This is a genomic window from Nesterenkonia ebinurensis (assembly GCF_008711175.1).
In the GTDB taxonomy this organism is placed as follows: Bacteria; Actinomycetota; Actinomycetes; order Actinomycetales; family Micrococcaceae; genus Nesterenkonia; species Nesterenkonia ebinurensis.
The window spans coordinates 113538-342727 of the sequence record NZ_VWNF01000032.1 but is presented as its reverse complement, the minus strand read 5'-3'; the positions used below and the strand labels follow the sequence as shown (position 1 = coordinate 342727).

The window sequence follows — 229190 nt, the reverse complement described above, 5'->3', positions numbered from 1 at the left end:
GTGCAACAGGGTGAGGATGGGATCACTGTCGCGTTCGAGAAGGGTGAGTCCAGACAGTTCGATCTTCTTGTGGGTGCGGATGGCGTTCGTTCCAATGTGCGTGAGCTGACGTTTGGCCCCGAGGATCGCTACATCCGCGATCTCGACTCCTTCATTGCACTCTTCTCGGTCACATCGGACGTTGAGCTTGACGGCTGGCAGTTGATGTACACGATGCCCGGTGGTGATGGCTGGGCAGGCAGAACAGCTGGTCTGCGTCCTTCAGCGGAACCAGGCAGCGCGATCGCCGGATTCTTCTTCCGCGCTCCTGAGCTCAAGTACGACCGACGTGACGTCGCTGCGCAGAAACGGATCGTCGCGCGCACTTTCGAAGACGCCGGATGGGTAGTCTCAGACTTCTTACCGAAGATCTGGGACGCAACCGACTTCTACTTCGACCGAGTCGAACAAGTGCAGGTCGACACGTGGTCGAGACACCGGACTGTGCTGGTGGGGGATTCTGCCTTCTGTGCCTCTCCCATGTCTGGAATCGGCACCAGCCTCGCCCTGGTCGGTGCCTATGTGCTTGCCAGCGAACTGTCCAAGGCCGAGGGTGATTACCGTCTGGCTTATCCGGCGTACCAGACGGGGATGCGTGACTTCGTCGACCGAGCACACCGGTTTGCTCAAACTGCCGGCGACGGTGGCCTGATGCCGAAGTCGCGGGCACAGATGTGGCAGCGAAACCTAATGGTACGGATCCTGCCGTACTTGCCCAAACGCTTCGTCGGTCGTGGCCTGGAGAACATCGCCGACACCATCGTGCTCGACGACGCCCGCCCGGCCCATCACCAAAAGACCAAGCACTAGGGGAAACACCATGTATCTCAGTACCTTTCTGTGGTTCGACGGCCACGCGGAGGCGGCTGCCACTTACTACACGGCTCTGATTGCTGACTCTGAGATTCTGGACATCCAACACGCCGCAGACGGTCGAGTCGTAACCGTCGTCTTCGTCCTGGCCGGTCAGCGATATGTCGCCCACAACGGTGGGCCGCAGTATCCCTTCACCAAAGCCATCTCGATGTATGCAGAATGCGACTCCCAGCAGGAAGTGGATACGCTCTGGGCTGGCCTCGCCGACGGCGGAGAAGAAGGACAAGGCGGCTCCCTGATCGATCGTTTTGGAGTGACTTGGCAGGTCATGCCCACTGCCCTACGGGAGCTACTCCGCGACGCCGGGCCAGAGTCCACACGGCGGGTGCTCAGCGCTCTGCATGCCATGACCAAAATCGACATCCAAGGATTGGTCGACGCTCATGACCAGTGACCCGCACATACGGAAAACGCTGAGAATGAAGTACCGGTAAGGGCGATGGTGATATCAGCGGGTATCGATCAAAGAGCAAGCCTCCACGGGTGAGAAGGAGGCTTCTCCATCACAGCCCAGCGCGGGGCAATCCCCCGCAGGCCAGGGCATTGGGCGCGGATCATCGCAGAGTTCGTCGACGCGACACCCTCAGGCCATGCTGCTACGTGACCATGTCGTCCATAGCTGAGTTCTCGGCCGAGATCTTCATCTCTGAGGTCACCAAGGGTTTCACGCAGAAGGTCCTCTCTGACGGCTTGCCCATCGGCTGCCTCAATGTCCATAAACATGGCGAGCAGGGGTGCAGCTGTTCTTCACCGATACCTTCAGTGCTCTACTTCCACGCCTAAGCCCCGAGAAGACTGGAGTCGTCGATTCAATTGGATAGGAGGCATCCAAGCAGTCGCGATCGTTCTGACCGCCATCTTGCTTCAGTGGGGCAACCAGCATCATTTGATTGTCTCCGCTGTATGCCTGATCGTTGGTCTGCATTTCTTTCCCCTGGCCAGCACCTTCGATGTGCGCATGTATCGAGGGACTTGTCTGGGACTATGTGTGCTCTCTTCGGTGGGTTTCACCTTCGCCATACCGGCGAAGCAGTGACAAGCCTAATTCTGGTGGGACTAGGAGCCGCCGCTATTCTCTTGATGACCTCCCTAGCATTGGTGCCAGGTAGCAGGAAGCCACAAGCACACCAGTCTCGGTGAGAGACATGACGAGGTCGCAGGTATAAATCCTGTCACCCCGACCACAGATCGCCTATATTACAGGCTTACAGCCCGGCTGCGCGTCATGCCTCGGCCGGGTTTTATCGTGTGGTCACCACATCAACTACCTGCGTTTTATCGTCTCGATCAAATACGTTGCTCCTGTGCGGCTCAGAGGGGCGCGTAGGGCGTCTCCACTCGGATCTTTCAGTAGCCGCCATGGACGATCTGTTGGACAGTTCGGCGGGCACGCCGATCATGGTCGCCCACGACCGCTTTCTCATCTCGAGTGGGTCAACTACGTTCATCGGCCTGCTATCCCTCCAGTGAGACTATCCGGACCTAAGTTCTTGTGATGGAGAGCTGGCATCACGAGTTAGATGTTGGTGCCGCCTGTGACTCTTCAGGGAACAAGGCGCGGACAGTGCGATTTTCTTGGAAGGTCCCTGGGATTCTGTTGTTCGTGTCTGGTTGTTCGCATATGCCCCCATGGTCCGTGCTTGCCCAATGACCTGATCTATGGTTTGGTTTCCACTGGGGATGGCTAGGTGATGACCTGTATGAAAACTCGTCCTGTGCCTTGCCCTACCCGCCCGAGTTTCGCGAGCTAGCGATCTTGTTTCTCCGCCGTGGCCGCCTGACCAAACAGGCCCCGTCTGCTCTCGGTATGCATGAGGCCGCGCTGCATGCCTGGCTCCGCAAAGATGATATCGATCACGGTAGCAGACCCGGTAGAAGCACTCGGGAAAACGCCGAACTCCGCAGACGCTGGCTCACTGAGCTGGCCCGAGAGGTTCGGACTCCATCGGTGGAACCCTTGCAGCACCTACGGTTACAACCAATACGGCCGGATACAAGCAGCTCGAGTCGCTAGCGAAGTACGTCTTTCGTCATACACAGTGGCCACACTGGGGCGACAATTAACCGAGCGATACGGACGGGGTTTCAACCGAGCAGCGCTGTACCGGATGAGGAGGTCGCAGGTTCAAATCCTGTCACCCCGACCAGTGAAACCCTGAAATATCAGGGATGCAGCCCGGTACCAGTTTCTCTGGTGCCGGGTTTTCTGCGTTGCGACAACTCTGCGATCCTTTTTCATGACCGGTCTGGGCGGTGGTCTGGTCTGGTGCGAGGTCAGCTGCCGAGCACGGCACCGGATGCTCCGGCGACGATGAGATAGACCAGGTAGAGCAGGATCGTGTGCGTGATGCAGAAGCCGGCGGCGTCACAGGTGTGCCCGGATTCTTTGAAGTAGGCGACGAGTTTCCGGACGAAAGATATCGAGCAAGGTTCACTCCAACGCTGACCCAGGTCAGTGACCCCGACCAGAGAAACAAGCATCTCAACTTTGCTTTCAGCCGATGCTGAGCCTTCAGAGATAGGCTTATGGGGTGACAGTCCAGGGCCCAACGCCGGAGCAGCACAGACAGCAGAAGCAGCAGCAGAAGAAGATCAAACTCTCTGCCTCTGCTGTGGCGTTCCTGATCGGATTCGTGATCCTGATGGTGCTCATGCTGCCCAGTCCCTGGGCCTTCGCCGCCGGTGCACTGGTCGGTGGTGCAGCAGCCGCCGGCACCTACGGCATGATGTACGGCCGGGAGCTCAGCACACTGCGCAGAACAGCAGAACTGACCACGACGCAGCAGTCACTCCAAGACCGTCTGAACCAGATAGACTCCACAGTCCGCAACAGCTCGAATCAGTTCCCACCCTCTACCCATGGCCAGCTGCGGATGACCGTAGTGGGGCTTCAGGAGATCGTGGAGCGTTGGGAAACTCTGGGCCGGGTTCCCAAGCAGCAGGATGCGGTCTACCACACCATCACTAGTCACCTGCCTCGCTGCCTTGAGCTGTTCATGGGGCTTCCCGACACTGCCAAGCCCCAGCACGCTGAGGAGTTCAAAGCTCAGGTGAGTCTTATTGCCGAGGCGGTGGCGAAGACCCGCGACCAGGTGGTGAAGAAGGACCTGCAGGCGCTGAAGACCAACCGTGCCTTATTGGAAGAGGCGCTCACCGATCCCGATGAGCGCCTCTTCCGAGACGAAGGTCTATAGACCTTGGTCAGTGCAGGATCTTGTATGCCGGCTGAGTCAAGAAATCTTCATAGTGCTCGGTGTCCAGCACCAAATCCCGAATAATAGCGGCCGCCGGCTCGAAGTACTTGCTGAAAGCGTCGTCGTCGTTAATATCAGTCTTCAGCCGCTCCACCTCCTCGCCCAGCAGCTTGTCCACCAGGCCGGTGGTGATCTGGGCGCCGGTGTCGGCAGTGATGATGCCGTTGTGAATCCACTGCCAGACCTGGGACCGGGAGATCTCTGCGGTGGCAGCATCCTCCATGAGGTTGTGGATGGCCACCGCACCGTTTCCGGAGAGCCAGATGGCGGTGTAGTAGACAGCGACGTAAAGGTTGGTGCGCACCCCGGCCTCGGTGACCTCGCCCTCAGCAGCAGCTACGTTGAGCAGGTCCGCGGCTGTGACGTTCACATCATCACGCTTGCGGCTGATCTGGTTGGGATTCTCACCAAGCACCTTGGTGAACTCCTCGGCGCAGAGGTCCACCAGGTCCGGGTGAGCCACCCAGGAGCCGTCATAGCCGTCATTGGCCTCGCGGGACTTATCCTCGCGGACCTTCTCAATAGCTTTGGCCGTGACCTCCGGCTCGCGGCGGTTGGGGATGAAGGCGGCCATTCCGCCCATGGCAAAGGCTTCCCGCCTATGGCAGGTCTTGACCAGCAGTTCGGTGTAAGCCCGCATGAAAGGCTGGGTCATGCCCACCTGTGCCCGGTCGGGCAGCACAAACTGTTCCCCGGAAGCCCGGAAGTACTTGATCAGGCTGAACAGGTAGTCCCAGCGGCCGGCGTTGAGCCCGGAAGCATGGTCGCGCAGCTCATAGAGGATCTCGTCCATCTGGAAGGCTGCCGGGATGGTCTCGATCAGCACCGTGGCTCGGACGGTGCCGTGCGGGATGCCCAGCTTCTCCTCGGCGAAGCTGAAGATCTCATTCCACAGCCGAGCCTCCAAATAGTGTTCCAGCTTCGCCAGGTAGTAGAAGGGGCCGATGCCCTTCTCGGAGAGCACCTTGGCATTGTGGAAGAAGTGCAGCCCGAAGTCCACCAGTGAGCCGATGGCCGGTTCGCCGTTGATCTCGATGTGCTTCTCCGGCAGATGCCAGCCGCGGGGTCGAATGACCATCACCGGCAGAGTGATGTCATCGCGCAGCTTGTATTCCTTGCCCTCTGGAGAGGTGAACTCCAGGGTACCGCGGGAAGCTTCGTAGAGGTTCTTCTGGGCATCGATAAGATTTCGCCAGGAGGGGGAGAGCGCGTCCTCCAGGCACGCCAGCCAGACCTTCGCCCCGGAGTTCAGGGCATTGATGGCCATCTTGGCAGGTGCCGGAGGGCCGGTGACCTCCACTCTGCGGTCAGCCAGGCTGGGCGGCTGCTCGGCCACCGTCCAGTCGCCGCTGCGGACCTCGGCAGTCTCGGCGGGGAAGTCCATGGCGGCGGCCTTGGCCGCCTGCGCCTGGGCCGTCCTGCGGTTCTGCAGAAGCTCATCCCGGGTCCCGGCGAACTTGGCGTGCAGTTCCGCAATGAACTGCAGGGCCTCATCGGTGATGATCAGGTCGGTTCCCTCGACCTCATACGGTTTGCTGACGCTGATGCTCATAGCTGCTCCTTCGCAGTCACAGGAATCGGGTAGTGCTGTACACATTTCTATGCCATAGAATCCACACTATGAAAGAAGCAGTCCGCAATACGGACTCAACGCAGGGTCGGAACCCGCAGCGCGTGCAGGTCATCGAGCGTGCCTTCGGGCTGTTGGACGCCCTGGTCAAGTTCGAAGGAAGTGCCACCGCCGGTGAGCTCAAGGCTGCCTCCGGCCTGGCTGGGCCCACTGTGCACCGACTTCTGCACACCCTCTTGCACCTCGGGGTGATCCACCAACTTCCTGATAAACGCTATGCACTGGGCGCCAACCTGGTGCCGCTGGGCGAAGGTGCCACTCGGCAGCTCGGCGGTTTGGCGGTGCCGCAGATGCAGTCGCTGGTGGCCGAACTCGGTGAAAGCGTGAACATGGCCGCTATGGAGTCGGAGATGGTGGTCTACATAGCCCAGGTGCCATCCCCGCACTCAATGCGAATGTTCACTGAAGTGGGGCGCCGCGCCTACCTGCATTCGACTGGGGTGGGCAAGGCCATGCTCTCCACCCTGCCCACTGACCGGGTGCGCGAGGTGTTGCGATCCACCGGCATGCAGGCGATGACTCCCAAGACCCTCACCAAGTCCCAGGTACTGCTGGACCAGCTGTCGGTGATCTCATCTCAGGGCTACGCCATCGATGATGAGGAGCAGGAGTTGGGGGTGCGTTGTCTGGCTGTACCGGTTCCGCAGGGCCCTACCAGGATGGGGCTTTCGGTCTCCGGGCCCACCGCCCGGATGGACGATGCGTTCATCCGTCATGCAGTTCCGCTGATGATGCGCACCGCTGCAGAGATCGGCCGCAAGCTCTCTCGGCTCACCTGACCACGGAGCTGAGCAGCAGACTGGTCTCTGAGTTCATGATTCCTTTGACTCCGCGCAGTCGGGTGAGCAGGGAGTCGAACTCGCGCAGGTCCTGGCAGGAGATCTCTGCCACCAGGTCCCAGGCCCCGTTGGTGGTGTGCAGTGCGGTGATCTCTGGATAGCCACGCAGTTCGGTAATCACCTGGCTGGTGGGTCGACCGAAGAGTTCGATCAGGCAGATCGCCCGGACTTCATCCACTTCCTGAAGGTCTCGGATGCGCACGCTGAAGCCTACGATCACTCCGGATGCGGTGAGGTTATCGATCCGCTTGGTGACCGTGGCTCGGGAGACGCCGAGCTTCTCCGCCAGCGCGGAGACAGGGGCCCGACCATCGCGCCGTAACTCTGAGATGAGCTGTCGGTCCAGGTCTGAGAGCTGCTTCATGGACATTATGCTATGTCATCAGGGGCATAATGATCGATCTATAAGCAGAAATAGTACGTTATGCCCATTTCGTGTGCACAGTGAAATCTATAGGCTGGCTTCGTTCCAGCAGATACACCAAGACAGGGAGGCTGGCTGTGCCCCAGTTTGTTGACGTCAAAAGCATGACCCGATGGATCCAGCGCCAGGGTGTAGAGCCCATCATGACCGGAATGGTGGGGTACCTGGAGCAGGACTTCTCCCGGTGGGAGCAGTTCGACAAGATCCCACGGGTGGCCAGTCATACCCCCCTGGGGGTCATCGAGCTGATGCCCACCTCGGACAATGTGGAGTACAGCTTCAAGTACGTCAACGGCCACCCCTTCAATCCAGCCCGGGGCTTCCAGACCGTCACCGCTTTCGGGATGCTCGCTGATGTGGACAACGGCTACCCCACCTTTCTGGCGGAGATGACCCTGCTGACCGCTCTGCGTACCGCAGCCACCTCAGCGATGGTGGCCAAGCATCTGGCTAGAACGGACTCCGCAGTGATGGCAATGATCGGAGCCGGTTCTCAGGCTGAGTTCCAAGCGCTTGCCTTCCGGGCGGAACTGGGCATTGAGGCCCTGCGCGTCTTTGACCTGGACCCGGCAGCGGTCGCCAAGCTGCGTCGGAACCTGGAGCCGCTGGGCTTCAGCATCTACCAGGCCGCCGACATCGGGGACGCCGTGGCAGGTGCGGACATCATCACCACCTGTACTGCGGACAAGGCGCAGAACACGATTCTGCACAGCGACCAGGTCGCTCCAGGGGTGCACATCAACGCAGTGGGCGGAGACTGTCCCGGCAAGACGGAGCTGGACCCGGCGATCCTCACCCGTGGCCGGGTGTTCGTGGAGTACCCCGAGCAGACCCGGATCGAAGGTGAGATCCAGCAGATGCCGGCGAACTTCCCCGTGGTGGAGTTCTGGCAGGTGCTCACTGGGGCACAGCAGGGCCGGAGTAGCGCTGAGGAGATCACCGTCTTCGACTCGGTGGGCTTTGCGATCGCGGACTTCGCTGCACTGAAGTATCTGCGTGATGCCACCCTGGGCACCGATCTGCAGACCCATATCGATCTGGTCGCTGACCCGGAGGACCCCAAGGACCTGTTCTCCCTGGTCAGCTCGCTGAAGCCAGTGGGGTAGTTATGGAGCTTCTGGCCGAGATCCAGACAGCAGGGGCTATGAGCCTACTGTCGGAACCAGCACTGTCTCCTGGACATGTGCTGATGGTCCGGCCGCACCGATTCCGGGTCAATCCGGACACCGCAGCGGATAACGCCTTTCAGCTCGACCAGCCCACAGGCGACGACGCCGCCGAACGCGCCTACCAGGAGTCCACCCGGCTTGCCGAGGCCCTGACAGCAGCAGGGGTAGGGGTCTCCCTCATCGAGGACGAACTCGGCCTTAGTCCAGACAGCGTGTTCCCCAACAACTGGTTCACCACCCACCCCGACGGGCGAGTGGTGCTGTGCCCCATGTTCGCCCCCAACCGCCGGCAGGAGAGAAGGGACGACGTCGTCTCCCACCTCTGTACCAAGTTCCGGGTGGGCGAGGTGCTCGACCTCAGTGCCGCGGAAGACCGTGGGCAATTCTTGGAGGGGACCGGATCCGTGGTGATTGATCATGAGCGGGGGCTGGCCTATGCCTGCCGGTCCAACCGCCTGAGTCCTGGTCTGTTCCGGAAGTACTGCCGGCTGCTGGGGCTGGAGCCGGTGCTCTTTGAGGGCACAGACAGCTCAGGCATCCCGGTATTCCACACCAACATCATGCTCAGCGTGGGACAGAACGTGGTGCTGATCGGCAGTGAGCTGATCCGCGATCGGCTTCAACGTGAGAGATTGGTGGGCTCCCTGCGCGATTCAGGCCGGACTATCGTGGAGCTGACCGAAGACCAGGTCACACGGTTCGCCGGCAATGCTCTGGAGCTAACCGGCGCTGATGGTCCGGTGCTGGCCATGTCCGACACGGCGCTCAGCGCCCTGCGCTCGGACCAGATGGAGGCGATCAGCCGCACCACCGGCATCCTCTCCGCGGATGTCTCCACCATCGAGACCTCCGGGGGTTCGGTGCGTTGCATGCTCGCCGGCATCCATCTGCCACCCCGCTGAGCCTCACTGGTCACCGGGCTTCCTGGGGGCTGCATAAGCCGGGATCTGTGCCGTGGCGGAGAAGCGGGAGGGCCTGAAGTCTTCGAAGAGCGGGTTGGTCTTGCCAGTGGTGATTTCCTCGGCCAGAGCTTCCCCCAGCCAGGGGCCCAGCACTACACCGCTATGGGTGACTGCGATCCAGAGTGGGTTATCCGGCGCATCGGTGGCCGGTCCTGCCACCGTCAGCCCGTCTCCGGGAATGACCCGATGGCCCACCCTCATCTCGTCTAGCTCTGCGGCGTCAGAAGCGAGAAGGGTGCGAAGTCTTCTCATGAACTCCTCACCGATCTGCGGAGGCACTTCCTTGTCTGGATCAGCTGAAACATCCAGGTCGAGCGCCTGCAGGATGAGCGCATCTTCCCCATTGGGACGAATATTGAGATGATCACTGGTGAGTGGACCATTCAGGCCATGGCCAGGTGCCTGCACATAGGCCAGGTAGCCAAATGCGGCACCTCCGACTTCCCGGGGGATCATGGGTAGTTCCACACCTGCGGTGGCGGTCAGCTTTGTGGTCTCGTTGCCGACGGCCAGCACTACAGCGTCGGCAACGAGCTCTGTGCCGGACTGCAGCCTCACCCGCCCCTCGCTGCGAGAGACGCTAGTTGCGGGATCAACGATCAATGAGAACGAAGGGTTCTGCTGCATCTGCGCAATGAGGAGCCGACACAGAAGATGGGGGTAGGCATGACCTTCCCAGGGAAAGAACCCGATCAGAGCGTCGTCGGGAATCTCTACTGGGCGCAGTTGCCGGGCCTCATCGGCAGTAATCCAGCGGGCTGCGTAGTCAAGCGACTGCAGCCTCTCCAAGCGCTGGGTGAGAGTAGTCCGGTGCTCATTGTCTAGGGCGAACTCCACATGGCCGTTAAGCTGCACGGTCTCTGGGTGTTCAGGGGCGATTGTCTTGGTCCAGTGCTTGAGACCCTCATAGTTGAGGGCGTGATAGCTCTCGGGATGCTTCTTGTGACTGTTGATCCATGCGTAACTGGTTGAGGTAGTGCCGGCCGCCACACCTTTGCCCTCAACGAGGGTGACGTCATGACCACGTGCCAGCAGTGCATGCGCCACTGAAGTCCCGACGATTCCTGCTCCGACTACTATGGTTCTCATTTATCATCCTCATTCATGTTCGAGTCCACGGCATTTGCGCGAACAACTTGGGCTAGGCCAAGATCTTCCAGGGTCAGGGTGGCTTTCTGAGGACTGACGGTGGGTCTGATCTCGTTCAGCCGAGTCATCGTCTCTGTTGCCCGGTGAGGAAGAACAGCGGCTACTCCGAGGAAGAGGCCATGGGCCACGGTGAGTGGTAAGACTTGGTCTGAAGCAGCAGACATCGAGGTGGGCGATGTGGTCAGTGTGCAGTCGACCTCACTCCTGATGGGCATGCCGATTGCCTCGGTGATCAGTACCACTGGCGCGTCTACGCTCTTTGCGTGGCGGACGGCTGCTGCGACTTCATCAAACTGCCGGATAGGCGCAAATACCACCAGGGCGTCATCCGCGGTGAGCGGGAGTAGGTAGTCTGCCAGCAGCACACCAGTGTGGTGAGCGCTGCGGGCATCAACCCCTACACGGTTGAGCATATGAGCCATATAGTCACCGATGAACCCCACCGGCTTGAGGCCATAGCAGAAGACTCGGCGAGCTTCAGCTAAGAGGCCTACTGCATGATCCCAGGTCTCCTGAGGAATAGTGTGCCGGGTGCGGGCATGAGCTTGGATGGTGTCGTCGATGACCCCGGTGAGCGCATGGTCCCGGACTCGCTCAATACGTTGTTCAAGGACCTTCTCGGGGTCGAATCGTTCACTGACCAGGTTTAGAGCTGCCCTTTTCAGATCCTTCATACCAGAGTAGCCGAGTGCATGAGCAGTTCTGATGACTGATGCGTCACTTGTTCCGGTAAATGTAGCGATTTCGACAGCCGAACTCGCTGCCGTGCGATCAGGGTGCTGGGCGAAGAATGTGGCGACGCGTTCCAGGGCTGCAGGCAGTGACGGGCCGATCCTCATAGCCCGTAAATACAGGGATTCTGTAGGGTTCTCGGCGCTCATTTCTGATTCTCCAAATAGGTCTAGAGGCGGTTTCACTGGTCTACTCTACGCCTGGCGAGGTTTCAATGTTCCGCTCCGTGGATGTAGTAATCCAAGATTGTTGCCGCGGTAACACGTCGGAAACACTACATAAGTCAAATTAGATGTAGTACGTTCTACATATTCTGAGCGTGGCTGAAGTCACAGCTATTTGGAGTCGCTAACACCATGCCGCGCTGAGCGGCGAGGAGAAAGAGCAGGACACACTCGTGAGAATCGGAGTCGACGTCGGTGGAACATTCACCGATATCACCGCCCTTGATGCTCAGGGCAACTTTCATATCGGCAAGATCCCAAGCACCCCCACAGACCAGTCACAGGCCCTGGTAGACGGAGTCACCTCAGTGCTGACCAAGTCAGGCCACCAGCCTGGTGATGTCAGCTACCTGGGACACGGGACAACAGTCGCGACAAACACTCTGCTTGAGCTCAACGGCTCCAGCACTGCACTTGTTGTGACTAAGGGATTCAAAGATGTCCTGGAGATCGGCCGGCAGAAGCGACCCTCACTCTACGACCTGTTTGTTGATAAGCCACAGGTGCTGGTTCCGCGTCGTCTCATATTCGAAGTCGATGAACGTCTCGACTTCCAAGGGAACCCTCTTCGGGCAGTGAACGCTGATGATCTCAACCAGCTTCGGAAAAATCTTGCTGACACGGATGTGGATGCCATCGCAGTCTGCTTCCTGCACAGCTATCGCGATGCCACCCATGAACAGATCGTTGCCGAGAAGATTGCAGAATGGTTTCCAGACCGGTACGTGACTCGGTCCAGTGTGGTTGCCCCTGAGTTCCGTGAATACGAACGGATGTCAACAACGGTCATCAACGCCTTCGTGGGCCCTAGAATGCACCGCTATGTATCGCGCCTGGAGAATCGTGCGGCATCAGCCGGTGTAGCCGCCTCACCGAAGATCATCCAGTCAAACGGTGGAATGGTCTCACCCACCTCGATTGTGACCCGCCCCGTCACCACCTTGCTCTCTGGGCCCAGTGCTGGCGTGTTGGGAGCGGCCTGGGTCTCCGCTGCCTCGGGGTACAAGGACGTGATTACCTTCGACATGGGTGGAACCAGCACAGATGTGTGCCTTGTGAGAGACGGGGAGGCCACAGTCACCAGCGAACGCTCCATCGACGGATATGTGGTGCGCACCCCCTCGGTCAATGTCCACACAGTTGGGGCCGGAGGGGGCAGCATCGCAAAGATCGATGAGGCAGGAGCCCTCAACGTTGGTCCTCGAAGTGCCGGCGCTGTACCGGGCCCAGCCGCCTACGGCAAAGGCGGACAAGAGGCCACCGTGACAGACGCAAATATTCTGCTTGGTCGCCAGAACCCTGATCAGGCGATTGGTGACGGGCTGCGCCTGGATCTGGAAGCAGCAGAAACCGTAGTGAAGAAAATCTCTGCAGGACTCGGCAGTGACCAACAACAGGCAGCCCTTGGCGTCCTCCGTGTCGCCAACTCGCATATGGCGCGAGCAGTGCGGAAAGTATCGGTGGACAACGGGGACGACCCCCGCGATCTCGCGCTTATCGCTTACGGCGGTGCCGGACCGCTTCACGCCGTTGAAGTCGCTAAAGAGGTAGGGATCAGGACGGTGCTGATCCCTCCCCACCCCGGAACTCTATGTGCCCTAGGCCTTCTTGTCAGTGAAGTGCGCACAGAGATTCTGAGATCCTGCCTGCTCTCGTTCTCCGATGGAGTGACCGGAGTCCGCGAAGTGATCGAAGAGCTGCGAGAAGCTGCTCAAAGCTGGTTTGAAGCCGAAAACGTCCCCCAAGGGCAGCAGCTAACCCAGTTCACCTTAGAGATGCGGTACAAACGGCAGAACTTCGAGCTTCCGGTGGAGGTCGGGGGCGGGACAATCAACGAAAGCGACACAGCACGGATCGCCGAGGCCTTTCATGAGGTCCACGAGAAGACCTACGGATTCCGTCATGACGAATCCGAGCTCACCGTGGTCAACGTGAAAGTAGTGGCCAGTCAACCCGTCTCAGCCCCCCGCGCAGCTTCACTCCCCTCGCGTGAAAGCGGTGCAGTGGCCGAGGCAGAGACCTCGCGCCGTGAGGTCGTCTTTGTCGAAGGAGCTGCTGAAACCCCCATTTACGCGCGAGATCTTCTGCGAGCAGGTGACGTCATCCACGGTCCAGCCGTGATTGAACAGGAGGACTCCACTACATCACTGCCCCCAGGCCACAGAGCCGTCGTCGATACCTATGGAACCCTGATCGTGGAGGTTAACCTCTGATGAGCACCGACACCGTGGCCGCCCAGGCCGCACATTCCAACCAGAATCTCACTGTCGATCCGATCACCGTTCAAGTGATTGGAAATGCGATGCTATCGATCGCTGAAGAAGTGGGGTCAGTGCTGCGTCGGGCCAGCTACTCCACAAACATCAAGGAACGCTCCGACTGCTCCACCGCGCTCTTTGACGCAGAAGGCCGGCTGATAGCTCAAGCGGAGCACATCCCCATACACATGGGTTCGATGGCTGGTGCGGTGGGCCGGCTCAGTGGAGGCATTCCTGGTTACGAGAATGTCAGCATCACACCAGGAGATGTTTTCATTACCAATGATCCCTATGCAGGTGGTGGCACCCACCTGCCTGATATCACCATGGTGGCCCCAGTGTTCTACCAGGGGGAAATCATCGGTTACAGCGCCAATATCGCCCACCATTCCGATGTCGGGGGACACGTGGCAGGATCTAACTCCGGGGACTCGACCACACTGTTCATGGAGGGACTGCGCATCCCCCTGGTGAAGATCACCCACCAGGGGGAAGTCGTCAAGGATGTCCTCGACTTCGTTCTGCTCAACTCTCGTTTGCCGGAAGAGCGTTACGGGGACTTGCTCGCACAGCAGTCCTCGGCCGCTTTGGGCGGAACCCGTCTGGTGGAGCTTTATGAGAAGTATGGGGCAGAGACCGTGGAAGCCTCGTCGAAAGCTCTGCTGGACTATGCCGAGCGCAGGCTGAGGCTTGCTGTAGAGGACGTCCCTGATGGCAGCTACAGCTATACCGACTGGTTGGATCCGGACGGAATTGGGAAAGAACCAATTCCCATCTCAGTCACCATCACCGTGGACGGTGGTCATATTGCCCTGGATTTTGAAGGAACCGGACGGGAAGCTGATGTCGCAGTCAACGTAGTCCGCTCTGCGCTGGAAGCAACAGTCTTCTACGCCTTGAAAGCAGGGCTTGACCCAGAGATCCCGGCCAACGGTGGTTTCTTTGACTCCGTGGAGATCACAGCACCCGAGGGGACCATCCTGAACCCACGGTCACCGGCACCCGTGGCAGCCAGAACAGATGCCTGCCAGCGTGTAGTAGACGCAATCTTCGGCGCGCTCGCCAAGGCCGCACCACACCGGATACCGGCCGGAAGCCACAGCTCCATCACCTATGTGAACTTCTCAGGGATCGGCGACTCGTTCTACGTTTATCCCGAGGTCATTGCCGGAGGTTCGGGTGCCAGGCCGGAAGCAGACGGACTTGATGCAGTTCAAGTGCACATCACGAACTCATCGAATCTCCCCATCGAAGCCCTGGAAGCTGAGTATCCGCTGCGCGTGGAGGCATACGAACTGGTGCCCGACTCTGGGGGAGCAGGCACCTATCGCGGCGGCCTCGCCATCCGACGTGATATCCGGATTCTCGGGGAAGGGGCCGAATTCTCTGCCCACGCAGACCGTCAGACTTCACCACCGGAGGGTTACGCCGGTGGGCAGGACGGAACCCCAGGACGGTTTACCGTGCGGCCGGGCACAGACACCGAGCAGGTGCTTCCGGGAGGGCGGGTCAGCGGCGTCGCACTGCACTCAGGAGACATCATGCGAGTCCAGAGCCCAGGAGCCGGTGGTTATGGCCTCCCCCTGAACCGTGATCCTGAAGCGGTCCGGCTCGACCTGGCCGATGGCAAGATCACCGCCGATGCCCTCAAAGAGACATACGGAGTAGTCCTTTCTGCCGATGGGACTGTCGATGGGCCGGCAACCGCTGCGGCACGAGAAGCATTACGTGCCCGGAGCCATTCAACAGACCGCTCTACCGCACCAAAACAAAGGATGAGGAGAAAACAATGAAACACCTGAAACTGGCAAGCGCCGTAGTGGCAGCCTGTGCACTGACACTGACTGCCTGTGGAGACGATGACGGGGAAACCGACTACCCGACTGAAGCCATCGACCTGACCATCCCCTTCGGGGCGGGCGGTGCCACGGATTTGGCCGCCCGGGCCATGGCCGAGGCACTGGCTGACGAACTGGGCCAACCGGTCAACCCCACCAACCGTGAGGGAGCAAACCAAATTACAGCAGTCAGCTACGTCAACGATGCTACTGCCGACGGCTACACGCTCCTGGCAGACGGAGGAGGCTCGTCGACCCTGCAGAGCCTGCTCGAGGACCTTCCTTACGAATGGGATGACCGGACCTTTATTGCACGGGTTGCCTCCGGCAGCCACGCATATGCAGTAAGTGCAAACTCTGGCATCGAAACCATGGACGACCTTATTGAGGCTATCCAGGAGGACCCCTCCAGCTTCTCCATCGCCTGGCTAGGCGGAACCTCAACCAGTGATTTCACCACTCTGCAGCTACTGGCAGAGATCGACGTGGATGCCAATGACATCAACTGGGTGCCGTTCACCGGCTCAGGAGATGCCATGCAGGCCGCCGCAGCAGGAGATGTAGACCTGGCTGTGGGTGGTACCAGTGCAACAGCTGCCCTCTACAGCTCGGGCGACCTCATTCCTCTGGCTAAGACAGGCGAAGATCCCAACTTCCCAGATGTCCCCCTGACTGCCGATGAAGGCTTCCCAGAGCTGGACATGATCTACTGGGTGGGCCTTTCTGGTCCTGCAGACCTGGACGATGCTGTCGCGGAAGTTCTCGCCACGACTCTAGAGGGGCTTTCCGACGATGAAGATCTGGCGGCAAGCTTTGAAGATTTAGGCATGGTAGTTGATGTGCTCACCGGAGATGAGTTCGAGGTATACATTGAAACTGAAGCTGAGACTTTCGCCGAGCTCGACGGGGCATTAGAGGACTGACGGCATGGCGCTTCGGAGGATCTGGGGGCTGAGCTGGGCTGAGCTCTCTGCCACGTTCTTGCTCGTCATCGCGGGCATGTTTGCTCTTGCGGACGGACTTCGTCTGCTCACGCGAGGCTCCCAGGCCGCCTCCTGGACGGCAACTTTCATTATGGTTGCTGGCGTCATCCTGGCCGCTTTGGCGGCGGTCTCCCTGATTCCCTTCAGCAGGAAGGCCGCCGCCCAGTCGGTCGGCGCCACGGTGGCTCAAGACGTACTTACCGAGTCTGAAGAGACCAGTGATACCGAGCCTTTCGCTGTATTGGATGAGTCTGTGCCTCCTAAGCAGGCCCAGAAACTCCTGATCCGCAGCATCGGCTTGCTCATCAGCTGGATCGTGCTTCTTCCCTATATCGGCTACATCGCTGCTACTGGACTGTTTCTGTTGGTGTATGGCCTGCTGGTCTCGGAACGAAAGATCATTCCTACCATCATCTTCGCCGTGATCTCCACCGCGCTGAGTGCGTGGCTCTTCCAAGCAGTTGGGGTTCGGCTGCCTCGCGGAAGCCTCTTGCCCTAGATACCTAAGGACACCTTAATGCTTGACCAATTAGCTGCCGGACTGGCTGAAATTATGACCTGGGAAAGGATGGGTTTTGCCCTTCTGGGCTGCTTCCTAGGAACATTCTTCGGAGTCATGCCAGGCTTGGGCCCAGTCACGGCCATCGCTGTGCTCTTCCCCATCACGACATATCTCGATCCGCTCTCCGGGATTGTGATGCTCGCAGCAATTTACTACGGGGGAATGTACGGCGGCTCAACGACCGCCATACTGGTCAATATCCCAGGGGAAGTTGCCTCTCTTCCTGCAGCCTTAGAGGGCTATCCGATGACCCAGCGGGGGCGAGCAGGCGCAGCCCTGGCCGTAGCAGCAATCTCATCATTCACAGCAGGCATTATCGGCTCCTTGGGAGTCATCATCTTGGGCTCATCAGTAGCGCATCTCGCCCTGCGCTTCGGCCCGCCGGAAATGCTGGGGCTTGTGCTCTTCGCACTGACAGCAGTAGCTGGGCTGGTCTCTGGATCAATGTTCAAGGGCTTATCAATGGCAGCATTAGGAATTCTGCTGTCAATGGTGGGCTACGACATGATCAGCGGCTCCACCGTCATGACAGGGGGCACCTGGACGCTCGCCCAAGGGTTCGCCATCGTCCCGGTGATGATTGGACTCTTTGGGATTGGTGAAATCCTGAGAACGCTCACCACACGTGGGCACTCAGCAAAATCAGCACCATTGGGAAAACTGATGCCCACTAAGAAGGAGCTGAAAGACTCAGTAGCGCCTACTGCACGGGGCACAGCTCAAGGTTTCTCCTTCGGCCTTATTCCAGGCATGCTTCCCTCTATCATGGCGCTGCTCAGCTACAGCTGGGAGCGGCAGCGAGCAGAGAAGAAAGGCGGCTCACAATTCGGCAACGGTGACATCCGGGGCATCGCCGGGCCAGAGGCGGCGAACAATGGTGCGGCAATGGGCGGTTTCGTTCCATTGCTGAGCCTTGGCATTCCCACAGGGCCCTCGATGGCGCTGGTGCTCGGAGCATTGATGGTCTACGGACTGACTCCGGGGCCCACTATGTTCACTCAGAATGCCGAGTTCACTTCAGGCATCCTGGTCAGCTTCCTGGTGGCCAATGTGATCCTGCTGATTCTGAACCTGCCCTTGGTCCCGATGTGGGCGCGTCTAGCCCGAGTCCCCTTCCACGTGATGGGCCCGCTGGTGCTCATACTCTGCCTAGTAGGGGCCTATCTGGACCGGAACAGCTTCTTCGACATCTTTGTCTGTCTCGGCGCAGGTATTTTTGCCCTGCTGTGCCATAAGGCAAGTTTGCCCCTTGCGCCCTTAGTGATGGGCTTCATCCTGGGACCCATGCTTCAGGAAACGATGCGCCAGTCCATCGCCATGTCAGGGACGTTCTACTTAGAGCGCCCCATCTTCATGGCCTTCGCAGGCGTTGCCATACTGACTATCGCGTGGTCGATATGGCGAGCTCGGCGCCACACAACGTCACTGCGTAGAGCTGAGGCTTCGTCATGACCAGCACCGACTACCTCATAGTTGGTGCTGGTGCTTGTCGAAGTACATTGCAGAGATGATGCAGACGGGGAAGACCAGCCAGGTCGTTGAGCCATTTGCTCTGGAGCGTTTTAAGCTCACCAAGGTTTATTGAGTGGAGAAGCATTTCAGCCGGGCCGACACCGTTAAGTTCCAGTGTGCCTTGTTCTGCTTGGCGCTGGCTGCTTTCACGCAGATGTATGCCTTGCAGGGAGTTCTTCCCCATGTTTCCCAGGACTGGATGATCAGCGCCTCGGATGCCGCGCTAACCGTCTCCTTCGCAATGGCAGGTGTGGCCTGCGGCGTGGTGCCTTCAGCGTGGGCCGGAGACCGTTACGGGAAACTCAGGTGCCTGAAAATTTCACTTGCGGTTTCCGTCACCACCGGCTTCTTGGTGCCCCTCATGCCCAACTACCAGATTCTTCTCGGAGTCCGGTTCATCTCAGGTATGGCCTTAGCTGCAATTCCAGTACTGGCTATCGCCTATGTGCGGGAAACATTCAACGGACGCATAGCGGCACTTGGGGCAGGAGCCTACATTGCAGGAATGGCTGCCGGTGGTGCCGGAGGAAGGGTTATCGCAGGTCCGCTTGCACCGATGTTGGGGTGGCGAGGGGCGGTGCTTGTGGCGGCACTGGCCAGTCTGATCATCGCCCTGGTCTTCTACTGGGGCATCCCGCGTTTAGCTCAGCAGCACGAACGCTCAGCAGCATCACAGCGGAGCAGGTTCAAGAAAGCATTGGGCACCATCACGTTGTGGAGACTCTATGCGCAGGGCTTCCTGATGACTGGAATCCACGTCGGAATGTACAACTACATTGCGTTCAGGCTCCAGGAGGCGCCCTTTTTCTTAGCACCGGGTATTGCCTCATTGGTGTTCTTCGCCTATTTCGCAGGGACCATCTCTTCCCGCTTCGGCGCTGCCTGGATGGAACGATTCGGCTATCAGGCAACGATGGCGCTTGGCGGGACCACCTTATTGGTGGGACTGGTTGGCATGCTTAGCGCCCAATTGTGGCTAGTGATCACAGGCCTTGTGGTCTACACGGCCGGTTTCTTCGTGACTCAGACGGCGGCTGTGACCACCATCGGCAATGAAGCAGACTCCACATTTCGCTCCCAAACCAGCGCCGCATTCACCATCTGCTTCTATCTGGGCTCCGGGGTTCTGGGATGGGCCCTCGGCTTGGTATTTGAGGCTAGGGGATGGACAGTCATGAGTATATGTATGGGCGGCATGATCCTGCTCTGCCTGACTCTGAGCCTTCTGATCCGGCCCCGCTCCGGTCCGGCCGGATAGTGCTCAGCCGTACCAGGCGGAAGCGTCTTGGTCGTCCTCGGCGCGGGCGTCGTCGTCATCTGCTGCCGCGGAGCGGCTGGCGCCCAGCTCCATCTGCCTGATCACATCAGTGGTGGGGTTGACCATCAGCACCGCCTCATCGCGGTAGCCGCGTAGCTCCTCATCGATGAAGGTGGGCAGAGCCTCCTCCAGGGTGACGTCGCGGCCCTGGTGATCGGAAAGATTCCACCGGTAATCCAGCAGCTGGTGCATGATCTCGGCCGGCTCCAGCTTATCGCGCAGATCGCGGGGGATCTTGGCGATGGTCGGCTGGAAGACCTGCTGGGTCCACATATGGGCTGCTACCGCCTCATCGCCGTGCGGGTCAGTGGCCGCCCGATAGGCGTCGATGGCACCCAGCAGGCGGCGGGCCTGGTTCTCCTGCACATCCAGGCCGGTCAGCTGCATCAGCCTGCGGTGATGATGTCCGGGATCCACCACCTTGGGGCGCAGCAGCAGGTGGCCCTCATCGCGGGCGGAGCGGATATCGTACTCCTCCACGTCGAAGCCCAGCTCGTTGAGCCGCCGGATCCGCTCCTCGATCAGCCAGCGCTGGTCCGGGTCGAAGGCGGTATCCCCGGTCAGCTCCTGCCATAGGCCCCGGTAGGAATCGATGAACTGGGCGGAGGTGGCCACGGCGTCCACGTCCTCATCCACGAACCCGCCCTCCATCAGGTCCATCAGCTCGCCTGCGATATTGATCTGGGCGACCTCCAGGTCATACTCGCGCTGACCTGCCGAAAGACTGGCGTGGATCTCCCCGGTCTCAGCGTCCACCAGGTAGGCCTTGAAATTGCCGGCGTCGCGCCGAAACAGGGTGTTGGAGAGGCTGACATCCCCCCAGTAGAAGCCCAGCAGGTGCAGTTCGACCATCAGCAGCGCCTGGGCGTCGATCAGTCGTGTCAAGGTGTCTTTGCGCATCATCTGGTTGAATACCGCACGGTAGGGCAGTGAGAACCGCAGGTGCCGGGTGACCAGGGCGGGGGAGAGCGGCTGTCCATCCCCCGTGGTGCGGCCGGCCACCTCCGCCACAGGCTTCACGCTGGGGGCACCCAGTCGGTTGAGCTGGCGCAGCATCCGATACTCATGCCGGGCGGAACGCTCTGAGGTCTCCTTGATCGCGATCACTGAGCCGCCCAGATAGGCAAAGCGCACAATATGCCGGGAGATGCCGCGGGGCAGGGCGGCCAGCACATCCTCAGGCCACTCCACCAGTGGCAGATGCCAGGGCAGATCCAGCAGTTCCTGGGGGATGGTGCCTGAAGCAGTGAGGCTCAGGCCAGCAGCAGGACTCATAGGCATGAGTCTAGGGGGAAACGCTTACAAGGCGCGATGTCCGACCTACCCGGCGGCTCGCAGCTCAGCAATCCTGTTCAGCACCTCAGCCAGCGAGCGCGGTTTGGGGATGCGGTAGGCGGCTTTGGTCTCACCCTCGCCCACCTTCACTCCGATATCCCCGGCGGCGAGCACTGCGAAGCCGTGCTCATCGGTGACGTCGTCTCCGGCGAAGAGCACCGCATCCGGGCTGGTCAGCATGCGCAGCTCTTGAATCGCTTCGCCCTTGGTGGACTTCACCACCACCGCCTCCAGGATCTGCTTGCCCTCTTTGAGATACGCACCGTCGATCACCGACAGCGCGGTGCGACCGGTGTCCAGCACCTGCTCACCGAGCGCCTGGTCGGTGATGTGCCGGACATGGAGGGCCCCGCCCGCCGGCTTATGCTCCACCCAGGCACCCTCGTGCTCAGCGGCGACCGCTTCCAAAGTCTCCAGCACCTGAGTGCGAGCCATGCTCTGCTCAGCAGTGAGCTCCAGCCCCGGGGAATCAGGTCCCAGCCAACGCTCAGCACCGTGGGAGCCGAACAGCAGGGTGCCCTGCGGGGGGGAAGCCAGCTCGCGCAAGGTCTCCAGAGGCCGGCCGGAGACATAGGCCAGAGTGATTCCTTCCAGCTGCGCCAACCGGTCGATGGCAGCAGCGTTCTCTGGGACCGGGCGGGCGGTATGGGCATCAGCCACCAGCTCAGCCACGCAGCCGTCGAAGTCCAGGCAGGCCAGCAGGTGCGGCTGGACGGCGAACTCAGTCAGTGCGGCGTCCAGCTCGGGGGTCAGAGGCACGTGAATCTCCTTCAGCAGTGGTTAATCGTTGAGTGCATGATTTGTGCACTAGTTTTGGGCTTTCAGGGGGCAAAGTGCTGCACAAATCATGCACTCGGCGGAAGTGGTGGACGGGCGTCGTCGTAGTTCTAGAGCTGATCCAGACGGTGCAGGAAGTCCTTGGCCCAGCGCTGCACATTGTGGCTGACCACCTGGCGGCGCAGTGAACGCATGCGTTTGCGCTCGTTCTCCCGATCCAGATGAGTGGCCTGCACCATGGCGGCCTTGAGCTCGTCAATGTCGTGGGGATTGATCAGCAGAGCCTGGCGCAGCTGGTCGGCCGCGCCGGTGAACTCGCTGAGCACCAGCACCCCGGAGCCTGCCTTACGAGCGGCCACATACTCTTTGGCCACCAGGTTCATGCCGTCGCGCAGGGCGGTGACCAGCATGACGTCGGCAGCAAGGTAGAGCGCGACCATCTCCTCGATCGGGTAGGAGTGGTGCAGATAGCGGATGGCGGTGTGACCCATAGTGTCGAACTCGCCGTTGATCCGGCCTACGGTCAGCTCGATCTCATCGCGCAGCCGCTGGTAGGACTCCACACCCTCCCGTGAGGGGCTGGCGATCTGCACCAGGGTGTGCGTGCCCACCTGCAGCTTGCCCTCCTGGAGCAGCTCCTCATAGGCCTTCATCCGGTGCCGGATGCCCTTGGTGTAGTCCAGTCGGTCCACGCCTAAGAAGATATGCTCCGGGTTGCCCAGTTCCGCTCGGATCTGCGCGGCCCGGGCGATGATTTTGGGATCGTTGGACAGCTTGACGATTCGCTCGGTGTCGATGGAGATAGGGAAGGCCTTGGCCTCCGAGCGGCGGAACGTGCCCTCCTCCGGGGTGGAGAGCTGACGGGGGGCGGTACCGCGAGCCGGATCGGCGGTAAAGCCCTCCAGCGGGGCCGGGGTCTTCTCCTCCAGTGGAACAAAGACCTGATCAGACTTGATGTAGTAGCCCAGTCGGTAGCGGACAGCGCGTTGGAAGTTCCGGGCGTCGGACTCCCGCTGGAAGCCGATCAGGTCGGCGCCCAGCAGTCCGCGCATCACCGAGTGCCGCCAGGGAAGCTGGGCGAACAGTCCCGGCGGCGGGAACGGGATGTGGTTGAAGAATCCGATCTTCACATCGGGGCGGATGTCGCGCAGCATCTGCGGCACCAGCTGCAGCTGATAGTCCTGAACCCAGACGGTGGCGCCAACGGCTGCGACTTTGGCCGCCGCCTCGGCGAAACGCTGGTTGACCCTGCGGTAGGCGTCCCACCAGTGGCGGTGGAACAGCGGGCGGGCGATCACATCGTGGTAGAGCGGCCAGAGCGTGCCATTGGAGAAACCCTCGTAGTAGTACTCCACCTCCTGCTCGCTCAGTGGGACCGGGTGGAGGTGCATGCCCTCGTGGTCGAAGGGATCCAGAGTCTCATCAGCTGCGCCGTGCCAACCCACCCATGCGCCTTCAGAACTGGTCATAATAGGGGCCAGTGCGGTGACCAGGCCGCCGGGGGAGCGCTGCCAGCCGGTAGAGCCGTCGTGGTTGGTGGTGCGGTTCACCGCCAGCCGGTTGGCCACCACGACAAACTCATAGCCGGTCTGATATTCGCCCTGTTCAGCGGTCTCTGTCATCTCTTCTGCGCCCCTTTCGACTCTTATGTGATCAGCCTACAGCGCGCGCCTTGGCGGTGCGGGCAGTGTGCTTTCGGCACACAATCGGCAATCGCCTCGGAAGATTGCGAGCAAGCTCGCGTCTTCGTTCGACTCAATCGGGTCGCCGACGGCGCTCGGGAAGCTAGGAACAACCGGTACCCTGTTAGCTGTTCTTCATTTTTGAACTACTGCCTTATACCAATCGGAGTCACCTTTCTTATGGCACGCAATGGCGGCGCGAGTGCGCGCGAACAGGCTCGTAAGCTCCAGCAGGAGCAGGAGCGCAAACAGAAGATGCAGTCTCTGCTGCTGCGCCTGGGCGTAGTGGCCGTAGCACTGGCTGTAGTGATCGGCCTGACCTTTTGGGTGCTCACCCGAGAAGGCGGCGGCAGCTATACCGAGGGGCCCGCCCCGGCTGCAGCCACCGAGCAGGGTGGGTTCGTGCTGACCTCCTCCTCCGAACTGGCTGAGGGTGCAGATCTGGGCACCATCGATTCTGATGAGCTCGATGACGTCGCCATCGGAGAGGGTGCTGAGGGCATGCCCACCGGAGTGCAGCCGCGTGAGGAGGGTGAGATCCCCCACGTGATCATCTACACCGATGCCGGTTGTCCCGCCTGCGGCACTTTTGAATCCGCCTACCACGGACTGCTCATGCAGTGGCTCGACGCCGGGGCCATCACCTTGGAGTACCGTTCGGTGAACTATCAGCCTGGCCAGTCTGCCCGGGCCGCCAATGCTTTTGCCTGCATGGCGGAGGAATCTCCGGAGAACTACTTCAGCTATCTGGGTGCCATCACTTCCGAACGAGCCCAGGGTGCTGACTACTCCAACGATGAGCTGCTGGCTCGTGCCCAGAACGACTACGGGGTGGATCTCTCCGACTGCATCAACGATGGCACCTACCGCGCCTTCGTGAACTACACCACCACATTGGCCAGCGCCAGCGGCGCCAACGCCACTCCCCTGATCTGGGTGGATGACCAGCTGGCTGACCCCTATATGGAGACCGGTGACCTCATCATGGCTGCTGTGCAGGAGTATCAGGAGGAGACCGGCGAGGACCTGCTCGGCATTGATATCGATGAGGAAGACCTCGAGGATATTGACGAGGAGGAGGCCCCGGAGCAGTCCGAGGCGGATAACGGTGAGGAGGACGACGCCGCTGACGAGGATGAGTAGCCCGCATCAGCGGACACCAGCTCAGCCCCAGGACCAACTCAGTTGGGCAGACTGCGGTGCTCGGCTATAGACTGGTGTGTCGGCGTCGTTCATATCCGTTCACGCTCTTCGGTTGCCTCGGAAGTGCTCGCGCAAGCGGCGGTGCTTCACTCGGCTCGGTTGGGTGTGCTCTGATGGCGTCGCGCCTCCTTAGCTCAGCTGGTAGAGCAGCTGATTTGTAATCAGCAGGTCGTCGGTTCGAACCCGGCAGGGGGCTCGGAGTCATGGCTGGTCTGCTCTGGCGCACGGAGCCCTGAACTCCTCGCTGATATTCATTGGGGATGCACCCCAACCCCCGCCTAACGGGCAGCTTCGCTAGATTCGTTGCCCTTCTCAGGAGTGCCTGTGTCTGTTCAACCCGCCCCGCCTGTGCTGCCTGATGAGCGGATGCCCACCGCAGACAAGCTGACCATCGGCGCGCTGCTTGTGGCCGCCTTCGTGATGATCCTCAACGAGACCATCATGAACGTGGCGCTGACCCCGCTGATGCAGCAGTTCGAGGTCTCCGAGCCCACCGTGCAGTGGCTCACCACGGCCTTCATGCTCACCCTGGCGGTGGTCATCCCCACCACCGGGTACATCATCCAGCGGTTCAGTCTGCGCGGTGTGTTCACTGCCGCCATGGGACTGTTCATCCTGGGCACCACGCTTTGTGCCGCTGCCCCTGGTTTCAGCTTCCTGGTGGCCGGCCGGGTGGTCCAGGCCGCCGGCACCGCCATCATGCTCCCGCTGCTGATGACCACTGTGCTGACCCTGGTGCCGCTGCGTCGCCGCGGCGTGGTGATGGGGAATATCGCCATCGTCATCTCGGTGGCCCCGGCCACCGGCCCGGCGCTCTCCGGCTTCATCCTGCATGTGGCCGACTGGCGGTGGATGTTCCTCACCATCCTGCCGATTGCGGTGCTCTCCCTGCTGCTGGGCCGTCCGCGGCTGAACAAGGATCCCGGGATCGCTGAGCGCGGCATCAACATCCCTTCGTTGCTGCTTGCTGTGCCCGGTTTCGGCGGTGTGGTTTATGGGATCAGCCAGATCGGCGGAGGGCACGGCACGGAGGACGTAGAGGCCGCAGCAGACAGCCCCGGGGCGGACCCGGTGGCGATCGCGGTGCTGGTGATCGGCGTGCTCTGCGTGGCCGCCTTCGCCCTGCTCCAGGTCCGGCTGCAGAGGACTGACTCGGCCCTGCTGAGCCTCAAGCCCTTCCAGTACGCCATGTTCACCCGCAGTCTGCTGATGATGCTGCTGATGATGATCGCCCTGTTCGGCGCCCTCATCCTGCTGCCGCTGTTCCTGCAGTCGGTACGCGGCCTGGACACCCTGACCACCGGTCTGCTGATGCTCCCCGGCGGCCTGCTGATGGCGCTGATGGCACCGTTCGTGGGTCGGCTCTACGACCGGATAGGTCCGCGACCACTGGTGGCACCCGGTGCGTTGATTCTGATCGCCGCGCTGTTCTGCATGGGTCTGCTAGGCCCGGACAGTGAGTTGTGGATGGTTTTGCTGCTGCACCTGGTGCTCTCCGGCGGGCTGGCTCTGCTGTTCACCCCGGCCTTCACCACGGCGATGAACCCGCTTCCACAGCCGCTGTACTCGCATGGCTCAGCAGTGCTGAACACCCTGCAGCAGCTGGCCGCGGCCATCGGCACTGCCGCATTGGTGGCCACGGTGGGGATCGGCTCTGCGCTCGCTGCCGCCCAGGGTGCGGGTCCGGATGAGGCCGCTCTGGAGGGCTTCCGAATCGCATTCCGGGTCGCTGCGGCGCTGAGCATCGGCACCCTGCTGCTGGGCCTGACCCTCCGCGCGACCCCAGCTGGAGAGAATGACGACGCCGGGGCAGCTTCTCCCGCCGTGTCCTCCCACTGATCGCCGGAGGCTCCGCAGTCCCCGGAGCTCCGGCTGCGCCTCACCGCCGGCTTAGCCGATGAGTTACTGTACCGAATCTTGGCGCTATTCCGGACTTTTCCATGCTGATGACACCGATATCGGGCACAGCAACTGCGGATTGCGGGGGCAAGCTCTCGGCAGCGAGGCCGTACCCCGAACGACCGGGACCAGCACAGAAAAAAGGGGACCAGCTCCGCACCGAAGCTGGTCCCCTTGCAGCGAGTTGTCTCTCTCGCTGTGTCGCACCCAAGTGACTCTTACCTTACACACCACGTCATTGATTACGCAACATATAACTTGCGAAAATATTCATCGTGTCCTGAGGGACGGCGTCGTCCACTGTTGACCTGGGGTGATGAGTGGCAGGGGAGACCAGGATCACTGCCGCACTGACATCTGATAACGTCATAAGAGTCCGTGGGGTGCTCCGGCAAGGAGCTGAGATTACGCCTGGTGCGTGGGACCCAATGAACCTGATGCGGCTAGGGATAAGTCCTGAACCGTCGTAGGGAAAGGAATCGAATGACCCTGTTTGAAGAGCTGAAGACCGCCGCCGCAGATGACTGGGCCGACTACACCCATCACTCGTTTGTGCAGCAGCTGGGGGCCGGGACCCTGCCGCAGGCGGCATTCCGCAACTATCTGATCCAGGACTATCTGTTCCTCATCCAGTTCGCCCGCGCCTACGCGCTGGCTGCCTATAAGGGGGACAGCTTCGACGATCTGGCCAAGGGGCAGGCCGGACTGCAAGCCATCATCGAGGAGTCCGAGCTGCATGTGCGGCTCTGCGCCGGGTGGGGGATCAGCCGCGAACAAATGGAGTCCGCACCTGAACACCCGGCCACTGTGGCCTATACCCGATACGTGCTCGATGTCGGAATGCAGGGCGACCTGCTGGACCTGCACGTGGCCCTGGCGCCCTGTGTGATCGGCTATGCGGAGATCGGCAACCGGCTCAAGCCAGCATTAGACGCTAATCCCGAGCACCCCTACGCGGAGTGGATCGCGGAGTACTCCTCCGAAGACTCTCAGCAGATGGCCGATGACGCGACTGCGAACATTGAGCAGCTGGGTGCCCGTTTCCTCTCCGATGCCCGGTTCCCCAAGCTGGCCCAGATCTTCGCCACTGCTACTCGCATGGAGACCGCCTTCTGGCAGATGGGGTTGGATTTAGGAGCTGCAGAGGAATAGCTGCGCGGTACAGCTGTTGTGGTGAATATGGCTGAACAGAAGAAAGTCATCATCGTGGGCGGGCATGGAAAGATCGCTCTGCTCGCCGCCCCCAGGCTGGTAGACGCTGGGCTCCGTGTGGAATCACTGATCCGTAACCCCGACCATGCCGACGCCGTCGCCGTCACCGGGGCTGTCCCCAGGCTGCTGGATATTGAGCAGGCAGACCTCAGTTCACTGGCTGAAGCCTTTGCAGGCGCCTGGGCCGTGGTCTTCTCTGCCGGCGCCGGTGGTGGAAACCCCGCCCGCACCAAAGCGGTGGACCACCAGGCGGCAGTGCGAACCATGGACGCAGCTGCCCAGGCCGGGGCGCAGCGCTATGTGATGGTCTCCTACTCCCGCTCGGAGGTGGATATCAACACCCTCGACCCGCAGAGCAGCTTCTACCCCTACGCTGAGGCCAAGCACCACGCGGACAACTATCTGCGCGCCACCGAGCTGGATTACACGATTCTCGGGCCGGGCAAACTCACCGCTGAGCCGGCCACCGGCAAAATCATCACCACCGATGCCGAAGGTGCCGTCGGCGCCAGCTCTCAGGGCGGGCCCACTGCTACCGAGACCTCGCGGGAGAACGTCGCTGAGGTCATCCGCCACGTCTTGGTGGAAGGGGCGGCTGTGCGGCAGACTGTGAACTTTTTCGACGGCGATACCCCGATTTCGGATGCCATCAGCTGAGTGCTAAAATCTTGTGGTTGTCCGGATCCGTAGCTCAGTTGGTTAGAGCGCACGCTTCACACGCGTGAGGTCGATGGTTCGAGTCCATTCGGATCCACGCAGCGGGGCAGTCTGCTCCAGCAGCCTGAATCTCAGGTTTTGTATTAGATTTCACCCAGTAGGCCCCATTCGGCGGGTCTAATTGTGGTTGGCTTAATTGCGGGAGGTGCCATGAAGGGGCGCGAAGCAACATCATCAGATTCCACTGTGCGGAAACTTGGTGATGACTCCCTGAGCAGCGAGCCTCGCGACGCTGCGACCTCAGGCGGAAAGGCCAGCGACGCACAGCACACCGCTCCCATTGACCCGGTGGTCTCCGAGCCTCCCACCGACACCAGCCTCATCCCAGTGATGCGCCCCTCTGAGGCCGGCCAGCAAGAGGAGGAGGAAGGCTTCGTCAAGACGCTCACCGGGTCCATCGCCGCCTCCTGGGCCGCAGCAGCCGAGGACGCCAACTTAGAGTGGCAGGAGTACGACGCTGAAGCCGCAGCCCGGGCGGCAGAAGAGGCCGAGGGGGCCGGGGCTGAGGCCACCCGGCACGCTTACACTGACAACTTCTCGCTGGCCGATACCATCGAACCTCCGGCCCCCACCGCGCCGATGCCGGGTCCCGCCGCACCCAGGAGCCTGTCAACAGGCTCCCCCAGCACTGGGAAACTCAGTCGGCTGATCACTGCGCCCTCCACGCCGATCCGGCGCCGCTCGGTGCTCCGCCCGGCCTGGTTCCAGGGCAAGCGGAAGTCACCGCGCAGCCCTTCAGGGCTGTTCGACCGCACAGTGTTCGACCGCCGGGTCAATCCGCAGCATGTGTTCAACAAGATCATGCAGACCGAGCGGCCGGTCACTGATCAGCAGTCCATCATCGACCGGCTGCAGGGAACTCCATTCGAAAACACCGTGCAGGCGGAATTCCACGGCACCGGGGACGAGCTGGAGACCCTCAGCTTTGTACTGGACCTGGGGGAGGCGCTCTTCCGCTACGGGGCCGGTGCCTTGGAGGTGGAGACCTCCATCATCGCAGTCACCGCTGCTTTCGGCATGAAGAACACCGATGTGGACATCACCAACCAGTCCATCAGTCTCAACTGGGCGCCCGAAGGCCAGATCCCCTATTCCCGTGTGCGGGTTGTCCGTTCCTGGTCCTCCAACTTCCAGGCACTCTCCGCAGTGCACCGGCTGGTCACCGACATCACCTCTGGCAGGCTCACCCGCGCCGAGGCTGAGGCTCAGCTGGACGAGATCACCCGCCAGTCCAAGCCCTATCCGCGCTGGATGGTCACCTTCTGCGGAGCGATCTTCGCCAGCTTCTTCGCCAGCTATCTGGGGGCGCCCATCCTGGACGCTTCAGCAGGCTTCGCCGCCACCATCCTGGTGATCTGGGTGGTCCGTCAGCTGACCGCTTGGCGGGTCCCTGAGTTCTTCACCCTGGCCGCCGGCGGGTTCATCGCCTCTGCCTTCGCCATGATGGCCTTCGGCATGGACACCGATATCACCCCCTCTATGGTCACCGCCGGAGGGCTGATGATCCTGCTGCCCAGTGTGCGGATTGTTGGTGCCATCCAGGATGCGATCAACGGCTTCCCGATCACCGCAGCCGGCCGGCTGGTCTCAGTGACCATCGCCTTTGCCGGAATGACAGCCGGGATCATGGCCGCGGTGGTGGGCGCCGAGATGCTGGGCGTAGTGCAGACCGAACTGGCTCAAGGGCTGACCCGCATCTACCCGGCCCCGGCGCTGATTGCGCTGGTTTTCTTCGCCTGCTGTGCGGCCGCCATTGTGGAGCAGACCCGTCCTCTGCTCATCCTGCCCACCGGTGCGGTAGGGGCATTGGGCTTCTGCGCACTCTACCTGGGGGAGATGATCGGCCTGGGCGACCGGTTCACCCCTGTCATCGGCGGACTGGTGGTCGGCGCACTCGGCCGGGTGGTGGCGCTGCGCTTGGGTGCTCCCCAGCTGGTGGTGGCAGTACCGGCCATGATGTTTATGCTGCCCGGGCTCATGGTCTTCCGCGGGATGTATCAGCTGGCCATCGAAAATACGGTCAGCTCCATGATGGGCGGGCTCTTTGAGCTGTTCAACGCACTGATCATCATCATGGCTATTGCCGCGGGGATCGTGCTCGGCGATGTGATCATGCGCCCGCTGACTGCCAACTTGCAGTCCAACGAACGCAGCCGTGGGCGTAGACGATGAGTGAAAGTGTCGCACCTGGCGGTGCTCCAACCGCAATCGACTGTCCGCATGCCACTCGGCTCAGCCGGATCTCCCGTTCGCGTGCTCATCGTGGTGGCAGTCGCCAATCGATCGGGTCAGCACCGAGTTTGGTCAAAGCCTCATCGGTGCGGGAGAAGGGGCGAGAGCCGAAGAATCCCTTATGCGCCGACAGCGGTGAAGGGTGTGCGGAGGCAATCACCGCAGTGTGCCCGCCGGTGTCCAGCATCGGCTGCAGCTGCCGGGCCTGCCCGCCCCAGAGGATCGAGACCAGCGGCGTGCCGCGCTGCACCAGTGCCTGAACCGCCCACTGGGTCACTGCCTCCCAGCCGATTCCGCGGTGGCTCATTGGCGAGCCGGCCGCCACAGTCAGCGCACGGTTGAGCATCAGCACCCCTTGCTGAGCCCAGGCCGTGAGATCTCCGTGCGGACTCGGTGGGATGCCCAGATCATCCTCCAGCTCTTTGAAGATATTGACCAGGGATTTCGGCAGCGGCCGCACATCTGCCGCCACTGCGAAGGACATCCCGATGGGATGTCCAGGGGTGGGGTAAGGATCCTGGCCGAGCACCAGAACCTTGACCTCATCAAAGGGCTGCCGGAAGGCGCGCAGAATATTGGCAGGCTCGGGCAGAATGCGCTCGCCGCGTCGTCGTCGTTCCTTCAGCTGTTCGGCAACGGCGGCGAAATCTGCCTCAGCAGGAGCCAGCGCACGCTCCCAGCCCGGGTCCAAGGGATCTATCAGCTGCTCAAAGACGCTCACACCGTCCAGCCTAAAGCACCGGAAGAGTGTCATATCAGGCGGAAATCCGGCTCCGTGCCGCCGCACAGCCGTAGGATGGGGGCATGACCCAGTTCCCCCATGACGTGTTCGACGACGTCCAGCCCTACCGGCCCGATGAAGTCGGCAAGCACCGTGCCCTCGGTGCCAAACCCTCAGGCGGGGCCGCCGGCCCGGCTGGATTGGGCAAATGGATCGCCCTGGCCGCTGTGGCTGTGCTGCTGATCGTCGGCGCCAGCTGGTTCTTCACCCGCGACGGGGAGGAGGACACCGCCGCCGAAGATGAGCAGCAGGAGCAGACTCCGGAGGAGACCGGTGAGGATGAGGAAGAGGGGAACGGGCAGGAGGATGAGGAAGAGGGGAACGGCGAACAGGGCGGTCTGCCCGAGGCGCTGGGCGACGGGCATACGGTGCGTGCGGTCAACGCCGGCGCCCCCGCCGGCTCAGCTGGTGCTCTGACCAGTGAGCTCCAGGAGTTGGGGCTTGAGGTCGGCGACGCCATGGACTGGGACTTCGGCAACTGGGGGAACCCTCCGGCCACGCCCATGATCTACTACCCCTCTGAGGACCAACAGGCGCAGGCGCAGGCCATCGCCGAAGTGTTGGAGATCGAGACCGTCACCGAATCCGCTGACTGGATGACCATGGTGGTGGTGGTCGGCAGCGAGTACGATCCGGACCCCGCCGAGTAGGGACTGGGCAGTCTCCAGAATCTTGCACTCTAGGCCGTAGAGTGCTAAAAATTGTCTTAGCACTCTCGTGTCGAGACTGCTAACCGAACCATTCAGGTGAGGCCACTGATGTGCCTGGGGTGACGCCCGGGCGCGGCCGTCCGTCGCGGGCATCTGAGCCAGGTTCGACTTATTGACGCGAATCGAAACCACAGTCCAGGAAGGACAGTGCCACTATGGCTAAGACCATTGCATTCGACGAAGAGGCCCGCCGCGGCCTTGAGCGGGGCCTGAACAGTCTCGCCGACGCCGTCAAGGTCACCTTGGGCCCCCGCGGCCGCAACGTTGTGCTCGAGAAGTCCTGGGGCGCACCGACCATTACCAATGACGGCGTCTCCATCGCCAAAGAGATCGAGCTTGAGGACCCCTACGAGAAGATCGGTGCAGAGCTGGTCAAGGAGGTCGCCAAGAAGACCGACGACGTGGCCGGCGACGGTACCACTACCGCCACCGTGCTCGCCCAGGCCCTGGTCAAGGAGGGGCTGCGCAACGTGGCAGCCGGTGCCGACCCGATGGGCCTCAAGCGCGGCATTGACACCGCCGTGGAGGCCGTGACCTCTCAGCTGCTCTCCTCCGCCAAGGAGGTCGAGACCACCGAGCAGATCGCCGCCACCGCCTCCATCTCCGCTGCTGATAAGCAGATTGGTGAGCTGATCGCCCAGGCCCTGGACAAGGTGGGCAAGGAAGGCGTGATCACCGTTGAGGAGTCCAACACCTTTGGCCTGGAGCTGGAGCTCACCGAGGGCATGCGCTTCGACAAGGGGTACCTCTCCGGCTACTTCGTCACCGACGCCGAGCGGCAGGAAGCCGTTCTGGAGGATCCCTACATCCTGATCGCCAACTCCAAGATCTCCTCAGTCAAGGACGTCATCGGAATCCTGGAGCAGGTCATGCAGTCCGGCAAGCCGCTGCTGGTCATCGCCGAGGACGTGGAGGGCGAAGCCCTGGCCGCGCTGGTGGTCAACAAACTCAAGGGCACCTTCAAGTCCGTGGCCGTCAAGGCTCCCGGCTTCGGCGACCGCCGCAAGGCCATGCTGGCCGATATCGCCATCCTCGCCGGCGGCCAGGTCATCGCAGAGGAGGTGGGCCTCTCCCTGGAGAACGCCACCCTCGACCTGCTGGGCACCGCCCGGAAGGTGGTAGTCACCAAGGACGAGACCACCATTGTGGAAGGCGCCGGATCTGCCGACGAGATCGCCGGCCGGGTCAACCAGATCAAGGCCGAGATCGAGAACACCGACTCCGACTACGACCGCGAGAAGCTCCAGGAGCGCCTGGCCAAACTGGCCGGCGGCGTGGCCGTCATCAAGGCCGGAGCCGCCACCGAGGTGGAGCTCAAGGAGCGCAAGCACCGCATTGAGGACGCCGTGCGCAACGCCAAGGCCGCCGTGGACGAAGGCATCGTCGCAGGCGGCGGTGTAGCCCTGATCCAGGCCGGCGCCACAGCCTTCGAAACCCTTTCCCTGGAGGGGGACGAGGCCACTGGTGCCAACATCGTCAAGTACGCCATTGAGGCCCCGCTGAAGCAGATCGCCATCAACGCAGGCCTGGAGGCCGGCGTGGTGGCTGAGAAGGTCAGGTCCCTGCCCACGGGCCAGGGCCTCAACGCCGCCACCGGCGAGTACGAGGACCTGCTGGAGGCCGGCGTGGCTGACCCGGTCAAGGTCACTCGCTCCGCCCTGCAGAACGCTGCCTCCATCGCCAGCCTCTTCCTCACCACCGAGGCAGTGGTCGCCAATAAGCCGGAGCCCGCTCCGGCCGGCGGCGGTGCCCCCGATATGGACGGTATGGGAGGCATGGGCGGCATGATGTAGTGCGTCACCGCACTTCTCTAGTGCTCTCGCGCTTGCCTGTGAAGGGCCCGCCGGAACTCTCCGGCGGGCCCTTCAGCGTACTTGCCGCTACCTGGCGAAGATCTGTGTGTTTGCATTCTCGACGTTCTCGTAGTGGCTGGAGGCGGCGGCCATCGCCTGCCGCACGCTCTGCAGTGACTGCTCCACCTGGGCCTGGGTGGCCCGCCACTGGGTAAGCACATCCTGGAATGCGACGGCAGCGGAGCCCTTCCAAGTCTCCTGCAGCTGGCGCAGCTGCCCCTCCATCGAGTTCACATCCGACTGAATGCGGCTCAGCGTAGCTTCCACAGTGCCGGATTTTGCCATCAGGTCGGCTGTGTCGATCTGAAAAACTGCCATGACAGAGATCCTTTCTGAGATCTGGACTGGTGTATGAAGAAGGCCCGACGCCCCTTCTGAGATCCACGCTAGGAGTGCGGCCCGGATGATGGGGCAGACAAATTCCCGGCTGTGGAGGCACCGGCGTGTTCAACTGACACTAAGCGCCCCTGGGGAAAACTCTGGACCGGGCTAGACTTGAGCCATGCCAGCTTTCCTCACCGGCCCCGTGGCGCGCACCAGCCTGCTGCTCGGGGTGAGCATCACCGCAGCCAGTTTTGCCGCCCTGCTCATCATTCTGGGGCTCTACTTTGCAGAAGCCATTCCCCATCCCGGTCTCTACTGGGCCGCACTCTGGGGTTTCCCGGTCGGCTTTGCCCTGATGTGTCTCTACTTGGTGGCCAACCTCAAAGCACGACGCCGCCTGGCCGGCTCTGCCTGAGAAAACACCCCACGTCTCAACTCAGCTTCCAGCGCTCTTACAGCTAGCTCACAGGAATAGGCGTGAAACTGGCATGCGTGACTGAGAAAACTCCGGAAGCCAAACTGCTCGTCGTCGATGACGAACCGAACATCCGTGAACTGCTCGCCACCAGCCTGCGCTTTGCCGGCTTCGATGTGGCCGCAGCCTCCAACGGGCGCGAGGCCCTGGACACTGCCGAGGCCTTCCAGCCTGACCTGGCTGTGCTCGATGTGATGCTGCCCGATATGGACGGCTTCACCGTCACCCGCCGGCTGCGGGCTTCCGGCAAACACTTCCCGGTGCTGTTCCTCACTGCTCGCGATGACACCGATGACAAGATCACCGGACTCACCGTAGGCGGCGACGACTACGTCACCAAGCCCTTCTCGCTGGACGAGGTGGTCGCCCGCATCAAAGCAGTGCTGAGGCGCACCGCTCCCTACGAGGACGAGGATGCAGTCATCACCATCGACACTCTCGAGCTCGACGACGACGCCCATGAAGTCCGCCGTGCCGGAGAGATCATCGAGCTCTCCCCCACTGAGTTCAAGCTGCTGCGCTACCTGATGATGAACCCCAACCGGGTGCTCTCCAAGCAGCAGATCCTCGACCACGTGTGGGAGTACAACTTCAATGGGGATGCCTCCATTGTGGAGTCCTACATCTCCTACCTGCGGCGCAAGATCGACTCCGGAGCCGAAGGCGCTCCCGCCATCCAGACCAAGCGCGGGGTCGGCTATGTGCTGCAGACCTGGGAGCGCCGTCAGCGTGCTCAGGGGGCAACCGCCTCTGCCTGATTATGGGCAGGGCAGCCGAGTTGTGGCGTCATCGTTGGCGCTGAAGCGATCACACTGCTCAACCGGCTCGGAATAGCCTGAGCAGGCTCAGCTCAATCACGCGTAATCTTTAATGTATGGCCGTCCTGAAATCAGTTGCCCGCGCGTGGCGCAGAACCTCCCTGCGGACCCAACTGGTCACCATTACCTCAGGACTGCTGCTGCTTACCCTGGTGGTCACCACCTTCGTCTCCGCCAGCCTGTTCCGGCAGGAGCTGGAGCGGAATATGGACTCCGAGCTCAGTTCCAATGCCCAGACCCTGGCCAACTACTTCTACGCCCTGCGCGATGATCTTCCCTCCGAGGGCGAGGAGGACAGCGGACCCACCTACGCAGACCTGCAGGCCATTTCCCGGTTCTACGGCTGGCTGCTGGATGAGGAGGGTCAGCCGATCCCCAACCTGAACCTGCGCACCGCGAACTCCGAGACCGCTGATGTTCCGCAGATCCCCCAGCTCACCCCCGAGGAGGCCAGCCAGATCCGGTACCAGGCCTTCGAGGTGCCCGGGACCCAGCCCAACTCCCGGGGTTTCCGGATGATGGCAGTGGACCTGCAGCACCAGGAGGAGACCGTGGTCATCGCACTGCCCCTGGAGAATCTGGAGACCTCCGTGGAGCGAGCCAGCTTCCTAGTCTCCACCATCGGACTGCTGGCCACCCTGGGCGCCTCAGTAATGGCCTATTCACTGGCCACTCGAGCTTTCAGGCCACTGCTGCAGGTGGAGAAGACCGCCGCCGCCATCGCCGAGGGAGACTTCAGCCAGCGGGTGCGCACCAGCTCGCCGCCGGAGACGGAGATCGGTCGGCTGGCCGCAGCGCTGAACACCATGCTGGAGCACATCGAGCAGGCCTTCGCAGAGAAAGAGGCCTCCGAGGAGAAGATGCGCCGATTCATCCAGGACGCCTCCCACGAGCTGCGCACCCCGCTGGTGACCATCCGCGGGTTCTCCGAGCTCTACCGGCAAGGCGGACTGGGAGACAACCCAGAGGTAGTGGGAACCGCGATGGGGCGCATCGAATCCGAAGCCACCCGGCTGGGGCAGCTTGTCGAAGACATGCTCACACTGGCCCGGCTGGATGAACATCGTGCCCTGGAGCGCAAACCCTTGGACCTGAACATCATCGCCCATGAGTCAGTGATGGACATGACCGTCAACGCCCCGGACCGAGAGGTCAAAGTCATCGGGCTCGATGGCGGATTTCCGGCACCGGCGCCGGTCATCGGGGACGAGGGACGCATCCGCCAGATTGTGACCAACCTAGTCACCAACGCCCTGCGCTACACCCCAGAAGGCACCCCTATGGAACTGGCAGTAGGCACCGACAGCCTCATCGAGGGCAAGCCGGAGGCAGTGCTGGAGGTTCGCGACCACGGAGAAGGCATCGAGCCGGAGGACGCGCAGAAAATCTTCGAAAGGTTCTACCGAGCGGACAACTCCCGGCAGCGCGAGACCGGCGGAACCGGTCTGGGCCTGGCCATCTGTGCGGCGATCGCCGCACAGCACGGTGGCAGCGTGCGCCACTCAGAGACACCCGGCGGCGGAGCCACCATGACCCTGCGCCTGCCTCTGGACCAAGAAGCAGTCTCCGCAGAGGAGGATCATGAAGTCGATCTCACCGAGGAGGAGCTGGAGCAACTGCGCTCAGCCGCCCTCGGCGCCAGAGAATGAGCTGATGGGCCTATTTAAGCGGTACTCTGGTATTCGCTCAATTTCGAGGAAGGACTTGACGTGCCTACGGGAAAAGTAAAGTGGTTCGACGCCGACAAAGGTTTCGGATTCGTTACCGGTGACGACGGCCAGGAGGCCTACCTGCACTCCTCCGTGCTGCCCTCCGGAGTCGGCACGGTCAAGGCCGGCACCCGCTTGGAGTACGGCATCGCCGACGGCCGCCGCGGCAAGCAGGCGCTCAGCGTTCGGGTACTCGGTGAGGCCCCTTCAGTCCTGCGGGCCACCCGCAAGCCCGCCGAGGAGATGGGCGAGCTGGTCCAGGATCTGGTCAACATGCTCGACAACACCACAGGCCAGCTGCGCAAAGGTCACTATCCCAAGCCCGAACAGTCCCGGAAGATCGCTGCCATGCTGCGCCGGGTGGCAGAGAACTTCGACGCCTGATCATGCCCAGCCACAAGAAAGACGCCGTGCTGGCCGAGGCGGTCGACGCCGCCCGGACTGGCCTGGACGAGTTCGCTCCGGCAGAGCAGATCGGGGAGCACCTGAGTACCAAGGCCGACGGTGACCGACTGCTCACCCACCGGTTCGCCGCCCACCGGCCGGGCTATCGCGGCTGGGAATGGTACGTGACCCTGGCCCGGGCCCCACGCTCGAAGAACGCCACCGTCTGTGAGCTTGGCATGCTCCCCGGCGAGGACGCCCTGCTCGCCCCAGAATGGGTGCCCTGGTCCGAGCGGGTGACCGAGGACGATAAAGAGTAGAGCTCCTATCCCCGTTCCAGCACACCCCATGCCGGCCCCCAGTCCTGCACAGCACCGGGGGCTTCTGCCGGCGCGGAGACCCGTTTCATCCTTGCAGGATGAAATCCACACATGACAGCAGGGCGCTGACATCCTCGGGATCGGTGGCCACAAAAGTGGCGATCCGCAGCTGGTTCCGGCCCAGCTTCCGGTAGGGCTCCACATCCACGATCCCGTTGACCCGCAGCGCGGTGGCCACGGCGGCCGCATCTACTGATTCGTTAAAGTCCACTGTGACGATCACATTGGACCGATCCTCAGGCTTGACCACAAAAGGTGTGGCTACCCGGTGGGCCTCAGCCCACTGGTAGACCCGCCGTGCTGATTCTGCCGTGCGAGCAGCGGCGAAATCCAATCCTCCGCAGGTGTTGATCCATCGGATCTGCTCCTCCAGGGTGACCAGTGTGGCTAGAGCCGGGGTATTGTAGGTCTGGTCCTTCCGTGAGTTCTCGATGGCTGTGGTCAGGCTCAGGAAGTCGGGGATCCAGCGCTGTCCGGCCAGCCGCTCTGCCCGTTCCAGCGCGGCCGGTGACATCACCGCCACCCAAAGACCGCCGTCGGAGGCGAAGTTCTTCTGCGGGGCGAAGTAGTAGACATCGGTCTCTGTGATGTCTACCGCGAGCCCGCCGGCAGCCGAGGTGGCGTCAATGGCGATCAGGGCGCCGTCATCGGCTCCTGGCACCCGGCGCACCGGAGCGGCAACCCCTGTGGAGGTCTCATTCTGCGGCCAGGCGTAGAGATCCACCCCCGCCTCGCACACCGGCTCCGGGCGGGTGCCCGGTTCCGCGGTGAGGATGGAGCTTGGCTCTAGGAACGGGGCTTTATCCGTGGCTTTGGCGAACTTGGAGCCGAACTCTCCGAAGGACAGATGCTGAGCCTTGGCGCTGACCAGCCCGAAGCTGGCAATGTCCCAGAACGCAGTGGAGCCCCCCACGCCGAGCACCACCTCATAGCCCTCCGGGAGGCTGAACAGCTCGCTGAGACCCTCCCGGATGCTGCTGACCAGGTTCTTCACCGGGGCCTGGCGGTGGGAGGTGCCCAGCAGGTGCCGTCCAGAGTCCACCAGGGCGCGGACCTGCTCAGGACGTACCCGGGAAGGTCCGGCTCCGAATCTGCCGTCCTGGGGCAGCAACTCAGCGGGAATGGTGATGGTCTCTGGGCTCACAGACGCTCCTTGATATATATGCTGGTCTTGTGACCGATCTTATCGATACCACTGAGATGTATCTGCGCACCATCCTCGACCTGGAGGAGGAGGGGATTGTTCCGCTGCGCGCCCGGATCGCCGAGCGTCTGGAGCACTCCGGGCCCACGGTGTCCCAGACGGTGGCCCGTATGGAGCGCGACGGTCTGCTGCGGCTGACCGAGTCCCGCCAGCTGGAGCTGACTGAGGCGGGCCGTGAGCGCGCGGTGCAGGTGATGCGCAAGCACCGGCTGGCCGAGCGTCTGCTCTCTGATGTGATCGGACTGGAGTGGCCCTACATCCACGAGGAGGCCTGTCGCTGGGAGCATGTGATGAGCGAGCGGGTGGAACGCCGTTTGGTGGAGCTGCTGGATGACCCGGTGGAGTCTCCCTACGGCAATCCGATCCCTGGGCTGGAGGAGCTGGGTGTGACCACCGGGGCCCACCCTTCGCAGTTGGCGCGGAAAACATTGCGCGAAGCTGCCGAAGAATACGACGAAGTCCGCGGCACCTCATCCTGGAAGGTCCAGCGGCTTGCCGAATCCATTCAGGTGGAGCCCGAAGTGCTGGAGCAGCTGCTGGAGGTAGGGCTGCGGCCTGGGGTGCCGGTGGAGATCACCGGTCTCACCAAGGCCTATGCACTGCTGACGGTGGATGACTCTGAGGAGGGAAAGCTCGAAGTGGAGCTGCCCCTGGAGGTCGCCCAGCACATTTTCGTCAACGAAGGATGACCGCTGAGAGCTCCCCCACATCTGGGGTTCTGAGCTTGGCTGTTGTGACGTTTCTGTGACAAAGTGTTGCGCCGGGCCACGCGCGCCGTGATCTAAACGTGACATCTATATCAATCTGTTATAAAGTCGTCCTCGTGCTCGGGGCAGAAGTCCGATCTGCTCCGAATTCCTTCCACTGGCACCAACCCTGCAAGCCGGTGGGAGTGAGTTCGCAAACTGACGCAACTGTGCAGGGAAAGGTTTCAACAACTCGTGACAGACAACACCAGCTTCGACTCGCGCCGTGCCCGGCGCGCTCAGAAGACCAGAGCCTCCGCAGGCCGCACTGCTGCCGCTGTTCTGGCCTCCGCAGGTCTGCTGATCGGCACTGGCGTAGCAGCCAATGCCGATAACAGCACCGCCGCTGAGGGCCGTGCCGCCACCACCGCTCCGGTGTCCGCCGCCTCGCTGACCGTGGAGCGCGCCGCAAACGTTGAGGCCCCCGCTACTGTGAGTGCCCCGGCCGAGGTCGTCTTCAGCACTGAACGTGTGGCTGTGTCCTCTGAGGGCGCTCCCCAGCCTGAGCCTGAGCCAGAACCGCAGGAAGAGCCCGCTGCCCAGCAGCAGACCTCACAGGAGAGCCAGCCCGCTCAGCAGCCGTCAGAGAGCTCGACCAGCTCCGACCAGAGCAGCAGCTCTTCGACTTCCAGCTCCTCTTCAAGCTCCAGCTCCTCTTCCTCGAGCTCCAGCGAGTCCAGCTCCTCCTCGGAGCAGCCCGCACCGACTGAGAGCTCCAGCGGCGGCCACGGTTCCGTGGTCAGCGCTGCCTACGCCGGAGTCGGCTCCCCCTACAGCTATGGCGGAACCACTACGTCCGGCTTTGACTGCTCTGGATTCGTCAACTGGGCCTACGCCCAGGCTGGCTCCCCGCTGAACGCGCGGACCACCCACCAGATGGCAGCCTCCTACACTCAGGTGTCCACCCCGGCACCAGGTGACATCGTGCTGGCTAACGGCAATGCTCATGCCGGGATCTACGTGGGCAACGGCCAGGTCATCAGCGCCACCGTCTCCGGCGGCGTGCGTGTGCATGCTCTGAACGCCGGCTGGCACCGGGTCAACGCGATCGTCCGCCCCGGCGGCTGATCCGCAGCATCCCGGAATCTTCCAGCGGGTGGGGCGCAGCTCTTCGGAGCCGCGCCCCACCCGCTTTTAATGCGCTCAGCAAATGTCCAGAAAGCGCACAGGCTTGCAGCTGACAGTAAGCTGCGGTTGGGCGAAAGTTGCGGGCTCCGTGACCTAAATGTGACATTGAGATCGTTCTGTTATAAAGTCATCTCCGTGATGACCACAGAGACCACCATTCAGTCCCGGCGCGAGCGGCGCATGGCCTCCGAGGCCGCCGCCCGCCGAAGCGCAAAAGCACGTGCCGCCAAGACCGGCCGCAACGTCGGAGTGGTGCTGGGCACCTCCGGCCTACTGCTCTCCACCACAGTGGCAGCGATGGCCGATGAGACCTCCCAGGAAGAGGGTCGCGCCCAGGCCACGGTAGCTATCGATGCTTCCGGCCTCGAGCCAGCCAGTGTGACTGAGCCTGCAGCTGTGACTGCCTCAGAAGAGATTGAACTGGCCTTCGACCGTCCAGCAGTAAGCACTGAGGCTGCGCCTGAGCCCACTACCTCCACCAGCTCCAGCCAATCTGACACCTCCCAGTCCAGCTCCACCCAATCTGGCACCACTCAGGCTGCCGCCAGCACCCAGACTCAGTCAGCACCGGCCAACGGGGGAGTGATCAACACGGCCTACAGCGCGATCGGTGTCCCTTATGTGTGGGCTGGCTCCAGTCTCTCGGGCATGGACTGCTCAGGCTTCATCAACTGGGTGTACCGCCAACACGGTATCAACCTGCCGCGCAGCACCCATGGCATGCTGGCCGCACTGCCCCGAGTTTCCACTCCGCAGCCTGGTGACATCGTGATCTCCACTGGTATCCGCAGTGCTTATCACGCCGGCATCTACGTTGGCAACGGCCAGATGGTCGGCTCGCTCTCAGGCCAGGGCGTGACCACTCACGGTTACCACGAAGGATGGCACAACGTAGTTGCCATCCTCCGGCCGGGAGGCTGATCTACAGCCCACGGCAGAAAAACAGGTCTCCAGTGTGTGGGGTGCAGTTCGTCGAGAACAGCACCCCACAGCTGTATCCACTCCACTTAGTGGGCTGATCAGACCGGTTAGGGTTTATAGTGAATCGGGAAGCAGCCACTGCACAGAGAACAACACACGGTGAGAAGACTCTAGGAACAGATATGCGCGCCCTGGTGCTCAACGCAGGCTACGAGCCGCTGAGCGTGGTGACCTCCCGCCGCGCAGCCGTCCTTGTGATGCGCGGAAAAGCCAGTGTCCTGGCAGAGGACGGCAATCCCATCGTGTCTCCTTCGGCACTGATTCCCCGCCCGGCAGTGATCCTGCTCCACCAGTATGTGCGTGTGGTGCGCCGCCGGCCCTCGGCACCTTCACGCCGTGGCATCCTTCGCCGGGACCAGCGTCAGTGCGGCTACTGCGGCAAGCAGGCCGCCACAGTGGATCATGTGATTCCTAAGTCCAGGGGCGGGGACTCCAGCTGGGGGAACCTAGTGGCATGCTGCGGCCCCTGCAATGTTCGCAAAGGGGATAAAACCCTGGAACAACTGGGTTGGAAGCTGCTGATCACCCCCAAAGCACCCCCGCACCATATGTGGTTGCCTGCCGAGCTGGATGCGCCGTGCGATGCCTGGATGCCCTTCCTGGGGCAGAGCACAGGGCAGCAGGTCACTTCTGCTGCAGCGGCGTAAGTAATACGAGGCCATGTATTGGCGGTGAGCGGTCAGTAGCGTAGGCTGAGGGTTATTGAACGTCATTGCTTTACCCCAGTGGCCTCAACACCTCTGCAACGGCCTGGCCGGCTGCTGCAGAAAATGCGCCGTGAACGTATCGGCGCATCTGAAGAAACACAGTTAGGAAACATCATGGCCACTGGCACCGTCAAATGGTTCAACGCCGAAAAGGGTTACGGCTTCATTGCCCCCTCCGATGGCACGGACGACGTCTTCGTCCACTACAGCGCAATTGACCCCGGCAACGGCGGGTTCAAGACTCTCGAAGAGAACCAGCAGGTTCAGTTCGAGACTGCCTCCGGTCCTAAGGGCCTGCAGGCAGAGAACGTCAGCGCTCTCTGACCCAAGACTTTCTGCGCAACGGCCCCCGGCCCGCCACCACGGCGGGACCGGGGGCCGTTGCCTTTAACCTTCAGCTGGCAGAAAGTGGAGTGGGACCCGGCCCCGGCGTAGAGTAGCTCGGCGGGAGGACGTATTGGCTACTGAACTCACGCGCAGGCAGCTCTACCTGGCCTGCGGAATCACTGCATCAGCCGGTTTTGTGGACGGGGTGGGGTTCATCCACCTCGGCGGGTACTTCGTCAGCTTCATGTCTGGTAACTCCACTCGGGCAGGGGCTGATCTGGCCGAGGGTGATCTGCTCGGCTGGGGCAAGGCGCTGGGCCTGGTCGCCGCGTTCGTCTGCGGAGTCATCCTCGCTTCCCTGGTCACTACCAAGAACAGTACGACCACGCCCGTTCAAGGGTCCTCTCCGCTCACCCCGCAGTTGCGCGCCATCTGGCTCTCGGTGGGAATCCTGATGCTCGCCGCCGTCTGCGGCACCGTGCCTGCTGCCGGGCTGGATACTGCCGAGCTTGCCGTGGCTCCGCTGATCGCTGCCGCCATGGGAGCGGTCAACTCCACCTTCACCCGTGGCGGAGAGGTCTCGGTGGGACTGACCTATATGACAGGTGCACTGGTCAAGGCGGGCCAGCTCTTCGCCGCCAGGCTCCGCGGGGTGCCTGAGACCAGATGGCTGCGCTACGCGGCACTTTGGCTGGCTATTGCGGCCGGCTCCGCCGCAGGTGCCATCAGTTACCTGGCAGCTGGGCTGGTCATCCTGTGGGCTGCGGTCGCCCTGCTGGCTTGCTGCGCAGGATTGGTGTGGTGGCGTCGTCGCAGTGCTGCTCCCCGCCTTCACGGCCTGAAGCACGGGTAGGCTAAAAGGACGCGAGCGGAACGGAGCGAGAACCAGCATGCGGATACAGTACAGCGAGGACAACAACTCCCTTGAACTGCGCAGCGGTGGCGGCGCCCAGTCCTGCCTCGGCTTAGGCATCGGACTCTTCGGGTTCGTCTTCGCCTGTTTTGTGGGCGGGTCCATCTTCTGGGCCCACTACCAGTCCGAGCGGATGCCCACCCCCTGGTGGATCTTGGCCATGCCGCTGTTCTTCTTAGGCTTCGGCATCCTCTCAACGGGTGGCAACCAGCGCAACCACGCCCACCTGGCCCGCTACGGGCAGAGCCACAGCACACTGAGCAAGTGGTTCGGCCTGCAGAAAGAGGAGCAAACCTTCGACGCCGCCGCAGCCCACCACCTGCACCTGCATACTGAGGAACGGATCACCCGGAATAAGAACGGCACCTCCCGTTACCGGGTCTCCCATCTGGCAGTGGTGATGCGTGACGGTTCCGAGGTGCTCATCGGCAAGCAGCGCCGCAGTGGGCTTGGCGGTCAGCAACCCCTGCTGGAGCAGGCCGGGGAGATCGCCCTGTTCCTCGGCGTGCCGCTGGAGCGCACTGGCATCGGTGCACCGATCGGATACGACCTCCCGCCAGGAGGTGCGAGTGGCTCTCCCCAGCAGTGGGGTGGGCCACTGGGGCAGGCTCCTGGGCACAGCTATCAGCAGTTTCCCAGCTACGGGCCGCCTGGGCCGGGCGGCTATCCGCCTCGTCAGTCGCCTGGGCATGGGGCTGCGGGTCATCAGCACGGCCCTGGTGGGCAGAACCCCGGCGACGGTGGTGGACTGCCGGACTGGATCCGCGGCCAGGATCAGTAGGCGTCGTCGTACTCAGCTGTTCTCAGCTGAGGGCGATCAGTGAGATGCCGATGACCACGATGCCCGCGCCCAGAATTCTGCGCAGCGGATCCTGCTCTTTGAAGAACCACCAGGCCAGCAGGGACCCGATGATGATTGAGGATTCTCGCACCGGAGCCACCAGAGCCACTGAGGTGAAGGTCATCGCATAGAGCACCAGGATGTAGGCCAGCGGTGACAGTGCAGCGATGACGATTGCCGGGCGCAGGTCAGTGCGCAGGGTGGGGCGGATGTGTTCACGCCTGGTCAGCAACCAGGGCAGCATCAGGGCGGACTGGATGAGTCCGCCAAGGCCGAAGTAGATGATCGGGTCCACGGCTAAGGTGTTGACGGTGAAGTTGTCCCACAGGGTGTAGGTGGCGATTGCGGCCCCGGTGGCCGAACCGTAGAGCAGGCCGGTGGTCAGCCCGGAGGAGCGTTGGAACAGCTTCCGGCCGGTGACGGTCAGAATCCCGCCGATCACGATCAGACCGCCGAACAGGGCCAAGGCCTCCGGGCGCTCACCCAGGAAGCAGACGGCCACAATAATGGTCAGCACTGGGCCGACGCCGCGTGCCACCGGGTAGACCACGCCCAGATCGGCATTGCGGTACCCGGTCTGCAGCAGCATGGCGTATCCGATATGCAGCAGTGCAGTGACTAAGGAGGCCAGCGGCAGCTCCCAGCCGTAGCTGGCCCCGGTGGTCACCGCGTAGACGATGCCCACCGGCAGGGTGATGGCGCAGCCCAGCGAGTAGTAGAGCCATACGAACACAGTGGTATCGCCCTGAGCCGTTTTGGCGGCCAGGTTCCAGACCGCATGAAAGACGGCGGCGGCCAGCACCATAGCCAAAGCTGCCGCGCTCATGGGTGGGGAGTTTCGGCCGGCAGGTCCATGGTCAGAGCTGCGTGCAGCACATCCACCACGGCCAGATGGGCGATCCTGCTGGAGGACTCGGTGAGCAGCTCAGCGTGGCCGGAGCCCAGGGCCACCAGAGCGATCTCTGCAGCGCGCGCCAGGGTGGATTCGGAGTAGCTGGTGATGGCGATGACGGTGGCACCGCTGGAGGCGGCTTCCCTGACCACCTCCATGGTCTGTGGGGTCTCGCCGGAGTGACTGACCGCGATCAGCGTGTCCTGATCGGTGAGCAGCCCGGCGGCCAACACCGCTGAGTAGGAGTCTTCGGTGTGTTGGACGGCCAGTCCGGCAAATGTCAACCTGAATGCGGCGTCGGCGGCAACTGGCAGGGAGGTTCCAGCGGCGGTGGCTTGGACTCGGCGGGCGGTGCGCAGAGTGCTGATGGCCCGTGCCAGGTTGTGCTGGTTCAGAGTGCCGTGTACTGCACGCAGGCTCTCGGCGTGACTGGCCACGATGACCTCTGTCAGCTCTGCTGAGGTGGTGGATTGGCTCAGGCTCCGGGCTGCTGAACTGCTGTCCTGGCCGTGGGTGGCTCGGGCAAGATGCTTCTTCAGCTCCGGCAGACCGGAGTATCCGGCTGATCGCACAGCCCGGACCACAGTGGCGGCCGAAACCTGGGCCCGGTGGGCGATCTGCTGTGCGGTGGCGTCAAGTACAAACAGTGGTTCCTGGATCATCAACTCCACCACGGCGGCATGTCCGGGTTTGAGGCTGGGCAGCAGGGAACGCAGCCGACCCTGCAGCGCTGTGAGACCCTCAAAAGCTGAAACCATATTGCGCATAATACATTACTAATGAAATAACGTTACAACTAGGTGCCTCTCAGGCTCCAGGCGTGATATGAGAGAGGTATGAAACGGAAGCTGATGAGTTTGCTGGGTGGTGCTGCGGGCGCCGTCGTGCTCTCTGCCTGTGCCGGAGGCGGCACCAATATGACCGAGGCGATGGATCAGGTGCCTGCGCCAGAGGAGCCCTATGTGGCTTTCACTGATATGGAGTGGTTCCGAGAGCTCAGCGAGGAGGACCTCGAAGCGCGGGAGCGAGACTACCGGTGGAGCACTGCGGATCTGGCCGTGGGCTTCGATGATCTCGGTCCGTACCTGATGCAGGGCCGGCTGGACGGGCTGCCGCTGGACCTCTATGCGCTCGATCAGGCGCTGCGAGTAGGGTTCTCGGCAGAGGCAAGCGGTGCACTCATCGGGGATCTGGACGCCGATGCTCTGCACGCCGAGCTTACCGAGCGTGGTTGGGAGGGCGAAGATGTGCTGCGTGTGACAGATGATGTGGAGCTGAGCCACTTGGTGGTCTTCTTCCCGCAAGTTGTCATTGATGATAAGGCCCTGGTGTACGCCAGGCACGGCGTGGACCTGGAAGAGGGCTCCAGTGCGGCTGAGGACGAGCGGTTCGCCCCTTACCTGGACTGCTTAGGTGAGGTGGTGGCGGGGCAGATCATCCAGGGCGTTGCAGTGGGGGTGGCCCCGGATGATGAGGACTTGCCGCGCGGTGTCATCTGTGCGGCAGGTGACCCGGAGTCGCTCTCTGCGGAGATAGTTGAAGAGATTGAGTCGGGGCGTAATCCCTATACCGACCGGGAGTACGGTGATGATCTGATTGAGCCGGAGGCGGACCCGCACAGCGAACTTGCCCGGGTTTACGTGAGCTTCCCTGAGCGCGGCGAGCATGATCAGCTGCTGACCAGTGTCCTGTTCATGATGCACCAGCAGGGCAACTTGCCGGGCTTGATCCACCAGGCTGATCAGGAGTTCCAGGAGTGGTTGGAGGACACCCTCAGCACCCCACCCGGCGGGGGAGAGGACGAAGAATGAGTGCACCTTCGTGGATCTTCTCAAACCGCCGGAAGCCGGTGAAAACGCTGATCCGCAGTGTTCTCAAGGGGTCGGCGAGACGTCTGCCTCGCCCGCAGATACAGCAGATTCGACTCATCCACCCGTCCAGTTTTACGCTGGAGTGGGCTTGACCTCTATTTTGAGGGGTTTTGTCAGGTTTTCGGTCGCTCTCACAGCACCTGATGCACCCGTGTGTGACTTCCACGTTTAAATGACGGGGTTCTTCTGACACTCGGTGGCGGCCTTCGCCCGCGTGAGCGGGGCCGCCACCAAGCGTTCCGTAGAGCGATCCGCTTACGGGGCAGTCCATGCCTGCCCGCTGAACGATCGCCTACAACAGCTGGATCCTGCACTCGATGCCAGGTGCGCGGGCCAAGCGGGCATCGGTGGGTCATAAGGGCAGTTGCGTTGGTCTTCTCCGCAAGGGCGACGTAAGTGGCGTCGTAGCCGCTCAGATTATTCCGCAGGGCCCATATCCGCGGCCGAAGCCAGTCGGCGGGAAATCTTGTGATCGTCAGACTGCTGAAGCCCTCCATCGCGAAGTTGCCCTGCTCTTTGGTGAGCACGTGGCAGTGAAGAAGACCTCGCAACACATGGGCGACCTCAGTGCCGATCAGATGGGGCGCCGCGAGCTCTTCTTCGCCCAGAAAGTCAGGATCAAGGTCGCCGGCAAGCAGTTCGACGACCACGCCAGGGTCCAGGACTCTCATTCGCCACGGCCCTCATAGAGCACGGACAGAATCGTGTTGCGATCTGTCGGCCCTTGGACCTTCTCCTGGGTGCGGCAAATGGTCGCGCTGCTTCATTGAACGATCGGCTTAAGGTTCTTCAGCATCAGGTGTCAGCCACAATTCGTTGGACCACCTGGTCGCAGGTTTCCGACGGCCCTATCCGCCTCTCTTGAACGAAGGAAAGTGGCTGCCAGCCGTGATACCAGGAACGCATCTGGTCTTCGCCAAACTCACTTGCTTGCCTTCTGCCCGCGTGACGCCGCACAGTTTCTTCGAAGGACAGATCGAACGCGTAGAACCGGGTGTCGCCAGCCGTCTCAGCTACACGTTCGAGCATGGTGCTATACCGCGTAGCGTTGAGGATGCCCTCGAGGACGACGTGATGGCCCGACGAGAGGCAATGGTTTGCCGCAACTTCAAGTAGTTTCGCGTGGGCCATGCTCTCCTGCTCACGTTCGTCGTAGATAATCCGCCGGAAGTAGTCCTGTTCAAGTATGGCTACCGGTGGCGCCAACGCGCGTTGCAGGGCGGCGGCGACAGTGCTCTTTCCAGAGCCGGAATTGCCTCGCAGTACGACAAGCACTTCTGAATCGTAACGTCCGAAGCTGGCTCTTCGCAGTTTAGGGTGTAGCGGTCGGAGCGTCGGTACCCGGGTAGAGATCGAGGTCTTCCAAGGATGGAGGTTCCTACGCCACCCATCCGGAAGACCTCGACGTGCTTGACGCTACCTTCGCGCCCCCTGACCTGACCATGTTCTGCCGCCTCGACCAGCTCGGCCTGCAAGCCGTCGGGCAGCGCCTTGAATCCGATCCCGAGCGGTGCTCGTCTGCCGGGCTGTCGAGCACCTCCGCAGCTCCGCCCTGGGCTTCCGCAACCTCACCAACTACATCGCTTATGTGAAATTCCGCATAAGCGCCGGTATGTCGGCCTCGGCAGTCGTGATGAACTCATGGACGCCGGGAATATCGGTGTCGCACATTGGCGACCAGTCGATGGCTCAGGATTCGACGTTCACGCGGCTCCTAAACGAGACATACACGGCAGAGAGTCGTGACCGGCTGAAGTGACGATCCAAACGTAGATGCAACTACTTTCACGACTGCACGGGTTCTTAGCTCTGTGTAGTAACGCGTCATTTGATATGTTTATAATGCGGTTAGATGTCGATGTTGCGTTTAGATGATAATTGAGGTTGTTTATTCGTTTCTGGCACGTTGAAGTTCGTAGCCGAGGATGACCGCATGCACTCGGTCGCGGATGTGTAGTTTGGCGAAGATTGAGTTGATGTGTGATTTGACTGTGGACTGAGCAAGGTGAAGCTCTGCGCTGATTTCGGCGTTGTTCAGTCCGCGCACGATGGCGGTGAAGATATCTTTTTCGCGTGAACTCAGTATTTCCAGTTGCGCCGATGGAAGGGAAGCAGGCCGGTTTTCCTGCGCGATGTCTGTTGGTGAGTCGAGGTAGTGCTCAATGAGCCGAGTGGTGATGCGGGGCGCGACGACTGCCTCTCCTGATGCAACGGTCTTTACTGCTTCGACCAATGCTTCGGGCCTGGTGGTTTTGAGAAGAAATGCGCTTGCTCCTGCTTGGAGGCTGCCGAAGGCGTAGGCGTCGAGGTCGAAGGTGGTCAGCACGATCACTTTAACGGAGGGATGAACACTGGTGATGATGCGTGTGGCTTCGATACCATCCATGCCTGGCATACGCACGTCCATGAGTACGACATCAGGAATGTCCTGGCTGATGAGGGTGATTGCGGTTTCGCCGCTGTCGGCTTCGCCGATGACTTCGAGGTGGTCGCCGGAGTCGAGAATGAGTGCGTTTCCGGCGCGTTCGAGGGGCTGATCGTCGACTACGACGATTCGCAGAGTGTCTGGCTCTGACGTGTTCATGTGGGTTCAGCACTTTTCAACGGGATGCTTACGCGGGTGCGCCAGCCGGTGCCCGGCGCAGCGTCAGTGCTGGCCAGTGGTCCGGATTCGAGTGTGCCGCCGAATACCTCTGCTCTTTCGCGCATGGCTCGCAAGCCGACCCCTGCCCCGAGCCTGGTGGTAGCCGGGCCGGGCTTGCTGTTGTCGGTGATAGACACGGTGAGACGATCCTTGCCCTGATGGATGGCGACTTCAACGTAGCTTGCCTCCTGAGCGTACCGGAGCGCGTTGGTGAGACCTTCCTGCACGATGCGGTGGACGGTGGTGCGCAGCGCCGGTTCGTGGGTGTACATGGTGTCCGTGCCGACCAGGGTGACGGGAAGGCCAGCGGTGCGGAATACCTCGACCTGCTCCTCGATAGACGGGACGTTGTGACCAGAAAGCTCCAGGTCAGCATCGAGAGCGTCATCGTTGTCTCGGAGCAGCCGGAGGATGCGCTGCATTTCTTCAAGCGCTGACTCACCGACATCGCCAAGCTGTTCGAGTGATTTCCGGGCTCGCTCGGGGTGCTTCTGCCAACCTGCACGCGCGCCACCGGCTAGGGCAACCATCACGGTGACCGAGTGAGCGACTACATCATGCATCTCTGCGGTGATCCGGGCACGTTCGGCTGCCGCTGCTCGTTCTTCGCGCATGGTGACCATGTCTGCCAGAGCGGTGTGGCGGGCGCGGCTCGCGCGCACAGCAATTCCAATGGCAAGTGCAGTCAACGCGATCGGCTGCAGCAGCACCGCCGGGAACTCGTCGCGGAACCCCAGGATTATCGTGATTCCGGATACGGCGAAGATCACAACCTCGCTGACCAGATATCCCAGGATCGCAGTACGCAGCCTCGTCAAAGACGCGAGCGTGTAGACACCGAAGAAACTCTCGAATGCCGCGACTGTGGTGCCTGCTGCGCCGATAGGGTTCAGCGCTGCGAGTCCTACAGCGATCAGCAGCACAGGCAGCGGGTAGGAGCGTCGCCACCAGAAAGCAGCACCGACCCCTACCGCACATAGATAGCCGAGCCAGGCGTGCGCGGGTGAGACGATCACCAGTGCAGTGACCATGGGAGCAGTGCAGACCAGGATGATGAGGACATCAAAGATGCGTGGTCGGGCCGCGAGCCAGCGCACCAGCGCAGGTCGCTGCACCACGGTCACATTCACTGCTATATCAGCGCGCAAAGCTCCCGTCACCCTTTCCGTGCTCGTGATCGACTCTTATCCCATTATCGACGGTATGAGCGAGCAGAGTCCGAGACCACCACCCGTGGGTGGAAAGGCTCCTCGATTTTCCACCCACGGGTGGTGTCAAGGTCCTGGGTCTGATTTCTAGCGTGGAAGACGTGCACGAAACCAGCTACGGAAGGGCAGGATCATGAGCGCAACCACCGACTCCCAACACAGCCGAGCAGGCGCTCAGACTCTTGACTGGTTGCTTCGGGCAGAGAACCTCAGCAAGGCATTCGGTCAGACCCAAGCCTTGTCCAAAGCTTGCCTCGACCTCTACCCCGGTGAGGCAGTCGCGATCATGGGTCCCAGCGGATCAGGCAAATCCACCCTGCTGCACGCTATTGCTGGCATCATCTCCGCCGATGAGGGGAAAGTGATTCTGCGCCGACCAGACGATGAAGGTCTCGACGACATCACCACGCTCTCGGAAGCAAAGCGATCAGCCTTCCGGCTGCACCGATTCGGGTTCGTCTTCCAGCAGGGCATGCTGATCCCCGAACTCACTGCTGAGGAAAACATCGCCCTGCCCTTGCTGTTATTGGGAAGCGGTCGGACGGAGGCAGTACAACAGGCAAACAGCGGGCTGGAACGGCTCGGGCTTGCAGGTCTCGGTGAGCGACGTATTGGACAACTCTCCGGTGGTCAGGCACAACGTGTCGCGATCGCTAGAGCCCTGGTCACCGACCCAACAATCATATTCGCCGATGAGCCGACCGGCTCGCTGGACTCCCGCACCGCCGAAGAGGTGCTCGACGCACTGCTGGCCACCAACGACGGCGCAGACCGGGCTCTTGTCATCGTCACCCACGACGAACAGGTTGCGGCACGCTGCGACCGCACCGTGCGCATGCTCGATGGACGAATCGAGGCCACACGATGAGCACCTCAGCAGCCCTGCTCCTGATTCGCCCCAGCGGGACTTCGGCAACGCTCACTCGCTTACAACTGCTCGCATCCGGTGTCACCACCCTGCTGACGTTTGCAGTCATCATGCTCGCGATCGCCTTCTGGAACACCCCCACCAATGAAGTCGGCTACACGGTGCTGGCCGTATCCCTGGTCGGGCTGCTGATCGTGCCACTGATCACTCTCGGTTCCGCCACAGCTAGGCTTGCCGCCCGAAGCCGAGACGACCGCCTGGCCACGCTCCGCTTACTCGGTGCGACCTCAGCACGGGTGCGACGTATCGCCGTCACAGAGGTGACCGTCATCGCGGCGATGGGTGTGCTCATCGGCACAGTTTTCTCGGCAGCGTTGCCCTTCGTTCTGGGTCTGCTCACTGTCTACGGAGAACCACTCCAGGCAGCCGAACTCTGGCTGCCCTGGTGGCTCACCGTTGCGATTCCTCCCGCCTTGGTCGCTCTGGCTGGAATCAGCGGAATGCTCGGCCTGCGTCAGGTCATGCTCTCCCCCCTAGGAGTACGCACCAGACAAGACGTACCGCGACTGAGCTGGCTACGCCTGCTCGCCGCAGTCGCCGTGCTCGGCATTGCGGTGCTCATTATGCAAACCGCCTCCGACGGGTGGGGCGCAGTCGTGCTCATTATCGTTCTGGCCGTCGCAGTGCTTGCGGTCATGGGCGTCCTCGGCCTGGTCGGCCCATTCATAGTCTCACGCCTAGCACACTCACGAGCGAGAAAAACAGCTGATCCAACTCGATTGATCGCTTCCCGTAGCATCATCGATAACCCGCGTACCGCATGGCAGGAGGCCTCAGCCCTCGCTCTGACCACATTCGTGCTCATCCCGGCAGGCAGCATGCTCGGCTACCTCGACACCATTCAGAACAGCGCCAGCAGAGAGATCATGACCACCGACCAACTGTTGATGTTCGCCGATGCCCGCACCATGGTGATTGCGCTGGTCACGGTCTCGTTCCTCGTGGTGGCCTGCCAGATCGCGATCACCCAGACCGCAGCAGTCATCGAGCGCCGCGAACTCTACATCGCGCTCGACCGTATCGGCATGCCCGCAAAAGACCTCAACAGGTCTCGTCGGCTTCGCGTCACAATGACTGCCAACATCGCAGTCATTGGTTCAGCCATCGCAGCTGCAGTACTCGCATTCTGGATGGTGTTCATGGCACTGGCCACCGCACCGTTGTTCGTCCTCGCAATCATCATAGTGCTCACCGTGGGGCTGTTGCTGATACAACTCGGGGTCACCTCAACCAACCCGGTACTGGCACGGGTACTCAACGCACCTACGCGAGGCGAGTAAACAAAATGGGGACCACGGTCGCCGTTTCCCGGGTCTTATTTACAGCATCAGGACAGTTGGGGCTGGTACAGGAATAGGTGAGGTTGGGTTTCTTATTCAGGCCGTTAGTGACAGGGCCTGGGTCAGTAGTTTCTCCTCGAACGCGACTGGGGGCAAACGGCCAAGTTCCTTCTGTTTTCTCCTTCGGTGATAGGTGCGTTCAATCCAGCGGACGATCCGCAGTCTGGCGAGACTGCGCGTTCAAACGATCCCCTGGCGCACTGGTGATTCGTGGACCTTTGGGTGCGGGCCGCGCGTAAGCTGAGGGGGTGTTCATCCGGTTTCAGAGCATGATTCCTAATCATCACGGGCAATTTCCTGGTGTCTTTGCACTAGTCAATGGCTTACTTCACGAGGGGCGCCTCGGCGGTGATATAGCGGCATTGGTGCGACAAACCAACGACTACTTCAATGAAGCCTACGCTGACCCAACCAACGTCGTCCCTGACTGTTTTGATCCCTCGGTGAATCGTGGAGCTCGATCTTGGTTCCGAGCTGAAGCGACTGAACTTCTCGAACGTACCGCAGACTATTTGGAACTGCTGGACGAACACGATGTGCCATGGGTGGAGCTGCGCACTGCTTCACCTGGGCGCATTGTCTATCAGGACGAGGTCCAGGTGGTTGCTGTGGCACTGACGTTTGAAGAGAGCTGGCCATTTTCCTCCTCATCGCGCACAGAGGAGGGGGCGGGAAAGTGCCCCAGGCGCGAATCGAACGCGCGACCTACCCTTTAGGAGAGGGTTGCTCTATCCCCTGAGCTACTGAGGCGGGGTGCTGGGAACAGCACCAGTCCATGGTACCGGGTGCCTGGCTGCGCCGATGCATGATTGTACGGGAAATTGCGCCGGAATTCGGAGCAAAGTACTCCGTAAAATCACCCACTCAACGGGCTGGTGGTGTTCGGCCGCTCAGGACGAAATCACGGACGACGACGCCCACTACCGTCGCTGCCAGAACAATCAGTAGACCCCAGCTCACCTGAGTGAAGACTGAGGCTAGGGTCACCAGTTGCTCATCCGGTGGCCTCTGACCCAGCACAGCGTCGATCAGGAAGTTCTCGGTGATGTCCACCGCGGCGAAGCCGGCCGCCCCGGCCACCACAATCCAACGCCAGGATCCCTTGGCCAACAGGCCCAGGGTCGCCCAGGTCGCCAGGAAGAACACCACCGGGAAGATGATCCCGGCGGTCTTGTGCAGAAAATTCAGCTGTCCTGCGGCGTCATCCTCAAAGGCGTTCTGGAGTGCCAGGATGTCGGCGGCGTCGTACCCGGCAATCCGGGTCCCAGGCATGGAGAGCCCGTCGGCGAAGTAGGTGAGCTGCGGCATTGCGTAGGCGTGCAAGTAGAGCCCCATGAATAGCGTGATGCCCAGGAGTGCGTATACCAGAATTCGCGGCGAGCCCTGATCCTCCGGTGTCGGCTTGGCTATGCGCTTCTTGGGCGTGCTGTCATCCCTCCGCTGCGGATTCCCGCGCGTCTTCTTCCGCCGCTTGGACATGCCTCCATCCTCCCAGACGTTTCCTTCGGATCGGGTGGCTGCTGGCGCCTGGTTCCGCTGAGAGTGGACGACTCTGGCGGGGGCGGCAATGTCAGCATATGCTGACGACATGAAGACCGCAGTAGGGACTGAAGATGGTGACAACGTGCTGCAGGAACTCATAGCCGTGGCTGAAGCTAAGAAGGAGCTTGCTCGCCGGGAGGAGATTGCCGTGCGCAAAGCCCGCCACTCCGGACTCAAATGGGGCGAGATTGGGTTTCTGCTCGGCGTCACCAAACAGACCATCCACCGCAAGTACCGCAAGGTCGGGTGAGCTGCACTCCCCAGCGTGATCACTGGTCCTGGCCGGGAGATGAGCGTGCAGGGGCCCTTTCCGGCAGCGCCTCTTGGTGCTTGGGCAACAGACCAGTTCGGGCCTGGGTAGAGGACCAGAGGACACCGCTCAGCACCAGAACACCGCCGAGCAGCTCCCACCAGGTGGGTATCTGCCCGAGTATGGACCAGGCGGCAAGGATGCCCACTACTGGGACGAGCATGGAAAATGGTGCTACCACTCCTGCAGGGTGTCTGCGCATCAGCCACACCCAGATACCAGAGCCGACCACCGTGCCGAACACCATGGTGTAGACCAGCCCGCCCCAAGCCGGCAACGCCTGGAGACTGAACGACGAGGTCACAGCCGAGGAGATCTGCCCCGGTCCCTCAACGACCAGCGATACTGCAAGCAGAGGCAGCGGGGGCACCACGGTCATCCACATCACCAGAGCCAGCGGTCGGTCAGTCTGTGCCTGCCGGGAGGCCAGATTCCCCAGCGCCCAGCCCATAGCGCCGAGCACCACGAGCAGGAACGGCGCCCACCCGTCGATGCTGCCTCGGGAGAGCCCCACGGTGACCAACCCAGCCACGGCCACTGCGATGCCCACCGCCCGGCGTCCGCTGATCCTTTCGCTCAGCAGCAGAGCGCCCAGCAGCACGGTGAACGGAGCCGATGCCTGAAGCACCAGTGAGGCCAGTCCGGCGGGAAACCCTGCCGCCATCCCCAGGTACAGCCCAAAGAACTGCACGGTGCCGAAGCCTAAGCCGTAGCCCAGCAGGTACTTCACCTTGACCCCAGGCCAGGGAACGAACAGCAAGGCGGGGATCGCCAGGATGGCAAAGCGCAGCCCTGCCAGGAAAAGCGGCGGGAAATGTTCCAGAGAGAAGTGGATGGCGATGAAGTTCAGGCCCCACAGAGTGACCACGCTCAGGGCGAGAAGAATATGACGAGTTGGCACATCAGAATCATCACCGAGATAACTCAGTAGGTCTACTGAATATTTATGAATATTATATGTAGGCTTCCTACATGGAAGTGCGTCATCTCGACCTGCTGAGGGAGATTGCCCGACGAGGCAGTCTGGTAGCGGTGGCCGCTGCCGCGCACCGCACTCCCTCTGCGCTCTCACAACAGCTGCGCACTGCCGAGCGAGAGTTAGGCGTCAAGCTGGTGGAACCGGTTTCACGAGGCATCCGCCTCACTGCTGCTGGACAGCTTCTTGCTGAGGGAGCGGAGGATATCCTTCAGCGTATTGCCGAGCTGCAGGCCCGATTGGAGGAATCGGCAGGTTCCCCACGCGGGCAGGTCAGGATCGGCACGCTGCCCAGTGCGGGCGAGGCGCTGCTTCCGCCGCTGTTCCGAGAATTGGCCGGCACCGCCATCGAGCTGGACCTCGATGACTTCGATCTGGCTGAGGAGGACTTTGCCGCACAAACCTTAGACGCTGATATCGTGATCGGCCACAGTTTGACCGACGACGTTCCTGCCGGCGCCTCCGAGCTAGTGAGCACTCTGCTGGTTCGAGAGCCCTTGGATATTGCCCTGCCCGAGCAGCACCCATTGGCAGAACGGTCCAGTCTGAGCCCCGAAGACGTCAGCCGGTTTACCTGGCTCGGGGTCCCGCAGCGGTACCCTTTCGACTCCATCCCGGTAGCCGTCGAGCAGCTGACCGGACGCAGCATCAACCGGGCTGTCCGGTTACGGGACAATCGCCTGGTGGAGGCGCTTGTGGCCGAAGGGCAGGGAATTGCGCTGCTTCCGCGCTTCACCACCCGCCCCCGTCCAGGTGTGGTGCTGCGTCCGCTGACCGGTGTTCGCGCCGAACGCGCCATTGTTGCGCTGAGCCGCCCGGACCGGTACACCCGCTTAGCGGTCCGGGAAGTGACTGACCGTCTGGCGGCGATCGGACACCAACTGACTGAGGATGGGAAAGCGGCGGAAGCCGTATAAACGGCGAGGCGAAGCTGTACGAATTGGACCTGAGCTCAACTGGCTCTGATCAATCCGGCTGATCGTGGTCTCCTATCCGCCGCGTAGACTGGAGAGGATATGGAATTCCTCTTCACACCATCGTCAGAACGGGCCAGTACCACGACGCGGCAGGCAGCCCAGGTGCCCCCGGCAGATACGGCAGCTGCGGTGCTGGAGGGGAGTGGGGCGTCGTCGTCTGCTGTTGTGAACTCCACTGACCCCGCAGGGGGGCTGAACCCTCAGCAGCAGAAAGCCGTACTGCACACCGGGTCCCCGCTGCTGATCGTAGCCGGGGCCGGCTCCGGCAAGACCCGCGTGCTCACCCAGCGGATCGCCCACCTGATCACCACCGGACAGGCCCGTCCGCACGAGATCCTGGCCATCACCTTCACCAATAAGGCCGCCCGGGAGATGAAAGAGCGCATCGCCGCGCTGATCGGGCCGACCGCTGAGCGGATGTGGATTTCCACCTTCCACTCCTCCTGCGTGCGGATCCTGCGCGCCGAGGCAGCCACCATCGGCCGGAAGTCCAGCTTCACCATCTACGACTCTGCCGACTCCCTGCGCCTGGTCACTCAGATCGCCAAAGAGCACCAGCTTGACCCCAAACGGTTCAACCCCCGGGCTATCCGCAATAAGATCTCCGCGCAGAAGAACGAGCTGGTCGACGCCGAGGAGTTCACCGCCAAAGCTCCCAACGAGCCCTTCAGCGAGGCCGTGGCCACAGTGTTCCGCGAATACACCGCCCGGCTGCGAGCGGCCAACGCCTACGACTTTGACGACCTGCTCACCGAGACCGTCTATATGCTTGAGGCATTCCCCGCCATCCTGGACAACTACCGCCGCCGGTTCCGTCATGTGCTGGTGGACGAATATCAGGACACCAACCATGCCCAGTACCGACTGATCCGGCTGCTGACCGGGCCCGAGGCGCAGGTTGAAACCCCGACTGCGGCGCTCACGGTTGTTGGGGATTCCGATCAGTCCATCTACTCCTTCCGCGGCGCCGATATCCGCAATATCACCGAGTTCGAACGCGACTACCCCGAGGCCACCATCATCAAGCTGGAGCAGAACTACCGCTCCACCCAGAACATCCTCTCGGCTGCCAACGCGGTGATCAGCCAAAACGAGGCACGGCAGAAGAAAGAGCTCTGGACCGACAACGGTGACGGTCCCAAGGTCACCGTACACACCGCGCACTCGGAATCCGACGAGGCCGAATGGATCGCCCGCACCATCGACCGGCTCAGCGACGAACACGGCATCCGGCCCGCCGATATCGCAGTCTTCTACCGCACCAACGCTCAGTCCCGCTCCCTGGAGGAGCGGCTGATCAACCGAGGCATTCCCTACCGGGTCATCGGCGGTACCAGGTTCTACGACCGCAAAGAGATCAAAGACGCCCTGGCCTACCTGCACGTGATCAACAATCCCGATGATGACGTCAACCTCCGCCGTATCCTCAACGAGCCCAAGCGGGGCATCGGGGATAAGGCCGAGTCCACGATCGCCCAGCTGGCAGCCCGGGACCGTACCACCTTCTTCGAGGCTCTCCGACGAGCTGAGGAGACCGGACTGGGCTCCCGGGCAGTGAAGTGTATTGACTCTTTCGTACGGATGATGGACGACGTCGCCTCCCTGGCCACCTCAGAGAACCCCTCAATAGTGCTGGAAGCGGCGCTGGAGCAATCGGGCATGATGGCCGCCCTGCGGGACTCCAAGGACCTACAGGATGAATCCCGTGCCGATAACCTCGGCGAACTGGTGGCCGTGCTCAAGGAGTATGAGGCCAAGCAGGAAGCCCCTAGCTTGGCCGACTTCCTGGAGCAGGTCAGCCTGATCGCTGATGCCGATGCCATCCCCGACGCCGGCGACGATGAGTCCCAGCGGCTGGCCGCCGAGCAGGGGCAGGTCACCCTGATGACCCTGCACACCGCCAAGGGACTGGAATTTCCCGTGGTGTTCCTCACAGGCATGGAGCACGGAGTCTTCCCCCACCAGCGCTCCATGAGCGATGCGCAGCAGCTGGCTGAGGAGCGCCGTCTGGCCTATGTGGGGCTGACCCGCGCCGAGCAGCGGCTCTACCTCACCCGGGCGGAGTCCCGCAGCCTTTGGGGGCAGACCCAGTACAACCCGCCCAGCCAGTTTCTGGCAGACATCCCCGAGGAGCTGGTGGAGCTGAGCGGGACGGCGTCGTCGTTCTCCTCCCCCGCCGCGCCGCGCTACGACAGCCGCAGATTCGGGGCTTCGGGATCGGACTGGGGCTCCGAACCTGGGCTGACCGCAGGCTCTCGCGCCCCCTCCGGCGTAACATTTACACCGCCTGGGAAGCCCGCGGCGCGCACCAAGGTCAACCCCGACCGGGAGATCCCGGCACTGAATCCCGGTGACCAGGTGCAACACGCCAAATTCGGCCGCGGCGAGGTGCTGGCAGTAGAGGGTGCAGGGGACAAAACCGTGGCCAAGGTCAGTTTCGCCGGGTCCGAGAAGCGACTTCTCCTGCGATATGCTCCAGTTGAGAAGGTCAGCTAGGCCGCTTCGCCGTGCCCTCAGCTGAACTTTGACCGCAAAAGAAGTTGACTTCGACGCAGAAGGACACCACCCGTGGACCTGTATGAATACCAGGCGCGCGATCTGTTCGAGGCACACGGAGTACCCGTGCTCGCCGGAATCGTGGCCACCACCCCCGAAGAAGCCAAGGCAGCAGCGGAGCAGATTGGCGGCACTGTGGTCGTCAAAGCTCAGGTGAAGGTCGGCGGCCGCGGCAAAGCCGGCGGCGTCAAGCTTGCCAAAACCCCTGATGAGGCCTATGAGCACGCCTCCGCCATCCTGGGCATGGACATCAAGGGGCACACCGTGCACCGGGTGATGATCGCCCAGGGCGCAGACATCGCCGAGGAGTACTACTTCTCCATCCTGTTGGACCGGGCCAACCGCAATTACCTGGCCATGTGCTCCAAAGAGGGCGGCGTGGAGATCGAGCAGCTGGCCGTGGACTCCCCGGAGAAGCTGGTCAAGTTCAATTTCGACCCCAACACCGGGATCGACGACGCCGCTGCGGCAGAGATTGCCACCCAGGCCGGATTCAGCCCCGAGGAGGTCCCGGCCCTGACTGAGGTCTTCCAGAAGCTCTGGGACGCCTTCGCGAAGGAGGACGCCACCCTGGTGGAGGTCAACCCGCTGGTGCTGACCGGCAGCGGTGAGGTCATCGCCCTGGACGGCAAGGTCACCGTGGACGAGAACGCAGACTTCCGCCAGCCCGGCCACGCTGAGCTGGTGGACGAGTCCGCCGAGGACCCGCTGGAGGCCAAGGCCAAGGAGAACGACCTCAACTACGTCAAGCTCGACGGTCAGGTGGGCATCATCGGCAATGGCGCCGGACTGGTCATGTCCACCCTGGACGTGGTGGCTTACGCAGGCGAGGACCACGATGGGGTCAAGCCGGCCAACTTCTTGGACATCGGAGGCGGTGCCTCCGCAGAGATCATGGCCAACGGCTTGGACGTGATCTTAGGCGATGACCAGGTCAAGTCCGTGTTCGTCAACGTCTTCGGCGGCATCACCAGCTGCGACGCCGTGGCCAACGGCATCGTCAAGGCTCTGGAGATCTTGGGTGACACTGCGACCAAGCCGTTGGTGGTCCGCCTGGACGGCAACAACGTGGAGGAGGGCCGCCGGATCCTGGAAGAGGCCAACCATCCGCTGGTCACCACCGCTGACACGATGGACTCCGGCGCCGATAAGGCCGCCGAGCTGGCTAACAAGTAAGGACTGAGGCTTTCATATGTCTATTTATCTGAACAAGGACTCCAAGGTCATCGTCCAAGGCATCACCGGCGGCGAGGGAACCAAGCACACCGCACTGATGCTCAAGGCCGGCACCAACATTGTGGGCGGGGTCAACGCCCGCAAGGCCGGCACCACCGTGGCCCATAAGGATCTCGACGGCAACGATGTCGAACTGCCGGTCTTCGGCTCAGTCTCCGAGGCCATGGAGAAGACCGGGGCAGATGTCTCAGTGGTCTTCGTGCCGCCCAAGTTCGCCAAGGACGCTGCCGTGGAGGCCATCGAAGCGGGCATCGGCCTGCTGGTGGTCATCACCGAAGGCATCCCGGTGCAGGACTCCGCCGAGTTCTTCAACCTCTCACTGACCAAGACCGGGGCCAACGGCCAGCCGACCACCCGGATCATCGGTCCCAACTGTCCCGGAATCATCACCCCCGGTGAGGCCCTGGCCGGTATCACCCCGGCCAATATCAGCGGCAAGGGGCCGATCGGCCTGGTCTCCAAGTCCGGCACTCTGACCTACCAGATGATGTACGAGCTGCGCGACATCGGGTTCTCCACCTCCATCGGCATCGGCGGTGACCCGGTGATCGGCACTACTCACATCGACGCCCTGGAGGCCTTCGAGGCTGACCCGGAGACCGAGGCGATCGTGATGATCGGCGAGATCGGCGGTGACGCCGAGGAGCGTGCCGCAGCATACATCAAGGAGCACGTCACCAAGCCGGTGGTCGGCTATGTGGCCGGATTCACCGCACCAGAGGGCAAGACTATGGGCCACGCCGGCGCCATCGTCTCCGGATCCTCCGGCACGGCTGAGGCTAAGAAGGAGGCTCTGGAGGCCGCAGGCGTGAAGGTCGGCAAGACACCGTCGGAGACCGCCAAGCTGCTGCGCGAGATCTACACCGCAGGCGAGAAGCCAGCCCCGGTGGAGTCCGCCAAGGAGGCTGTGGCCGATGCTGCTGAGACTGCCAAGGAGAAGTCCGGTGGTCTAGTGGACAAGATCAGGGGCGTCTTCAGGAAATAAGCCCCAGCGGCTTAGCTCACATGACCTGATGTGAGGAAGCGCCGTCGTCCTCATCGGACGGCGGCGCTTCACTGTACATGGCCCGGTTCAGTCGCCGCCAGCCTCTGAGCCCTCGCCGAGCTCGCGGTCCCGGTAAGGCCCGAAGGCGAAGTGCCGGCCACTGATCTCAGCAGGGGTGACTTGTACGAACTGCTCCTTGGGGCCGGGAACCCAGGGCTGCAGGCCCCGGGTCTCAGCCTCGGCGATCTCCGCAGCAGTCTCCAGCAGCTTCGCAGTGCCACGCACCACCACTGACCATGCCTGATCCGAGAGAATCCCGTCGGCCTCGATCAGCACATTTTCATTCACTGCCACCTGGGCAAGCTTGGTGCCCGGAGCGGTGCGGAACACGATGCTGTGATCCTGGGCCACGATATTCACCGGAAAGATGTCGATCCGGCCCCCTACGGAGCCGACCAGCCTTCCGTGCTGGGTTCCTTCTAGCAGCTTCCAGCACTGGTCCTCGGTGAGCACCAGTATCGGGTTATTATTCGGGTGGTCAAACATCATGAAAATCATCCTCTCCACCTCATATCAAGGACCTCATTGCCCCTGGTAATGCCCATTGTACTGACTTTTTCTACGACTTGTAGAAAAACTTGCTAGACTAAGCGTGACGGCGATGGAGCCACATTCGGGGGCCGCCGTTGACCGTCGCCTCTCACGTCGCAGGCCCCCGGGGTCAGGAGAGCCGCTATGGCTGATGCACCAGTTCGTACCCCAGATACTGTCCGATCCCGCAGCGCGGTCTGGTATGTGCTGGCAGTGGTGAGAATCCTCATCGGATTCGAGTTCCTGTGGGCTTTCCTGGACAAGACTTTCGGGCTGACCTTCAACACTCCCGCCGGTCAGGGATGGATTCACGGCGTTTCACCCACCTACGGCTACCTGAGTGCCGAACGCGCCCTGGACGGCGTCTTCGAGCCTCTTGCTGACCTGAAGATTGTCGAAGTGCTCTTTATGCTGGGACTGCTCGGGGTGGGAATCGGGCTCATCGCCGGCATCGCAGTGCGGATATCCTCTCTGGCAGCAATGGCGATGCTGATACTGATGTGGGCAGCAGCCTTCCCGATCGCCACCAACCCAGTGGTCAACTACAACCTGATCCAGGCGGTCATCGTGCTGGTCTTCCCACTGGTGCTCGCCCACCAGAAGCTCTCCCTGGCCGGGCCTTGGCAGAAGCTCACCGCCAAGGCTCCCTGGCTGCACTGAGTACTCAACCGTTCCAGCAATAGGGTAGAGGGCATGAGTCACTCTCCTGAAGACCCAGCCCTGCCCGATGCCGCCGAACTGCCGACCCCCGCCGAACTGCGGAAGGTTGCCCTCACCGCCGCCCACGCCGCTGGGATGCCGCTGAAGGGCGCCTTCCGCTCCCAGATGGAGGTCCAGGAGAAGACCTCCAACACGGATCTGGTCACCATCTGGGATAGCCGGACTGAGGAGACCCTGATCGAGTTGCTCACCGCCGAGGTTCCGGACTCCCGGATCACCGGGGAGGAGGGCGGCCAGCAGGGCAGCGGCCGGGTGGAGTGGATCATCGACCCCATCGACGGCACCTCCAACTTCGCCCACGGTTTCGACCTGTTCACCATCTCGGTGGGTGCCGCGGTCGATGATGTGGTCATCGCCGGGGTGGTCTATGACCCGATCAACGAACTGACCTTCTCCGCAGATGACGCCGCCGCCTACCTGCAGACCAGCACTGCCCCGGAGTCTGTACTGAGACCCACCCCCAAGATAGGGGTTGCCGAGCCCCAGCTGAACCTGCTCACCGATTTCCCCGGCGAGAGTGCGGTGGCTGCGCACGGTGATGCTGCCTTGCGCGCCTTCGGCCAACTCGTCACTACCTATGCCACCGTCCGGCGCATCGTCTCCGGGGCTCTGGAACTGTGCTATGCGGCAGCGGGGTGGGCCGATATCGCGGCTAACCGGCGTACCAATCCTTGGGACATCGCCGCCGGGCAGCTGATCCTGCGCCGCGCTGGTGGACGGTTCCTCCCCCTGGGCTCTCGAGGGGAGCGCAGTTGGGACGGCACCGAAACGGAAGATCTGCACCTGACCACCGGTTATGTGGGACTTGGCCCCGGCGTCGTCGCCCCCACTGCCCAGCGGATCTTCACTCAGTTCGCTCTGCACACCTGAGGAGAGCCCAAACGCTTAGGCGTGCTGAAGATTCGTCACACCAGAGAGTACGACGACGCCGGCCCACTCGACAGGGCACTATAGGAAGAGTGAGCACCTCCCCAGCGCCTGCCCGTGAACCCTCGGCCAAGCAGATCCGGCGCTGGCGGAAGTACCTGGCCGATGAGATTGCTGAGGCGAAGCTCTACGAGCAGCTGGCCCGGAAGAAATCAGGGGAGGAGCGACAGATCCTGCTGGGCCTGGCGGAGGCGGAGAAGCGTCACCAGGAGCATTGGCGCCAGCTGCTGGGCCCGCATGCTGAGAAGCTGCCTGCCCCGTCGGTGCACCGGGTGCTGCTGGGTTGGATGGCCCGAGTCTTCGGCTCAGTCTTTGTGCTTGCCCTAGCTCAGCGGGCAGAGGGCGAATCCCCCTATGACGAGGACCTGGACGCCACCCGCGGGATGGCCGCTGATGAGGAGATCCATGAGGAGGTGGTCCGCGCCCTGGCAGCCCGAGGCCGGGAGAAGCTCTCCGGCGGGTTCCGCGCCGCAGTTTTCGGAGCTAATGACGGGCTGGTCTCCAACTTTGCTCTGATCATGGGCATGGGTGGCACCGGGGTGGGGGCCACCGTGGTGCTGATGACCGGGATCGCCGGGCTGCTGGCAGGGGCCCTGTCCATGGCGGCCGGGGAGTTCATCTCAGTGCGCAGCCAGCGGGAGCTGCTGGATGCCACCCGGCCCACCCAAGCCACACTCCAAGCAGCCCCGGATCTGGACTTCGACCACAATGAGCTGGTGCTGGTCTACCGGGCCCGCGGGCTGAGCGAAGAAGATGCCGAGCACCGGGCCTTAGAGCGGCTGGGCGTGTTCGAGTGCGACTGCAATCCCTCCCGCTCGCACGCCGGTGCAGACCAGGCTATTGAGGACCCCTGGGACGATCACGAGGTGGTGGGCTCGGCCTGGACTGCCGCCGGCTCCAGCTTCTGTTTCTTTGCGGTGGGCGCCCTCATCCCCATCCTGCCCTATCTGTTCGGGGCGGCAGGCTGGCTGGCTGTGGGAGTCTCCACAGCTCTGGTGGGCATTGCGCTGCTGGGTACCGGCGCGGTGGTCGGCCTGCTCTCCGGCGCCTCACCACTGAAGCGTGCACTACGCCAGCTGGCCATCGGCCTGGGCGCAGCAGTCATCACCTATGCACTCGGTTCCCTGCTGGGCGCCACCGTGGGCTGAGCTTAGGTTGAGGTTCTACTGACCGAGGCGTAAACTAGTTCGCAAATGCAACTAAAATCCTCGGGCTCTCAGGACACCAGCGCGGAGCCGGAGCCCTCCCTGAACCCGGCTCCGGCAGCTACTGCGCAGCCTGAGTCCCCTCGGGTGGCCTCAGCCACCGGCGCGGAGCTGGCTTGGGCCATCACCGGAATCCTGGTGGTCTTCTTCGCCGCGATGCTCTCGATGAACATCGTGATCACTGCCCTGCCGGTGATCGTCTCCGAGCTCGGCGGCACCCAGATCCAGTACGCATGGGTGCTCACCGGCCTGCTGCTGGCCAATGCTTCCTCCACCCTGGTCTGGGGCAAGCTCGCCGACATGTACTCCAAGAAGACGCTCTTCCAGCTGGCCAACGGCATCTTCCTGCTCTCCTCCGTGGCCGCGGGGTTTGCCCCTACTATGGACTTCCTCATCGCTGCCCGGGTGGTCCAGGGCATCGGCATGGGTGGGCTGATTTCCCTGGCCATGGCGATTATGGCCTCCATCGTCGCGCCCCGCGAACGCGGCAAGTACGCCGGCTACATCGGGGCGGTGCTGGCCGTGGCCACCGCCGCCGGGCCACTGATCGGCGGACTCACCGTGGACACCCTCGGCTGGCGCTGGTGCTTCTGGGTGGGCATCCCGCTGTGTCTGCTGGCCCTGGTGGTGGTGCACTGGAAGCTTCGCGTCCCCCAGATAGCCTCCCCCGGCAAGATCGACATCCCCGGACTGCTGCTGCTGGTCACCGGCTGCAGCGCTCTGTTGATCTGGCTCTCCTTCGCCGGGACACCTGAGTTCTTTGCCTGGGTCTCCTGGCCTTCGGTGCTGCTGTTTACCGGTGCGGCGGTGACTATCACCGTATTCGTGCTGGTGGAGCGTCGGATGGCCAATCCCATCGTGCAGCTGGGCATGCTGCGCGACCGGACCACCGTACTGGCTGCGATCTCATCGGCGGCCATCGCTCCGGCACTGTTCTCCTGCATGCTGTTCCTGGCCCAGTATTTCCAGATCGGCCGTGGATTCTCACCCACTGAGGCGGGGCTGATGTTGGTACCCATGGTGCTGGGCAATATGCTCGGTGCGCTGACCACCGGGCGGCTGATCACCCGATACGGCTACTGGAAAGTCTATATTGTCTCCGGTTCGCTAGTGATGAGCGCCTCGATGTTCACCCTGGCCTTCATCCTCGGTCCGGACACCCCGGTCTGGCTGATCATCGCCGCCCTGGCGGTCACCGGCCTGGGCTTCGGCGCCCAGATGCAGAACCTGATGCTGGTGGTGCAAAACACTGTGCCGGTGACCCGGGTCGGCCAGGCATCAAGTCTCATCGCCTTCTGCCGCATCCTCGGCGGGGCCGCCGGCACTGCCATCCTCGGTTCGGTGATGGCCGTCGCCGTGGGCACCGCCTCTGTCACACCAACCAACGGCACCAACCCGATCTACGCCGAGGCCACCGGCACCCTGTTCCTGATCGCCGCGGTCATCACCACCATCGCTGTGCTCTGCAATCTGCTCATCAAGGAAGTCCCGCTGCGCACCACGGTGTGAGCACAGATCACGACGCCGCGGCGTCGTCGTCTTCTGCCCCGTGGCATCTTCATTAGGATGGGCAGTGATGAGCACCCAGCAGCCTCAGTCCACTGAGGTCTCCCAAGATCTCGCCGCCCTGCGGACGCACTATTCCAACCGCGCGCGCAACCGTGCCATGAAGATCGAGGATCGCTGGCACCAGCTGCGGCTGAACCTGGCGCGCAAACGCGGTCAGGACGTCACCGTGCTCTCCCTGGCCGGTTACGGCTCGCCACGCTGGGTGCGGCTCTTCTCCCGGATTGTGATGGCCCCGGACTCTCAGTTCGAAGGCGGCCGGAGGGTGGCCAAAGTGATTGCTGACGGGGTGCGCGGCTGGCGCAACTTCGTCTCCGCTCCGGTGCCCTTCGCCGAGGTCACCGCGCAGGTGGCAGGCCACCAGTTCAATATCGCTGCCGACCGCGGGGGCATTGTCGATGCGGTCATCGAACTGCCCGCCGGAGCTGAGCTGGAGCCCGGATGGCAGGAGATTATCCTGGAGGCCCCGGGTGCGGAGCCCACCGCCGCCGAAGTGCAGATCATCAGCGACGAGGTGACTGACGGGATCGTCTGCGATATTGACGACACCGTGGTGGTCACCAAGCTGCCGCGCCCCTTCCTGGCGGCGTGGAACTCTTTTGTACTCGATGAGCACGCCCGCACCCCCACCCCCGGGATGGCAGTGATGATGGAGCGACTGCTCCAGGCCTCACCCGGCTCTCCGGTGATCTACGTGTCCACCGGAGCCTGGAATGTGGCACAGACGCTGACCCGGTTCCTGACCCGGAACCTCTATCCCTTCGGCCCGCTGCTGCTGACCGACTGGGGGCCCACCGAGGACCGCTGGTTCCGCTCCGGGCAGCGCCATAAGGTGGAGCAGCTGGCCCGGCTGGCCGAGGAATTCCCGCAGATCAAATGGATCCTAATCGGCGACGACGGCCAGCACGATCCCAGCATCTATGCCGACTTTGCCCGAAAGCACCCGGATTCAGTCAAAGCCGTGATCATCCGGGAGCTGACCTACTCGGAGGCGGTGCTGGCCGGTGGTCGTGCCGAGCAGCCCGACGGCGAGGAACTGCTGAAAGTCACCGAGACGGGGGAGCACCCTCCCGGCATCCAGGAGGTGGGTCAGTACCGGATTCCATGGATCTACGGGCCCGACGGGAAGGACATCTCCCAGACCCTCACCGAGTATGACCTGCTCTGAGCTTGTCCCACCTTCCGCGGCCCACCCGCTTCCGCTGAGTGCATGATTTGAGCAACGTTTTGGGGCAGAATCAGCCGAAACAACTGCACAAATCATGCACTCGAGGGTACGGCGGCCCGGTGGCGGCTTTCTACGGGGGGAGCAGGGTCCCTAACCAGCCGGAGGAGATGAACTGCTTGGCGCGGCGGGACTGCAGCCGCGCGTTGACATCAATGGCTCGGGCGTAGTGGCCGATCAGCTGGTTGCAGATCGCCTCCCAGGTGCGGCCTTGGACTTCCTGGTGAGCTTGGGTGGAGAAGTCCGCTCGGGCGGCGTCGTCGGTGATCAAATGCTCTACTGCCGCACGCATCCCCTCCAGGTCGCCGGGAGAGTAGAGCCACCCAGTGCGGCCCGGGTCTACCAGGTCCAGAGGCCCGCCGCGGGCCACCGCCACTACCGGCACCGCAGCGGCAAAAGCCTCCTGGATGGTCTGACAGAAGGTCTCGGCCTCACCGGGGTGGACGAACACATCCAGGCTTGCCACATGGGTCCCCAGGTCCTCCCCGGACTGGAATCCGGCGAAGTACGCGTTAGGCAGCTTCTTCCGCAGCGGCTTCTCCTCCGGTCCGGTGCCGATGATCACCAGCTGGGTGCCGGGCATTGAGTCCAGTACGGCCAGGTCCTCGATCTGCTTCTCAGCGGCCAGCCGGCCCACAAAACCGATCAGCTTCTCACCATTGGGCGCGATCGTCGCGCGCAGCTCCCCGGAGCGCTTCGCCGGGGTGAACCGCTCCAGGTCCACGCCGCGCCGCCAGGTCTTCAGCCGCTGGATGCCGCGCTCGCGCAGCTGGGTCTTGCAGAAGGAGCTGGGCACCAGGGTCAGGGTAGAGGTGTTGTGCATCCGCTGCACGTGGTTCCACAGCAGCTCCTCGGCCCAGGGCAGCCTATAGCGGGCCGCGTAGGTGGGGACCTCGGTCTGGTAGATGGAGACGGTGGGCAGGCCCAGGGCCTCGGCGGCCTGGATGGCACGCCAGCCCAGTACGAAGGGGCTGGCCACGTGTACCGCATCGGGCTGCAGCTGCTCAAAGAGGTGCCGGATTCGCATCACGAACCCGGCGGCCACTCGCACTTTGGGGTAATCGGGAAGCGGCAGCGAGGGCACCCGGATCACCGGGAAGCCGCTGCACAGCTCGGGCTGGTCGGGCAGCTGCTCAGCCAGGGGGTTTGAGTCGAGAAAAGAGTCGGAGGGAGCGATGACTGTCACCTGGTCCCCGCGCCGGCGGAGATGGGACAGCACCTGCAGAACGGAGTTAGTCACTCCGTTCACATGCGGCAGGAAAGACTCAGCAACTACTACAACCCTCACGCCCCTTACAGTGGGCGATTCAAGTATCCGGACCCCCACGAATAGGTGCGTGTCGGGTAAACACTTTCTGAACGTTTATGGATGTGATGGTCGGAGCTGGAGCTGGAGCTGGAGCTGGAGCTGGAGCAAAGCCTGGGTGAGGTGCTCCGCTCACAACTGGGCTGCGGCGGAGAAGGGCTCTCCCCCCCTGCCTCGTCGTCCCTCCTCTATGTCTTTAGACGCGAAGGCCGCGGCCACCGCACACGGCCCAGAGCCGAGCGGGTTTCCCAGCCGCCGGGACCAGGCAGCGCAGGCTCATCTGCTTTCTCGCAGCGGTGCGTGAGCAGCCACGCACAGTGCCCGGTGTCACCCAGACACGCAACAGGGGTGCTCAGTGCGGTGTTGTGGTTCGGGCCTCAGGAGCAAGTGCGGTCAATGCCTGGAGTGCTGTGACATGTGTCCGGTATGCTCGGCGGCCCTGATCCGTCAGGCGCACCCTCACCCGGCTCCTGCCCCCGCGCTTGGTCCGGCGCTGTTCGAGATACCCGGCCTCAGCCAAAGCCGCCAGCTGTTTGCTCAATGCGGAGTCTGAGACCTCCAGCAGATCGCGGAGCTCACCGAACCCTTCCTCGGTGACCGGATCCAGAAGTGCGCAGATGCGCAGCCGGGACACAGGATGGATCACGGGATTCAGCGGCGGAAGAGGTGGCTGCTCGGAGTTCATACTGATGATGCTCCGCGCACCCACGCTCTGTCCATCACGGGGCCGGCCCAGTTCACGAACCCGAAGATCAGCACCGCGCTGAGAGCCGGCGCCCACCACCAGTCCAGGCCTGTATAGGCGTAGCGGCTGCCCATCACCAAGACCGCGATGCCCAGCACCAGCACTAGAAACACTGGGATGGCCCGGAAGTTGAACCGTGTCTTACGGGAGGCGCTCGGTTGCTTCCAGGACGCAGCCAGGACCAGCACAAGTGCTACGGCGATGATCACTGCAGCACTGAGGTAGAAGGGCCACTCATCCATATAGGGAAGCAGACTGAGGAGTGCCATCATTCCGCTGAGCATCACCCAGTAGCGCCGCGGGCGGATAAGTCGGCGTTGATTGTGCTCTCGCATCTTGGCCACTGCTTCCAGGGACTCCTGCGCCTGAGTTCCATGAGTTTCCATGACGGAAAGTCTATCTGTGGTTTTCCCACATGGAAAGTAATCATTTCCCGGGGACTTGACCGTGAGGCATTACGGTAATAGTCAGTTTCGGCTCTCACTCTCAGCACCTGAGTCCCATATCTTCTGTGCCGTTGCCTGGCCGAGAGCCATGTGGATGGCACCATGGAACCGATGCGCAGACTTCCCACCCCACCGCTGTGGCTTTTCGGCCTGTTCGAGGCGGTGCAAGCAGTACTGGCCACAGCGCTGCTGGTGGCGGTGCCGGTTCTGGGTTCTTCCCTTGCCCGGAACTGGCGGGACTTCGACCCGCAGTCTTCAGCTGAGTTCGCCTCTCAGGTGTGGCTGGTGGTGCATGCCGCCCCGCTGAATTTTGCTGAGAACGGCGACTCAAACTGGTTCCACCTAGTGCCTCTGGGCTTCACCCTGGTGCCGTTCCTGCTGGCCTGGCGGGCTGGGCGGCGGCTGGCTCAAGGCGCCTACCCCACCCAACTCTGGCAGGGCCTGCTGGCCTTCACTCTCGGATACGCCGCGGCCGGAGTCGGTGTGGCCCGCTACGGGATCGGGGACCCCGGGACCCTAGTGTGGGCCGGAGTGGCACCCGGTCTGTTGGTGGGTATTGGCTCTTTGGCCGGATGCTATGCCGAGGCCCGCAGCGCCACCCGGATGATCGGAGTGGACCTGGAGGCAGCGGTCGAGGGACTCTCCGAACGGCTGAAGTGGGCCTTCGCCTACTTGTGGGCTGTGCTGCGCGGCGGGGCTGTGGCGGCTGTGGCCGCAGTGGGACTCTCAGCAGTGCTGATGGTCGGATGGCTCGGCTGGCGCTGGATGGATGTGGCCAACTCCTACCAGGAGCTTGATGCCGGGATCACCGGTGGGGCCGGTCTGACTCTATTGCACCTTGGCCTGGCCCCGAACCTGCTGCTGTGGGCTCTGGCCTATTCCACCGGTGCCGGCTTCAGCATGGGCACTGGCTCCCCAGTCTCTCCGTTGGAGACCGAGCTGGTCGCGGTCCCTGCTGTGCCGGTGCTCGCCGCTCTGCCGGACCAGGTCTACGAGTACTCACTGCTGGCTCTAGCGCTGCCGGTACTGGCCGGGGTGATCGCTGGCTGGTGGCTGATGCGCGAAGGCGAGAACCACTTTGACGACTGGTGCCAGCTGAAGCTCAAGCTCAGGCCAGTCTCAGTAACCGTCTCCACCGTGACGCTCGGTGTGCTCACCGGGACAGTAGCTGCCGCCCTGATGATCGGCCCGCTGTGGCTCTCCCATATCTCGCTCGGTGTGGGCGCAATGAACGATATCGGCCCACATGCCGGCATCACCGCCATGCTGCTGGGCGGCTGGGTGGCACTGGGCACCGTGCTTGGCTACTCACTCACCGCCGCGGCAAAGCAGGCAACTCCACGTCGTCGCACTCAGGAGGACGACGACGCCGAGGAAGAGTCCTTCTCCGCCGCCCAACAGTGAGCGCACCCCTGCCTATGCCCCAGGCAGGGCGAGCGCCTGTTTGCTCAGCTCCTTATTCGGCTCGATGTAGCTGACCGACTCCACCCCGGCGGACCCGATGTGCAGCGAGGTCACCGAGGTCAGGGTGCATTCGCGTTGCCGGGGATCATGCCAGAGTGGGCGCTGCTCGGCCCAGAGCCGGGTGACCCAGATGGGCAGCTGGTGGGAGACGATCACCACCTCGGCACCTGCGCCGTATTCGGCCAGTGCCTGGTCGGAGAGGTCTTTGACCGCCTGCAGCACGCGCTCCACCTGCTGCTTATACGGTTCCCCCCAGGAGGGCCGGAACGGATTGACCAGCAGTGGCCAGTACTTCGGGGTACGCAGATGCCGTTTGACGTTGGAGAGCCCCTCAAAGGCGTTTTCAGCCTCCAGCACCCGGTCTTCGGTGATCACCGGCAGGCCCAGCCGCTCGGCCAGCGGGGCGATGGTCTCCTGAGCCCGCTGCAGCGGGGAAGCGGCCAGTATATGCACCGGTCGGCCGGCCTCAGCCCGGTCGCCGAAGTAGTCGGCGATGCCCTGGGCCATTTTCCGGCCCAGCTCGGAGAGCCCGTAGCCGGCCAGCCGCCCGTAGAGCACCTTGTGCGGGTTGTGGACCTCGCCGTGCCGGACCAGATGAACTGTCGCTGTCGCTGTATCAGCCATGGGCACAAGTCTTGCAGTTTCTGCACAAGTTTTCAGAACGACGGATATTCAGCACGCGGTGACTCCACACAGCGCAGTACAGTTGGTGTCATGAGTTCTTCCCCGTACGACGGCGCCTCCTCACCTGAAAACCAGCAGGAGCGCCCACAGCCGCGCTACGGCGCCTACGCCCCTAAGTCTGAGCAGACAGCCGATGAGAATCCTGGCGCCTCAGACTCCGGTGCTCCCTACAACCCCTATGGAGAGCCCACCTGGGGGCAGCCGGGCGGCACCGCGGCCTCGTCGAACCCCTATGGTGAACCACCGAAGGAAGGTCACGGGCAACGCTCTGAGGCTGACTCCGTCGACGGTTCGCCCCCCCAGGGCCACCAGGCCCTGCCGGAGCGGCCCAAGCGGCCGGGCACGCTCTGGGCAGCGCTCATCCTGCTGCTGGGTGCCGCAGTGACCTCACTGACCTGGGGCATCTATGTATTGGCCACCCTGCCCATGCAGACCGTCAATGAGGCTTTCGGCGGGGGCGCTTTTGCAGAGACCTTCCAGGACGAGCTGGAGCGTCAGGCCGCCGAGGACCCGGAGCTGCAAGATCTCACCTCCCAGCAGTTGGAGGAGACCCTGCTGTTCGGCATCGGACTCTTCGCTCTGGGCTGGGCAGCATTCCTGTTCGCGGTCTACATCACCCTGGCCTTCGTGGGGTCCATGGCCGGAAACCCCGGGCGGATCATCGCCACTATCTGGTGCGGGCTCAGCCCGGCGTTCCTGCTGCTGGGCCACAACGGGGCCAGCTACGGGATCATCGCCGCTACCATCGCCTGCAGCGCAGCGGCTGTGGTGATGATGTGGCTGCCAGCCTCATCGGAATACATCCGGCACCGCCGGTGGGAGAAGGAAGTCCGGCGCTCGGCCTACTACGGCGGCGGCCACCCCGGCGCCCAGCCGCCTACCCGCTGAGTGCCACGGTCCCGGCGCCGATGCCAGCCAGCGTCTCCACCAGCAGTCGGCGCTCCTGAACCTTGATGCGCTCGTGAAGTGAGCTGACGTCGTCGTCGGCTCTGACCTCCACTGCCGCCTGGGCCAGGATCGGGCCGGTATCCACCCCCGGATCCACCTGGTGCACCGTGCAGCCGGTGACCTTGACCCCGTGGGCCAGAGCATCGCGCACTCCATGATTTCCCGGGAAGCTGGGCAGCAGCGAGGGGTGATGGTTGATCACCGGGACACCGACCGCGGTGAGGAACTCCGCTGAGAGGATCCGGTTGAACCCAGAGATCAGCAGCAGGTCAGGGCGATGCGTGCGGGCCGCCGCAGCCAGCTGCAGGTTCCAGGCGGCCCGCCGGTTCGGCGTCGCACCGCGTTCCAGCGGCACCGCAAAGGTCAGGATCCCCACCTTCTGTGCCCGCTGGATCCCGCCGCAGTCCGGTACGTTGGAGCCCACCGCTGCGATCTCTACGCTCCAGCCGTCGCCGGCCAGCTCTCCGGCGGCCTCAGCATTGATGATCGCCTGAAGATTCGTCCCCGAACCGGAGACCAGCACCACTAATCGCATAAGCATCAGCCTATAAGCTGGTAGGCGTCATGAGTGCCACTCCGCCCCCGGGCCAGCCCACCACCCCGCCGGTGCCGCGCCCGGACAAGACCGCAAAGGATCGCAAGGACCGTCCCAAGTTCGATGATGAGACCCGGCGGTTCTACTCCCGGTTCATCGGATGGCTGATCCTGGCACTGATCATCGGCTATGCGGGTCTGCAGATGCCCCTGCCCTGGCGCCTGGTGACCATCGCCGCTTCCTTGGCCGGCCTGGCGGGTGCGGTGGTGCTGCTGGTGCATGCGATCCGCAAGAAGCTGGTGATGAGCACCACCGTAGCCTCAGTGATCTTCATCGTCTGCTTCGGGTTCTTTCTCTTCTCCGCCAGCTTCCAAGCCGTATTCTGGGAGGCCAGCGTACAGTTTGACCAGTGCCTGCGCAGCGCGGTCACCGAGCGTTCCACCCAGGCCTGCTACGACGAATACGAACAGAACATGTTCGACTCCATCCCCGGTATCGGCGGCTGATCCCACGCAGCTTTTCTACCGGTCGTAGAAAACTGTAGAATTGTGCGGTGATGCGTTCTGCTCACCCGCCCCGACGTCGTCCTCGCTCCGTTAGCGCTCCTGAATCTCCTCAGGAGCCGCAGCGCAAGCGCTGGTCTCCGCTCGGCTCAATCGGGCGCCCGCTGCGTACAGCAGCTGCGGCGGCGCTGATCTCTGCCCTGGCACTGACCGGCTGCGGCTCCAGCGGCAATGACGATCTGGCCCAGCGCGCCTCCAATGACGGCACCAACTACGTCGCCGGTGACGGTTCGGTCCAAGAGTTCGCCCCGGACAGCCGTGGCGAATCCGTGGCTTTCGAGTCTGAGACCTTTCAGGGCGAGTCGGTCACCCCGGAGACCTTTCAGGGCGAGGTCACCGTGATCAACTTCTGGTACGCCGCCTGCGCCCCCTGCCGGGTGGAGGCCCCCGACCTGCAGGCCATCCACGAGGAGTTCGAGCCGGACGGGGTGCAGTTCTACGGGGTCAACACCCGCGACACCCAGGCCACTGCGGAGGCCTTCGAGCGCACCTTCGGCATCACCTACCCCTCCATGGAAGACCGCAGCGGCACCGTGCTGATGTCCATGACCGGCTATGTGCACCCCTCCGCGGTGCCCACCACCCTGGTGCTGGACCGCCAAGGTCGGGTCTCGGCAAGCATCAGCGGCATCGTGGAACCGGGCACGCTGCGCGCCCTGATCAGCACCGCGCTCGAAGAGGCCTGATGGGGAACAACCCCTTCGCGGAGATTGCCGCCGACGGCTCCCTGCTGCTGGCCGCACCGGTGGCCCTGCTGGCCGGACTGGTCTCCTTCCTTTCCCCCTGCGTTCTTCCGCTGGTGCCCGGCTACCTCGGCTACGTGACCGGGCTGTCCGGGGCAGAGCTGGCCGACCGCGCCCGCTCCCGCATGGTGCTGGGCGCCACCCTGTTCGTGCTCGGGTTTTCCGTGGTGTTCCTGCTCATCGGCGCGGTGTTCGTCCAGGCCACTGCCTGGCTGCGCTTCGAAGGCGGCTGGGTCACCCAGGTACTCGGCGGAGTGGTCATCCTGATGGGACTGATCTTCATGGGCGCCTTCAGCTTCTTCCAGCAGGAGGCCAAAATCCACCGCCGCCCGCCCGACGGTCTGCTGGGTGCCCCGCTGCTGGGCGCCACCTTCGGCATCGGCTGGGCGCCCTGCATGGGCCCCACCCTGGCTGCAGTGCTCGCCATGGTGCTGGGCAATCCCTCCGGAGCCGAGCACGCTCGCGGCGCCCTACTGGTATTCGTCTACTGCCTCGGACTCGGGGTGCCGTTCATCCTGATCAGCCTCGGGCTGCAGCGCGGCATGCGGGCCCTGGACTTCTTCAAGCGGCACAAGCTCACCGTGATGCGCGCCGGCGGTGCCATGCTCATCCTGATCGGGGTGCTGATGGTCACTGGTATCTGGAACACCTGGGTGTGGGCGCTGCAGGACTGGTTCCAATCCGAGATCGTGATGCCCATATGAGCCGCAGAAACAACGACGCCGCCCCCGTTCCTGTGCAGCCCTCGGCGCACCGGGATAATGCACGTGAGGATGCGCTCAACGAAGGCATGGTCAGCAGCGGCTCAGCCGGGATCCGGAAACAGGATGTCACTGCACCTGCACTGGGCTTGACCGGGATGCTGCGCTGGGCCTGGACCCAGCTGACCTCCATGCGCACCGCGCTGATGCTTCTGCTGCTGCTGGCCGTTGCGGCGGTGCCCGGCTCGGTCTTCCCACAGCGGGTCCAGGACGCCTTCGCTGTCTCCACCTATATCGAGGAGCGCCCCACCCTGGGGCCGATCCTGGACTTCTTCCAGTTCTTCGACGTCTACTCCTCGGTGTGGTTCTCCGCGATCTACCTGCTGCTGTTCATCTCGCTGATCGGCTGCATCATCCCCCGGTCCCGCAAGCACTACCAGCAGATAACCTCGGCGCCCCCGCGCACCCCGCAGCGGCTGGAACGGCTGCCCGAATACGGCGCGCTGGAGCTGGAGGCTGAGGGACCCGACCCGGCAACTGCACTCGCCGATGCCGAGAAAGTGCTGCGGCGTCGTCGCTATAGGACAGAGATCCGCCCCGGTAAGGGAGCGAACGGGGACCCGGAAAGTTCGGGGGATTCTTCGGGAGGTGAGCGAACCGGGTCGGTCGGTGCTGAGAAGGGTTACCTCAAGGAGATCGGAAATATCCTCTTCCACGTCTCTCTGGTGGGCGTGCTGGTCTTCGTGGCGGCAGGTGAGATGTTCAGCTATCGCGGGCAGAAGGTGCTTGTCGAGGACGAAGGCTTCGTCAACGCCCTGGTCGCCTATGACAACTTCTACCCCGGCACCTGGTTCAGCGAGGACGATCTGGAGCCCTTCTCCGTCCAGCTGGACAGCTTTGAGCGTGCCTTCGACCGGCAGCTCATCGACGGTGAGCCGAACCCGCACTATGGGCAGGCCCTGGACTTCACCGCCCATGTCACCGTCCAGGAGGGCCCGGATGCCGAGCTGGAGCAGACCGAGCTGAAGGTCAACAGCCCGCTGAATCTGGGCGGGGCCAATGTCTACCTGCCCGGCAACGGCTACGCCCCGGTGGTCACCGTGCGCGACGGGGAGGGGGAAGTGGCCTTCTCCGGGCCGGTGATCACCCGCCCCGACGATTCGGTCTACACCTCGATGATGGTGATCAAGGCGCCTGACGCCCACCCCGAGCAGCTGGGCTTCGTGGGCCTGTTCCTGCCCACCGCCCATGACACCGGCGACGGTATGGCCGTCTCCGTGGACCCGGAGCTGCATAATCCCGAACTGCACCTGAACTCCTACTACGGGGATCTCGGCCTGGACGACGGCATCCCGCAGAACGTCTACGTGCTGGACACTGATAACCTCACCGAGCTGAACTCACGGGACTCCGAGCACGGCGGAATCGTGCTGGCCCCGGGGGAAACCCATGAGCTGCCCGACGGCCTGGGCTCCATCGAGTTCGAAGGAGTACAGGACTATATCGCCCTGGACATCACCTACAACCCCGGCACCACCTGGATCCTGGTCTTCGCGCTGACCGCCACCGCCGGGCTGATGGCCAGCCTCTTTCTACGCCGCCGCCGCGCCTGGGTGACCGTGGAGCAGAATGAGCACGGGCGTACACTGGTGAAATACGGGCTGCTGGCCCGCGGCGAGGACTTCCGGTTGCGTGATGAGAACATTGCCCTGCGCACCCAGTTTGAGAAGATCTGGCCGGTCCGACCCCCTGAGGAGAATCCCTGATGAGCCCATTGCTCTCCCCAGCCCCCACAAGCGCGCAGCTGCCACCGATCAACGTGGAACTGGCGGAGTACTCCGAGCTGTTTATGCTGATCAGCGCGTCCATCTACACTTTGGCGTTCATCCTGTTCACTGTAGACACCGCCCGCAGCTCCGCAACGATCAAACGGGTGGAGGCTGAACTGTCTGCCGAGCAGCAGGCAGAGCGCTCCCGCCAACTGGTGGGGGCAGGCGGCGGTGCTGTCGACGCAGAGGCCCCTGTGGCGTTCGCGCCTTCGGCGCTCGAACCCTCAATCGCCTCGGAAGACTCGGAGCAAGCTCCGGTCCCCTCTCGGCTCAATCGGGCGCCGTCTCTTCCTGATTCGGAGCTGGTCGATGACGATCTGGCCTATGTGGGTACTCGCCGGCCGCTGGCTAATGTGGCCGTAGCGTTGACCGCGGTGGCTGCCGCAGCACACGCCTTCGCGGTGGTTTCCCGCGGGATCGCAGCCTCCCGTTGGCCGATGGGGAATATGTTTGAGTTCCTCACCGCCGCCGCCCTGGTGGTCGCAGTGGTCTACCTAGCTGTTCTCATCCGGCGCGACCTGCGGTTCCTTGGCATCTTTGTGATCGGGCTGGTGGTGACCATGATGGTCGCCGCTACCATCGGGTTCCCCACCCCTATCGGCCACGTGCAGCCGGCCCTGCAGAGCCCTTGGATCGCCATTCATGTCACCCTCGCGGTGCTGGCCATGGCCCTGTTCACCCTGACGTTTGCGATGAACATCCTGCAGCTGGTCCAATCCCGCCGCGAACATGCCCTGGCTACCGCGCCCAAGGGCGGGTTCGAACGCGGACTGGCCAAGGCCCAGTTCATGCGGCTGGTGCCCAGCGCCTTCTCTCTGGAGTCCTGGGTTTACCGGATCAACGCGGTGGGCTTCGTGTTCTGGACCTTAGGCCCGCTGATCACCGGCGCCATCTGGGCCAACGAATCCTGGGGCCGCTACTGGGGCTGGGACCCCAAAGAGGTCTGGACCTTTGTGATCTGGGTGGTCTACGCCGGCTATCTGCACGCCCGTGCCACCCGAGGCTGGACTGGAAACCGGGCGGCCTGGCTGTCCATCATCGGCTTCATCTGCATCATCATCAACTACACGGTGGTCAACATCTGGTTCCCCGGCATGCACTCCTACGCAGGACTGCCTGAGTAGAGGTTCTCTGATGGCATTCCTGCGCTACACCGTGCTGCGCCTGGGGATCTTCGCCCTGGGATTCTTCGCCGCCTATACCGCAGTTCCCTTTGATCTGCTGCCGCGGATGCTGGTGGCCCTGGCGGTAGGGTTCATCATCTCCGGGGCGGTGGGCTACCTGTTCTTCAACACCTGGCGGCTGGCTGCTGCTGAGCAGCTGGCCGGGTGGTTCGGGCGGCGTCGTCGCTCCTCGGCTGAGACTACTGACAACGCCGCTGAGGATGAGCTGGCCGAGGCCTTCCACGAGGAAGTGGACGCCCAGCAGCGGGCGATTCGGCAGGAGCTGCGCCGTGACGAGCGTTGAGCCAGTGCTCTGAGCCTGCGGGTTGAGTCCTGACCGCTCAGCGCGGAGCGGAACCGTGGGCGCCATCCCCTCTAAGTCCACTACCCTGGAGACATGGTTCGGGTTTTCATGGGTCTGGGCGTCATTGCCCTCGGTCTGCTGATCTACTGTGCGGTGGACTGCATCATCACGCCTAAGCACAAGGTCCGGGTGCTGCCGAAGATCGCCTGGTTCTTCATCATCCTGCTGCTGCCTTTGCTGGGTGCTGGGCTGTGGCTGGGCTTCGGCAAGGCTCGCGGCGGTGGCGATGGTGGCGATGGGCGCCCGCGCAAGGGCCCGGTTGCCCCAGATGATGATCCCGAGTTCCTGCGCACTATTGAGTTTGAGCGCCGTCGTGCTGAGCGCCGTGAGGAGGAGGCTCGCAAACGCGCCGAAGAGGAGCGCAAGAAGCGGGCAGCCGAGCAGCGCCGCAAACAGAAGAACGACGACGACGCCGCGGCCGGCCGGGACGCTGAACCGCCGGAAGATCCCACCGCCGCCTGAGCGAGTCGTAGTGATGGCCAGCGCAGCTGGTCACGCCAGAGAACCAGCTGGGTTCCCTGACCTGGCCCGGCCGAGGTCCAGCAAACGCACTCACCTGTGACCGTGCGCGCGGAACCAATGAGGTCGGGGAGTCCGTTCCCGCCGCGGGAACTAAGGCGTGTCTGACAAACCTCTCACCTCGTTCGTTCGCTTCCCGCACCACCACTAGGTGGAGCGGGTCCCGGCTCTCTCAACTTGCGCGGTGCTGGACGGGCACCTGGACTGCGCCTCACTCGGTCAAAAATGCCTCTGGCATTTCCTGCCTCGCTCAGCTTGCCAGACACATCGTGCAGCACCTGCTCGCTACGGCGTCGGTTTATCAGATACGCTAGTCAGCTCAACAGCAGGGCCGCTGAGTAACTGACTGCGAAAGCCAGGCCCAGGGTTCCGGTCTGCTGGAGCACGGGGATCAGTGCCGGACCGCGAGTCAGCTGCGGTCTCCGGACCATAGTGGTGATGGGCCTGATGCACAGCGGCCAGGACAGCAGCACCAGCAGGAACCACGGGCTCTGCGGGCCCTGCAGGGTCAGAGCCAGCGGAATGGCCATGGCCACCCCGATCATGATCGCGTATCCCCACCGTGCGCGGGTCTGACCAAGACGGACAGCCAGGGTCATCTTCCCTGCCTCCCGGTCGGTGGGGATGTCCCGCACATTATTGGCCATCAGCAGGGCTGAGGCGATCAGCCCGTGTGAGATGGCACCGATGCTGGCGGTAAGTAGGGGAAAGTGACCGCCGCCGCCATGGAGCTCGCTGGCCGCAGCCACGGCGAAGGCGGTCCCAAGGGTGGCTACCAGGCCGAAGAACACGAATACCATCACTTCGCCCAGTCCCAGGTATCCGTAGGGATTCTTCCCGCCGGTGTACCACCAGGCGGCCAGCACACAGACCACCCCTACCGGCAGCAGCCACCATGCTTGGATCATCACCACGATGCCCAGCCCGGCCAGACAGGCGATGCCGAAGCTGATGAACGCGGCCCGTTTGACCTGATGGGGCTGGGCGGCACCTGAGGCGGTCAGCCTCATCGGGCCCACCCGAACATCGTCTGTGCCGCGTACCCCGTCGGAATAGTCGTTGGCGTAGTTGACGCCGATCTGCAGAGCCAGTGCGACTACTAGGGCCAGCATCGCAGCGCCGATCTGGGGCAGGACTACGCCGCTGGAGCCGGGGCTGTAGGTCAGATCAGCCAGTGGAGCATAGGCGTACCAGTCGCCGCTTCCCGAGGAGTGGCCCAGGGCAGCAGCCATTCCGATCAGTACCGGGCAGACCGCCATCGGCAGAGTCCGTGGCCGGGTACCGGCCACCCATTCACTCAGCGATGCCATCGGCTCCCCTTTCCGAGCCGGAGCTCATTCGGTGGTCCCTTAGGACCACATATTGAGCCCTTTTCGGCGCTTTTTGTCGTCACAGGTGACCACCGAACGTGAGCAGCCGCAGCAGAGCCTGTCGATCGGGCTTGCTGTTGGGCAGCAGCGGCAGGGCACCCAATAGCTCATAGTGTTTGGGCACAGCCGGGGCGCCCAGGCGGTCTCGGACAAGCCGGTCGATCTCCTCAAATGTGTTGCCCTGCCGGGATGCGGTCCCCAGGACGACGGCTGCGGCTACTTTCTGGCCCCATTCGGCGTCGTCGATCCCGGCTACGAAAGCTTCCCTGACGCTGGGATGGGACTCCACGGCGCGGCGGACCTGCTCGGCGGAGACCTTCACCCCGCCGGTGATGATCACATCATCGGCCCGTCCGGTGACCGTCAGTTTAGGCACAATCTGGGCCGCATGCCCTGCTCCGGTGACCTGCGCGATGGTATCCACATCCTCCGCGCGCTGGGTGCTCAGCTGTCCCAGGTCATCGGTGCGGAACCGCCGGTGGCCGGTGGCCGGGTCGGTCTCGAACCGTTCAGCGGTGAGGGCGGCGTCGTGGTAGCCGAGGGCGACCATCGGCCCGGAGAGCAGCACCCGGCCGTGAGTGCCGATGCTGATAGCCACCCCGGGCAGCGGATAGCCGTCGTAGACGCAGCCGCCGCAGGTCTCGGCCATCCCGTAGGTGCGGATCACGTTGAGCCCCAGCTGCCGGGCCCGGCCGAACAGCTCGGTGCTGGTGGGCCCACCGCCCAGCAGGATCGCGTCGAACCGGCGCAGCGCCTGAAGCACCTCCGAGCCCTGATGCTCCAACAGTCGCTGCAGCTGGGTGGGGACCAAAGAGACGTAACGGCGCTCGTGGGTCAGCAGCTCGGCCGCCTCAGCGAAGTGCCGCGGGTCGGTGGTCCCCTCCAGCAGACCTACCGGCTCAGTTCCGGCTACCAGGCTGCGGGTGAGGACCGCCAGACCGGCCACATAGCTGGGCTGCAGCGCCAGCAGCCACTGGCCGTGTCCGCCGAGGGCCTCAGCAGTCATCTGCGCCGACGCCTCCAACGCCTCCCAGCCCAGCAGAGCCTGTTTCGGTGTCCCGGTGGACCCAGAGGTCTGCACCACCGCGACCACTCGTTCGGGGCCTGGCTCCCCGGGATAGTGTGCTGAAGTTCGCTGAATGTCTGTGTCCTGGGCGTTATTCGGGGGATTCTGACACACTGTCTTGACATCGGGGCGCTCGATCCAACGCGGAGGGTCGCCGCGCCCACCGGACAGGAACTCCAGCGGTGGGCAGTCACCTCGGCGGGCGGCGTCGAGCGCCGAGAGCGCTTCAAATATCCACGAATCAGTCATAGTCAGAGAACGACGCCGCCCTTTAGAAGTAATAGGGAAAGCCGGCCCAATTCGGCGGTCGCTTCTGTAGGAAGGCGTCGCGACCCTCCACCGCCTCATCAGTCATGTATCCCATGCGGGTCGCCTCACCGGCGAAGACCTGCTGGCCGGCCAGACCGTCGTCGGGGGCGTTGAAGGCGAACTTCAGCATCCGGATGGCCTGCGGGGACTGGGCGGCGACATCGGTGGCGTACTCCAGGGCGACCTCTTCGAGGTGCTCATGGTCCACCGCCTCATTCACTGCACCAGCGGCCGACATGTCTTCTGCAGAGTGTTCGCGGGCCAGGAAGAAAATCTCGCGGGCTTTCTTCTGGCCCACCTGCCGGGCCAGCAGGGCGGAGCCGTAGCCGGCGTCGAAGGAGCCCACCGTAGCGTCGGTCTGCTTGAACCTGCCGTGCTGGCGAGAGGCGAGGCTCAGATCGCAGACCACATGCAGGGAATGTCCGCCCCCGGCCGCCCAGCCGTTGACCACTGCGATCACCACTTTTGGCATGGTGCGAATCAGCCGCTGGACCTCCAGGATGTGCAGCCGCCCGGCCTTGGCCGGGTCTACCGTCTCGGAAGAATCTCCCGAGGCATACCGGTAGCCGTCGCGGCCGCGGATGCGCTGGTCACCGCCGGAGCAGAAGGAGTGCCCGCCGTCCTTGGGCGAGGGCCCGTTGCCGGTGAGCAGCACCGCTCCCACATCCGGTGTCATCCGGGCGTGGTCCAGGGCCCGGTAGAGCTCATCCACGGTGTGCGGACGGAAGGCGTTGCGCACCTCGGGTCGGTCGAAGGCGATCCGGACCGCGGGCAGATCGGCGGTTACGGTGTTGTGCGCATCCCGCTGAACCCGGCGATGATAGGTGATATCGGTGAAGTCAAAGCCCTCGACCCTCCGCCATTGGCGCGGATCGAAGATGTCGGAGACCTTGTCCGGAAGCGCAGAAGTGTCAGTGCCAGTCACAGCAGACGAGTCTACCGGCGGTCCAACTTAGGGCGCTTCATCTGAGTCGTCGTTCATGCGCTTACGCTGCTTCTCAAGCTCCTCGAGCCGAGCCTCGAGCATGTCCAGGCGCCAGCGGTCTTCGGCGTGCATATTCTCCTCAGCCTTACTGGGAATATGCGGCTCCTGCTCGATCTCGGGTCGTTCCTGCCCGGCTTCGAGTTCCCGGATGCGCTTCTCGAGCTCCTCGACGTCGTCACTGGCTCCGCCGCTGGGGATCTGCTTTCCGGTGACCATGCTGGTGATCTGGACGATGCTGAACAGAATGATGGCAACAATGGCGACGATAGCCCAACCTGGCATGTCCCAACCCTAGCAACTTATCAGCAGGCAGCACCCTCTCATGCAGGAGCGTGAGCGTCCCTCGGTGAGGCCGATCACCCGGATAAACGGCAGCACCCCCTCGTGCAGGAGCACGAGGATCAGCCTTCGGCAATCCGCTCAGTCGGCGGCTTGGGTGCGTGGCCCAAGGCCATGCGCACCGGGACGACCAGCATGGTGGCTAAGCCCAGGAAGCCGATCACCAGAGCGAAGAGGCTCTCCTCGACGAGCTGGCGGTAGATCGCCTCGGTGATGAACATCGTGGTAGCGCCGAAGGCAATGAAGAAAGCGAAGAAGCCCCCGGTCGGCACGTCCTCCTGCCAGCGGCGGGACTTGAACCCATAGGCACGGATGAAGTACTGGACCGTTCCGATCGAAGCAACTGCCGAGAGGATGAACCCGGTCCAGCCGACTGTGTTCCATTCGGCTCGGGTGTAGCCGGCGAAAAAGAGGAATGATGCCGCTGTGAGGGTCAGCAGGACGGTGGCCCAGGCATCATGCGGCGGGCCCAGCGGAGGCTTGGGCGGAGGCTCCTTGGCCGCCTCGGAGAGCAGCTGACGCTGCTGTTTGTTTTCAGTCTCAGCACTCATATGAAACACCTCCGCACTGCGACATCTGTCACTAGCTACTCTATCGAAGCACAGTACTGAACCAAAAGGGGGGTCAGCGGGGTCTGCAGGCAAGGATGATCAGTTCGGGAGAGTCCGGTTCCACCGGCGAGCGGTCCCAGTCTCCCCAGACCTCCTCGACCACGAAGCCAGCCTGCTCCAGAGACTTATGCAGCACCGGCAGCGGACGGTAGCGCAGCGGCTCGTCAGCAGTGATGTGCCGTCCGTCGGGGAAGATATTGTGCCCCCGTGCAGTGATCAGCGGTCCGTCGGCATCGTCGTGCGCGATCCCGACCACCTCAAGCCAGGAGGCGAACTCGCCGCCGTCCGGGTGGGGCTGGGTCGTCCGGGTGGACTCCTCGTCCCAGGCGTCGGCGGCCATGCCCTGCGGGTTGCGCGATTCGAAGGCCAGCCAGCCGCCAGGCGCCAGCGCCCGGTAGGTGTCGGCCAGCACCTGGTCCCACTCTGCCCGGCTCAGGAAGTACTGGGCCACGTGCCCCATCATTAACGCAAAGTCGAAGGACGACGCCGGGGTCTCGGCTGTCGTGCCCCGGATCAGTTCCACGCGGCTGCTCACTCCGGCCTCCCGAACCCGTCGCTCGGCGATATCGATCATGGCGTCGGCGGGATCAACGCCGGTGACCTGCAGCCTGTGCTGGGCAAGGCGCAGCGCCATCACACCGGTTCCGCAACCGATATCCAGCACCCGCTTCGCGCCCAGTTCCTCGACCAGTTCCAGGTAGAAGTCGACATCCCACAGCCTCTGGTTCTCCACGTCATAGAGCTTCACGAACTCGGGATCCTCAGTCCACGGACCGTCGAGCGGCTGCGGCGCCGGCTCGCTGGGCTCTTCTCTTCTTCGGAGCATGGGGTTTACGCTATCGGAGAGAGGTTACGCCGAATAATCTCTGCTGCAGCGAGCAGACAGACTGCGGAGTGCCTGTGTTACGACTTATCGGTGTGACCTCTAAGAAAGGCGGTATGAGATGACGCAGACCCAGACCAGGCCCGAGCCGAGGATATCCACCAGTGCGGCCCGGCATGCCCGCTTCTTCCTCATGCTGGCCGCGGGACTGGCCCTGGCGGCGTCGTTGGCTCTGCTGCTGATCCCCGCCGGCAGTATCAGCACCGAGACGGATGGTCAGCCGGGGGTGACTGAATCGGTCACGCTGCTGGCCGAACATGGCCCATGGGTTCTTATCCTGCTTGCCGTCCCGGTGGTGATCACCTTGTTGCCGCTGCTGGCCCGTGGAACCGCCCGCGCGATACTCCCTCTGCTCAGTCTGGTACTGCTGGGCGGCTTTGTGGTGCTCGCGCTGTTCAGCATAGGCATGTTCTACCTGCCTGCCCTGGGCGCGCTCATGACCGGAACAATCATCTCGCTGCGGCACCGCCCAGACTCCCGCTGAGTGTTCCCCTGTGGTGTGATTGGTGTATGACTGCCGCCCCTGAAGCACAGACCCCGGCCGCTGAACTGATCATCAACTGGGAAGTCGCCCGGACCACTGCCGGACGGCTGGTGCCGCCCGGACCCAAGCTCAAGCGCGCCGAAGCTGCCCAGGAGGTTGCTGATCTGCGCCAGGCCGCTGCTGATTCGGTCGGCCACGTCTACAACATCACCGGGCTGGACGCCGCCAAAGGGCTGGGTGAGGACATCCAAGTCGAGGCAGCAGGGCAGCCGGAGCGCCGGAAGGACGGCGCGGAAAGCGACCGAGCGGTGCTGGTGGTGGACCGGCCCGGTTGGTCGGCCGCCAACACCTCCAGCTTCCGGGAGCTGTTGGCCCCGGCACTGGAGGCCGCTGCGGAAAAGAAGCCCGAGCTGCTCAAGGAAGGGTCCACCGCTCAGGTCTTCGGCTCCGCCGCCACCGGGACTGAGCTCGGCGGAGTGCTGGCCTTCCTCTCGGCCAATGTGCTGGGCCAATTCGACCCCTTCCACTCCTCACCCGCCGCCCCCCACGGCCGCCTGCTGCTGGTGGCCCCCAACGTTGTCAACGTGGCCCGGGAGCTCAACGTGCGGCGGTCCGACTTCCGGCTCTGGGTCTGCCTGCACGAGCAGACTCACCGGGTGCAGTTCGCCGCCGCCCCTTGGCTGGCCGAGTATCTGAAGGAGAAGATCACCGCGCTCTCTACCTCCACCATGAGTCAGGCCGACTCGCTGCCGCAGCGCTTGGCCGAGGCGGTCAAGAACCTGCGTGCCGAACTCAAGGAGAAGAAGGCCGCCGAAGAGCAGCCTTCACCTCGCAACCGTCTCCTGGAGGCCATCCAGTCTCCCGAGGACCGCGAGACCATGTCCCAGATCACCGCAGTGATGAGCCTGCTGGAGGGCCACGCCAATGTGGTGATGGACGCAGTGGACGCCTCCATCGTGCCCACGGTGCGCACCATCCGCCGCCGGTTCGAGGACCGCGGCAAGGACCGCTCCCCGCTGGAGAAGCTGGTCCGCAGGCTCCTGCAGCTGGACGTCAAAGCTGCTCAGTACCGCGACGGCCAGAAGTTCGTGGGCCATCTTGTGGAGCGTATCGGCATGCAGCGGTTCAACACCATCTGGGAAACCCCGGAGCATCTGCCCACCGAGAAGGAGCTGCACGACCCTGACCTGTGGATCGAACGGATGGGCATGCGCCCATGAAGGCGCTCTTCAGGCGTGATGGCGAGCCAAAGCTTGCCGAGAGGCGAGCGGGGTTCCTCCGTGGCCGGGAACAGCGCTGTGGCTAAAGCACCTCAGTCGCTCCATCGTGCTCGGAAAGCTGTTGGAGAAGCACTGAACCCTCAAGGCCTCACCCTGGTGGCCTGCTCCGGCGGGGCGGACTCGCTGGCGCTGGCTGCGGCGGCCGCCTGGCATCACAGGCGCACCACCGGCCCGCTGGCAGATGCGAAAGTGGGCGGCGTCGTCGTTGATCACCATCTTCACCCGGACAGTGTGGAGGTCTCAGGCAGAACAGTCAGCCAGCTCAAGTCTCTGGGGCTGGGCCCGGTGCGGATCTACTCCGCAGATGTGGACCCGGAGTCTTCACTGGGACCGGAGGCAGCCGCTCGGACCGGCCGCTACCAGGCGTTCCGACAGGCGATGACTGAGCTCGGCGCTACCCGGATCCTGCTGGCCCACACCGCTGATGACCAGGCCGAACAGGTGCTGCTGGGTTTGGCCCGCGGTTCCGGGACCCGCTCCCTGGCCGGAATCCCACCTGCACGCGGGCCGTTCCGCAGGCCGATGCTGCACCTGACCCGGGCCGACACCGAAGCGATCTGCCGCCATCATGACCTGGACTGGTGGGAGGATCCGGCCAACTCTGACCCGCGGTACCTGCGCTCCAAAGTCCGTACCCAGGTGCTGCCGTATCTGGAGCGGGAGCTGACGACATCGTTCCGGGAGTCTCTTATCCGCACCGCACAGATCGCGGCCGCCGACGCGGACTACCTAGAGAACCAGGCCAAAGAGGTCTTCCCCACCCTGCTGGAGGACCCCGATCCTGCCGGCGCACTGCGGCTGAAGCTCAAGCCTCTGCGGGCACAGCCCCCGGCAATCCGGCGTCGCGTGCTGGCCCTGGCCGTGGCAGCTGCCGGCGGAGCCAATCCCAGCTTCGAGCGGCTCTCGGCGGTGGAGAAGTTGGTCACCGGGAGCCGTTCGGCCGGGCCCGTGGAGTTGGCAGGGTATGTCACAGTTCACCGGGGTGCGCGCGGCACCTCAGATTATGGAAAACTGGTGGTTGTTCCGCCATCGGGGTGAGAACCGTCCGCTGATCGGCGGGCGCGGCTGAGACCAAGGAGCACTGCGGAACCGATGGATTCCCAGGACGTCAAAGACGACCTCGAAGAAGTTCTCTACACCGCTGATGAGATCCAGGCTCGGATCGATGAGCTCGCCGCCGATATCGATCGCGACTACGCCGATAAGGACGTGCTCATTGTGGGGGTGCTCAAGGGCGCGGTGATGGTCATGGCCGATCTGTCCCGGGCGCTGACCTCGCATATCGCCATGGACTGGATGGCCGTGTCCTCCTACGGCTCCGGCACCAAGTCCTCCGGCGTGGTGCGGATTCTGAAGGATCTCGACGCCGATCTGATGAACCGACATGTGCTGATCGTGGAGGACATCATCGACTCCGGCCTGACCCTCAGCTGGCTGAAGGCCAACCTGGAGTCCCGCGGCCCGGCCAGCGTGGAGATCTGCACCCTGCTGCGCAAGCCCGAGGCCGCCAAGGTCCAGATCGAGGTGAAGTACGTCGGCTTCGACATCCCGAACAAGTTCGTGGTCGGCTACGGCCTGGACTTCGCCGAGAAGTACCGCAACCTCGACTGCATCGGCATCCTCGCCCCCCACGTCTACCAGTGATTGGGCTGAGCGCACAGCCGAGCTTGCTCGAGCTGCGCCGAGGCAATTGAAGCTCATCACCGCCTTCAGGCGGGAAACCAGGTGCCCATCCTCCGCCTGAGGCGAACTTTGGGCATCTTGGTTTACCGGGCGGCGTCGTGCTCTAGTACCGTGTACAGCTGACCCCATCATCCGCGCGTCACGGAGCTGCATGAACTTCAAGAAGATCTTCACCGGGCCGCTGTTCTGGATTCTCCTGGCAGTGCTGGTCCTGCTTGTGGTCGTCCCGATGCTGTTCAGCTCCTCCGGCGCCGGCCAGCGCGTGGACACTAATGTGGGAATGGAGCTGCTGGACGAGGGTCGGGTCGCTGAGGCCAGGATCGACGACGGCGACTCACGGGTGGACCTCACCCTGGCAGAGTCCTTCGAGCTGGACGGCACAACATACGACGACGCCGTCCACTTCCACTTCTCCCAGGCTCGGGCAGAGACTGTGGCTGAGTCCATCGCTGGTGCCGACCTGGACGGTTATACCGATGAGCCGGAGCAGTCCAACTGGCTGCTGTCCATGCTCGGGTTCATGATTCCGTTCTTGATCATCGCCGCGATCTTCATCTGGCTGATCCTGCGGATGTCCGGTGGCGGAAACCGGGTGATGCAGTTCGGCAAGTCCAAGGCCAAGATGTTCGACAAGGACATGCCACAGGTGACTTTCGAGGATGTGGCCGGAGCCGAGGAGGCCGTCGAGGAGCTGCACGAGATCAAGGAGTTCCTCTCCGAGCCAGAGAAGTTCCAGCGCCTGGGTGCCAAGATCCCCAAGGGTGTGCTGCTCTACGGGCCGCCCGGCACCGGTAAGACCCTGCTGGCCAAAGCGGTGGCCGGTGAGGCTGGTGGCTCCTTCTACTCGATCTCCGGCTCCGACTTCGTGGAGATGTTCGTGGGCGTGGGCGCCTCCCGGGTCCGCGACCTGTTCAAACAGGCTAAGGAGAACTCCCCGGCCATCCTCTTTGTGGACGAGATTGACGCCGTGGGCCGCCAGCGTGGCGCCGGCGTGGGCGGCGGCAACGACGAGCGTGAGCAGACCCTGAACCAGCTGCTGGTGGAAATGGACGGCTTCGACGCCAACGCCAATATCATCGTCATCGCGGCTACCAACCGGCCCGATGTGCTGGACCCTGCACTGCTGCGCCCCGGCCGGTTCGACCGGCAGATCCCGGTGGAGGCCCCTGACTTCGCCGGCCGCAGGCAGATCCTGAAGGTCCACTCCAAGGGCAAACCGATGGTGGATGACCTGGACTTGCAGCAGGTAGCGCGCAAAACTCCCGGGTTCACCGGTGCGGACCTGGCCAATGTGCTCAACGAGGCTGCACTGCTGACCGCCCGTTCCAATGCCGACCTCATCGACGACCGTGCCATCGATGAGGCCATCGACCGGGTGATGGCCGGCCCGCAGAAGCGCACCCGCCTGATGAAGGACCACGAGCGCAAGGTCACCGCCTACCACGAGGGCGGCCACGCCCTGGTGGCTGCAGCACTGAATTACTCCGCCCCGGTCACCAAGATCACCATCCTGCCCCGCGGCCGCGCCCTGGGCTACACCATGGTGATCCCGGAGGATGACAAATACTCCACCACACGCAACGAGCTGCTGGACACCATCGCCTACGCCATGGGCGGCCGGGTGGCCGAGGAGATCATCTTCCAGGACCCTTCCACTGGAGCGGCCAACGATATCCAGAAAGCCACCGAGACCGCCCGGAAGATGGTCACCGAGTACGGCATGAGTGCGAAGGTCGGCTCGGTCAAGCTCGGCTCCGGGGACACCAACCCCTTCCTGGGCAAGGAGATGACCACCGGCAAGGACTACTCCGAGGAACTCGCCGCGATCGTAGACTCCGAGGTGCGCAGCATCATCGATGAGGCCCATGACGAGGCCTACTGGGCGCTCACCGAGAACCGGGACGTGCTCGACCGGCTGGCCGAGGAACTGCTGCGCGTGGAGACACTGAACGCCAAGGAGGTCGCCGAGATCTTCAAGGACGTGAAGAAGCGGCCAAAGCGGGACGTCTGGGAGTCTTCCGAGAACCGTCCGATCGTGATTGAAGGCGAAACGGTCAATGGTAGATCTTCCCAGGATTGAGGCAGCCATCCGGGAGATCCTGCTCGCAGTGGGGGAGGACCCCGCCCGGGAAGGGCTGCGCGAGACCCCGACCCGGGTGGCCAAGGCCTATGCGGAGGCGTTCGCCGGGCTGAGGCAGGATCCGGCCGAGCTGCTCGGCACCACCTTCGACATCGGCCACCAGGAGCTGGTGCTGGTCCGCGATGTGCCCTTCTACTCGATGTGCGAGCACCACCTGGTGCCTTTCTACGGCAACGCTCATGTGGGATACATCCCCGCGGAGGAGGGCAAGGTCACCGGGCTGTCCAAGCTGGCTCGGCTGGTGGATATCTACGCCAAGCGACCCCAGGTCCAGGAGCAGCTGACCACCCAGATAGCTGATTCGCTCATGGAACATCTGCAGCCCCAAGGCGTGATCGTGGTGATTGAGGCCGAGCACCTGTGCATGTCCATGCGCGGGGCCGCCAAGCCCGGTGCTAAGACCGTGACCTCCGCGGTCCGCGGTGCCCTGCGCAGTGCGGCCACCCGGTCCGAGGCGATGAGCCTCATCCTGCACTCCTGACAGGTGCCCGCTGCGCCTGTCCTTAGCCTCCCCCAGCGTTGAGTGCGTGATTTGTGCAGTAATTTGGCGTTTATGTGGACGAAAATAGTGCACAAATCATGCACTCGAGAAAGAGGTGGGCGAATTGGTCGGCACTTTGGTGATGGGGATCCTCAACGTCACCCCGGACAGTTTCTCTGACGGTGGACGGTACAACGACGACGCCGCGGCCGCAGTCCAGCACGCCCACCAGTTGATTACCCACGGTGCGCAGCTCATCGACATCGGCGGGGAATCCACCAGGCCGGGTGCCGAGCCGGTGGACCCGGCCGAAGAGCAGCGCCGAGTGATTCCTGTGCTCAAAGAGCTGCTGGAGCTTCCGATTCAGCTCTCCATCGACACTCGGCATTCGCAGACCGCCCGGGCTGTGCTGGAGCTGGCGGGCTCACGTGCTCAGGAGCTGATCATCAATGATGTCTCTGGGCTGCTCACCGATCCGCATATGCCGCAGGTCATCGCAGACTACGGCTGTGATGTGGTCATCACCCATAATCGGGACGACCCCCAGACCATGCAGTCCAAGACCCAGTACACCGATGTCACTGCAGAGGTGATCGCCGAACTGCTCCAGATCCGCCAGCTCTACGTGGACGCCGGGGTGGTGCCGGAGAGGATCATCCTGGACCCCGGTATTGGCTTCGCCAAGACACATCAGCAGAACTGGGAGCTGATCTGCAACCTTGACCAGTTCACAGCGCTGGGCCAGCGGGTGCTCTTCGGGGCCTCCCGCAAGGGCTTCCTTGGCACCCTGCTCGCAGATCCGCACGGCACCGCTCGGCCAGCCGAACAGCGGGAGACCGCCACTGCGGCACTGAGTATGCTTGCCGCACAGGTCGGCTGCTGGGCGGTCAGGGTGCATGCTCCTCAACCCAACGTCGACACGCTCAAGGTGCTGCAGGCGGTCTCGCTTCGCGCACGCTCCTCAATCTCGGAAGACCCGGCGCCCGTGCCGTTCTCCACTCGGCTCAATCAGGGGTCGTAAATTCCATTCCCGCCCCGAGCGAACTGTGTAAGGTGGATAGCCATGAGGGGATTGCTCAAACGCCGCAAACACTCCGCCGACATCCTGGGCGCCGAAGTCCAACGACCGGTGCCCACCGGTCCACCAGCGGTGGAGTTGGAGGGCGTGACCATTCGTTACACCGAGGCTGACGGCAATGAGCGGGTCATCGTTCAGGATTTCAGCCTCACCATCCCGCAGGGCGCGGTGCACTGCCTGGCCGGCCGATCCGGCTCCGGCAAGACCTCCCTGCTGCGGGTGGCCACCGCCACCCAGACCCCCACCTCAGGCGAAGTGCGCTGGGCCGAGTCCGCCATCGTGGGTCTGAACCACAAGCAGCTGGCCGCAGCCCGGCGTCAACACATGGGGTATGTGGACCAAGGAGCCACAGTCATCGAGGAGCTCACCGTGCTGGACAATGTGCTCATCCCCGCCATGCCCGAAGGCATCACTGCAGAGATCACCCAGCGCGCCAATGAGCTGTTGGAACGCTTCGGCCTGGCAGCCGCCACGCGGCAAAAAGCGCGCAGCCTCTCCGGCGGTGAGCGACAGCGGCTGGCAATCGTGCGTGGCCTGTTGCTGGAACCCACCGCCCTGGCCCTGGACGAGCCCACCGCCAGCCTGGACCGCAATACCGCCAATACGGTGATTGAGGCAATGCACACCGCCGCCAGCTCCGGGGCCGCGGTCCTGGTGGCCAGCCACGACCCCGAGGTCATCGCCTCAGCACACACGGTGACGCGCCTGGTCTGACCACCGCATAAGCACTGTAGCCTTAAAGCATGGGCTACGATCTGATCCGGCTGACCGGCCTGCGGTTCGAAGGAACCCATGGTGTGCTCCCCGATGAGCGCAGCACCGCCCAGCCATTTGTGATCGACGCTGAGGTGCAGGTGGACCTGGCTGCGGCCGGCCGCACCGACAATCTGGAGGACACCATCTCCTACGCCGATGTGGCCTTCGACATCGAGCAGGTGGTCACCGGCGAGTCCTACCGGCTGATCGAACGGATCGCCGCCGAGTGTGCCGCGCGGATCCTGGGGCTGGACGACCGCATCCAGGCGGTGACCATCACCGTGCACAAGCCCCAGGCACCCATGCCCTATGAGTTCGATGACGTCTCGGTCATCATTCACCGCACCCGTGATGAGCTCGGCGCCAGCCGCGCCTTGGGCGAGCCGCGCAAACAAGTCTCTGGGGTGTATGAGGGGGAACTGGTGGAGGACAACGACGCCGCCACCCCCGCCTCCGCCCATTCAGCAGCCAGCCCGCCAGAAGGAGCCACAGTCACCACTCCCACCGCCGGGCTGGGCTACTACGAACGTAAGTCCCTGGCTGACCTCGGCGAGGACGGGGAGGCGGCGAAGGCCCACTACCGCGACCCGGACCTGGAGGCAGCCTTCCCGGTGCGCAGTGTGTTGGCCCTGGGCTCCAACCTCGGTGATTCCCGGAGCACGCTAGCCTCGGCCATCCAGGTACTGGAGGCCGCCGACGGCGTCGTGATAGTCAGCACCTCGCCGCTGGCGCGCACCAAACCGATGGGTGGACCAGCCCATCAGCGCGACTATCTCAACCAAGTGGTGGAGATCGAGACGCAGCTCTCCCCGCACGGGCTGCTGGACCTGGCCCAGCAGATCGAGGAGGACCACAACCGGGTGCGCGAGCAGCGGCACGGGCCGCGGACCCTGGACGTGGACATCGTGACCTATGCCAGCGCCACGATCGACTCCCCGCGTCTGCAGGTCCCACACCCCTCGGCCGCTGAGCGGGCATTCGTGCTGCTGCCCTGGAGCTGGATGGATCCGGTGGCCCTGCTGGGCGGCCGCCCAGTGCGCGAGCTTGCCGAGGAGGCTGAGGACTACTCGGATGTGGTGAGGCTGGACTCGTGACCCAGCTGCGCCCGCTGTGGCTGCTGATCATTGCCGCAGGTGCCGCCCTGGCCGGCTACCTGGCCACGCTCGCGATGCGCAATGCCGGCTACAGCTCTCCGGTGCTACCCCTGTCATCGGTGATTACCCTGGTGGCGGTGGGACTGATCGTGCTGGCTCTGGGTCTGGTGGTCTGGTGGGACCAGCGCCGACTTGAGGGCGGTGCGGATCAGGAGGGGCGGCGTCGTCGTTCTTCCCCGGATCAGTCCGGGCGCAGGCTTCACCCGTTGCAGGCGGTGCGGGTGGTGGCTGCCGGCCAGGCTTGTGCCTACGCCGGGGCGCTGATCGCCGGCTGGCATGCCGGGGTGCTGCTGGACCTGGGACCTGCAGCCGGAATTGGCACCCCCAATGTCACCGCAGCCCTGACGGTGGTGATCGGCGGAATGCTGTGGGTGATCATAGGGTTCGTGGTAGAGACCCTGTGCCGGATACCCCCCGACCGGGGGTCAGGCCTTGAGAATTCGGAATTCGACGAAGGAACGGAGCCCAATGCTGCACTCTGAAGCCATCGACCCGACAGGGGTTGAATGGACCCGGGTGGACGATAAATACATCACGGTCAGGTACATCAGCACGATCACCAGCTGGCTGATCACCATTGCGATTGTGGCCGCCCCCGTGGTAGCCGATGCGATGCTGGGCTGGGGCATCCCGGACTGGCTGAAATGGCCCGTCCTGGCGGTGCTGCTGGTCTGGGCGGTCATCGACATCGTCCTGGTGCCCCGGCGGGTGCGCGCCATCGGCTACTTCGAGCGCGCTGACGACCTGCTCATCCGCCGCGGCATCCTCTTCCAGCGGGTGGTGGCCGTGCCCTATGGCCGGCTGCAATATGTGGACATCGAGGCCGGCCCGCTGATGCGCAAGTTCGGGCTGTGCACCGTGCAGCTGAAAACTGCTTCGGCAGCCACTGACGCCACTATCCCTGGTGCGGTCCGTTCCGAGGGTGCGCGGCTGCGCGATGAGCTCTCCGTCCGCGGCCAGGCACGTCTGGCAGGACTCTGATGACAGAGCGCCCAGAAGAGCACTACGCCGACGCCCCGCCCCCTGAGCAGCCCGGATCCACCACTGAGGGGCAGGAACCTCAGCAGGAGAGCTCCGAAGGCTGGTTCGATGAGACCTGGACCAAGGTCCATCCGCTGAGCCCGCTGGTGCGCGGCTGGGTGACCGTGGTGGCGATCCCGGTGGCGTTCTTCTCCTACAACTGGCAGATGTTCTCTGACCTCTGGAATGCCTGGCAGTCCGGGGAGCTCGTCGATAACCTGCAGACCAACCCCACCCCCTACCTGATCGGCGGGGCTTTGTTCCTCGGTCTGGCGGTGCTGATCTTCATGGGCTTCACCCTCTCCTGGTGGTTCACCCGGTACAAGGTCACCGAGGAGCACGTGATGGTGAAGTCCGGGATCTTCGTCCGCCAGCATCGGCAGGCCCGGATCGACCGGGTGCAGGCGGTAGACCTGCGCCAACCCCTGCTGGCCCGCATCGCCAAGCTGGCCGAGCTGCGCTTCGAGGTGGCCGAGGGTGACGGCACCGCAGCCACTCTGGCGTTTTTGCGCAAACACGAGGCCGAGCAGCTGCGCGCCGAGATCATGGACCGCGCCGCCGGCCGGCCCCCGGCCAGGTCACAGGAGAACGACGCCGCAGTCCCAGACCTCGCTGCCCCCGACTCCGGCGATTCCCAGGCCCCGCCTGGCGACACGGTGTGCCAAAATCCGCAGAAAACCACCGAGCCTGCGGCTATTCAAGGGGAAACAACACACCATCCTGGGGGCCAGGACCGCCAGATCGTGCGGGTTCCGGTGCCCCGACTGATCGGCTCGGTGCTGGTGGGCGGCAGTACCCTGGTGTTCATCGTCCTGGCGCTGTGCCTGTTCGCCCTCCTGGGGGGCATCGCCTCGTTCTTTGTGCTTGTCCGGGACGAACCAATCGGAGAGGCCTTCGGCCAGATCAACGTGCCGTTCTTCGTCCCCATCCTCATCGGGGCGATCTTCGCCTTCTGGAACCAGCTGTCCAACGGCTGGAACTTCACTGCGACCATGACCCAGGCCGGGCTGAGGCTGAAGTACGGGCTGACCACCACCAACACCCAGACCGTTCCGCCCGGCCGCGTGCAGGCCATCCAGATCCGCCAACCAGTGCTGTGGCGGACCTTCGGCTGGTACTCGGTAACCGTGACGGTGGCCGGCTATGGCTTGGACTCTCGCTCTACACTGCTGCCGGTGGGCGGCGCTGAGGATGTGATGCGGCTGACCGCTGAGATGTTCCCGGACTTGCAGGTGGACAACCCCGAGCAGGTGTTCTTCGAAGGGCTGCGCGGCCGTGGCGCGGAGCGCGGATTCACCGAGGTGCCCAGGCGGGCCAGAGCATTCGATCCGATGGTGCGTCGTCGTCGTGGATTCTTTGTCACCCCCAGCGCGCTGATGATCCGCGACGGCCGGGTGACCCGGACCCTGACGATGGTCCCGCATGAGCGCATCCAGTCCGCCGCTCTGCACCAGGGGCCGCTGGCCAGGATGATCCGGATCGCCACTCTGCACATCCATATTCCGGCCGGACCCATCACCGCCCGAGCCAAGAACCAGGACTTGGAGCAGATCAGCTGGCTGTTTGAGCAGGAGGCCGGCTATGCTGCTGTGGCCCGTCGGCTGGCCGACCGGAACCAGTGGATGCAGCCCGAGGAGCTGGACGAGTTCGAGAAGAATGTGGCCGAGGCCAAGCAGAAGCTGGAAGAGGCAGATTACGACGCCGCCCCCGCCGCCTCAGCTGCCCACGGCTCATCACCTGCAGCAGGGGCGCAGCAGTTCGGCGGCCGGCCAGGGGCTGGGCTGTGAACAGACCGATCGACCCCTATGCCGCCGAATTGCCGCCCACTGCCCGGGACGGCCGGCTCGGCGTGGGGGTGATCTCCGCAGGGAAAGTCGGAGCCGTGCTGGGCGCAGCTCTGCGCGGAGCAGGCCACCAGGTGGTGGGCGTGCACGCAGTCTCTGCGGAGTCCCAGGACCGGGCTGAGCATCTGCTGCCCGGCGTGCCGGTGCTTGAGATTCCGGAGATACTCCGCCGTGCGGAGTTGGTGCTGCTGGCGGTGCCCGACGACGCCCTAGCCGAGTTGGTGGCCGGTGCCGCTGAGGCTGGGCACTTCCAGCCCGGGCAGCTGGTGATGCACACCTCTGGGCGCTACGGCACTTCAGTGCTGGCTCCGGCGGAGCAGGTCGGCGCCATTGGTCTGGCGGTCCACCCTGCTATGACCTTCACCGGGATGAGTCTGGACCTGCAGCGGCTGGGTGCCTGCGCTTTTGCTGTGACGGCGGAACATGAGGTGCTGCCGGTGGCTCAGGCGCTCGCAGTGGAAATGGGCGGGGAGCCGGTGGTGGTGGCTGAGGAGCACCGCGGGGCCTACCACGCTGCGCTGAGCCATGCCGCCAATCATCTGAACATCCTTGCTGCTCAGTCGGCTGAGGTGCTCGAGCAGCTCGGAGTGGCCGACCCCGCCCGAGTGCTGGGCCCGCTGATGCAGGCCTCCCTGGACAATGCGCTGGCCTCCGGTGTCGGTGCACTGACCGGCCCGGTGGCCCGCGGCGATGCCGGTACCGTGAGCAAGCATCTGCAGACCCTGGCGGATCCGGATCTTCCTGCCGATGTGCGCGCTGCCTATTCGGCAATGGCCCAGTCTGCCGTGCAGCGGGCCCTGAGCCTGGGCGTGCTGTCCGAAGTCAAGGCCGCCGAGCTGCTCGATCTGCTCTCCGAGGAGCATTGATCCACCGCTTACCCCGAACGCCGCAAGCTGATTGCCCTGCCGTACGTTATAGCTCTCGGCATGGTGAACAGCTTGCGGCAGAGCGGTTCGGGTGACTCCGTAGACTGATCCGGTGACCACCGTTATTACTACTGCTCGGGAGTTCCGGGCCGCGATCCGACAGGCAGTCTCAGATACTGCGGAGCAGTCACCGCTGGTCAGCCTGGTGCCCACGATGGGCGCCCTGCACTCTGGGCACGGCGCCCTGCTGGAGGCGGCCCGGACCAGCGGTGACATTCTGGCCGCCAGCGTGTTCGTCAACCCTCTGCAGTTCAACGACCCCAAGGACTATCGGCACTATCCCCGCCAGCTGGAGGCGGACCTGGAGATCCTCGCCCAGCACGGAGTGGATCTGGTCTTCTCCCCGCCGCTGGAGCAGATGTACCCCGACTATCCGGAAGGCCCCCTGGTGCGGGTCACCACCGGGGAGCTGGGCCGCCGGTGGGAGGGCCGTTCCCGGCCCGGGCACTTCGACGGCGTGGCTACTGTGGTCACCAAGCTGTTCACCATCATCGCTCCGCCGGCGCCGGCTCGCTTCGAGGCTTGGTTCGGGGCCAAGGATGCTGAGCAGGTGGCCGTGATCCGCCGGATGGTGGCTGACTTGCACCTTCCGGTTGGCATCCGCACGGTGCCCACGGTCCGCGATGGGAACGGGCTGGCGCTCTCCAGCCGCAACCAGCGCCTGAATGCAGCAGATTACGACGCCGCCCTGCACCTCTCCAGGGTCCTGTTCACCCTGGCTGCCCGGACCGAGAAGCGGGAGCCTTTGGATGTGCCGGGGCTGCGGGATGAGCTCCACCGGGCCGAGGGCTTGGAGCTGGACTACCTGGTGGTCGTGGATCCACTCAGTCTCCAAGAGCTGGTTCCCGTTGAAGGCGCCCTGGGGGCAGATGAGGTGTTAGGGACGTCGTCGTCCGCTGCGAGCTCCCATAAGTCCCATGGAATGATGGCGGCGGTGCGCGGGGATGCCCCAGCGGCTTTGGCGCTGATCGCCGCGCAAGTCGGTCCTGTCCGGCTGATCGACAATATGGAGCTGCGCCCACCCGCCTGACACCAGATGACAGCAGTGCGATGTCATCATGACTTCACATGACGTCAATATGACGCTATAGTGATGTCATGCAGTTCGATGAATACGTCACAGCCCTGCAGCACGGGCTCGCGAAAGCCACCCGTCTGGCCCCCGAAGAGGTCCAGCGCACCGCCGAGCTGATCGGCGAGGCACTGGAGCCCGAAGCCCGTCTGGCGCTGACCCGGTTCGCCTCCGACCTCACCGAGGAGATCACCGCTGAGCTCGACGGCGCCATGGTGGAAGTGCACATCCGCGGCGGTGAACCCGTGGTGGTGGTGGAGCAGACAGAGGTCCCTGCCGAGATGGCAGCGGACCCACCCCCGCCACCGGCGCCGCCCACGCCGCCAGGTCCAGCCGAGGAGGGCAACACCGCCCGGCTCACCCTGCGCCTGCCCGACTCGCTGAAAGCAGAGATCGAGAAGGCTGCTGCCGCTGAGGGCAAATCCACCAACACCTGGCTCGTCCAAGCCGCGCACCAGGCGCTGGCCGGGCCACAGTCCCCCCCTGTCAAGCGCTCCGGCCGGCGAATGACCGGCTGGGCACACTGAGAAGAGAGGAACGGCCCATGGCCACCACCACGACTGGCGAAAACACTGTCCTACACACCTTTGACGCCTCGGGTCCGCAGTACTTAGATGCCCAGCTGCGCTCCAGCAGCCTGAACATCGCCACTAGTCCGGACGACCAGATCACCGTCAAGGTGACCCTGGCCAAAGGCGTCCACATCAATGCCGACCCTCAGGATGTCATCGTCGAATACTCTGCGGGCACCCTGCGCATCGAGGTCCCTGAGACCGAGGGCGGCGGCCTGAAGTTCGGTCCGATTCAGATCGGCAACTTCACCTCGCATCGCTATACCATAGACGTTCAGCTGCCCGAGAGCTCGAGCATGAAGGCGAGGACCGGATCGGGGAGCGTGACCGCCGCCGGCCTGCTGGACCAGGTCACGGCAACCTGCGGATCGGGCCGGATCGCTGTGGAACGGGCGCGCGAGATCTCAGCCAAGGCGGGCTCCGGGGCCATCACGGTGGATCGTGCCGAGAAGCTGGAGGCCACGGCCGGCTCCGGGGCGATCAGCGTGAGCACTGTCGGGGAGGCCCGTCTGACGGCAGGCTCCGGGAGCATCCGGGTCAGTGCCGCTGAAGGGCGTACCGAGCTGAAAACGGGGTCAGGAGCGATCCGCCTGGGCCGCGTGGCCGACACCTCAGCATTCGCAGGCTCCGGTGACATTGAGATCGGGCAGCTCAGCGGCCGCCTGACCTGCAAGACAGGCTCAGGCGATGTCAGCGTTCAGCGCGCCATTTCTGGGATCGTCGAAGCCACCGCAGCCTCCGGGGACATCGAGGTTGGCATTCCCGCCGGGACCGCCGTGCTCCAAGACTGCTCCACGGTCTCCGGGCGGCTTAGCTCTGCCCTGGAGAACGCCGAAGGGCCAGGCGAAGCTGAGCACCGACTCGAGCTGCGTGCCCGCACGATCAGCGGAGACGTTTCCGTTCACCGCGCCTGATCTGGCATCTGTCAGGTCTGACATCGCCGGAATCAGGTTCAGATTCACCACATAGCGACCCCCTAGCCTAGGAAGGCAGATCAATGAGTAGCACACCCCCTGATTCAGTGCGCCCAAAAACCGCTCGATGGCCTCTCATCCCATCCCCTGTGCCGCTGCTGCGACGTCGATTCCAGCACTTGGCACTGGCGGCATCGACCGCCTTGGCCAGATGGGCCGAAGCCTCCGCGCGCCAAGAAAAGTCTGCGGCAGTGTCCGTGGACGACTCCCACCGGCGAGAACTCCGCCTGCGGGAGGCTGAGCTCCGGCGCGAGGCAGCGGTCCATCAGCTGCTTCAGATGCCTCGGCAGTTCTGAACTGCATCCTCGCAGTGTCCGCAGCAGCATGACCGTTCACCGCGTGAGCTCACGCCGCCGCATTCAGCGCTTCTTCACACAGAAAGTCGTGTTATGACTGATATGCCCCCGATTCAGTTCGCCCAAGAACTGCTCATAAGCCTCAACTCTCAGGCCCTGCTCCACGGAGCCGTAAATCCTGGTAGTCCTCGGTGCGGCCGCCGGGACATTCCTGGCGGCCGCGCTGGGCGATGATCCGGCCCATCGGCTGTTCGGCTCTGCTCACTGGCACGCTTCATCACGCCCTGGCTGCTCAAGTGCCTGGCCAGTGGCCGTGTGATCCTGATTGCCTTCACCATGCTCATCGTCGCCGTCACCCCAGACGTGGTCGGGACGCCCGAATACGCGGTGCTCGGCATTCTGATGCTCGCAGCGATCAGCTTCCCCGCGCTCAACGCCGCACTCAACCGGCTGCACGGTGATGACGCTAGGCCTCCAGCCAGCAGGGACGAATTCAGGCAGTCATCAGCATCCTGGCTATGGTGCTGACCCCGGTGGCCCGCTGCTGGCCGCACTGCCGGTGCTGCTGTCCCCGAATACCCCGCCGAATCTCCACCCTGGATCAGTGGGAGGACTGTGCCGGTAGGGTGGATTCATGAGCACTGCAACTGACTTCCCGTACCTTGATCCCTCCGTCCGGCCCCAGGATGACCTGAACCAGCATGTCAACGGCGAATGGTTGAAGACCGCTGAAATCCCTGAGGACCTGGATGCCTATGGATCCTTTCTGGAGCTGCGGGACAAGGCTGAGGCTGATGTGCGCGCCATCCTCGATGAGGCTGCTGAGGCCGCCACCGCTCAAGGTGCTGACCTCGATCCAGACTTCGGTGCAATCCGACAACGCATCGGCACCTTCTACTCCGCGTTCATGGATGCTGACCTCGCAGAGGCGCTCAGGCTGGCACCTATCCAAGACCGGCTGGAGCAGATTGAGGCGCTGAGCACCCCGGGAGATTTGGTCCGACTCAGTGCCCAGTGGCAGCGCGAGGACGTGGACGGACTGCTCTCCGCCGGGGCCCTGCGAGACATGGGTGATCCCACCCGGATGCTCTGGTTCATCGGCCAGGGCGGCCTGGGCCTGCCCGATGAGGCCTACTACCGCGAGGACAAGCATGCTGAGACCCGCCAGAAGTACCAGCAGTACCTCACCACCATCTTCGCTATCGCCGGATACGCAGACAATGGTGACCGAGCCAGCCGAGAGAAGACCGGAACCGGTTCCGGGTCTTCCGAGGCGATTGAGGGAATGAGCGCCGAAGGTGCGAACGACGCGGCGTCCTCAGTTCTGGAATTGGAAACCGCCTTGGCATCCCACCACTGGGACCGGGTTGCCTGTCGCGACTACCAGAAGCAGTACAACCTCAAGACCCGTGGTGAGGTGGAGGAGGCCATGCCGCTGGTCGCTGAGGCGATCCAGGGCTGGGGGCTGACCGACTCCCAGGCCGCTGAGATCGTGGTCGCCCAGCCTGAAGTGCTGTCAGCCTTCCAGTCTGCGTTGATCGAGCAGCCGCTTCAAGCCTGGAAGCACTGGTTGTCCGCCAAACTCATCACCGCCTTCGCCCCGCTGCTGCACTCCGAGCTGGTTGATGTTCACTTTGAGTTCTACTCCAAAACTCTCAACGGCACTCCAAAGCTCAAGGAGCGGTGGAAGCGCGGCGTCGCCCTCACCAATGCCCATCTGGGTGAGGATGTGGCTCAGATCTACGTGGCCCGGCACTACCCGCCGCAAGCCCGCCAGGCCATGGATGAGCTGATCGCTGCCCTGGTGGAGGCCTACCGCCGGTCCATCTCCGAGCTGGAATGGATGGGCGAGCAGACCCGGGCCAAGGCTCTGGAGAAGCTTGAGGCCCTGCGCCCGATGATCGGCTATCCGGTCAAATGGATCGACTACTCTGAGGTCACCGTTGCCGCAGATGACGTAGTCGGCAACGTCTCTGCCGCCTCGGTGGCCGCCTGGGAGCGGGACACAGCCAAGATCGACGAGGGTCCGGACCCCGATGAGTGGCATATGACTCCGCAGACGGTCAACGCCTACTACTCCCCGCTGGAGTCGGTGATCGTGTTCCCCGCCGCCATCCTGCAGCTGCCGTTCTTCTCCGTGGAACGGGATATGGCCCAGAACTTCGGGGCTATCGGCGCGGTGATCGGCCATGAGATCGGTCACGCCTTTGACGATCAGGGATCAAAGTTCGGCGCCGACGGCTCACTGACCAACTGGTGGACCGATGAGGACCGGGCCGCATTCGAGAAGCGCACCGCCAAGCTGGTGGACCAGTACCAGGTGCTCAGCCCCACTGTGTTGGACGATGAGCACACCGTCAACGGGGAGCTCACCCTGGGTGAAAACATCGGCGATCTCGGCGGCATCGGCATCGCCCATAAGGCTTATAAGCTGTGGTTGGCGGCCAAGAACCAGGACAAGCCGATCACCGAGGTGGACGGTCCGGACACAGACGACGACGCCATCGACGGTCTTTCTGGTGATCAACGGTTCTTCTTCGCCTGGGCCCAGGGTTGGCGGAACGTCACCCGTCCGGAGCGGGCGATGACCCTGTTGAGCATCGACCCGCACTCCCCGGCCGAGTTCCGCGCCACCCAGCCGGTGAAGAACGTGGACGCCTTCCACCATGCCTTCGGCACCGCAGAGGGTGACAGCATGTACCTCGCCCCGGAGCAACGGGTAACTATTTGGTGAATCTGCCGACTACTACCGTGTGTAGAACACCGTAGAATGGCCGGGTGACTGAGCAGAGTTCCGCGACGGCCGAGATCGATACCAACGACCAGCGTGCGGTGCGCATGGACAAGCGCACCCGGCTGTTGGCGAAGGGTATCGAGCCCTATCCGGTGAAGGTCGAGCGCTCTGCCTCCCTGGCTGAGGTGCGGGAGCGCTTCCCAGACCTGGAGGCCGGGGCCTCCACCGGGGAGACCGTCTCAATCACCGGCCGGGTGATGTTCATCCGCAACACCGGAAAGCTCTGCTTTGCCACCCTCCAGGAGGGCGGACCAGAAGGTGCGGGCACTCGTCTGCAGGTGATGATCTCCCTGGCAGAGGTCGGCGAGGAGCAACTGGCCGACTGGAAGGCACTGGTGGACCTCGGTGACCATATCCAGGTCACTGGTGAGGTGATCACCTCCCGCCGTGGTGAGCTCAGTGTGATGGCGGCCTCGTTCGCTGTGGCCTCCAAGGCGATTCGCCCGCTGCCAGTGCTGCACGCCGACCTCAATGAGGAGACCCGGGTCCGGCAGCGCTACGCCGATCTGATTGTGCGCGATGAGGCCCGCCAGATGGTCTACCAGCGTGCCGCGATCACCCGGGCGATTCGTGACACCCTGCACGCCCACGACTATGTGGAGGTGGAGACCCCCATCCTGCAGCTGATCCACGGCGGCGCCCAGGCACGGCCGTTCCACACCCACCTCAATGCCTTTGACCAACCGATGACCTTGCGGATTGCCACCGAGCTGTACCTGAAGCGGGCCGTGGTGGGCGGTATCGACCGGATCTTCGAGATCGGGCAGGTCTTCCGCAATGAGGGCGTGGACTCTACCCACTCCCCGGAGTTCACCATGCTGGAGTCCTACGAGGCCTGGGGTGATATGTATGTGATGGCCGACCGCATGCAGGAAATGATCTTGGCCGCCGCTGATGCGGTGGGGGCTGGCCGGCAGATCCAGACTGAGCAGGGCACCGTGAATCTGGACGGGGAATGGGTCTGGCTCCCGGTGTACCCAGGGCTGTCTGAGGCAGTGGGCCAAGAGATCAGCCCGGAGACTGAGCGGGAGGTGCTGCGCGAGATCGCCGCGAAACATGAGGTGAAGATTGACTCAGGCTGGGATGCTCAGAAGCTGGTGCTCGAGCTCTTCGGCGAGATCGTGGAGCCCACCCTGCTGCAGCCCACCTTTGTCTGCGACTACCCGCCGGCCGCGCAGCCGCTGGCTCGGCCGCACCGGGATAAGCCCGGAGTGATCGAGGCCTGGGACCTGATCATCGCAGGAGTGGAGACCGGTACTGCGTTCAGCGAACTGGTGGATCCTGTGATTCAGCGTGAGCGTCTGGCGGAGCAGTCGCTCAAGGCAGCTGGCGGTGACCCGGAGGCCATGCAGGTGGATGAGGACTTCCTACGCGCGCTGGAGTACGGCGCACCGCCCATGGGTGGAATCGGCTTGGGACTTGACCGGCTGGTGATGCTCTTCACCGGCGCTGGAATCCGTGAAACAGTTCTGTTCCCCCTGCTCAAGCCGGAAAGCTGATCTTAATCATGGACGAATTTTGGACCTATTTCTCAGTATTGGCGCCCTCCGTAGGAGTGGGGCTGGTGTTCTGGCTGGCCATCCGCGCCATTTTCCGTGCCGACCGTAATGAGCGGGCCACGGAGGCGCAGATCCGCCAGGAGCTGAATGATCAGGCAGAGGAAAATACCACCCATCGTGGTTGAACGAGTTCATGGGAACTCGCTTCGCAGGCCCTATTAGAGCGCTTAGAGTGTCCACTAACCTTGATTTTTCCTGATTATTAGCGAGTTGACTCTTCTTGTTTTTCTTTGAAAGACTCAAGGTGTTGTCAGAGTTGCACACTCTGACCATAATTGACCAAAATGCTGTCCTAAGTTGAACCGGTAACTGGTGAAATTCTTTGGGACTGCAGATAAACCCAGTGAGGTGCATTGAACATGGCAAAGCAAATCCAGGAGATTCTGGTGGACGATCTTGATGGCTCCCCCGCAAAGGAGACTGTCAACTTTGGTCTCGACAACCGTTTTTACGCTATTGACCTTTCCTCGGAGAATGCAAAAGAACTGCGGGACTCGTTGAAGAAGTACGTGCGCAAAGCTACCCCGGTGGCACCTCCCTCGCCCCAGAGCGAGGCCAGGAAGATCCGCGAGTGGGCTGTGGCCAATGGGTACAGTGTGGCCAAGCGCGGCCGCCTGCACCGCGACATTGTTGACGCCTACCGCAACGCCAAGAAGCGCTGAGTCGCCTGACTGACCCGCCCGGAGCCCCGATGCTGCCCATGTGGTGGCACCGGGGCTCCGCTGTTTCCTGCAGCGTCTTGAGAAAGTGCGCTGCCACTCAGTGTTGGTGGTGTGCCGCTATGATCTCGCCCATACCTCAGAAGTGCCGATCAATACCGGTCACCTGACCTTCGGACCTGCGATGAGTTCAGCGAGTGCGCAGTTGCGGATCGGGGAGGCGGCTGCGGTGATCGTTGATACTGGAATAATGCCACCCGCATCCTCGTCCTGCTTTTCCCTGTGGCGAACAGGGTAGGGATGCTCGCCAAGGCGACGTAGCCTTGAACTCTCACAAGGACAACGCTGTAGGGAGTGTCAGTTGGCTATGTTTGAGAGATTCACAGACCGCGCACGGCGCGTGGTGGTGCTGGCCCAGGAAGAGGCGCGCCGCCTCAACCACAACTACATCGGCACCGAGCACATTCTGCTCGGCCTGATTCACGAGGGTGAAGGCGTAGCCGCCAAGGCACTGGAGTCCCTGGACATCAACCTCCAGGGCGTGCGTGACAAGGTCCAGGAGAAGATCGGCCCTGGTCAGAACGCCCCCTCCGGTCACATCCCCTTCACCCCGCGTGCCAAGAAAGTCTTAGAGCTCTCCCTGCGCGAGGCCCTGCAGCTGGGCCACAACTACATCGGCACCGAGCATATTCTGCTCGGGTTGATCCGTGAGGGCGAAGGCGTAGCCGCCCAGGTGCTGGTGGAGCTCAACGCCGACCTCAACAAGGTCCGCCAGCAGGTCATCCAGCTGCTCTCCGGCTACTCCGGCGGCGAGCAGCAGGAGAAGGCCGGCGCCGGTGTGGGCCAGGGCGGATCCTCCGGTGCTCCCTCCGGCTCGGTGGTGCTTGACCAGTTCGGCCGCAACCTCACCGCAGCCGCCCGTGAAGCCCAGCTGGACCCCGTGGTGGGTCGCGACTACGAGCGTGAGCGGGTCATGCAGGTGCTCTCCCGGCGTACCAAGAACAACCCGGTGCTCATCGGTGAGCCCGGGGTGGGCAAGACCGCCGTGGTGGAGGGCCTGGCCCAGGCCATCGTCAACGGCGATGTGCCCGAGATCCTGCGCGATAAGCAGCTCTACACCCTGGACCTCGGCTCTCTGGTGGCCGGCTCCCGGTACCGCGGTGACTTCGAGGAGCGCCTGAAGAAGGTGCTCAAGGAGATCCGCACCCGCGGAGACATCATTCTGTTCATCGACGAGATCCATACTTTGGTGGGCGCAGGTGCTGCCGAGGGTGCCATCGACGCGGCCAATATCCTCAAGCCCATGCTGGCCCGGGGTGAGCTGCAGACCATCGGTGCCACCACTCTGGACGAATACCGCAAGCACATCGAGAAGGACGCCGCCCTGGAGCGCCGCTTCCAGCCGATTCAGGTGGAGGAGCCCTCCGTGGAGACCACCGTGCAGATCCTGCGCGGGCTGCGTGACCGCTACGAGGCCCACCACAAGGTCTCCATCACCGAGGAGGCCCTGGAGCAGGCCGCCACCCTGGCCAACCGCTACATCAACGACCGGTTCCTGCCGGATAAGGCCATCGACCTCATTGATGAGGCCGGCGCCCGGCTGCGCATCCAGAAGATGACTGCGCCCCCGGAGCTCAAGGAGTACGACGCCAAGATCGAGGATGTCCGGCGGGAGAAGGAAGCCGCCATCGACGCCCAGGACTTTGAGGGTGCCGCTTCCCTGCGGGACAAGGAACAGCGGCTCGCCGAGGAGCGCCAGCAGAAGGAAGAGGCCTGGAAGTCCGGCTCCATGGACGAGATCGCCGAGGTTGACGGCGATCTGATCGCCGAGGTGCTCGCCTTCTCCACCGGAATTCCGGTGTTCAAGCTCACCGAGGCCGAGTCCGACCGGCTCAAGCGCATGGAGGATGAGCTCCACAAGCGGATCATCGGCCAGGATGAGGCCGTGAAGTCCCTCTCCCGGGCCATCCGCCGTACCCGCGCCGGTCTGAAGGACCCCAACCGGCCCTCCGGCAGCTTCATCTTCGCCGGACCCACCGGTGTGGGTAAGACTGAGCTGGCCAAGGCGCTGGCCGAGTTCCTTTTCGGGGACGAAGACGCGCTGATCACCCTGGATATGTCCGAGTTCAGCGAGAAGCACACCGTCTCCCGGCTCTTCGGTGCCCCCCCGGGCTATGTGGGCTACGAGGAGGGCGGTCAGCTCACCGAGAAGGTGCGGCGTCGTCCCTTCTCTGTGGTGCTCTTCGACGAGGTGGAGAAGGCCCACACCGATCTGTTCAACTCCCTGCTGCAGATCCTGGAGGACGGCCGGCTCACCGACTCCCAGGGCCGCGCGGTGGACTTTAAGAACACGGTGATCATCATGACCACCAACCTCGGCACCAGGGAGATCTCCAAGGGTGTGATGACCGGGTTCACCTCTGACACCAATACCGCCACCAGCTACGAGCGGATGAAGGGCAAGGTCTCCCAGGAGCTGCGCCAGCACTTCCGGCCGGAGTTCCTCAACCGCGTGGACGACACCATTGTGTTCCCGCAGCTGGAGCAGCACGAGATTGTGCGGATCGTGGACCTGTTCGTAGACCGGCTGCGCAAGCGGCTGGCCGAGCAGGCTATGACCCTGGAGATCACGACTGCGGCAAAGGAGTTCCTGGCCGAGAAGGGCTACGACCCCTCCATGGGTGCCCGCCCGCTGCGCCGGACTATCCAGAGCCTCATCGAGGATCAGCTCTCCGAGCGGATACTCTACGGCGAGATTCCGCACGGTGCGGAGATCAGCATCGGGCTGAAGGGCTCCGGTGTGGACCGCGAGCTGACCTTCGACTGGTCCCTGCCGGCCGAGGAGCTCGAGGCCGCCCCCGAGCCCGCCGAGATCGAGGCGTAGAAGCACGACGACGCTGAGGGTCGGATTCTGGGAGAACATCCCGGATCCGGCCCTCCGTCGTTCGGTGAGCGTAGTTGTTTCTGTGTGAAAACGGCCGAAAACGCCGGGATGAGCATGGAACGACTACGCTCACCGCGCTGGGCAGTGGGTGTTGGTTTGCGGAGTGTCGCAGCCAGACCCCTATACTGAGGTCTACCGACCAGGACCGGTGGCTAGGGTTCCGCCAGCATACAAATGCTGGGTCTGGTTCGAGCGCCACAATATGCTGCAGACCGCAGATGCTCAGCAGCATTGATCTCACGGGATAGAAACCTCCAGGAGCAGTGTCGGCATGTTCGTTATGCCGATGCCCTGCAGGAGGATCCATGAATCCCGTTCCATCACAGCACTTTCGCCGTCTGGTCTACTCACTGGCTCTCAGCGTGGGGGCCGGCTTCGGGGCGATCCTCTACGGCACCTCGGTGCTGATCACCTCATCTGCTGCCGGTGCCGAATTCACCGTATCCCAGCTTTCGCTGGCCTTCTCCGGTTCCGTACTCGCCGGTGCGCTGTGCTCGATCCGCATCGGACGCCATGCGGACAGGCACGGTGTGCGCGGCCTGATCGGCACCGGCGGGGTGCTGGTGATGCTGGGCTTTCTGGGTTTCTCGCTGAGCACCGAGCCCTGGCAGGTGCTCGCAGCCTGGTGGCTGCTCATCGGCCCCGGCAGTGCGATGGTCCTGTTCGAGCCGGCTTTCGTCGCGCTCCAGCAGTGGTTCAGCCGGTCCCAGCGCAATCGGGCAGCGGGAACGATGACGCTGATCACTGGCCTGGCCGGACCTATCTTCATCCCCTCCACCAGCTACCTGGTGGAGGCTTTCGGCTGGCGTGTCACAGCAGCTCTGCTCGGGGTGTTCGTACTGGGAGTCTCCGGCCTCACCGCCTCCTGGGCGCTGCGGGCGGCCCCGCGGCCTGCTGCGCCGGAGCTGAGCAGCGAGGCCCTGCCGCCTGAGGCAGAATCCGGTGGTCCCGGCGTCGTTGCTGCTGCGGGTAGTGGCGGGGCGCATGTTGCCGACGGAACTGCCCTGTCGCGCCGTGGTCTGCCCTCCGGTTTCATCCCGCTGACGGTCTCAGTGGCCCTGACCATGGCTGTGCTGGAGTCCTATAACGTGCACCGGGTGGCCCGGTTCGAAGCCGCCGGGTTCAGCACAGAGACCGTGGCATGGTGGGCGGCGGCGGTCGGGCTGCTCAGCCTGCCGGCGCGTTTCCTGCTGCCGATGCTGGCCAACAGATTCGATTCCGCCAAGCTGTGGGTGTGGACGACCGTGCTGATCATGCCAGCGGTCTGGCTGTCGGTCCGTGGGACGGCGCTCTGGGAGATGAGCGGGCACTTCATCCTCTTCGGCCTGCTCTTCGGAGCATTCATCCCGCTGCGGGCGGTGGTGATGAGCGACTGGTACTCGGGGGCGAGTTTCGGCGCCCTGATGGGCATCCAGGCTGTGGCTATCGCCTTGGGCCGGGCCGGCGGCCCAGCCGCGGTGGGGTGGCTGGCAGATACCGGACTGGGTTACCCGGCTGGAATGGCACTGCTGACTGGAGCACTGCTGATCAGTCTGCTGAGCATGCTGGCTGCCATGCACCGCCACCACTGACGGGGCGCTGCCCATCTCCGTGCCAGAGGATAACGTGTCACGTATGGCCAAGAAGAAGACCTCCGCCGGATTCGAATGCACCGAATGCGGCTGGCAGACCGTCAAGTGGGTCGGCCGCTGCCTTCAGTGCCAGGCATGGGGCACTGTAGTGGAGAAGGGTGTGGTCAAAGCCAGTACGACGCCCTCACGGAACCTCACTGCCCCAGCCCAGACCATCGCTGAGGTCGACTCCTCAGTAGCTGAGTTCCGCCCCACCGGAATCGGCGAACTCGACCGGGTGCTCGGCGGGGGGCTGGTCCCCGGTGCAGTGATCCTGATAGCCGGTGAACCGGGAGTCGGCAAGTCCACCCTGCTGCTGCAGACCGCCTGCGCAGTGGCGCGCAAGAACGTATCGGCACCCGTGCTGTACCTGACTGGGGAGGAGTCCGCCGCCCAGGTGAAGAAGCGGGCCGAGCGCACCAATGCTCTGGCCGAGGGCCTCTACCTGGCTGCGGAGTCGGATCTCGCCCAGGCGTTGGGACAGATCGAAGAAGTCTCCCCGCAGCTGACCATCATGGACTCGGTCCAGACTCTCTCCTCAGCAGAGATCGACGGTGCTGCAGGCGGGGTCACCCAGATCCGCGAGGTCACCGCCTCGATGATCGAGGCTGCCAAGCGGCGCAATATGACCACCATCCTGGTAGGTCATGTGACTAAGGACGGTGGTATCGCAGGCCCGCGGATGCTGGAACACCTGGTGGACGTGGTCTGCCAGTTCGAAGGTGACCGGCACTCCCGGCTGCGCCTGCTGCGGGCGGTGAAGAACCGCTACGGCCCCACTGATGACGTCGGCTGCTTCGACCTCACCGAGAACGGTCTGGAGTCCTTGGCTGACCCCAGCGGACTGTTTGTTTCGGCTGTGACCGAGCGAGTGCCGGGTGCCTGCATCACCATCACCCTGGAGGGCAGGCGCCCGCTGACCGCAGAGGTTCAGGCACTGGTGGCTGAGTCAACCGCCGCCCAGCCCCGCCGTGCCGTCTCAGGGCTGGATTCGCCCCGGGTTTCGATGCTGCTGGCTGTGCTTCAGCGGCGGGCCAAACTTGCCGTGCTGATGAAGTCAGAGGCTTATGTGGCCACCGTGGGCGGAGTGAAGATCACTGAGCCGGCAGCGGACCTGGCGGTGGCGATGGCGGTGGCCTCCGCTGCCCTGGAGAAGCCGCTGCCGAACAGGTTCCTGGCCTTCGGGGAGGTTGGCCTGGCCGGGGAGGTACGCCCCGTCGCCGGGATCAAACGCAGACTCCAGGAAGCCGCACGGCTCGGGTTCACCCATGCGATCGTCCCTCGCGGAGCCGCTGAGGACGCCCCTGACGGCATACGGATCAGAGAGGTCAGCTCACTCCCCGAGGCCCTGGACCTCATCCTCGGGGACCGCTAGCGCTACAGGGCTGGGAGGTAGGCCACGGCGTCGTCGTGGGTGCTGCCGGTGGCCTCAAGCAGATCCACCACCATCGTGCGGATCAGCAGCACCAGGGCCTCCCCCTCCAGATCACTGATCTCCAGCCGCTTCGGATGCAGGGTGATCGCCACTGCTGCCAGCTCGTCCCGGGCAGCATCCATGGACTTCTCGAAGCCCGGCCCGGACTCGCCGACGGCACGCGAGAGCTGTACTGAGGCATCCGCCAGTCCCTGCACTGCAGTGGCTAGATTCTCCGTGCCCGCATCGCTCAGGGCGGCGTGGTCAATAGTGCTGACCGTGCGGCGGGCGGTTACCCGAAGGCTGCGCACTGCCAGGTCCAACTTGTCCGCCACCCGCTCCAGCTTCCGCACATAGTGCCGGTGCCTTCGGTGTGCGGGTGAGAACTGGGTGAGCTCCTTGGCTGCAGTCAATGCCCGGGTGGACTCATCGATCTGGGTCTGTAGGCCGCGGGCCCGGATCAGCGCATGCCAGGCCTGCCGAGAGTCCGAGCTGCGCAGGGCAGCAGAGACATCGCGCAGCGAGACCGTCAGCGTCTGTGTCACCGCCTTCAGCTCACGGACCGGTTCACCGCGCGGATCCTTTGGCGTGATCAGGGTGATGGCCAGGGCGACGACGCCGCCCACCACCGCATCCACCGAGCGGGTGAATGGCCCCAGGGCCGCCTCAGCAGGCACCGGCACCATCACCACCAGCAGGGCCTGCAGGCCCATCTGCATAGCGAACATTGCCCCAGGGTCTAAGAATCGGGCCAGCATCACCGCCAGGAACACCGCGATGACCGCAGTGAGCACCCCGGCTCCCAGGCCGTGCACCAGCATGTCGGCCAGGAAGACGCCTAGGGTGCAGCCCACCGCGACCTCAACCACTTTGCGCAGCCGCAGTTCCTTGGTGAAACCCATAGCGATCAGCGCAGCCACTGCAGCGAAGAGTGGGGTCTCATGCCCCAGCAGCTGCTCAGAGATCACATAGGCGCCGACCCCGGCGGCAGTCATCTGCGCGGCAGGCAGCACCGAGCGCCGAGCCCGGACCGTCCCGGTACGCGCCCGGTTTACTGTCGCCCGCCGGGCCGAGCCCAGCAGATGACGGAGATTGCGGGCAGAGGAGGTCATTTAAGAAGTCTAAGACTCCATAGGTCTGCCCGCTCACGCAGCGCTGAGCAGCGAAGCCAGGGTGCGGGCCACGTCAGGGAACGAGCGCGAGATGCGCCCGTCGCCGGGATCAGCGCAGCACCCCCGGCAGGGCGACTTGGTCTCCGCGCTGCTCAGCCAGGCCATCTGTCAGCAGCGACTCCAGGCAGCGGTGCCGTTGATCCAGGTCCGCAGCCGGAAGGGGTAGCGAAGCAATGAGCACTGAGCGCTGTGCAGGCCCACAGCGCAGCGCCGCCATCAGCGCCCCGCGGACCTGTCGGTCGGTGCCTGCCCAGGCCTGCCCACGAGGCTTCTGCTCCTCGGTGGGCGGCGGGAATCCGGCCCGCCGCCAGGTACAGAGCTCAGCCACCGGGCAGGCTCCGCACTGCGGGGCCCGGGCCGTGCAGACCAGAGCACCAAGCTCCATCACAGCGATGTTCCAGGCACAGGCAAACTGTCCGCAGTCGTGCTCCGGATCCGGGAACACATCATGGGCGAGCCTGCGCTGCTGCGCGGTGTAGGTCTTTCCTGGCAGGGCGTGCCCGGAGAACACCCGGGTATGCACCCGGCGGATATTGGTGTCCACCACAACCTCAGGGACGCCAAAGGCGAAGCAGGCCACTGCTGCAGCGGTGTACTCACCGACACCCGGCAAAGCGCGCAGCTCATCCCGGGTGCTGGGCACCTGGCCGTCGTGATGTTCCACAATCGCAGCCGCCGTCTGCTGCAGCCGCAGCGCGCGCCGCGGGTAGCCCAGCCGGTCCCAGACGGTGAGGATTTCAGCCACAGGTGCCTTGGCGGTCTCGTGCGGGGTGGGCCAGCGGCGCATCCACTCCTCCCAACGGGGCAGCACCCGGGCCACAGGAGTCTGCTGCAGCATGGTCTCGGAGACCAGCACACCCCATGCAGAGCAGTCCTGGCGGCGCCAGGGCAGGTCTCGGGCAGCACGGTGATACCAGGAGACGGCGGCCTCGTGCACCGCCTGCGAGAGCCGAAGGCTCTCGCTTTCCTCGATCGCCCCGGAATACCTGGAGCTAGCTCCGGTCTTCACTCGGCTCAATCGGTCACGCGGCTTCTGACTCATACGCGTTCGTAGAGCTCGCGCAGCTCCGGCGGGATCGGATACACAATGCGGGCGCCCTTGGGAGCCGGCACATCTTCTCCGCGCATCCGCCGGCCGGTCTCGGCGCCGAAGAAGTTGATGCCCACTGCTGCGGTGAGGAACGCCGGCCCCAGAGACAGCAGGGTTCCGGCGATCCAGGTCCACAGGCTGGGATCATCGAAGCTGGCAGCCAGCCCGGACCAGCCCCCGGCGAAGATCAGGCACAGCACCGCCCCGATACCCAGCACAATCCCCAAGAACCAGCACAGCCCGGCAGCTGGTGCCACATCCGGCTCAGCATCGGCGATCACTGTGTTGTTCCGCGGCTCGGAGCGGAAGATCAGCCAGCCGCCCACCAAGCCCCAGGCCGCCACCACCAGGTAGGCCGCGATCATATCGGAAGGCCGGTGCCAGGCCTCAATAAACAGGTAAGCGCCCCAGCCTCCGCCCCAGATGGCTGCCAACACGCCGAGCCCGGGCCTGGCTTTGGGACTGGCCACCAGGAACACCGCCACCGCCACCGAGGCGGCAATGGTGGTGTGCCCGCTGGGCAGCGAGTTATTGGTCCAGTACGTCGGGTTGTCCACCAGATCAGGGCGGTCCAGCATCCCGTACTTCAGCACCTGGGTAGAGATATTGGCTGCCAGCACCGTGCCTATCGCGATCAGCCCGGCAAGGTACTTCTGCTTGACCAGCACGATGATGGCGAAGATCAACGCCGGCGGGAGCACAATGATCACCGCGATCCACCGGTTGTTCGGGTTCAGCTCCGGCAGCGGATGGTTGAAGTGGTCTGCGGTCAGGCGCATCACATTGTCCAGGAACTGACCGGACTCGGTACGCACAAAGTACTCGTAGACAACCAGGAACAGCACACTGCACACCAGCACCCCGGTGATCCAGAGGCCGGTGCGCACCGCAGGCGGACGCAGAGCAGAAGACATGCCGACCATTCTCCCAGCTCTGTTCTCAATCGCCGAACATAGACTTGGGTGCTGTGCCCAATCCCTCACTCCCGGAGCTTGCAGAGGTCCTCGAGACTGCCGTGGTGGTTTCGCTGCCCATGCGCACCCGATTCCGCGGCCAGACTGCCCGCCAGGTGCTGCTGCTGCGTGGTCCTGCCGGCTGGGGGGAGTTCGGCCCCTTCCCCGAGTACGGTCCGGAGGAGTCTGCGCACTGGCTGGACGCAGGTTTACAGGCCGCCTGGCAGGGGCTGGGCGCTCCGCTGCGCTCAGTGGTGCCGGTCAACGCCACCATGCCGGCGGTCAGCCCTGATCAGGTTGAGACCGTACTGAGCCGCTACGGGGATCTGGACTCGATTCCCGCGGTGAAGATCAAAGTTGCTGAGCCTGGTCAGGGCATTGAGCACGACGCCGCCCGGGTCGCCGAGGTCTGCCGGCTCGTGCCGGGAGCCGGGATCCGGGTGGACGCCAACGGTGCCTGGAGCTTATTTGAGGCGGTGGAGGCCCTGCAGCGGATCGTTGAGATCGCCGGGGAGCGCTTCGAGTACGCCGAGCAGCCGGTGGCCGGGATCGAACCGCTGGCCGAGCTGCGCAAGCAGCTGCATAAGGTGGGCGTTCCGGTGCCGGTCGCAGCTGATGAGGCAGTGCGCAAGGCCGAGGACCCGCTGCGAGTAGCCCAGCTGGGTGCCGCAGACCTGATTGTGGTCAAAGTGCCTCCACTGGGCGGTGTGGACCGTGCCTTGGATATTGTTCAGCAGGCCGGGCTGCCGGCCGTGGTCTCCTCAGCCCTGGACACCTCCGTGGGGCTGACCGCCGGGCTTGCCCTGGCTGCCCGGCTGCCGGAGCTGCCCTATGCCTGCGGGTTGGGCACAGTGACCATGTTCGGCGGTGAGCTGGTGGATCAGCCGCTAGTGCCTGTTGGCGGCGAGCTACAGGTGCCGGTGGCAGAGACGCCAGGTGGCGTGGTCGTTGTTTCCGCTCCGCAGCCGAATCCGCAGCTGATCAGCCGGTACCGCGTGACCGGGGAGCATGAAGCCTTGTGGCTGGACCGGCTGCGCGCGGCATACCATGTACTCCATGGCAGCTGAGAGGGGTCCCTTCCGAGAGTTCGACGACTCCCACGACTCCGAATCCCTCCGCCTGGCCCGCCGGGTCATCCGCGGCCTGACCCTGCAGATGCGCCATGTAGTGCTCTGCCCGGGGTCCCGCTCCGCGCCGCTGGCTTACGCCCTGGCCGAGGCCGAGCAGCTGGGTGCGATCACCCTGCACATCCGCACCGACGAACGCTCCGCCGCCTTCACTGCTCTCGGCATAGCCCTGGCCGCAGGGGAGCCCGCCGGAGTAGTGACCACCTCCGGGACCGCCGCCGGGAACCTGCTACCTGCTGTGATGGAGGCGGATATGTCAGGGGTGCCGCTGGTGGCAATCACTGCCGACCGGCCCGAATCCCTGCATGGCACCGGGGCCAACCAGACCGTGTGGCAGCAGGGCATGTTCAGCGGCCGCGTGCGCGATGAACTGGACCTGGAACAGTCGGCCGTCGCTGAAGGCAGCCTGCGCCTGGAGCCGGTCTCCCGGGACGATATGCTCGCCGCCGAGACCCAGACCGCCTTGCTGCTGCGGGCTGCTACTGCGGCAACGGCGCGTTCAGCCCCGGGGCCGGTGCATCTGAACATCGGATTCGCCGACCCGCTAGTACCTGCTGCTGATTCCCTGGCACGGCAGCCGGGTGCTCAGCGGTGGGCGCGGCGTGGTGTGATTCCGCCGAAGGAACGGGAGCGTTTGTACCGGAGAGGGGGCATGGGAGGAATCACCCCGGCCGAGCATCTCCGTTCAGCAGATGTTCTCTCCAGCGCAACGGAGGGTGAGCAAGGTTTCGGTACAGAGGATGGGACTTTAGGCGAGCGGGACCGGCACCCGTGGCCGGGACCAGCACTGAGAACATTGTTCGTGATGGGCCATGCGGCTCCCCCCGAGGCTGTTGAGCTGGCCCGCAGCTTGGGTCATCCGATGCTCGCTGAGCCCACCTCCGGGGCCCGCTGGACCGATCTCGGCCCCATTCAGGGCTACCGGCTGCTGCTGCAGTCCCCGGAAGGCTCACCAGCCGCTGACCTGGTGCGCAGCGTCGAACGGGTGGTGGTGGCCGGCAGACCCACCCTTACCCGTTCAGTCCAGTGGCTGATCAGCCGGCAGGACCTCGAGGTGGTCCAGTACGCACCGCGGGCTGAGCCCTGGCATGACCAGCGCCTGCCGCGCAGGGTCATCACCACCACCGACATGCTCGCCGAGTTTGCCGGCAAGGCCGATCCGAACTGGACCCAGGCCTGGGAGGAGACCGGGCTGAAGGCCCAGAGCATCATCGACTCAGTGCTCAGGGAGGAGGACGACGACGCCGGCTCACTCAGCTCAGTACGTGCTGCCCAGTTTGTTGCCGAGACAGTCCGCGCACCCCTGCTGCTGGGGTCCTCTTCCGTGATCCGGGAGGTGGACCTCGCCGCTGCACTGACCCGCAGCCGGAGCTCGGCTGCACCGGTGGTTCAAGCGCTGCGCGGGATCGCCGGCATCGACGGGAACATTTCAGCCGCTGCCGGGATGGCGCTGGCGATCGGCCATCGGGTCACCGCCCTGGTAGGTGACCTCACCTTCCTCCATGACACCAATGCCTTGCTGATCCCCTCCACCGAGCAGCCGCCCAACCTGGATGTGGTGGTGATCAACGATGCCGGTGGTGCGATCTTCGACCAGCTGGAGCACGGTGAGGTCGGCCGCCGGCCGGATCATGCGCAGACCGTGGAGCGGCTTTTCGGTACCCCGCAGACAGTGGATATGGAGGCGGTTGCCGATGCCTACCAGCACGAGTACATCTACGCCGAGGACCTGGAGGAACTCGGCCGGGCGCTTTCCCACCCTGACGATCGGCTAGGCGTACGGATCATTGAGATCCGCACCGACCGGACCCGGCTGCGCGACCTGCACGCCAGGATCGCCGAAGCCGCCGCACAGCTTTAGGAGTTCAGGAGGGCCGGGATGCCCTGGACTGCACTGCCTGGTATGTAGTTCGCAGTGCTTCGAGAGAAGCATCGTAGTGTGTCTGAGCTACACCGATGAAGAGGCAGTCCACCACCATTAACTGTGCGATGCGACTACCGAGTGCACCAGAACGGAACGCGGTTTCTCGAGCAGCGGTGCACAGCACCACATCAGCTTCGCGGGCCAAGACTGAATCCTCAACGTTGGTGATGGCGATTGTGGTGGCCCCGGAATGCCGCGCCAGCCGGAGAAACTCGACAGTGTCTGAGGTGACTCCGGAGTGCGAGATTGCTAATGCTACAGAGTCTCCATTCAGCACCGCTGCAGCAGTCCAGGCTGAGTGTGCTTCCGGCCAGTCGATTGCCGTACGACCGATGCGAGCCAACTTGCGCTGTAAGTCGCGGCTGACAATAGAACTGGCGCCGACCCCGAAGATATCTATGCGTTGAGCGTGTGCTGCGATCCGGACAGCGCGGGTGAGCTCTTCAGTCTGCAGCATAGTTGCGGTATCACTGATGGACAGGGTCTCATCACGAGCAACTTTGGCGACTATCTGGGCCAGACTGTCCCTCCTGCCGATATCGCTGGCCTCAGCGGGGAACTCATGGGTTGTCATCCGTTCCCGGACGGATTCCTGTGTGAGATCGTGACGAAGGTCCTTGAACCGCTGGTAACCGATGCGTCTGTAGAAGCGCACTACCGTAGTTGTTGAGGTCCCCGCTCGGACTGCAGTCTCACTGATGGACGAGCGTGCAAAGCCTTCAGGGTCGGAGAGCAGATCCTCAGCGATCCGTCTCTCAGCTGGGCGGAGGCTGGGCAGCTGCCCCCGAACTTTCACGAGCATCGCACGTGACTGCGGACGCCCGCTCTCATGAGCAGACGCTCCACCTGTATTGTGTTCGGTCACCATGATGGATCCCACCCTAATGCACGAGCGAGGCGACGTAACACCCATGTAAAAAATTATTTTCTCTATTGAAACCATCTAGGTAAATAATTACCATGTGATTACCACCCACTCGCATCACAAGGAGCTCAGCATGAATACCCCTATCTTTGGCACACCGCGTGGCGGCAGAGGCGCGTCATCTGGCCCTCTACGGGGAGCGGGGGTGATCCTCAGTATCAGTGCATTAGCCCTTACCGCTTGTTCCAATGGCGACAATGGATCAGCAGCCAACGGGGACGACGCCGCACCCCAGAACCTGGTGGTGGGCACCTCCTCCGACGTGGACAACCTCCTCCCGTGGACTGCGACCCATTTCCACTCAGTGCGGGTGCTGCAGAACATCTACGGCACTCTCACTGAGCTGGACGAGGAGCTCAATGTAGTGCCGGGACTCGCTGAGGACTGGGAGGTCAGTGAGGATGCGTTGACAGTCACCTTCACATTGCGTGAGGACGTGACTTTTCACGACGGTAGCGATCTGACTGCGGATGACGTTGTCGCCTCCTATGAGGCCATCATGGATGAGGAGACCGCGGCAGTCTCTGCCACTTACCTTGCGGCCGTCGATTCTGTTGAGGCCACCGACACCCACGAGGTGACGTTGACGCTGAGCTCGCCCGATGGCGCTCTGCCTTCAAAGCTTGCTTTGGGAAGCACTGCGATCCTGCCCGCTGATGCTGACCTTGACACTATTTCGAACGAGCCCAACGGCACCGGCCCCTTCGCCTTGGAGAGCCATGAAGCCAATGAGGCACTGACCCTGGCTGCCAACCCGGACTACTGGGATGGTGAGCCGGCGCTGGACTCCGTAGAGTTTCGGGTGATACCCGATGAGAACGCCATCGTATCCGCCTTGCAGGCTGGAAACGTACATCTGGCTGCTTTCGACGATCCGGTGCTGGTTGACACTATCGGGGGCGACATCGAGATTCACGAAACTCCCCAACTCAGCTACCAGGTGCTCCAGTTCAACGGATACACCGAACCTCTTGACGACGTAGACGTCCGGCTTGCGATCGCATGCACAGTCGACCGCTACGAGGTGTTGGAGTCAGCTGCCATGGGAGCCGGGGAAGTCACCGGCCCCATCACGTCCCCGGCATACCTGAGCGATCCCGACAATCGCCCCTGCCCCGAGCCCGACCTGGACCGTGCACAGCAGCATCTGGCTGACGCGGGCTACGCAGACGGCCTGACGCTCAGCATGATCGTGATGGGTGACGGCTATCCTTCCACTGCAGTGGCCCAGGCCGAGAACATCCAGGCCCAGCTAGATCAGATCGGCATCACCGTGCAGATTGAGGCACTGGAGTCAGGCTCCTACGTGGACCGTTGGATGGAGGCAGACTTCGAACTTGCTCTGGCTCTCAACGGTGGCCAGCCTGATCCCGATGTGATGTACGGGCGGTACTTCATTTCCGATGGAAACCTCAACCAAGTGGCCGGGTACAGTTCCGAAACTCTCGATGAGCTTTTCGCCCAGGGGCTGGAGGAGACCGAGGAGGACTCTCGTCGAGAGATCTATGACCAAGTCTCTGCTGAGCTGGAGGAAGAGGCTGTGTGGGTATGGCTCTTCGCGCCTTATGAGTACACGGCTCTGGCCGAAGGAGTCACAGGCTACACGCCCATGGCCAACGGCTCCATGAAGAGTCTCAGAGACACCTCCCTGGAGCAGTAAGAACCAATGTTGACACGTCTGCAGGCTGCCCCGACCGTGCGCCGCATCGCCGGGGCAGCCTTCACCCTCTTCGGTTGTGCTGTGGCGGTCTTCATCATGCTGCGGGCCATCCCTGGGGATCAGATCACCGCAATCTACGGCACTGAGGCAGCCGCCCTGAGCGAAGAACAGCGCGAGTCATTGCGTGCCTATTACGGACTGGACCAGCCGCTCATCGTGCAGTTCTTCACCTGGTTGGGCTCAGTGCTCACTGGCAATCTGGGGTACTCCTCGCGCACTCAACAGAGCGTTCTGGAGATGACCGCACAGTCCTTGCCGGTGACTCTGCAGCTTTCGGTGCTCGCCATCCTGGTGGCCTTGCTGGTAGGCATTCCATTAGGCATGCTGGCTGCCTCGCGCACCAACGCGCTGCGAGACTGGTTCGGCCAGGGTGTGGCGCTGGCCGGGCTGGGCATCCCCACCTTTTTGCTCGGGACCTTTGTGCTAGGAATGGCCGCTCAGTCCTGGGGATTCAACCCCAACGGACTGCGTTACGCCCGGCTGTGGGACGATCCCTGGCTGAACTTGCAGCAGATGTTCATGCCGGCCCTGGTACTGGGCTTTGCCATTGCTGCACCGGTCATGCGGACCACTCGCACCGCAGTGCTGGAGGTTCGTAGCCTTGACTTCATCCGTACCGCCAAGGCCAAAGGCGTGCCGCCGGCTCGGTTGCGGCGCTCCCATGTGCTGCGCAATTCCCTGGTTCCGGTGGTCACACAAACGGGTATGCAGTTCGGTTTCCTCTTGGGCGGTGCAGTGGTGGTTGAGCAGATCTTCTCACTGCCTGGCTTGGGACGCCAGGTAGTGGTGGCGATGAACCAGCAGGAATACGCCGTGGTGCAGAGCACGGTGCTGGTCATTGCTCTGCTGTTTGTCCTGGTCAACCTAGCTACTGACCTGCTTTACCAACGAATTGATCCAAGGGTGCGCGCCGAATGAGTACAACAACTGCAACTACTGTGACCGGGGCTGCAGCTCCGCCTGCACAGTCCCGTGTGGGTAGTCGGACACTCAGAGCGGTGCTGCGCAGCCCCAGCGGAGTGGCCGGAGTGCTCATCGTAGGACTGTTCATCCTGATGGCTGGTGTTTCCGCCGCAGGTCTTCTGCCTCATTCGCCTTCTGCGCAGGATGCAACAGTCCGTCTGCAGCCTCCCTCAGTCGAGCACTGGTTCGGCACCGACCAACTGGGTCGCGACACCTTCTCACGAGTAGCCTCAGGAGTGGCCAACTCTGCACGTGTTGCTCTGGTAGCAGTGGTGATCTCAGGAGTCATCGGCACAGTAGCCGGAATCGTGGCGGGTTACCTGCGTGGGCTCAGTGACACCGCGATCAGTGCGGTCACCAACGTGCTGTTCGCTTTCCCGTCTCTGCTCTTGGCTCTCACACTTGCCTCAGTGTTCGCCCGAAACTGGTTCACTGTGGCAGTTGCCATCGCCGTTGGGTTTGCCCCGATCTTCGTACGGGTGGCCCGCGGACCAGTGTTGGCCCTGCGGGAAATGGAATACGTAGCCGCTGCTCGAGCCACCGGGATGCGCGCTCCAAGCATCATGACTCGGCATATCCTGCCCAATATCACTGGAATCCTCATAGTGCAGGTGACCTTGACCTTCTCCTGGGCCGTGCTGGCTGAGGCCTCACTGAGCTTCCTGGGCTTCGGCACCCCGCCGCCGGCCGCCTCCCTGGGGTCCATGGTCTACGACGCGCAGAGCCTCATGGTGGCCGCGCCGTGGACCATGCTCGCCCCGGGCCTGACCCTCGTACTGCTGATAGTGGGCCTCAATCTCCTGGGCGACGGGCTCCGCGACGCCCTCGACCCGAACCGGAAGGGAAAATAAGTACATTGCACAGTTCTCACGGCCTCCCCACCGAGGCCGCCGACCCCCGATACCAGGAAATCGACACGCTCAGCGTGGCCGAAATAGCCCGGCTGATGAACCAGGCCGACCAGGAGGTTCCCCTGGCCGTACGCAAGACGTTGGGGCAGATCATTCCCGCCATTGAAGCCGCCAGTGATCGCATGGCCCACGGCGGACGCCTGATCTATGTCGGAGCCGGCACCCCCGGCCGGATCGGAGTCCTGGACGCCTCGGAGATCCCGCCCACGTTCTCCACCCGGGGGAAGGTGCTGGGCATCATCGCGGGTGGACCTGAGGCGATCGTCAACGCCACCGAAGGTGCCGAAGACGACGAGGCCGCCGGCGCCGCCGCCATGGATGAGGCCGATGTGGGCAGGAATGACTCTGTGCTGGGAGTCGCCGCTAGCGGGCGGACCCCCTTCGTCATAGGTGCGGTGCGCCGAGCCCGGGAACGCGGCGCACTGGGCATCGGGCTCTCCTGCAACCCTGAGACCCCGCTGAGCAGCACCGCAGACCACGGCATCGAGGTCATCGTGGGCCCGGAGATCGTCCGGGGGTCGACCCGGTTGAAAGCCGGCACCGCGCAGAAGCTGGTGCTCAACATGTTCTCCACGATTTCCATGATCCGACTGGGCAAGACCTACGGAAACTTCATGGTCGATGTCCAAGCCTCCAATGAGAAGCTCCGGCGCCGGGCACAGAACATCGTTCTGGAGATCACCGGCTCCGCCCTGGATGAGGCGCAGCAAGCCCTGGAAGCCACCGACTACTCCGTGCCCGCCGCTGTCGTCATGCTCAAGACTGGTCTAGGAGCGGCCCAGGCCCGCCAGGCACTGGACCGCTCAGGCGGGCGGCTGCGCGATGCACTGAAGGCTCTGGAGACTGCTGGATGAGGATTCTCGGAATGATCTCCGGCACCTCCCACGACGGCATTGATGTGGCCGTCGTCGACTTCAGTGAGATACACGAGGGCCAACTGCAGGCCCAGGTGCGGGCCCATGGATCGATGCCTTATCCCGATCAATTGCGCTCTGACCTTGTTGCGGCGCTGCCCCCAGCTCCGGTCACCCTCGCTGAAGTGACCCGATTGGACACGCTCATCGGGCAGGCCTTCGCCGAAGCTGCCGAGCAGTTTCGCCAGGCCGCAGAAGGCGCCGATCTCATCGTCTCCCACGGCCAGACCCTCTACCACTGGGTGGAGGGGACCGGGGAGCAGGCGCAGGTGCTTGGCACCCTGCAGCTGGGCCAGCCGGCCTGGATCGCCGAGCGGACGGGAACACCGGTGCTCTCCGATGTGCGCATCCGTGACATCACTGCCGGAGGCCAGGGCGCTCCCTTGGCCTCCACGTTGGACGCCCTACTGCTGGCCGGGCGGTCTGGCCGGGCCGCCGCCCTCAATCTCGGGGGCATCTCAAATGTGAGCATCACCTCGGACAATGGACTGCGGGCATGGGATATCGGGCCGGCCAACGCCCTTATCGACGCTGTGGTCACTGCCAGGGGGCTGACTGCCGAGGGCTTCGACCGCGACGGGAAGATCGCAGCATCAGGCAGCGTCGATCAGAGGTTGCTGGAGCATCTGCTTACCGAGCCCTATTACGCCCTGTCAGCACCCAAGAGCACCGGCAAGGAGCTCTTCCACCTGACCTATGTGCAGGAAGCCATCCGGAAGGCGGGGACCGAGCCGTCTCCGGCCGACTTAGTGGCCACATTGACCGAGCTGACTGTGTGCACCATTGCAGATGCTTTGAAGCCAGAGGGGGTCGATGAACTCTTCGTTTCCGGTGGAGGGGTGCACAACCCGGTGATCCTCGCGGGACTGCGCCGCCTGCTGCCCGGGACCACGGTGAGCACCACCGAGGAACTCGGCGTCGGCGCCGACGAGAAGGAGGCAGTGCTGATGGCGCTGATCGGCTGGCTCTCACTCCACGGACTTCCCGCCAACCTGCCCACTGCTACTGGGGCTAAGCAGGACCGGATTCTGGGGACACTCACTCCGGGGGCGGAGCCTCTGCGACTGCCCGAGCCTCGTACCCAGGCTCCCGCCTCCCTGGTTTTCCGCCGGGCGAGGCTGCGAGCCGCCACCGCCACCGACTGTGACGCTATCGCCGAGGTTTTTCTGTCCTGCTGGACCACTAGCTACGCGCAGACCCTGCCTGAGCATCTCGTGGCCCGTATGACCAGGGAAAAGGCCCGTGAGCTGTGGGGCAGGAGCCTTCAGGAGGCCGCAGCGAACCCTGCGGTGCAGGCGCTCGTCGCGGTGGAGGGGGAGAGTGTGGTCGGCGTCGTGAAATTCGGGCCCGAGGACACCGGCCACGGCCACATCCGCTCGCTCTACGTCAGTCCCCAGGTTCAGGGCGGCGGCTACGGTCGGCTCCTTCTAGACACGGCAGTTGCCAGCTTGGCCGAACAGGGCCTCACCGAGATCTCGCTGTGGGTCTTTGAAGACAACATGCCCTCTCGCAGCTTCTACCAGAAGCACGGCTGGACACCCGACGGCGCACGCTATACCGACCCCGCCTACGGTGAACCTCAGATCCGGCTGGTCAGAACGCTCCAGGGCCGAAGAATCGAGAACCTGCAGAGATGACAACGACAGACAACCCCGCAGCAGCGACCGTGGCGGCGGCGGCAGACGCGCACTCTCCGCCCGGGGCGGTCTTCGCCATCACCGAAGGCGAGCAGACACACTACTGGACAAGTGGCACCGCCGACCTGGAGACAGCCGAGGCGATGACCCAAGCTCATGCACATGACCTGGCTTCGGTCAGCAAGCTGCTCACCACCCTGACTCTGCAGCGGCTCTTCACCCTCGGCGAGCTGGCCCCCCAGGACACTCTGGCCCGGTTCTTCGGCCCCGTTGCAGGTGCCCACTGTGAAGTCACCGTGGAGGACCTGCTTCGGCACCAGAGCGGCTTCCGCGAATGGTGGCCCATGTACCTCAGCCCGGGGCGGCAGAGCTCGCCGATCCCTCAGATCCTGGAAATGCCTGCCCGCTACCCCCGCGGTGTCGAATGGCACTATTCAGACCTCGGGATGCAGGTAGCCGGCGCAGTTGCGGCAGAGGTCACTGCACAGTCTTTCTCCCAGGCAGTGGGCGAGCTGCTCCTGGGGCCCCTCGGCATCGAGACGATCACCCCCGGTCGGCCCCATGCCGGAACCCCGGTTACCTCCGGACCCTTGGGCGATGCGATCGAACGGGAGATGGTGGCCAGCAATACGCCCTATCCTGTGGACGACAGCACCAAGACTGCTGCCGCTGACTTTCCGTGGCGCGAACACCAGCTGCGCGGAGAGGTCGCTGACTGCAACGCCTTCCACGCCTTTGACGCGGCCTCCGGCCAGGCCGCCGGGCACGCCGGCTGGTTCGGCGACGCCGCCGGGCTGCTCCGCCTCGGCGCCGCTCTGGCGGTTCCAGAGAATGCCGGAATCAGCGCAGAACAGTCCGCACAGCTTGCCACCGCCGCGCCGAATTCACCGGACTTCGGGGAGGTTGGCTTCGCCCAGGGCCGCGGTGCCCGGATGTATCAGCTGCCTTGGCGCGGTGAGCAACGCACCTTCCTCGCCCACCCCGGATTCACAGGCACCTATCTTGCCGCAGCCCCGGCTACTCCTGAGGCACCGAAGGTTATCTCGGTGATGCTGTCCAACCGTCTGCACGGTCAGCCGCCGCCTGACCGGGATCGGCTGATGCCTGTGGATCAGATGTGGCGGCGGGCCATGGCCTCTGCCAATAAGACCCTCCATCAAGCAGAGACAGGAGATGCACAGTGACCAAACCGCTGCTCTCAGTCCGGGACCTTCGAGTCACATTCACCACCCCCAGCGGCCCGTTCGATGCCGTCAAAGACGTCAGCTTCACCCTTGAGGCGGGGCAGACGGTGGCCGTCGTGGGGGAATCCGGCTCCGGAAAATCCACCGTGGCCGCCTGTATCAACCGGCTGCTGGCCGATAATGGCCGCATCTCATCCGGGATGATCAGCTTTTCGGGCCGGGAGCTGACCACCCTGCCTGAACGTGAGATGCGGCCGATCCGCGGGGCGGGCATCGGACTTGTGCCCCAGGACCCGATGTCTAATCTCAATCCGGTGCACACAGTGGGCCAGCAGATCGCCGAAGCGCTCGAGGTCCACGGCAAAGCGCGTCGCGGCCAGGCTCGGGAGCGGGTGATCGAGCTCCTTGAGATGGTCGGCATCCCCTCGCCGGAGGACCGCTACAGCCAGTTTCCGCATGAATTCTCCGGTGGTATGCGCCAGCGCGTGCTCATCGCCATGGGACTGGCCTGTGAGCCTGAGCTGCTGATCGCCGATGAGCCCACCAGTGCCCTCGACGTCACCGTTCAGCGCAGAATCCTGGACCGGCTCGGAGAACTCACTGCCGAGACCAACACAGCGGTGCTGCTGATCACCCATGACCTCGCCCTGGCCGCTGAACGTGCCGACCGGGTGCTGGTGATGTACAAAGGCGAGCTGGTGGAGTCCGGACCCGCTGAGAACATCCTCCAGAGCCCGCAGCATGAATACACCCGTAGGCTGGTCTCCGCAGCCCCATCGCTGGTCACTGAACCGATTGTGAACCGGAAAACCACACCGTCGGAGCCCGTAGCGCCCAAGGCGCTCGCCGAGCTCAAAGATGTGGGCCGCAGGTACAAGCTGCGTGGCAGGTCCACCGGTGAATTCTGGGCAGCCCGCGAGGTCAGTTTCCAGATCCCACGGGGCCGTACGGTGGCCATCGTGGGTGAATCCGGTTCAGGCAAGTCCACCACAGCCAAAATGCTGCTGGGACTAGAGGACATCACCGAGGGCAGCATCCTGATCGGCGGAGTGGACATCTCCGCAGTCACCTCACGCCAGATGATGGGCATCCGCCGCCAGATCCAGCCGGTCTTCCAGAACCCCTATGCATCGCTGGATCCGCGCTACACTGTTGCCGAGTCCATCGGAGAGCCGCTGCGGGTGCATAGGATCGGCAGTCACAGCAGCCGCCGTACTCGCGTCACTGAGCTGTTGGAGCAGGTCGCGCTGCCGGGGAGTGTGGCGGATCGACTGCCCCATGAGCTCTCCGGCGGACAGCGTCAGCGTGTGGCCATCGCCCGTGCTTTGGCGTTGAAACCGGAGCTTGTGGTCCTTGATGAAGCAGTCTCTGCCCTGGACGTACTGGTGCAGAACCAGATCCTGGAACTGCTGGTGGGGCTGCAGGAGCAGCTGGGCCTGAGCTACCTCTTCATCAGTCACGATCTTGCCGTGGTCAATATGATCTCTCACCAGGTGCACGTGATGCAGAAGGGACGCATCGTGGAATCAGGAACCCCGCAGAAACTGTTTACAGCACCTGAGTCCGACTACACCAAGGAACTGCTTGCCGCGATCCCGGGAAGCGCACTGGCAGGTGCTGTATGACCGAGCTCTTCGTCGTCTCATCCCAAGCAGAGGGAGGAGAACTGGCCGCCGACCGGATTGCGGCGACCATGACCTCAGTGGGTGCCCGCTTCGTTCTCGGCGTCGCCACCGGCTCCACTCCGCAGAGTATCTGGAGAGCACTGGCGGCCCGGTGCCGGTCTCTTGATCTCAGCACAGTACCGGCCTTTGCCCTGGACGAGTACTGGGACATCCCCGAGGGCCACCCGGAGAGTTACCAGGCGGTGGTGGAGCGCGAGATCACCAGCCCCCTGGGTTTGAACCCCCAACTGGTGCGGGTCCCCGGCGACGACGGGAAGGACTCAGCGGCTCCGAGCAGATACGAACAGGCCATCCGCGCTGCCGGCGGCATTACTCTGCAGGTACTTGGGATAGGCCGTAACGGGCACATCGCATTCAACGAACCTGGGACATCTTTGGCTTCGCGTTGCCGGATTGCCCGGCTGACCCAACAGACCCGTCGGGATAATTCCCGGTTCTTCGCTGCCGCCGAAGATGTCCCCAGCTACTGCATCACCCAGGGCATCGGGACCATACTGGAAGCAGAGCGTCTGGTCCTGGCTGCCTACGGCCTCGACAAAGCCCATGCACTCGCTGCAGCATTGGAGGGGCCGGTGACATCAACCGTACCGGCCTCGGCCCTGCAGCTTCACCCCGGGGTCACGGTGATCGCCGATGCAGCCGCGGCCTCGCAGCTGAAGCACGCCGGCAACTACTTGGCCGCTGGGGCACTATGACGGTAGATGCCAAAGTCCGGGCCACCGGTCGGAACTGCCACCAGATCCTCGACGACTTGGCTGAGCAGCTGTGACTCCCGGTTATATCGACCTGCACAGCCATGGCGCGGCAGGCTGGGCCTATGACGATGCTTCCACGGCCCAGCTGAGTCAGGCGCTGGCTGTGCATCGGGCCCACGGAACTACTGGCACCCTGCTCAGCCTGGTCAGCGCCCCTGTCGAGCAGCTGGCGCAGAGGCTGCAGGAGCTCCGTGGGCTGCTGCCGGACATCACACGGAGCAGCGGAGTCACCGTCCATGGCGTCCACCTTGAGGGACCCTTTCTTACGGCCAGCCGCTGCGGGGCACATGACCCCCGTATGCTCTGCGCACCTACCCCCGAGGCGGTGGATACCCTCTTGGAAGCCGGCGAGGGAGTTCTGCGGCAGGTCACTCTGGCTCCGGAGCGTCCTGGTGCGGCCGAGGCTATCCGGCGCTTCACCGAAGCCGGCGTCACCGTGGCGGTGGGACATACCGAGGCTGACTATGGGACCGCAGCTGCAGCTTTCGATCTGGGGGCCGCACTGCTGACTCATGCCTTCAACGCCATGCCCGGGCTGGGTCACCGGGATCCCGGTCCAGTAGGCGCCGCACTGGCCCGAGACCATGTAGCCTTGGAGCTCATCGCTGACGGTGTCCATGTCCACCCGGTGATGATCAGGGCAATGTTCTCCACGGCTCCTGGCCGGATCGTGCTGGTCAGTGATTCCATGTCTGCCACCGGACTCGGCGACGGTGAATATCGCCTGGGCGGACTCCCCGTGGAGGTCCGCAACGCAGTGCCGCTGCTGGCCGGAACACAGACTCTCGCTGGTTCCACGCTCACCATGGACAGGGCGGTGGAGGTGGCAGTGTCTGCCGGAGTGAGCAGAACGCAGGCCGTGGAGGCAGCAAGCGTTGTTCCGTCTCGGCTCCTCGGCCTGAACGGTCGGCCATAAAAATGTAACACCGGACGTCTCTGCTGGCCTAGAACCCACTAAGGATGAAGGAGGGTTGAGTGAACTCTCAATGGAAGAGCAGAGGGAGTGCAGAACTGGTCCAGAAAGTGCTGAGCGAGGCTCCGGTGCTCGATGGCCATAACGATCTACCTATGGTGCTGGGCAATGAGTACGGCTATGACATCGGCGAAGCCTGCTTGGATAGTGGCAACCCAAGTATCCATACAGATCTGCCATCGTTGCGTGCCGGCGGGGTAGGAGGTCAGTTTTGGTCGGTCTATGTGCCGTCTCACCAGCCCGAATCTCAGGCGGCGGTCCAAGTATTGGAGCAGATTGACTGTGTGCACCGTCTGGTGGGTCAGTTTCCCACCGAATTGCAGTTGGCACAGACTGCCACCGATATCCAGACCGCCTGGAAGGGGAATCGGATCGCCTCCCTCATGGGCGCTGAGGGCGGACACAGCATTGCCGGGTCACTGGCCGTGTTGCGTATGTTCCGCGCTTTGGGCGTGACGTATATGACGCTCACTCATAACGACAACACTGCATGGGCAGCTTCGGCCACCGGAGCGCCGGTGGACTATGGGCTGACCGAGTTTGGTCGGGAAGTTGTGGCGGAGATGAACCGGATCGGGATGCTGGCAGATCTCTCCCATGTCCATGAGCGCACCATGCACGATGCACTGGACGTCAGCTGCCGGCCGGTCATCTTCTCCCATTCTTGCTGTCGTGCGGTCACCGACCACCCGCGCAATGTTCCCGACGGGGTGCTGAGCCGGCTCAGTGCCAATGGCGGGGTGCTCATGCTCAGCTTTGTGCCCAGTTTTCTCACCACAAACAATGAGGCCACGGTGGAGGATGTGGTTGCCCATGTAGAGCATGCCCGTCAGGTGGCGGGCATCGAGCACATTGGCCTGGGCGGGGACTATGACGGTGTTCCTGCCGGCCCCTCCGGAATGGAGCGGGTCAACAGCTACCCCGTGCTGCTCCGCGCCTTGGCTGAGCGAGGCTGGTCCGAGCAGGAGCTAGCCAAGCTGACCAGCGGCAATATCCTACGCGTGATCACCGAGGCCATCGGGTGAACGGCGCCTGTCACCGGCTGACTTCCAGAGCACCGAGCATGGGGGTGAGTTTGATCTCGGTCTCGGCCAGTTCCGATTCCGGCTCCGATCCTTCCACGATCCCCCCGCCGGCGCAGAGCCGCAGGGTCCGATCATCCTCCACCATGGCCCCGCGCAGGGCAATCCCAAAGTCCGCATTGCCGGCGGCATCCAGCCAGCCCACCGGCCCCGCGTAGGGGCCCCGGTCCATGCCCTCCAGCTGAGCAATCAGCTGGGCGGCCACCGCGGTCGGGGTCCCGCAGACCGCTGCGGTGGGATGTACCGCCTCAGCCACCGCCAGCGGGCTGGGCAGCTGGCCGGTCTCATCGGCAGCCAGAGTGCCGGAGATGTCGCTGACCAAGTGGTAGACGTTCGGCAGCTCCAGCACACCCGGGTCAGCAGGAGACTTTAATGACTCAGTGAGCGGGGCAAGCTCATCCAGCAGCGACTGTACAGCGAGGTCGTGCTCACGGTGCTGTTTGGCATCGCGGACCAGCCCCGCAGCATCCGCACTGCGGCTGATGGTCCCGGCCAACACCCGAGAGGACACCTGCGCACCCCGGATCCGCACCAGCATCTCCGGGGTCGCGCCCAGCACATCACCGACCCGGTAGGTCCAGGTCTGCGGGTACTTACCGGACAGTCGGGACAGCACACTGCTCAGCGGCAGCGGGTGCTCAGCGGAGACCACCACGTCACGGGCCAGCACCAGCTTCTCCACGGTCCCGTCAGCAATGGCGGTGAGGCCGGCAGATACTGCATTGAGATGCTGCCGTTCAGACTGGGCGCCCGGATGCAGTGCAGTCGGCGGCAAACTCCGTGCTGGGCCCCTGGTGTGCAGACCGGGGAGCACAGCGGTCTTCTCAAGCCGCAGCCCATGGCGGACCAGGATCTCAGCGAGGTCTGATGGGTGTTCAGTCGCGGTGATCAGGAGGGTGCGGGCGGCGTCGTGCTTAATGAGCACCTCTGGTACCACCAGATGTGAGGCGTAACGGGAGTCTGCGGCAAAGCTCACCGAGACAAAGCCGACCAAGCCCCCAGCCACCTGTTCAGAGGTGCTCGACCCCGCCTCCACCTCGATGGTCAGGGAATCCCAGAAGGCGGCGAGCTCGGCGAACCGGCGGGGTCCGGTCATCTGGGCACTGGCAGCAGTGCCCAGACCCAGCAGGCCCTCGCCCTCACGCAGCCAGACCCCGGTGGGCTCCACAGCGGGAAGCAGACCGGTCACTGCGTCGGGAAGATCCACTTCCACCGCCGTCAGATGCAGTGTGGGCGGGGCTGTTGTCATAGCCAGACCATCCTACGCGGCCCAGAGGCCATCTCAGCAGGCGGGGTCTTGACGCATCCTCCGGGAAGAACTGCCGGGGGCGCAGAGCCGGGCTCATGCGAGAATGCTGGGGTGAATCCCCATACCGGAACCCGCGCTGACCTGGATAAGAAGCCCCACGACGTGGCCTCGATGTTTGACAGGGTGGCTGAGCGCTACGACCTCACCAATGATGTGATCTCCCTGGGCCAGGACCGGTGCTGGCGGAAGAAGCTCACCGAGGCGCTGAATGTGCAGCCCGGTGAGTACGTGCTGGATCTGGCCGCCGGCACCGGGGTCTCCACCGTGCCGTTCCAGCAGGCCGGAGCCACCGCGGTGGCCTGCGACTTCTCGCTCGGTATGCTCCAGGTGGGCAAGCGTAAACACCCTGAACTGACCTTTGTGGCTGGGGACGGAATGAACCTGCCCTTTGCCGATGACAGCTTTGACGCGGTGACCATCAGCTTCGGGCTGCGCAATATCGAGGACACCACGGTGGCGCTGGGGGAGATGCTGCGGGTGACCAAACCAGGTGGTCGGCTAGCGGTCATGGAGTTCTCCGACCCCACGAACAGGGCCTTCAACCTCATCTACAACGAGTACTTGATGCGAGCCCTGCCGCCGGTGGCCCGGGCAGTCTCATCCAACCCGGAGGCCTACGTCTACCTGGCCGAATCCATCCGGGCTTGGCCGGATCAGGACCACCTGGCCGCACTGATTGAGCAGGCAGGCTGGTCCCAGGTGCGCTATCGCAATCTCAGCGGCGGGATTGTGGCCATCCACCGTGCGTTCAAGCCCAGCCAGAGCGGCTAGGCTTGACTCTGATGACCGATTCGAATGCTTCTTTAGGCGCGAAGACTGGCAAGGCTTTGCCTGCCGAGAGCGGGGGCGACTCCCTGAAACGGCCTGCACGTATCAAAGATCCGCACCGGTCCCAGGCGTCAGGGGCCCCGAGCGGCGCCGCGGGACCAGCGCTGCTTCCAGCCGGGTTTGATGTGCTCGCCGATGACCCTCAGCTCTCGGCCGAGGTGCTCGAGGCGCTCGATGCAGTAGAGGAGCAGCTGCTGGCTGCGCTCTCCAGTACTGATGAGCTGGCCAACAGCGCAGCCCGTTACCTTGCTGAGGCCGGCGGCAAGCGGATCCGGCCGCTGCTGACCATTCTGACTTCGCTGCTCGGCGGGGGGATCAATCCGCGGGTGCTGCAGGCGGCCGTGGTGATGGAGATGACCCATCTGGCTACCCTGTACCACGACGATGTGATGGACTCTGCGCCGCTGCGCCGCGGCGCCCCCAGCGCCCATGAGGTCTGGGGGAACTCGGTGGCCATCCTCACCGGTGACCTGATCCTGGCCCGGGCTTCGGCGCTGATGACCGAGCTCGGCGACGAAGGGTCCAAGGTCCAGGCCGAGACCTTCGAACGGCTGGTCATGGGCCAGCTCCACGAGACGGTGGGCCCCCGGTCAGGCGAAGATCCCTATGAGCACTACCTGCAGGTCATCGCGGATAAGACCGGGTCCCTGGTGGCTGCAGCAGCCCGGCTCGGCGGACTGTTCGGCGGGGCTGCCTCGGAGACCACCAGCAGTCTGCAGGAGTACGGAGAGGCCGTGGGGATTGCTTTCCAGCTTGCCGATGACGTGATTGACCTCACTGCTGATCCTTCAGTCTCGGGAAAGGCACCGGGCACTGATCTGCGCGAGGGGGTTCCCACTCTTCCGGTGCTGCTGCTGCGCCGGGAAGCCGACAAAAATGATGACGCTGCCACTGCACTTGCCCTGGTGGAGAGGGATCTGAGCCAGGACACAGCCTTGACTGAGGCCGTGCAGGCTGTGGTGGAGCATCCGGTGACCGAGGACTCCTGGGCGGTGGCTCGGGGCTGGGCCAAGAAGGCCAAAACCGCTATCGCACCGCTGCCGGAATCCACCGTGAAGTCGGCCCTGTTGAGCTTCGCAGACGCCGTTGTCAACAGAGACGGATGAGTCCTATCGCCGCGATCCTATGACGCAGCTTCCAGAACTTGATCAAGTGCGGCTTTGAGCTCCAGGGCCAGCTTCGCCCGGTACTCCACGCCCAGTGGGTGGCGGATCTGTCGGTAGAGCAGATCATCGCTGTAGCGCGGAAACACGTGCAAGTGGTAGTGCCAGACATGCTGGTTCCCGGCCGGCTCATTATGCTGCCGGACGCTGGTGCCCTCCGGGTTCCAGGCTAGCTTGATGGCCAGGGTCACATGCCGGGAGAAGATGCTGATCTTGGCCAGCAGCTCATCCTCTAAGTCGTAGAGCGCCTCCCGGTGGGCGGTCGGAATGATCATCGCGTGCCCGGGGTGCGGTCCGAACCCGTCACAGGCAATGAACACCAGCAGATCCTCATCCTGGTAGACCAGATCACTCAGTTCGCAGCGGTTGCCCGGGTCGGAGGTGTCCCCGGCGGCGAACTGGCAGAACGGGCACTCATAGTCCTCTGAGGCATGGGACTGCCAGAGTGGGTCGGCGGCGTCGTTATCCCAGGGCCGAGTCAGGGCAGAGGAGTAGTTGGGATGCTGGTTCCTCATGCTCAGCTTTCCTCGTCAAATGAGAACTCGAGGAGGTCGAACAGGAACTCGCTGACCGTGGCGCCCTCCGGGGTCCACTGGTGCTTGTCATTGTCGTTCGGGCTCTTTCTCGAAGAACGCTTCGCGTCCTCCGAGCTTCCTAGACCCCTCTCTTGCCGGTGGATGATCGGGTCCGGCACTTTGAGATCAGCGGTCTGCACGCCCCAGACCCAGCGCTCCTCCTCATCTTCCAGGAACAGCAGGTAGCCCTCTTCGATGACCAGCTCGTCCGGGTCGAAGATGAAGTGGTAGGCCTCCAGAATCTCCTCGCAGCGGCCCAGCGCCAGGTACAGCTCCTCCAGCACCAGTGGCAGCCGCGTGCGGTCAGGAAGCTCGGAGTCAGCCAGCAGCTCCGCCAGCTCATCCCGGGTGTACCCTTCCTGGGGCGTCCACTGGTCGTCCAGGTACTTGGGAACCAGGGCCTTGAACTTCTCCAGGAACATCTCCGCCATGATTTCAGCCTATCCTGCGGGAAGAAGGTGCTGGGTCCAGCGCGTTCTTGAATAAGGCATACTGTCCTGAGGTAAATTCGCGCGCCCAAGCGAGGCAGATCAAAGCGCGCACATCGAAAGGAAACCCGCCGCACAGTGTCTGAGACATTCCACTCCCGGCCCATCCGCGTCGCCGTCATCGGGGCTGGCCCCGCCGGGGTCTACGCCTCGGATATCCTGGCCAAGGCCCAGAAGAAGCACGACCTGCGCTTCAGCATCGACCTGTTCGACCGTTACCCCGCGCCCTTCGGCCTGATCCGCTACGGCGTAGCCCCCGACCACCCGCGGATCAAAGGCATCATCAAGGCACTGCACAAGGTGCTGGACCGTGGCGATATCCGCTTGCTGGGCAACGTGAACATCGGCACCGACCTGAGTATGGAGGACCTGAAGGCACATTACGACGCCGTCATCTACGCCACAGGTGCCATCAAGGATGCCGATCTGGACATCCCCGGGGTGGACCTGGAGGGATCCTACGGCGCGGCAGACTTCGTGTCCTGGTACGACGGCCACCCCGACTACCCGCGCGAATGGCCGCTGGAGGCTGAGCAGATCGCGGTGATCGGCAACGGCAATGTGGCTCTGGACGTGGCCCGGGTGCTCTCCAAGCACGCTGAGGACCTGCTGAGCACTGAGATCCCAGAGAACGTCTATCAGGGACTGAAGACCTCCCCGGTCACCGATGTGCACGTCTTCGGCCGCCGCGGCCCCGCCCAGGTGAAATTCACCCCCCTTGAGCTGCGCGAGGTCAGCCACTCTCGGGACGTGGATATTGTGCTCTATGAGGAGGACTTCGACTTCGACGAGGCCTCCGATGAAGCCATCAAGTCCAATAACCAGATCAAGACCATGGTCAACACCCTGGGCAACTGGCTCATCGAGCTTCAGGAGCGTGAAGAGTCGGGTCAGCCTGCCGCCTCCCGCCGGCTGCACCTGCACTTCCTGCACCAGCCGGTGGAGATACTGGAGGGCAAGAACAGCGACGGCACCGGCACCGGAAAGGTCGCTGGCATCCGTTTCGAGCGGATGGAGCTGGACGGCACCGGCAACGTCACCGGCACTGGGGAACACCTCGACTACGAGGTCCAGGCGGTCTACCGGGCAGTGGGCTACTTCGGCTCCGAGCTCGAGGGCATTCCCTTCGACCAGAAGCGCGGAGTGATCCGCAACGAGGCCGGCCGGGTGCTCGACGATGCGGGCCAGCACATCCCCGGCACCTATGCCACCGGATGGATCAAACGCGGTCCGGTGGGGCTGATCGGCCACACCAAGGGCGATGCCATGGAGACCATCGACTGCCTGATCAGCGACGCCGACAGACTCCCCCAAGCGCAGCACCCGGAGGAGGATGCAGTGACTGAACTGCTGGATTCCCGTGGCGTGGAGTACACCACCTGGGAGGGCTGGCTGAAGCTTGACGAGCACGAGCTCAGCCTCGGTCAGCAGGCCACTGAGTCCAGCTCTGTGCAGCGCGAGCGTGTCAAGGTCGTTCCCCGCGAGGACATGATCCGGATTTCCCGCGCTTAGCGCTGACCGGCCATCTGCTTGAGGCGCTGAATCCGATCCTCCATCGGTGGATGGGTGGAGAACATCTGGCGTGCTCGCGGCCCGAACGGATTGGCGATCATCATATGGGCGTGCGCGTCGTGCTTGGGGTCTTCCTGCAGCGGAATCCGTGAGATGCCGTTCTGCAGCTTGTCCAGAGCCGAGGCCAGTGCCAAGGGATCCTGGGCAAGCTCTGCCCCGTCGGCGTCGGCGTCGTACTCCCTGGTCCGGCTGATCGCCGACTGGATGAGCCCGGCCGCCAGCGGCATCAGAATCATGGCCAGCAGCGCGCCCACCAGTGCCAGCGGATTACCGCCCCCGCCGCCGCGTCCGCGCCCGCCGCCGAAGAGGATGAAGAACTGCGCAATGGTGGTGAGGAAGCCTGCCACCGCAGCCGCCACCGAGGAGATCAGGATGTCCCGGTTGTAGATGTGCATCAGCTCATGGCCGGTCACCGCGCGCAGCTCTCGCGGGGTGAGCAGGTTCAGGATGCCCTCGGTGAAGCAGACTACGCCCTTCTGCGGGTTGCGCCCGGTGGCGAAGGCGTTCGGAGTGGGTTGCGGTGAGATGAAGATGCGCGGCACCGGCTGCTGGGCCCGGGCGGCCAGCTCCTCCACCATCTGATAGAGGGCCGGCGCCTGCTCTCGGCTGACCGGGTAGGCCTTCATAGCGCGGATAGCGATCTTGTCCGAGTTCCAGTAGGAGTAGGCCACGCTGAGCACGCCGATCCCGGCGAAGATGAACAGGAACACCGGCTCCCCGGAGGTCCAGGACACCAGCGCACCGATCAGCAGCACCAGGGCGAACATGAACGCCAGCAGGCCCAGGGTGCGCAGTCGCCCGTTGTGATGATGCATTGGTGCTCCTTTGTGCGATGACCTAGCGGTTTCACTAAGAACAACGCCATTCTACGGGCATGCTCTTCCCCGCTCCGGCGAGAAGATCAGGGCGCTTTGGGCAGACTCGGTTACATGAGACTTTCCTCACCTGCTGGACTTTTTGAGCATAGTTCCTCGTCTGTTTACCTGAAGTTCACTTTGAACTGTCATTGTTCAGAAGACAGAGCAACTGGATCGCTCCAGTCATTGTTTGAGGACCCGCCCTCGCACCTGCGAACGGAGAGCTGATGGCCGTACTGCCGGCACCGGAGAAGCACGAAACCCGCCTCCAGCCCCAAGCGGCCACCCCACCCCATCTGCCCCGCGGACTGCACCTCCCTGACGTGGCCCACTCAGATTCCCGGGAATCTGCTTGGGTCCCAGACCTCAGGGGCTCTCGGCTCACCCCGCGCGCGAGCGCGATTCTCAACTGGCTGATCGTAGCAGCCAGCGTCTATGTGCTGATTACTGCGGTCAATGTGATCGGTGCGGGTTTTTCGCTGGCGGCCGGAGACCAGGCCGCTGAGCTCTTCGAATTCGCCGCCAACCCCGTGGTCGGTCTGATGATCGGCATTGTGGCCACCGCGCTGACCCAGTCCTCCTCCACCACCACCTCAGTCACCGTGGGTCTGGTGGCCGGCGGACTGCCTCTGAGTATCGCAGTGCCGATCATCCTGGGTGCCAATATCGGCACCACCCTGACCAACACTCTGGTCAGCCTGGGCATGGTGCGTGACAAAGCCCAGTTCCGGCGTGGTTTCGCCGCGGCCACCGTGCATGACTTCTTCAACCTGCTGGCCGTACTGATCTTCCTGCCCCTGGAGATTGCCTTCGGCCTGCTGGAGCGGCTGGCCACTGCAGCCGCCGAGGTCCTCTCCGGAGCTGAAGCTGGGTTCCTCGCGGTCATCTTCGGTGGTGTTGGCACTGTGGTGAAGGGGGCGACGACGCCGCTGGCCGACCTGGTCACTTTCAGCCTCAGCTGGCTGCCCGGGGCCTGGGCAGGAGTGGCGATGATTGCTGTGGCGATCGTCCTGATCCTGACGGTGATCAACCTGATCGGCCGTAAGCTCAAGGCCCTGCTGGTGGGCCGGGCTCAGCGGGTGCTCAACACTGCGATCGGCCGCGGACCGGTCACCTCCATCGGTTCCGGAGCGCTGGTGACCGTGATGGTCCAGTCCTCCTCCACCACCACCGCCCTGATGGTCCCGCTGGCTGGTTCCGGTGCGCTGCGCCTGCGCCAGATCTACCCCTTCACCCTGGGCGCGAACATCGGCACCACCATCACCGCGCTGGTGGCTGCCTTCGCCTTCGACGGCGCCCTGGGCACCATCGCGCTGACCGCAGCCCTGGTGCACCTGTTCTTCAATCTGCTCGGCACCGCAGTGATCTACGGGATCCCCGGCATCCGGGAGATTCCGCTCAAGGGTGCGGAATGGCTCTCCGGACTGGCCGCAGAGCGCAAACTGGCCGCCTTCGCCTGGGTGCTGGGTATTTTCATCGCCCTGCCGCTGGCACTTATCTTCCTGCTCTAGTCCCCCTCTAATCCCCGCGGCGGGCCTCGTCGAGTCCGACTACAATCTCCAGACCGACCCACTGGACTGGGAATGAGGACGCCCTGGAGTTCTCTGACTGGCACCTACGCGTTTACCCGGCAGTTGTTTCAAAGAACGCCTGAAAACGGCGAAATATGAAACAACTGCCGGGTATTCTGCTGCAGTTCCTCACCAGAGCCGGGCGGTGGCGAGTTCGGCGCCCTCGCCCAGAGCCACGAGCTTGGCATCGGCGATCTGGCGGTGGATGCGCCCGCCCAAGCCGCAGTCAGTGGCCGCGATGACGTTCTCCTTACCCACACGCTCAGCGAACCGGGTGATCCGCTGGGCGACCAACTCAGGGTGCTCCACCACGTTGGTGGCGTGGGAGACAATGCCGGGCACAATCACCTTGCCTTCGGGCAGCTTCACATCCTCCCACACGGTGTACTCGTGCTCGTGGCGCACATTGGCCGCCTCGAAGGAGTAGTACTTGGCATTGACCTGCAGCATCAGGTCCACAATGTGCTTGAACTCGATGTCGGTGGTGTGCGGGCCATGCCAGGAGCCCCAGCACAGGTGGAAGCGGATCTGCTCCTCCGGCAGATCGCGCAGCGCGTAGTTGGCCGCTTCGATACGCAGCTGGGTGAACTTCCGGTAGTCCTCCACCGAAGGCTCCGGGCTGATCTGGTCCCAGTTCTCCGCGATCGAGGGATCATCGAGCTGCACGATGAGACCGGCGTCGATGATCGCTTTGTACTCCTCGCGCAGCGCATCGGCCCAGGCGTAGATCCGCTCTTCCTCGCTGGAGTAATAGCTGTCCGCGATCCGCCCGGCGCAGCCCGGCGCCAGGGAGGTGATGAACCCGGTCTCATACCCGGCCGCATCGAGCGCTGCCCGGAAGTTCTGCACATCCTGCTGGATCTGCTCCCGGCCCTTGTACTTCAGCGGACCGGTGATCGCAGGGAAGTCAGTGGCGGTCTTACCGGTGGATATCCCGGAGCTGGGATCGGAGTAGGCCTCGCTGAACTTCACCCAGTCGCGCCGGTTGAGCATATTGGTGAGCTTGACGTCGCCGGGCCTGGACTCGTAGTGCGGCCAGTTGAACATGTCCTCACCGGTGAGCTCCAGACCCTCCACACGCTGGAAGATATAGGACCACCAGGCGCCGTAGTCCACCGGTGAGCTCATCGCCTTACCGAACTCGCCGTCACCGGGAACGGTGATGCCCTGTGCCTTCTGACGGGCAACCAGATCCTTGACGGCGTCTGCGAGCAGGCGCTCGAACTCCTCGGTGCGCTTGAGGGTGAACCCGTCCTCCTCGAACTCCCGGGCCGCATTGGCTTCGATGAGCTCGGGGGTGCGAGGCAGGGAGCCGGCATGGGAGGTGAGGATCTGCTGGGCGGGATCTTGGGAGACTGCAGGCATGCGGCTGCGTCCTTTCTTTCAGGTATCGCTGTGCCGACGGCTTCAGCTGCCTCGTCTTCTCAGGAGGCTGCGAACCACTCGGCACAGCACACGGTGCGTGTTCTCGGTTCGCAGCGGTGCCGGCCGAGCCGGATGCTCCCGGGGGCCTGGCGCGAGGCTTCGCATGCGCGCTGCTGAAATGATCTTACACAATCCGGAGTGCAGTGAGACTTATGTTCAGAATGTTAAGGGTGGGGGCGACGTCGTCCCTTCGCTCGCGCTCATCAGTCGCCTCGGAGGACTCCACACCGGCCTACGACGCCACTGGCCTCAATCGGACGTAAGCTGGTGATAGACCTGACCGACTACTGAAGGAGCCTGTCATGGCCAAGGAATCGACGTTCGACATTGTCTCCAAGGTGGACCCGCAGGAGGTCTCCAATGCGCTGAACCAGGCTGCCAAGGAGATTGCCCAGCGCTACGACTTCCGCGGCACCGAGGCCTCGGTGGAGCAGAACGGGGAAATCATCCTCATCTCCGCCAACGCCGAGGAGCGAGCCAAGGCCGCCAATGATGTGCTGGAGTCCAAGCTGATCAAGCGTGGGATCTCGCTGAAGTCCTATGAGGCCTCCGAACCTAAGCAGTTCGGCAAGACTTACCGGATCGAGGGGCGAATCAAGGAGGGGATCGATCAGGCCACGGCCAAGAAGATCTCCAAGCAGATCCGTGATGAGGGGCCAAAGTCGGTCAAAGCTCAGATCCAGGGCGATGAGCTGCGGGTCAGCTCCAAGTCCCGGGATGACCTGCAGGCCGTGATCGCCATGCTCAAGGACTTTGAGGACGCCGATCTGCAGTTCGTCAACATGCGCTGAGTCTGTCCCGTGGCCGCCCGCGCCGTGAGGTGGCCTCTCTCGGCCGGCTGCAAGGGCCCCTGACGTCGGGGACCCGTGTGGGCCTCGTCAGGGAGACGCCGGCTTTCACGCCTGAAGTCGGCAGCACATTGCTGATGTTTGTGTCTCACCCGATGCTGCTCAGCTTTTTGGCCGCCAACCCAATGCGGGAGCTAGGCGGGTGGCGATGTCGGTGAGGATCTGCACATAGTCCTCGTAGTCAAAGCTGAACGGCAGAGCGAAAGCCACCTCGTCCACCTCCAGATAGCCGGCGTGGGCCAGCAGGGCATCGGCGATCTCATCGGAGCTGCCCACCAGATCTGGGGCGAACATCGCACGCTTTGGCCCCAGCTGCTGCGGCTGGCGGGTGCGTGGCAGCCGCTCCTGGGCGTAGGCGCGGTATTTGGCCTCCTGCTCCCGGGAGGCGGTATCAGTGGGGATGACCACCAGGCCCTGCGAGGCTCGGGCGCTCTCACCGGCCGGGTGGGCGGTACGGAAGGCCTGGATCTGAGCGGCCTGAACCGAAGCGAAATCAGGTGAGTCTTCGGTGTCGCCGGCTGGGAAGAGCACCGAGGAGGACAGCAGGTTCAGCCCTGCTCGGCCTGCCCACTGGGCAGAGGAGATACTGCCTGCCCCGTACCAGAGCCGTTCCCGCAGTCCGGGGGAGTGCGGCTCCACGCGGCGGGAGAACTCCTCCACCACACCCTGTTTGCCGGAGAACTCCCGGACCGGCTCACCGGCGATGAAGTCCGCCAGCCGTTGTACCCGGACCTTGCTGAAATCCTCCACCTCAGCCGCGTCTGGGTACAGAGCATCCCGCACAGTGTCATAGTGCATGGGCTCGCCGACGCTCACACCCGGGTTGATCCGCCCGCCGGAGAGCACATCCACCGTGGCCAGATCCTCGGCCAGCCGCAGCGGGTTCTCCCAGCCCAACGGGGTCACCGCGGTGCCCAGCTCAATCCGGCTGGTGCGCTGGGAGGCGGCTGCCATCACCGCCACCGGCGAGGAGATGCCGAACTGCAGATGCCGGTGGCGCAGCCAGGCGGAGTCGAAGCCCAGCTGCTCACCCAGCTCGATGATCTTCAGCGTGGACTCGTGTCCCGGACCGGGGTCAGCGGGGTCGAACAGGCCGATGGTCAGAAAGCCCAGCTTCTTCAGCGGCGCTCCGGGGCCGGAGAAGTCCTCCGCCCGACGCCGGGCCTTGGGCAGCACCCGGGTGCCGCCGCGGCGTCGTGTCTCCACCAGGTCCTGCTCGCGCAGATGGCTCCAGGCCTGGGCGATGGTGCCCACGCTGACGCCGAGCTCTTGGGCCAGATCGCGGACTGTGGGCAGCCGGGAATCCACCGGCAGCACCTTCTGCTCGATCAGCTCACCGATCTGGGTGGCGATGCCTGCCGGGGTCCGATTGCTGAGCCGGGCAGCCAGCTCCTCGGCGTCGAGCTCAGACATCGCGGCAGCCTCCGGGTCGGGTAGTGAATCTGCGCTCCATCCTACGCTCTGGGCGGATTCGAGTTTTGCCGCGAGCTTGCGGTAAAGTTGTCCGGTGCGTTCTGCGCGGATGCTAAGAACCAGGCGGGTTACCCGAGCGGCCAAAGGGGGCTGACTGTAAATCAGCTGGCACTGCCTACGTGGGTTCGAATCCCTCACCCGCCACTGCTGTGAAGTGTCAGGACATCGTTCCGCGATTGTCCTGACACTTCTTTCGGGTAAGCGGACATCGTTCAGTTTTTCTTCGGCTGGCAGTCCTGGTCGGGCTCAGCTATTGCACCAGGGCCACAGGCGTTCCTGGTCAACTACACCGACTTTTCATGAGTACACCGGGTTATAAGCTGATGCAGGTGTGAAAACTCAGTGTAGTTGTGGATCGAGGGCGGACTATTCCCCGGATTCGCCTCTCGCTTAATGCCCGCCAAGGCTCCACAACGGCCTAGCGCTCCCGTATCGTGGCGCCCATGGCTACTACAGAACTGACCACTGATGCCTTCCAGCAGACGCTGGAGGACTCCGATATTCTCTTCATCGACTTCTGGGCCGACTGGTGCGGTCCCTGCAAACAATTCGCCCCGGTGTATGAGCAGGTCTCCGAGGAACACCCCGAGGTCACCTTCGCCAAGGTGGACACCGAGGCAGAGCGCGAGCTGGCCGCCGCGGCCAAGATCAGCTCCATCCCCACTCTGATGGTCTTCCGCGAGAAGGTCCTGGTGTTCTCCCAGCCCGGCGCACTCAACGCCGAGCAGCTCACCCAGGTGGTCACCGCAGTGAAGGACCTGGACATGGACGAGGTCCACAAGCAGATCGACGAGCAGCAGAGCGCTGAGTCCTGAGCCGCCCCCTTTTCCCGGGTGCCGGTGGTGCCTCCGCTAGGCGGAGATGCCCTCAATCGTTTCGGACGTCTCGCATGCTGCGGGCTGCATTCAGCCCAATCGGGCAGCCGGGGGCTTAGCTGATCACCGTTCGCGGTGATCCTCCGGTGTAAGCCGTGGGCCGAGCCGGCTCATCCGGAACCCGGAGAGCAGCAACAGACGGATGATCCGCTGCCGGTGCGGGGCGAAGGGTTCCAGCAGACGAAGCATCCCGGCGTCATCGGTGCGCTGACCCGTCAGCGCCTCGCCCACAAAGTGCGCCAGGTGGTAGTCGCCCACGGCTGGAAGATCCGCTGCCCCGTGCGAACGCTGCAGTGCCTCGGCCACAGTCCACTGCCCGATGCCGGGGATCGCGATCAGCTGTTCGGCCAGTTCGCCCACCTCAAAAGCGTCCACCGTGGTCGCGGCGCCCAGACGGTGGATGCTGTGCGCCCGCTCGGCCAGCCGCAACACAGTCTTCGACAGCGACGGCTGCACCCAGAGCCGGTGCCACTCCCAGCTCGGCACAGCTTTGAGCTGGGTTGGGCTCAGCGGCAGTCTCAGCGCCGGTCCCACCGGCGCGCACACCCCCACGTGGTCTGCACAAACGGCAGACTGTTTGTACGAGTCCCCGACGTCGCGGCCGCCGTCAGGCACGGCTCTCGGCCGCATTGCCGCGGCCTTCGCGCCTGAAGTTGCTGCGTCGCTTTGCTCGCAGCTGACCCATCCCGGAGGCCGGTCACCGTACTTCCGCAGCAGGTTCCGCCAGCTGTACCGCGCCTGCTCATGAGTGACCTTCTGCTCCAGGGTCACGGTGACCAGCTGGTCGAACAGTGCCCCGGTGGCGGGCAGACGCACCCCAGGGTGGCGGCGTCGCACCTGCGCCAGAGTGGTGGAGATCCGGTCGCCCAAGGCGTCCAGCAGAAGCTCCAGCTCCGTCCAGTCGTCCTCAGAGCCAAGTATGGTCGGGGAGCGGTCCAGTGCAGACTCAAGAGCCTCGGCCGAATCGGCTGCTATCTGTACCCGAACCTCCGAGGCGCTGACCTGGTCAAACCGGTAGGTGACAGCACCCAACTCAGTCCCGACGGCGTCGTACATCCTCTGGCACATCCAGGCGCGCTGCTCAGCCAAGCGGATTGCCGGATCGCCGTGCCCGCGCTGCAGCACCCCCAGCGTGCCGGCCAGATCATAGGGCGACCCGAGGTCCACCACCCGCTCGCCCAGATACGTCACATCTGCCCACTGTACTCGCGGAGCCTGTGCAGTATTCGCCGGCAAGGCGACTGAGTCGAGAGAAGACCGGAGCTTGCTCAAAGTGTTCTGAGACCCGACTGAGCCGAGTGAGATCCGGCGCTTGCGGCGCAATGCCCGGGGCGACTGAGGGTTGCCCGCTATGCGGGCAGGCGATTGAGCAGTGCTGCGCTTGCGCAGAGAGCGGGGTGAAGGAATTCAGCCGCCGGAACCGAATACGGAGGGTGAGGGGGACCGTAACTGTAGGCCCGTACTGTATATTGCGCCAGAAGTCGGGAGGGCTGGGGTCTGGGACCGGGCGCCTGTAGCCTGGGGGCCATGAAATATGCCCAGTCTGTCGTCGAGCTGATCGGCGGCACCCCTTTGGTGCGCCTGAACCATGTGACCGAGGGAATCCAGGCCACAGTGCTCGTCAAGCTCGAGTACCTCAACCCCGGCGGCTCCATCAAGGACCGCATCGCCCGCAAGATGATCGAGGACGCCGAGGCCGCCGGTACTCTGAAGCCCGGCGGCGTGGTGGTCGAACCTACCTCCGGCAACACCGGGGTCGGCCTTGCCCTGGTAGCCCAGCAGAAGGGCTACCGGTCGGTATTCGTCACCGTGCCCAAGGTGGCCCAGGAGAAACGGGATGTCCTGCGCGCCTACGGGGCCGACGTCGTCGTCGGCCCTGCAGGGGCAGCTGCCGACTCCCCGCTGAGCTACTACGGGATCTCTGATCAGCTGGCTTCAGTGATCGAGGGCGGCTATAAGCCTGACCAGTTCTCCAACCCGGCTGCACCCAACTCCCACTACGAGACCACCGGCCCGGAGATCTGGTCCGACACGGACGGGAAGATCACTCACCTGGTGGTCGGCGCCGGCACCGGCGGCACGGTCACCGGCACCGGGCGCTACCTGAAAGAGATCTCCGCCAACCGCGACTCGGGCCCGGTCCGCGTAGTGGTCGCCGACCCGGACGGCTCGGTCTACTCCGGCGGCGAGGGCAGGCCCTATTTTGTGGAGGGCGTGGGCGAGGACGTCTGGGTCCCCAACTATGACCCCTCCATCCCGGACGAGAAGCATGCGGTCACCGATGCGGAGTCCTTCGCCATGTGCCGCCGGCTGGCCACCGAGGAGGGACTGCTGGTGGGCGGCTCCTCCGGGCTGGCCGTCTTCGCCGCGCTGAAAGTCGCCAAAGATCTGGGTCCCGAGGATGTGGTGGTTGCCGTGCTGCCCGACTCCGGCCGCGGCTACCTGGCCAAGATCTTCAACGACCAGTGGATGATCGACCACGGCTTCGGCGAGGTGGTCTCCACCTCCACCGGCACTGAGCTCAGTGTGAAGACCGCTGAGGAGATCAGCCAGGCCGTGGCCTCCGGGGTGATCGGCGCCGAGAGCACACCGCTGGCCCCCGGCACCGGCAGCACAGACCCGAATACGACGACGGCGGCCCACCTGCTGGCCGCAAAACGCGACCTGTTCTCCGACGCCCTGCCGGAGGTCATCTCGATCAGCCGGGACACCACCCTGCGTGAGGCGGTCAGCGTGATGAACCGCTACGGGGTGGATATTGTGCCGGTGATCGACCGGCCAGGCGGCATCGCCAGGATCGGCGAAGTCTACGGGATTGTGGACGTGGAGCACCTCTCCGAGGACGTGATCGAGGGCCAGGCCGACCCCAACGACCCGGTGGCCGAGCACCTGCGCGACGACCTGCCTCTGGTGGGCATCACCGAAACTGTGCCCCAGATCCTGGCAAAACTGCGGGCCAACCCCACTCTGCTGGTGGCCGACCGCGGCGATATCGTCGGGGTGCTCACCCGCAACGACCTGCTCGCCCATCTCTCGGGCCCTGCTAATGACGAAGGAACCATCGATGAGTGAACAGCCTGGATTCTCCACCCACGCGATCCATACCGGACAGGAAGTGGACCAGGTCTTCGGTGCGGTGGTGCCGCCGGTGCATTTCTCCACCACCTACGCTCCGGACGGCATCGGCAATCTGCGCAACGGCTACGACTACGGCCGGGCCGGCAACCCCACCCGCACTGCCCTGCAGGTGCAGCTGGCCGCGCTGGAGGGCGGCAACCACGCGTTCAGCTTCGGCTCCGGACTTGCCGCCGAGGATGCCATCATCCGCGCCCTGCTGCGCCCTGGACAGCGGATCGTGATGGGCAATGACGCCTACGGCGGCAGCTTCCGGCTCTTCGACAAGATCCACTCCGCCTGGGGGGTTGCCAACACGCCCCTGGACCTCAGCGACCACGCCCGGGTCGCGGCCGAACTAGAGAACGACGACGCCGCCCTCCTCTGGGTGGAGACCCCCTCCAACCCACTGATGGCCGTCACCGACATCACAGCTTTGGCCGAGATCGCCCACGCCAACAAGGCATTGCTGGTGGTGGACAACACCTTCGCCACCCCCTACCTGCAGCAGCCGCTGTCGCTCGGTGCCGATGTGGTGGTCCACTCCACCACCAAGTACATCGGCGGCCACTCCGACGTAGTCGGCGGTGCAGTGGTGCTGGGCTCCGATGACGCCGCTGCCGACCTGGCCGAGAAAGTCGCCTTCCAACAGTTCGCCGTCGGTGCTGTCTCCGGGCCCTTGGACGCCTATCTCACCACCCGTGGCCTGAAGACCCTGGGGGTGCGGATGGACCGGCACTGCGCCAACGCGGCTGCCATTGCGGAGCACTTCGAGGGTCACCCGGCTATTGAGCGGGTGCTCTACCCCGGCCTGGCCTCCCATCCTCAGCACGAGCTGGCCACAGCCCAGATGCGGAACTTCGGCGGTATGGTCTCCATTCAGCTGGTCGGCGGGGAGCCCGCGGCCCGCAAGGTGGCTGAGGCCACCCGTTTCTTCATCTTGGCCGAATCCCTGGGAGGGGTGGAGTCGCTGATGAACTACCCCCACGAGATGACCCACGCTTCGGTGCGCGGCACAGAGCTGGCAGTGCCGGAGAATCTGCTGCGGCTCTCGGTGGGCATCGAGGATGTGACCGACCTGGTAGAGGATCTGGAGCGGGCACTGGCCGGACTGTGAGCCGGAGGCACTGATGCAGGCGGTGCTGCTGGCCGGTGGAGCCGGTACCCGGCTCGGCGGGGCGGATAAGGCCCTGCTGGTTCGACACGGTCGCACCTTACTGGAGCACTGGACCGCCGCCTTGGCGCAGCGTCAGGTGGGGGGCGTCGTCGTTGGTGGTGAGCACCTGCGCCGGCACCTGCCCGAAGGCTTCCTGCTCACCCGGGAGACCCCGCCGCTGTCCGGTCCGGCAGCGGCAGTCTGCGCCGGGGTGCGCGCTCTTCCCGATCCCAGTGCCGGAGTCAGTGTGCCGGAGGCTGCGGAACAGCAGGACGCGCTGCTGCTGCTCGCAGTGGATACCGTGGACCCCGGCCCGCTGCTGGACTGGCTGGCCGGCTGGTTGTCCCTGCTCAGCGCGGCGGAGGAACAGGCGGTAGTCCCGCGTGACCGTGCGGGACGATTCCAAATGCTGGGCTCTGCGGTCTCCGGAAGCTGGCTGCGGCGCAGAGTATCGGAACTGGCCCCGGGGGAGGAGAGCGGTCAGTCGCTGCGCTGGCTGCTGGGGCGGGCCCGGAGCGTGCACCCGGTGCTCCCGGACGGACTGGGACGGGACGTGGACCTGCCTGAGGACGCCGGTGAGCTCGGCGTGGATCTCTGAGACTGTGAGACCCTGGTCACTATGAGTGATCAGCACCGAATCCAGGCTGTGCAGGACTGGGCGGCCGAGCTGGCCCGAGCTTTGGAGATCGAGGACACCCCGGTGGACACCGATGCGATCCTGGGCATCGCCGGGGAGGCCGCACACAGCGTGGTCCGGCCCGCCGCCCCAATGACCACCTTCCTGATCGGTTATGCGGCCGGGCTTGCCGAAGCTACCGGCCAGGCCGACTTCAGCACCGCACAGCATGCCGCCACCGGTGTCGCCCGCCGGCTGCTGGCTGCCCGAGACGCGGCCCAGGGTATGGCTGACTCGGCAGAAGAATGAACGTTCCGGCATGATCCCTCTGGACGAAGCACGCCGCATTGCTGCGGCTCAGCCGGCGCTGAGGCCCTGGGAGCCGCCGCTGGCCGAGGCCGTCGGCGGCATCCTGGCCGAGGCCGTAACCGCCCGGCAGTCTATCCCGCACACCGACACCTCGGCGATGGACGGTTGGGCGGTGTCCGGCCCCCAGCCTGAGCAGGGCTGGGAGATTCTCCCCGGAGGCGCCACCAGCCCTGCTGACCTGCTCCCTACGCTGAAGTCCGGCCAGGCGATCGGCGTGGTCACCGGCACCCCGATCCCACCGGGCGCTGACTCCGTGCTGCGCAGCGAACACGCAGACTACAGCGATGCCACCCATCGGCTCCGAGCTGCCCCGGACACCCCAGACCTGACTCCTGGCCGCAATATCCGCCCCTGCGGGGCGGAGGCCTCCCAAGGTGGGGAGCTGCTGGCCGCAGCCCAGCGCCTCACCCCGCTGCGGGCTGCCACCGCCGCGATCGCCGGATACGACGCTGTGCGGGTGCGCCCCACCCCCACCGTGCAGATCATCGCCACCGGCACCGAGGTGATCAGTACCGGGCTGCCCGGCCCTGGCCAAGTCCGCGACAGCTTCACCATAGCCCTGCCTGCCCTGCTCACCGCCATGGGCGCGGCACCCGGGACTGTCTCCAGAAACCAGGACGACGCCGCAGCCCTTACTGCTGCCTTCGCAGCAGCCGAGGCCAGCATCGTGCTCACCGTGGGCGGCACCGAGCATTCGGCGGCCGATCCGGTCAGGCCGGCGCTCGCCGAAGCAGATGCTGAAATCTTGATCCCGGCGGTGGACATGCGCCCCGGCCACCCGATGACCCTCGCCAGGCTGCCGCAGGGCACCCTGGTACTGGCCTTACCCGGAAATCCACTGGCCGGCTATGCCGCACTGATCGCGGTGGGCCAAGTGCTCATCGACGCGCTGGCTGGCGCCCCAGACCCGCTCACCCGCAGACAGCTGAGCCTGCCTGCCGCCCAGCCTTTGGAGCCGGCCCGCCGCGGCACTCGGCTACTCCCAGTGACCACCCCAGGCGGCGTGCATCCCAGCGCCCACCACCGCCCGCATATGATGCGCGGGCTGGCACATGCTCAAGCGCTCGCCGTCGTACCCACAGAAGGTGTCTCTGCAGGCCAGGAGGTCACTTGCCTGCCGATCCCCACCCAGGAGGTGCTGCCATGGGACGGCTGACCAACAGGCGCCGGGTCACCCGGCTGCAGCGCACCGATGCTGGAGTGACCAGCCGGCCGCGCAACGATGTACTGGCCGCAGAGGAGCCGCTGGAGCTGCGCGTCGGCGGGGAGACCCTCACCGTGACCATGCGCACCCCCGGGCACGACTTCGAGCTGGCCGCCGGGCTGCTGGTCTCTGAAGGTCTGGTCAGCACCGCTGAGCAGCTGCGCAGTATCCGCTACTGCTCCGGCACCGATGAACTGGGCCGTCAGACCTATAACGTGATCGACCTGGACCTGGACCCCGCCCTGGTGCAGGCCGCCCTCAGCGCACGCCGGCGTACCGTGACCTCCTCAGCCTGTGGGATCTGTGGAACCACCAGCATCGAGGCGGTGCACAAAGCACTGCCGGAACAACCCCCGGAACCGCAGCTGAGCCTCAGCGCGGAAACCCTCCTTCAGCTTCCCGACACCCTACGGGCCAACCAGGAGATCTTCGAGACCACCGGTGGGGTGCACGCTGCCGGACTGTTCGCCGGCCAAGGCCAGTTGCTGATCCTGCGTGAGGATGTCGGGCGGCACAACGCCGTGGACAAAGTGGTGGGCCGGGCTCTGCTTGACGGCAGACTCCCGCTGTCCGGCAGCGCCCTGCAGGTCTCCGGGCGGGCCTCGTTTGAACTGGTGCAGAAGGCGGCACTGGCCGGGATTGAACTGCTCAGCGCAGTGGGGGCGCCGTCGTCCTTGGCTGTGGAGCTCGCCGAGTCCGCCGGGCTCACCCTGGCTGGCTTCTCCCGGGGCAACAGCCTCAATATCTATACACATCGCCAGCGGGTCAGGCTCTAGCGAAGCGCAGAGCCGACTTTATGGTGCCAAGCTCGGCGCAAGCCGAGCCAGAGCGGCCGCGACATGTGCGTGACCGCGGGACTAGCACTGTGTGATGTGAAACACTTGAAGAATGCCTGATGTGCGCGGCAGAGAAGCCCGGTTCAGCGATATCGACGAGGACTCCCTGGAGGTCCGTGGTCCCAAGGAGCATGCGGCCGGACTGAAAGCCGTGCAGGTCTCCGTTGACCGGGGGCTGCGCCAGGCCGGGATTTCGCGCACCCTGCGCTCGATGTCCCGGGTCAACCAGCCCGGAGGGGTGGACTGCCCCGGCTGCGCCTGGCCGGAATCCACCACCGGGGACCGCAAACGCCTCGAGTTCTGCGAGAACGGGGTCAAAGCCCTGGCCGAGGAGGCCACCCAGCGCATCGTCACCCCCGAATGGTGGGCCCGGCACCCGATCAGCGAACTCGAGCAGAAGACCGAGTACTGGCTGGGTCAGTCCGGCCGGATCACCCACCCCATGGTCATCCGTGAGGGTGAAGGGCACTACACCCCGATCAGCTGGGCGGAGGCCTTCGAACTCATCGGCGAACACGTCCGGGCCACCACGCCGGAGCGCTGCGTGTTCTACACCTCCGGGCGCACCGCCAACGAGACCGCGTTCATGTATCAGCTGCTGGCCCGCTCTCTGGGCACCAACAACCTGCCGGACTGCTCCAATATGTGCCACGAGTCCTCCGGCACCGCCCTGACCCCCACCATTGGTATCGGCAAGGGCACCGTCTCGCTGGAGGACCTGGAGGCTGCAGAGCTGATTTTCGTGGTCGGCCAGAACCCCGGCACCAACCACCCCCGGATGCTCAGCTCGCTGGCCGAATGCCGCAGGAACGGCGGGAGGGTCATCGCGGTCAACCCGCTGCCCGAGGCCGGCCTGCTGAAGTTCAAGGACCCGCAGACCCTCAAGGGCCTGGCCGGCGGCGGGGAACGGATCACTGATGAGTACCTGCAGATCAAGGTCGGCGGCGACCAGGCGCTCTTCCAAGCCCTTGGCCACCTGCTGCTGGCCAAGGAGAAAGCCAATCCCGGCACCGTACTGGATAGGGAGTTCATCGCCTCCTCCACCAGTGGGTTCAAGGAGTACGAGGACGCCCGCGCCACCATGGACTGGGAAGTCATCGAAGAGGCCACCGGACTCACCCGGGCACAGATTGAGCACGCTGCCGAGCTGCTGGCCCAATCCCGAGCCACCATCTTTTGCTGGGCGCTGGGCATCACCCAGCAGCCGCATTCGGTGGACACCATCAAGGAAATCGTCAACCTCCTGCTGCTACAGGGCAACTTCGGCAAACCCGGGGCTGGCGCCTGTCCGGTGCGCGGGCACTCCAATGTGCAGGGCGATCGCACTTTCGGGATCTGGGAGAAGCCCAAGGATGAGTTCCTGACCAGGCTCGACGCCGAGTTCGGCATCACCTCCCCGCGGGAGCACGGCTACGACTCCACCCGGGCCATGTACGCCATGGCCGAGGGCGAGGTGGACGTCTTCGTCTCCCTGGGCGGCAATCTGGCGATGGCCAACTCAGACACTGCGCTGATGGAGAAGGGGCTGAAGAAGACCGGGCTGACCGTGCACATCTCCACCAAGCCCAACCGCTCCCATGTGGTGCACGGGGGAACCTCGCTGATCCTGCCCACCCTGGGCCGCTCCGATAAGGACGATAAGCACCCCGGCGGTGCCCAGTTCCTCTCCGTTGAGAATTCCATGTCGGTGATCAGCCGCACCCAGGGCCGGCTGGAACCGATCTCCGACCACCTGCTGGCCGAACCGGTGCTCATCGCCCGGATGGCCCAGGCGATCTTCGGCACAGAGCATCTGGTGGACTGGCGGGCGATGGCCGAGGAGTATGACGTGATCCGCGACCACGCCTCCCGGGTAATCCCCGGTACCGAGAATTTCAACCAGCGGGTGCGTGACAAGCACGGGTTCGTGCTGCCCAATCCGCCACGGGACCACCGGGCCTTCGCCACCGGGGACGGTAGGGCAGCCTTCACTGTGCGGGATCTGGAGTACCTCAAACCCCCGGAGGGCCATCTGGTGCTGCAGACCATGCGCTCTCACGATCAGTACAACACCACCTTCTACGGGCTCGACGACCGCTACCGCGGCATCTCCGGAGGGCGTCGGGTGATCCTCATCCACGCTGATGACCTGGCCGAGGCGGGCTTTGCAGACCGGGACCTGGTCGACGTCGTCTCCGTCTTCCGAGGGGAGGAACGCACTGCTGAGCGGTTTCGCCTGGTGGCCTACCCCACTGTGCGCGGCTGTGTGGCCGCCTATTACCCGGAGGCCAATGCTCTGGTGCACCGCGACCTGGTGGCCAGGGAGTCCAACACCCCCGGGTTCAAAGCAGTCTTCGTCCGTTTCGCCCCTCATAAGAGCCCTGAACGCGTCTGAACCCGTGTATCAGCACAAACGTAAGGAGCACCTGCCATGCCGCATACCGTCAACGCGGTGGTCGTCACCGAGAAGAACGCGCCAGCCACCATCACCGAGATCATCGTTCCCGACCCCGGCCCAGGCGAAGTGGTGGTCGATGTGCTCACCTGCGGGGTCTGCCAGACTGACCAGCACTTCCAGCAGGGCGAGGTCGGCGACAATTTCCCCTACCTGCTCGGCCATGAGGCCACTGGCCGGGTTGCCGAGCTCGGCCAGGGCGTCACCAACGTCAAGGTCGGCGATAAGGTCATCCTGAACTGGCGGGCAGTCTGCGGGGAGTGCCGGGCCTGCCAGAAGGGCGAGCTGAAGTACTGCTTCAACACCCATAACGCCGCTCAGAAGATGACCTTGACCGACGGCACCGAGCTCGAGGCAGCCTTGGGCATCGGCGCCTTCGCGCAGAAGACCCTGGTCCACTCCGGGCAGTGCACCGTGATCGATGATGTGCCAGACTCTGCCAACGCCGCAGTAGGCCTGCTGGGGTGCGGAATCATGGCAGGCATCGGCGCCGCCCTCAACACCGGTGAGGTCAAGCGCGGAGAATCTGTGGCGGTCATCGGCTGCGGCGGAGTGGGTACTGCCGCCATCGCTGGGGCCAAGCTCGCCGGGGCCACCACTGTGATCGCCGTAGACATTGACGCCCGGAAACTGGAGAAGGCCGCCGAGCTCGGCGCCACCCACACGGTGAACTCCACGGAGAATGACCCGGTGGAGGCGATCCAGGAGCTGACCGGCGGGTTCGGGGCAGATGTGGTGATCGACGCCGTCGCCCGCCCCGAAACCTATAAGCAGGCCTTCTATGCCCGCGACCTGGCCGGCCGGGTAGTGCTGGTCGGGGTGCCGGACCCCAAGTTCACCCTGGAGCTTCCCCTGATTGATGTGTTCGGCCGCGGCGGGGCGCTGAAGTCCTCCTGGTACGGCGACTGCCTGCCCTCCCGGGACTTCCCGATGCTGGTGGACCTCTACCAGCAGGGCAGACTGAACCTGGACGCCTTTGTCACTGAGCGAACCACGCTGGACAAGGTCCAGGAGGCGTTTGACACCATGAACCGTGGCGATGTGCTGCGCTCAGTGGTGGAGCTCAGTGCCTGAACCCGCCCCACCGGACCCCTCAGACACCAATCCAAGGAGCACCCCTAATGACAGCACGTATCGAACACCTGGAGACCTCCGGAACCTTCTCCCTGGACGGCGGCACCTGGGAGGTGGACAACAACGTCTGGATCATCGGCGATGACACTGAGGTGATCGTCATCGACCCCGCTCACAGTGCGGAGAAGGTAGCCAAGGCGGTGGGCGGCCGCCGTGTGGTCGCCATCCTGCTCACCCACGGCCATGACGACCACATCCGTCAGGTGCTCGAGGTCAAGGGGCGCATCGGCGGGCAGATCCATCTGAATCCCGAGGACCGTGTGCTCTGGGACCAGGTGCATGACGCCCTCGCCCCTGACGCCGAGATTGCCCACGGCGACACTTTCGAAGTGGCTGGGGCTGTGCTGCGGGCACTGCATACCCCGGGGCACTCGCCCGGTTCTACCTGTTTCTATTCCGAGGATCTCGGGGAGGCCCCCGTGCTGTTCTCCGGCGACACCCTGTTCCAGGGCGGACCAGGTGCCACCGGCCGGTCCTACAGCAGCTATGACACCATCGTGGAGTCGATCCGTACCACGCTCTTCGCCCTGCCGGCTGAGACCATAGTCAACACCGGCCACGGACCCTCCACCACCCTCTCTGCGGAGCAGCAGAACATTGATGGGTAAGACCTCAGGCAGCGGTTCGTCTGACCTGCAGACCATTGCGTAGGGTAGAGCTTGACTGTCGGGTGTGTGACTACGCTCCTGACACGTGCAGCGTGACAACGAACGGGAGGACCGGTCCGTGAGCGAGAACACGGGGAACAACGAAGAGCCGCAGCAGCCTGACCGGGGCGACGCCGCCCCACCTCCACCGCCGGAGGGAGGGCAGCAGCCGCCGGTACCGCCGGTACCGCGTCAGGAGTCGCCTGCGCCACAACAACCGGAACAACCGGAGCAGCCTCAGTACGCTGCTCCGTCCCAGCCTTCAGCTCCAGGTCCCGAGTTCTCTGCAGAGCCACCCGCCCATCAGCAGCCGGGCCAGTATCAGCAGCAGCCCGTCGGCTATCCGGCACAAGGCCAGCCGGGGCAGCAGTACCCGCAGCAGGGTTATCAGCAGCCTGGCTACCCGCCGCAGCAGGGCTACCCGAACCAGGGGCAGGACGGTTCCCCGGAGGTCTCCGTCCCTGAGTTCCTGAAGGCTGTGCGGCTGCCTCATATCCTCACCGTGCTCATCGCTCAGGGCATCACCTATGGTGTGCTCTTCGTCTTTGCCCTTCTGATGGTGATCCTCACCCTGATCGCTGGCGCAGTCAGCGACGGCGGCGACTTCGGGGATCTTACCGGAACTGGGGATGCCACCACCGTCTGGGCTTTCATCACCCTGCCCTTCCAGTTTACCGCCATGTGGCTCTTCGGCACCCTGCGCGCTTCAGAGGGTGGAGACGCCTTCTTCGCCCTGTGGGCCCCCAACCTCTTCGTGGTGGGCGTGGCCATCGGTGTGGCTGTATGGATCGGACGTCGCTGGGCCTCGGTGAAGCAGAAGAAGGACCCGGCGAACCACCCGGTCTCCCTGGGCTGGGGCGCTAAGCTGCTGGTGGTTGCGGGACTCTCCCTGGGGCTGTCCCTGATCACCCTGCTGCTGACCTTCGCCCTGACCTTCCGGCAGGACGGCGCAGCACTTGGTGCCACTGGTGTGGCTCTGTTCTTCGGTTCCCTGCTGGTCTACCTGGTGGTTGCCCTGCTGGTGGTCTCACCAGCTGATGCTTCCGGCAAGGTCACCACCGCGATGAACAAGGTGCTGCCCTCCGCACGGCAGGCCCCACGCGCAGTGGTCATCCACTTCCTGACCATCGCAGTGCCTGTGCTGATCACCACCATCATCTGGGGTGGGGTGGAGGAAGGCCTGTTCCTCATCGTGCTGCTGCTCTGGCTAGGTGTGCCGATGGTGGCCTTCGGCAGTGTGACGCTCTCCCACATAGGCGGTGTCACGGTGGCAGCCACCGAAGGGAACACCACCTACCGGGAGACCCTGAACCTGTGGACCGATAACCTCTTCCCCTGGTGGGTCATCCTGCTTCTGGTGCTGCTGACCGTGATCGCCCTGGTGCTGGCCTCCTTCAGCTGGGCTCTAGCCCGCGACAACCGTGCCTTGGGGAACCCGCTGTCCTGGCTTACCCTGCCGCTGGCCTTTGCTGCAGCCGGCATCATCGCCTCGCTCTTCGGCCGGATCAGCATGGAGATCAACTTCGGCGGCTTTATCCCGTTCGTACCCGCCGGTGATGTCTCTTTCGGCCCCTCCTGGTGGACTTTCTCGGTGTTCATGTTAGGCGGTGTGGTGGTAGAGGTGCTCAGCCGGTTTATGGCACCGTTTGTGGTCAATGCCTTCCCGCCAGCGCTGAAAGGCCTGCTCAGCGGCACCAAGAACGCCTCGGCCAAGCAGTTCCAGTCCGCCGGCGCTCAGCAGCCCCAGCAACAGGGCGGCTACCCGCAGCAGCCCCAGCAGGGTTATCCCCAGCAGGGCCAGCCGGGTGGCTACCAGCCACAGCCTGTCCACTACCAACAGCCGGGATATCCGCAGCAGCCCCAGCAGCCGCCGCCGTCTGCTCCCTCGGCAGAGCCGGGACCGCCGCCGCAGCCCCCTCAGCACGGACAGCAGGGCGGCACTCCGCCCCCGCCTCCGCAGCCGGGGCAGCCCCCTCATCCTCCGCAGAGCTGAATAAGAGGTTCTGCCGAATAGGTGGCGGTCAAAGGGGGCGAGCCGGGGATCCGCGGCATGGTGGCTCGCGGGAAGCGAGCGAACGAGGCATGGCCTACTGGTGGGATCTCCGGAGCTGACCGACTCACTGCTGGGGACGGTACCCTTCACGGGTGCCGGCCTCAGCCGTTTAACCCCGATTCAGTGAATTCGGGTGTCATGCCGTAGACTGGTGCAGCACTCTCCGGATAATCCCGTTTATCTGTGCAGACTCCTGGCTCGTCAGACCCTGTTATGGGGTGCTGTCGGTAGGTCCAGTCGAGCGTCGAAGAGGTCCCTGCGGACCTCGTGGTCACGGGTCGATTCCGGAACCGTACAGCGGTCTATCCCCGTGAACGTCTCCAGCGTGATACCACCTGAGGAGTCCTGCTGTGCCCATGCGCCCCGGCTCATTTGAGTCGGAGGCTCGAGCACAGTGGTTGACGAATCCTGCACGCTGCTCATTCACGGGGCTCCACCGCTTCACATAAGAAGGAATCACTGTGACCGAAACACACGCTACTGACCCCGCCGAGAGCGCAAGCCCTGCCTTCGCCGATCTCAGCCTCGATGCCCGGGTGCTGAGCACCATCGAGAAGATGGGCTATGAAACCCCCTCGCCCATCCAGGCAGAGACCGTTCCGCACCTGGTGGCTGGCCGCGACGTCGTCGGCCTTGCTCAGACCGGCACTGGCAAGACAGCCGCCTTCGCGCTGCCTGCCCTGACTCATATGGCAGCAGACTACGACGCCGGGAATCTGGGCTCGGTGCCCAATACTCTGGTGCTGGCACCCACCCGTGAGTTGGCCATCCAGGTGGCTGAGGCTTTCTCCTCCTACGCCGCCCAGTTGGAGGGCATCTCTGTGCTTCCCATCTACGGTGGGGCACCCTACGGTCCGCAGCTTGCCGGGCTGCGCCGCGGTGCCAATGTGATCGTCGGAACTCCGGGCCGAGTTATCGACCATATGTCCAAGGGTTCCCTGGACCTCAGTGAGATCAAACATCTGATCCTGGACGAGGCTGACGAGATGCTGCGCATGGGCTTCGCCGAAGAGGTGGACAAAATCCTCGCCCAGACTCCGGACGACAAACAGGTCGCACTCTTCTCGGCCACTATGCCGAAGGCCATCCGGCGGATCAGTGAGGACTACCTCTCTGACCCGGTGGAGGTTTCGGTCAAGGCCAAGACCACCACCAGTGCGAATATCCGGCAACGGTTCGTGTTCATCAAGCACCATGCCAAACCTGAGGCGTTGGTGCGGATTCTGGAGACTGAGCCGCATGATGCCGCGATCGTGTTCGTGCGCACCCGCTCGGCCACTGAGGAGGTCGCTAATAAGCTGAGCGCCCGCGGCTTCCGGGCCCAGGCCATCAACGGTGATATTCCGCAGAACCTGCGTGAGAAAACTGTGGAGGGGCTCAAGGCCGGCCGGATTGATGTGCTGGTGGCCACCGATGTGGCCGCACGTGGGCTGGATGTGGAGCGGATCAGCCATGTGTTCAACTACGACATCCCGCTGGACACTGAGTCTTATGTGCACCGGATCGGCCGCACTGGTCGCGCTGGCCGCTCCGGTGAGGCGATCCTGTTCGTCACCCCTAGGGAGAAGCGGATGCTGCGTTCCATTGAGAAGGCTACCCGTCAGCCGGTGGAGCAGATGAACCTGCCCACGGTGGCTGATGTGAATGCCTCCCGCCTGGAGCGGTTCTCCGAACGGATCACTCAGACGCTCTCCAGCGAGGATTTGGAGGAGTACCGGGATCTGGTGACCAGTTATGTGGCTGAGCACAACACCCCGGCTGAGGATGTGGCCGCTGCACTGGTGGCGATGGTTCATGACGGCCGACCGCTGCTGCTTGATGAGCAGGGTGATGATGAGCTGGCTCGCGCCGCTGCGCAGAGCTTCGACCGGGATGATCGCGGGCCTCGCGGAGATCGCGGCGACCGTGGTCCGCGCGGCAACAAGTCCGGCCCGCCCTCGGCAGACCCCGGCAACGCCATCTATAAGATCGCCGTAGGCAAGAAGGACGGGGTCAACCCGGGGCATATTGTCGGAGCGATCACCGGGGAGGCCAATCTGCGCGGCAACCAGGTGGGCAGCATCAACATCTACCCCACCTTCTCCCTGGTGGAGCTTCCCGAGTCGCTGTCTCCGCAGCAGTTGGATGCACTCAGCACCGCCCGAGTCGGTGGGCGCGCACTGCGGATCGAGAAGGACTCCGGTCCGCACGGTGACGGTGGTGGCCGGAGTAAGCGCGAGGGCGGTTTCCGGGACAAGAAGCGCGGTGGATTCGGTTCCGATCGCCCCTTCAAGAAGAAGGACCGCAAGCCCCGCTGGAAGGACAGCTGAGCGGAGGCTCGATCCGCATCAGCACGCGGCAGAACCTGATTTGAGCCCGTTGCAGAACGGGTGATAGGCTTTACTGCCGTTGCCCCAATAGCTCAGAGGTAGAGCGCAGTCTTGGTAAGACTGAGGTCCCGGGATCGATTCCCGGTTGGGGCTCCGAATGAGGGCCCGCGGCGCAGCATCTCCCACTGATAATTAGGTAGGGAAAAATTCTGCGTCCGGGCGCTTCTCATTCCGGACGAGCAATCGTCCGTGGCTGTGTAGCTCAGTTGGTCAGAGCGCGCCACTCATAATGGCGAGGTCGGCGGTTCAAGCCCGCCCACAGCTACCGGCTTCTCATCGGCTCATCTCGTGTGTTGAGGTGAGAGCGCACGACTCTTGAGTCCTCTCCCGCACGAGACGGGGGATTCCTGGCTCGGACTGCCGAGAAGGCACAGCGGCCTTCTGTGGTCTGACGTCCTCAGCACCAGCAGGGATGAAACCAGCCCTGGCGACCATGACGGCCGCAGAGTTCTTATCCCTGGATCTGCTTACCCCGCAAGATTCGCAGGTGTAAGTGCGCTGTCCCAGGGGTAGATGATGCTTGGTTCTCGCATCACAGTCCGCGCAATCGGTGGTGGTATACCTAGGGTCTACAAGGCGGAGATCAATACCAGCAATGGTGGCCTGCCATATCAGAATGTTTTTGAGCAGGGCGATTCCAGCATCGGCGGACTTTTTCACCATGGTTGTCTTGGCCAGGAACTTTGGCCGAAAGTCTTCCACTGCGATTTTGGAGTGGGCGGCCACTACTCGTCTGGCCCACTTGTGGCCCGTGTCCCTGCGCTGGTTTGCCACGCGTTTGTAAACCTTCGCTGCCTCGCGCTGGGCACGAGCGTATCCTTTAGTCCTTGGCTGGTCCTTGGGGCGTCGGCGGCGAGCCATCCGTTTTTGCGCGGCGGCCAGTTCAGCAGCGGCAGCTTTACCGAACTGCGGATGGGACAGGTCATAGCTGTCGCTGAAGTCCCTCTTACCAGTGACGGTATCGACGTGGACTGTGGTGGCAGTCGTGGCCACACCCCAGTCGATACCAATAGCAGCATGCGGCGGTCCAGGCATGGGGACCAGTTCTAAGATAACGACGAAGCTGGCATACCAGTGGCCGAGGGAATCTTTGTAAACCCTGACGCTCTTGGGCACGCTGGGAAGCCGGCGGGACCAGACCACTGAGACGAGGGTGCCGCCGGCCAGCTTCAATCGGGTGCGCCCATCGATCTCGACTAGTTTGAACCCGTCCTTGGAGTAATTCAGGCTCGGCAGCGAGGTATTCTGAGACTTGAACTTCGGAAGCCCATGACGTCGGGAGGTCGGGATTTGGTTCTTCTGCTCCATCAGAGCTCTTCTCCTTGCGGAAGCGAAGTTCCGGACCATCTGCTGTTGGGTAACTGCCGACCCTTCGGCCAACCACTGCCGGCCCGACTCATCTACCAGCGTGTGTCGCAGCATGGTCAGCAAACGTGAAGCTTCGTTGTACCCGAACTCGAAATAATCGCGGAGTATGCCTTTCTGGTCCATATAGAGCGTGGTCAGGTCGGCGTGCTCGAAAGCTCTGCGTTGCTGGTGCCTGTTCCGGGATTCGGCGACCAGGTGATTCCACACCGCACGGCAGAGACCATACTCGCGGACCAAGGCATTATCGACCCGCTTCGAAACTCGAATCCGGTAGGTGTACCGCACGGTTTTTCTGGCCATGCTTCGAATATAGGCCGACCCTCGGACATGCTCCCGATCCAGTGGCGAGAACCTGTTCCAGAGATAGCGTAGGGGGCGTTCGAGAGGTAGCGTATTTCCCTCGAGCGGCACCTGGGGAGCAGGCTCATGTGGGAACGCATGCACATGCGTTCATAGATCGTGTGCTGATCAGGTCTGCGTTGCCTGACGATGCTCAGGTGATTGCAGCATTCCAGACCGCTGCATGGAGGAAAGCATACGAAGGTTTGCTGCCGGAGGAGAGCATCTGTATCAGGGCGCCACGACGGAGGAGCGAAAAGTTCGTTGGCGCGACAGGCTTTCCTCGGGTGCAAGGAAGGCAGTGCTGGCACTGGATGGGGTTGACATTGTCGGTGTGGCCAGCTGGTCAAGTACGGATGAGACTCCTGGTCTTCAGCTAAACCCCTGTATGTGAGGCAGGCTTGGCATGGTACGGGACTGGCGCACCAGTTGCTGCACTTCGGCATTCAGGACCGAGGCGCGAGGCTGTGGGTCTTCGAGGAGAACGTGCGGGTCCAGCGTTTCTATGAGAAGCATGACTTAAAGCCTGCGTGAGTACATGGAGGTTCAGGGTTACGGTGCTGCCGCTCGGTGGGTCTGTCGGCAGGCTCTTGAACCTGATGACTGTAGCATTGAAGGGCTGATCAGCGTCTATGAGGTCCGTCAGGTTCATCACCGTGCGATGACTCCCGTGTGGGAAGTTGCTCCCCACCCAGAGGCTACGGCAGCCGAATCGCCGGGCAAGTTCCGTGAGCACGACATTCGGCTTTTCGAGGGTGGGATGACGCCGCCGTCTTGGCCGCTGATCCCGGCAGCCGTCGAAGAGTGGATCAGTTTCGTCAATGCTCAGGTTGAGGAACTCCGGAGTCGGCAGGTGCCAGTCCCATGGCCCGAGCGCTTGGCAGAAGTGCATAACCGGTTCGAGAAGGTGCACCCGTTCCTTGATGGCAATGGGCATGCAGGGCGTCTTCTTCTGAACCTCATCCTGGTGAGGCTGGGGGTATCCGCCGGTGATAATTCTGAAACGTCAACGCCCGGCCTATTTGAAGGCTATGCAGCGTGCTGATGATGGAGACTATGGTCCGTTGGGCGAGCTGCTTGCAAGAGCGATGTACGACAATCTCAATCGTTTAATCGTCCCGAATGTCGCTGGTCCTGCACGCCTGGTTCCATTGCGCGCTCTAGCCGACAAGGACCTATACAGTGGTCGCTCTGTGACACGCTGCTCGCCGAGGGCGTCTTGATGCTGTCCACGGATCTGATGGCGAATGGAGAAGTACGCGGAAAGCATTCGATGAGTACAAGCGATCACGGCACAGCCGGTAATACGAGTTTGTGAATTGAGGGTTCGAAAGCCCGCGATAAGCCCATCTGTGAGCATCCACTAATCGTGAGGTCGCGGGATCGAGCCCCGCCACCGCTACCGAGAATTCAACACACGAACCTTGGGTGCATCCGCTTCAGACAGCAGATGTACCCGGGGTTTATCTCTCCACTGTTGTAGAGGATGTACTACCTCAGTGTTCAGCGTTGCGCAGGGCAGTCCGCAATCGTGGGTGAGACTTCACCCATAACAGTCAAGTCTTCGACCGGCTCCCTGGCAGTCTCACTTCGAACCTCTGGGCTGGTGGCGTGGCCGTTCATCGTGGGCCTGATGTGGATTCAATCATTGACGTTTCCTGGGTTCGATGTGTTGCGCAATCCCACCAGCGCTCTGGTGCAAGGGGGATTTGGGATGGATTCAGATCATCAATTTCGTGGCCGGTGGTGCGCTGAGTCTGGCATTCGCTGTGGCACTGTTAACGCGCTTTGCTGGTGCTGCCGGCTCCACTGCTGGTGCGGTGTTCATTGGGCTTTGGGGCTGCCTTCATCGGAGCGGGGGTCGTTCCGGCTGATTCGCTCAGCGGATACCCGCCGGGAGCAGCCGGGCTTCTCGACAGGTAGCGCTACTAGCCGAAGTCTCTGTGCAGAACGGCAGGACCTACCCAGTCTCCACTGCCCAATCACGCCTAGGCTATTTGCATCCACTAAAGGTTAGTCCGCTTTTGCGCTCGACCGCGTGCATGTTGGCCCACCACGGGATTGCGAGGTATTGATTTAGCAGGCACTAGTGTGCTTGCACAGCCTTTCGTGGCTGGTTATCCGTCATCTATGGTCCACACTGGGTCGTCGACCCCTGAACTCAAATGATTTCGACTTCAGGTAAATCCAACTACGCAGAATAATCCAGGCTAAGGAAATTCTCATACGGAGCCAGATCGAGGCTCTGGTTCTCTAACCAGTCATCGTTGTAGTAGGTGTCCCTGTACCGCTCCCCCTGATCACACAGCAGTGTCACGATAGAGCCGCGCTGCCCGGCCGCCGCCATCTCATCAGCGAGCATCAGCGCCGCCCATAGGTTCGTGCCTGTCGAGCCGCCCACCAGACGGCCTAAACGATCGGCTCCCCATCTCATCGCAGCAATCGACGCAGCATCCGGTATTCTCACCATCCGGTCGATCAGGTTCGGAGTGAAGGAAGGCTCCACTCGCGGCCTGCCGATTCCCTCAATCCGGGAGGCCGCCACCCCTTCGGCAGGAGTCTCATCCCATGCATGGAAGAAGGCGGAGTGCTCCACATCAGCCACACACAACCGAGTGTCCAACTGTCGATATCGGATATACCGACCGATTGTCGTGCTGGTTCCTCCTGTGCCGGCGCCCACCACCACCCATTCGGGAGTCGGGTGCGCCTCTAAGGACAACTGATTGAAGAGGCTTTCAGCGATGTTGTTGTTGCCTCGCCAATCAGTGGCACGCTCTGCATCCCGGAACTGATTCATGTAGTACCCGCCGGTCTGCTGGGCCAGTTCCTCAGCTATTTGGTAAATGGTGCTGCCGTCTTCCACCAGGACGCATTGGCCCTCATAACGCTCAATGAGCCGCTGTTTGGACTCCACGGTCGTGGCTGGCATCACCGCGTAGAAGGACAGTTGCAGCATATGAGCGAAATAAGCTTCGCTCACCGCGGTGGAGCCGGAGCTGGCCTCGATGAGCGGTGTGCCCTCAGTAATGTCGCCGTTGCAGAGACCAAGCAGCACCAACGACCGGGCCAGGCGATGCTTGAGGCTTCCGGTGGAATGGGCCGATTCATCCTTGACGTAGAGATCAACCCCCTCAGGGATCCGCTGATGGAGGAGTTTCTCCACATGAGTATCAGCCGTGCGTGTAGCCTCAGCCCGCAGCTGCCTTATTGCCCAATGGACCCACTCCCGCTGATGCTGCAACTGATGTTCAGACAGCCGCTGACGGCTCAATGTTCCTGCTGGAATCGGCGTGCTCTCTCTGCTGACGGAATTCACGAACGCCTCCTTCTCGACAGAACCTCTGGTTCACCTAATGCAAGCATCAACCGATTCGCCCAATTGAAAAACGAAGCGCTGTATACAAGATCTACAATCTCACTCTCGTCTAAACCGACTCGATACAACTCTGACACCTGATCAGGACCGAACTCTAAGGGGCTCCGTGTCAGCAACTGGGCGGCATGACTGATCGCCGACCAGCGCGGATCGAGGTCAGCATCGGCACCCTCGTCCAGAAGCTGTTGAATCTCTGCCTTACGACCTGAATAGTGAGACGCTTTGCGGCTATGAACAGAAGCGCAATATACACACCCGTTCAGTCTGGAAGCAGCAGTCGCAGCCAGTTCCCTATCTTCTAGAGGGAGCCCACCTTCTTCGTTTTGAAAGATGTCTTTATCCGTGAGGGTTCTGGCCTCCAAAGCAGCGGCGTTACGCACGAGCAGCCGGAAATATGGACGTTTGATACGGAAATCATCAATAAGCGCTTCCCGCTGTCCCTGAGTCAGCTCTTCTTCAGGGATAGGGGCCAACCACGGCACCCAGCCCAATGTTTCTTGTGTGAACCTTGCCGGTCGGGTGATCTCATTCTCATACTCAAGAATCTGAGCAGATTTGTATCTCATGATGCTTCCCTCATGCCTCCCTCATGGACAGCCGAAAGACCTTCGACAACTCGGATTTGAAAAGAGAGGAAAGATACAAGCTGACTGAGAGTGACGATCTCGTCGGCGTTCCATCCCGCCTCTTCTAAGCGCAGCAATGCCTGAGGACTAGCGTCTCGGGGATGGAGGCTTAGCAAATGGGAGAACTCCAGAGCAGCTGCAAGTTTCGGCGGTATCCCCTGAACACCGGAGATACAGTAATGTACTGTGGGCCCGGGGTCAGAGTCCTGGATGAGGTCCGGTTCCTTGAAAGTTCCATACGGGCCGGGTGTCTGAGACGCTCTCGCTAGCTCTAAGATTTTCTCCGTGGTGTCATCCTCAGTTTCCTCTGCCAGCAATTCTGCATAGAAGTCACTCGCTGTAGAGCTGCATCCCTGCAGAGCAGCTGTGTAGAGAGCAACCGCATATCGGTGAGCTGTCGGAAAAGTATCCTCAGGATCCGCCTCTAACAGCACCTCAAAACTGCGTTGCGCGTTGTGTTTAGCTTGGGGACGGGAGGAACGAGGACCTCCCTCGCCGACGTTTCCTGTCATTCCGATCAGCATGTCGATAACATCTTTCATGTTGTTCAATGTTCCTTGATGGGAGGAGTTTTCCCATGAGCATAGAGGAACCTGGGTGTTCATCACTGTTTGCCATGGTGACTCATATCAAAGATTCGCCGTCCCCGCAGCAGAAGCCAAAGTGAGTTTCTCGCGTATTACTTAATGCACAGGGTCTTGAGCCGTTATCTCATCAAAAACCAAAAGTATCCGTATCCCGCATAATTCTCAGATCGTAGACTTCGTAGTGTTCAACTTTCCGGCTGCAACAAAAGCGACATATACAGAGCGAGATGATTCCGATGACACAGACCAAGGATGGAGCTCCCATCGTCAGGACGGAAGACGGCGTCCTGTCGGGCAAGTACACTGAGTCAGGCCTGCTGTCGTTTATGGGGGTCCCTTACGCCGGGTCATTACGGGGAAGTGCACGCTTTGACCCACCGGGGCCCGTCGAAGAATGGGACGGCGTCAAAGATTGCAGTCAGGCTGGACCAGCAGCTTTCCAAGTTTCTACAGGTGGTCATATCGGCCGGAGAGTAGTGACGGAAAGGCCACAGGGAGCCGAATGTTTGAATCTGAATATTCGCATAACGGATGTAGAGCCTGGTAAGCCGGTATTAGTGTGGTTTCACGGTGGAGGGCTCTTTGCAGGCTCAAATGCAGAGCCCGCCTTATCGACCGAAGCTTTCGCCTCAGACGGGATAGTCGAAGTCACCGTTAACTATCGTTTAGGGCTCTACGGGTATATGAGCGCCGGAGACTCCACCTCTCCCAATAGAGGACTGCTTGACCAAATCGCAGCTTTGCGCTGGGTGCAGCGCAATATCCATTACTTCGGTGGAGATGCTTCACGGGTCACCATTGGAGGACACTCTGCAGGTGGTTTTGCCTGCGCGGAACTATTAGCTTCTCCCCTTGCAAAGGGTCTATTCCACCAGGTCATCCTTGGTAGTGGGGCCGGTTCCGCCAGACATGTGCACTCCACTGCAGAAGATGTGAAGCACATTACTTTTGAAGCCCTCGGTATTCACAACAGAGCTGAGCTTGATCAATTAGATGACGATGCACTCCTCGCCGTGCAACAGCAGCTCATCGATGAGTGTTACACCCAAATGCCTAGCCGGTTTGGGCAAGCCAGCATCTTGGGCCTTCCCTATGAACACACTATTGACGACGTCTCGGTAGTGCGTGACGTTGCTGAAATCTTAGCCACCGGTGCTCGGAGAAGCATTCCTGTCATGGTAGCGACGACTACAGGAGAGACCGTTCATCATGTTTCACATTTCCCCGATGACCTGACCCTGGCCGAGGCGGGGACGGCCTACGAAGGCATGGTGAGACCCCTTGGAACGTCAGGAGCTGAAACACTCCATGCCTATCAAAAGATGATGCCTGGGGTCAGCCCCAAAGGGCTCCTCGCAGCCGTCAATGCCGATCTGCGCTTCACTCTGGACAGCATCCGCGATGCCGCGGCACAGTCGGATCACGCACCTGTCTATCGATTCGTACTCGGAGAGGAAAGCCTCACTTTTGGCGGCCTCACCCCCCATGGAGCAATACAGGGTGCCGCCTGGCGCACCCCGCCTGGCCATCAGCCACAGATGAAGCTCAAACCCCATCACAAGCCTCTCAGCCCATGGTCTGCTGAGTTTGTACATTCTGCAGTCAGCAGCTTCATCGCGGAAGGAACGCCCTGCTCAACGACCGACCAAGGCGAGTTCACATGGCCCATGGTCTCTGAGCTCCAAGACAACCAAGTACTCACCATCCGATCAGAGGAGCACAAGATTTGCACTGATCCTGCGTGGCAGAGGCTTCAGTGGTGGGGCGAAGAAACTCTCAATAGATCGCACCAAACTGCCTAACAGATCCAGCTGCTGCTCTATCCTGTAATGCAAAAAATACACGAACTGATACATAGAATGAATGACTTATCTCTCGAATATTTCCACCTTCCTCTAGAAGGATCGTCTGTCTCCACAAAAGAGGATCTCCCGGTTCAACTTCAAGAACTTTTGCCTGACGGCGGTCGGCGCTTACTCCAGTGATGGAGGACCGCATTCCTTGGTATTTCACATGATAAGACTCTTCAAAGCTTTCTCTGAGCGAAACATCTGATCCTGGAAATATGACTGGTCTGGGCGAGCAGTCTCCAACCCAGTACGAAGTTCGGAGACACACGCGAGTTCGATCAATATAGAAGATTTCATCTTTTGTGTTCAGCTCAGGAAGCTCTTGTTGGAACGAAGCCTGAAGTGCAGGAGAAGCTTCAATCCTGTGAGCCTCTCCGAGCTTCTCTATCGCTATCCCGTGCCCATGGGGATGGATCAGTCCCCCTGCAAGAGACCATCCAACCGGCTTGAAGTTGGTTCGTGTACCCCGCCGTGGAGCTCTGTTGAGGATTCCCTCTTCCGTGAGCCTGTTCAAAGCCTCACGGGTTTCAGTGCGGCTGCCGCCAAAGAAGGCAACAGCTTCCTCCTCGGAAAAAGGGATCCCTGAGCCAGGAGGAAAATGGCCATCATTGATGGCTGACCGGGCCAAGGCATAGATATGGCGTAGAGCATAGGGACGACCCATAGCCTCTCCTCTCCTGATACAACTGTTTGACTGTCCGAGGAACACCAGAGACTTGATCTCGGAGAACTTTTGTTCAGCATAGGGCAGAGACGGAGGTAGGTATTTCACACTGCGGAGCGCGAAGCCTTCAAAACGACTCTGCGGGCATGCTAGGAAGACCGGCTTCCGCACCTCCCTTTCCGTCCCACACCTGACGCCTCATCACGCACTGTGTGACGAAGTGTGAAAAATTGTGTCTTCAGATTTAATATTTTACGTTTTATTAACATTCGCTAAATAAGCCGCAGAATCAGTCGCCCTCCTCTGCAAGGCTCAGCGGGCACTCTCCAGTTTCACGCGCAATCCTCTCTCGTTCTTTTCGAACGTAGGTTTCCCGTATAGATGCACCCGTAGAGACCGCCACTCACAGTTTCTGTGCTGGGTATTGTCATGGAGCACCGGGAGGTTGCGACCCAGCAGCTTCTAAATCGCACCTGATTGAGGAGACGTCTCATGAAGACGACCAGACAGAAGTATTTGGCTCCCACAGCCACGGCCATCCTGGCCCTTGGGCTCGTATCCTGCGGCAATGGGGATGAGGAAGCTAACGGTGAAGGCACAAACGACGAGGTAGAGATCACTGTCGTCGGCTTCCCCGGCCTATTCGCTCAGCAGTTTGAAGAATTGGTGATTGAGCCGTATGTGGAAGAAAATCCCGACGTCACCATCCATTATGAGGAGCAGAGCAATTCCGCCGACAGTGTAGGGCAGATTGCCGCCTCCACAGGCAACCAGGCTTATGACCTCGCCATCATCGATAAGGCAACACAAGGCGGAGCCAACGAGCAGGGCTTATTCCAGCAGATCGACTCCGAACAAGTGCCAAACATCGATAACCTCATTGAGGACGGAGCAAATGCGGAGGGATACGGTCCCCTTATTTATGTAGATTCTCTTACCCTGCTGTACAACACCGAGTCCGGTATCGAACCCCCTACTTCTTGGGGTGATGTGGGAGACAGCCGTTACGAGAATGAGGTGGTACTGAACATCGCTAACGCGATGGGGTTGAGCCTCATTGTCGGACTCGCTGAACAGGAGGGTAACGACTACACCGAAAGCATTGATGAGGAAATCGAATTCCTCAGCGAAGCGGCGGACCAGGTTCAGTCCTTCAGCCCCAACCCTGACGTCTATACCGCTGTAGCCTCGGGCTCTGCCGAGTTGGGCATCGGATGGTACGCCAGAGCGATTGATTTCGCCGAGGAGAACCCCAGCTTGGGTGTTGTTGTGCCCGAGGACGGAGGTGTGGCACTCACCCCCACTATTAACCTGGTAGAAGCTGCTCCCGAAGAGGAAGCAGCTCTGGACTTCCTCAATTACGCCATCGGCCCCGAGGCGCAGGCTGCTCTGGCCCGCGAAGGATACTACGGCCCCGTGAGCTCAGAAGTTGACATGAGTGATGAGGAGCTAACCATAAGTGCCTCCCCAGATGGCGGAATCCTGACCGGCGGAACTATTCCTGACTGGGATTACATCGCCGGTGTAACCAGCGAATGGATCGAACGCATTGAGCGTGAGGTTATCGCCCAGTGACAGTAAACCAGCGGCCGTCCGAAGCATCCTCGCTTTCCATCGAAGATTTAGTCTTCCGATATAAGAAGGCTGATTCACCCGCTGTGGATACCATCAGCCTCTCGGCCGAAGCAGGCCAGATGTTGACCCTATTGGGACCTTCTGGGTGTGGGAAAACCACCACACTTCGGATGGTCGCTGGTTTGCTCTCTCCAACTTCCGGACGGATCAAGGTCGACGAGCGTGATGTCACCGCCACCCCCGTGCATAAACGAAATATGGGAATGGTCTTTCAGAACTACGCGCTCTTTCCCCATTTGACCGTAGGGCAAAATGTATCCTTCGGTCTGGAGATGAAGCGATTTCCTAAAGGCGAAAGGGTGAGTCACATCAGGCTTGCTTTGGAGCGGGTAGGCCTAGAGGGTTACATCGAGCGTCCGACAACTGCGCTCTCCGGAGGACAGCAGCAACGCGTGGCCCTGGCGCGGGCACTTGTCATAGAACCGAGCATTCTTCTGCTTGATGAGCCGCTGTCCAATTTGGATGCCACATTGCGGGCTTCTTTACGGGATGAGATTCGGAGTCTGCAGAAAAGAACCGGCACCACGGCCCTCTTCGTCACCCATGATCAGCAGGAGGCTCTTGCAGTCTCTGACCGTATCGCAGTGATGAACGCGGGTCAGGTTGAGCAGGTCGGCACTCCGGAGGATATCTTCAACCGCCCCTCAACTCGTTTCGTCGCTTCTTTCATCGGACAAGCAAATGTCCTTGACGGGGAAATCGCAAGAGCAACCGACAGGACTGCATTTGTCAATATCCCCGGTCTAGGTGAATTAGGGGGGCGGTATGACACCACCTCTGGCGTTCCTGCTGTTGGCGAACCTGCCACGGTCGCCATACACCCCCATCGGATGACGTTGCATCCGGCTGATCAAAAAGAACGTGGAGCTGCACAAGTAATTTCCAGCGTCTTCACCGGCACAACCGTTCAGACAACTCTGAACCTTGCGGGAAGAACCTTGCGTATCGAGAGTCTGACCAGCGCATCTTCCTCTGCCCCTGTATCAGAAGAATGGGTGAGGCTGGAAGCAAAGCCTGACGACGCATGGGTAATCTCATCGTGAATCTTCAGCTGTTACGGAAACCGGCATGGCTGATGGTGCCTGCCGCGATTCTCCTCGCCTTCGCTTTCCTCCTGCCTCTGCTTTCGGTTGCCCAAATGGCGTTCAGAGAGCCCAGCACGATCGGCATCACAGACGGTCCGTATACCGTAGAAAATCTCACACAAGCAGTTTCAGACCCTTTCTATTGGGGAGTTATTCGCAATACAGCGGTACTGGCCTTATGTGTAGCAGTAGCTACTACGATATTGGCCTATCCTGTGGCTCTTTTGATTACTCTGAGCAACCCCAGAATTCGTAATATTCTCCTGATTCTTTCGGTTTCGCCAATGCTCATGTCCTCTGTGGCTCAGACTTTTGGATGGGTGGTCATCTTAGGCCCCCGGGGAGTAGTCAATACTGCTCTGAGCTATTTTGGCGTCGATCACACCATTGCCTTCATCGGAAGCATGAGCGGGATAGTCATCGCCCTTACAGAGATTTTCTTACCTTATGCAGTTCTAGCTATGAGCAGTGGTTTCGGCAGAATATCTCCCGGACTCGTTGCAGCAGCCCGCACCCTGGGCGCGAATCCTGTCATTGCCTTTTTTAGGGTCACTCTGCCGCTCAGCATGCCCGGTGTCCTCCTGTCGCTGTTCCTCGTCTTTGTCATCAGTATCAGCGCCTATGTCACACCGCAGGTCATGGGCGGCGGAAGGGTCTTCGTGCTGGCCACTCAGATCTACAGTCACGCCACCATCACTTTGAACTGGCCGCTTGCTGCCACACTTGCCCTTTTGCTCCTCGCAATGTTTGGCCTATTCACCGCGCTCTCAGTGGCGGCACGCCGACGCTTCAGCCGCCGGGGGGTGACTCAATGAGCAAGCTGTCGCAGTGGACTCTATGGCCTATGTCGATCTTAGTGTTGCTTTTCCTGTGGTCTCCCATGGGGGTCATTCTTATTGTTTCCTTTGATACGTCAAACTACCTGGCTTTTCCACCACAAGGGTTCACCTGGGATAACTACATTGGAGTCTTTGAGAACTCGGACTTTATTGATGCTTTCGTGGTAAGTCTCAGCGCCGGTATGGGAGTGGCTTTACTCGCTACAACAGCCGGAACGTTCGCAGCGCTGGGAGCACGTTCCACGGATAACCGATGGGTAGGACTGCTCTCCACATTCATCATGTCCCCCCTCCTGATGCCAAATATCATTTTGGGGTTAGCAATGATGCTGGTATTCGCCCGTCTTCAGTTACTCGACACCATCACTGTGATTGTCGTGGCACACACTGTCATTACGATGCCGTATGCGTTTAGAACAACCACAGCAAGCCTCCAAACCTATGACAGCTCAAGCGAAGCTGCTGCACGCGTTCTCGGCGCCTCCCCCTTCACGGTGTTTCGCCGTGTAACTCTCCCCCTCATACGTCCCGGCGTAGTCTCAGCTCTCGTTCTCGGGTTCCTGATCTCCTTTGATGAAAGCGTCATCTCTCTTTTCATCACAGGACGGGAAAACCCCACCCTTCCCGTAGTGCTGCTCAACTACATCGAGATGAGTGCTGATCCTGTCATCGCAGCCCTTTCGGTCCTTCTAGTCCTGATGTCTGCCCTCATCATGCTGCTGATCAATAAGATCTTCAGCCTGCGAGCAGTGGTCCGAGCATGAGCGCAGGTTCAGAAAATCGAAGCCCTTACTACGATCTCCTTCTTATTGGCAGCGGACCTCGAGGACTGATTCTTCTTCAACAGCTAGCTGAGACCTATTGCAACAGAGGTGGAGCGCAGACGCCTTTGAAAGTACTGGTGTGTGATTCTCATGTGATCGGTACAGGAGCAGTCTGGAAGCCGGATCAGTCTCCCACGTTGTTGATGAACGGAACTGCTGCTGCGACGACGGTGTATCAACACCGGGAGCCGCGCCTCGACTGCTCTGTGTACACCTCTGGTCCCACTCTCTCGGACTGGATGGAGTCCAAAGGTAAAGGGGCCTTGCTGCGGTGTAACGATGGTTATGCCTCCCGAGCCAAATTCGGAGAGTATCTGCAATCGGCGTATGCAAGACTCCGAGAAACAGTGAAACCCCATCTTTGGCTGGATGAGTGTCCGCGTGAGATTTCGGCTCTCCACCGTGACGGTGACTTCTGGCTGGCCGATATTCACCAGGATGACGAAACGGTTCCGCGCCACATTCGAGCTGCTGCCGTAGTTCTCGCCACGGGGCACACCCCTTCAACGGCGACTCCTGCACAGGCAGAACGAAAGCGGCATATTGAGATTCTGAATTCCCCATCCTCTCAGTACGTCCCGGCTGGATTGCACACCGCAGAGGATCTACACCGAATTCCCCAGTCAGACTGTGTTTATGTCGAAGGGCTGGGCCTGGGCTTCTTCGACATCATTGCTCTCCTTACTGAGGCACGAGGAGGAACATGGCAAGAGAGTGAGTATCATCCCGGAGGCTCGGAGCCGTCCATCCTCGCCGGTTCTCGACGGGGTCTACCTTTTCTGGGTCGGTCTCGTGTCTTCACACCCCGTCATCCTGACAACGCTGAACTGCAGTCTGCGTTGAAACTCGTTGAGAACTCAGAGAAGAGCCGTTTCGAAGTAGAGTTGTGGCCTGTCATTAGCGCTGTGCTTCGCCAGGGTGTTTTCGACGTAAGTAATGAACTGAGACGAAATAAAGACGTCCCTGAGGATGTTGCCGAGCGAACTATTGAATTAGCAGAATATGATTTCTTCCAATGGAGCAATGCGTGTTCTTTGCAGAGAACCTGTTCTGGGAAGACTCATCATGCGCGAATTACACAGTTCCTCGAAGACCAGGTGGTCATTGAACATGCTTCCGTAAAAGCCGGCGTCACTCTTGATCCACGACAACGAGCAGCAGAGTATCTGGCACCTATACGCAATCGCATCAGAGCCATAATTCCTGGCCTGCATCTCCAGGGAGAATCCTATGAGAAATTCTTGCAGCGGACCTTCACCAATTTTTCATCCTTCATCGCAACAGGTCCCCCGATGCTGCGTATTGAGCAGGTTCTGAAACTTGCGCAAAGGGGATATATCCGTTTCGCCGGACCTGCAGAAGCTCTCCCACACCCTGAGGGATTTGAAGTAAGGAGCACGGAGAACAGCATCGTTGTGAAATCACTGGTAGAAGCTCGTTCCCCTGCTTTGGCAGTAGATAAAAGCGCAAGCCCTTTACTGCGTCAGCTGATCTCAGAAGAAACTGCCTCTCTTCACATCAAAGATGCGGTCAACTTGCATGGGTTATCTGTGTCTGTTCCCGAAGGGCGAGTAAAAGACAAAAAGGGAAAAGAAAATATTGGACTTTTCGCTTTTGGAATTCCTACAGAAGGGGTCTATTGGAATACAGTTGCTGGACCCATCAGCGATTCAGAACATCCCATCTTCCTCTCCGCCGCTGAGGTAGTCGAAGCTGCTTTGCAGGATATCGACCGCCTCTACGAGAAATCCCCTACCACCTCGACCTAAGGAAACCTATGAAGACTGCGATTACGGGCGCTACCCTTATCACCCAGGACCATGGCCGGATCATATCTGAGGGCACTTTGATCCTCGAAGACAATGTGGTTCATTCGCTCGGCGAAGCTTCAATGATCCCTTTACGGGGCGTCGACGAGGTCATTGATGCTTCCGGAATGACTGTTCTTCCTGGCCTTATCAACATGCACGACCATGTCGCGCGTAAACGACTGCGACTCAATGAGCCAGGAATGCGGTACAAAGACCAGTCTGATCGACTCATGGCTAAGTCAACTGAATATCTTGCGTTGCATACTGCCCGCAATCTTTATGACCATGTTTGTTCCGGGGTCACCACTGTTCGTGATTTCGGTCTTCCTGGAGTTACTGCTCTCGAAGCGCATCAGGCGGTGGAGGAGGGTGTTATCCCAGGGCCGCAGCTGTTGACTGGTGGAGATCCCATCGCCATTTCCGGAGGTCATGCCACTAATTGGGGGGCTCAGGAGGTTGATGGGCCTGTTGAGATCACCAAAGCAGTCCGCAAAGCTATCCATAAGGGTGCACACGTCTTGAAATTCATGGCATCAGGTGGGTTAGGTACATACCCTGACGAAGATCCAGGAATCCCTGAGCTCACTGTGGAGGAACTCGCCGCAGGCATCACCACTGCCCACCAGTTCGGCAGACCTGCTGCGGCACATGCCTACTCCACCGAGTCCATCAAGAACACGCTGCAGGCTGGAATCGATACAGTCGAGCACGGAGCCTTCATGGATGAGGAGACCGCTACCCTCATGATCGAGACAGGTGCTGCTCACGTTCCTACTGTATCTGGCCTCGTCGCCATCGGATTCAATCTGAAAGTGATCGGTCGCCATGCTCTGGGACAGCAGATTCTTGACGAAGTGATCACCCCCTTACAGCAGAGCGTCCGTATTTCCGCTGAGCATGGGGTGCCGCTTGTGACCGGCACCGACACCAGCGGCGAAATTGTGGAGGAGCTGGAGCTTATTGCCGAAGCCGCCGGATGGTCTCCTGAGCAGGTGCTGGGAGCGGCTACCGATGTCGCTGCAGATGTGCTGGGAATACCTGCTGGTCGGCTCCGCCCCGGACTGCGCGCGGATGTTCTTGTAGTGGACGGTGATCCGCTTGCTGATTTGGAGGCTTTGCGGCGTCCCCAGTGGGTTTTCGCTCGTGGAAGACAATTCTCCGGCAAACCCGCTCCGCTCGGCGTCCGTCTGAGAACGTTGCAAGGGGTAGATGAGGCCCTTTGACCCTTGGGGGATACGGCCCTCTACAACCTCCACCGGAGGTATCTCTCTTTTTCCTTTAAGAGGTGCTCAGCAGGAGCTCCCCCTTCCAGGCAAATCCAGAGCAGCCCTTCCTGCCCATCAGGAGTGGAATCCTCCACCCATAACACATCGAATCCAGCGAGGTGATCAGTTTCCTGGGCGAGCGAGGCGCCGAGCAGTTGATAGGCGGCTCTCCTCTCCTTTGCATGAGCTCACAAGTTCCAGTCTGGCCAGCCGAGGATCTGCCTTCTCACTGGTCAGCCCATGAGGAATATCCCAGCTAATGAGAAAAGCCAAAGGTGTTCGCCATTGACGGTCGCCCACGTAGAGATTGCGCCATGTCAGGACGCTGACCTTGAAGAGCTTCCGAAAGAGTCAGACGAGGCAGTGGCCTTGGCCAAAGTCCGGGAATCCACTGGCCTGAAGATGCCTGATAGCTGTGTGCTTTTTGCTGCAGAATCGCAGAACGCGGGGCTGGTAACGTTCGACTGGATCCTGCAACAGCGAGCTGAAAAACGAGGCGTCTCGGCACTGAGATTTGGTGGTGGGAACGGCTCGTAGTCTGGAGGCTCCCGGCTCGGATCCGACCATGCCCAGCTGGCGCGGAACGACGGCGGCCAGCCCCTCTCGCCTCCTCCGCTAATCGTGAGGTCGCGGGATCGAGCCCCGCCACCGCTACCAACAATTTCACATGTGCGAGCCCCGGTTGTAGGGGTGCTTCAGAGCAGATACACCCGGGGTTTCCTCATCCTTTGGTGGAGCCTGTGCGACAATGATGAGGTACCCATTAGTCGACCTGCTGCCTCGTAGGCTGCACCGGATCATCGACGGCTGAGAGCATGGACACGAATATTTACACGGCCGTGTGGTACAACGCATTTCCGCCGCCTTCGGAACACACAGAACGCCAAGTGGAATTCCTCGCTTCGGTGCTACGCGAGAGTGGTGCACGTTCTGTGCTTGACGTCGCGTGCGGGGCCGGTCGACATGCGTTTGGTCTTGCTCATCAGGGATTCGACGTTCTCGGGATTGATACGAATCGCGAGATATTGCCACCTTCTACCATTGGCGGGTCACCTCAATTCCGCGCCCACGATATGCGGATGATTGATTCGCTCGGGATCTCCTTTGACGCGGTCATCTGCCTCTGGCAGAGCTTTGGATTCTTCAGCGACGAGGTCAATGCTGAGGTGCTTAGCTCATTCCGGCGTGCGCTGTCACCTGGCGGTATCGCAATCTTGGATATCTACTGTCCCGGCTATTGGCCTGCTGAGACGGAGGGTCCACGTATCTCCACTCGGAACACGCCTGCCGGGACAGAATTGACAACGACGGCTCGGCGAACAGGCTCACGTTTGGGCGTATCGATCACAGAGCCAGAGGGATCGGTAGTCGGAGATTTTGATTGGCGACTGTACGAACCGGGCGAGATCGATGACCTGGCGAGTATGGCAGGTTTGCGTACTATACAGATGTGTCGTCAATTTGACCTGTCGTTAGCGCCCTCCGCGGAAAGCTCTGCCTACCAGATAGTCTTCCAACGTCCCGTTGCAGAGTCCTATCGAACGTGTTCCAGTAAAACTGTTGCGCCAGATTTCGCGGACCCACACATTTGAGAATCTGCATCCAGCCATGCAGCAGATCAGGGGTGAGGCTCGCTGAATGGTATGGGGTCATGGGATGCTGATTTGCGCAGAGAGGAGTGTCCATGTCTAAGGTTCTCGACTTCGACCCTGAGACCGACGCGCTGTTCGACAAGTTTGCTGAGCTGACGAACATGACCAAAGCGGAAGCTGTGCGCAAAGTCGCTGCGGCGCACATCAACGAAGAACTCTACGTGGCTGAGGTCAATGCTGAGTACGATGCCTACCTCCGTGGTGATGTGCGGGCGGTTCCCGCCGAAGAGCTCTATGCCGAGCTTGGGCTGGACGAGGACTGATACGGGAAGATCCAATCTTCGTCGTGGCGAGTCGTCTACTTGTCTCGTGCACAGAAGAATCTGCGCAAACTCGACAAGCAGGTCGCCCGCGAAGTACGCAAGCAGCTCGACCGAGTTGCTGCCCTCGATGATCCCACCCATGGGCTGAAACCGCTCACCGTCCCGTTGGCAGGACACTTCCGACTTCAGGTGTTCAAAGATTGGTGAGTACTCATCCGCCTTAACCACGGGGAACTGGTCATCGTTGCTCTGGACATAGACCACCGCTCGGCGGGAATCTACGACTGATACTCTCAGCGCAGTACCCGGGTGTGAATCGCCTGCAGGAAGCCCAACTGCGGTGATCCGCTAATCGTGAGGTCGCGGGATCGAGCCCCGGCACCGCTACCAGAATGCGTATCACGCCGTCGGACCTCCCGCATGTGCCCTCGTCTACGTGGTGAGATCCCATGGGGGTACAGCAGTGGACGCCGAGCGGCTCCATTCTTATCCAGATCTCAGTGCCGTGAGAGTTTCGAGCCGTAGTAGTGAAGTGCGTCTTCGAAGTCGCCCACAGTGAACGCGGGCCACATCTTGGAGCTCAGGTATAACTCTGCGTGGGTCGTTTGCCAGGGGAAGAAGCCCGAGAGTCGCGTCTGAGAGCCGGTTCGGATGACGAGGTCTATGTTCTTCACCGGGCCACCTGTGCACGCTTGAGTGATCGTGTCCACATTGATGCTGTCGCCGTTTAGCATCGTAGTGCGAATGGCCTCGACAATGGCACCTCGCCCGTCGTACCCAACGGCCATCGTGAGGTGTCCTGTGCGGTCTTTCGTCTGGTCCACGGCTTGATTCAGCGCCTCGCATGCTGCTTTGGGAAGCAGGTTCATGTCGCCGGCGACATGAAGAGACCACTCGTTATTGTCGGTGACCACCTTGGGCAACGTATTTGTTAAGAGTTCAAAGAGATTCTCTACTTCCTGACCGGAGCGTTTGCGGATGTTGTCCGCCGATAGTACGTAGACCGAGACATGTTCGATGCCCCACCTAGAGCACCAGGTAAGTAGTTGCTTGAGATGCTCGGCTCCTGCGCTGTGGCCCTCCTTTGAGCTTAATCCTGCAGCGCGTGCCCAGCGGCGATTGCCATCCATGACCACCCCGATGTGCCGGGGTAGGGGCCAGATGGTTCTTGTCTGCCGACGAGACGCCAAGGAGCCGAATGCAGAGCGTATTCGGCGTAGTGCATTTGTCGGGAGTCGCGCTGTGTGTCCCAGTCTGCTGGCCCCCATCATGCCTGCATCTTACTCTCGCCGCGCGACGCGATGGGCCATTGTCATGAGATTCTCGCTCATGGCAGTGCTCTTCACGGGGCGTTTTCGCACACGCGCAGTTCACGACCCTGACATCGACTGCCTTATCAGTTCGCTCAGCGGATCCACTGTGTAGGCGCCCACGCTTCTGAGCTTACGTTGACGCGGTGCCCTCGGCTCCTGCCCGGGCGGCATTGATCACGGCCGAGCTGGCGCGGTGCCACAGATAGGGGATCAGCAGCAGACAGCAGAGCCCAGCCATCAGCAGCGGTGACCTCAGCGCCCATTCGCGTCCTATCAGCGGCTCCCCGACAGTGACGACGACGCCGCCGGCCACAGCGCCGATCGACATCATCCCCCAGCCGAAGAACCGGTAGACCGAGTTCACCCGGCCCAGCAGATGATCAGGAATGATGCGCTGGCGCAGCGAGACGGTCACCACGTTCCAGGTCACCACGAGCAGTCCGAAAAGCGTCAGGAGCGCCCAGACCGGTGCGGCATGACTGCTGAGCCCGATGCCGGCCAGGCACAGTGCGTTGAGGACCAGCACCATGCGCAGTGTAGCACCGTCCCCAGTCCGGGCGGTGATGTGCTCGGAGGTGAAAGAACCCAGCAGCGCACCCGCGGCAGCACCGGTGAGCAGTACCCCGAAGCCTGTCGCGTCCAGCCCGAGGATCTCCTGGGCGAAGAGCACCTGGCTGGCGAATGCGGCAGTCATCGCTCCGTTCATCACCCCCAGGCTGATGGCCAGTGAGCGCAGCAGCCGGTGCCCCCACAGCCAGCGCAGCCCTTCAGCCAGATCGGCCCGCCAGGTAGTGGCAGGCGCTGCCTGCGGATCGGTCGCGGTGCGGACAGAGAAGCTTCCCCGGATGCTCATCATCAGCAGTCCGGACACCAGGAAGAGCAGGGCTGTCGCCCCGAAAGGCACCACGAGGGCCAGACCCAGAAGAACACCTGCCAGCGGCGGGCCGATGAAGCTGTCTGCGGTGATCTCGGCACCCCAGAGCCGGCCATTGGCCCGTTTGAGCTGGGATTTCTTCACCAAGGAGGGCAGCAGAGTTTGGGCGGCATTGTCACGAAGCACCTCGGCAGAGCCGACGGTGAGGGCTGCGATGTACAGCGCGGCCAGGAACCAGCCTGCGCCAGCAGGAGGTTCGGCCAGCCCGGCCTCCACCGCTTCCGGGTCAGGGAAGAGCTGCTGATAGAACAGCACGACGACGGCAAACCCGCCGATTGCCGCCGCACGCAGCATATCCATCCAGACGATGAGCTTGCGGCGGTCCACCCGGTCGGCGATCACCCCGGCGGGCAGTGAGAACAGCAGCCAGGGCAGCCGGGTGGCCAGCACCACCAAGGCGATCAGCAGCGGATCCCGGGTCAGCGCGGTAGCGATCCATGGCACGGCGACCGAGGCCAGCCCGTCGGCGAGGTTCGCGGAGAAGGCGGCAGGCAGCAGCCGGCGGAAATTCGATCCCAGGGGCTCGCGGGGCGAGCGGGCGTCGTCGTTCACTTCGTGCCGCTCTCTCGTGGGTGCTCCTCGGAGGCGAGTGGCTGGCGCGAGGTGGGATAGATCCCTGCCACGAAGGCATAGGTGGTCGCTCCGCCACGGGTCTGTGCGCTGAACTCCGCGATAAGAGCGTGGAGCCGCTGGATCCATTCCTCGGCGCGGTCCTCCGGGATGCGGGCGTGCCGCAGGGCCAGTGATGCCGGCAGTTCGGTGTCTGCGGCTACCTGGGAGGTCTCATCGGCGATCAGCTGAGCCGTGCGACCAGGTTCGGTGGCGGCGTCGTTGGTCCGCTGGTAGTAGAAGACCCGGGCGGTGCGGCCGTAGTACTTGGCGGTCAGCGCCCGCACCTGCTTGGTGCGCACCACGGTGACCAGACCGGTCCTCTCCAGGGTCTTCAGGTGGTGGCCGATGGTGCCCTTGGGCTTGCCCAGCGTCTCTGCCAGTTCCGCGGTGGTCGCCGCACGCTCCAGCAGCAGCGAGACGATCTCCTGCCGGGTGGGCTCGAAGAGCGCCTTGTACTGGTCAGGCTCGGTGATCTCCAGCGAGTCGGCCAAGGGGTAGTCGAGGGAGGAGTCGCGCAGCTCATTATGGTCGGTCATAGCCATATGGTCGGTTAATACCGACCATAATGTCAAGCGGGGATTGGCGCAATTGGGGCTGCCCGGGCGCACCAAGAGCCCAAACCCGACCGAGTGCTGTTGTTCCTGCGGGAAGAGGCCCCGAAATCAGGCGTATCGGCAAGGAACAACAGCACTCACCGCGCGGTGGGGAGCGGACGACGATGCGTCGTCGCCTATGCGTGTTCACCCTGCGTAGGTGCCGAAGGACCAGAGATTCCCCTCCGGGTCTGCCACGGCGAAGGTGTGGCTTCCGTAATCGGTGTCGGTCAGCTCAAGCACGATCCGGGCACCGGCAGCTGTGCAGCGGGCATGAATCGCGTCGACATGGTCGGTGACGATATAGGTGCCGCCGCTTCCGGGCTCACGCTGCCAGGGCCCGGTGTCCCGTGCTGGGCCGAGCATGATTCCGCCGCCCTCGGGCCAGCGGAGTTCGGCGTGCACCACGGCATCACCGTCGGTATGCACTGTGGTGCGCTCGAATCCCAGTACCTGAACCAGGAAATCGATCAGTGCGGCGGTGTCCCGGCAATGGAAGGTCGGCCAGACCACCGGTGCGGCGGCATCGGTCCGGGAGGCGAGGGGTGTGCTCTGAGTGTTTGATGAAGTGCTCATGGTCTCAGTCTGCGCCGATCTGTGGTGCGGTGGCTTGGATAAATGGGCGATCCTGACACAGCCATTGCGAAGGGCTGAGACCGATGTACTGCTGGAAGTCCCTGACCATATGAGACTGATCGGCGTATCCGCAGGTGTAGGCCACCTCAGCCAGTGGTTCCCCGTTGATCCCTGCCCGGCGGGTGACCTGGCCTTTGGCGTACTGAAAGCGCAGCAGGCGGTTGACCGATTTGGGCCCCATTCCCACCTCACGGCGGAACAGCTCGCCAAGCTGACGACGGCCCAATCCCACATGGTGAGCGAGTTCGGCAACAGTGCCGGAACCGCGACGTCGGCTCATCCAGCGCCACCCCTCCACCACCTCGGGACGTGGTGACTCCCCGGTGGCAGAGTCCGGTCTGCTGCGCAGATAGCGGTGGACCGCCTGGAACGCCGCACCCCAATCGGCAGTCTCGCCGAGTTGCTGACGCAGCCGCTCTGCCCCCGGGCCCAGCACCGCGGCGCCGTCGATGGCCACCCTGTTCAGCTCCGCCGTCGGAGCGCCGAACAGGGCGCGTGCTGCCAGCGGATGCACCGAGAGGTGGAATCCCGATTGTTGCTCCTTCTGACGGATATAGGCTGGACGGGTGTGCAGCCCTCCGAGCAGCACACCGGCATGTGTCGTTGAATCCAGTCCAGGATCATCGCCCACCTCCAACCCGTCATCAGTGGTGAAGATGAGTGTCAGGTACGGGGAAGGAACCCCTACATGGACTCCCGGCTCGACGCCCTCCTCGCGGTAGCCCATGAGGTCGGCGATTCCAGGCGGCAGCTGGGCGGACGACCGGTACTCCAGTACCGGCGCATGCCCCGATGAAGAACCACTCATGTTCTGATGATAATGCGCAGATTCGCTTCCTCCACGGTGTGCCACATCCCGCAGTCACACCGCCGATTCACCGAAGTCTGACCCTTGGCCGTATTTGGCCCCCGATGCACCCGGCCAAACGACGGAGCCGTCAGCGTCAGCAGGAAGAACACGTAATGCTCCGTAGGTGCATCGAAGACCCCAGAACGAGCAATCGCCGCCTAATCACCACGGTAGAGCTCGGAGCAGCCACGGCACTTGTTGGCTGGCCGTTTGTTCCGTTCGTTGCATCGGACGGTGTGGACGCTGCCGGGCACGTCGAGGGGGTTCTCACAAGCATGGCGGGAGGCGAGGTCGGCATAGTCCCGCACGGCCGTGTTGAACTCTTGGGCGTCGGCGAACTCGATGACGTCGCCCAGGTGGTTGTAGTAGCTGAACTCGCCCATGCGGGGTGAGTGTCCGGCCCGTGATGCTCGCCAGCGGTGAAGCAGACGTCTCATAATCGTGAGGTCCCGGGATCAGGCCCCGGCACCGCTATCATATAACTCGATATGCGCCTTGTATGCTTAGCTTGCTCCAGTTGGGAGCGGTGAGCAGAGGCCTGATATGTCTCAGGCCTCTGTGAGGGTCCGCATATATTGGTTGCTGGCGTAGAGGACATCCCACCCGATCTCAACCCTTGTGAGGAACCCCTCCTGAGCGATGGAATTCAGCCATTTGCGTGCAGTAGGGCGTGACGCGCTGCAGTTTCTATCGACTGTTGTGATGCGGGTATACGGCTGAAGCATCAGTGTTTCTATGAAAGTTACGGTTCCACCGCTGGGCAGAACTCTGCTGACTGTAACTTTATGTTCATGCTCAATCTGTTGAATCTGGTCGATTAGTCGAAGCGTCGGCTGGGCTGTGGTCAGCACCGCGTTCAGCATAAACTCCACCCAGGATGTGAAGTCCTCGTTGCTGGTTACACGGCGCAATAGGCGGTAGTACTCGTTTTTGTGGGCAATGATGTACCGGGATAAGTAGAGTACTGGGCTGCTCAGGACTCCATCGTTGATCAGCTGGAGGATGTTGAGGATCCTGCCGGTTCTGCCGTTACCGTCATCGAAGGGATGGATGGCTTCAAATTGGTAGTGGCCTAAGCTCATGCGGATCAAGGGGTCCGCTTCAGAAGGAGAGTTGACGTAATTTTCCCATTCGGCCATCTTCTGGTCGATCACCTCGTAGCCCGTGGGCAGGGTAACCTGAAAGATTTTAATGATTTTTTTCAGGATCGATGTGGTGGTGTCAAAAAAGTTTCAGGTGCCCGCTTGTGGGTCCAGCTGACGCGACTCAGAGGGTGCCTGTAGCAATAAGGGCAATAAGTAACTGTATAAGTGCTGTTATATTAACAGCTATGACAACTGATCCGACCCTGCGTGGTTACTGGCGCGACCTGCATGCTCTGCAAGAAGAACTCGATGCCGAGATCGCCGAGCTTTACCGCGCTCATGGGATCGACGGCGTGCGTCCGCGTTTCACTTTTCCTCTCCTCCGACTGGCCCATAGCGGCCCGATGACTATCCGCGAGCTGGCGATGAGTCTGGGTCGAACCCATTCCGCTGTGAGCCAGACGGTGACCGCCATGCGTGGCGAGGGGCTGGTCGAGACCATCCCCGGCAGCGACGCGCGCACCCGCGTAGTGCAACTCACCGAGACGGGCTGGGATCTCGTGCCCTTTCTCAGGGCGGAGTGGCGGGCTACTGAGGATGCGATTGAGGCCCTTGACGCCGAGCTGCCGGTGCACCTGGCGGAGTATGTGGCCGCAATGTGCAGCCGGCTGGCTGAACGGCGCTTCCGTGATCGCATCGCCGAGCACCTCAAGCTCGATGATGACCTCAATCCGAAGCCGTGATCCGGCGCGGACTGGTCGACCTCCGTCCATTACGCGCGGAGACTGCCTTTCGAAGACTGTGGGCAGGCAGTTCGGCTTCCAGCTTCGGCGCGCAGTTCCTTACACTGGCGGTCCTCTTCCAGGTGTGGGAGCAGACCGGCAGCCCCCTCTGGACCGGAGCTGTGGGCCTCGTCAGCGGAATCAGCATGATCGTCGGAGGCCTGGCCGGTGGCGCGCTAGCCGACAGCCGCGATCGCCGAATCGTCATCTGCACCACCACCCTGGGCCAAGTGCTCACCGCCGCTGGAATCACTGCTCAGGCCGCCACCGGCGTAGAGAGCGTGGGGCTCGTGCTTGCTCTGGTGGGCCTCAACAGCTTGTGCGGCGGTTTGGGCGCGGCTTCGGGTCGCAGTCTGCCTGCGCGTTTGCTGCAGCGCGACCTGCTCCCAGCCGGGATCGCACTGACCCACCTCAGCTTCCAGGGGGCTATGCTCCTCGGCCCTGCGCTCGGCGGGGTGCTCATCGGTGCCGCGGGGCTGACGGCCTGCTACGCCGCCGTCGTCGCCACTAAGCTGCTCGCACTGTATGCCGCCTGGCGATTGCCCCCAGTGCCGCCGGCCGGGAGTGGGACGCACCGCGGCTTGGCCATGACCTGGCAGGGTCTGCGTTATGTGGTCCGGCCGGGTGCGGTGCGTGGGGCTTTTGGCACTGACCTGTTCGCCTCGCTTCTGGCTTTCCCCATCGCGCTCTTCCCGATGATCAACGATCTGCGACTCGGCGGCAGCCCAGAGACCCTGGGGCTGATGTCCTCGGCGCTGGCCGCGGGAGGCATCGTGGCGAGCCTGTGCTCTGGCGCGGTCACGAACTCCGGCCGGCTGGGACTGGTCCAGTCCGGTGCGGCCACCGTGTGGTGCCTGGCGCTGGCCGGATTCGGCCTGGCGACAGAGATCTGGCTGCTACTGGCGGTCCTCGTGGTAGCGGGTGCGGCCGACACGGTCAGCGTGATCGCACGCGGCTCCTTGGTCCAGATCGCCGTTCCCGACTCCTACCGAGGTCGCGTCAGTGCAGTTGATCATGTGATCGGAGCCGCTGGACCGAACCTCGGCAATGCGCGAGCAGGCGTCGTCGCTGCGGTCGTTGGAGCACCCGCTGCACTGGTCGGCGGCAGCGCCCTCGGGCTTCTCGGCATCACCTGGATCGCACTGCGCAACCGCAAGCTCCGCACCTTCAACGCCCGAGACGCTGCCGATCCCGACAACGAACAGAGTCAAGGCGAACCTTGAGCGTGGTGGCGCTACGAACCTGCCATCCTCTACTGACGACAACTGGGCATCTCACTCGCCACCGTTGCCAGGAAGATCGCAAGCGGCGAGATCACCGCGGAAAAGCGCAGCAGTCATCACCGGATCACCGAGGCTGAAGTGCGCTCCATCAGGCCAGAATGAATGACGCTGTGGAACTCTACGCGGATAAACTCACTGCGGAGCTGGAGGATTGAGTAGCCGGGTCGGTGTCTTATTGAACGCGAATATGATTCGCGCCCCAGTAACCCGGACAGGCCCAAGTCTCTGCCCCCCCCGCGTGCAACAGCACGGCATGAAGCGTGTCTCTGACTTCGCACTCATCCGCTAATCGCGAGATCGCGGGATCGAGCCCCGGCACCGCCACAGAACCGAGAAGACTCCTGGGCCACCAAGCTCGGGGGTCTTTCTGCATCATGCCGTCTGACGTTCTCAGCCTTTCCTTGCCCTGGGCCGCCTACCGTCGAAAACTCTTCAGTACTGCGTTAACAAAATCGTCGGGGGCATCCAGCCATGGGTAGTGGCCGGCTCCGGGAAGGGTGACGACCTCCCCGCGAGGGAAGAGCGCTGCGAGCTCCTCAGCCTGGTGGCGGGTCGGATGCACATCCAACTCTCCGTGCAGGATCGTCACCGGCCCGCCGAAGGATCGGGCCGCGGCCTGCAGTACTGCGTGATCTGGCCGTGGCTCGCCATAGTAGACCTGCATCCGTTCCTGACGTTGGTGCACTGACGCCTGGGCCAATCTTTGCTGCTCAGGTCCCCAGAGGCCGAAGCTCACTCGTTGGGCAGCTGGTGAGAGCCAGTCTTGTTCCTGGGCATCAAGGGCCTCTGCGAATCCCGGTTCCTGACGGCGACGCGCCAATAGTTCGGCCACACCATCCGGATCAGGCGCAACGCCTGCGGCGCTGACTGCTGGAGTCACTAGTGTGAGTCGGTGAATTTTGTGGGGCCACTTGGCCAGGGCGCAGAAGGCGGCGGTAGCGCCGGCGGAGTGGGCGAGGATATCCGCCTGAGTTAGGTCAAGAGTGTCCAGGAGGGTTGCCAGAGTTGGTAGAAGTTCTTCGACTCTGAGGTGAGGCAGTCTGGGAACAGCTAAAGCGCGTTGTGATGCCAATCCACCGAGATCATTTAGGTACTCCGGGTCAAGCAGAGGTCCTCCGGGAATGACCAGTGCTGGCGGGTTGATTTCGCCCAGGACGCGGTAGGTCACATTCTCAGGAGCGACCGTGCTTTCTGGCATGCAGTCACTGTAACAGCCCGCTGTTTTCCGCCAGTTCTCCCGGCGTGTTCTGCTCACGTCTGCCCGTGACACTTCCGGCGGAGCAAGCCGAAGTGCTAGAGACCCGTGTGCAAGTTGGTATCTATGCGGATATCAATGATGCCATCAACAAGAGTCTGGATAGGGAGTTGGGTGTCGAAGGACACCCCGCAGACGTGCCTGCTGCCTTGAAAGAGGACATCAAGGATCAGATCATGGAACTCGACCAGCTTCCAGAGGCCACCCCTCGCGGAGTCGCGGGATCGCGCCCCGCCACCGCTACAGAACTAAAACGCAAAGCCCCGGATCGCATCAGCGGCCCTGGGCTTTGGACACTTTCCCGCTATCGGTATTACCGGGTCCAAAGATCCTTAGGTGTTGTGCCTGGGCGGAAACCGCATGATTCTGCCATAAGCGTTGCCTCTGGAAATCCGGTCGCGAGGAACTGTGGCTCATGAGCATCACTGTCAAAGGTCACGGCGCGTCCGCCTTCTTCCGCCCACCACTTGGGTACCCAGTACCCCAGCTGGCGTGTATTCAGTTCAAGTACTCGATCACTTTCAGCAAAGGCGCGCATTGGTGCGCATTGTCATGTCTCTGCGGTGAAGCGCGACATACAATGAAGGGCATGACAGAGTAGATCGTTCTGGATGAGACTCCTGAGGTGAAGCGTGCGCTTGACCGGGCAGCCTCGGCTTGGCCTGATCAATCCCGTGCGGAGCTTTTGGCCCGGTTGGTCTCTGTGGGAGCTGATCATTTGGAAGAAGAGAGCCCTCGTCTGCAGGCGAGGAGAAAGCTCCTCGGCCGCTTCACAGGCCGCTACGACTCTGATCACATCTCGCAGCTTCGCGAAGAGTGGCCACATTGATTGTTTTGGATGCTGCTGTACTCATCGCAGCTCTTGATGAAACCCATCCCCACCACCAACTGGCGGCACGGATTATTCTGACCGACGATGAGCTCGTCATCCACACGCTGCAACAACGTGCGGAAAAGCGAGACGTCGCTGTGCTGAATCTAGGTCGTGTCGACGACTGATAATCGTGAGGTTCCGGGATCGAGCCCCGGCACCGCTACCAAGAAAATTCAACACATGACCCCGGGTGCTCAACCTGCTTCAGGCAGGAGATGCACCGGAGTTTCGTACGCCGATGTCTTTGCGGCAGGCCTGTGTAATCATGCTTGTGTGTCTATCGACGTTGTGCCCTATTCCGAGGATTGGCCTAAACAGTTCGCGGCTGTGGCCAACGATTTGGCCCGCGCGCTGGCAGAGGTGCCTATGGTTTTGATCGGGCACGCCGGTTCAACTGCCGTGCCCGGGCTGGCCGCCAAGCCGATCCTGGATATCGACGTTGCGGTCCGGCCGAGTGACGTGCAGGCTGCCCTCTTAGCACTGACTGCTTGCGGCTATACCCACGAAGGTGATTTCGGTATGACGGACCGAGAGGCGTTGAAGGCTCCTGATGATCAGCCAAGACGCCATGTGTACGTTTGTGTCGAAGGATCCTTACACCTGCGGAACCATTTGGCTATGCGAGATGTGCTGCGCCGTCGCTCCGATCTGCGTGACAGATACGGTGCGGTGAAGTTCGAACTTTCCAGAGTTCCCGGCATCGACATGGACGCATATCTCGCAGGAAAGTCCGTGGTACTGCAGGAAATTCTGGAGTACTCCGACCTCACTGAGCATGAAAGGGCCTCCATCGGTGGACTGAACGAGTGGAGTTGACCGGGAAAGCCACCTGGCCTCCAGCAGGCAATAGGTGTTCCAGAAGTAGCGTAGGGGATGTTCATAAGGTAGCGTAGATGGTGTTCTAAAGGTAGCGTAGAAAGCAGTGCTGGTTGGTGGAAGAGTATCTTCGGCGTACGGTAGACACACAGCTGGACGAGCTGATGCAGTTCCAATCTGCGATTGCGCTCGACGGCCCCAAAGGTGTGGGCAAGACTGAGACCGCGCGACGCCGCGCTGTCAAGGCATGGCGGCTCGATGATGAGGCTGAACGCGCTTCCCTGCTGGCCGATCCACAGTTCGGGGACGCTCCTGAAGGAACTTTGCTCATTGATGAGTGGCAGCACTATCAGCCGATCTGGGATTCGGTGCGTCGTCGTGTAGACGACGGCGCACCACCTGGGCGTTTCCTCCTCACTGGGAGCGCGACTCCTCGCACCGGACGGGGGACGCATTCGGGCGCGGGGCGCATTGACTCTGTGCGTATGCGCCCTATGGCTCTGTATGAGCGGGGGAAGATCGAGACTGAGGTGAGCTTGGGTGCTCTGCTCGAGGGGAAGGCAGGGAAAATCACCGGTGCCTCGCCCCTGACTGCTTCGGACTATTACCGCGCGATCGTGCAGAGCGGGTTCCCCGATCTGCAAAGACTCTCGGAGCGCCAGGCATCGAGAGCTGTGGGGATATATATTCAGCGCATCATCGATCAAGATCTGCCCGAAAAGGGATTCTCCGTGCGGCGACCGGAGACCCTTCGGCGATGGATGGCAGCCTACGCAGCGGCCTCCTCCACGACTGCCACGTACTCCACCATCCTGGACGCCACCACCAGCGGTGATGGCCACCAACCGGCGAAAACCACCACCATCTCCTACCGCGACCATCTCACTCAGCTTTGGATCCTCGACCCGATTCCGGCCTGGTTGCCCACACTAAACAACCCTTTCAAGTGGCTGCAGTTCTCTGAGAAGCATCAGCTGGCTGATCCAGGGATCGCTGCCCACCTCCTGGGGCTCTCCGCTTCGAGTTTGGGCGACTCACGGGGGGCGTCTATGGCGGGGCCTTTATTCGAGAGCCTGGCCACCTTGTCGGTGCGGGCGGCCGCAGGTGCTGCCTGGGCGAAAATTGGCCATCTCCGGACCAAGGGCGGTCGACAGGAAATTGACCTCATTGTTGAAAGCTTCGACGGCGCAGTCCTCGGCATTGAGGTGAAGCTTTCCGCTCATGTCGATGAGAAACACCTGAAACACCTGAAGTGGCTGCGTGAGCAGATGCCGGATCGAGTGGTTGACCTGATGGTGCTCTACTCCGGCAAGGAAGCGTACCGCACCCGAGACGGTATCGCCGTCGTCCCTTTGGCGCTCCTGGGGGAGTAGATTCCCCAGGACTCATAATCGTGAGGTCGCGGGATCGAGCGCTCGGCGCCGTTACCAGATATCTGAATATGAGGAAAGACCCCCAGAGTGTTTGGTCTGGGGATCTTCTGCATCTCGCGGTGGAACGTGTTCCCTCCGTATAGAGTCGTCCCCATGCGGTACGTGACACTAGGCCATTTTGCGCTGAGCCTGTTTGTGGGCATGTCACGGCTCGGCGAGTGTCGATCGAACAGAGTCGAGGGCTGAGGCATAGTGCGTCCCGAATCGGGTGAGGTGCTCCACTTCAGTGAGAACCCCGGCATCAAGGTCTTCACGCCCCACGTCGCTGCTACCGCGCAACAGACCGAGGCACTCGTGTGGGCAGTGGACGCGGCGAGAGCGCCCGACTATTGGTTTCCGCGTCACTGCCCGCGTGCTATGGCATGGGTGACAGTGGAGACTTCTGAGGCTGATCGAATTCACATCCTGGGTCCTGGCGGTGGGGAACGGGTCCACGCGATCGAGCATCGCTGGCTGACCCGAATGCTGGATACGCAGCTTTTCGCGTACCGGTTCGATGCGAGCGATTTCGTGGAATTCGGTGAGCCCGTCCCGCACGCCCACGTCTCGCGGGTACCTGTGACTCCACTGGGGCCGCCCGACCCCGTCGGCAACTTGGTCGATCTCCACGCACAGGCTGGGATCCAACTACGGTGCCTGCCGACACTCTCGGGTTTCTGGGAGGCTGTCGTGTCCAGCACGCTCGGATTCAGCGGGATTCGGCTCCGCAACGCTATCCGATGAGCGTCACAGCAACGTGGCTGCAGGTGATTCAACGACCTGGGTTCTTGAACGCCCTCACCTTCACATGACAGGAATGGAAGCATCGGTGCGTGCCTATTGAAGTTGCCCCCCTACTCCGAGGACTCAGCTGGGAGAGCATCGAGCTCATAATTCGTGCTTGGGTCTTGAGGTCTCATTGGGTGTAGGCGGTGAACTTGCAGATAGGAGGTACCTATGGCTCAGGACCATGTCGTGCAGCTGGAAGCAGAGGACGAGGCTATCTTGCAGCGTGCGCTCGACTATGGGCTCTTCGCTGACGAGCACCAGGCACTCCGGGTGGGTATCAACGCTGTTGCTGAGAAAACGCTTCAGTACGAAGAATACCTACGTACTGTGGTGTCCTCCCGCGTAGAGGAGTACCGCCGAAATCCGTCGGTTGCCTTGAACGCGGAGGAAGCGCAGGCCGAGTTGGCTCGCCGACGAGTGGAGTTGCATCGCCAAGTGGCATGACTGCTGCCGAGGTGCTCTACCTGCCAGGTGCGATCGAGGATCTGGCCGAGATCGAGCGGTACCTGGAGTCCGTAGCGTCAGCCGAGGTCGCAAGCAACTACGTGGACTGGCTGAAAGAGTACATTGAGACTTTCACCTCGTCTCGCCGTCTTTGGGTGAACAGATCATTGGCAGATTACGCCACAGTGAGGCGGTGGTTGAGGTCTGGCCACTGGACAGTGACGGAAAGCCGTTCGCCAGCTGCAACGGCTTTGGAGCTGTAGTAATCAGCCAGAATGATGCCGTGGGGTGAGAGTTCCACAATGGTCAGGTTCTCGACCTGAGCGTTAGTGCCATTGTCGAGTGTCCACTTCTCGGCGAGTTCGGAAATGCCGTGCTCGATCAATAAGTCTTCACCTTCGATGTATTCGCATGGGTCGCCGAGTTTGTGACCGAGTACTGTGCGGGGCTGAACGCTGCTGTAGTCCTCGGAGAGCGGTTCGAGGTACCCGACTCGCTCTCCGTCCTCACGGGTGACGGAGATCCAACGATTGGTGGTGTCCATGCCAAACAGAGTACGGGGCGAGCCTTGTTCTGGCCGGCCCATCACCAGGTTTGGTGGATGCCGAAATGTGTCCTCGTCTACGTGGCCAGGTCCCATGGGTTGCAGCAATGGACGCCGAGTGGCTCGAAGTGTTCGGTGTTACGCGTCGCAATGGTCATTTCAGCGGCCTGCGCGATGGCCGCGATGAGGGTATCGTCCAACGGCGCATGCTCGGGAACCCGGAAGGTGGCGAGGATACGTGCGGCCGGTACATCGAAGGCCAGCACGCGGTCGGCGAAAGTCGGCAAGACACGCTCCTCGAACCATCGGCGCAGGATCTCGCCCTGTGCCGCGTCTGAGGTGTTTGTGTGCGAGCAGCCAGCCTTCGTCCCTGGTGCGGGCGAAGGCGTTAGTAGCACGGTCGGATCCCTCTGATTGTCGGCCCCATACCGCTACCAAAGAAGCTGGCAGTGACGGACCCCTGGGTCGTATTGGTTCGGGGGGTTTGCTGCGCCAGGCGGCGGATGTACCAGTCGTAGACTGGGTCTACACGACTGGCGAGGGTAGGAAACTACCGGGGGTGGAGTCGAGGGCATCGTCCGCCTGGGTGTTCTTTCATGCACACAAAGGAGGACCCATGACAGCAGCGCTTATGGATGGAAATGCCCTTGCAGCAGAGATTCTCGGTCGAGTTGCCGACGGTGTCACCGAGGTGGTCAAGGCTACCGGCTATCGACCCTGCCTGGCTACGGTTCTGGTGGGGAATGACCCTTCTTCACATGTCTATGTGCGAATGAAGGTGAATCGGTCGCGCAACGTGGGCATCGAATCCCGGTGCATCAACCTCCCGCAGGAAACAACGACAGGCCAGCTAGTGGCAGAGATTGAAGCCTTATCCAGAGATTCATCTGTGGACGGCATCCTTCTTCAGCACCCAGTTCCATCGCATATCGACGAACGCGCAGCATTCGAAGCCATCGACCCGAATAAGGATGTGGACGGTGTGACACGAACGTCATTTGCCCAGATGGCATTTGCAGAACTCGGGTTCGAATCGGCTACGCCAGGTGGAATCATGAGACTCCTCGACGCGTACGAGGTTGATTTGGCCGGCGCTCGCGCCGTCGTTGTCGGACGTAGCCCGATCCTGGGTCGTCCCGCCGGTATGATGCTTCTAGCCAGGGACGCCACAGTGACGTTCTGTCATTCACGAACCGTGCATCTTGCTGAGATAGTGGCTGATGCAGATGTTCTCATCGCCGCTGTTGGTCGCCCCGAGTTTATCCGAGGTGAGTGGATCAAGCCTGGCGCGGTGGTCGTTGATGCCGGTTACAACAAAGGCAACCAGGGGGACGTGGAGTTTGTCCCAGCGAGCAACCGCGCACGTTTGATCACTCCGGTGCCTGGAGGGGTGGGACCGATGACCATAGCTGTCCTTCTGGACCAGACCCTTACCGCCGCGAGGAAACGGGCAGGGTCTTAGAAGGCTCAAAGCTTGCCTGTGCATGTACGGATCCGGGGTCGTACACTGCAAGTGCTTCCGTTTTAGGGAGGAAGGCTCATGCGACAGGTCACAGTGATGCTCAGCGATGAGGCCATGAGCGCGCTGGATGAGGTCGTGGGCGCGGGTGGGTTCGCATCCGTTGATGAGGCAGTCAACACCAGTGTTCTTGAAACCCTCACTGAGGTAAACGACGTTGTGGGGTCACTGGAGTTCGTCCGATTCCTCGAACAGGTTGGGATCCCGGTGGGGAACGACTCAAAAGAAGATCTTTCTCGAGGACTGAGCGTTGAGGTTCTCGGTCCCCGGTCAACCGGTGGAAATGCCCACCATATCCTGATCCCCAGACCGGTATAGGCTGGACGTGTGCAACCCCTTTAAGAGCGGCGGGGTGGACGCGTCAGGAGAGCAATTGATGAGGGATCCAGCGACTCGGGCGGCTATCGTCGATGATCATGAACTGGTGGCCCTTGCCTTGGGGCCGGTCATAGATGCCCACCCGAGGCTGGACTTCGTCGGTCACTATGTCTGCGTGAAGGACTTGCTGCGATCCGCGCAAGCCGCCGATCTGGTGGTGCTTGACCTCTTCCTGCGGGACGGCTCCACGCCCCAGGCAAATGTGGATGAGCTGCGTCGGCACGGCATGGAGGTTCTGGTGCTGACCTCCGGGGAGAACCCCTATTTGGTCCGCGAGGTGTCCCAGTGCGGCGTCTTAGGCATCCTGCGCAAGTCGTTGGGTGTTGCTGACGTGGTGGAGGCGATCGCACGGGCGGCAGCCGGAGGAAACGTGGCCACCACAGAATGGGCGGCAGCGTTGGATACTGGCCCGCCGGCCACCCGGATCCACCTCACCGAGCGTGAACGGGAAGTGCTGGCGCTGTACGCATCGGGACTCGGTGCCAAGCAGGTCGCCACCAAGCTGCATATCAGTGAGAACACTGTGGATGACCATATCCGCCGCATTCGACAGGTCTACCAGCAGCTGAATCGACCCGCCAACACCAAGGTCGAACTGTATCAGCGTGGACTGCAGGACGGGTTGCTCCCGCTCCCGGTGCCGCGGACATGACAGCCGCGCTGACCGGACCGCGGGCGGAGACCCGCGCTCGGCGGCTGATTGCAGCGTGCACGGCGTCCATCGCCCTGACCGCCGGTGTCGTGTCATGGCTCATGGGGGCCTTCGGCGGTATACGTGACGGCGACCTGCCGTGGCTTCTGACGGTGACAGCAGTCCCCGTAGGGATCGCCCTCGTCGTCGCGGGGCGAAACGCTGCTTGGCTGACGCTGCTGACCGCGACAGCTCTGGTGCAGGTTCTGCGCTTTCTGGTGGAGGGAGACTTCTGGACCGGCCTAGTGAGCGACCTGCACGCCTTCGCCGCCGCTGTCGCAGTGATCCTCATCGGTAGCCTCATCCTAGCTGTCGCCCAAGGCCTGGACCGTTCAGCGGCAGAAGCCTATGCCGCCGAACAGCGCAGAACCGCAGCACATGCTCGACGGATGGCGCGGGAACGGACCGAGGCCATGGTCCATGACGACGTACTGTCCACCCTCAATCTGGCTGCCCAAGACATCGATCTCGGCCCGGCGCTCCGGGACCAGGCTGAGTATGCGCTTCAACAGGTGGAAGTGTTGAGCCGGCAGGCCAGGGGGCGGCCCACATCGCCGCGAGAGTTTCTGGCCCTGGTGCAGGAGATCGTCCAGCGGGAGGACGCCGAAGCCACCTTGGACATCGAGAGCACCGGGAGTCAGGCGCTGGATCCAGACGTGACGGAAGCGGTGAGCGGCGCGCTGCGGCAGGCCATGGTCAACAGCGTTTCTCACGCAGGCTCTCAGACGGCTCGCCGGGTCCGAGTGCGCCTGAGACCCGATGAACTAGTGATCCGGCTGACCGACGACGGTCCAGGGTTTGACCCCCACCAGGTTCCGCCCAGCGCCCTGGGTATCAGACAGTCTATCCTCGGCCGGCTGCGAGCCCTTCCCGGCGGATCCGCCCAGGTGAGGTCCGCCCCGGGTGCGGGCACACAGGTCACGCTCGCCGTACGACGGAGCGCCGCGGAGCAGTCTGAGCCTGCCCAACCAGTGGTAAACGCCTACGAGCCGCCGATGCGCGGGCTGGCCATGCTGGCAGCATTGTTCCTCTTGGCTCAGGCCGGGTTGGCCGCCGTGGTCACCGCACGCGGTGGGGAGCTCTCCGTCGCTGCCCTAGCCATGGCCGGACTGCTGTGCTGCGCCGCTGCCATCGGCTGGGACGACAACGGCCGACTGAGTCTGCCTCGCGCCGTGACAGCTGGTCTGGCCGCCGTCGCAACCTCAGCGATCACCCTGCTGCCAGCCTCGCGGGACGTGGACCATCTCGGTGACACCTGGTACGTGACAGCGCTTGGATTCGTCCTGGTGGCCTTAGCTCTGCGTGAGAGGCTCGGGCTCGCGGTGACCAGTGGACTGCTCGTGTCCGCGGTGGCGCTGACCGGGGCTTATCTGCAGAATGACGACGCCGTGGACGTCGTCATCTCTGTGGTACGTTCGCTGTGCGTGCTGGCCGTTGGCTCAGCGTTTGCCTTCGCTCTCCGCCGAGCCCATCAACACACCGGTGAGATCCAGCAGAAAGAGCTCGCACTGCTGCGGGAGACAGCCTGGAACGAGGCCACGCGCTCGGAGCTCAGTGAACGGGTTCATATGCTGAGTACTACCGTGGGCTGCATGCTGCGGCGCATCACCGAGCTGACACCGCTGTCATCCCAGGAGCGCGCAGAAGCCCGGGCATTGGAGGGCCTGCTGCGAGACCAGCAGCGGGGACGTCGGTTGGCGCAGCAGCCGCTGATCGACACTGCGATGGAGGCCAGACGCCGCGGAGTGGACGTCTGCCTGCTAGACGACAGTGGCGAGGCTGTGCTGGACGAGGGAATCCTACGCGAGATCGTCCGCTGGATGAGTGATGCTCTGTCTGACACGCCCGAGGGGCAGTTCACCGGCCGGCTGTTCCCCGCCGGACGCGTTGAGTCTGCCAGCATCACCAGCCGAAACGGAACCACCCTTTTTCGTGGCCGGGACAGCCTTCGGGGGCATCCCCGGGCCATTAGCGTGGAGGTATGACCTCCGAAGCCGATGCCGCAGACACCCGGACCCATACCGAACCTGCCTCAGGCCGAGTTGCCGAGTCCGTCCGGCGCGAAGTCGACTCGTTGCAGCGGGAAGGCATCGATGTCCACTATGCCGATCCCGCTCCGCGGCTGCGCCTGCCCCAGGCGACCCAGGAACTGGTGGACCAGGTCCTGGTCCGCGAGACCGTGCGCCCAGACTTCACCAGCTGGCTGTTCAATCCCGAGGTCCATCCGGCCGGAAACGCCTGGTGGGGTGTGTCCAAGCGCGCGGTGGCGCTGCACACCCTGCACCAGATCGGAGACATCGACCGGCCAGCTGAGGGCATCGACCGCAAGGTGTACGGCGAGCCGCTTTTCGAGCACAACTCCACATCGGCACGTCAGCTGCTGATTCGGGAGCGGGGCATGTCCAGTGCCGCGCGCATCCTGAGCCGGTACGAAGCCTTCATCGCGGCCCCCTCTGTGGTGGACGGCCAGGACGAGTACGGCCTCACGTCCTATGACTACCTAGCCGGCGTTCTGGACTCCCATGCCATCCGCACCCGTGCCGACGTCGCTGTCACCCTGCTCGGGGAGCATCTAGAGCGAATTCCCCGGAGCAGCCTCAGTATTGTCAGTTTGGCCTGCGCAGCGGCTGAGCCGCTGCTTACTCTGGCGCAGTCCACCCTCCGCGGCACAGCTGTCGAGCAGCTGACGTTCGTCGACCACGATCCTCTGGCGCTGGCCTCTGTGGTTTCGTTGGGGAAAGCCCGAGGTATGTCAGACCGGATCACCATCCACCGGAAGAATCTGCTCAAAACGCCTCCGATCCAGTACTTAGCGCCGGAGAGCATCGATGTGGTCGACCTGCTGGGCATCTTCGAGCATTTGCCGGCCACTCGCTTCGGATACCGGTTGGCCAGCGGAGTCCTCGCAGCCGCCGCGGAGGTGGTTCGGCCGGGCGGTGTCATCCTATTGGGTAATATGCTCGCCGAGCGTCCCCAGCAGGACTTCTTCAGCGCCGTCTGGCCCGCTCTGCAGCAGCGCACCGTCCGACAGACCCTCAGTCTCGTCCGCGAAGCCGGCTTCGATCCGGCCGCCGTCCGGGTGCGAATTCCGGCACGCGAAGGAATCTACGCGGTATACGCTGTACAGAAGCCATTGGCCAAGCGATCGGGCAAGCAGCTGAAGTCTATCCGCAGCTCACGGATTCAGCAGGGCCTCGGCCGGCTGCTCACCTCCCGGATGCCGGAGTACTGACAGCACTGCTCAGCACCAGGAATACCTCCATCGGCCCAGGGATGGTCCCGTGCAGGTTCCGGTGATCGTGCAGTGCGGCGTGCAGGTCCGGATCCGAGGTGACTGCCGCGCCCATGATCACATCTCGAATGGACCACCGCATCAGCCCCACGCTTCAGCGGGATCTGCCGCAGCGGAGCGGCAAAGGTGTTCCACCGCAGTGGTGACGCCCAGCTCCGAGAGAAGCCTGCAACAGCACCCCGCGCGGACTCTTTTCCTGGTGCGACGAAGCGGGTGGTGACCTGTAGGGAGGAGTGGCCCATGACCTCCATGACGTCGTTGAAGGGGAGGCCGTCGGTGGGTTTCGGTATGACTTTCGCCGCAGATGGTGACTTTTGGCAGGTTCACCGACCCATTTGGCTCTCTAACATTAACCTCATGGACAACTCTCCTGCGCATGACGAATCACAGGCTGACCATCGTGTTGGTTCTCTGGCATTGCGGCTAGTGCTCATCACAACAGGCACACTTCTTATCTGGCTGGGTGTCACCCGGCTGACCACCGTTCTATGGGGTGCCGAGATGTCTCTGCTGCAGCACATCGCCAATGCGGTCGGTGTTTTTTCGCTTGCTGTGCCCATGGTGCTGGTGATCAATCGTTATCTGGACCGTCGCCCGGTATCCGCCCTGGGATTGCACGCGGAGAAGCGGGCGTGGCGTGATTTCCTGTACGGCGCACTGACCTGGCTGATCCCAGCGGGACTCGGGTTGACAGTTGCGCTCATGTTTGGCTGGGTGGAGATCCGCATCGACTCCTCAATCGCTGAACTCATTGGTGTGATCCTCCTGCTGATCCTGCTGGTTTTTGTCTATGAGGCTTTCCCTGAGGAGCTCATTTTCCGCGGCTACATCTACCGGAATCTCACTGCCGCGGTCGCCCCGTGGGTTGCCGTGGTGATCCAAGCGCTCCTTTTCTCTGCCTTCGGCACCGCCCTGTGGGTCATCAGCAATGGCTGGGGAGTATTCCTGGAGCGCTCTGTGCTGTTCTTCGGCATGGCCGTCGTCGTCGGCTGTGTCCGCCTGATATCGGGTTCGCTGTGGGCTGCGATCGGATTTCACCTAGCGTTTCAGGTGATGATGCAGCTCTTCCTGTCTTCGCAGTACGTGGACATCGAGGTCAGTGACGAGGGCATCTTCACCCTGACCACAGCGGTGGTGGCATTCTGCGCGGCCACCACCGTGGCGGGACTGCTATGGCGAGGAGGAGCCAACTGGACAAAGCCAGAGCCGCAGAGCTCCGAATCTACCGCCCAGGCGGAGGCATCCGTGAGGCCAGCTGAAGGGCAGTCATGACTGCTGAATCCCGTTCCATCCGGCTGAATTCCGGTGCAGTAGCGAGTTTGCGCTGGTCGGAGCCGGAGTTGGCGTGGCCTGCGACTTTCGGCGGTGAATAGCTAGCGCGGCCTCATCCGGCCCGCACTTCATGGCAAAGCTCTCGCAGTCTGGCGCTAGCGAGGTCAACGCGGGCCGATGACCACGGACGCAGCCACTCGTCCGTTGCTCGCGGGAATCGCGTCCGGTACAGACCCGTGTACGCGAGGACAACATCACGGGCATTCTGTTCGGCAGTGACCGATTCTCCGACGAGGACACGGGCAGCCAGAGACAGCTCTATCCGAGAGGTCAGCCACTCCGGCATGCGCTCTGAAAGCTCCTGATCCGCTCTGGCGTGACATGCCGATGTGAGCCCCTCGGCAAGTGGCGAAGCATCGTGTTCCTCCAGGAGGTGCTCGAAACGGGTCCAGAATCGTCCCAGCGAGCCGGTGCGTAGCCTTCGCTTCTCCAGTGCTGCTTCGGCTAGCGCAGTGCCTGCTCGGCGGATCAGATTCCAGGCGGCGGTCGGATCTGACGAAGCGAGGCGCTCTGAACTCTCCGCAGCAGCATGGGCCGAGCTCAGCCAATGCGAAGTCCGTCCCGCGACGACGGGTTCTGTGAAACGGTGCCGTGCGCTCCAGTCGAGCAGCGCATGTCCAACCCCGTGGGGGTCGTAGGCCGCGTAGCCGCCGAACATCTTGTCGATGCCGTGAAACACGCGGGGATCAGACAACGCGGTGGCGGAGTCGGTCGGGGATCCCGTCGACACTGACTCGGCCTCGGCCAGGTCGAAAGTGATCTTCCCGGCGTCAACCGCAGTGTAAATGCCAGATGTACCCCACATCTCGCTCATCTGGTAGGCGCACATATCCACCCTCGCCGCGACCTCTGCCACCGGATGCTCCGCGCTGACCACCATCAGATCGATGTCGGACAGCGGCCAGTGCTCATCACGGCCCATGCTTCCCCCGACGATCACCGCGATGACGCCGGGCACCTGCGACATGGCACGGACTGCCTCATCCGTGCGTCGGCTGGCCCGTTCCTGCCAACCTGACAACCGTGGATCAACCAATCCGGGCATGGGGGCTCCTCCTCAACGAACCTTGTTCTTCGGGCCCCGGATGGACCTGCTGAGGCTTCCAGGCCGAAGAAGCAACGCTCGCATCCACTCAAGCCCCCTGTTCCTGGCTGACTGTTCGAAAGGCCACATTCACTTGATCAGAGGCCGGGATGCCGTTCCTGGGAGGTTACCAAGCTAGGTCAATGGTGTGCTAATCACCTTGCCGATGGGAATCCGCGCCCTGCAGGCACGGAGGAAGAGCCCTGCCACCGCTGCCAACAGCATCACACAAAAAACCCGGCGGTACCCCACAGTAGGCTCCGGGCGAGGAGGTCAGGCAGCGGCGCTGAGGTGTTCGTGTGCGAGCAGCCAGACTCCCTCCGCGGTGCGCACGAAGGCGTTGGTTGCACGGCCGGATCCTTCTGCCTGTCGCCCTTCGATGGTCCCGCGCCACTGATATCGGTACACAGCGACCGCGGCGTCGGCACTGTTAACCGGCCAGTGGATATCCTCAGCCCAGTACCGCTCATCACGGATGGTGTCCCAGGTGCGCTCGAAGTAGTGCCGGACGGCTTCGCGTCCCACGAGGGTGGCGTCCCCAAAATAGTAAATGACGTCCTCGGACAAGAGTTCAGCAACGTTGTCGAAGTCGTGTGTGTTCGTCGCAGTGAGCAAAGCGTCTAGCACCGTCTGGACTGACGATTCAGGCATGTACTCACGTTAGCAGCCGATTGGTGACAGACTGCCTTTGGAACGCAATCTTGCTCAGATGCGTGAAGTTCTCCAGGCCCTCGGGGTCATCTCACCCAGCTCTGGTTCCTGGACCAGGTCCCGGCTCGGGTGCCGCGCTGAACAGCCCTTTGAAAGGGTTGCAATTCTCTGAGAAGTACCAGCTTGCGGATTCAGGGTCAGCTGCCGATCCTTAGGGTTCTGCTCCCTCTGCTGTGTCTGTAGCCTGGAAGAGTGGACTCACCGGGTGTTGAAGACTATGCGCGGTTCCTGCCGGGCGACTGTCAGGGCCAGGTGTCGGCACCGGAGAGCAGTTTCTGGGAATGGGGGACCCACCGCGTCCACGTCCTGCGGCGGCGAAACCCGGAGGCCCCGGCTCGGGTGATCCTGATTCACGGGGCTGGCGGGCACTCGGCGGCTCTGTGGCCTATCTCATCTCTGATCTCCCCGGAGCGGGCCGAGCTGGCGGCAGTGGATATGCCCCTCTACGGAGGCACTGTTTCAGCAGACCCATCTGCTGTGCGTTACAGCGACTGGGTAGACCTGCTGTGTGACTTTCTCGCCGCAGAGGAGGACGGTCGGTCCCTGGTGCTCCTCGGCGCCAGCATCGGCGGAATGCTGGCCTATGAGGTCGCCGCCCGCACCAGTCGCGCTTCGGCAGTCGTGGCGACCTGCCTACTCGACCCTCGAGATGTCCGAACTCGCTCCGTCATGACGCGCTTCGGTCCCTTGGGCGTGCTTGGCGGACCACTCACGCACCTGCTTCCTGCGCAGGCGGCCGGCCGCCGCATTCCCATGACATGGGTGGCAGCGCTGTCGAAGATGAGCCGCAACGCAGAGCTCTCCACAATGTGCGCCGCTGACCCTCGGGGCGGAGGAGCGCGGGTTCCCCTGGGGTTTCTCGCCTCATACATGACCTACCGCCATACCCCGCCTGAGCAGATGCACATCCCAGTGACTTTGGTTCATCCGGCAATGGATGCTTGGACCCCAGTGGAGGTCAGTGTCAACTGGCTCCGCCGGGTTGCCGCTCCGGCAGAGCTGGTCATGCTCCGCGAATGCGGCCACTTCCCCATTGAAGAGCCTGGGCTGACCGACCTCATCCGCACGGTCGAACGAATCACGATGAATTGATCCGCTAATCGTGAGGTCGCCGGATCGAGCCCCGCCACCGCTACCCGATAACTCAAATGGAGAAGCACGCGAAAAGCGGCAGATGAGTACAAGCGCATCAGGCGTAGTCGGTAAGGAAGACTTCCCCTTTCTGCTTGGTAGTGCCGGGCTCCCCTCCCGGGAGCGTGGCCGATGATTACCCCGAGCCGGTCAAGACCGTCGCCAGCACTGCTCAGCACGGGCTCACAGCAGATCGCCAGGCGGAACTCACTGCCGATCAGGTCGGCATCTAGTGGGAGGAGGGCGAGCGGACGAAGCTCCGGGATCTCCTCACCGCTCCGTGAGGCCGGCAGCGTCTGAGAGAGTATGGAGCATGGGAGCAGCGCAGAGTCTGGGCGGGGGTTCATCGGGTGAGAGCCGGAGAGTCTTGGTTCTGCTGAACCCCACGGCAGGACAGGGACGGCGAGCTGCACGCATCCAAAAGCACCTGGCTGAGTTCGCCAGTGAGGGTCTGGAGCTGATCGTGCCGAACCCAGCCGATCACCTGGAGCAGCTGGAGCAGGCAGAGACAGCCGTCAAAACAGGTGTGGACGCGGTGCTCGTTCTCGGCGGCGACGGCATGGTCCATACAGGGGTGCAGCTGGTCGCCGGCCGGCAGATTCCCATGGGCCTGGTGCCCACCGGCACCGGAAACGACTTCGCCCGCGGCGCCGGGGTGCCTCGACATCCCACGATGAGGAACTTGTTGCGACTGCTTCATCAGCTCAGCGAACCGGAACTGACCACCAAGGCGGTTGATGCGCTCAGGGTTCGTATCACTCAGCACAACGGCACCTCACAGCACTGCTGGGCCGCCAACGCGGTGAACATCGGCTTCGACGCTCGGGTGAACCAGCGCGCTAATCAGCTCAAGAAGGTGCCGGGCCCCATGCGATACCTGGTGGCACTGACGCAGGTGATCCCCAGTTTCCAGGCCAAAGACTTCCACATCGCGGTGGACGGACAGCCTGCTCAACTGCAGCCCTCAGCACTGGTGTGCCTGCAGAATGGTCCCTTCATCGGCGGTGGAATCCCACTGGCGCCCGGTGCCCAGCCCGCTGACGGGAGACTTGACCTTTCCTGGGTGCAGCCGCTCTCCCGCCCAGGTCTGGTGGCCCTGTTCCCGCTGCTGATGATCAGGCTGCATCGGGTGCTCAAGCCGCTGCGGACAGAACAGCACCGCGGCGTCGTCGTCACTGTTCCTCCCCAAGTGCCGGTCTATGCCGATGGTGACGAACTGCTGGCCGGGGCGGACAGCGAATGTCAGGTTGAGGTCACCGTGGAGCCCGAAACTCTCCGGCTGCTGACCTGAGAGTTTCGAGAACGACGCCGGGTCCAGGGCCAGGTCATAGCAGCCCAGAGCGCGGCCATCATCAGCCCGATCCACACCAGATACACCGGCCACGGGCCCAGGAAGTCCATCAGTGAGGCGCCGTCCGGCGGACGGTTGACGAAGCCGTAGTTGGTGCCCAGCTGCGCGTTGATCGGCATCACGAAGATCGCCCACAGGAATGCGCACAGATACGCCAGGCAGAAGCCCTTCCAGTCCGGCCGGTGCCCCGCCCCCCAGATCAGGGCCAGCGGGGCAAGCCACACTGCGATATGCAGTCCCCAGTAGAAGGTGAACTGCACCGGTTCCGCGACCAGCATGGTCGGGTGCGGGGTGATCATCGCCTGTGGGTTCAGTGTCAGACCCCAGAAGTAGGAGACCATCACCGCCCACTTCAGCCGCCAGATCAGCGCTACGGCAGTGATGAACCGCAGCACATCCGAATAGTGCAGCGGCAGCGAATCGGCCACATGCCAGTTCCCTGGCAGCAGCAGCCAGACGGTGTAGAGCACTGAGCAGATCAGCAGCACCCAGCCCGAGCATCGCAGCCACTTGTCCAGGGCATTGGTGCCGCGGGCCCGGCGCGTGGCCCACACCACCAGCACGCTCAGCACTGAGGTGGCCGCGAGTAGTGCGCAGTGCACCGCGTCAAAGAGCATGGCCTCTTCCCCTGTTCGGCAATTTACCCGGCAGTTGTTTCATCTCCGACGTGAAATCGCAGGTTTGTGAAACAAACAACGGGTAAAACGATGGAGACTGCTTCCCCTCTGCCCAGTGTAGGCAAACGTAAGGAGCGCAGCCGCCGCAATGTTGCGGCCGGTAGGATGAACAGGCTATGAATCAGCAGCCGAGCTTCGACCCGTGGACCTCCGGAACCCGTGCCTACCGGGCGGCGCTGATCCTCGGCATGGCAGTCACCTTCCTGGGCATCATCGCGGTCATCGCAGCAAGCCTCACAGACTCCACCGTGCTCAGAAACACCGGTCTCGGCCTGATCGGTGCCGGAATCCTCAGCCATCTCACCGGCATCGGGCTGCGCCGCCGCCAGGCTGCCCAGATCCTCCGCGACAGAAAGAACCAAGGACGATGAGCATCAACACCGCCAGGGAGGGCCACAGCTACCCGCCTATCGAGTACCAGGTGGGCCGGGAGGAGATCCGCGAGTTCGCCACAGCGGTGAAGGCCGAGCATCGCGCCCACCACAGCGAAGAGGCCGCAGCCCAGCTGGGCCACCATGACCTGATCGCCCCGCCCACTTTCGCCGTGGTGATCGCCCAGCGCGCCGAGGCCGCCGCCGTCACCGATCCTGAGGCCGGCATCGACTTCTCCCGCGTGGTCCACGCCGAGGAACGCTTCACCCACCACGCCCCGATCACCGCAGGTGAGACCCTGACCGCGGCCACCACCCTGGACCGCATCCGGGTAATGGGAGCCGGTGCCATGGTCACCACCATCACTGAGATCACTACAAAGCACGACGCCGCCCCGCGCGCCACGGTCACCTCGACCCTCCTGGTCCGCGGCGACGATGAGGAGGAAGGCTGATGAACGATGATCTTCAGGTGCGAAGGCCGGCGCCGCTGCAGCCAGCCGAGAGGCAAGCGGGGTCCCCCCGCCGCTGGGACCAGCTCCACAAGGGCCAAGTGATCGGGACCCGTACCATTGAGCTCTCCCGCGCTGACCTGATCCGCTACGCCGCCGCCAGCGGGGACCACAACCCCATCCACTGGAACCAGCGCTTTGCTCAGGAAGTCGGACTCGAAGGCGTGATCGCCCACGGTATGCTCACCATGGGTGCCGCCGTGGGGCTGGTCACTCACTGGGCTGGAGACCCGGCCAAAGTCACCGACTACCAGACCCGGTTCAGCAAACCGGTGCCGGTGCCCGATGCCGCCCACGGCTCGCCCGAAGCTCCCACCGCCACACTTGAGATCACCGGAAAGGTCGGCAAACTGGACGAAGAGAACCGCACCGCTCGGATCGACCTCACCGTGGAACTGGTGGACGGTGATGAGCGGTCCAAAGTGCTCACTAAGTGCCAAGCCGTCGTCGCCCTCTCGTAGGGCGGATATCTACCTGAAACATTCAGCCTGCCTATAATCACCAGACATGAATTCACATCTGAGCCGTCCGCGCCAGTGGCCGGCACGCACCATGAAACCCGGGAGAGAACTATGCCGAGCATGACTGAGCTGACCGAGAAGCCCTGGCTTAAGCCACTGGCGCTAGCTTCCGCTGCCGCGTTGGTGCTGACCGCCTGCGGCGACGATGACGACAACGACGAGCCGGAGCCTGAGACTGAGGTAGAGGCCGAGGTGGAGATCGACGCCGAGGTGGAGACCCTTGAAGAAGGTGTCCTGCAGGTCTGCACCGATGTGCCCTACCCACCGTTCGAGTACTACGACACCGACGGCAATGTGGTCGGCTACGACATCGACATCGCTGCTGCCATCGCAGGTGCACTGGATCTTGACCTGGAGATCATCGAATCCTCCTGGGAGGGCCTGGAGTCTGGCATCGCTCTGGAATCCAACGACTGCGACCTGGTGATTTCCGGTATGTCCATCACCGAGGAGCGTGCCGGAAACATGCTCTTCAGCGACCCTTATCTGGACGACAACCTGGGCCTGCTGGCCACCGCCGACTCCGGCATCGCCTCGACTGAGGACCTCGACGGAGTTCCGGTGGGTGTGCAGAACGGCACCACCGGACACGCCTATGCTGTCGAGGAGCTCGGCCTGGATGTCACTGAGTATGAAGACTCCGGACTGCTGCTGCAGGGCGTGGAGGCCGGCCAGGTGGATGCCCTGATCGGCAATATCTCGATCATCGGTTACCAGGCTGGTGACGACGACGCCTATGAGTTCGTCGAAGAGATCGACACCGGCGAGCAACTGGGAATCGCCGCCCACCTGGACAACCAGGAGCTCATCGACGCGGTCAACGAGGTGCTCGCAGCCCTGGACTCCGAAGGCACCCTGGAGGAGATCCGCGAGGCCTGGTTCCACTCCGAGACCCCCGATGAGGGTGATGACCCTGATGAGGATGCCGGTGATGAGAACGACGACGCCGAGGACGAGGACTGAGCCCCGCACCTGAAGTCTGAGGCAGAGAAGGTGAACCGCTGATGGCGCTCTCCAACCGTGACCGGGCCCGGCTATCCCTGGGGCTGCAGGCCGGGATCTTCATAGCCGTGGTGGCGGTCCTGATCGCCATCATTGACTGGGGAGCGGTCCAGAGCAGCTTCTTCGACCTGGAGAACATCTCGGGGATGTTCCCCGAGGTGATCACTGTGGGGCTGTGGAACACCATCCGCTACACCTTCTTCGGGTTCCTGTTCGGACTGATCGGCGGCACGCTGCTGGCCCTGATGAGGATCGCCAGCTTCCCGGTCTACCGGTGGGTCGCGGCGGTCTACATCGAATTCTTCCGCGGGATTCCGGCGATCCTGGTGTTCATCGCCTTAGGGTTCGGTGCCTCGCTGGCGTTCAACCTGAACCTGTCCACGCTGCAGACCGCCTCGACTGCGCTGGCGATTGTGGGCTCTGCCTATATCGCCGAGACCATCCGGGCCGGTCTCCAAGCTGTGCCGAAGGGCCAGATGGAGGCCGCCCGGGCCTTGGGCATGCCGGCCTGGCGGGCTATGGTGACCATCCAGATCCCGCAGGCCTTCCGGATTGTGCTGCCGCCGCTGACCAATGAGGCGATCCTGCTGACCAAGGACTCCTCACTGATCTTTGTGGTGGGTATGGCCGGATCCGCCGCGGAGCTGACCAAGATCGGCCGCGACGGCATCCTGCAGTACGGGGCCGGGATGACTCCGCTGGTGGTGGCCGGGGTCTGCTATCTGCTGATCACCGTGCCGCTGTCGATGTTGGCCCGGCGTATGGAGGAGCGCAGTCCCGGCAAGTCCTCACGGCGCCGGCCGAAGAAGAAGGCGACTGAGTCGCCGGTCACGGCAGGGGTGAAATGAGCGCTGATACTGCTGCGATCCCGGCGGGGGTCGTCATTGAGAACCTGCGCAAGTCCTACGGCGACAACGAAGTGCTCAAGGGCATCAGCGTCACCGTGGACCCTGGCGAGGTGGTCTGCCTGATCGGAGCCTCCGGCTCTGGAAAGTCCACTCTGCTGCGCTGTGTGAACCGGTTAGAGGACCCGAACTCCGGGCGTATCCGGGTGGGCGAGTTCGAGGTCACCCACCCAGATGTGAACTTGGATGCGATGCGCCGCAAGATTGGCATGGTGTTCCAGCAGTTCAACCTGTTCCCACACCTGAGTGTGCTGGAGAACTGCACCATCACCCCGCGCCGGGTGCTCAATCAAGATCGCGCCGAGGCAGAGACCGAGGCGCTGCATCAGCTTCAGCTGGTGGGGTTGGAGGATCTGGCCGACCGGCGCCCGGCCCAGCTCTCCGGCGGACAGCAGCAGCGGGTGGCCATTGCCCGGGCACTGACCATGAAGCCCTCCCTGATGCTCTTTGACGAGCCCACCTCAGCGCTGGACCCTGAGACGGTGGGTGATGTGCTGGCCATTATGCGTGACCTCGCCCAGGCCGGGATGACCATGATCGTGGTGACCCACGAGATGGGCTTCGCCCGCGAGGTGGCTGACCGAGTGGTCTTCATGGACCAGGGCAAGGTGGTGGAAGAAGGTGCTGCCGAGCAGGTGATCGGCGCCCCCACCGCCCCGCGCACCCAGGACTTCCTACGCAGGGTGCTCAACCCGCTGGGGGAGTAGAGCGGGCCCGCTGGCTCAGCGCGTCACCGCAGTTCACTGTCACAACTACACGGGGTTTTCGTGAATACACCATCTTATATCCCGGTGTATATGCGAAAACTTGGTGTAGATATGCATGAGGCCGAAGAACCCAGTGTGGCAATGAACATAATGTGACACTCTGTGACAGTTGCTCACACAGTTCTGCACTGCTGGGCGCTAGGATAGGCCCTGCATCACGAGCTGTGGCCGTCACGATCCTCCCCGGGCCGCACACCAACCCCATGTTCACGGGTGGTTCGGATCCCGATGCGGCCCGCTTCTGGCGCCACCAGGCGCCACTGCCCGGGGTGGGCAAGAGCATTACTGAGAGGAACCTCTTCCACTATGCGCCGAATGTGTTCGCGCTGAATCTCCTGCTCAGCCCCCACCCGGGCTGAGCACCAGAGCCGCCGCAGGGCGGGCCATCATGCTCTGCCCTCTTTTGAACTGTGCCCGGGCCACCCATGCCTGCCGGCACCTATGCCTATATCAAGGAGAAACACCCCATGTCCACACGCACCGCGAAATACACCGCGCTCACTGCCCTGCTGGCACTGGGTCTCAGCGCCTGCGGCAACGGAGACACCGGCGAAGCCATCCCGGAGGACCAGGCCTCCTTCACCATCGGGGTGGCCAACGAGCACGAGGCACACCGCGAGCTGGCTCGCATTGCCGAGGAGGAACTCGGCTACGAGATTGAACTGGTCAACTTCACCTCCTACCCGGAGCCGAATCCGGCCCTTGCCGCCGGTGACCTGGATGCCAACTGGTTCCAGCACATCGCCTTCCTCGCTGAGCACAACGTGGCCTCCGGGGACAACCTGCTGCCGATCGCTCCCACCGAGATCGTGCCGCTGACCCTGTACTCCAACGAGTACGAGGACGTCAGCGAGTTCCAGGACGGCGACACCGTGGCCATCCCCAACGACCCGGTGAACCAGGGGCGGGCCATCAACGTGCTGGTGGCCGCCGATCTGGTGGTGCTGGCTGAGGAGATCGCCCAGCCTGAGCCTCGCCACGTGGACGAGGAAGCTTCCACCGTGCAGCTGCAGCCGGTGGACGCCGCCCAGACGGTCAACGCCCTGCAGTCGGTGGAAGGCTCCATCATCAACAACAACTTTGCCCAGGATGCCGAGCTCGACCCACTGAACGACGGCATCTACGCCGATGACCCCTCGGATCCCTCAGCCTTCCCTTACATCAACGCCTTCGTAGTCCGTGAGGCCGATGTGGACAACGAGGCGCTGCAGGAGATCGCAGCTCTCTACCATGACGACCGGGTCCTGGAGATCATGGCTGAGCGGTCCAACGACACTTCGGTTCCAGTAGGCGATGTCACTGCTGAAGAGCTCCAGGAGGCCTTGGCCGACTACGAGGACGCCCTCCGCGACGGCGACGAGGACTGACTACACCAGTGAGCGCAGAAAACACCGCTGATGTTCGCGCCGGTGGAGCTCCGCTCATCGAGTTCCGCAATGTGACGCGGACCTTCACCACCGGTAAGTCATCATCTGTCACTGCTGTTGACGACGTCTCCTTCTCCGTGGCCCCAGGAGAGGTCTACGGTGTCATCGGCTTCTCGGGGGCCGGAAAGTCCACCCTGATTCGGCTCATCAACGGTCTGGAACGACCCACCTCCGGCACCATCACCGTGCTGGGACGGGAGATCTCCCGGCTCTCCGAGTCCAAGCTGCGCCATGTCCGGTCCCGCATCGGCATGGTCTTCCAGCAGTTCAACCTCTTCCAGTCACGCAATGTGGCCGGCAACGTGGCCTATCCGCTGAAAGTCGCCGGTTGGAGCAAAGCCGAACGAGAGCTGCGGGTCCAGGAACTGCTGGAGTTCGTGGGACTGGCAGATAAGGCCAAGGCCTATCCCGAGCAGCTCTCAGGGGGACAGAAGCAGCGGGTGGGCATCGCCCGGGCCCTGGCCGCCAAGCCGGACATCCTGCTGGCTGATGAGTCCACTTCCGCACTGGACCCTTCCACCACAGGAGAGGTGCTTCGCCTGCTGCGCCGAGCCAATGAGGAACTCGGCATCACCATCGTGGCCATCACCCATGAGATGGAGGTTATCCGCTCCATCGCAGACCGGGTGGCCGTGATGGACAAGGGGAAGATCGTTGAAGAGGGGCATGTCTACGACATCTTCTCCAACCCCCGTGACCACGGGGAGATCACCTTTGTGGGCTCAGCCCTGAAAGACCGGCCCACAGCAGAGGATCTGAGCCGCATCCGACAGCACACCAGCGGAAGACTGGTCACAGTCTCGCTGAAGGACTCCGCCACCGTTGGGGCAGTGTTGGGCAGTGCCGCCGAGCATGGGGTCACCTTCGAGATAGTCCACGGCGGGATGAACACCACCAAGAACGCCAGCTTCGGGCTGCTGACCCTGGCCCTGGAGGGTGAGTCCCAAGCCGTGCAGCAGTTCGTGGACAGCCTCAAAGCGGCCGGGCCGGTGCAGGAGGTTCGGGAAGGACAGGAGGCCCAGAAGTGATCGACACCTACAGGAACCTCGACTGGGACTACTACGGCCCAGAGCTCATCGACGCGCTGTGGGAGACCATCCACATGGTGATGGTGGCCTTCGCCATCTCCGCCTGGATCGGACTGACCCTGGGACTGCTGCTCTACACCACCCGCGCCGGGGGCCTGCTGGCCAACGCTGCGGTGTTCTGGACGGTGAACTTTTTGGTCAACACCATCCGGCCCATCCCGTTCATCATCCTCATCGCAGCACTGCAGCCGGTGACCATCCAGCTGTTGGGCACCGGTATCGGCAACACCGCAGTGATCCATGCCATGGTGTGGGCCTCCAGCTTCGGCATCGCCCGGATCGTGGAACAGAACCTGGTGACCATCGATCCCGGTGTGGTCGAAGCTGCGCGCGCCATGGGTGCCTCCCGGCTGAGGATCATCTTCACGGTGATCCTGCCTGAGGCCTTCGGCCCGCTGATCCTCGGTTTCACCTTTGTGATCATCGCCATGATTGATATGTCGGCACTGGCCGGCATCGTCGGCGGCGGGGGTCTGGGCAACTTCGCCATCGTAGAGGGCTACCAGCGCTTCCGCCCAGAGGTGACCTGGCTGGCGGTGGCAGCGGTGATCGTCATGGTCCATCTGCTGCAGATCCTGGGCAACCTGGGCGCCAGAAAGGTGCTCAGGCGGTAGGCCCTGGTCACGGTTAGGCTTGGACGGTGAGCACAGCGCAGACTTTCGCCGACCACACCACCGCCAGGGTCGGCGGCCCGGCAGAGGAGTGGATTACCGCCCGCAGCGAGGCTGAAGCCCTCGAGGTGCTGCAGGCCCACCCTCTGCCCGATGATCAGGGGCGGGCCGCCGGGCTGGACTCTCTGCTGGTGCTTGGCGGGGGTTCCAACCTGGTGGTCTCCGACGCCGGCTTCGGCGGCACAGTGCTGCACCTAGCCTTCACCGGAATCACCGCAGAGCCGGTTAATCCCGCCGGCGGGAGCGGAGTCCTGATCCCTGGGGCCTGGACAGACTCTGCGGAATCTGTGCGGACCACGCCGGCGCCGGCCTTCACACCTCAAGACCACCACTACGTGGATGTGACTGTGGCGGCCGGGCACAGTTGGGACGCAGTGGTGGCCTGGACCGTCCAGCGCGGGCTCACCGGGCTCGAAGCGCTCTCCGGAATCCCAGGCGCCGCTGGAGCGGTCCCGGTGCAGAACGTGGGCGCTTACGGTGCAGAGGTCGCCCAGACCATTGTGGAGGTCCGGGTCTGGGACCGCGCCGCTGGAGACATCCTGGTGCTGAGCAATCAGGACCTGGCCTTCGGCTACCGGGACTCGCTGCTCAAACGCAGCACAGTGGCCGGCTCCCCGCGCTATGTGGTGCTCGCGGTACGCTTCCGGCTCACTCACCGGGCAGGTGCGGCGCTGTCCGCTCCGGTCCGCTACGCCGAGCTGGCCTACTCCCTGGGACTGGACCCCGCAGCACAGGAAGAGAACCGTCGGGCCCCCCTGGCCGAGGTCCGGCAGAAAGTCCTGGCCCTGCGCGCGGGCAAAGGCATGGTGCTGGACACAGCTGACCATGACACCTGGTCCACCGGCAGCTTCTTCACCAATCCGATTGTGCTGGCTCCGACCATTCCAGACCCGGGAGGGGCGTCGTCGTCCCCTGCTCTGCCGGAGGAAGCGCCCAGGTTCCCCGCCGGTCAGAACGATCAGGGGCAGCCGTTGATCAAGCTCTCCGCGGCCTGGCTGATCGATCACGCCGGCTGCGGCAGAGGCTTCGGCGCCGAGCTCACCGCAGGCCGAGCCTCACTGTCCACCAAGCACACCCTGGCGGTGACCAACCGAGGCGGGGCCAGCACCGAGGACCTGCTCACCGTGGCCCGGGCGGCACGGGACAAAGTCCGCGAAACCTTCGGCATCGTCCTGCATCCAGAGCCGGTGCTCATCGGCTGCAGTCTTTGAGCACTGAGCGGTTGCGGCAGAATAGCCTCATGACACTGCGCACAGTTGAACTCGGTTCGGCAGACTCTGCCCTGACCACCACCGCCTTCGGCTACGGGGCAATGTCCATCGCGGGAGCCTACGGACCCATTGACGAACAGGATTCCCTCGAACTGCTGCATGAGACCTATGACCGCGGGGTGACCTTCATCGACACCGCGAACATCTACGGCCTCGGAGTCAGCGAAACCATTTTGGGCAAGTTCCTCGCCGGGCAGCGCCATGAGTTCACTGTGGCCACCAAATGCGGCATCGAGCCCAAGGGCGAGGCCGGCAAGCGCGGCGCCAATGGGCGGCCCGAGCACATCCGGGAGCAGATCGACCTCTCCCTGGGCCGGCTCGGCACCGACTACGTGGACCTCTACTACCTGCACCGGCCCGACCCCGAGATACCGGTGGAAGAGTCTGTAGGAGCGTTGGCCGAGCTGGTTGAACAGGGCAAGGTGCGCACCATCGGCCTCTCCGAGCACACCGCGGAGGAGATCCGCCGAGCTCATGCGGTACACCCGATCACCGCAGTGCAGTCCGAGTGGAGCATCTTTGCCCGGGACGTGGAACCCTACGTGATTTCCGCCTGCGCAGAACTGGGCATCGGATTCGTGGCCTATTCCCCCGTGGCACGCGGGCTGCTCACCGACCGGTTCGGCGCTGAAGTTCTGGCGGAGAAGGACACCCGGCGCAAGTTTCCATGGTTCTTCCCGGAGAACCTGGAGCACAATCACGACCTCGCCCGCCGCGCCCGGGAACTGGCAGCAGCAGCCGAGCTGCCCACCGCAGGCCTGGCCCTTGCCTGGCTGTACGCAAAAGCTTCAGCCTTTGGCGTGGAGCTCTCTGTCATCCCCGGCACCCGGTACGCACAGAACCTGGACGAGCTGCTCACCGGGGTGCAGGCGGAACTGCCTGCTGAGACCATCAGCGCCCTGGATGAATTGGCTGATCAGGTGCACGGGGACCGCAGCTTCAGCCCCACCTGGGTCTCCGGCGGCCGCGAAGGCCTGATCCCACGCAGCTAGGGGGCTTGACCGGAAGTATTGCCTGTGGCCACTGGGCGGTCGTAGTTGTTTGACCATTCACTGAACGACCCCGGATACAGCACCGCCTCAAACCCGGCAAGCTCCAAGGCGAGGACGGAGTGACAGCCGTTGATCCCAGATCCGCAGTAGCTGGCCACCGGCTTCTGCGGATCCACCCCCAGCGCCAGAAACCTCTCACGCAGTGCCTCCGGTAAGAGGAACCGCCCATCCTGATCCACATTTTCAGCGGTGGGCGCATTGAGCGCGCCGGGAATATGGCCCGGCCGCGGGTCCATGGGCTCCACCTCGCCCCGGTAGCGTTCCGGTATCCGCACATCCAACAGGGTTCCGCGATGGGGGAAGCTGGCGGCGTCGTCGATATCTACATGCCCCAGGGCACCGTACTGCAGAGTGACAGTGCCCGGTTCGGGAACGACGTCGCCGGTCTCGAGCGGGTAACCGGCACGGGCCCACCCGCGCAGCGAACCGTCGAGCACCCGGACATCACGGAGGCCTGCATGCCGCAGCAGCCACCAGGCCCGGGCCGAGGACGTGTTCTTCATATCGTCATAGACCACCACGGTGTCGCCGTCGTTGAGCCCCCAGCGGCGGGCCGCAGTCTGCAGAGTTTCCAGCGCAGGCAGCGGGTGGCGGCCCTCAGCGGCAGGACGGCCGTGCTCAGCCAGCTCCGTGTCGAGATCCACATAGACGGCACCCGGGAGGTGACCCGCCAGGTGCTCAGGACGGCCGTTGGGTCTGTCCAGGCGCCAGCGCACATCCAGAATGCGCAGCCCCGGACTTCCGGAAGCGATGAGTTCGTGCAGCTGCTCAGGCGAGATCAGGTGTCCCATAGCTCTGAACTGTACCGCCAAGCCGGGCTGCAGAATGAGTCCGCATAGGACGCGGGGCCGGCATCCTGTGGGCACGGCGCTGAAACAGGTGCTCAGGCTAGTCCCTACGGGCTGGCTCGCTGCTCAGCGTGCACATCATGGGAAGCCATGGTTCAGATCCTGGTGTAGGGGGCCAGTTCGGCGGCAGCCCGGGAGAACCGGGTGACGTAGCGGTAGGTGGCGAAGATGGCAGCGGCCACCAAGACTGAGCAGCCCGTGATCAGGATCCAGGCAGTGCCCTGCAGCAGCGGATCATCCTCCCAGATCAGCATGAGGATACCGATCAGCATCCCGAGCCCGCCGAGCGGATAGCCGGTGAAGATCACGCCCATCCAGGGGTGGCCACGATCCTGGGTCCACAGCAGCTGCAAAGCCGGCGGGATCCCCTGGGCCTGGACCTCGGTGCTCTGGGACTGGAACCATTCCACCGCCACGCGGCGCAGTTTGCGCCGCTGCAGCTCGCGGGCCAGCGCCCAGAACCAAAGGCCGGTCGCGCCCAGGACAAGCAGGCCCATCCCGCTGAGCCCCCAGGCATTGGACTCAGTGATGGCAGCTGTTAGAAGGCATACCCCGCCGGCCAGCAACCCGAGCACAGCGATTGCCAGAGGTATCATGTGATGCCAGGCCGGGGTGCGCACCTGCTCCAGGTGGTCAAGGGCGGCGTCCTCGGCCTTCAGGTACTGCCGGTCCAGCTCGGCCGCGGTATGGTCCGCAGCCCCTGTGGGGGCAGCAGGGGTGGGACCGGCAGCAACGTCCTGGGGCGGTGGGGGTGAGGAGGTGTCGTCGCCGGTTGGGCTCTCCAGCAGTGCGGTACGGATGAACTTCTCAGCCACCACAGGGGAGATGATCTGCCAGTTGTTGGTGGCGTTGTTCAGAGCCATTGCCATCTGCTGCTCGGCCTGCAGAGTGCCGCGTGGCAGGCTGTCCATCCCATGGGCCTGCACCACCTGGGTGAGGAACTGCTGGAGTGCGCGAGCTGCTTCCGGAGTGGTCTGCTCGCGGCCGGTTCCTGCCAGCTTGAGGGTGAGCTTGCCGGAAGGCCCCGAGAGCTGAAGCAGTAGGTAGTACCCGGCTGCTGCCACATTGTTCTTGACTCGGATGCGTTGGACATCACGCGGACCCAGCTCGGTGCGGCCCTTGGCCAGACTGTTGCGCCGGGGATTGTAGAAGGCGTAATGGCCAATGTTCACCCACAGTATTGTGCCGAGCAGCAGTCCGAATACCGCCAGGCTGATCAGGATGTTCACGCCCAGCGGCAGCAGGGAGAGGTCCCGGTAGGTCAGCGCCAAACCACTGATCAGGCTGATCACCATCCAGGCGCCGACATAGATCAGTACTCCGCGTGGCTGCATCCGCACCCCGATGCGGATCAGCTCCTCCGTTCCGTTCATGGACTGAGTGTAACGCTTCAGTGGAATGAGTCACATGACGCGCACAGCTTGAACCACGCCGCCAACCCGCCCTGCGCCTCTACCGATCTGGCCACCTGCCCGCTGCCCCAGGAGGGCAACCTGGTGGCCGCACCGGTAACTGCCGAGGAGAGGAAGCCCACCCAACGGGTGCAGGCTGCGGCGGAGGGGGTACGCCAGGTCTGTACTGAGGTGGTGGTGATGCGTCACGGCCAGGTGGCGGAGCGTGGCCTGAGTCAGCTGATCTTCAGCTCGCCCATCTCCTCCCAGTCATCGCCCTCGATCTGCCGGGAGATGATCTTGGGGGTGGCGACCAGGGCCTGGGCCATGGGGCCGTCTGCACTGGTGGCCTTCTTGAAGTGCTCGGAGTTCACATGCGGCTCGGCGCCGTCGTCCTCAAAGGCCTCCACCAGCACGTACTCGTTGGGGTCCGCCACGCTGCGCGACCAGTCGAACCACTTGTTCTTGGGCTCAGCGCGGGTGGCCTCAGTGAATTCCTGGGTGATCTCAGGCCACTGGTCGGCCAGCTCGGGCTTGACCTGGAACTTCACAACGATAAAGATCATCGGGCTCTCCTCTGTAGGTTTCCGCTGGGTCCACGCTTAACCCTAACCACCCCAGGTGAACACCCGCTAGGGTGATGAGGCTGGACCAAGAGGTGCCGGAGTAGATTGGTGCTGTGACAGAGATTCTGGTGATTCAGCATGAGCAAAACGTGGGGATCGACCGGCTCGGCGACTGGCTGGCCGAGGCCGGCGCGCAGCTGACCATACGGCGACCGGATCGAGGTGACTCGGTTGCCGATCATGTCCGGGAGTACGACGGGCTGATTGTTCTCGGCGGCTCCGCAGGGCCGCAGGAGGACCAGCATTGGCCCTGGCTGCCGGCGGTCCGGAACCTGCAGCGCCACGCCGTGCAGGACGGCATCCCCACCCTGAACATCTGCCTGGGTGCCCAGCTGTGCGCTGTGGCCCATGGTACGGAAGTCTTCCGCCGTCAGATTCCCCAAATTGGCGTGATGCAGATGAACCGCAGGGTTGAAGCGGCAGCGGATCCTGTCTTCTCCGCACTGCCGGACCAGTTCGACGCCGTGGTCTGGCACCAGGAGCAGATCCGGTCACTGCCTGAAGGAGCGGTGCACCTGGTTGACGGCACCGACGCTCCGGTGCAGGCTTTCCGCCTGGGGGAGAGCTCATGGTCTGTGCAGTTCCACCCGGAGCCGAATGAGCAGACCATCCGCAGCTGGGCGGAGAACACCAAGGGTCTCGTGGCCCGGGCTGGCAGAGAACCCGACGACGTGGTTGCGGAGTTCACTGAAAAGGCTGACCAGATCGAGGCTACTTTCCGTCCCCTGGTCACGGCCTTCGTCAACTACGCTATGCGCCGGCCCGACGGGCATACTCCGCAATAGTTTCCCGCAGCAGAGCACGACGCCGCGCCCCGCACCTCAGCACCCACAGCACTGATCCCGCTCCCAGCAGCAGAAAGACCACCGGTGCCGCCACCGTGACGCGTTCGACCTTGGTGAACAGCCCGATCACCAGCAGAAACGGCGCCAACACCGCTGATAACTGAGGTGACGCCCCAGGCATATTTCCTTGAGCTCGCAGTGGGCAGTTCGGCAGTGTGCACCGGAGCTTTGAGTGTTGTTGACTGATGGAGTCTGTGGAAGGGGCCTGTCTGTCTGGGAACTGAGAGCCAAACCTGCTGATGATGTTCTGCCCCAATCGAGAAGGTTGAGCCGTCTAGCAGGTGCCTTTCGGAAGGTTCATTGGAGGGCTCACAAGCTGCCCGAAAGAATGCTCATGGCAGAAGTATGGAGGGTATCCTGGCCGCGGCGCGCTGGACCAGGGGGCTGCGCAGCTCGGTGATGGCGGCGATGCGGTCCCGGGCAGCCTGCTGATCAGCATCGGGCCTGCTGGGAGAGCCGGCGTCGAACGGGGGTGCCGGATCGTATTCGATGAACAGCTGGATCTCCTTGGCGACCTCGGGGCTGCAGAGCTCGGCCGCCAGGGTCAGGGCGAAGTCAATGCCGCTGGTCACCCCAGCTCCGGTGATGATCTTCCCGTCCTGCACCACCCGCTCACTGACCGGCACCGCACCGAAGGCCTCCAGCATCTGCAGCGACGCCCAGTGACTGGTCGCCCGCTTACCACGCAGCAGCCCCGCAGCACCTAGAGCGAAGGACCCGGTGCACACACTGGTGACGTACCTGGCGCCTGCGGCCTGGCGGGCAATGAAGTTCAGGGCGGCCTCGTGCTCAAACAGGTCAAAAGCACCCTGACCGCCCGGCACAAAGAGCACATCAGCCTGCGGGGTCTCGCCCAAGGTCACTGTGGGCAGGATCGAAAAGCCTGAGTCGGTGGGCACCGGGTCCAGGGACTCCCAGGCGAAGTGCAGTTCCGCCTCCGGGAAGCGGGTGAAGACCTGTGCGGGCCCGGTCAGGTCCAGCTGGGTGACGTTGGGGAACAGCAGAGCAACAATCTGCAGCGGCGCGCTCATGGGTTCAGTGTAGTCCGCCGTTTACCCGGCTCTACAGCTTGCCGAGGGTGATCAGCAGCATTCGGCGCAGCGGCTCAGCAGCGCCCCAGAGCAGCTGGTCGCCAATGGTGAAGGCGGAAATGTACTCCGGACCCATCTCCAGCTTGCGGATCCGGCCCACCGGGATGGTCAGCTCACCGGTGGCGGCCACCGGAGTCAGCTGTTCCATAGTGGCCTCCTTCTCATTCGGCACCACCTTGGCCCAGTCCGATCCCTCGGCGATGATCTGTTCGATCTCGGTCACCGGCAGGTCCTCGCGCAGCTTCAGGGTCAGCGCCTGGGAGTGCGAGCGCAGCGCACCGATCCGCACACACAGCGACTCGAACGGGATGGCATCGCCGCGGCGTTGCACACCTGGGGCCAGCGAATCTCCGCGGCCCAGAATCTTATTGGTCTCATCGGAGCCCTTGCGCTCCTCCTTGGACATCCCGTTGCCCAGATCCGCATCGATCCACGGGATCAGCGAACCGGCCAGCGGCACCCCGAACTGGGAGGCATCCAGCTCACCGCGCTGAGCGGCCAGCACCTTGCGGTCGATCTCCAGGATCGCGCTGGCCGGATCTGCCAGCTCCTCGGCCACCCCGCCGTGCAGGTGCCCAAACTGGTTCAGCAGCTCCCGCATGTGCTTAGCTCCCCCGCCAGAGGCCGCCTGGTAGGTCATCGCGGTTCCCCACTCCACCAGGTCATTCTTGAACAGCCCGCCCAGCCCCATCAGCATGCAGGACACTGTGCAGTTGCCGCCCACGAACTCCCTGACCCCGGCCGCCAGGCCGGCGCTGATCACATCCCGGTTGATGGGGTCCAGCACGATGATGGAACTCTCTGCCATGCGCAGGGTGGAGGCGGCGTCGATCCAGATGCCCTTCCAACCGGACTCTCGCAGCTTGGGGTAGATCTCCTGGGTGTAGTCCCCACCCTGCATGGTGACGATCACGGGCAGTTTGGCAAGCGTGGTCACGTCATAGGCGTCCTGCAGCTCCGCGGTTTCCGGGGCGGCCCCGGTGAACTCAGGCGCGGGCTTCCCAGCCGCCGAGGTGGAGAAGAACACCGGGTTGAAGTGGGCGAAGTCGCCCTCATCCACAAAGCGCTGCATGAGCACAGAGCCCACCATGCCGCGCCAGCCGACCAGCCCGACCGAGAGCGTCTGAGCGGCGGTGGAGGACAAGGCAGCAGAATCAGCGGGTGCAGAAGTCATGCCCACTAGCCTAGCGAGTGCGGCGGTAGGTCTCGAACCGGTAGCCGACCCCTGATTCTGAGCGGTGCCAGTCCTGCTGCGGGTCAGCGGTGACCAGCTCCCAGCGCTCGCTGTCCAGCACAGGGGCGTGGGTGTCTCCGGACACCTCCAGGTCGAATCGGGTGACCTCGGCCAGCTGGGCCAGCCCCTTCTGCACTGCCTCGGCGTAGACGGCACCGCCGCCCATGATCCAGACCCGGTCCGCACCCTCAGCCCTCTCCTGTGCCAGCTCAACGGCCACTTCCAGCGACGACGCCGGCACGGCACCTGAGCTTTCCAGCTCACCCTGGGTGGCGGCGTCGCGGGTAATGACGATATTGGTCCGCCCGGGCAGGGGGCGGAAGCGCTCCGGCAGCGATTCCCAGGTCTTCCGCCCCATGATCACCGGGCTCCCGGAGGTCACAGCTTTGAAGTGCGCCTGGTCCTCGGGCACATGCCAGGGCATCGTCCCGCTGGCGCCGATCACCCCGCCGGCGGCCTCCGCCCAGATCATGCCTATCTCAGACGGCAACTTGGGCCTTGATGGTGGGATGCGGATCGTAGTTGAGCACCTCGAAGTCCTCGTACTCGAAGTCGAAAAGGGACTCCGGGTGACGGGCCAGGCGCAGCTGCGGGTACGGCCGGGCTTCACGGGAGAGCTGTTCACGCACCTGTTCAACGTGATTGTCATAGATGTGGCAGTCCCCGCCGGTCCAGATGAACTCGCCAGGCTCCAGTCCGGCCTGCTGGGCCAGCATCACGGTCAGCAGCGAATAGCTGGCGATGTTGAACGGCACACCCAGGAACATATCCGCCGAGCGCTGGTAGAGCTGGCAGGACAGTTTTCCCTCGGCCACATAGAACTGGAAGAGGATATGGCAGGGCGGCAGGGCCATCTCGGCGACCTGCCCGGGATTCCAGGCGGTGACCAGGTGCCGGCGGGAGTCAGGATTGGCGCGGAGCTGATCAACCAGCTGGGTGATCTGGTCGATGAACCCGCCCTCGGGGGTGGGCCAGGACCGCCACTGCACTCCGTAGACCGGCCCAAGATCGCCGTTCTCATCGGCCCACTCGTTCCAGATCCGCACCCCGCGCTCCTGCAGCCAGCGCACATTAGAGTCCCCGCGCAAGAACCACAGCAGCTCCAGGGCCACGGATTTGAAGTGCACCCGTTTGGTGGTGATCAGCGGGAAGGACTCGGTGAGGTCGTAGCGGATCTGCCGGCCGAACACGCTGCGTGTGCCGGTGCCGGTGCGGTCATCTTTGACAGCCCCGGTCTCGAGCACATCAGCCAGCAGGTCCTCATAGGGGGTAAGGATAGATGTCACGGCGTCAGTCTATCGATTCCCGAGCCGAGCGCAGCGAAGGCGGGCCCTTGAGGCGTGAAGCTCCGGGCAAGCGGAGCCAGGGGAACCGGACATCTGGGACCCGAGCGAACGTGCAGCGTCTGATCAGGGCCGCCTCAGCGTGGCCTGCCGCCCGGACTGGCGCTGTCTACGCCAGCAGCGCCTGGTGCTTGCGGTACTCCGGATAGCGGGTCAGATAGTGATCAATGTAGGTGCACTCGGAGGTGAACTTCTTACCCTCTGCGGCCAGCTTGTCCAGCAGCAGAGTCACCAGGGCGCGGGCATAGCCCTGACGGCCAAAGCGTTCGTTGACGATGGTGTGCATCAGCAGCCATACCGGCTGTCCGCCGATGGTCTCCTCCGCATAGCCCACAAAGCCGATGAACGTGCGCTGGCCGTTGATCTCATCCCACAGCTCAGCCCGGCACCGGTCGGTGTCGATCACCAGCTCTGCACTGGGGTGGATGTTCTTCTGCTCTGCCGCAGCCTGCTTGCCCATACACCAAGGGTAGTCGGTGGGAGTAATGTATGTCACTTGGGTTGGGTGCTTCCGCTGAGCTGCGAACGAAGCGCTGCAGGGACTTCAAGGAGTGGAGTCCCGCCTCAGCGGAACGGCAAACGTGACGACAGTGACCCGAGCAAAGGCGTAGCGGCTGTGCGCGTCGCTGGGACGAGCACTGAGAGGTGCTCAATCATCTATTGAGTCGTAGACCTCTATCGAGACGATGCGGCCACCGCGGTCCACGGCCTGCTGGGCCACCACGACGCCGCCGGGCCTCAGATAGGGGTCCTCCTGAGGCAGCGCCCCGGTCACCTCCGGGGACACGGCCCACCTGCTGAGCTCGCCCAGCACAATCGGCAGCACCGGCCGGTGTGTACAGATCAATGAGGGTTGGCACCATTCCAGTGATTTGCGCACCCTGGAGGCGGCCTTGCCCGGGTCCTGTTTGGCGCGCTTCTCGGTGAGCGGCTTGCGGTACTTGATCCGGTGCCGGTGCTTCTTCACATAGGGAGCGATGGTCTCAGCGCAGCGCTTCCACGGGCTGGAGTGGATTTGCCGGGGCCGCCATGCGGTCAGCAGTCGTTCCACCGCTTTGGCCTGCCGCTTACCGGTGGCCGCCAGAGGTCGCTCAGACTCGGCCTTGGACCAGGAGGAGCGGGGCTTGGCCTTGGCATGGCGCAGCACCACGAAGGGCACGGTGCGCAGCGAATGCTGTTCGTGCAGCCGCTCCAGCTCATCCAGCGGTTCGGTATCCCCAGGGTTGGTGAGCATCTGGCGGGCCTGGGCAGGCTCTGCCCAGACCACGTCGTCAGTTTCCTCCCCGTCTGGGCGCGGCCTGCCGTCCAGGTTCTGGGCCGCCCAGTACCAGACCTCCTTGGTCTGCTCAGCAGGACCTGATTTGGTGTTCTTGATGACGGTGTACCGGGTGATCGGTAGCGGTACGCCCAGGCGCACTTTGAGCCCGATCTCCTCGGCCACTTCGCGGACCGCGCACTCCGGCAGGGTCTCATCCGGGTCCAGCTTCCCCTTGGGGAAGGACCAGTCGTCGTAACGGGGGCGGTGGATCAGCAGCACTTGTAATGCCCCCTTGTGCAGCCGCCAGACCAGGGCGCCCGCGGCCAGAGTTTGGGCATCGGTGCCGTCATCAGCCAGCGTAGGGCTGCGGCGGCGCGGAACCTCAGTCATCTCCTCAGGAGTGGTCACGCCAAAAAATGTATCAGGCCGCTTCTGCCGAAGGTGACCCGCAGGGCCGGCGACCCGCTATCGCCTCGGGAAATTCTGAGCAAGCTCAGGTTTCCTCTCGACTCAATCGGGTCTCCTCGATGGGGGCGTATTGCACATCGGTGTGGGTCACGGTGAAGCCCAGGTCCTCATACAGCCTCACAGCAGCAGTGTTCTCCGCATCGACATAGAGAAGCACTGTCGCCACGCTCTGGCTGCGCAGATGCTCGATTCCCGCAATAGTCAGTGCCTTGCCCAGCTTCCGGCCCTGGGCAGCGGGGGCCACCCCCACCACATAGACCTCGCCGAGCCGCTCACCGTCATCATGGCTGTGCATCTTGGTCCAGTGGAATCCCAGCAGCTGTTCGGAATCCCCGGCAGAGTCCCAGGCCATGAGGAACCCCTCGGCGGAGAACCAGTCCTCGGCCATCCGGGCCTGCAGATCCTCCAGGGTCATCCTGCCCTGCTCGGGATGGTCTGCGAAAGCCGCGGCATTGACCTGCAGCCAGTCCTGCTCGTTGCGCCCCGGCTGAAAGCTGCGCAGCTGAACCCCCTCAGGCAGCACAGTCTCTGGGAGCTCCGTCTCATTGCTCAGCCGCATCTGCCAGAGCTCACGCACCGGTGTCCATGCACACCGCGCTGCCAGCCTGGGTGCACCCGGATGCCCGCCGTGGGCCCAGGCGCGGTGGGCGGTACCGGGCTGTTGAGCAAGCACCGAGTCATTCAGTGCTGCGGCCAGCTGTGTGCCGATCCCGCGCTGTCGGAAGTCCGGGTGCACTGCCAGCTCCAGCACATTGGGTGCGGAATCCTCACCGGACTTATCAGCATGGCCCAGTACGACCACGCCCGCCCCCGCCAGGGTGCCCGCCGCGGCGTCGTCATCCTGCACCCAGGTGCAGGCCAGGGCCACGGCGTCGTCCTTATCGCTGGTGAGCTCTACCCAGGTTTGGTCGCCGAAGGGTGGCGCGCCGTCGGCCCGCTGCGCCGCTGAGGCGAGTTCCCGCAGAGCCCGAAGCTGCTCAGCAGTCGGTGCGGCCTGGACCAGCTCCACATCAAAACCCATGATGTCAGCGTAGTCTGCAGCCCGGTCCCGCAAAATAATGTGTCGAAAAGGTCGGAACAGACGCCGTTTTGGGCGGAGTTCTGCACATTTCGGCACACTATTCTGCCTCAGGATGATCGCCTGGGTCCGGTCTCCCTCCGACTCAGGCGGCGTCGTCGGCTTCTTGGTGGTCGGAGCCGTCCACCAGCAGCCGGTAGCCTACATTGCGCACCGTGCCGATCAGTGATTCATGCTCAGGGCCCAGCTTGGAGCGCAGCCGCCGGATGTGCACGTCCACGGTGCGGGTGCCGCCGAAGTAGTCGTAGCCCCACACATCATGGAGCAGCCGGTCACGGGTGAAGACCTGGCCGGGGTGCAGGGCCAGGTGTTTGAGCAGCTCGAACTCCTTATAGGTGAGGTTGAGCAGCTTGCCGTGGATGGTGGCCATATAGGTGGTCTCATCAATCACAATGGCTCCGGCCCGGATCTCGCCGGCCGGCGCTTCATCCTCGGCCTCTACGGAGGCCATCCGGATCCGGGCGTCCACCTCACCGGGGGAGGCCTCGGTGAGTACAAAATCGTCAGCATGCCAGGTCTCGTTGAGGGTGGGCAGCCCGGTCTCGGTGACCACCACGATCACCGGCGAAAGCATGGAGGACTTCACCAGTTGGCAGAGCGAACGGGCATGGGCCAGATTAGTCCGGGCATCGATCAGGGTGATGTCCACATTGGGAGCGCGCACAATGGAGGCCGCCTCCGCCGGAAAACTGCGGATCCGGTGGTTCAGCAGCTCCAGAGACGGCAGGGTGTCTTCCGGGGCGTCAGAGAGCAGAAGCACCTGAGCCATCCGTGAGTCCTCCCTAAGTGTTGCCTGGTTGGTCAACAAGTCTGCACTCTATGCGATCACGACATGCGAGAAAATCCAGTGAGATACATCACACCTCACCAATACTCCGCAATGCGAAAAACAATTGAGCGAACGCGATGAGTATATCCATGTTCTGGGCTCTGGCAGGATGGAACCTGTGAATTACTTGCCCGTCGCGCTGGCTGCACTGCTCGGAGCCGCCGCGCTCGCCGCCGCTTCCTGGCTCGGAGTTGCTGCGCTCACTGGGGTGGTCTGCGCGCTCTGCGCGGTGGTGGCAGTGGGCTGGCCGCAGCTGATGGGAGTGACCGCTCGCAAGTCCCTTTCCGCAGTCATCATGGCTGCCGGAGTGGTGGCGGCAGTAGGGGCGGCCCTGGCCTCTCAGGTGGAGTCCCTGTTCTTCTGGTCCTCAGTGGCACTGGCTTTCGGCGTGATGGTGGTCTTTATGATCCAGGTGATGAGGGGAGCCGGACGCCCGCACCGCCTGGAATCGACTCTCGGCGCCTGTGCAGGAGTGGTGATCACCACGACGTCGGCCGGTTGGGTTGCTGGGCTGCGCTACCCGGCGGGCCTCGCAGAGGCGGAGAGCGGTGCGGGGCTGGCAGCGCTGCGGGTGCGCGGCCTCTTTCCCTATGAGGACTGGGGCGTGCTCGGAGTCACCGGGCCCGGCGGTGAGCTCTCAGTGGTGGCGCTGGCCTCCTTCGCCCTGCTGGCCGGCACCGCAGCGGCCTGCATCCCCGCCCGCGACGTATTCGTGCTGCCGCTGATCGTGGTCGCCGCTGCTGCCGCCGCTGTCATCACTGCATTGGTGTGGGGTGAACTGACGCTGCTCTTCGCCGGGGTGGTGGGTCTGACCGCCGGGGTGCTGCTGGCCAGCTTCCGACGCTTCCTCTTCCTGCAGGGCGCCCCCGAGCAGCTGCTCTCCCGGCTTGCGGTGGGTGCAGCACCGGTGGCTGCCATGGGTGCGATCGTCTACTTCACCGAGAGACTATTATTCGCTTAGGTCGGATAGGATGGTGTCATGAGCGATGCACAGATTCTTGCACTTGAGGTGTTCTTCATTGGCCTGCTGGTTATGTCGGTGCTGATCATCGGTTGGATCAGCCTCGTGGTGCTCTCTCGCCTGTTCAAGGGCCAGCGCTGAGCACAGTGAGGTATACCTCTCCCCTGCTCCACCGCACCGGCGCGGTGGAAGCCGCGGGCCCGGATGCTGGTGTGTCTGCGCACTACGGGAATCCGGTCAAGGAGCAGCGCGCCCTTGCAGCCGGCACCGCCGTCACCGATCTCTCCCACCGCGCAGTGGTCACAGTCACCGGCCCGGATCGGCTCTCCTGGCTGAGCACGCTCTCCTCCCAGCAGGTCGCCGACCTCAAGCCAGGGGACTCCTCCGAGCTGCTGCTGCTGGACATCTCCGGGCGCATCGAGCACGCCCCAGCCATCTCCGACGACGGCGAAACTGCCTGGCTGATCACCGAGCCTTCCCACGGGCCCGCACTGGTCCAATGGCTGGAATCCATGAAGTTCATGCTGCGGGTGGAGATCACCGACCGCACAGATCAGTACGCCGTGCTCGGCAGCACCGCTCCGCTGCCTGAGGATCTTCCCGCAGCCGCTCCCGCCCGCTGGAGCGACCCCTGGCCCGCTGTGGCACCGGGCGGCGAATCCTATGCCGCGATCCCCGATGCTGAGCATCCAGGGCAGGAGTGGAACTGGCACCTGACCATTCTGGAGCGGGAGAGGTACGACGCCGCTCTCGTCGATTTGGAGGCCCAGGGCTGGACTCTGGCCGGGGTGCAGGCTGCTGAGGCGCTGCGCCTCGCCGCCTGGCGGCCGCGGCTGGCCACCGAGGTGGATGCCAAGGCGATCCCGCACGAACTTGACCTGATCCGCACTGCAGTCCACCTCACGAAGGGCTGCTATAAGGGGCAGGAGACCGTCGCCCGGGTGCACAACCTGGGACATCCGCCGCGTCGGCTGGTGTTCCTGCACCTGGACGGCTCTGAGCACACCCTGCCTGAACCAGGCTCCGATGTGCTGGCGCCGAAGGAGGGCACGGATCCGGAGGCGCTGCTCAAGGAGCGTCCTGTGGGTGTGGTGACCTCGGTGGCCCGCCATCACGAGGCCGGTCCCATCGCCCTGGCTCTGGTCAAACGCAAGGTGGACCCGCAGGCCCAGCTGGTGGTCCGGGACGCTGAGTCCGGTCTGTATGCCGCAGCCCAGGAGCTCATCGTCCGCCCGGACGCCGGCCAGTCCGTCGGCCGCCCCCAAGGAGATTTTCTTCGCGGAAGGCCCCCTACGGGGAATTTTGTTGAATAACGAGGCTCCCGAGATGACAACTACGCCCGTCGAATGAGGTAGCTGCCGCCCGGTCATTGCACGCCGCGAGCCCAGGCTCTTGCTGTGGAATCCGCGAGTGCGCTGATCCGCGCTTCAGGGAGTATATGCTGCACGTTTCCCCCGGTGGCGAGGGCGGCGACGCCGTGTGCCAATGACCAGAGCTCGGCGGCGCGTGGGGTAGTTTCTGCCGACCGCAGGCACCGACTCAGGGTGGCCTCGAATCGTTCCTGGACCCGGAATGTTTGCCGGAGCAGGTCCTGGTGCTTGGTCTTGTCGATTCCGTGGGCGAACATCACCTCGAACCGGGCGGGGTCCTCACGCGCGAAGCGCAGGTACTCGGTGGCGATCTGCGCCGCCGTGTCGGTGAACGCCTTCAGCGCGGGAAGGCTCGCGAATCGTTCTTCCAGCTCTCTGAAGCCCGTCAAGGCCGCTGCGGCGAGCATGGCGTCTCGATCTGGGAAATGCCGGTAGGGGGCGGAGGAGGAGACCCCGACGCGCCGGGCGGCCTCGGAGACGCTGAACCCACGGGCACCGTGCTCGCGCACCAGCTCGGTCGTCGCCACCAGCAGTGCGTTGCGCAGGTCGCCGTGGTGATAACCGCGTTCGGACATCATGGGACACCTCCTATGTTGCAGTCTCTCACATTGATCGTCTACTCTAATGTGTGAACCT

At 63.0% G+C, this 229190-nt stretch carries 224 protein-coding genes, 6 tRNA genes, 4 pseudogenes and 1 riboswitch (1 of these 235 only partly in view); of the genes and pseudogenes, 157 read left to right on the top strand and 77 right to left on the bottom strand.

Annotated elements, in window-relative coordinates:
* Together F0311_RS11050 and F0311_RS11045 are read left to right on the top strand one after the other, a co-directional pair.
* Positions 1–849: the 3' portion of an FAD-dependent monooxygenase gene (locus tag F0311_RS11050; RefSeq protein WP_150461976.1), read on the top strand. It extends 393 nt beyond the left edge of the window; 849 of the gene's 1242 nt are visible here — the last part of the coding sequence; its start codon lies off the left edge, out of view; its stop codon occupies positions 847–849.
* A gap of 10 nt (positions 850–859) precedes the next feature.
* On the top strand, positions 860–1309 hold the full coding sequence (locus tag F0311_RS11045) for a VOC family protein (RefSeq protein ID WP_150461975.1): 450 nt from the start codon (positions 860–862) through the stop codon (positions 1307–1309).
* 1880 nt (positions 1310–3189) lie between these two features.
* Here the strand turns inward: F0311_RS11045 and F0311_RS11035 are convergent.
* Positions 3190–3396: a hypothetical protein gene (locus F0311_RS11035; RefSeq protein WP_150461974.1), complete on the bottom strand. Its 207-nt coding sequence runs from the start codon at positions 3394–3396 to the stop codon at positions 3190–3192.
* Between the two features lie 50 nt (positions 3397–3446).
* Here F0311_RS11035 and F0311_RS11030 point away from each other — a divergent pair, with 50 nt between their 5' ends.
* Positions 3447–4109: a hypothetical protein gene (locus F0311_RS11030; RefSeq protein WP_150461973.1), complete on the top strand. Its 663-nt coding sequence runs from the start codon at positions 3447–3449 to the stop codon at positions 4107–4109.
* Between the two features lie 7 nt (positions 4110–4116).
* Here F0311_RS11030 and aceB read toward each other — a convergent pair whose 3' ends face one another.
* On the bottom strand, positions 4117–5721 hold the full coding sequence (gene aceB, locus F0311_RS11025; RefSeq protein WP_150461972.1) for a malate synthase A: 1605 nt from the start codon (positions 5719–5721) through the stop codon (positions 4117–4119).
* 68 nt (positions 5722–5789) lie between these two features.
* Between aceB and F0311_RS11020 the strand changes: the two genes are divergently transcribed.
* A complete protein-coding gene (locus F0311_RS11020; RefSeq protein ID WP_150461971.1) occupies positions 5790–6578 on the top strand; it encodes an IclR family transcriptional regulator in 789 nt (262 codons plus the stop codon).
* Here F0311_RS11020 and F0311_RS11015 read toward each other — a convergent pair.
* Entirely contained in the window at positions 6571–7002 is a 432-nt protein-coding gene (locus tag F0311_RS11015; protein WP_150461970.1) for an Lrp/AsnC family transcriptional regulator, read from the bottom strand. The genes F0311_RS11020 and F0311_RS11015 overlap by 8 nt on opposite strands.
* A 137-nt stretch (positions 7003–7139) precedes the next feature.
* On the opposite strand from F0311_RS11015, the gene F0311_RS11010 reads away from it, so the two are divergent.
* A complete protein-coding gene (locus F0311_RS11010; protein WP_150461969.1) occupies positions 7140–8168 on the top strand; it encodes an ornithine cyclodeaminase in 1029 nt (342 codons plus the stop codon).
* A gap of 38 nt (positions 8169–8206) precedes the next feature.
* Positions 8207–9133 (top strand): citrulline utilization hydrolase CtlX, encoded by a 927-nt coding sequence (ctlX, locus tag F0311_RS11005; protein WP_191089882.1) that lies wholly within the window; start codon positions 8207–8209, stop codon positions 9131–9133.
* 3 nt (positions 9134–9136) lie between these two features.
* Here ctlX and F0311_RS11000 read toward each other — a convergent pair whose 3' ends face one another.
* Both F0311_RS11000 and F0311_RS10995 read right to left on the bottom strand, forming a co-directional pair.
* A complete protein-coding gene (locus tag F0311_RS11000) occupies positions 9137–10282 on the bottom strand; it encodes an NAD(P)/FAD-dependent oxidoreductase (protein ID WP_150461967.1) in 1146 nt (381 codons plus the stop codon).
* Entirely contained in the window at positions 10279–11181 is a 903-nt protein-coding gene (locus tag F0311_RS10995) for a MurR/RpiR family transcriptional regulator (protein WP_223881287.1), read from the bottom strand. Before F0311_RS10995 ends, F0311_RS11000 begins: the two co-directional genes overlap by 4 nt.
* 290 nt (positions 11182–11471) lie before the next feature.
* On the opposite strand from F0311_RS10995, the gene F0311_RS10990 reads away from it, so the two are divergent.
* The 6 genes from F0311_RS10990 to F0311_RS10965 all read left to right on the top strand — a co-directional run bounded on the left by F0311_RS10990 (position 11472) and on the right by F0311_RS10965 (position 19709).
* On the top strand, positions 11472–13511 hold the full coding sequence (locus F0311_RS10990) for a hydantoinase/oxoprolinase family protein (RefSeq protein ID WP_223881275.1): 2040 nt from the start codon (positions 11472–11474) through the stop codon (positions 13509–13511).
* Positions 13511–15349: a hydantoinase B/oxoprolinase family protein gene (locus F0311_RS10985; protein WP_150461964.1), complete on the top strand. Its 1839-nt coding sequence runs from the start codon at positions 13511–13513 to the stop codon at positions 15347–15349. Before F0311_RS10990 ends, F0311_RS10985 begins: the two co-directional genes overlap by 1 nt.
* Complete coding sequence (locus tag F0311_RS10980) at positions 15346–16317, top strand: tripartite tricarboxylate transporter substrate binding protein (RefSeq protein WP_150461963.1); 972 nt, start codon at positions 15346–15348, stop codon at positions 16315–16317. The genes F0311_RS10985 and F0311_RS10980 overlap by 4 nt, the downstream gene beginning before the upstream one ends.
* A 4-nt stretch (positions 16318–16321) precedes the next feature.
* Positions 16322–16876, top strand: a complete 555-nt coding sequence (locus F0311_RS10975) for a tripartite tricarboxylate transporter TctB family protein (protein WP_150461962.1) — start codon at positions 16322–16324, stop codon at positions 16874–16876.
* Between the two features lie 18 nt (positions 16877–16894).
* Positions 16895–18391, top strand: a complete 1497-nt coding sequence (locus tag F0311_RS10970) for a tripartite tricarboxylate transporter permease (RefSeq protein WP_223881274.1) — start codon at positions 16895–16897, stop codon at positions 18389–18391.
* Between the two features lie 133 nt (positions 18392–18524).
* Positions 18525–19709 (top strand): MFS transporter, encoded by a 1185-nt coding sequence (locus F0311_RS10965; protein WP_150461961.1) that lies wholly within the window; start codon positions 18525–18527, stop codon positions 19707–19709.
* 3 nt (positions 19710–19712) lie between these two features.
* On the opposite strand, the gene F0311_RS10960 is transcribed toward F0311_RS10965, so the two are convergent.
* The 3 genes from F0311_RS10960 to F0311_RS10950 form a co-directional block, all read right to left on the bottom strand.
* Positions 19713–21044, bottom strand: coding sequence for a DUF4032 domain-containing protein (locus tag F0311_RS10960; RefSeq protein ID WP_150461960.1), 1332 nt, complete (start codon positions 21042–21044; stop codon positions 19713–19715).
* A gap of 45 nt (positions 21045–21089) precedes the next feature.
* Positions 21090–21863: a trehalose-phosphatase gene (otsB, locus tag F0311_RS10955; RefSeq protein WP_191089881.1), complete on the bottom strand. Its 774-nt coding sequence runs from the start codon at positions 21861–21863 to the stop codon at positions 21090–21092.
* Positions 21864–21991: 128 nt separating this feature from the next.
* The gene (locus tag F0311_RS10950) at positions 21992–23503 is read right to left on the bottom strand and encodes an alpha,alpha-trehalose-phosphate synthase (UDP-forming) (RefSeq protein WP_150461958.1); all 1512 of its coding nucleotides are present in this window, start codon (positions 23501–23503) and stop codon (positions 21992–21994) included.
* A 240-nt stretch (positions 23504–23743) separates the two neighbouring features.
* Here F0311_RS10950 and F0311_RS10945 point away from each other — a divergent pair, with 240 nt between their 5' ends.
* The 7 genes from F0311_RS10945 to F0311_RS10915 all read left to right on the top strand — a co-directional run bounded on the left by F0311_RS10945 (position 23744) and on the right by F0311_RS10915 (position 30766).
* Positions 23744–24706: a thioredoxin domain-containing protein gene (locus F0311_RS10945; protein ID WP_150461957.1), complete on the top strand. Its 963-nt coding sequence runs from the start codon at positions 23744–23746 to the stop codon at positions 24704–24706.
* 183 nt (positions 24707–24889) lie between these two features.
* A tRNA-Thr gene (locus F0311_RS10940) sits at positions 24890–24962 on the top strand.
* A 170-nt stretch (positions 24963–25132) separates the two neighbouring features.
* Positions 25133–26605: a DHA2 family efflux MFS transporter permease subunit gene (locus F0311_RS10935; RefSeq protein ID WP_150462035.1), complete on the top strand. Its 1473-nt coding sequence runs from the start codon at positions 25133–25135 to the stop codon at positions 26603–26605.
* Between the two features lie 429 nt (positions 26606–27034).
* A riboswitch (TPP riboswitch) is annotated at positions 27035–27156 on the top strand.
* Entirely contained in the window at positions 27149–27817 is a 669-nt protein-coding gene (gene tenA, locus F0311_RS10930; RefSeq protein WP_150461956.1) for a thiaminase II, read from the top strand. (Overlaps the previous riboswitch by 8 nt.)
* A gap of 27 nt (positions 27818–27844) precedes the next feature.
* Positions 27845–28534, top strand: a complete 690-nt coding sequence (locus F0311_RS10925; protein ID WP_150461955.1) for an SDR family oxidoreductase — start codon at positions 27845–27847, stop codon at positions 28532–28534.
* 23 nt (positions 28535–28557) lie between these two features.
* Positions 28558–28631, top strand: a tRNA-Val gene (locus F0311_RS10920).
* 149 nt (positions 28632–28780) lie between these two features.
* Entirely contained in the window at positions 28781–30766 is a 1986-nt protein-coding gene (locus tag F0311_RS10915) for a threonine/serine exporter family protein (RefSeq protein ID WP_191089880.1), read from the top strand.
* 85 nt (positions 30767–30851) lie between these two features.
* Here F0311_RS10915 and F0311_RS10910 read toward each other — a convergent pair whose 3' ends face one another.
* Positions 30852–31547: a uracil-DNA glycosylase gene (locus tag F0311_RS10910; protein ID WP_223881272.1), complete on the bottom strand. Its 696-nt coding sequence runs from the start codon at positions 31545–31547 to the stop codon at positions 30852–30854.
* 83 nt (positions 31548–31630) lie between these two features.
* Between F0311_RS10910 and F0311_RS10905 the strand changes: the two genes are divergently transcribed.
* A complete protein-coding gene (locus F0311_RS10905; protein WP_150461952.1) occupies positions 31631–32257 on the top strand; it encodes a LytR C-terminal domain-containing protein in 627 nt (208 codons plus the stop codon).
* Positions 32258–32472: 215 nt separating this feature from the next.
* On the top strand, positions 32473–34110 hold the full coding sequence (groL, locus tag F0311_RS10900; protein WP_150461951.1) for a chaperonin GroEL: 1638 nt from the start codon (positions 32473–32475) through the stop codon (positions 34108–34110).
* A gap of 87 nt (positions 34111–34197) precedes the next feature.
* Here the strand turns inward: groL and F0311_RS10895 are convergent, their stop codons facing one another.
* The gene (locus tag F0311_RS10895; protein WP_150461950.1) at positions 34198–34488 is read right to left on the bottom strand and encodes a WXG100 family type VII secretion target; all 291 of its coding nucleotides are present in this window, start codon (positions 34486–34488) and stop codon (positions 34198–34200) included.
* Positions 34489–34672: 184 nt separating this feature from the next.
* On the opposite strand from F0311_RS10895, the gene F0311_RS10890 reads away from it, so the two are divergent.
* From F0311_RS10890 to F0311_RS10870, 5 genes are all read left to right on the top strand, one after another.
* Positions 34673–34909: a hypothetical protein gene (locus F0311_RS10890; RefSeq protein ID WP_150461949.1), complete on the top strand. Its 237-nt coding sequence runs from the start codon at positions 34673–34675 to the stop codon at positions 34907–34909.
* A gap of 77 nt (positions 34910–34986) precedes the next feature.
* Complete coding sequence (locus tag F0311_RS10885) at positions 34987–35727, top strand: response regulator transcription factor (protein WP_150461948.1); 741 nt, start codon at positions 34987–34989, stop codon at positions 35725–35727.
* Positions 35728–35843: 116 nt separating this feature from the next.
* Entirely contained in the window at positions 35844–37436 is a 1593-nt protein-coding gene (locus F0311_RS10880) for a sensor histidine kinase (RefSeq protein ID WP_150461947.1), read from the top strand.
* A 60-nt stretch (positions 37437–37496) separates the two neighbouring features.
* A complete protein-coding gene (locus tag F0311_RS10875) occupies positions 37497–37880 on the top strand; it encodes a cold-shock protein (RefSeq protein ID WP_150461946.1) in 384 nt (127 codons plus the stop codon).
* 2 nt (positions 37881–37882) lie between these two features.
* A complete protein-coding gene (locus F0311_RS10870; RefSeq protein WP_150461945.1) occupies positions 37883–38200 on the top strand; it encodes a DUF3027 domain-containing protein in 318 nt (105 codons plus the stop codon).
* A gap of 85 nt (positions 38201–38285) precedes the next feature.
* Here F0311_RS10870 and serC read toward each other — a convergent pair whose 3' ends face one another.
* Complete coding sequence (gene serC / locus F0311_RS10865; protein ID WP_150461944.1) at positions 38286–39404, bottom strand: phosphoserine transaminase; 1119 nt, start codon at positions 39402–39404, stop codon at positions 38286–38288.
* A gap of 29 nt (positions 39405–39433) precedes the next feature.
* Between serC and F0311_RS10860 the strand changes: the two genes are divergently transcribed.
* The 7 genes from F0311_RS10860 to F0311_RS10825 all read left to right on the top strand — a co-directional run bounded on the left by F0311_RS10860 (position 39434) and on the right by F0311_RS10825 (position 45047).
* Positions 39434–40153: a metal-dependent transcriptional regulator gene (locus F0311_RS10860; RefSeq protein ID WP_150461943.1), complete on the top strand. Its 720-nt coding sequence runs from the start codon at positions 39434–39436 to the stop codon at positions 40151–40153.
* Positions 40154–40405: 252 nt separating this feature from the next.
* The gene (locus tag F0311_RS18085) at positions 40406–41278 is read left to right on the top strand and encodes a C40 family peptidase (protein ID WP_191089879.1); all 873 of its coding nucleotides are present in this window, start codon (positions 40406–40408) and stop codon (positions 41276–41278) included.
* 198 nt (positions 41279–41476) lie between these two features.
* A complete protein-coding gene (locus tag F0311_RS10845) occupies positions 41477–42259 on the top strand; it encodes a C40 family peptidase (protein WP_191089878.1) in 783 nt (260 codons plus the stop codon).
* A gap of 182 nt (positions 42260–42441) precedes the next feature.
* Positions 42442–42966, top strand: a complete 525-nt coding sequence (locus F0311_RS10840; protein ID WP_150462034.1) for an HNH endonuclease — start codon at positions 42442–42444, stop codon at positions 42964–42966.
* 174 nt (positions 42967–43140) lie between these two features.
* Positions 43141–43350 carry a cold-shock protein gene (locus tag F0311_RS10835; protein WP_150461939.1) on the top strand — a complete coding sequence of 70 codons (210 nt, stop codon included), beginning with the start codon at positions 43141–43143 and terminating at the stop codon, positions 43348–43350.
* Positions 43351–43483: 133 nt separating this feature from the next.
* Positions 43484–44206 (top strand): YoaK family protein, encoded by a 723-nt coding sequence (locus tag F0311_RS10830; protein WP_223881271.1) that lies wholly within the window; start codon positions 43484–43486, stop codon positions 44204–44206.
* Between the two features lie 37 nt (positions 44207–44243).
* Positions 44244–45047 carry a hypothetical protein gene (locus F0311_RS10825; protein WP_150461938.1) on the top strand — a complete coding sequence of 268 codons (804 nt, stop codon included), beginning with the start codon at positions 44244–44246 and terminating at the stop codon, positions 45045–45047.
* 22 nt (positions 45048–45069) lie between these two features.
* On the opposite strand, the gene F0311_RS10820 is transcribed toward F0311_RS10825, so the two are convergent.
* Together F0311_RS10820 and F0311_RS10815 are read right to left on the bottom strand one after the other, a co-directional pair.
* Positions 45070–45933, bottom strand: coding sequence for an EamA family transporter (locus F0311_RS10820; RefSeq protein WP_150461937.1), 864 nt, complete (start codon positions 45931–45933; stop codon positions 45070–45072).
* Positions 45930–46757: a MurR/RpiR family transcriptional regulator gene (locus F0311_RS10815; protein ID WP_191089877.1), complete on the bottom strand. Its 828-nt coding sequence runs from the start codon at positions 46755–46757 to the stop codon at positions 45930–45932. The genes F0311_RS10820 and F0311_RS10815 overlap by 4 nt, the downstream gene beginning before the upstream one ends.
* A 78-nt stretch (positions 46758–46835) precedes the next feature.
* Between F0311_RS10815 and F0311_RS10810 the strand changes: the two genes are divergently transcribed.
* The gene (locus tag F0311_RS10810; RefSeq protein ID WP_150461935.1) at positions 46836–47810 is read left to right on the top strand and encodes a hypothetical protein; all 975 of its coding nucleotides are present in this window, start codon (positions 46836–46838) and stop codon (positions 47808–47810) included.
* Between the two features lie 587 nt (positions 47811–48397).
* Positions 48398–48559: a hypothetical protein gene (locus F0311_RS18080; RefSeq protein ID WP_191089876.1), complete on the top strand. Its 162-nt coding sequence runs from the start codon at positions 48398–48400 to the stop codon at positions 48557–48559.
* A gap of 106 nt (positions 48560–48665) precedes the next feature.
* Here F0311_RS18080 and F0311_RS10800 read toward each other — a convergent pair whose 3' ends face one another.
* From F0311_RS10800 to F0311_RS10790, 3 genes are all read right to left on the bottom strand, one after another.
* The gene (locus F0311_RS10800) at positions 48666–49145 is read right to left on the bottom strand and encodes an AAA family ATPase (protein ID WP_191089875.1); all 480 of its coding nucleotides are present in this window, start codon (positions 49143–49145) and stop codon (positions 48666–48668) included.
* A gap of 613 nt (positions 49146–49758) precedes the next feature.
* Positions 49759–50454, bottom strand: a complete 696-nt coding sequence (locus F0311_RS10795; protein WP_191089874.1) for a response regulator transcription factor — start codon at positions 50452–50454, stop codon at positions 49759–49761.
* Positions 50451–51629 carry a histidine kinase gene (locus F0311_RS10790; RefSeq protein ID WP_191089873.1) on the bottom strand — a complete coding sequence of 393 codons (1179 nt, stop codon included), beginning with the start codon at positions 51627–51629 and terminating at the stop codon, positions 50451–50453. Before F0311_RS10790 ends, F0311_RS10795 begins: the two co-directional genes overlap by 4 nt.
* Before the next feature lie 226 nt (positions 51630–51855).
* On the opposite strand from F0311_RS10790, the gene F0311_RS10785 reads away from it, so the two are divergent.
* Positions 51856–52590, top strand: a complete 735-nt coding sequence (locus tag F0311_RS10785; RefSeq protein ID WP_150461932.1) for an ABC transporter ATP-binding protein — start codon at positions 51856–51858, stop codon at positions 52588–52590.
* On the top strand, positions 52587–53930 hold the full coding sequence (locus F0311_RS10780; RefSeq protein WP_150461931.1) for an FtsX-like permease family protein: 1344 nt from the start codon (positions 52587–52589) through the stop codon (positions 53928–53930). Before F0311_RS10785 ends, F0311_RS10780 begins: the two co-directional genes overlap by 4 nt.
* 96 nt (positions 53931–54026) lie before the next feature.
* On the opposite strand, the pseudogene F0311_RS18515 reads toward F0311_RS10780, so the two are convergent.
* The 3 genes and pseudogenes from F0311_RS18515 to F0311_RS10765 all read right to left on the bottom strand — a co-directional run.
* Positions 54027–54170, bottom strand: a pseudogene (locus F0311_RS18515) (IS3-like element ISAar45 family transposase); the annotation flags it as partial.
* A 497-nt stretch (positions 54171–54667) separates the two neighbouring features.
* Positions 54668–54740 (bottom strand) — tRNA-Arg (locus F0311_RS10770).
* 114 nt (positions 54741–54854) lie between these two features.
* Positions 54855–55580 carry a hypothetical protein gene (locus F0311_RS10765; RefSeq protein WP_150461930.1) on the bottom strand — a complete coding sequence of 242 codons (726 nt, stop codon included), beginning with the start codon at positions 55578–55580 and terminating at the stop codon, positions 54855–54857.
* On the opposite strand from F0311_RS10765, the gene F0311_RS10760 reads away from it, so the two are divergent.
* Positions 55579–55782, top strand: coding sequence for a hypothetical protein (locus tag F0311_RS10760; RefSeq protein ID WP_150461929.1), 204 nt, complete (start codon positions 55579–55581; stop codon positions 55780–55782). The two genes, F0311_RS10765 and F0311_RS10760, sit on opposite strands and share 2 nt — an antisense overlap.
* 19 nt (positions 55783–55801) lie before the next feature.
* Here the strand turns inward: F0311_RS10760 and F0311_RS10755 are convergent, their stop codons facing one another.
* Positions 55802–56743 carry an EamA family transporter gene (locus F0311_RS10755; RefSeq protein ID WP_150461928.1) on the bottom strand — a complete coding sequence of 314 codons (942 nt, stop codon included), beginning with the start codon at positions 56741–56743 and terminating at the stop codon, positions 55802–55804.
* A 71-nt stretch (positions 56744–56814) separates the two neighbouring features.
* Here F0311_RS10755 and F0311_RS10750 point away from each other — a divergent pair, with 71 nt between their 5' ends.
* The 4 genes and pseudogenes from F0311_RS10750 to sucD all read left to right on the top strand — a co-directional run.
* Positions 56815–57735 (top strand): LysR family transcriptional regulator, encoded by a 921-nt coding sequence (locus F0311_RS10750; protein WP_150461927.1) that lies wholly within the window; start codon positions 56815–56817, stop codon positions 57733–57735.
* Between the two features lie 99 nt (positions 57736–57834).
* Positions 57835–60291 carry a DNA helicase PcrA gene (gene pcrA / locus F0311_RS10745; RefSeq protein ID WP_150461926.1) on the top strand — a complete coding sequence of 819 codons (2457 nt, stop codon included), beginning with the start codon at positions 57835–57837 and terminating at the stop codon, positions 60289–60291.
* A gap of 72 nt (positions 60292–60363) precedes the next feature.
* Positions 60364–61527: an ADP-forming succinate--CoA ligase subunit beta gene (gene sucC, locus F0311_RS10740; protein WP_150461925.1), complete on the top strand. Its 1164-nt coding sequence runs from the start codon at positions 60364–60366 to the stop codon at positions 61525–61527.
* Positions 61528–61543: 16 nt separating this feature from the next.
* A pseudogene (sucD, locus tag F0311_RS10735) lies at positions 61544–62449 on the top strand (succinate--CoA ligase subunit alpha); the annotation flags it as partial.
* A 210-nt stretch (positions 62450–62659) separates the two neighbouring features.
* Here the strand turns inward: sucD and F0311_RS10730 are convergent.
* Complete coding sequence (locus F0311_RS10730) at positions 62660–63121, bottom strand: pyridoxamine 5'-phosphate oxidase family protein (RefSeq protein WP_150461924.1); 462 nt, start codon at positions 63119–63121, stop codon at positions 62660–62662.
* Between the two features lie 186 nt (positions 63122–63307).
* Here F0311_RS10730 and F0311_RS10725 point away from each other — a divergent pair, with 186 nt between their 5' ends.
* The 5 genes from F0311_RS10725 to F0311_RS10705 all read left to right on the top strand — a co-directional run bounded on the left by F0311_RS10725 (position 63308) and on the right by F0311_RS10705 (position 68749).
* The gene (locus F0311_RS10725) at positions 63308–63823 is read left to right on the top strand and encodes a hypothetical protein (protein ID WP_150461923.1); all 516 of its coding nucleotides are present in this window, start codon (positions 63308–63310) and stop codon (positions 63821–63823) included.
* A 33-nt stretch (positions 63824–63856) separates the two neighbouring features.
* On the top strand, positions 63857–64753 hold the full coding sequence (locus tag F0311_RS10720; protein ID WP_150461922.1) for an inositol monophosphatase family protein: 897 nt from the start codon (positions 63857–63859) through the stop codon (positions 64751–64753).
* An 89-nt stretch (positions 64754–64842) separates the two neighbouring features.
* Positions 64843–65958 carry a VIT1/CCC1 transporter family protein gene (locus tag F0311_RS10715; RefSeq protein ID WP_223881269.1) on the top strand — a complete coding sequence of 372 codons (1116 nt, stop codon included), beginning with the start codon at positions 64843–64845 and terminating at the stop codon, positions 65956–65958.
* A 45-nt stretch (positions 65959–66003) separates the two neighbouring features.
* Entirely contained in the window at positions 66004–67524 is a 1521-nt protein-coding gene (locus tag F0311_RS10710; RefSeq protein ID WP_150461921.1) for an MFS transporter, read from the top strand.
* Between the two features lie 67 nt (positions 67525–67591).
* Positions 67592–68749: an App1 family protein gene (locus F0311_RS10705; protein ID WP_150461920.1), complete on the top strand. Its 1158-nt coding sequence runs from the start codon at positions 67592–67594 to the stop codon at positions 68747–68749.
* 130 nt (positions 68750–68879) lie between these two features.
* Here the strand turns inward: F0311_RS10705 and F0311_RS10700 are convergent, their stop codons facing one another.
* From F0311_RS10700 to F0311_RS10690, 3 genes are all read right to left on the bottom strand, one after another.
* Entirely contained in the window at positions 68880–70046 is a 1167-nt protein-coding gene (locus F0311_RS10700) for a glycosyltransferase family 4 protein (RefSeq protein WP_396897434.1), read from the bottom strand.
* Positions 70047–70464: 418 nt separating this feature from the next.
* A complete protein-coding gene (locus F0311_RS10695) occupies positions 70465–70797 on the bottom strand; it encodes a transcriptional regulator (protein WP_150461918.1) in 333 nt (110 codons plus the stop codon).
* Positions 70794–71243: a hypothetical protein gene (locus F0311_RS10690; RefSeq protein ID WP_150461917.1), complete on the bottom strand. Its 450-nt coding sequence runs from the start codon at positions 71241–71243 to the stop codon at positions 70794–70796. Before F0311_RS10690 ends, F0311_RS10695 begins: the two co-directional genes overlap by 4 nt.
* Before the next feature lie 171 nt (positions 71244–71414).
* On the opposite strand from F0311_RS10690, the gene F0311_RS10685 reads away from it, so the two are divergent.
* Positions 71415–72707: a cell division protein PerM gene (locus F0311_RS10685; RefSeq protein WP_150461916.1), complete on the top strand. Its 1293-nt coding sequence runs from the start codon at positions 71415–71417 to the stop codon at positions 72705–72707.
* Between the two features lie 12 nt (positions 72708–72719).
* Here the strand turns inward: F0311_RS10685 and F0311_RS10680 are convergent, their stop codons facing one another.
* Positions 72720–73391, bottom strand: coding sequence for a histidine phosphatase family protein (locus F0311_RS10680; protein ID WP_150461915.1), 672 nt, complete (start codon positions 73389–73391; stop codon positions 72720–72722).
* Between the two features lie 90 nt (positions 73392–73481).
* Here F0311_RS10680 and F0311_RS10675 point away from each other — a divergent pair, with 90 nt between their 5' ends.
* Positions 73482–74339 carry a hypothetical protein gene (locus tag F0311_RS10675; RefSeq protein ID WP_150461914.1) on the top strand — a complete coding sequence of 286 codons (858 nt, stop codon included), beginning with the start codon at positions 73482–73484 and terminating at the stop codon, positions 74337–74339.
* On the opposite strand, the gene purN is transcribed toward F0311_RS10675, so the two are convergent.
* Positions 74329–74934: a phosphoribosylglycinamide formyltransferase gene (gene purN / locus F0311_RS10670; protein ID WP_150461913.1), complete on the bottom strand. Its 606-nt coding sequence runs from the start codon at positions 74932–74934 to the stop codon at positions 74329–74331. The genes F0311_RS10675 and purN overlap by 11 nt on opposite strands.
* Before the next feature lie 29 nt (positions 74935–74963).
* Between purN and F0311_RS10665 the strand changes: the two genes are divergently transcribed.
* The 7 genes from F0311_RS10665 to F0311_RS10635 all read left to right on the top strand — a co-directional run bounded on the left by F0311_RS10665 (position 74964) and on the right by F0311_RS10635 (position 80759).
* Positions 74964–75440, top strand: a complete 477-nt coding sequence (locus F0311_RS10665) for a hypothetical protein (protein ID WP_150461912.1) — start codon at positions 74964–74966, stop codon at positions 75438–75440.
* 50 nt (positions 75441–75490) lie between these two features.
* The gene (locus F0311_RS10660) at positions 75491–76183 is read left to right on the top strand and encodes a TlpA family protein disulfide reductase (protein ID WP_150462030.1); all 693 of its coding nucleotides are present in this window, start codon (positions 75491–75493) and stop codon (positions 76181–76183) included.
* Positions 76183–76944 carry a cytochrome c biogenesis CcdA family protein gene (locus F0311_RS10655; RefSeq protein ID WP_150461911.1) on the top strand — a complete coding sequence of 254 codons (762 nt, stop codon included), beginning with the start codon at positions 76183–76185 and terminating at the stop codon, positions 76942–76944. The genes F0311_RS10660 and F0311_RS10655 overlap by 1 nt, the downstream gene beginning before the upstream one ends.
* Positions 76941–78707, top strand: a complete 1767-nt coding sequence (gene resB, locus F0311_RS10650) for a cytochrome c biogenesis protein ResB (RefSeq protein WP_317982610.1) — start codon at positions 76941–76943, stop codon at positions 78705–78707. Before F0311_RS10655 ends, resB begins: the two co-directional genes overlap by 4 nt.
* A complete protein-coding gene (gene ccsB, locus F0311_RS10645) occupies positions 78707–79894 on the top strand; it encodes a c-type cytochrome biogenesis protein CcsB (RefSeq protein WP_150461910.1) in 1188 nt (395 codons plus the stop codon). The genes resB and ccsB overlap by 1 nt, the downstream gene beginning before the upstream one ends.
* A gap of 10 nt (positions 79895–79904) precedes the next feature.
* Positions 79905–80237 (top strand): DUF4229 domain-containing protein, encoded by a 333-nt coding sequence (locus tag F0311_RS10640; protein ID WP_150461909.1) that lies wholly within the window; start codon positions 79905–79907, stop codon positions 80235–80237.
* A 93-nt stretch (positions 80238–80330) separates the two neighbouring features.
* Positions 80331–80759, top strand: coding sequence for a PLDc N-terminal domain-containing protein (locus tag F0311_RS10635; protein WP_150461908.1), 429 nt, complete (start codon positions 80331–80333; stop codon positions 80757–80759).
* A gap of 371 nt (positions 80760–81130) precedes the next feature.
* Here F0311_RS10635 and F0311_RS10630 read toward each other — a convergent pair whose 3' ends face one another.
* The 6 genes from F0311_RS10630 to F0311_RS10605 form a co-directional block, all read right to left on the bottom strand.
* Positions 81131–82126, bottom strand: coding sequence for a 1,4-dihydroxy-2-naphthoate polyprenyltransferase (locus F0311_RS10630; protein ID WP_150461907.1), 996 nt, complete (start codon positions 82124–82126; stop codon positions 81131–81133).
* A 79-nt stretch (positions 82127–82205) separates the two neighbouring features.
* A complete protein-coding gene (locus tag F0311_RS10625; RefSeq protein WP_223881267.1) occupies positions 82206–83501 on the bottom strand; it encodes an AMP-binding protein in 1296 nt (431 codons plus the stop codon).
* 22 nt (positions 83502–83523) lie between these two features.
* Positions 83524–84486, bottom strand: coding sequence for a 1,4-dihydroxy-2-naphthoyl-CoA synthase (locus F0311_RS10620; protein ID WP_150461906.1), 963 nt, complete (start codon positions 84484–84486; stop codon positions 83524–83526).
* 27 nt (positions 84487–84513) lie between these two features.
* The gene (locus F0311_RS10615) at positions 84514–84828 is read right to left on the bottom strand and encodes a V-type ATPase 116kDa subunit family protein (RefSeq protein ID WP_150461905.1); all 315 of its coding nucleotides are present in this window, start codon (positions 84826–84828) and stop codon (positions 84514–84516) included.
* Positions 84829–84947: 119 nt separating this feature from the next.
* The gene (locus F0311_RS10610) at positions 84948–85436 is read right to left on the bottom strand and encodes a hypothetical protein (protein WP_150461904.1); all 489 of its coding nucleotides are present in this window, start codon (positions 85434–85436) and stop codon (positions 84948–84950) included.
* A gap of 73 nt (positions 85437–85509) precedes the next feature.
* The gene (locus tag F0311_RS10605) at positions 85510–86322 is read right to left on the bottom strand and encodes a class I SAM-dependent methyltransferase (protein ID WP_150461903.1); all 813 of its coding nucleotides are present in this window, start codon (positions 86320–86322) and stop codon (positions 85510–85512) included.
* A 118-nt stretch (positions 86323–86440) separates the two neighbouring features.
* On the opposite strand from F0311_RS10605, the gene F0311_RS10600 reads away from it, so the two are divergent.
* The 16 genes from F0311_RS10600 (at position 86441) to F0311_RS10525 (ending at position 101783) form a co-directional block, all read left to right on the top strand.
* Positions 86441–86863: a hypothetical protein gene (locus tag F0311_RS10600; protein WP_150461902.1), complete on the top strand. Its 423-nt coding sequence runs from the start codon at positions 86441–86443 to the stop codon at positions 86861–86863.
* 26 nt (positions 86864–86889) lie between these two features.
* Positions 86890–88083 carry a zinc-dependent metalloprotease gene (locus F0311_RS10595; protein ID WP_150461901.1) on the top strand — a complete coding sequence of 398 codons (1194 nt, stop codon included), beginning with the start codon at positions 86890–86892 and terminating at the stop codon, positions 88081–88083.
* Positions 88084–88161: 78 nt separating this feature from the next.
* Positions 88162–89181 carry a tRNA lysidine(34) synthetase TilS gene (gene tilS, locus F0311_RS10590; RefSeq protein WP_150461900.1) on the top strand — a complete coding sequence of 340 codons (1020 nt, stop codon included), beginning with the start codon at positions 88162–88164 and terminating at the stop codon, positions 89179–89181.
* A gap of 54 nt (positions 89182–89235) precedes the next feature.
* Positions 89236–89787, top strand: coding sequence for a hypoxanthine phosphoribosyltransferase (gene hpt, locus F0311_RS10585; RefSeq protein WP_150461899.1), 552 nt, complete (start codon positions 89236–89238; stop codon positions 89785–89787).
* Between the two features lie 190 nt (positions 89788–89977).
* Entirely contained in the window at positions 89978–91906 is a 1929-nt protein-coding gene (ftsH, locus tag F0311_RS10580) for an ATP-dependent zinc metalloprotease FtsH (RefSeq protein ID WP_150461898.1), read from the top strand.
* Positions 91884–92447 (top strand): GTP cyclohydrolase I FolE, encoded by a 564-nt coding sequence (folE, locus tag F0311_RS10575; RefSeq protein ID WP_150461897.1) that lies wholly within the window; start codon positions 91884–91886, stop codon positions 92445–92447. The genes ftsH and folE overlap by 23 nt, the downstream gene beginning before the upstream one ends.
* A 115-nt stretch (positions 92448–92562) precedes the next feature.
* Entirely contained in the window at positions 92563–93468 is a 906-nt protein-coding gene (gene folP / locus F0311_RS10570) for a dihydropteroate synthase (RefSeq protein WP_223881266.1), read from the top strand.
* A 42-nt stretch (positions 93469–93510) separates the two neighbouring features.
* The gene (locus F0311_RS10565; protein WP_150461896.1) at positions 93511–94239 is read left to right on the top strand and encodes an ABC transporter ATP-binding protein; all 729 of its coding nucleotides are present in this window, start codon (positions 93511–93513) and stop codon (positions 94237–94239) included.
* 29 nt (positions 94240–94268) lie between these two features.
* Positions 94269–95375: a 2-amino-4-hydroxy-6-hydroxymethyldihydropteridine diphosphokinase gene (gene folK / locus F0311_RS10560; RefSeq protein ID WP_150461895.1), complete on the top strand. Its 1107-nt coding sequence runs from the start codon at positions 94269–94271 to the stop codon at positions 95373–95375.
* Complete coding sequence (locus F0311_RS10555) at positions 95372–95917, top strand: DUF3180 domain-containing protein (RefSeq protein ID WP_150461894.1); 546 nt, start codon at positions 95372–95374, stop codon at positions 95915–95917. Before folK ends, F0311_RS10555 begins: the two co-directional genes overlap by 4 nt.
* Complete coding sequence (locus F0311_RS10550; protein ID WP_150462026.1) at positions 95907–96416, top strand: PH domain-containing protein; 510 nt, start codon at positions 95907–95909, stop codon at positions 96414–96416. The genes F0311_RS10555 and F0311_RS10550 overlap by 11 nt, the downstream gene beginning before the upstream one ends.
* On the top strand, positions 96416–98242 hold the full coding sequence (locus tag F0311_RS10545) for a PH domain-containing protein (protein ID WP_150461893.1): 1827 nt from the start codon (positions 96416–96418) through the stop codon (positions 98240–98242). Before F0311_RS10550 ends, F0311_RS10545 begins: the two co-directional genes overlap by 1 nt.
* Positions 98239–99165: a Rossmann-like and DUF2520 domain-containing protein gene (locus F0311_RS10540; protein WP_223881265.1), complete on the top strand. Its 927-nt coding sequence runs from the start codon at positions 98239–98241 to the stop codon at positions 99163–99165. Before F0311_RS10545 ends, F0311_RS10540 begins: the two co-directional genes overlap by 4 nt.
* A 112-nt stretch (positions 99166–99277) precedes the next feature.
* Positions 99278–100255, top strand: a complete 978-nt coding sequence (gene panC, locus F0311_RS10535) for a pantoate--beta-alanine ligase (protein WP_150461892.1) — start codon at positions 99278–99280, stop codon at positions 100253–100255.
* A gap of 68 nt (positions 100256–100323) precedes the next feature.
* Positions 100324–100824 (top strand): YlcI/YnfO family protein, encoded by a 501-nt coding sequence (locus F0311_RS10530; RefSeq protein ID WP_150461891.1) that lies wholly within the window; start codon positions 100324–100326, stop codon positions 100822–100824.
* 17 nt (positions 100825–100841) lie between these two features.
* Complete coding sequence (locus tag F0311_RS10525) at positions 100842–101783, top strand: DUF4097 family beta strand repeat-containing protein (protein ID WP_150461890.1); 942 nt, start codon at positions 100842–100844, stop codon at positions 101781–101783.
* A 498-nt stretch (positions 101784–102281) separates the two neighbouring features.
* On the opposite strand, the gene F0311_RS18715 is transcribed toward F0311_RS10525, so the two are convergent.
* Positions 102282–102404: a hypothetical protein gene (locus F0311_RS18715; RefSeq protein ID WP_263406269.1), complete on the bottom strand. Its 123-nt coding sequence runs from the start codon at positions 102402–102404 to the stop codon at positions 102282–102284.
* 50 nt (positions 102405–102454) lie between these two features.
* Between F0311_RS18715 and F0311_RS10520 the strand changes: the two genes are divergently transcribed.
* From F0311_RS10520 to radA, 8 genes are all read left to right on the top strand, one after another.
* Positions 102455–102667, top strand: a complete 213-nt coding sequence (locus F0311_RS10520; protein ID WP_150461889.1) for a hypothetical protein — start codon at positions 102455–102457, stop codon at positions 102665–102667.
* Between the two features lie 106 nt (positions 102668–102773).
* Positions 102774–104873, top strand: a complete 2100-nt coding sequence (locus F0311_RS10515; RefSeq protein ID WP_150461888.1) for a M13 family metallopeptidase — start codon at positions 102774–102776, stop codon at positions 104871–104873.
* 44 nt (positions 104874–104917) lie between these two features.
* Positions 104918–106432: a lysine--tRNA ligase gene (lysS, locus tag F0311_RS10510; RefSeq protein WP_150461887.1), complete on the top strand. Its 1515-nt coding sequence runs from the start codon at positions 104918–104920 to the stop codon at positions 106430–106432.
* 8 nt (positions 106433–106440) lie between these two features.
* Positions 106441–106617, top strand: a complete 177-nt coding sequence (locus tag F0311_RS18075; protein WP_191089872.1) for a hypothetical protein — start codon at positions 106441–106443, stop codon at positions 106615–106617.
* 234 nt (positions 106618–106851) lie between these two features.
* Entirely contained in the window at positions 106852–107154 is a 303-nt protein-coding gene (locus F0311_RS10505; protein ID WP_150461886.1) for a histone-like nucleoid-structuring protein Lsr2, read from the top strand.
* Positions 107155–107518: 364 nt separating this feature from the next.
* On the top strand, positions 107519–110035 hold the full coding sequence (locus F0311_RS10500) for an ATP-dependent Clp protease ATP-binding subunit (protein ID WP_150461885.1): 2517 nt from the start codon (positions 107519–107521) through the stop codon (positions 110033–110035).
* Between the two features lie 365 nt (positions 110036–110400).
* Positions 110401–111666 (top strand): MFS transporter, encoded by a 1266-nt coding sequence (locus F0311_RS10495; protein ID WP_150461884.1) that lies wholly within the window; start codon positions 110401–110403, stop codon positions 111664–111666.
* A 43-nt stretch (positions 111667–111709) separates the two neighbouring features.
* Positions 111710–113080 (top strand): DNA repair protein RadA, encoded by a 1371-nt coding sequence (gene radA, locus F0311_RS10490; protein WP_150461883.1) that lies wholly within the window; start codon positions 111710–111712, stop codon positions 113078–113080.
* A gap of 2 nt (positions 113081–113082) precedes the next feature.
* On the opposite strand, the gene F0311_RS10485 is transcribed toward radA, so the two are convergent.
* The 3 genes from F0311_RS10485 to F0311_RS10475 form a co-directional block, all read right to left on the bottom strand.
* Positions 113083–114231, bottom strand: a complete 1149-nt coding sequence (locus F0311_RS10485) for an FUSC family protein (RefSeq protein WP_223881264.1) — start codon at positions 114229–114231, stop codon at positions 113083–113085.
* A 109-nt stretch (positions 114232–114340) separates the two neighbouring features.
* Positions 114341–115333, bottom strand: a complete 993-nt coding sequence (locus F0311_RS10480; protein WP_150461882.1) for an HhH-GPD family protein — start codon at positions 115331–115333, stop codon at positions 114341–114343.
* On the bottom strand, positions 115330–116295 hold the full coding sequence (locus F0311_RS10475) for a phosphatase PAP2 family protein (protein WP_191089871.1): 966 nt from the start codon (positions 116293–116295) through the stop codon (positions 115330–115332). The genes F0311_RS10480 and F0311_RS10475 overlap by 4 nt, the downstream gene beginning before the upstream one ends.
* Before the next feature lie 53 nt (positions 116296–116348).
* Here F0311_RS10475 and F0311_RS10470 point away from each other — a divergent pair, with 53 nt between their 5' ends.
* Together F0311_RS10470 and menD are read left to right on the top strand one after the other, a co-directional pair.
* Positions 116349–117401: an o-succinylbenzoate synthase gene (locus F0311_RS10470; RefSeq protein ID WP_223881263.1), complete on the top strand. Its 1053-nt coding sequence runs from the start codon at positions 116349–116351 to the stop codon at positions 117399–117401.
* A complete protein-coding gene (gene menD / locus F0311_RS10465) occupies positions 117391–119322 on the top strand; it encodes a 2-succinyl-5-enolpyruvyl-6-hydroxy-3-cyclohexene-1-carboxylic-acid synthase (protein ID WP_191089870.1) in 1932 nt (643 codons plus the stop codon). Before F0311_RS10470 ends, menD begins: the two co-directional genes overlap by 11 nt.
* A 4-nt stretch (positions 119323–119326) precedes the next feature.
* On the opposite strand, the gene F0311_RS10460 is transcribed toward menD, so the two are convergent.
* Complete coding sequence (locus F0311_RS10460; RefSeq protein ID WP_223881262.1) at positions 119327–120187, bottom strand: MurR/RpiR family transcriptional regulator; 861 nt, start codon at positions 120185–120187, stop codon at positions 119327–119329.
* A 268-nt stretch (positions 120188–120455) separates the two neighbouring features.
* On the opposite strand from F0311_RS10460, the gene F0311_RS10455 reads away from it, so the two are divergent.
* The 10 genes from F0311_RS10455 to F0311_RS10410 all read left to right on the top strand — a co-directional run bounded on the left by F0311_RS10455 (position 120456) and on the right by F0311_RS10410 (position 132077).
* A complete protein-coding gene (locus tag F0311_RS10455) occupies positions 120456–121970 on the top strand; it encodes an ABC transporter substrate-binding protein (protein WP_223881261.1) in 1515 nt (504 codons plus the stop codon).
* A 6-nt stretch (positions 121971–121976) separates the two neighbouring features.
* Positions 121977–122948, top strand: coding sequence for an ABC transporter permease (locus F0311_RS10450; RefSeq protein WP_150461876.1), 972 nt, complete (start codon positions 121977–121979; stop codon positions 122946–122948).
* Positions 122945–123844: an ABC transporter permease gene (locus F0311_RS10445; RefSeq protein ID WP_150461875.1), complete on the top strand. Its 900-nt coding sequence runs from the start codon at positions 122945–122947 to the stop codon at positions 123842–123844. The genes F0311_RS10450 and F0311_RS10445 overlap by 4 nt, the downstream gene beginning before the upstream one ends.
* Before the next feature lie 5 nt (positions 123845–123849).
* Positions 123850–124758 (top strand): N-acetylmuramic acid 6-phosphate etherase, encoded by a 909-nt coding sequence (gene murQ / locus F0311_RS10440; RefSeq protein ID WP_150461874.1) that lies wholly within the window; start codon positions 123850–123852, stop codon positions 124756–124758.
* The gene (locus F0311_RS10435; protein ID WP_150461873.1) at positions 124755–126455 is read left to right on the top strand and encodes an anhydro-N-acetylmuramic acid kinase; all 1701 of its coding nucleotides are present in this window, start codon (positions 124755–124757) and stop codon (positions 126453–126455) included. The genes murQ and F0311_RS10435 overlap by 4 nt, the downstream gene beginning before the upstream one ends.
* Complete coding sequence (locus tag F0311_RS10430; protein ID WP_150461872.1) at positions 126452–127639, top strand: serine hydrolase domain-containing protein; 1188 nt, start codon at positions 126452–126454, stop codon at positions 127637–127639. The genes F0311_RS10435 and F0311_RS10430 overlap by 4 nt, the downstream gene beginning before the upstream one ends.
* Positions 127636–129264 (top strand): ABC transporter ATP-binding protein, encoded by a 1629-nt coding sequence (locus F0311_RS10425; RefSeq protein ID WP_150461871.1) that lies wholly within the window; start codon positions 127636–127638, stop codon positions 129262–129264. Before F0311_RS10430 ends, F0311_RS10425 begins: the two co-directional genes overlap by 4 nt.
* Positions 129261–130019 (top strand): glucosamine-6-phosphate deaminase, encoded by a 759-nt coding sequence (locus F0311_RS10420; protein ID WP_150461870.1) that lies wholly within the window; start codon positions 129261–129263, stop codon positions 130017–130019. Before F0311_RS10425 ends, F0311_RS10420 begins: the two co-directional genes overlap by 4 nt.
* Positions 130020–130089: 70 nt before the next feature.
* Positions 130090–130995 carry an N-acetylglucosamine-6-phosphate deacetylase gene (gene nagA, locus F0311_RS10415; protein WP_150461869.1) on the top strand — a complete coding sequence of 302 codons (906 nt, stop codon included), beginning with the start codon at positions 130090–130092 and terminating at the stop codon, positions 130993–130995.
* 59 nt (positions 130996–131054) lie between these two features.
* On the top strand, positions 131055–132077 hold the full coding sequence (locus F0311_RS10410) for a dipeptidase (RefSeq protein WP_223881260.1): 1023 nt from the start codon (positions 131055–131057) through the stop codon (positions 132075–132077).
* 10 nt (positions 132078–132087) lie between these two features.
* On the opposite strand, the gene F0311_RS10405 is transcribed toward F0311_RS10410, so the two are convergent.
* Positions 132088–133383 (bottom strand): isochorismate synthase, encoded by a 1296-nt coding sequence (locus F0311_RS10405; RefSeq protein ID WP_150461868.1) that lies wholly within the window; start codon positions 133381–133383, stop codon positions 132088–132090.
* Between the two features lie 111 nt (positions 133384–133494).
* Between F0311_RS10405 and F0311_RS10400 the strand changes: the two genes are divergently transcribed.
* Entirely contained in the window at positions 133495–134214 is a 720-nt protein-coding gene (locus F0311_RS10400; RefSeq protein ID WP_223881259.1) for a demethylmenaquinone methyltransferase, read from the top strand.
* 11 nt (positions 134215–134225) lie between these two features.
* The gene (locus F0311_RS10395) at positions 134226–135377 is read left to right on the top strand and encodes a polyprenyl synthetase family protein (protein ID WP_150461866.1); all 1152 of its coding nucleotides are present in this window, start codon (positions 134226–134228) and stop codon (positions 135375–135377) included.
* Between the two features lie 17 nt (positions 135378–135394).
* On the opposite strand, the gene F0311_RS10390 is transcribed toward F0311_RS10395, so the two are convergent.
* Both F0311_RS10390 and F0311_RS10385 read right to left on the bottom strand, forming a co-directional pair.
* Complete coding sequence (locus F0311_RS10390) at positions 135395–135949, bottom strand: HIT family protein (RefSeq protein WP_150461865.1); 555 nt, start codon at positions 135947–135949, stop codon at positions 135395–135397.
* Between the two features lie 2 nt (positions 135950–135951).
* Positions 135952–136440 (bottom strand): hypothetical protein, encoded by a 489-nt coding sequence (locus F0311_RS10385; RefSeq protein WP_150461864.1) that lies wholly within the window; start codon positions 136438–136440, stop codon positions 135952–135954.
* Positions 136441–136575: 135 nt separating this feature from the next.
* Here F0311_RS10385 and F0311_RS10380 point away from each other — a divergent pair, with 135 nt between their 5' ends.
* Positions 136576–138009: an FAD-dependent oxidoreductase gene (locus F0311_RS10380; protein WP_150461863.1), complete on the top strand. Its 1434-nt coding sequence runs from the start codon at positions 136576–136578 to the stop codon at positions 138007–138009.
* Here the strand turns inward: F0311_RS10380 and F0311_RS10375 are convergent.
* A complete protein-coding gene (locus tag F0311_RS10375; protein WP_150461862.1) occupies positions 138006–138884 on the bottom strand; it encodes a M48 family metalloprotease in 879 nt (292 codons plus the stop codon). The genes F0311_RS10380 and F0311_RS10375 overlap by 4 nt on opposite strands.
* Positions 138885–139153: 269 nt before the next feature.
* On the opposite strand from F0311_RS10375, the gene F0311_RS10370 reads away from it, so the two are divergent.
* Positions 139154–140437, top strand: a complete 1284-nt coding sequence (locus F0311_RS10370) for a Na/Pi symporter (protein WP_150461861.1) — start codon at positions 139154–139156, stop codon at positions 140435–140437.
* A 189-nt stretch (positions 140438–140626) separates the two neighbouring features.
* Here F0311_RS10370 and F0311_RS10365 read toward each other — a convergent pair whose 3' ends face one another.
* Positions 140627–141862 carry a cobalamin-independent methionine synthase II family protein gene (locus F0311_RS10365; protein WP_150461860.1) on the bottom strand — a complete coding sequence of 412 codons (1236 nt, stop codon included), beginning with the start codon at positions 141860–141862 and terminating at the stop codon, positions 140627–140629.
* 362 nt (positions 141863–142224) lie between these two features.
* On the opposite strand from F0311_RS10365, the gene F0311_RS10360 reads away from it, so the two are divergent.
* Complete coding sequence (locus F0311_RS10360) at positions 142225–142713, top strand: YajQ family cyclic di-GMP-binding protein (protein ID WP_150461859.1); 489 nt, start codon at positions 142225–142227, stop codon at positions 142711–142713.
* A gap of 159 nt (positions 142714–142872) precedes the next feature.
* Here the strand turns inward: F0311_RS10360 and F0311_RS10355 are convergent, their stop codons facing one another.
* A complete protein-coding gene (locus tag F0311_RS10355) occupies positions 142873–143943 on the bottom strand; it encodes an LLM class flavin-dependent oxidoreductase (protein WP_223881286.1) in 1071 nt (356 codons plus the stop codon).
* A gap of 12 nt (positions 143944–143955) precedes the next feature.
* Positions 143956–144183 (bottom strand): annotated as a pseudogene (locus F0311_RS18510) (GntR family transcriptional regulator); the annotation flags it as partial.
* A 122-nt stretch (positions 144184–144305) separates the two neighbouring features.
* On the opposite strand from F0311_RS18510, the gene F0311_RS10350 reads away from it, so the two are divergent.
* Positions 144306–144387: transfer RNA gene (locus tag F0311_RS10350), tRNA-Tyr, on the top strand.
* Positions 144388–144686: 299 nt separating this feature from the next.
* Entirely contained in the window at positions 144687–145058 is a 372-nt protein-coding gene (gene trxA, locus F0311_RS10345) for a thioredoxin (protein ID WP_150461857.1), read from the top strand.
* A 123-nt stretch (positions 145059–145181) separates the two neighbouring features.
* Here trxA and F0311_RS18070 read toward each other — a convergent pair whose 3' ends face one another.
* A complete protein-coding gene (locus F0311_RS18070; RefSeq protein ID WP_191089869.1) occupies positions 145182–146309 on the bottom strand; it encodes a DNA-3-methyladenine glycosylase family protein in 1128 nt (375 codons plus the stop codon).
* A 336-nt stretch (positions 146310–146645) separates the two neighbouring features.
* Between F0311_RS18070 and F0311_RS10335 the strand changes: the two genes are divergently transcribed.
* The 13 genes from F0311_RS10335 (at position 146646) to F0311_RS10275 (ending at position 161315) form a co-directional block, all read left to right on the top strand.
* A complete protein-coding gene (locus F0311_RS10335; RefSeq protein ID WP_150461856.1) occupies positions 146646–148190 on the top strand; it encodes a pyridoxal-phosphate dependent enzyme in 1545 nt (514 codons plus the stop codon).
* Positions 148183–149349, top strand: a complete 1167-nt coding sequence (locus F0311_RS10330; protein ID WP_150461855.1) for a cystathionine gamma-synthase — start codon at positions 148183–148185, stop codon at positions 149347–149349. The genes F0311_RS10335 and F0311_RS10330 overlap by 8 nt, the downstream gene beginning before the upstream one ends.
* 13 nt (positions 149350–149362) lie before the next feature.
* Positions 149363–149986, top strand: a complete 624-nt coding sequence (gene mobA / locus F0311_RS10325; protein WP_150461854.1) for a molybdenum cofactor guanylyltransferase — start codon at positions 149363–149365, stop codon at positions 149984–149986.
* Between the two features lie 21 nt (positions 149987–150007).
* On the top strand, positions 150008–150313 hold the full coding sequence (locus F0311_RS10320) for a DUF6457 domain-containing protein (protein WP_150461853.1): 306 nt from the start codon (positions 150008–150010) through the stop codon (positions 150311–150313).
* Between the two features lie 10 nt (positions 150314–150323).
* Positions 150324–151529: a molybdopterin molybdotransferase MoeA gene (locus tag F0311_RS10315; protein ID WP_191089868.1), complete on the top strand. Its 1206-nt coding sequence runs from the start codon at positions 150324–150326 to the stop codon at positions 151527–151529.
* Complete coding sequence (fdhD, locus tag F0311_RS10310; RefSeq protein WP_150461851.1) at positions 151517–152353, top strand: formate dehydrogenase accessory sulfurtransferase FdhD; 837 nt, start codon at positions 151517–151519, stop codon at positions 152351–152353. Before F0311_RS10315 ends, fdhD begins: the two co-directional genes overlap by 13 nt.
* 112 nt (positions 152354–152465) lie before the next feature.
* A complete protein-coding gene (locus tag F0311_RS10305; protein WP_150461850.1) occupies positions 152466–154787 on the top strand; it encodes an FdhF/YdeP family oxidoreductase in 2322 nt (773 codons plus the stop codon).
* A gap of 36 nt (positions 154788–154823) precedes the next feature.
* Entirely contained in the window at positions 154824–155921 is a 1098-nt protein-coding gene (locus tag F0311_RS10300) for an S-(hydroxymethyl)mycothiol dehydrogenase (RefSeq protein ID WP_150461849.1), read from the top strand.
* Between the two features lie 47 nt (positions 155922–155968).
* Positions 155969–156589 carry an MBL fold metallo-hydrolase gene (locus tag F0311_RS10295; RefSeq protein ID WP_150461848.1) on the top strand — a complete coding sequence of 207 codons (621 nt, stop codon included), beginning with the start codon at positions 155969–155971 and terminating at the stop codon, positions 156587–156589.
* 118 nt (positions 156590–156707) lie between these two features.
* Positions 156708–158621 carry a hypothetical protein gene (locus tag F0311_RS10290; protein ID WP_150461847.1) on the top strand — a complete coding sequence of 638 codons (1914 nt, stop codon included), beginning with the start codon at positions 156708–156710 and terminating at the stop codon, positions 158619–158621.
* 521 nt (positions 158622–159142) lie between these two features.
* Positions 159143–160990: a DEAD/DEAH box helicase gene (locus F0311_RS10285; protein ID WP_223881258.1), complete on the top strand. Its 1848-nt coding sequence runs from the start codon at positions 159143–159145 to the stop codon at positions 160988–160990.
* 81 nt (positions 160991–161071) lie between these two features.
* Positions 161072–161143: transfer RNA gene (locus tag F0311_RS10280), tRNA-Thr, on the top strand.
* A 98-nt stretch (positions 161144–161241) separates the two neighbouring features.
* A tRNA-Met gene (locus F0311_RS10275) sits at positions 161242–161315 on the top strand.
* An 8-nt stretch (positions 161316–161323) separates the two neighbouring features.
* Here the strand turns inward: F0311_RS10275 and F0311_RS10270 are convergent.
* Positions 161324–162829: an RNA-guided endonuclease InsQ/TnpB family protein gene (locus F0311_RS10270; protein ID WP_223881257.1), complete on the bottom strand. Its 1506-nt coding sequence runs from the start codon at positions 162827–162829 to the stop codon at positions 161324–161326.
* Between the two features lie 318 nt (positions 162830–163147).
* On the opposite strand from F0311_RS10270, the gene F0311_RS19075 reads away from it, so the two are divergent.
* Both F0311_RS19075 and F0311_RS10265 read left to right on the top strand, forming a co-directional pair.
* On the top strand, positions 163148–163291 hold the full coding sequence (locus F0311_RS19075; protein WP_396897433.1) for a hypothetical protein: 144 nt from the start codon (positions 163148–163150) through the stop codon (positions 163289–163291).
* A 4-nt stretch (positions 163292–163295) separates the two neighbouring features.
* Entirely contained in the window at positions 163296–163802 is a 507-nt protein-coding gene (locus tag F0311_RS10265; RefSeq protein ID WP_223881256.1) for a Fic family protein, read from the top strand.
* A 1146-nt stretch (positions 163803–164948) separates the two neighbouring features.
* Here the strand turns inward: F0311_RS10265 and F0311_RS10260 are convergent.
* The 3 genes from F0311_RS10260 to F0311_RS18060 are packed head-to-tail and all read right to left on the bottom strand — an operon-like array spanning position 164949 to position 167304.
* Positions 164949–166016 (bottom strand): PLP-dependent cysteine synthase family protein, encoded by a 1068-nt coding sequence (locus F0311_RS10260; protein WP_396897436.1) that lies wholly within the window; start codon positions 166014–166016, stop codon positions 164949–164951.
* Positions 166017–166072: 56 nt separating this feature from the next.
* Complete coding sequence (locus F0311_RS18065; RefSeq protein ID WP_191089867.1) at positions 166073–166702, bottom strand: alkylhydroperoxidase domain protein; 630 nt, start codon at positions 166700–166702, stop codon at positions 166073–166075.
* Complete coding sequence (locus F0311_RS18060) at positions 166699–167304, bottom strand: CMD domain protein (RefSeq protein ID WP_191089866.1); 606 nt, start codon at positions 167302–167304, stop codon at positions 166699–166701. Before F0311_RS18060 ends, F0311_RS18065 begins: the two co-directional genes overlap by 4 nt.
* Positions 167305–167576: 272 nt before the next feature.
* On the opposite strand from F0311_RS18060, the gene F0311_RS10250 reads away from it, so the two are divergent.
* Positions 167577–169151 (top strand): carboxylesterase family protein, encoded by a 1575-nt coding sequence (locus F0311_RS10250; protein ID WP_150461846.1) that lies wholly within the window; start codon positions 167577–167579, stop codon positions 169149–169151.
* Here F0311_RS10250 and F0311_RS10245 read toward each other — a convergent pair.
* Complete coding sequence (locus tag F0311_RS10245; RefSeq protein WP_150461845.1) at positions 169126–170034, bottom strand: GntR family transcriptional regulator; 909 nt, start codon at positions 170032–170034, stop codon at positions 169126–169128. The two genes, F0311_RS10250 and F0311_RS10245, sit on opposite strands and share 26 nt — an antisense overlap.
* Before the next feature lie 321 nt (positions 170035–170355).
* Here F0311_RS10245 and F0311_RS10240 point away from each other — a divergent pair, with 321 nt between their 5' ends.
* The 10 genes from F0311_RS10240 to F0311_RS18055 all read left to right on the top strand — a co-directional run bounded on the left by F0311_RS10240 (position 170356) and on the right by F0311_RS18055 (position 179444).
* Positions 170356–171438: an extracellular solute-binding protein gene (locus tag F0311_RS10240; RefSeq protein WP_150461844.1), complete on the top strand. Its 1083-nt coding sequence runs from the start codon at positions 170356–170358 to the stop codon at positions 171436–171438.
* Positions 171435–172541: an ABC transporter ATP-binding protein gene (locus tag F0311_RS10235; protein WP_150461843.1), complete on the top strand. Its 1107-nt coding sequence runs from the start codon at positions 171435–171437 to the stop codon at positions 172539–172541. The genes F0311_RS10240 and F0311_RS10235 overlap by 4 nt, the downstream gene beginning before the upstream one ends.
* Entirely contained in the window at positions 172523–173398 is an 876-nt protein-coding gene (locus tag F0311_RS10230) for an ABC transporter permease (protein WP_150461842.1), read from the top strand. The genes F0311_RS10235 and F0311_RS10230 overlap by 19 nt, the downstream gene beginning before the upstream one ends.
* Entirely contained in the window at positions 173395–174186 is a 792-nt protein-coding gene (locus tag F0311_RS10225; RefSeq protein WP_150461841.1) for an ABC transporter permease, read from the top strand. The genes F0311_RS10230 and F0311_RS10225 overlap by 4 nt, the downstream gene beginning before the upstream one ends.
* On the top strand, positions 174183–176015 hold the full coding sequence (locus tag F0311_RS10220) for an FAD/NAD(P)-binding protein (protein WP_150461840.1): 1833 nt from the start codon (positions 174183–174185) through the stop codon (positions 176013–176015). Before F0311_RS10225 ends, F0311_RS10220 begins: the two co-directional genes overlap by 4 nt.
* Positions 176016–176023: 8 nt before the next feature.
* Positions 176024–177280: a metal-dependent hydrolase family protein gene (locus F0311_RS10215; RefSeq protein WP_150461839.1), complete on the top strand. Its 1257-nt coding sequence runs from the start codon at positions 176024–176026 to the stop codon at positions 177278–177280.
* 327 nt (positions 177281–177607) lie between these two features.
* Entirely contained in the window at positions 177608–177859 is a 252-nt protein-coding gene (locus tag F0311_RS10210) for a hypothetical protein (RefSeq protein ID WP_150461838.1), read from the top strand.
* A gap of 278 nt (positions 177860–178137) precedes the next feature.
* Positions 178138–178914 carry a class I SAM-dependent methyltransferase gene (locus F0311_RS19070; RefSeq protein WP_150461837.1) on the top strand — a complete coding sequence of 259 codons (777 nt, stop codon included), beginning with the start codon at positions 178138–178140 and terminating at the stop codon, positions 178912–178914.
* Between the two features lie 92 nt (positions 178915–179006).
* Positions 179007–179237 (top strand): DUF6290 family protein, encoded by a 231-nt coding sequence (locus F0311_RS10200; RefSeq protein ID WP_150461836.1) that lies wholly within the window; start codon positions 179007–179009, stop codon positions 179235–179237.
* Positions 179238–179276: 39 nt separating this feature from the next.
* The gene (locus F0311_RS18055; protein ID WP_191089865.1) at positions 179277–179444 is read left to right on the top strand and encodes a type II toxin-antitoxin system RelE family toxin; all 168 of its coding nucleotides are present in this window, start codon (positions 179277–179279) and stop codon (positions 179442–179444) included.
* Between the two features lie 290 nt (positions 179445–179734).
* On the opposite strand, the gene uppS is transcribed toward F0311_RS18055, so the two are convergent.
* The 7 genes from uppS to F0311_RS10165 form a co-directional block, all read right to left on the bottom strand.
* Complete coding sequence (gene uppS / locus F0311_RS10195; protein ID WP_223881284.1) at positions 179735–180505, bottom strand: polyprenyl diphosphate synthase; 771 nt, start codon at positions 180503–180505, stop codon at positions 179735–179737.
* 175 nt (positions 180506–180680) lie between these two features.
* A complete protein-coding gene (locus F0311_RS10190) occupies positions 180681–182036 on the bottom strand; it encodes an MFS transporter (RefSeq protein ID WP_150461834.1) in 1356 nt (451 codons plus the stop codon).
* Positions 182033–182632 carry an ArsR/SmtB family transcription factor gene (locus tag F0311_RS10185; RefSeq protein WP_150461833.1) on the bottom strand — a complete coding sequence of 200 codons (600 nt, stop codon included), beginning with the start codon at positions 182630–182632 and terminating at the stop codon, positions 182033–182035. The genes F0311_RS10190 and F0311_RS10185 overlap by 4 nt, the downstream gene beginning before the upstream one ends.
* Positions 182633–182836: 204 nt before the next feature.
* Entirely contained in the window at positions 182837–183265 is a 429-nt protein-coding gene (locus tag F0311_RS10180; RefSeq protein ID WP_150461832.1) for a VOC family protein, read from the bottom strand.
* Positions 183266–183269: 4 nt separating this feature from the next.
* Positions 183270–184133: a helix-turn-helix transcriptional regulator gene (locus F0311_RS10175; protein ID WP_150461831.1), complete on the bottom strand. Its 864-nt coding sequence runs from the start codon at positions 184131–184133 to the stop codon at positions 183270–183272.
* A 200-nt stretch (positions 184134–184333) separates the two neighbouring features.
* Entirely contained in the window at positions 184334–184612 is a 279-nt protein-coding gene (locus F0311_RS10170) for a hypothetical protein (protein WP_150461830.1), read from the bottom strand.
* 111 nt (positions 184613–184723) lie between these two features.
* Positions 184724–185329, bottom strand: coding sequence for a Fic family protein (locus F0311_RS10165; RefSeq protein ID WP_223881255.1), 606 nt, complete (start codon positions 185327–185329; stop codon positions 184724–184726).
* Between the two features lie 176 nt (positions 185330–185505).
* Between F0311_RS10165 and F0311_RS10160 the strand changes: the two genes are divergently transcribed.
* Positions 185506–186003 carry a MarR family winged helix-turn-helix transcriptional regulator gene (locus F0311_RS10160; RefSeq protein WP_150461828.1) on the top strand — a complete coding sequence of 166 codons (498 nt, stop codon included), beginning with the start codon at positions 185506–185508 and terminating at the stop codon, positions 186001–186003.
* Positions 186000–187265: an MFS transporter gene (locus F0311_RS10155; protein ID WP_150461827.1), complete on the top strand. Its 1266-nt coding sequence runs from the start codon at positions 186000–186002 to the stop codon at positions 187263–187265. The genes F0311_RS10160 and F0311_RS10155 overlap by 4 nt, the downstream gene beginning before the upstream one ends.
* A 475-nt stretch (positions 187266–187740) precedes the next feature.
* Here F0311_RS10155 and F0311_RS10150 read toward each other — a convergent pair whose 3' ends face one another.
* A complete protein-coding gene (locus tag F0311_RS10150; protein ID WP_150461826.1) occupies positions 187741–188523 on the bottom strand; it encodes an alpha/beta fold hydrolase in 783 nt (260 codons plus the stop codon).
* Between the two features lie 873 nt (positions 188524–189396).
* Here F0311_RS10150 and F0311_RS10145 point away from each other — a divergent pair.
* From F0311_RS10145 to F0311_RS10125, 5 genes are all read left to right on the top strand, one after another.
* Positions 189397–189579 carry a hypothetical protein gene (locus F0311_RS10145; protein ID WP_150461825.1) on the top strand — a complete coding sequence of 61 codons (183 nt, stop codon included), beginning with the start codon at positions 189397–189399 and terminating at the stop codon, positions 189577–189579.
* Positions 189566–190270, top strand: a complete 705-nt coding sequence (locus tag F0311_RS10140) for a GrpB family protein (protein WP_223881254.1) — start codon at positions 189566–189568, stop codon at positions 190268–190270. Before F0311_RS10145 ends, F0311_RS10140 begins: the two co-directional genes overlap by 14 nt.
* A gap of 116 nt (positions 190271–190386) precedes the next feature.
* The gene (locus F0311_RS10135) at positions 190387–191643 is read left to right on the top strand and encodes an ATP-binding protein (protein WP_223881253.1); all 1257 of its coding nucleotides are present in this window, start codon (positions 190387–190389) and stop codon (positions 191641–191643) included.
* Between the two features lie 252 nt (positions 191644–191895).
* Positions 191896–192426, top strand: coding sequence for a DUF6886 family protein (locus F0311_RS19065; RefSeq protein ID WP_150461824.1), 531 nt, complete (start codon positions 191896–191898; stop codon positions 192424–192426).
* 213 nt (positions 192427–192639) lie between these two features.
* On the top strand, positions 192640–192915 hold the full coding sequence (locus F0311_RS10125; protein WP_150461823.1) for a hypothetical protein: 276 nt from the start codon (positions 192640–192642) through the stop codon (positions 192913–192915).
* Positions 192916–193090: 175 nt separating this feature from the next.
* Here the strand turns inward: F0311_RS10125 and F0311_RS10120 are convergent, their stop codons facing one another.
* Together F0311_RS10120 and F0311_RS10115 are read right to left on the bottom strand one after the other, a co-directional pair.
* Complete coding sequence (locus F0311_RS10120) at positions 193091–193459, bottom strand: hypothetical protein (protein WP_150461822.1); 369 nt, start codon at positions 193457–193459, stop codon at positions 193091–193093.
* A gap of 77 nt (positions 193460–193536) precedes the next feature.
* Positions 193537–193746 (bottom strand): PIN domain-containing protein, encoded by a 210-nt coding sequence (locus F0311_RS10115; RefSeq protein ID WP_223881252.1) that lies wholly within the window; start codon positions 193744–193746, stop codon positions 193537–193539.
* A 329-nt stretch (positions 193747–194075) separates the two neighbouring features.
* On the opposite strand from F0311_RS10115, the gene F0311_RS10110 reads away from it, so the two are divergent.
* The 5 genes from F0311_RS10110 to F0311_RS10090 all read left to right on the top strand — a co-directional run bounded on the left by F0311_RS10110 (position 194076) and on the right by F0311_RS10090 (position 199279).
* Positions 194076–194921: a bifunctional 5,10-methylenetetrahydrofolate dehydrogenase/5,10-methenyltetrahydrofolate cyclohydrolase gene (locus F0311_RS10110; RefSeq protein WP_150461821.1), complete on the top strand. Its 846-nt coding sequence runs from the start codon at positions 194076–194078 to the stop codon at positions 194919–194921.
* Positions 194922–194999: 78 nt separating this feature from the next.
* A complete protein-coding gene (locus F0311_RS10105) occupies positions 195000–195296 on the top strand; it encodes a hypothetical protein (RefSeq protein WP_150461820.1) in 297 nt (98 codons plus the stop codon).
* Positions 195297–195354: 58 nt separating this feature from the next.
* A complete protein-coding gene (locus F0311_RS10100; protein ID WP_150461819.1) occupies positions 195355–196008 on the top strand; it encodes a response regulator transcription factor in 654 nt (217 codons plus the stop codon).
* On the top strand, positions 196005–198032 hold the full coding sequence (locus tag F0311_RS10095; RefSeq protein ID WP_150461818.1) for a sensor histidine kinase: 2028 nt from the start codon (positions 196005–196007) through the stop codon (positions 198030–198032). Before F0311_RS10100 ends, F0311_RS10095 begins: the two co-directional genes overlap by 4 nt.
* Positions 198029–199279: a methyltransferase domain-containing protein gene (locus tag F0311_RS10090; protein ID WP_150461817.1), complete on the top strand. Its 1251-nt coding sequence runs from the start codon at positions 198029–198031 to the stop codon at positions 199277–199279. Before F0311_RS10095 ends, F0311_RS10090 begins: the two co-directional genes overlap by 4 nt.
* On the opposite strand, the gene F0311_RS10085 is transcribed toward F0311_RS10090, so the two are convergent.
* On the bottom strand, positions 199254–199421 hold the full coding sequence (locus tag F0311_RS10085; protein WP_191089863.1) for a hypothetical protein: 168 nt from the start codon (positions 199419–199421) through the stop codon (positions 199254–199256). The genes F0311_RS10090 and F0311_RS10085 overlap by 26 nt on opposite strands.
* 275 nt (positions 199422–199696) lie before the next feature.
* On the opposite strand from F0311_RS10085, the gene F0311_RS10080 reads away from it, so the two are divergent.
* Entirely contained in the window at positions 199697–200611 is a 915-nt protein-coding gene (locus F0311_RS10080; RefSeq protein ID WP_191089862.1) for a CPBP family intramembrane glutamic endopeptidase, read from the top strand.
* A 112-nt stretch (positions 200612–200723) separates the two neighbouring features.
* On the opposite strand, the gene F0311_RS10075 is transcribed toward F0311_RS10080, so the two are convergent.
* Both F0311_RS10075 and F0311_RS10070 read right to left on the bottom strand, forming a co-directional pair.
* Positions 200724–201716 (bottom strand): nucleotidyltransferase domain-containing protein, encoded by a 993-nt coding sequence (locus tag F0311_RS10075; protein ID WP_150461815.1) that lies wholly within the window; start codon positions 201714–201716, stop codon positions 200724–200726.
* 312 nt (positions 201717–202028) lie between these two features.
* Positions 202029–202406 carry a YybH family protein gene (locus F0311_RS10070; protein WP_150461814.1) on the bottom strand — a complete coding sequence of 126 codons (378 nt, stop codon included), beginning with the start codon at positions 202404–202406 and terminating at the stop codon, positions 202029–202031.
* Between the two features lie 252 nt (positions 202407–202658).
* Here F0311_RS10070 and F0311_RS10065 point away from each other — a divergent pair, with 252 nt between their 5' ends.
* Positions 202659–203558, top strand: a complete 900-nt coding sequence (locus F0311_RS10065; protein WP_150461813.1) for an alpha/beta fold hydrolase — start codon at positions 202659–202661, stop codon at positions 203556–203558.
* Positions 203559–203910: 352 nt separating this feature from the next.
* The gene (locus F0311_RS10060; RefSeq protein ID WP_150461812.1) at positions 203911–204888 is read left to right on the top strand and encodes a diacylglycerol/lipid kinase family protein; all 978 of its coding nucleotides are present in this window, start codon (positions 203911–203913) and stop codon (positions 204886–204888) included.
* Here F0311_RS10060 and F0311_RS10055 read toward each other — a convergent pair.
* Positions 204840–205565, bottom strand: a complete 726-nt coding sequence (locus tag F0311_RS10055; RefSeq protein ID WP_150461811.1) for a YwaF family protein — start codon at positions 205563–205565, stop codon at positions 204840–204842. The genes F0311_RS10060 and F0311_RS10055 overlap by 49 nt on opposite strands.
* Before the next feature lie 176 nt (positions 205566–205741).
* On the opposite strand from F0311_RS10055, the gene F0311_RS10050 reads away from it, so the two are divergent.
* The 12 genes from F0311_RS10050 (at position 205742) to F0311_RS09995 (ending at position 215152) form a co-directional block, all read left to right on the top strand.
* Complete coding sequence (locus F0311_RS10050; RefSeq protein WP_150461810.1) at positions 205742–205996, top strand: hypothetical protein; 255 nt, start codon at positions 205742–205744, stop codon at positions 205994–205996.
* On the top strand, positions 205993–206451 hold the full coding sequence (locus F0311_RS10045) for an FAS1-like dehydratase domain-containing protein (RefSeq protein ID WP_150461809.1): 459 nt from the start codon (positions 205993–205995) through the stop codon (positions 206449–206451). Before F0311_RS10050 ends, F0311_RS10045 begins: the two co-directional genes overlap by 4 nt.
* A complete protein-coding gene (locus tag F0311_RS10040; RefSeq protein WP_150461808.1) occupies positions 206451–206969 on the top strand; it encodes a MaoC family dehydratase in 519 nt (172 codons plus the stop codon). Before F0311_RS10045 ends, F0311_RS10040 begins: the two co-directional genes overlap by 1 nt.
* Positions 206970–207089: 120 nt before the next feature.
* Positions 207090–207992, top strand: a complete 903-nt coding sequence (locus F0311_RS10035) for an ABC transporter substrate-binding protein (RefSeq protein WP_191089861.1) — start codon at positions 207090–207092, stop codon at positions 207990–207992.
* A 41-nt stretch (positions 207993–208033) separates the two neighbouring features.
* Positions 208034–208879 (top strand): amino acid ABC transporter permease, encoded by an 846-nt coding sequence (locus F0311_RS10030; RefSeq protein WP_150461806.1) that lies wholly within the window; start codon positions 208034–208036, stop codon positions 208877–208879.
* Entirely contained in the window at positions 208876–209643 is a 768-nt protein-coding gene (locus tag F0311_RS10025; protein WP_150461805.1) for an amino acid ABC transporter ATP-binding protein, read from the top strand. Before F0311_RS10030 ends, F0311_RS10025 begins: the two co-directional genes overlap by 4 nt.
* 224 nt (positions 209644–209867) lie before the next feature.
* On the top strand, positions 209868–210062 hold the full coding sequence (locus tag F0311_RS10020) for a hypothetical protein (RefSeq protein WP_150461804.1): 195 nt from the start codon (positions 209868–209870) through the stop codon (positions 210060–210062).
* A gap of 108 nt (positions 210063–210170) precedes the next feature.
* Positions 210171–211070, top strand: a complete 900-nt coding sequence (locus tag F0311_RS10015; protein ID WP_150461803.1) for a MetQ/NlpA family ABC transporter substrate-binding protein — start codon at positions 210171–210173, stop codon at positions 211068–211070.
* 8 nt (positions 211071–211078) lie between these two features.
* The gene (locus tag F0311_RS10010; RefSeq protein WP_150461802.1) at positions 211079–212158 is read left to right on the top strand and encodes a methionine ABC transporter ATP-binding protein; all 1080 of its coding nucleotides are present in this window, start codon (positions 211079–211081) and stop codon (positions 212156–212158) included.
* Positions 212155–212832, top strand: a complete 678-nt coding sequence (locus tag F0311_RS10005) for a methionine ABC transporter permease (protein WP_223881251.1) — start codon at positions 212155–212157, stop codon at positions 212830–212832. Before F0311_RS10010 ends, F0311_RS10005 begins: the two co-directional genes overlap by 4 nt.
* Before the next feature lie 26 nt (positions 212833–212858).
* Entirely contained in the window at positions 212859–214100 is a 1242-nt protein-coding gene (locus tag F0311_RS10000; protein ID WP_150461801.1) for a UDP-N-acetylmuramate dehydrogenase, read from the top strand.
* Between the two features lie 29 nt (positions 214101–214129).
* A complete protein-coding gene (locus F0311_RS09995) occupies positions 214130–215152 on the top strand; it encodes an aldo/keto reductase (RefSeq protein ID WP_150461800.1) in 1023 nt (340 codons plus the stop codon).
* On the opposite strand, the gene F0311_RS09990 is transcribed toward F0311_RS09995, so the two are convergent.
* Together F0311_RS09990 and F0311_RS18505 are read right to left on the bottom strand one after the other, a co-directional pair.
* The gene (locus F0311_RS09990) at positions 215149–216003 is read right to left on the bottom strand and encodes a sulfurtransferase (protein ID WP_150461799.1); all 855 of its coding nucleotides are present in this window, start codon (positions 216001–216003) and stop codon (positions 215149–215151) included. The genes F0311_RS09995 and F0311_RS09990 overlap by 4 nt on opposite strands.
* Before the next feature lie 152 nt (positions 216004–216155).
* Entirely contained in the window at positions 216156–217433 is a 1278-nt protein-coding gene (locus tag F0311_RS18505; protein WP_223881250.1) for a hypothetical protein, read from the bottom strand.
* Here F0311_RS18505 and F0311_RS19060 point away from each other — a divergent pair.
* Positions 217368–217574, top strand: a pseudogene (locus F0311_RS19060) (DUF1684 domain-containing protein); the annotation flags it as partial. The gene F0311_RS18505 and the pseudogene F0311_RS19060 overlap by 66 nt on opposite strands.
* 113 nt (positions 217575–217687) lie before the next feature.
* Here F0311_RS19060 and F0311_RS09980 read toward each other — a convergent pair.
* On the bottom strand, positions 217688–218017 hold the full coding sequence (locus F0311_RS09980) for a putative quinol monooxygenase (protein ID WP_150461798.1): 330 nt from the start codon (positions 218015–218017) through the stop codon (positions 217688–217690).
* Positions 218018–218130: 113 nt separating this feature from the next.
* Here F0311_RS09980 and F0311_RS09975 point away from each other — a divergent pair, with 113 nt between their 5' ends.
* Positions 218131–218862, top strand: coding sequence for a type 1 glutamine amidotransferase (locus F0311_RS09975; protein WP_191089860.1), 732 nt, complete (start codon positions 218131–218133; stop codon positions 218860–218862).
* On the opposite strand, the gene F0311_RS09970 is transcribed toward F0311_RS09975, so the two are convergent.
* From F0311_RS09970 to F0311_RS09930, 9 genes are all read right to left on the bottom strand, one after another.
* Complete coding sequence (locus F0311_RS09970; RefSeq protein ID WP_150461796.1) at positions 218828–219043, bottom strand: hypothetical protein; 216 nt, start codon at positions 219041–219043, stop codon at positions 218828–218830. The genes F0311_RS09975 and F0311_RS09970 overlap by 35 nt on opposite strands.
* Before the next feature lie 211 nt (positions 219044–219254).
* A complete protein-coding gene (locus F0311_RS09965; RefSeq protein ID WP_150461795.1) occupies positions 219255–219953 on the bottom strand; it encodes a DJ-1/PfpI family protein in 699 nt (232 codons plus the stop codon).
* A gap of 31 nt (positions 219954–219984) precedes the next feature.
* Complete coding sequence (gene asd, locus F0311_RS09960) at positions 219985–221187, bottom strand: aspartate-semialdehyde dehydrogenase (protein WP_150461794.1); 1203 nt, start codon at positions 221185–221187, stop codon at positions 219985–219987.
* A 10-nt stretch (positions 221188–221197) separates the two neighbouring features.
* Positions 221198–221737, bottom strand: a complete 540-nt coding sequence (locus F0311_RS09955; protein WP_317982603.1) for a dihydrofolate reductase — start codon at positions 221735–221737, stop codon at positions 221198–221200.
* Positions 221727–222533, bottom strand: coding sequence for a thymidylate synthase (locus F0311_RS09950; protein ID WP_150461793.1), 807 nt, complete (start codon positions 222531–222533; stop codon positions 221727–221729). Before F0311_RS09950 ends, F0311_RS09955 begins: the two co-directional genes overlap by 11 nt.
* A 166-nt stretch (positions 222534–222699) precedes the next feature.
* Positions 222700–223050, bottom strand: a complete 351-nt coding sequence (locus tag F0311_RS09945) for a GNAT family N-acetyltransferase (RefSeq protein ID WP_150461792.1) — start codon at positions 223048–223050, stop codon at positions 222700–222702.
* A gap of 189 nt (positions 223051–223239) precedes the next feature.
* Positions 223240–224256 carry an NUDIX hydrolase gene (locus F0311_RS09940; protein ID WP_317982601.1) on the bottom strand — a complete coding sequence of 339 codons (1017 nt, stop codon included), beginning with the start codon at positions 224254–224256 and terminating at the stop codon, positions 223240–223242.
* An 85-nt stretch (positions 224257–224341) separates the two neighbouring features.
* On the bottom strand, positions 224342–225337 hold the full coding sequence (mshD, locus tag F0311_RS09935) for a mycothiol synthase (protein ID WP_150461791.1): 996 nt from the start codon (positions 225335–225337) through the stop codon (positions 224342–224344).
* Between the two features lie 142 nt (positions 225338–225479).
* Positions 225480–226163: a winged helix-turn-helix transcriptional regulator gene (locus tag F0311_RS09930; protein WP_150461790.1), complete on the bottom strand. Its 684-nt coding sequence runs from the start codon at positions 226161–226163 to the stop codon at positions 225480–225482.
* A gap of 178 nt (positions 226164–226341) precedes the next feature.
* On the opposite strand from F0311_RS09930, the gene F0311_RS09925 reads away from it, so the two are divergent.
* From F0311_RS09925 to ygfZ, 3 genes are read left to right on the top strand one after another with little or no spacing between them, the layout of a single operon-like run.
* Entirely contained in the window at positions 226342–227184 is an 843-nt protein-coding gene (locus F0311_RS09925; RefSeq protein WP_150461789.1) for a hypothetical protein, read from the top strand.
* A gap of 18 nt (positions 227185–227202) precedes the next feature.
* Positions 227203–227325 carry a hypothetical protein gene (locus tag F0311_RS18710; RefSeq protein ID WP_263406268.1) on the top strand — a complete coding sequence of 41 codons (123 nt, stop codon included), beginning with the start codon at positions 227203–227205 and terminating at the stop codon, positions 227323–227325.
* A gap of 5 nt (positions 227326–227330) precedes the next feature.
* Positions 227331–228497 carry a CAF17-like 4Fe-4S cluster assembly/insertion protein YgfZ gene (gene ygfZ, locus F0311_RS09920; protein ID WP_150461788.1) on the top strand — a complete coding sequence of 389 codons (1167 nt, stop codon included), beginning with the start codon at positions 227331–227333 and terminating at the stop codon, positions 228495–228497.
* 53 nt (positions 228498–228550) lie between these two features.
* On the opposite strand, the gene F0311_RS09915 is transcribed toward ygfZ, so the two are convergent.
* Positions 228551–229132, bottom strand: a complete 582-nt coding sequence (locus tag F0311_RS09915; protein ID WP_150461787.1) for a TetR/AcrR family transcriptional regulator — start codon at positions 229130–229132, stop codon at positions 228551–228553.
* Positions 229133–229190 lie beyond the last annotated feature (58 nt).

What these genes read in the sequence shown, in the direction of transcription:
- F0311_RS11045 (WP_150461975.1), top strand. Translation starts at nt 860, where the DNA reads ATGTATCTCAGTACCTTTCTGTGGTTCGACGGCCACGCGGAGGCGGCT.
- F0311_RS11035 (WP_150461974.1), bottom strand. Translation starts at nt 3,396, where the DNA reads ATGCTTGTTTCTCTGGTCGGGGTCACTGACCTGGGTCAGCGTTGGAGT.
- aceB (WP_150461972.1), bottom strand. Translation starts at nt 5,721, where the DNA reads ATGAGCATCAGCGTCAGCAAACCGTATGAGGTCGAGGGAACCGACCTG.
- F0311_RS11020 (WP_150461971.1), top strand. Translation starts at nt 5,790, where the DNA reads ATGAAAGAAGCAGTCCGCAATACGGACTCAACGCAGGGTCGGAACCCG.
- F0311_RS11015 (WP_150461970.1), bottom strand. Translation starts at nt 7,002, where the DNA reads ATGAAGCAGCTCTCAGACCTGGACCGACAGCTCATCTCAGAGTTACGG.
- ctlX (WP_191089882.1), top strand. Translation starts at nt 8,207, where the DNA reads ATGAGCCTACTGTCGGAACCAGCACTGTCTCCTGGACATGTGCTGATG.
- F0311_RS11000 (WP_150461967.1), bottom strand. Translation starts at nt 10,282, where the DNA reads ATGAGAACCATAGTAGTCGGAGCAGGAATCGTCGGGACTTCAGTGGCG.
- F0311_RS10995 (WP_223881287.1), bottom strand. Translation starts at nt 11,181, where the DNA reads ATGAGGATCGGCCCGTCACTGCCTGCAGCCCTGGAACGCGTCGCCACA.
- F0311_RS10985 (WP_150461964.1), top strand. Translation starts at nt 13,511, where the DNA reads ATGAGCACCGACACCGTGGCCGCCCAGGCCGCACATTCCAACCAGAAT.
- F0311_RS10980 (WP_150461963.1), top strand. Translation starts at nt 15,346, where the DNA reads ATGAAACACCTGAAACTGGCAAGCGCCGTAGTGGCAGCCTGTGCACTG.
- F0311_RS10975 (WP_150461962.1), top strand. Translation starts at nt 16,322, where the DNA reads ATGGCGCTTCGGAGGATCTGGGGGCTGAGCTGGGCTGAGCTCTCTGCC.
- F0311_RS10970 (WP_223881274.1), top strand. Translation starts at nt 16,895, where the DNA reads ATGCTTGACCAATTAGCTGCCGGACTGGCTGAAATTATGACCTGGGAA.
- F0311_RS10960 (WP_150461960.1), bottom strand. Translation starts at nt 21,044, where the DNA reads ATGAGTCCTGCTGCTGGCCTGAGCCTCACTGCTTCAGGCACCATCCCC.
- F0311_RS10950 (WP_150461958.1), bottom strand. Translation starts at nt 23,503, where the DNA reads ATGACAGAGACCGCTGAACAGGGCGAATATCAGACCGGCTATGAGTTT.
- F0311_RS10945 (WP_150461957.1), top strand. Translation starts at nt 23,744, where the DNA reads ATGGCACGCAATGGCGGCGCGAGTGCGCGCGAACAGGCTCGTAAGCTC.
- F0311_RS10935 (WP_150462035.1), top strand. Translation starts at nt 25,133, where the DNA reads ATGCCCACCGCAGACAAGCTGACCATCGGCGCGCTGCTTGTGGCCGCC.
- tenA (WP_150461956.1), top strand. Translation starts at nt 27,149, where the DNA reads ATGACCCTGTTTGAAGAGCTGAAGACCGCCGCCGCAGATGACTGGGCC.
- F0311_RS10925 (WP_150461955.1), top strand. Translation starts at nt 27,845, where the DNA reads ATGGCTGAACAGAAGAAAGTCATCATCGTGGGCGGGCATGGAAAGATC.
- F0311_RS10905 (WP_150461952.1), top strand. Translation starts at nt 31,631, where the DNA reads ATGACCCAGTTCCCCCATGACGTGTTCGACGACGTCCAGCCCTACCGG.
- groL (WP_150461951.1), top strand. Translation starts at nt 32,473, where the DNA reads ATGGCTAAGACCATTGCATTCGACGAAGAGGCCCGCCGCGGCCTTGAG.
- F0311_RS10895 (WP_150461950.1), bottom strand. Translation starts at nt 34,488, where the DNA reads ATGGCAGTTTTTCAGATCGACACAGCCGACCTGATGGCAAAATCCGGC.
- F0311_RS10890 (WP_150461949.1), top strand. Translation starts at nt 34,673, where the DNA reads ATGCCAGCTTTCCTCACCGGCCCCGTGGCGCGCACCAGCCTGCTGCTC.
- F0311_RS10880 (WP_150461947.1), top strand. Translation starts at nt 35,844, where the DNA reads ATGGCCGTCCTGAAATCAGTTGCCCGCGCGTGGCGCAGAACCTCCCTG.
- F0311_RS10870 (WP_150461945.1), top strand. Translation starts at nt 37,883, where the DNA reads ATGCCCAGCCACAAGAAAGACGCCGTGCTGGCCGAGGCGGTCGACGCC.
- F0311_RS10845 (WP_191089878.1), top strand. Translation starts at nt 41,477, where the DNA reads ATGACCACAGAGACCACCATTCAGTCCCGGCGCGAGCGGCGCATGGCC.
- F0311_RS10840 (WP_150462034.1), top strand. Translation starts at nt 42,442, where the DNA reads ATGCGCGCCCTGGTGCTCAACGCAGGCTACGAGCCGCTGAGCGTGGTG.
- F0311_RS10835 (WP_150461939.1), top strand. Translation starts at nt 43,141, where the DNA reads ATGGCCACTGGCACCGTCAAATGGTTCAACGCCGAAAAGGGTTACGGC.
- F0311_RS10825 (WP_150461938.1), top strand. Translation starts at nt 44,244, where the DNA reads ATGCGGATACAGTACAGCGAGGACAACAACTCCCTTGAACTGCGCAGC.
- F0311_RS10820 (WP_150461937.1), bottom strand. Translation starts at nt 45,933, where the DNA reads ATGAGCGCGGCAGCTTTGGCTATGGTGCTGGCCGCCGCCGTCTTTCAT.
- F0311_RS10815 (WP_191089877.1), bottom strand. Translation starts at nt 46,757, where the DNA reads ATGGTTTCAGCTTTTGAGGGTCTCACAGCGCTGCAGGGTCGGCTGCGT.
- F0311_RS10810 (WP_150461935.1), top strand. Translation starts at nt 46,836, where the DNA reads ATGAAACGGAAGCTGATGAGTTTGCTGGGTGGTGCTGCGGGCGCCGTC.
- F0311_RS10795 (WP_191089874.1), bottom strand. Translation starts at nt 50,454, where the DNA reads ATGAACACGTCAGAGCCAGACACTCTGCGAATCGTCGTAGTCGACGAT.
- F0311_RS10785 (WP_150461932.1), top strand. Translation starts at nt 51,856, where the DNA reads ATGAGCGCAACCACCGACTCCCAACACAGCCGAGCAGGCGCTCAGACT.
- F0311_RS10780 (WP_150461931.1), top strand. Translation starts at nt 52,587, where the DNA reads ATGAGCACCTCAGCAGCCCTGCTCCTGATTCGCCCCAGCGGGACTTCG.
- F0311_RS10760 (WP_150461929.1), top strand. Translation starts at nt 55,579, where the DNA reads ATGAAGACCGCAGTAGGGACTGAAGATGGTGACAACGTGCTGCAGGAA.
- F0311_RS10765 (WP_150461930.1), bottom strand. Translation starts at nt 55,580, where the DNA reads ATGTCGTCAGCATATGCTGACATTGCCGCCCCCGCCAGAGTCGTCCAC.
- F0311_RS10750 (WP_150461927.1), top strand. Translation starts at nt 56,815, where the DNA reads ATGGAAGTGCGTCATCTCGACCTGCTGAGGGAGATTGCCCGACGAGGC.
- pcrA (WP_150461926.1), top strand. Translation starts at nt 57,835, where the DNA reads ATGGAATTCCTCTTCACACCATCGTCAGAACGGGCCAGTACCACGACG.
- F0311_RS10730 (WP_150461924.1), bottom strand. Translation starts at nt 63,121, where the DNA reads ATGATGTTTGACCACCCGAATAATAACCCGATACTGGTGCTCACCGAG.
- F0311_RS10725 (WP_150461923.1), top strand. Translation starts at nt 63,308, where the DNA reads ATGGCTGATGCACCAGTTCGTACCCCAGATACTGTCCGATCCCGCAGC.
- F0311_RS10720 (WP_150461922.1), top strand. Translation starts at nt 63,857, where the DNA reads ATGAGTCACTCTCCTGAAGACCCAGCCCTGCCCGATGCCGCCGAACTG.
- F0311_RS10710 (WP_150461921.1), top strand. Translation starts at nt 66,004, where the DNA reads ATGCAACTAAAATCCTCGGGCTCTCAGGACACCAGCGCGGAGCCGGAG.
- F0311_RS10705 (WP_150461920.1), top strand. Translation starts at nt 67,592, where the DNA reads ATGAGCACCCAGCAGCCTCAGTCCACTGAGGTCTCCCAAGATCTCGCC.
- F0311_RS10695 (WP_150461918.1), bottom strand. Translation starts at nt 70,797, where the DNA reads ATGAACTCCGAGCAGCCACCTCTTCCGCCGCTGAATCCCGTGATCCAT.
- F0311_RS10690 (WP_150461917.1), bottom strand. Translation starts at nt 71,243, where the DNA reads ATGGAAACTCATGGAACTCAGGCGCAGGAGTCCCTGGAAGCAGTGGCC.
- F0311_RS10685 (WP_150461916.1), top strand. Translation starts at nt 71,415, where the DNA reads ATGCGCAGACTTCCCACCCCACCGCTGTGGCTTTTCGGCCTGTTCGAG.
- F0311_RS10680 (WP_150461915.1), bottom strand. Translation starts at nt 73,391, where the DNA reads ATGGCTGATACAGCGACAGCGACAGTTCATCTGGTCCGGCACGGCGAG.
- F0311_RS10675 (WP_150461914.1), top strand. Translation starts at nt 73,482, where the DNA reads ATGAGTTCTTCCCCGTACGACGGCGCCTCCTCACCTGAAAACCAGCAG.
- purN (WP_150461913.1), bottom strand. Translation starts at nt 74,934, where the DNA reads ATGCGATTAGTGGTGCTGGTCTCCGGTTCGGGGACGAATCTTCAGGCG.
- F0311_RS10665 (WP_150461912.1), top strand. Translation starts at nt 74,964, where the DNA reads ATGAGTGCCACTCCGCCCCCGGGCCAGCCCACCACCCCGCCGGTGCCG.
- F0311_RS10660 (WP_150462030.1), top strand. Translation starts at nt 75,491, where the DNA reads ATGCGTTCTGCTCACCCGCCCCGACGTCGTCCTCGCTCCGTTAGCGCT.
- F0311_RS10655 (WP_150461911.1), top strand. Translation starts at nt 76,183, where the DNA reads ATGGGGAACAACCCCTTCGCGGAGATTGCCGCCGACGGCTCCCTGCTG.
- resB (WP_317982610.1), top strand. Translation starts at nt 76,941, where the DNA reads ATGAGCCGCAGAAACAACGACGCCGCCCCCGTTCCTGTGCAGCCCTCG.
- ccsB (WP_150461910.1), top strand. Translation starts at nt 78,707, where the DNA reads ATGAGCCCATTGCTCTCCCCAGCCCCCACAAGCGCGCAGCTGCCACCG.
- F0311_RS10640 (WP_150461909.1), top strand. Translation starts at nt 79,905, where the DNA reads ATGGCATTCCTGCGCTACACCGTGCTGCGCCTGGGGATCTTCGCCCTG.
- F0311_RS10635 (WP_150461908.1), top strand. Translation starts at nt 80,331, where the DNA reads ATGGTTCGGGTTTTCATGGGTCTGGGCGTCATTGCCCTCGGTCTGCTG.
- F0311_RS10630 (WP_150461907.1), bottom strand. Translation starts at nt 82,126, where the DNA reads ATGGCATCGCTGAGTGAATGGGTGGCCGGTACCCGGCCACGGACTCTG.
- F0311_RS10625 (WP_223881267.1), bottom strand. Translation starts at nt 83,501, where the DNA reads ATGACTGATTCGTGGATATTTGAAGCGCTCTCGGCGCTCGACGCCGCC.
- F0311_RS10615 (WP_150461905.1), bottom strand. Translation starts at nt 84,828, where the DNA reads ATGCCAGGTTGGGCTATCGTCGCCATTGTTGCCATCATTCTGTTCAGC.
- F0311_RS10610 (WP_150461904.1), bottom strand. Translation starts at nt 85,436, where the DNA reads ATGAGTGCTGAGACTGAAAACAAACAGCAGCGTCAGCTGCTCTCCGAG.
- F0311_RS10605 (WP_150461903.1), bottom strand. Translation starts at nt 86,322, where the DNA reads ATGCTCCGAAGAAGAGAAGAGCCCAGCGAGCCGGCGCCGCAGCCGCTC.
- F0311_RS10600 (WP_150461902.1), top strand. Translation starts at nt 86,441, where the DNA reads ATGACGCAGACCCAGACCAGGCCCGAGCCGAGGATATCCACCAGTGCG.
- F0311_RS10595 (WP_150461901.1), top strand. Translation starts at nt 86,890, where the DNA reads ATGACTGCCGCCCCTGAAGCACAGACCCCGGCCGCTGAACTGATCATC.
- hpt (WP_150461899.1), top strand. Translation starts at nt 89,236, where the DNA reads ATGGATTCCCAGGACGTCAAAGACGACCTCGAAGAAGTTCTCTACACC.
- ftsH (WP_150461898.1), top strand. Translation starts at nt 89,978, where the DNA reads ATGAACTTCAAGAAGATCTTCACCGGGCCGCTGTTCTGGATTCTCCTG.
- folE (WP_150461897.1), top strand. Translation starts at nt 91,884, where the DNA reads ATGGTAGATCTTCCCAGGATTGAGGCAGCCATCCGGGAGATCCTGCTC.
- F0311_RS10565 (WP_150461896.1), top strand. Translation starts at nt 93,511, where the DNA reads ATGAGGGGATTGCTCAAACGCCGCAAACACTCCGCCGACATCCTGGGC.
- folK (WP_150461895.1), top strand. Translation starts at nt 94,269, where the DNA reads ATGGGCTACGATCTGATCCGGCTGACCGGCCTGCGGTTCGAAGGAACC.
- F0311_RS10545 (WP_150461893.1), top strand. Translation starts at nt 96,416, where the DNA reads ATGACAGAGCGCCCAGAAGAGCACTACGCCGACGCCCCGCCCCCTGAG.
- F0311_RS10530 (WP_150461891.1), top strand. Translation starts at nt 100,324, where the DNA reads ATGCAGTTCGATGAATACGTCACAGCCCTGCAGCACGGGCTCGCGAAA.
- F0311_RS10525 (WP_150461890.1), top strand. Translation starts at nt 100,842, where the DNA reads ATGGCCACCACCACGACTGGCGAAAACACTGTCCTACACACCTTTGAC.
- F0311_RS10515 (WP_150461888.1), top strand. Translation starts at nt 102,774, where the DNA reads ATGAGCACTGCAACTGACTTCCCGTACCTTGATCCCTCCGTCCGGCCC.
- F0311_RS18075 (WP_191089872.1), top strand. Translation starts at nt 106,441, where the DNA reads ATGGACGAATTTTGGACCTATTTCTCAGTATTGGCGCCCTCCGTAGGA.
- F0311_RS10505 (WP_150461886.1), top strand. Translation starts at nt 106,852, where the DNA reads ATGGCAAAGCAAATCCAGGAGATTCTGGTGGACGATCTTGATGGCTCC.
- F0311_RS10500 (WP_150461885.1), top strand. Translation starts at nt 107,519, where the DNA reads ATGTTTGAGAGATTCACAGACCGCGCACGGCGCGTGGTGGTGCTGGCC.
- F0311_RS10495 (WP_150461884.1), top strand. Translation starts at nt 110,401, where the DNA reads ATGAATCCCGTTCCATCACAGCACTTTCGCCGTCTGGTCTACTCACTG.
- radA (WP_150461883.1), top strand. Translation starts at nt 111,710, where the DNA reads ATGGCCAAGAAGAAGACCTCCGCCGGATTCGAATGCACCGAATGCGGC.
- F0311_RS10485 (WP_223881264.1), bottom strand. Translation starts at nt 114,231, where the DNA reads ATGACCTCCTCTGCCCGCAATCTCCGTCATCTGCTGGGCTCGGCCCGG.
- F0311_RS10480 (WP_150461882.1), bottom strand. Translation starts at nt 115,333, where the DNA reads ATGAGTCAGAAGCCGCGTGACCGATTGAGCCGAGTGAAGACCGGAGCT.
- F0311_RS10475 (WP_191089871.1), bottom strand. Translation starts at nt 116,295, where the DNA reads ATGTCTTCTGCTCTGCGTCCGCCTGCGGTGCGCACCGGCCTCTGGATC.
- menD (WP_191089870.1), top strand. Translation starts at nt 117,391, where the DNA reads ATGGCAGCTGAGAGGGGTCCCTTCCGAGAGTTCGACGACTCCCACGAC.
- F0311_RS10460 (WP_223881262.1), bottom strand. Translation starts at nt 120,187, where the DNA reads ATGCTCGTGAAAGTTCGGGGGCAGCTGCCCAGCCTCCGCCCAGCTGAG.
- F0311_RS10450 (WP_150461876.1), top strand. Translation starts at nt 121,977, where the DNA reads ATGTTGACACGTCTGCAGGCTGCCCCGACCGTGCGCCGCATCGCCGGG.
- F0311_RS10445 (WP_150461875.1), top strand. Translation starts at nt 122,945, where the DNA reads ATGAGTACAACAACTGCAACTACTGTGACCGGGGCTGCAGCTCCGCCT.
- F0311_RS10435 (WP_150461873.1), top strand. Translation starts at nt 124,755, where the DNA reads ATGAGGATTCTCGGAATGATCTCCGGCACCTCCCACGACGGCATTGAT.
- F0311_RS10430 (WP_150461872.1), top strand. Translation starts at nt 126,452, where the DNA reads ATGACAACGACAGACAACCCCGCAGCAGCGACCGTGGCGGCGGCGGCA.
- F0311_RS10420 (WP_150461870.1), top strand. Translation starts at nt 129,261, where the DNA reads ATGACCGAGCTCTTCGTCGTCTCATCCCAAGCAGAGGGAGGAGAACTG.
- F0311_RS10405 (WP_150461868.1), bottom strand. Translation starts at nt 133,383, where the DNA reads ATGACAACAGCCCCGCCCACACTGCATCTGACGGCGGTGGAAGTGGAT.
- F0311_RS10395 (WP_150461866.1), top strand. Translation starts at nt 134,226, where the DNA reads ATGACCGATTCGAATGCTTCTTTAGGCGCGAAGACTGGCAAGGCTTTG.
- F0311_RS10390 (WP_150461865.1), bottom strand. Translation starts at nt 135,949, where the DNA reads ATGAGGAACCAGCATCCCAACTACTCCTCTGCCCTGACTCGGCCCTGG.
- F0311_RS10385 (WP_150461864.1), bottom strand. Translation starts at nt 136,440, where the DNA reads ATGGCGGAGATGTTCCTGGAGAAGTTCAAGGCCCTGGTTCCCAAGTAC.
- F0311_RS10375 (WP_150461862.1), bottom strand. Translation starts at nt 138,884, where the DNA reads ATGCATCATCACAACGGGCGACTGCGCACCCTGGGCCTGCTGGCGTTC.
- F0311_RS10370 (WP_150461861.1), top strand. Translation starts at nt 139,154, where the DNA reads ATGGCCGTACTGCCGGCACCGGAGAAGCACGAAACCCGCCTCCAGCCC.
- F0311_RS10365 (WP_150461860.1), bottom strand. Translation starts at nt 141,862, where the DNA reads ATGCCTGCAGTCTCCCAAGATCCCGCCCAGCAGATCCTCACCTCCCAT.
- F0311_RS10360 (WP_150461859.1), top strand. Translation starts at nt 142,225, where the DNA reads ATGGCCAAGGAATCGACGTTCGACATTGTCTCCAAGGTGGACCCGCAG.
- trxA (WP_150461857.1), top strand. Translation starts at nt 144,687, where the DNA reads ATGGCTACTACAGAACTGACCACTGATGCCTTCCAGCAGACGCTGGAG.
- F0311_RS10335 (WP_150461856.1), top strand. Translation starts at nt 146,646, where the DNA reads ATGAAATATGCCCAGTCTGTCGTCGAGCTGATCGGCGGCACCCCTTTG.
- F0311_RS10330 (WP_150461855.1), top strand. Translation starts at nt 148,183, where the DNA reads ATGAGTGAACAGCCTGGATTCTCCACCCACGCGATCCATACCGGACAG.
- mobA (WP_150461854.1), top strand. Translation starts at nt 149,363, where the DNA reads ATGCAGGCGGTGCTGCTGGCCGGTGGAGCCGGTACCCGGCTCGGCGGG.
- F0311_RS10320 (WP_150461853.1), top strand. Translation starts at nt 150,008, where the DNA reads ATGAGTGATCAGCACCGAATCCAGGCTGTGCAGGACTGGGCGGCCGAG.
- F0311_RS10315 (WP_191089868.1), top strand. Translation starts at nt 150,324, where the DNA reads ATGATCCCTCTGGACGAAGCACGCCGCATTGCTGCGGCTCAGCCGGCG.
- fdhD (WP_150461851.1), top strand. Translation starts at nt 151,517, where the DNA reads ATGGGACGGCTGACCAACAGGCGCCGGGTCACCCGGCTGCAGCGCACC.
- F0311_RS10305 (WP_150461850.1), top strand. Translation starts at nt 152,466, where the DNA reads ATGCCTGATGTGCGCGGCAGAGAAGCCCGGTTCAGCGATATCGACGAG.
- F0311_RS10300 (WP_150461849.1), top strand. Translation starts at nt 154,824, where the DNA reads ATGCCGCATACCGTCAACGCGGTGGTCGTCACCGAGAAGAACGCGCCA.
- F0311_RS10295 (WP_150461848.1), top strand. Translation starts at nt 155,969, where the DNA reads ATGACAGCACGTATCGAACACCTGGAGACCTCCGGAACCTTCTCCCTG.
- F0311_RS10265 (WP_223881256.1), top strand. Translation starts at nt 163,296, where the DNA reads ATGGAGGTTCAGGGTTACGGTGCTGCCGCTCGGTGGGTCTGTCGGCAG.
- F0311_RS18065 (WP_191089867.1), bottom strand. Translation starts at nt 166,702, where the DNA reads ATGAGATACAAATCTGCTCAGATTCTTGAGTATGAGAATGAGATCACC.
- F0311_RS18060 (WP_191089866.1), bottom strand. Translation starts at nt 167,304, where the DNA reads ATGAAAGATGTTATCGACATGCTGATCGGAATGACAGGAAACGTCGGC.
- F0311_RS10250 (WP_150461846.1), top strand. Translation starts at nt 167,577, where the DNA reads ATGATTCCGATGACACAGACCAAGGATGGAGCTCCCATCGTCAGGACG.
- F0311_RS10240 (WP_150461844.1), top strand. Translation starts at nt 170,356, where the DNA reads ATGAAGACGACCAGACAGAAGTATTTGGCTCCCACAGCCACGGCCATC.
- F0311_RS10230 (WP_150461842.1), top strand. Translation starts at nt 172,523, where the DNA reads ATGGGTAATCTCATCGTGAATCTTCAGCTGTTACGGAAACCGGCATGG.
- F0311_RS10225 (WP_150461841.1), top strand. Translation starts at nt 173,395, where the DNA reads ATGAGCAAGCTGTCGCAGTGGACTCTATGGCCTATGTCGATCTTAGTG.
- F0311_RS10220 (WP_150461840.1), top strand. Translation starts at nt 174,183, where the DNA reads ATGAGCGCAGGTTCAGAAAATCGAAGCCCTTACTACGATCTCCTTCTT.
- F0311_RS10215 (WP_150461839.1), top strand. Translation starts at nt 176,024, where the DNA reads ATGAAGACTGCGATTACGGGCGCTACCCTTATCACCCAGGACCATGGC.
- F0311_RS19070 (WP_150461837.1), top strand. Translation starts at nt 178,138, where the DNA reads ATGGACACGAATATTTACACGGCCGTGTGGTACAACGCATTTCCGCCG.
- F0311_RS10200 (WP_150461836.1), top strand. Translation starts at nt 179,007, where the DNA reads ATGTCTAAGGTTCTCGACTTCGACCCTGAGACCGACGCGCTGTTCGAC.
- uppS (WP_223881284.1), bottom strand. Translation starts at nt 180,505, where the DNA reads ATGGGGGCCAGCAGACTGGGACACACAGCGCGACTCCCGACAAATGCA.
- F0311_RS10185 (WP_150461833.1), bottom strand. Translation starts at nt 182,632, where the DNA reads ATGACCGACCATAATGAGCTGCGCGACTCCTCCCTCGACTACCCCTTG.
- F0311_RS10180 (WP_150461832.1), bottom strand. Translation starts at nt 183,265, where the DNA reads ATGAGCACTTCATCAAACACTCAGAGCACACCCCTCGCCTCCCGGACC.
- F0311_RS10175 (WP_150461831.1), bottom strand. Translation starts at nt 184,133, where the DNA reads ATGAGTGGTTCTTCATCGGGGCATGCGCCGGTACTGGAGTACCGGTCG.
- F0311_RS10170 (WP_150461830.1), bottom strand. Translation starts at nt 184,612, where the DNA reads ATGAGACGTCTGCTTCACCGCTGGCGAGCATCACGGGCCGGACACTCA.
- F0311_RS10160 (WP_150461828.1), top strand. Translation starts at nt 185,506, where the DNA reads ATGACAACTGATCCGACCCTGCGTGGTTACTGGCGCGACCTGCATGCT.
- F0311_RS10150 (WP_150461826.1), bottom strand. Translation starts at nt 188,523, where the DNA reads ATGCCAGAAAGCACGGTCGCTCCTGAGAATGTGACCTACCGCGTCCTG.
- F0311_RS10125 (WP_150461823.1), top strand. Translation starts at nt 192,640, where the DNA reads ATGGCTCAGGACCATGTCGTGCAGCTGGAAGCAGAGGACGAGGCTATC.
- F0311_RS10120 (WP_150461822.1), bottom strand. Translation starts at nt 193,459, where the DNA reads ATGGACACCACCAATCGTTGGATCTCCGTCACCCGTGAGGACGGAGAG.
- F0311_RS10110 (WP_150461821.1), top strand. Translation starts at nt 194,076, where the DNA reads ATGACAGCAGCGCTTATGGATGGAAATGCCCTTGCAGCAGAGATTCTC.
- F0311_RS10105 (WP_150461820.1), top strand. Translation starts at nt 195,000, where the DNA reads ATGCGACAGGTCACAGTGATGCTCAGCGATGAGGCCATGAGCGCGCTG.
- F0311_RS10100 (WP_150461819.1), top strand. Translation starts at nt 195,355, where the DNA reads ATGAGGGATCCAGCGACTCGGGCGGCTATCGTCGATGATCATGAACTG.
- F0311_RS10095 (WP_150461818.1), top strand. Translation starts at nt 196,005, where the DNA reads ATGACAGCCGCGCTGACCGGACCGCGGGCGGAGACCCGCGCTCGGCGG.
- F0311_RS10090 (WP_150461817.1), top strand. Translation starts at nt 198,029, where the DNA reads ATGACCTCCGAAGCCGATGCCGCAGACACCCGGACCCATACCGAACCT.
- F0311_RS10085 (WP_191089863.1), bottom strand. Translation starts at nt 199,421, where the DNA reads ATGCGGTGGTCCATTCGAGATGTGATCATGGGCGCGGCAGTCACCTCG.
- F0311_RS10080 (WP_191089862.1), top strand. Translation starts at nt 199,697, where the DNA reads ATGGACAACTCTCCTGCGCATGACGAATCACAGGCTGACCATCGTGTT.
- F0311_RS10075 (WP_150461815.1), bottom strand. Translation starts at nt 201,716, where the DNA reads ATGCCCGGATTGGTTGATCCACGGTTGTCAGGTTGGCAGGAACGGGCC.
- F0311_RS10070 (WP_150461814.1), bottom strand. Translation starts at nt 202,406, where the DNA reads ATGCCTGAATCGTCAGTCCAGACGGTGCTAGACGCTTTGCTCACTGCG.
- F0311_RS10060 (WP_150461812.1), top strand. Translation starts at nt 203,911, where the DNA reads ATGGGAGCAGCGCAGAGTCTGGGCGGGGGTTCATCGGGTGAGAGCCGG.
- F0311_RS10055 (WP_150461811.1), bottom strand. Translation starts at nt 205,565, where the DNA reads ATGCTCTTTGACGCGGTGCACTGCGCACTACTCGCGGCCACCTCAGTG.
- F0311_RS10050 (WP_150461810.1), top strand. Translation starts at nt 205,742, where the DNA reads ATGAATCAGCAGCCGAGCTTCGACCCGTGGACCTCCGGAACCCGTGCC.
- F0311_RS10045 (WP_150461809.1), top strand. Translation starts at nt 205,993, where the DNA reads ATGAGCATCAACACCGCCAGGGAGGGCCACAGCTACCCGCCTATCGAG.
- F0311_RS10040 (WP_150461808.1), top strand. Translation starts at nt 206,451, where the DNA reads ATGAACGATGATCTTCAGGTGCGAAGGCCGGCGCCGCTGCAGCCAGCC.
- F0311_RS10035 (WP_191089861.1), top strand. Translation starts at nt 207,090, where the DNA reads ATGACTGAGCTGACCGAGAAGCCCTGGCTTAAGCCACTGGCGCTAGCT.
- F0311_RS10030 (WP_150461806.1), top strand. Translation starts at nt 208,034, where the DNA reads ATGGCGCTCTCCAACCGTGACCGGGCCCGGCTATCCCTGGGGCTGCAG.
- F0311_RS10025 (WP_150461805.1), top strand. Translation starts at nt 208,876, where the DNA reads ATGAGCGCTGATACTGCTGCGATCCCGGCGGGGGTCGTCATTGAGAAC.
- F0311_RS10015 (WP_150461803.1), top strand. Translation starts at nt 210,171, where the DNA reads ATGTCCACACGCACCGCGAAATACACCGCGCTCACTGCCCTGCTGGCA.
- F0311_RS09995 (WP_150461800.1), top strand. Translation starts at nt 214,130, where the DNA reads ATGACACTGCGCACAGTTGAACTCGGTTCGGCAGACTCTGCCCTGACC.
- F0311_RS09990 (WP_150461799.1), bottom strand. Translation starts at nt 216,003, where the DNA reads ATGGGACACCTGATCTCGCCTGAGCAGCTGCACGAACTCATCGCTTCC.
- F0311_RS18505 (WP_223881250.1), bottom strand. Translation starts at nt 217,433, where the DNA reads ATGAACGGAACGGAGGAGCTGATCCGCATCGGGGTGCGGATGCAGCCA.
- F0311_RS09980 (WP_150461798.1), bottom strand. Translation starts at nt 218,017, where the DNA reads ATGATCTTTATCGTTGTGAAGTTCCAGGTCAAGCCCGAGCTGGCCGAC.
- F0311_RS09970 (WP_150461796.1), bottom strand. Translation starts at nt 219,043, where the DNA reads ATGCCTGGGGCGTCACCTCAGTTATCAGCGGTGTTGGCGCCGTTTCTG.
- F0311_RS09965 (WP_150461795.1), bottom strand. Translation starts at nt 219,953, where the DNA reads ATGAGCGCGCCGCTGCAGATTGTTGCTCTGCTGTTCCCCAACGTCACC.
- asd (WP_150461794.1), bottom strand. Translation starts at nt 221,187, where the DNA reads ATGACTTCTGCACCCGCTGATTCTGCTGCCTTGTCCTCCACCGCCGCT.
- F0311_RS09945 (WP_150461792.1), bottom strand. Translation starts at nt 223,050, where the DNA reads ATGGGCAAGCAGGCTGCGGCAGAGCAGAAGAACATCCACCCCAGTGCA.
- mshD (WP_150461791.1), bottom strand. Translation starts at nt 225,337, where the DNA reads ATGGGTTTTGATGTGGAGCTGGTCCAGGCCGCACCGACTGCTGAGCAG.
- F0311_RS09930 (WP_150461790.1), bottom strand. Translation starts at nt 226,163, where the DNA reads ATGGCTCAGGTGCTTCTGCTCTCTGACGCCCCGGAAGACACCCTGCCG.
- F0311_RS18710 (WP_263406268.1), top strand. Translation starts at nt 227,203, where the DNA reads ATGAGCGATGCACAGATTCTTGCACTTGAGGTGTTCTTCATTGGCCTG.
- F0311_RS09915 (WP_150461787.1), bottom strand. Translation starts at nt 229,132, where the DNA reads ATGATGTCCGAACGCGGTTATCACCACGGCGACCTGCGCAACGCACTG.